This window comes from Clostridium sp. CTA-19 (assembly GCF_054767855.1).
This window is the reverse complement of sequence record NZ_BAAABH010000002.1, coordinates 57,672-247,610: the sequence shown is the minus strand read 5'-3', so window position 1 is coordinate 247,610 and position 189,939 is coordinate 57,672. Positions and strand designations below refer to the sequence as shown.

161 protein-coding genes, 1 pseudogene, 4 riboswitches and 1 other annotated feature (1 of these 167 cut by a window edge) are annotated in these 189,939 nt (G+C 26.2%); of the genes and pseudogenes, 90 read left to right on the top strand and 72 right to left on the bottom strand.

What is annotated here, in order from left to right; all coding sequences use genetic code 11:
* The 5 genes from ACYUE0_RS02305 to ACYUE0_RS02285 all read left to right on the top strand — a co-directional run.
* Positions 1-492 (top strand): transposase (locus ACYUE0_RS02305; protein ID WP_460269359.1); only part of this gene is annotated, 492 nt, incomplete at its 5' end.
* A 460-nt stretch (positions 493-952) separates the two neighbouring features.
* Positions 953-1,513, top strand: coding sequence for a class I SAM-dependent methyltransferase (locus ACYUE0_RS02300; RefSeq protein WP_061996427.1), 561 nt, complete (start codon positions 953-955; stop codon positions 1,511-1,513).
* 255 nt (positions 1,514-1,768) lie between these two features.
* Positions 1,769-2,392 (top strand): DUF1847 domain-containing protein, encoded by a 624-nt coding sequence (locus ACYUE0_RS02295; protein ID WP_460269358.1) that lies wholly within the window; start codon positions 1,769-1,771, stop codon positions 2,390-2,392.
* 239 nt (positions 2,393-2,631) lie between these two features.
* Positions 2,632-2,856: a hypothetical protein gene (locus tag ACYUE0_RS02290; RefSeq protein WP_061996425.1), complete on the top strand. Its 225-nt coding sequence runs from the start codon at positions 2,632-2,634 to the stop codon at positions 2,854-2,856.
* Between the two features lie 324 nt (positions 2,857-3,180).
* Positions 3,181-3,972: a multinuclear nonheme iron-dependent oxidase gene (locus ACYUE0_RS02285; protein ID WP_460269357.1), complete on the top strand. Its 792-nt coding sequence runs from the start codon at positions 3,181-3,183 to the stop codon at positions 3,970-3,972.
* A gap of 119 nt (positions 3,973-4,091) precedes the next feature.
* Here ACYUE0_RS02285 and ACYUE0_RS02280 read toward each other — a convergent pair whose 3' ends face one another.
* A complete protein-coding gene (locus ACYUE0_RS02280; protein WP_460269356.1) occupies positions 4,092-4,598 on the bottom strand; it encodes a hypothetical protein in 507 nt (168 codons plus the stop codon).
* Positions 4,599-4,993: 395 nt separating this feature from the next.
* Between ACYUE0_RS02280 and ACYUE0_RS02275 the strand changes: the two genes are divergently transcribed.
* Entirely contained in the window at positions 4,994-5,440 is a 447-nt protein-coding gene (locus tag ACYUE0_RS02275; protein ID WP_061996422.1) for a GNAT family N-acetyltransferase, read from the top strand.
* Between the two features lie 250 nt (positions 5,441-5,690).
* Here ACYUE0_RS02275 and ACYUE0_RS02270 read toward each other — a convergent pair whose 3' ends face one another.
* Positions 5,691-5,966 carry a hypothetical protein gene (locus ACYUE0_RS02270; protein ID WP_460269355.1) on the bottom strand — a complete coding sequence of 92 codons (276 nt, stop codon included), beginning with the start codon at positions 5,964-5,966 and terminating at the stop codon, positions 5,691-5,693.
* Positions 5,967-6,385: 419 nt separating this feature from the next.
* Between ACYUE0_RS02270 and ACYUE0_RS02265 the strand changes: the two genes are divergently transcribed.
* Positions 6,386-7,672 (top strand): S41 family peptidase, encoded by a 1,287-nt coding sequence (locus ACYUE0_RS02265; protein ID WP_460269354.1) that lies wholly within the window; start codon positions 6,386-6,388, stop codon positions 7,670-7,672.
* A 174-nt stretch (positions 7,673-7,846) separates the two neighbouring features.
* Complete coding sequence (locus ACYUE0_RS02260) at positions 7,847-8,410, top strand: GNAT family N-acetyltransferase (RefSeq protein WP_460269353.1); 564 nt, start codon at positions 7,847-7,849, stop codon at positions 8,408-8,410.
* Positions 8,411-8,446: 36 nt separating this feature from the next.
* Here the strand turns inward: ACYUE0_RS02260 and ACYUE0_RS02255 are convergent, their stop codons facing one another.
* Positions 8,447-8,965 (bottom strand): L,D-transpeptidase, encoded by a 519-nt coding sequence (locus ACYUE0_RS02255; RefSeq protein WP_460269352.1) that lies wholly within the window; start codon positions 8,963-8,965, stop codon positions 8,447-8,449.
* Between the two features lie 120 nt (positions 8,966-9,085).
* On the opposite strand from ACYUE0_RS02255, the gene ACYUE0_RS02250 reads away from it, so the two are divergent.
* The 5 genes from ACYUE0_RS02250 (at position 9,086) to ACYUE0_RS02230 (ending at position 17,606) form a co-directional block, all read left to right on the top strand.
* Complete coding sequence (locus tag ACYUE0_RS02250) at positions 9,086-10,675, top strand: [FeFe] hydrogenase, group A (protein WP_460269351.1); 1,590 nt, start codon at positions 9,086-9,088, stop codon at positions 10,673-10,675.
* A gap of 122 nt (positions 10,676-10,797) precedes the next feature.
* Complete coding sequence (locus tag ACYUE0_RS02245) at positions 10,798-11,244, top strand: GNAT family N-acetyltransferase (protein WP_460269350.1); 447 nt, start codon at positions 10,798-10,800, stop codon at positions 11,242-11,244.
* Positions 11,245-11,800: 556 nt separating this feature from the next.
* Entirely contained in the window at positions 11,801-13,111 is a 1,311-nt protein-coding gene (locus ACYUE0_RS02240; RefSeq protein WP_061996418.1) for a helix-turn-helix domain-containing protein, read from the top strand.
* 159 nt (positions 13,112-13,270) lie between these two features.
* Positions 13,271-15,805 (top strand): ABC transporter permease, encoded by a 2,535-nt coding sequence (locus ACYUE0_RS02235; protein WP_460269349.1) that lies wholly within the window; start codon positions 13,271-13,273, stop codon positions 15,803-15,805.
* A gap of 84 nt (positions 15,806-15,889) precedes the next feature.
* A riboswitch (purine riboswitch) is annotated at positions 15,890-15,991 on the top strand.
* 42 nt (positions 15,992-16,033) lie between these two features.
* Positions 16,034-16,135: riboswitch (purine riboswitch) on the top strand.
* 76 nt (positions 16,136-16,211) lie between these two features.
* Positions 16,212-17,606 carry an NCS2 family permease gene (locus ACYUE0_RS02230; protein WP_460269348.1) on the top strand — a complete coding sequence of 465 codons (1,395 nt, stop codon included), beginning with the start codon at positions 16,212-16,214 and terminating at the stop codon, positions 17,604-17,606.
* Positions 17,607-17,673: 67 nt separating this feature from the next.
* Here the strand turns inward: ACYUE0_RS02230 and ACYUE0_RS02225 are convergent, their stop codons facing one another.
* Positions 17,674-18,195, bottom strand: a complete 522-nt coding sequence (locus tag ACYUE0_RS02225) for a hypothetical protein (protein ID WP_460269347.1) — start codon at positions 18,193-18,195, stop codon at positions 17,674-17,676.
* 456 nt (positions 18,196-18,651) lie between these two features.
* Here ACYUE0_RS02225 and ACYUE0_RS02220 point away from each other — a divergent pair, with 456 nt between their 5' ends.
* From ACYUE0_RS02220 to ACYUE0_RS02175, 10 genes are all read left to right on the top strand, one after another.
* Entirely contained in the window at positions 18,652-19,068 is a 417-nt protein-coding gene (locus ACYUE0_RS02220) for a hypothetical protein (protein WP_061996414.1), read from the top strand.
* Positions 19,069-19,115: 47 nt separating this feature from the next.
* On the top strand, positions 19,116-19,925 hold the full coding sequence (locus ACYUE0_RS02215) for an alpha/beta fold hydrolase (protein ID WP_460269346.1): 810 nt from the start codon (positions 19,116-19,118) through the stop codon (positions 19,923-19,925).
* A gap of 413 nt (positions 19,926-20,338) precedes the next feature.
* Entirely contained in the window at positions 20,339-21,538 is a 1,200-nt protein-coding gene (locus tag ACYUE0_RS02210; protein ID WP_460269345.1) for an alanyl-tRNA editing protein, read from the top strand.
* Positions 21,539-21,604: 66 nt separating this feature from the next.
* The gene (locus tag ACYUE0_RS02205) at positions 21,605-22,462 is read left to right on the top strand and encodes an alpha/beta fold hydrolase (RefSeq protein ID WP_061996411.1); all 858 of its coding nucleotides are present in this window, start codon (positions 21,605-21,607) and stop codon (positions 22,460-22,462) included.
* A gap of 122 nt (positions 22,463-22,584) precedes the next feature.
* Complete coding sequence (locus ACYUE0_RS02200; protein WP_061996410.1) at positions 22,585-23,103, top strand: putative ABC transporter permease; 519 nt, start codon at positions 22,585-22,587, stop codon at positions 23,101-23,103.
* A 685-nt stretch (positions 23,104-23,788) separates the two neighbouring features.
* Positions 23,789-26,197, top strand: coding sequence for a sensor histidine kinase (locus ACYUE0_RS02195; RefSeq protein ID WP_460269344.1), 2,409 nt, complete (start codon positions 23,789-23,791; stop codon positions 26,195-26,197).
* 381 nt (positions 26,198-26,578) lie between these two features.
* Positions 26,579-27,253, top strand: coding sequence for a response regulator transcription factor (locus ACYUE0_RS02190; RefSeq protein WP_460269343.1), 675 nt, complete (start codon positions 26,579-26,581; stop codon positions 27,251-27,253).
* A complete protein-coding gene (locus ACYUE0_RS02185; RefSeq protein WP_460269342.1) occupies positions 27,250-28,275 on the top strand; it encodes an ATP-binding protein in 1,026 nt (341 codons plus the stop codon). Before ACYUE0_RS02190 ends, ACYUE0_RS02185 begins: the two co-directional genes overlap by 4 nt.
* A 114-nt stretch (positions 28,276-28,389) precedes the next feature.
* Positions 28,390-29,142 carry an ABC transporter ATP-binding protein gene (locus ACYUE0_RS02180; protein WP_199869321.1) on the top strand — a complete coding sequence of 251 codons (753 nt, stop codon included), beginning with the start codon at positions 28,390-28,392 and terminating at the stop codon, positions 29,140-29,142.
* Positions 29,142-31,034, top strand: a complete 1,893-nt coding sequence (locus ACYUE0_RS02175) for an FtsX-like permease family protein (RefSeq protein WP_460269341.1) — start codon at positions 29,142-29,144, stop codon at positions 31,032-31,034. The genes ACYUE0_RS02180 and ACYUE0_RS02175 overlap by 1 nt, the downstream gene beginning before the upstream one ends.
* Before the next feature lie 49 nt (positions 31,035-31,083).
* Here ACYUE0_RS02175 and ACYUE0_RS02170 read toward each other — a convergent pair whose 3' ends face one another.
* On the bottom strand, positions 31,084-31,629 hold the full coding sequence (locus tag ACYUE0_RS02170; protein ID WP_010296925.1) for an NADH peroxidase: 546 nt from the start codon (positions 31,627-31,629) through the stop codon (positions 31,084-31,086).
* A gap of 231 nt (positions 31,630-31,860) precedes the next feature.
* Here ACYUE0_RS02170 and ACYUE0_RS02165 point away from each other — a divergent pair, with 231 nt between their 5' ends.
* Both ACYUE0_RS02165 and ACYUE0_RS02160 read left to right on the top strand, forming a co-directional pair.
* Positions 31,861-33,369 (top strand): carboxypeptidase M32, encoded by a 1,509-nt coding sequence (locus ACYUE0_RS02165; protein ID WP_460269340.1) that lies wholly within the window; start codon positions 31,861-31,863, stop codon positions 33,367-33,369.
* A gap of 49 nt (positions 33,370-33,418) precedes the next feature.
* A complete protein-coding gene (locus ACYUE0_RS02160) occupies positions 33,419-35,164 on the top strand; it encodes an ABC transporter ATP-binding protein (RefSeq protein ID WP_460269339.1) in 1,746 nt (581 codons plus the stop codon).
* Positions 35,165-35,241: 77 nt separating this feature from the next.
* On the opposite strand, the gene ACYUE0_RS02155 is transcribed toward ACYUE0_RS02160, so the two are convergent.
* A complete protein-coding gene (locus tag ACYUE0_RS02155) occupies positions 35,242-35,787 on the bottom strand; it encodes an NADH peroxidase (RefSeq protein WP_460269338.1) in 546 nt (181 codons plus the stop codon).
* Positions 35,788-36,199: 412 nt separating this feature from the next.
* Between ACYUE0_RS02155 and ACYUE0_RS02150 the strand changes: the two genes are divergently transcribed.
* On the top strand, positions 36,200-36,643 hold the full coding sequence (locus ACYUE0_RS02150) for an ABC transporter ATP-binding protein (RefSeq protein WP_460269337.1): 444 nt from the start codon (positions 36,200-36,202) through the stop codon (positions 36,641-36,643).
* A complete protein-coding gene (locus ACYUE0_RS02145; RefSeq protein ID WP_460269336.1) occupies positions 36,643-39,171 on the top strand; it encodes an ABC transporter permease in 2,529 nt (842 codons plus the stop codon). Before ACYUE0_RS02150 ends, ACYUE0_RS02145 begins: the two co-directional genes overlap by 1 nt.
* A 125-nt stretch (positions 39,172-39,296) precedes the next feature.
* Here the strand turns inward: ACYUE0_RS02145 and ACYUE0_RS02140 are convergent, their stop codons facing one another.
* Positions 39,297-39,791 (bottom strand): GNAT family N-acetyltransferase, encoded by a 495-nt coding sequence (locus tag ACYUE0_RS02140; protein ID WP_460269335.1) that lies wholly within the window; start codon positions 39,789-39,791, stop codon positions 39,297-39,299.
* Between the two features lie 288 nt (positions 39,792-40,079).
* Between ACYUE0_RS02140 and ACYUE0_RS02135 the strand changes: the two genes are divergently transcribed.
* The 4 genes from ACYUE0_RS02135 (at position 40,080) to ACYUE0_RS02120 (ending at position 45,833) form a co-directional block, all read left to right on the top strand.
* On the top strand, positions 40,080-41,552 hold the full coding sequence (locus ACYUE0_RS02135) for a WD40/YVTN/BNR-like repeat-containing protein (RefSeq protein WP_460269334.1): 1,473 nt from the start codon (positions 40,080-40,082) through the stop codon (positions 41,550-41,552).
* A gap of 219 nt (positions 41,553-41,771) precedes the next feature.
* Complete coding sequence (gene nuoE, locus ACYUE0_RS02130; protein ID WP_460269333.1) at positions 41,772-42,242, top strand: NADH-quinone oxidoreductase subunit NuoE; 471 nt, start codon at positions 41,772-41,774, stop codon at positions 42,240-42,242.
* Between the two features lie 3 nt (positions 42,243-42,245).
* Positions 42,246-44,120, top strand: a complete 1,875-nt coding sequence (locus tag ACYUE0_RS02125) for an NADH-ubiquinone oxidoreductase-F iron-sulfur binding region domain-containing protein (RefSeq protein ID WP_460269332.1) — start codon at positions 42,246-42,248, stop codon at positions 44,118-44,120.
* 12 nt (positions 44,121-44,132) lie between these two features.
* Positions 44,133-45,833 (top strand): NADH-dependent [FeFe] hydrogenase, group A6, encoded by a 1,701-nt coding sequence (locus ACYUE0_RS02120; protein ID WP_460269331.1) that lies wholly within the window; start codon positions 44,133-44,135, stop codon positions 45,831-45,833.
* A 112-nt stretch (positions 45,834-45,945) separates the two neighbouring features.
* On the opposite strand, the gene ACYUE0_RS02115 is transcribed toward ACYUE0_RS02120, so the two are convergent.
* Positions 45,946-46,704 carry a MerR family transcriptional regulator gene (locus tag ACYUE0_RS02115; RefSeq protein WP_460269363.1) on the bottom strand — a complete coding sequence of 253 codons (759 nt, stop codon included), beginning with the start codon at positions 46,702-46,704 and terminating at the stop codon, positions 45,946-45,948.
* 301 nt (positions 46,705-47,005) lie between these two features.
* On the opposite strand from ACYUE0_RS02115, the gene ACYUE0_RS02110 reads away from it, so the two are divergent.
* The 15 genes from ACYUE0_RS02110 to ACYUE0_RS02040 all read left to right on the top strand — a co-directional run bounded on the left by ACYUE0_RS02110 (position 47,006) and on the right by ACYUE0_RS02040 (position 62,881).
* Complete coding sequence (locus ACYUE0_RS02110) at positions 47,006-47,671, top strand: DUF6483 family protein (RefSeq protein ID WP_460269330.1); 666 nt, start codon at positions 47,006-47,008, stop codon at positions 47,669-47,671.
* Between the two features lie 418 nt (positions 47,672-48,089).
* Positions 48,090-48,794: a carbonic anhydrase gene (locus ACYUE0_RS02105; protein WP_460269329.1), complete on the top strand. Its 705-nt coding sequence runs from the start codon at positions 48,090-48,092 to the stop codon at positions 48,792-48,794.
* Positions 48,795-49,187: 393 nt separating this feature from the next.
* Positions 49,188-50,024, top strand: a complete 837-nt coding sequence (locus tag ACYUE0_RS02100) for an alpha/beta hydrolase (protein ID WP_460269328.1) — start codon at positions 49,188-49,190, stop codon at positions 50,022-50,024.
* Between the two features lie 26 nt (positions 50,025-50,050).
* The gene (locus tag ACYUE0_RS02095; protein WP_460269327.1) at positions 50,051-50,986 is read left to right on the top strand and encodes a ribonuclease Z; all 936 of its coding nucleotides are present in this window, start codon (positions 50,051-50,053) and stop codon (positions 50,984-50,986) included.
* Between the two features lie 84 nt (positions 50,987-51,070).
* Positions 51,071-51,186, top strand: a riboswitch (FMN riboswitch).
* Between the two features lie 220 nt (positions 51,187-51,406).
* Entirely contained in the window at positions 51,407-52,483 is a 1,077-nt protein-coding gene (ribD, locus tag ACYUE0_RS02090) for a bifunctional diaminohydroxyphosphoribosylaminopyrimidine deaminase/5-amino-6-(5-phosphoribosylamino)uracil reductase RibD (protein WP_460269326.1), read from the top strand.
* Between the two features lie 40 nt (positions 52,484-52,523).
* Positions 52,524-53,174, top strand: coding sequence for a riboflavin synthase (locus ACYUE0_RS02085; RefSeq protein ID WP_010296988.1), 651 nt, complete (start codon positions 52,524-52,526; stop codon positions 53,172-53,174).
* A 12-nt stretch (positions 53,175-53,186) separates the two neighbouring features.
* Positions 53,187-54,371, top strand: coding sequence for a bifunctional 3,4-dihydroxy-2-butanone-4-phosphate synthase/GTP cyclohydrolase II (locus ACYUE0_RS02080; RefSeq protein WP_460269325.1), 1,185 nt, complete (start codon positions 53,187-53,189; stop codon positions 54,369-54,371).
* A 14-nt stretch (positions 54,372-54,385) separates the two neighbouring features.
* Positions 54,386-54,847, top strand: coding sequence for a 6,7-dimethyl-8-ribityllumazine synthase (ribH, locus tag ACYUE0_RS02075; RefSeq protein ID WP_460269324.1), 462 nt, complete (start codon positions 54,386-54,388; stop codon positions 54,845-54,847).
* Between the two features lie 242 nt (positions 54,848-55,089).
* On the top strand, positions 55,090-56,001 hold the full coding sequence (locus ACYUE0_RS02070; protein WP_460269323.1) for a transposase: 912 nt from the start codon (positions 55,090-55,092) through the stop codon (positions 55,999-56,001).
* A 347-nt stretch (positions 56,002-56,348) separates the two neighbouring features.
* Positions 56,349-56,996 (top strand): HAD family hydrolase, encoded by a 648-nt coding sequence (locus tag ACYUE0_RS02065; RefSeq protein ID WP_460269322.1) that lies wholly within the window; start codon positions 56,349-56,351, stop codon positions 56,994-56,996.
* 225 nt (positions 56,997-57,221) lie between these two features.
* Positions 57,222-57,557, top strand: a complete 336-nt coding sequence (locus tag ACYUE0_RS02060; protein WP_061994300.1) for a PadR family transcriptional regulator — start codon at positions 57,222-57,224, stop codon at positions 57,555-57,557.
* Entirely contained in the window at positions 57,550-58,329 is a 780-nt protein-coding gene (locus tag ACYUE0_RS02055; protein ID WP_460269321.1) for a DUF1700 domain-containing protein, read from the top strand. The genes ACYUE0_RS02060 and ACYUE0_RS02055 overlap by 8 nt, the downstream gene beginning before the upstream one ends.
* Entirely contained in the window at positions 58,322-59,404 is a 1,083-nt protein-coding gene (locus ACYUE0_RS02050) for a hypothetical protein (protein ID WP_061994298.1), read from the top strand. Before ACYUE0_RS02055 ends, ACYUE0_RS02050 begins: the two co-directional genes overlap by 8 nt.
* Before the next feature lie 371 nt (positions 59,405-59,775).
* Positions 59,776-61,638 (top strand): type IA DNA topoisomerase, encoded by a 1,863-nt coding sequence (locus ACYUE0_RS02045; protein ID WP_061994297.1) that lies wholly within the window; start codon positions 59,776-59,778, stop codon positions 61,636-61,638.
* A 373-nt stretch (positions 61,639-62,011) separates the two neighbouring features.
* On the top strand, positions 62,012-62,881 hold the full coding sequence (locus ACYUE0_RS02040; protein WP_460269362.1) for a hypothetical protein: 870 nt from the start codon (positions 62,012-62,014) through the stop codon (positions 62,879-62,881).
* A 217-nt stretch (positions 62,882-63,098) separates the two neighbouring features.
* Here the strand turns inward: ACYUE0_RS02040 and ACYUE0_RS02035 are convergent, their stop codons facing one another.
* Positions 63,099-64,355, bottom strand: coding sequence for a D-alanyl-D-alanine carboxypeptidase family protein (locus ACYUE0_RS02035; RefSeq protein WP_061994296.1), 1,257 nt, complete (start codon positions 64,353-64,355; stop codon positions 63,099-63,101).
* A 271-nt stretch (positions 64,356-64,626) separates the two neighbouring features.
* Between ACYUE0_RS02035 and ACYUE0_RS02030 the strand changes: the two genes are divergently transcribed.
* The 29 genes from ACYUE0_RS02030 (at position 64,627) to ACYUE0_RS01890 (ending at position 106,658) form a co-directional block, all read left to right on the top strand.
* Positions 64,627-65,421 carry an SDR family NAD(P)-dependent oxidoreductase gene (locus ACYUE0_RS02030; protein ID WP_199869348.1) on the top strand — a complete coding sequence of 265 codons (795 nt, stop codon included), beginning with the start codon at positions 64,627-64,629 and terminating at the stop codon, positions 65,419-65,421.
* A gap of 96 nt (positions 65,422-65,517) precedes the next feature.
* Positions 65,518-66,390 carry an SDR family oxidoreductase gene (locus ACYUE0_RS02025; protein WP_460269320.1) on the top strand — a complete coding sequence of 291 codons (873 nt, stop codon included), beginning with the start codon at positions 65,518-65,520 and terminating at the stop codon, positions 66,388-66,390.
* Positions 66,391-66,461: 71 nt separating this feature from the next.
* On the top strand, positions 66,462-67,073 hold the full coding sequence (locus ACYUE0_RS02020) for a DNA-3-methyladenine glycosylase (protein WP_460269319.1): 612 nt from the start codon (positions 66,462-66,464) through the stop codon (positions 67,071-67,073).
* An 86-nt stretch (positions 67,074-67,159) separates the two neighbouring features.
* The gene (locus ACYUE0_RS02015) at positions 67,160-68,074 is read left to right on the top strand and encodes a hypothetical protein (RefSeq protein WP_199869349.1); all 915 of its coding nucleotides are present in this window, start codon (positions 67,160-67,162) and stop codon (positions 68,072-68,074) included.
* A gap of 241 nt (positions 68,075-68,315) precedes the next feature.
* Entirely contained in the window at positions 68,316-70,043 is a 1,728-nt protein-coding gene (locus tag ACYUE0_RS02010) for a tetratricopeptide repeat protein (protein WP_460269318.1), read from the top strand.
* A 239-nt stretch (positions 70,044-70,282) separates the two neighbouring features.
* Positions 70,283-71,494: an amidohydrolase family protein gene (locus ACYUE0_RS02005; RefSeq protein WP_460269317.1), complete on the top strand. Its 1,212-nt coding sequence runs from the start codon at positions 70,283-70,285 to the stop codon at positions 71,492-71,494.
* A 41-nt stretch (positions 71,495-71,535) separates the two neighbouring features.
* A complete protein-coding gene (locus tag ACYUE0_RS02000) occupies positions 71,536-72,612 on the top strand; it encodes a 4Fe-4S binding protein (protein WP_460269316.1) in 1,077 nt (358 codons plus the stop codon).
* Positions 72,613-72,868: 256 nt separating this feature from the next.
* Positions 72,869-73,129 (top strand): hypothetical protein, encoded by a 261-nt coding sequence (locus ACYUE0_RS01995; RefSeq protein WP_460269315.1) that lies wholly within the window; start codon positions 72,869-72,871, stop codon positions 73,127-73,129.
* A gap of 175 nt (positions 73,130-73,304) precedes the next feature.
* Positions 73,305-73,820: an ECF transporter S component gene (locus ACYUE0_RS01990; protein WP_199869354.1), complete on the top strand. Its 516-nt coding sequence runs from the start codon at positions 73,305-73,307 to the stop codon at positions 73,818-73,820.
* Between the two features lie 319 nt (positions 73,821-74,139).
* On the top strand, positions 74,140-75,051 hold the full coding sequence (locus ACYUE0_RS01985) for an ABC transporter ATP-binding protein (protein WP_460269314.1): 912 nt from the start codon (positions 74,140-74,142) through the stop codon (positions 75,049-75,051).
* Positions 75,052-76,224: an ABC transporter permease subunit gene (locus ACYUE0_RS01980; protein ID WP_460269313.1), complete on the top strand. Its 1,173-nt coding sequence runs from the start codon at positions 75,052-75,054 to the stop codon at positions 76,222-76,224.
* Between the two features lie 14 nt (positions 76,225-76,238).
* Positions 76,239-77,471, top strand: a complete 1,233-nt coding sequence (locus ACYUE0_RS01975; protein ID WP_460269312.1) for an ABC transporter permease subunit — start codon at positions 76,239-76,241, stop codon at positions 77,469-77,471.
* 196 nt (positions 77,472-77,667) lie between these two features.
* On the top strand, positions 77,668-78,423 hold the full coding sequence (locus ACYUE0_RS01970; RefSeq protein WP_460269311.1) for an exodeoxyribonuclease III: 756 nt from the start codon (positions 77,668-77,670) through the stop codon (positions 78,421-78,423).
* A gap of 485 nt (positions 78,424-78,908) precedes the next feature.
* Positions 78,909-79,096: riboswitch (cobalamin riboswitch) on the top strand.
* 140 nt (positions 79,097-79,236) lie between these two features.
* Entirely contained in the window at positions 79,237-80,025 is a 789-nt protein-coding gene (locus tag ACYUE0_RS01965) for a DUF4430 domain-containing protein (protein WP_460269310.1), read from the top strand.
* Between the two features lie 54 nt (positions 80,026-80,079).
* Entirely contained in the window at positions 80,080-84,159 is a 4,080-nt protein-coding gene (locus tag ACYUE0_RS01960) for a cell wall-binding repeat-containing protein (protein WP_460269309.1), read from the top strand.
* Between the two features lie 28 nt (positions 84,160-84,187).
* The gene (locus tag ACYUE0_RS01955) at positions 84,188-85,240 is read left to right on the top strand and encodes a prenyltransferase/squalene oxidase repeat-containing protein (RefSeq protein WP_460269308.1); all 1,053 of its coding nucleotides are present in this window, start codon (positions 84,188-84,190) and stop codon (positions 85,238-85,240) included.
* A 150-nt stretch (positions 85,241-85,390) separates the two neighbouring features.
* Positions 85,391-86,725, top strand: a complete 1,335-nt coding sequence (locus tag ACYUE0_RS01950) for a prenyltransferase/squalene oxidase repeat-containing protein (protein WP_460269307.1) — start codon at positions 85,391-85,393, stop codon at positions 86,723-86,725.
* A 24-nt stretch (positions 86,726-86,749) separates the two neighbouring features.
* The gene (locus tag ACYUE0_RS01945; protein ID WP_460269306.1) at positions 86,750-87,778 is read left to right on the top strand and encodes a cell wall-binding repeat-containing protein; all 1,029 of its coding nucleotides are present in this window, start codon (positions 86,750-86,752) and stop codon (positions 87,776-87,778) included.
* A gap of 56 nt (positions 87,779-87,834) precedes the next feature.
* Positions 87,835-88,707 (top strand): energy-coupling factor transporter transmembrane component T, encoded by an 873-nt coding sequence (locus ACYUE0_RS01940; protein WP_460269305.1) that lies wholly within the window; start codon positions 87,835-87,837, stop codon positions 88,705-88,707.
* Entirely contained in the window at positions 88,698-90,314 is a 1,617-nt protein-coding gene (locus ACYUE0_RS01935; protein WP_460269304.1) for an ABC transporter ATP-binding protein, read from the top strand. The genes ACYUE0_RS01940 and ACYUE0_RS01935 overlap by 10 nt, the downstream gene beginning before the upstream one ends.
* Positions 90,315-91,031, top strand: a complete 717-nt coding sequence (locus tag ACYUE0_RS01930; protein WP_460269303.1) for an ECF transporter S component — start codon at positions 90,315-90,317, stop codon at positions 91,029-91,031.
* Position 91,032: 1 nt separating this feature from the next.
* On the top strand, positions 91,033-92,253 hold the full coding sequence (locus ACYUE0_RS01925; RefSeq protein WP_460269302.1) for a prenyltransferase/squalene oxidase repeat-containing protein: 1,221 nt from the start codon (positions 91,033-91,035) through the stop codon (positions 92,251-92,253).
* A 96-nt stretch (positions 92,254-92,349) separates the two neighbouring features.
* Positions 92,350-94,593, top strand: a complete 2,244-nt coding sequence (locus ACYUE0_RS01920; RefSeq protein WP_460269301.1) for a DUF4430 domain-containing protein — start codon at positions 92,350-92,352, stop codon at positions 94,591-94,593.
* A gap of 168 nt (positions 94,594-94,761) precedes the next feature.
* Positions 94,762-97,416 (top strand): hypothetical protein, encoded by a 2,655-nt coding sequence (locus ACYUE0_RS01915; RefSeq protein WP_460269300.1) that lies wholly within the window; start codon positions 94,762-94,764, stop codon positions 97,414-97,416.
* Positions 97,417-97,671: 255 nt separating this feature from the next.
* Positions 97,672-99,486: an ABC transporter ATP-binding protein gene (locus ACYUE0_RS01910; protein ID WP_460269299.1), complete on the top strand. Its 1,815-nt coding sequence runs from the start codon at positions 97,672-97,674 to the stop codon at positions 99,484-99,486.
* Positions 99,487-101,283 (top strand): ABC transporter ATP-binding protein, encoded by a 1,797-nt coding sequence (locus ACYUE0_RS01905; RefSeq protein ID WP_460269298.1) that lies wholly within the window; start codon positions 99,487-99,489, stop codon positions 101,281-101,283. It begins immediately after the preceding gene.
* A 118-nt stretch (positions 101,284-101,401) separates the two neighbouring features.
* Positions 101,402-103,327, top strand: coding sequence for a ribosomal protection-like ABC-F family protein (abc-f, locus tag ACYUE0_RS01900; RefSeq protein WP_460269297.1), 1,926 nt, complete (start codon positions 101,402-101,404; stop codon positions 103,325-103,327).
* A 193-nt stretch (positions 103,328-103,520) separates the two neighbouring features.
* Complete coding sequence (locus tag ACYUE0_RS01895; RefSeq protein ID WP_460269296.1) at positions 103,521-104,531, top strand: CPBP family intramembrane glutamic endopeptidase; 1,011 nt, start codon at positions 103,521-103,523, stop codon at positions 104,529-104,531.
* A gap of 210 nt (positions 104,532-104,741) precedes the next feature.
* On the top strand, positions 104,742-106,658 hold the full coding sequence (locus ACYUE0_RS01890; RefSeq protein ID WP_460269295.1) for a hypothetical protein: 1,917 nt from the start codon (positions 104,742-104,744) through the stop codon (positions 106,656-106,658).
* 48 nt (positions 106,659-106,706) lie between these two features.
* Here the strand turns inward: ACYUE0_RS01890 and ACYUE0_RS01885 are convergent, their stop codons facing one another.
* Entirely contained in the window at positions 106,707-107,129 is a 423-nt protein-coding gene (locus ACYUE0_RS01885; RefSeq protein ID WP_061994269.1) for a hypothetical protein, read from the bottom strand.
* 216 nt (positions 107,130-107,345) lie between these two features.
* On the opposite strand from ACYUE0_RS01885, the gene ACYUE0_RS01880 reads away from it, so the two are divergent.
* The 5 genes from ACYUE0_RS01880 (at position 107,346) to ACYUE0_RS01860 (ending at position 112,453) form a co-directional block, all read left to right on the top strand.
* Positions 107,346-108,263 (top strand): CPBP family intramembrane glutamic endopeptidase, encoded by a 918-nt coding sequence (locus ACYUE0_RS01880; protein ID WP_216450836.1) that lies wholly within the window; start codon positions 107,346-107,348, stop codon positions 108,261-108,263.
* Positions 108,264-108,450: 187 nt separating this feature from the next.
* Entirely contained in the window at positions 108,451-108,618 is a 168-nt protein-coding gene (locus tag ACYUE0_RS01875; RefSeq protein WP_155844777.1) for a hypothetical protein, read from the top strand.
* 194 nt (positions 108,619-108,812) lie between these two features.
* The gene (locus ACYUE0_RS01870; RefSeq protein WP_460269294.1) at positions 108,813-109,790 is read left to right on the top strand and encodes a tyrosine recombinase XerC; all 978 of its coding nucleotides are present in this window, start codon (positions 108,813-108,815) and stop codon (positions 109,788-109,790) included.
* A 157-nt stretch (positions 109,791-109,947) separates the two neighbouring features.
* Positions 109,948-111,897 carry an OPT family oligopeptide transporter gene (locus ACYUE0_RS01865; protein WP_061994267.1) on the top strand — a complete coding sequence of 650 codons (1,950 nt, stop codon included), beginning with the start codon at positions 109,948-109,950 and terminating at the stop codon, positions 111,895-111,897.
* Positions 111,898-112,027: 130 nt separating this feature from the next.
* Positions 112,028-112,453 (top strand): PqqD family protein, encoded by a 426-nt coding sequence (locus ACYUE0_RS01860; protein ID WP_460269293.1) that lies wholly within the window; start codon positions 112,028-112,030, stop codon positions 112,451-112,453.
* Between the two features lie 83 nt (positions 112,454-112,536).
* On the opposite strand, the gene ACYUE0_RS01855 is transcribed toward ACYUE0_RS01860, so the two are convergent.
* Positions 112,537-113,028, bottom strand: a complete 492-nt coding sequence (locus tag ACYUE0_RS01855) for a dCTP deaminase/dUTPase family protein (protein ID WP_010297161.1) — start codon at positions 113,026-113,028, stop codon at positions 112,537-112,539.
* 797 nt (positions 113,029-113,825) lie between these two features.
* Here ACYUE0_RS01855 and ACYUE0_RS01850 point away from each other — a divergent pair.
* Positions 113,826-114,242 (top strand): hypothetical protein, encoded by a 417-nt coding sequence (locus ACYUE0_RS01850; RefSeq protein WP_199869381.1) that lies wholly within the window; start codon positions 113,826-113,828, stop codon positions 114,240-114,242.
* A gap of 113 nt (positions 114,243-114,355) precedes the next feature.
* Here the strand turns inward: ACYUE0_RS01850 and ACYUE0_RS01845 are convergent, their stop codons facing one another.
* Positions 114,356-115,159: a M55 family metallopeptidase gene (locus ACYUE0_RS01845; RefSeq protein WP_460269292.1), complete on the bottom strand. Its 804-nt coding sequence runs from the start codon at positions 115,157-115,159 to the stop codon at positions 114,356-114,358.
* Between the two features lie 185 nt (positions 115,160-115,344).
* On the opposite strand from ACYUE0_RS01845, the gene ACYUE0_RS01840 reads away from it, so the two are divergent.
* A complete protein-coding gene (locus ACYUE0_RS01840) occupies positions 115,345-115,833 on the top strand; it encodes a hypothetical protein (RefSeq protein WP_199869383.1) in 489 nt (162 codons plus the stop codon).
* Positions 115,834-116,061: 228 nt separating this feature from the next.
* On the opposite strand, the gene ACYUE0_RS01835 is transcribed toward ACYUE0_RS01840, so the two are convergent.
* From ACYUE0_RS01835 to ACYUE0_RS01825, 3 genes are all read right to left on the bottom strand, one after another.
* Entirely contained in the window at positions 116,062-116,928 is an 867-nt protein-coding gene (locus ACYUE0_RS01835; protein ID WP_199869384.1) for a coiled-coil domain-containing protein, read from the bottom strand.
* A gap of 492 nt (positions 116,929-117,420) precedes the next feature.
* On the bottom strand, positions 117,421-117,918 hold the full coding sequence (locus tag ACYUE0_RS01830) for a GNAT family N-acetyltransferase (RefSeq protein ID WP_460269291.1): 498 nt from the start codon (positions 117,916-117,918) through the stop codon (positions 117,421-117,423).
* Positions 117,919-118,175: 257 nt separating this feature from the next.
* A complete protein-coding gene (locus ACYUE0_RS01825) occupies positions 118,176-118,769 on the bottom strand; it encodes a hypothetical protein (RefSeq protein ID WP_199869386.1) in 594 nt (197 codons plus the stop codon).
* A 403-nt stretch (positions 118,770-119,172) separates the two neighbouring features.
* Between ACYUE0_RS01825 and ACYUE0_RS01820 the strand changes: the two genes are divergently transcribed.
* Entirely contained in the window at positions 119,173-120,030 is an 858-nt protein-coding gene (locus tag ACYUE0_RS01820; protein ID WP_460269290.1) for a DMT family transporter, read from the top strand.
* Positions 120,031-120,074: 44 nt separating this feature from the next.
* On the opposite strand, the gene ACYUE0_RS01815 is transcribed toward ACYUE0_RS01820, so the two are convergent.
* The 21 genes from ACYUE0_RS01815 to ACYUE0_RS01715 form a co-directional block, all read right to left on the bottom strand.
* Complete coding sequence (locus ACYUE0_RS01815) at positions 120,075-121,844, bottom strand: peptidoglycan-binding protein (protein WP_460269289.1); 1,770 nt, start codon at positions 121,842-121,844, stop codon at positions 120,075-120,077.
* A 157-nt stretch (positions 121,845-122,001) separates the two neighbouring features.
* Positions 122,002-124,011 carry a ferrous iron transport protein B gene (gene feoB / locus ACYUE0_RS01810; RefSeq protein ID WP_460269288.1) on the bottom strand — a complete coding sequence of 670 codons (2,010 nt, stop codon included), beginning with the start codon at positions 124,009-124,011 and terminating at the stop codon, positions 122,002-122,004.
* A gap of 59 nt (positions 124,012-124,070) precedes the next feature.
* Entirely contained in the window at positions 124,071-124,292 is a 222-nt protein-coding gene (locus tag ACYUE0_RS01805) for a FeoA family protein (RefSeq protein WP_010297197.1), read from the bottom strand.
* A gap of 14 nt (positions 124,293-124,306) precedes the next feature.
* Entirely contained in the window at positions 124,307-124,528 is a 222-nt protein-coding gene (locus ACYUE0_RS01800) for a FeoA family protein (RefSeq protein WP_010297200.1), read from the bottom strand.
* 33 nt (positions 124,529-124,561) lie between these two features.
* Positions 124,562-124,822 carry a FeoC-like transcriptional regulator gene (locus tag ACYUE0_RS01795; protein WP_010297203.1) on the bottom strand — a complete coding sequence of 87 codons (261 nt, stop codon included), beginning with the start codon at positions 124,820-124,822 and terminating at the stop codon, positions 124,562-124,564.
* Between the two features lie 324 nt (positions 124,823-125,146).
* Entirely contained in the window at positions 125,147-127,054 is a 1,908-nt protein-coding gene (thrS, locus tag ACYUE0_RS01790; RefSeq protein WP_460269361.1) for a threonine--tRNA ligase, read from the bottom strand.
* Positions 127,055-127,488: 434 nt separating this feature from the next.
* Positions 127,489-127,713 (bottom strand) — a binding site (T-box leader).
* 249 nt (positions 127,714-127,962) lie between these two features.
* Positions 127,963-128,343, bottom strand: a complete 381-nt coding sequence (locus tag ACYUE0_RS01785; RefSeq protein ID WP_460269287.1) for a hypothetical protein — start codon at positions 128,341-128,343, stop codon at positions 127,963-127,965.
* 311 nt (positions 128,344-128,654) lie between these two features.
* Positions 128,655-130,850: an alpha/beta hydrolase family protein gene (locus ACYUE0_RS01780; protein WP_460269286.1), complete on the bottom strand. Its 2,196-nt coding sequence runs from the start codon at positions 130,848-130,850 to the stop codon at positions 128,655-128,657.
* A gap of 123 nt (positions 130,851-130,973) precedes the next feature.
* Complete coding sequence (locus ACYUE0_RS01775) at positions 130,974-131,858, bottom strand: SPL family radical SAM protein (protein WP_199870817.1); 885 nt, start codon at positions 131,856-131,858, stop codon at positions 130,974-130,976.
* An 18-nt stretch (positions 131,859-131,876) separates the two neighbouring features.
* Positions 131,877-132,110 carry a zinc ribbon domain-containing protein gene (locus ACYUE0_RS01770; protein WP_460269285.1) on the bottom strand — a complete coding sequence of 78 codons (234 nt, stop codon included), beginning with the start codon at positions 132,108-132,110 and terminating at the stop codon, positions 131,877-131,879.
* A 110-nt stretch (positions 132,111-132,220) separates the two neighbouring features.
* A complete protein-coding gene (locus ACYUE0_RS01765) occupies positions 132,221-133,123 on the bottom strand; it encodes a helix-turn-helix transcriptional regulator (protein ID WP_460269284.1) in 903 nt (300 codons plus the stop codon).
* A 227-nt stretch (positions 133,124-133,350) separates the two neighbouring features.
* Positions 133,351-134,205: a DUF4438 domain-containing protein gene (locus ACYUE0_RS01760; RefSeq protein WP_460269283.1), complete on the bottom strand. Its 855-nt coding sequence runs from the start codon at positions 134,203-134,205 to the stop codon at positions 133,351-133,353.
* A gap of 242 nt (positions 134,206-134,447) precedes the next feature.
* Positions 134,448-135,443 (bottom strand): M28 family metallopeptidase, encoded by a 996-nt coding sequence (locus ACYUE0_RS01755; RefSeq protein ID WP_460269282.1) that lies wholly within the window; start codon positions 135,441-135,443, stop codon positions 134,448-134,450.
* A 251-nt stretch (positions 135,444-135,694) separates the two neighbouring features.
* Positions 135,695-137,476, bottom strand: coding sequence for a thioredoxin domain-containing protein (locus ACYUE0_RS01750; protein WP_460269281.1), 1,782 nt, complete (start codon positions 137,474-137,476; stop codon positions 135,695-135,697).
* Positions 137,477-137,727: 251 nt separating this feature from the next.
* Positions 137,728-139,521, bottom strand: a complete 1,794-nt coding sequence (locus tag ACYUE0_RS01745) for an oleate hydratase (RefSeq protein ID WP_460269280.1) — start codon at positions 139,519-139,521, stop codon at positions 137,728-137,730.
* A gap of 264 nt (positions 139,522-139,785) precedes the next feature.
* Positions 139,786-140,355 (bottom strand): TetR/AcrR family transcriptional regulator, encoded by a 570-nt coding sequence (locus ACYUE0_RS01740; protein WP_460269279.1) that lies wholly within the window; start codon positions 140,353-140,355, stop codon positions 139,786-139,788.
* Positions 140,356-140,471: 116 nt separating this feature from the next.
* Entirely contained in the window at positions 140,472-141,344 is an 873-nt protein-coding gene (locus ACYUE0_RS01735; protein ID WP_460269278.1) for an alpha/beta hydrolase, read from the bottom strand.
* Between the two features lie 175 nt (positions 141,345-141,519).
* Positions 141,520-142,620, bottom strand: coding sequence for a sensor histidine kinase (locus tag ACYUE0_RS01730; protein WP_460269277.1), 1,101 nt, complete (start codon positions 142,618-142,620; stop codon positions 141,520-141,522).
* Positions 142,608-143,270 carry a response regulator transcription factor gene (locus tag ACYUE0_RS01725; protein ID WP_460269276.1) on the bottom strand — a complete coding sequence of 221 codons (663 nt, stop codon included), beginning with the start codon at positions 143,268-143,270 and terminating at the stop codon, positions 142,608-142,610. The genes ACYUE0_RS01730 and ACYUE0_RS01725 overlap by 13 nt, the downstream gene beginning before the upstream one ends.
* Before the next feature lie 226 nt (positions 143,271-143,496).
* Positions 143,497-143,664: a hypothetical protein gene (locus tag ACYUE0_RS01720; protein WP_460269275.1), complete on the bottom strand. Its 168-nt coding sequence runs from the start codon at positions 143,662-143,664 to the stop codon at positions 143,497-143,499.
* Between the two features lie 133 nt (positions 143,665-143,797).
* Entirely contained in the window at positions 143,798-144,400 is a 603-nt protein-coding gene (locus ACYUE0_RS01715; protein ID WP_460269274.1) for a hypothetical protein, read from the bottom strand.
* Positions 144,401-144,944: 544 nt separating this feature from the next.
* Here ACYUE0_RS01715 and ACYUE0_RS01710 point away from each other — a divergent pair.
* Complete coding sequence (locus tag ACYUE0_RS01710; protein WP_010297230.1) at positions 144,945-145,118, top strand: hypothetical protein; 174 nt, start codon at positions 144,945-144,947, stop codon at positions 145,116-145,118.
* Positions 145,119-145,554: 436 nt separating this feature from the next.
* Here the strand turns inward: ACYUE0_RS01710 and ACYUE0_RS01705 are convergent, their stop codons facing one another.
* From ACYUE0_RS01705 to ACYUE0_RS01655, 11 genes and pseudogenes are all read right to left on the bottom strand, one after another.
* Complete coding sequence (locus tag ACYUE0_RS01705; RefSeq protein WP_460269273.1) at positions 145,555-146,769, bottom strand: NAD(P)/FAD-dependent oxidoreductase; 1,215 nt, start codon at positions 146,767-146,769, stop codon at positions 145,555-145,557.
* A gap of 81 nt (positions 146,770-146,850) precedes the next feature.
* Positions 146,851-147,438, bottom strand: a complete 588-nt coding sequence (locus ACYUE0_RS01700) for a DUF523 domain-containing protein (RefSeq protein ID WP_061994236.1) — start codon at positions 147,436-147,438, stop codon at positions 146,851-146,853.
* A 443-nt stretch (positions 147,439-147,881) separates the two neighbouring features.
* The gene (locus tag ACYUE0_RS01695; protein ID WP_460269272.1) at positions 147,882-148,424 is read right to left on the bottom strand and encodes a flavodoxin family protein; all 543 of its coding nucleotides are present in this window, start codon (positions 148,422-148,424) and stop codon (positions 147,882-147,884) included.
* Between the two features lie 176 nt (positions 148,425-148,600).
* Entirely contained in the window at positions 148,601-150,361 is a 1,761-nt protein-coding gene (locus tag ACYUE0_RS01690; RefSeq protein WP_460269271.1) for a 1-deoxy-D-xylulose-5-phosphate synthase, read from the bottom strand.
* 11 nt (positions 150,362-150,372) lie between these two features.
* The gene (locus tag ACYUE0_RS01685) at positions 150,373-150,822 is read right to left on the bottom strand and encodes a MerR family transcriptional regulator (protein WP_460269270.1); all 450 of its coding nucleotides are present in this window, start codon (positions 150,820-150,822) and stop codon (positions 150,373-150,375) included.
* 559 nt (positions 150,823-151,381) lie between these two features.
* Positions 151,382-151,981, bottom strand: a complete 600-nt coding sequence (locus ACYUE0_RS01680; protein WP_460269269.1) for a sugar O-acetyltransferase — start codon at positions 151,979-151,981, stop codon at positions 151,382-151,384.
* A gap of 304 nt (positions 151,982-152,285) precedes the next feature.
* Positions 152,286-152,420, bottom strand: coding sequence for a hypothetical protein (locus ACYUE0_RS01675; RefSeq protein ID WP_460269268.1), 135 nt, complete (start codon positions 152,418-152,420; stop codon positions 152,286-152,288).
* A 249-nt stretch (positions 152,421-152,669) separates the two neighbouring features.
* Positions 152,670-153,554, bottom strand: coding sequence for a DUF4351 domain-containing protein (locus ACYUE0_RS01670; RefSeq protein ID WP_460269267.1), 885 nt, complete (start codon positions 153,552-153,554; stop codon positions 152,670-152,672).
* A gap of 378 nt (positions 153,555-153,932) precedes the next feature.
* A complete protein-coding gene (locus ACYUE0_RS01665) occupies positions 153,933-154,649 on the bottom strand; it encodes a zinc-ribbon domain-containing protein (protein ID WP_460269266.1) in 717 nt (238 codons plus the stop codon).
* Positions 154,650-154,732: 83 nt separating this feature from the next.
* Positions 154,733-154,957 (bottom strand): annotated as a pseudogene (locus tag ACYUE0_RS01660) (terminase TerL endonuclease subunit); the annotation flags it as partial.
* A 201-nt stretch (positions 154,958-155,158) separates the two neighbouring features.
* On the bottom strand, positions 155,159-155,653 hold the full coding sequence (locus tag ACYUE0_RS01655; RefSeq protein WP_460269265.1) for a hypothetical protein: 495 nt from the start codon (positions 155,651-155,653) through the stop codon (positions 155,159-155,161).
* A 407-nt stretch (positions 155,654-156,060) separates the two neighbouring features.
* On the opposite strand from ACYUE0_RS01655, the gene ACYUE0_RS01650 reads away from it, so the two are divergent.
* Positions 156,061-156,378 (top strand): hypothetical protein, encoded by a 318-nt coding sequence (locus tag ACYUE0_RS01650; protein ID WP_460269264.1) that lies wholly within the window; start codon positions 156,061-156,063, stop codon positions 156,376-156,378.
* Positions 156,379-156,930: 552 nt separating this feature from the next.
* Here the strand turns inward: ACYUE0_RS01650 and ACYUE0_RS01645 are convergent.
* Positions 156,931-157,092 carry a hypothetical protein gene (locus ACYUE0_RS01645; protein WP_460269263.1) on the bottom strand — a complete coding sequence of 54 codons (162 nt, stop codon included), beginning with the start codon at positions 157,090-157,092 and terminating at the stop codon, positions 156,931-156,933.
* Between the two features lie 207 nt (positions 157,093-157,299).
* Between ACYUE0_RS01645 and ACYUE0_RS01640 the strand changes: the two genes are divergently transcribed.
* Positions 157,300-157,509, top strand: a complete 210-nt coding sequence (locus tag ACYUE0_RS01640) for a helix-turn-helix domain-containing protein (protein ID WP_460269262.1) — start codon at positions 157,300-157,302, stop codon at positions 157,507-157,509.
* Positions 157,510-158,227: 718 nt separating this feature from the next.
* Positions 158,228-159,238 (top strand): hypothetical protein, encoded by a 1,011-nt coding sequence (locus ACYUE0_RS01635; protein WP_460269261.1) that lies wholly within the window; start codon positions 158,228-158,230, stop codon positions 159,236-159,238.
* 29 nt (positions 159,239-159,267) lie between these two features.
* On the opposite strand, the gene ACYUE0_RS01630 is transcribed toward ACYUE0_RS01635, so the two are convergent.
* From ACYUE0_RS01630 to ACYUE0_RS01585, 10 genes are all read right to left on the bottom strand, one after another.
* Complete coding sequence (locus ACYUE0_RS01630) at positions 159,268-160,416, bottom strand: DNA cytosine methyltransferase (RefSeq protein ID WP_460269260.1); 1,149 nt, start codon at positions 160,414-160,416, stop codon at positions 159,268-159,270.
* A complete protein-coding gene (locus ACYUE0_RS01625; protein WP_460269259.1) occupies positions 160,413-160,853 on the bottom strand; it encodes an EVE domain-containing protein in 441 nt (146 codons plus the stop codon). The genes ACYUE0_RS01630 and ACYUE0_RS01625 overlap by 4 nt, the downstream gene beginning before the upstream one ends.
* A gap of 761 nt (positions 160,854-161,614) precedes the next feature.
* Entirely contained in the window at positions 161,615-162,814 is a 1,200-nt protein-coding gene (locus ACYUE0_RS01620; protein WP_460269258.1) for an FprA family A-type flavoprotein, read from the bottom strand.
* Positions 162,815-162,869: 55 nt separating this feature from the next.
* Positions 162,870-164,780, bottom strand: coding sequence for an acyl-CoA dehydrogenase family protein (locus ACYUE0_RS01615; protein WP_460269257.1), 1,911 nt, complete (start codon positions 164,778-164,780; stop codon positions 162,870-162,872).
* 421 nt (positions 164,781-165,201) lie between these two features.
* A complete protein-coding gene (locus ACYUE0_RS01610) occupies positions 165,202-166,326 on the bottom strand; it encodes a radical SAM protein (protein ID WP_460269256.1) in 1,125 nt (374 codons plus the stop codon).
* An 875-nt stretch (positions 166,327-167,201) separates the two neighbouring features.
* Positions 167,202-170,207 carry a DEAD/DEAH box helicase gene (locus tag ACYUE0_RS01605; protein WP_460269255.1) on the bottom strand — a complete coding sequence of 1,002 codons (3,006 nt, stop codon included), beginning with the start codon at positions 170,205-170,207 and terminating at the stop codon, positions 167,202-167,204.
* 462 nt (positions 170,208-170,669) lie between these two features.
* Positions 170,670-171,770, bottom strand: coding sequence for an NAD(P)-dependent alcohol dehydrogenase (locus ACYUE0_RS01600; protein ID WP_460269254.1), 1,101 nt, complete (start codon positions 171,768-171,770; stop codon positions 170,670-170,672).
* Complete coding sequence (locus ACYUE0_RS01595; protein WP_460269253.1) at positions 171,745-172,992, bottom strand: MFS transporter; 1,248 nt, start codon at positions 172,990-172,992, stop codon at positions 171,745-171,747. Before ACYUE0_RS01595 ends, ACYUE0_RS01600 begins: the two co-directional genes overlap by 26 nt.
* A gap of 160 nt (positions 172,993-173,152) precedes the next feature.
* On the bottom strand, positions 173,153-174,388 hold the full coding sequence (locus ACYUE0_RS01590) for an aminotransferase class I/II-fold pyridoxal phosphate-dependent enzyme (RefSeq protein WP_460269252.1): 1,236 nt from the start codon (positions 174,386-174,388) through the stop codon (positions 173,153-173,155).
* A gap of 62 nt (positions 174,389-174,450) precedes the next feature.
* The gene (locus ACYUE0_RS01585; RefSeq protein ID WP_061996235.1) at positions 174,451-175,254 is read right to left on the bottom strand and encodes an SDR family oxidoreductase; all 804 of its coding nucleotides are present in this window, start codon (positions 175,252-175,254) and stop codon (positions 174,451-174,453) included.
* Between the two features lie 213 nt (positions 175,255-175,467).
* Between ACYUE0_RS01585 and ACYUE0_RS01580 the strand changes: the two genes are divergently transcribed.
* Entirely contained in the window at positions 175,468-175,896 is a 429-nt protein-coding gene (locus ACYUE0_RS01580) for an Lrp/AsnC family transcriptional regulator (protein WP_460269251.1), read from the top strand.
* Positions 175,897-176,053: 157 nt separating this feature from the next.
* On the opposite strand, the gene ACYUE0_RS01575 is transcribed toward ACYUE0_RS01580, so the two are convergent.
* From ACYUE0_RS01575 to ACYUE0_RS01520, 12 genes are all read right to left on the bottom strand, one after another.
* Positions 176,054-176,518: a GreA/GreB family elongation factor gene (locus ACYUE0_RS01575; RefSeq protein WP_216450789.1), complete on the bottom strand. Its 465-nt coding sequence runs from the start codon at positions 176,516-176,518 to the stop codon at positions 176,054-176,056.
* Positions 176,519-176,647: 129 nt separating this feature from the next.
* A complete protein-coding gene (locus ACYUE0_RS01570; RefSeq protein WP_460269250.1) occupies positions 176,648-177,997 on the bottom strand; it encodes a DUF6179 domain-containing protein in 1,350 nt (449 codons plus the stop codon).
* Positions 177,998-178,003: 6 nt separating this feature from the next.
* Positions 178,004-178,471: a DUF6323 family protein gene (locus tag ACYUE0_RS01565; RefSeq protein WP_460269249.1), complete on the bottom strand. Its 468-nt coding sequence runs from the start codon at positions 178,469-178,471 to the stop codon at positions 178,004-178,006.
* A gap of 367 nt (positions 178,472-178,838) precedes the next feature.
* Positions 178,839-179,837: a helix-turn-helix transcriptional regulator gene (locus tag ACYUE0_RS01560; protein WP_460269248.1), complete on the bottom strand. Its 999-nt coding sequence runs from the start codon at positions 179,835-179,837 to the stop codon at positions 178,839-178,841.
* 140 nt (positions 179,838-179,977) lie between these two features.
* Positions 179,978-180,802, bottom strand: coding sequence for an MBL fold metallo-hydrolase (locus tag ACYUE0_RS01555; RefSeq protein ID WP_460269247.1), 825 nt, complete (start codon positions 180,800-180,802; stop codon positions 179,978-179,980).
* Between the two features lie 243 nt (positions 180,803-181,045).
* Positions 181,046-181,597: a nitroreductase family protein gene (locus ACYUE0_RS01550; protein WP_460269246.1), complete on the bottom strand. Its 552-nt coding sequence runs from the start codon at positions 181,595-181,597 to the stop codon at positions 181,046-181,048.
* Between the two features lie 97 nt (positions 181,598-181,694).
* Positions 181,695-182,726, bottom strand: coding sequence for a serine hydrolase domain-containing protein (locus ACYUE0_RS01545; protein WP_460269245.1), 1,032 nt, complete (start codon positions 182,724-182,726; stop codon positions 181,695-181,697).
* A gap of 152 nt (positions 182,727-182,878) precedes the next feature.
* The gene (locus ACYUE0_RS01540; RefSeq protein WP_460269244.1) at positions 182,879-183,829 is read right to left on the bottom strand and encodes a GNAT family N-acetyltransferase; all 951 of its coding nucleotides are present in this window, start codon (positions 183,827-183,829) and stop codon (positions 182,879-182,881) included.
* 161 nt (positions 183,830-183,990) lie between these two features.
* A complete protein-coding gene (locus ACYUE0_RS01535) occupies positions 183,991-184,206 on the bottom strand; it encodes a hypothetical protein (RefSeq protein WP_460269243.1) in 216 nt (71 codons plus the stop codon).
* 322 nt (positions 184,207-184,528) lie between these two features.
* A complete protein-coding gene (locus ACYUE0_RS01530) occupies positions 184,529-185,893 on the bottom strand; it encodes an MATE family efflux transporter (RefSeq protein WP_460269242.1) in 1,365 nt (454 codons plus the stop codon).
* Positions 185,894-186,087: 194 nt separating this feature from the next.
* Positions 186,088-186,387, bottom strand: a complete 300-nt coding sequence (locus ACYUE0_RS01525; protein WP_460269241.1) for a hypothetical protein — start codon at positions 186,385-186,387, stop codon at positions 186,088-186,090.
* A gap of 36 nt (positions 186,388-186,423) precedes the next feature.
* A complete protein-coding gene (locus ACYUE0_RS01520; protein WP_460269240.1) occupies positions 186,424-187,209 on the bottom strand; it encodes a pseudouridine synthase in 786 nt (261 codons plus the stop codon).
* A gap of 247 nt (positions 187,210-187,456) precedes the next feature.
* On the opposite strand from ACYUE0_RS01520, the gene ACYUE0_RS01515 reads away from it, so the two are divergent.
* Positions 187,457-188,380, top strand: a complete 924-nt coding sequence (locus tag ACYUE0_RS01515) for a DUF5692 family protein (RefSeq protein WP_460269239.1) — start codon at positions 187,457-187,459, stop codon at positions 188,378-188,380.
* Between the two features lie 104 nt (positions 188,381-188,484).
* Here the strand turns inward: ACYUE0_RS01515 and ACYUE0_RS01510 are convergent, their stop codons facing one another.
* Together ACYUE0_RS01510 and ACYUE0_RS01505 are read right to left on the bottom strand one after the other, a co-directional pair.
* Positions 188,485-189,009 carry a DUF1048 domain-containing protein gene (locus tag ACYUE0_RS01510; protein ID WP_460269238.1) on the bottom strand — a complete coding sequence of 175 codons (525 nt, stop codon included), beginning with the start codon at positions 189,007-189,009 and terminating at the stop codon, positions 188,485-188,487.
* Positions 189,010-189,149: 140 nt separating this feature from the next.
* On the bottom strand, positions 189,150-189,488 hold the full coding sequence (locus ACYUE0_RS01505; RefSeq protein ID WP_460269237.1) for a PadR family transcriptional regulator: 339 nt from the start codon (positions 189,486-189,488) through the stop codon (positions 189,150-189,152).
* Positions 189,489-189,705: 217 nt separating this feature from the next.
* On the opposite strand from ACYUE0_RS01505, the gene ACYUE0_RS01500 reads away from it, so the two are divergent.
* A protein-coding gene (locus ACYUE0_RS01500; protein ID WP_460269236.1) for a PadR family transcriptional regulator crosses the window boundary here: on the top strand, positions 189,706-189,939 show its 5' portion. Its footprint extends 99 nt past the window's final position; only the first 234 of its 333 coding nucleotides appear in the window; the start codon lies at positions 189,706-189,708; the stop codon falls past the right edge of the window.

Genomic DNA, 189,939 nt, shown 5'->3' with positions numbered 1-189,939 from the left:
ATAAAAGAGAGATATACATTTTATTATAATAAGAAAAAAAGATCAAATGGAACATTATACAAAGAAAGATTTGAAAGTACCATAATAGAAAATGATGGATATCTAATAGCAGCATCATTATATATTCATAGAAATCCAAAAGAYATTATAGGTTATAGAAATACTCCRGAAACTTATAGATTTTCAAGTATAAAATCATATACAGGAGGTATRGATGAATTTAAARTAGTGGATAGCGAATTTATAYTAAGCATACTAAACAAATTTAAATATTTTGCTGTAAAAGACTATGTAAAATTATTTAATGATACTATGAATATTGAAAATAATAAATTTAAAGAACTAGAAATGAAATTAGATATGGAATTTGAAAATGTAAAGTATGTAAATAAAAGAGAAGTATTAAAAAGAAACTGCTCAGTTAATATATTAGCCCAATTTATAGCAAAAGAAATAGGRTTAGAAGTTGAAGAGCTATTAATCATTATGTGATATAAACTCACTTGAAATAGGAAAAGAGTTAGGGGGGATAACTGCAAGTAGAGTATGCACATTAACTAATTATGGAATAGAGCTTCTCCGACATAATAGTAAATATAAAAACATATTTAAAAAGTTCATAGCAAAAGAGGCCTTAATAATTTAGTGTTTTTTTGGGGAAATCAAAAAACTCTATTAGAATAACTTAAAAGAAGTACAAGCTACTATAAGATTATTTTAAAAGTAAAAAATTTAAAGTTTTTAACATTTATATATTAAAAACAAGATAATTAAGCTCATTGTTAGTGACAGGTATTAATTTAAATATTAATTAACAAATATAATAGTGACAGCAATAAAAAATACTGACTTATAATAAAATATTATGATAAAATTATAGAATAATATAAAGATTGAAATTTGTTATAGTTTTTTTATATTTAGAAGAGCATGGGGAATAAGGAGAGTTATTATGAAAAAAAGGATGTTTTTATTAGAGTATATAACAAAACCTAGAACAGTAGGGGCTGTAATACCAAGTTCTAACTATCTTGCTAAAAAAATGATTGAAAATATTGATTTTGATAAAGCTAATTATATAGTGGAATATGGTCCAGGAACGGGTGTATTTACTGAAAAAATTATTAAAAAAAGAAAAAAAGATACTGCTATTCTACTTATAGAATACAATTATGAATTTTATACAGAGCTAATAAAAAAGTATAAAAATATAAGTAATTTATATATAGTAAATGGTTCTGCTGAAAATGTAGAAAAGTATTTAAAAAAATATAACATACCCTATATTGATTATGTTGTATCTGGATTACCATTTGCAAGTTTACCTAAAAACATGTCGTCTAATATACTAAAAAACACAAAAAAGTTTCTTAAAGAAGATGGAACCTTTATAACTTTTCAATATACTTTATTATTAAAAGATTATATAAACAAATATTTTTATAATATAAATATAGATAAAGAATACAGAAATATACCGCCAGCATATATATTAAACTGTAGGAAAAATTAAACAAAAAACAATTAGAGAGAAATTATTGTAGATAAACTAAAAACTTTATTTGAAAATGATTATAGCCAAATTGTTAAAAAGTATGAAAATTATAAATTTTAGAAGCTGTTAAAAATAGCAAACTTAATAATTTAAATTGTTCATATACTAAAAACTTATATGCTTATAGTGACAGTCATTAATTAAATAGTGACAGACAATTAATATAAAGATATTACTTATTTAATTTATAATAAGAAAGGTTAAGGTGAAAAAATGTATACTTGCGCTATGTGTAGTGAACATAATTGTAAATCGGGGCAATTAGAAAAAGTTCCGGCTAATTGTCCATGTGATGAGAAGGCTGAGCAAGAGGAAATAAAAGAATTATATTTGGAGGAAGAAAATTTTAAGTTAGCATATAATTCTGCAATAGTTGAAGCAGAAGGTTACTGTGAAAAAACAAGGCTTGAAGAAATAATAGAATTTGCTAAAAAATGCAATTTTAAAAAACTTGGAATAGCATTTTGTGTAGGATTTAGCAATGAGGCGAAAATGTTAAGCAAAATATTAAAACATAATGGTTTCGAAGTTAATTCTGTAGTATGCAAAAACGGAAGCATACCTAAAGAGTTTTTAAAAATTAAAGATAATGAAAAAGTAAGACCAGGAAATTATGAACCTATGTGTAATCCTATAGGACAAGCTACTCTTTTAAATAATGCTAAGACAGAGTTAAATATACTTTTAGGATTATGCGTTGGACATGATTCTTTATTTATAAAATATTCAGATGCACCGGTAACTGTTTTTGCAGTTAAGGATAGAGTTCTTGCTCATAACCCTATAGGAGCGATATATTTGTCAGAGAGTTATTATAAAGATAAATTATATAAATAAAGCATATAAAAGTAGTATAAAAAATATAATAGGGATTGTCTGAGTGTAATTCTCAATATAAGAAAAGGGTTATATTTTCTTATAAACCAACTCCTATTCTAATTTAAGATAAGATTTGTAGTTTTAGTTGCGGAATCGCTTAAATAAACTTTATTATAAGAAGTAATACCAAATATTGCATAATAACATATAATAATATGGCTAATATATTGAAAATTAAGATAAATGGGGGGGAGGATTTGGTTGAGCTAATCATAGGTTTCCTTTGCATGGTACCTATTATAGGAATACTTATATATAACGTAGTATACCCTCGAGAAAGCATACTTTATGATAATAAATGGAGGTTTGAAAATTTTAATTTCGAACCAAGTAAAGATGCAATTAAGCATCATAGATGTATGTCAATTTTAGTATTAGGGTTTACAATATTTATAATGATATTACTATTATTTATAATTTAAAATTTTTATGTATTTTGGTTCAAAATAAAAATTATTTTTAGTAAATCTGCAAAAATATATTATTATAAAAAATAGTATATAGTATAAAAGAGCTATTTCACATTACAGATTTGAAATAGCTTTTTTAATTAGTATTCTAATACAAGATTATTTTGAACTAATAAAATGCAAGATCGTATATAATTGTAAAAAGTTGTATAATATAAATTATAAGTTTAAATAAAGACAGTATGATATTTTTGATTATAGCTAATTCAAGTAATTTTCTTAGGTTCAAATAAAATATAAATTTATTTCTATTTAAGAATTATGGGAGGATAAAACATGTATGTTGGATGTAATTGGTCAAAGGCTCTACACGTTCTTCTTAAAGAAGATAGAATCAAAATAGATTATATTAAGAGTGGTGCATATGGGGATTTTAATAATCAGTTCTCAACAATTCGTTCAATGAGGCCAATTCTATTACATGGTCTAGGATATTTTGAGCATACTGGTATGAAAAATATAGAAGAAATAAATTTTGATTTAGCAAACCAACTTATTAAAAAGTGTAACTCACCACATTATGGGGTCCATCTTTCAATTAAAAATTCAGATATGCATAAAGGTATGACTGATGAAGACATATTCAAACATATGTGCAAACAAATTCAGATTTTGAAAAAGAATATATCAGTACCATTATTGCTTGAAAACACACCTGATTCACCAAAGGATCGCACAATGTTTGATCATTACCCATATGTTATGCCAGAACAAATTAATCAACTATTCATAGAAAATGATGTATCGTTTTTACTTGATCTAACACATGCAAAGATTACTGCAAAATATCGTGGCTGGGATGTTAAGGATTATATTCGTAAGTTACCACTTGCACTTGTTAGAGAAATTCATGTAAATGGTTCTGGATATGATAAAGCTGGTTTCCCTGCAGATACTCACCAATCTATGGAAGAGGAGGATTATAAGTTATTAGAGTGGGTACTAAAATATTCAAATCCATACGTAGTTACATTAGAATATAATGGATTAGATACAGAGGATGAGGATATTGTTATTTTAAATTTAGAAAATCAATTAAATGAAATACAAAATATATGTAATAAGTAAATAGAGGAAGTTTTGATATTGAAATTTTAGTAGATAATATTTATATATCAAAATGCGAAAATAATTTAAAATTTTATAGTAGAAGCTTGTTAATACACACTTTTTTACATTATAAAAGATTACTTAATTTCTTTTGCCTTTAGCTTAACTGTAAAATCTATTTTTTCACCGTTTGCTTTAGTTAATTTTAATGTTAAAAATAGATTATCTTTAATATCACTTAGTTTTTTATTTGTTGGAATAATTGTGCCACTTTTTAAACTTCCCAACTCTTTATTTACAATTAATTCTTTTGGAATTTTCATAGCATGATCATTATTTTTCACAGAAACACTTGTTGATAACAAATAATTTTCATTATTATCTATTTTAGTATATATGATTAAAGTGTAATGTGATATGTTTTCTATGGGAGTGCTTGAATAAGTTATATTACCACCATCTATTATTTCTTCATCAGGTTTTAAAAACAATATGCAATTATCTAACTTAATATATGCATTTTCACCAGATATGCTATATACTTTTATATTTTTAATATAATCTTTATATATTATTGTAGTTGTTATAAAAAATATGCATAAAATCATAATAAATACAAATAAAATATTTTTTATCCTTTTCATTAAAAATACCCCATAAATTATAAAATATTACATTATATATTATAAAAGAAAAGTAAAAGAAAGTAAACATAACAATGAATTATTAGATCAAATATGAAATAAAAATTAAATGAATAATTGTAAATATATTTCAAAAAAACCTATATTAGTAGTTAAAATTTTTAAGTAAACGTTACAAAAAGTTAAATTTTTTTTGATTTTATGAAGCATATATTAATTCTTATTTTAAGCAATTCACAAAACTTGAAAAAGTGTTATAATTTATTATATTAAAATTATATATACAAAATTCAATATAATTCATACGATATTCAAAATAATTCATACATTAAATGTATTTTGTTAGCTTATTTAATATAGGTGATACAAAAAATATAGTCAAGAAGGGGAATGGCATGGGAAAAGGAATCGTTAGACAAGGAAAATATGAAGATTTAGATTCTGTTGTAGTATTACAACAACTATGGGCGAAAGAAAATATAACCTATGGTTTTGTTCCAATTGAGAGGGATGAGTTAGAAAGAAAGCTTGGTAAATATTTTTGGGTTTATGAGTTTAAAAATGAGATTTTAGGTTTTGCTTATGGAACCATTCATAAAGGAAAAAATATTTCGGTTATTGATGATGATGAACCTTATATTGAAATAGAAGATATCTATATAGCAGCTAAAAATAGAGGAAAAGGAATAGGAAATGCGTTGTTAGACAAGTTAATAGAAGTTGCTAAAGAAAATGGTGTTGAGAGATCTTTACTTTATTCATCTTCAAAAGATATGGATAATATTATTAAATTTTATAAAAAACAATATTTTAAAACATGGTATGTTACAATGTTTAGATAGTTTATTTATAAGTGTTTCTAATAAATAAATTTTATTTTATAGACAACCTATTTGGTCGAGGTGTTTCTAAAAGGAAAAATAGTTGAAAAATTCAAAATTTTCAACGGAATAAATATTTGATTATATTAAAATGGTGAAAATTATAATAAGAAATGATCTGTAGTTGTATTAAAAAAATAAGACTTTGCAGGTTATATAAATTAGAGGATGTACCGCTCATTCCTCTAATTTTTTATATTAAAGTAATTCTTTATTTTAAAAAAATGATAAGTTGAGATATAGCTGTATATATATTTAATATAATTCCTATGGAACCTATAAACAATATAATAAGATAGTAGTTTCTATCTAGATTACCTTCTTTAAATTGTTGTTTTTTTAAATAAATCAAACCTGCCATAAGAACTACCAGTGAAATAGGTGATATAGCTGGGATAGTGATTTTAGAGATTACACCTATTAAGTAAGAAATAATTGCAATCATACCTGATATGAATACAATAAATTTTATATTTGTATGATTCATGTGAAAATTTCCTCCTAAAATTTAGTATTAAACTTATTTTTCTATAATAAATTAGAAGTATTTTTATTAGAAATAAATAAAATATTGTCAAGTAATATTTTATCATAATAAAGTGAAAACTGTAAACAATAAGGTCTATTGTATAAAAAATTACATTTGTTTAAATGTAAAATACATTATTTAAAAATTATACTTTCTGTATTTAAATAAATATATAGTCATTAAGTTAGAATGAAACTTGCTGATAGAAAAATTAAAAGTTAACATATACAACATAAGAAATACCTTGAATTCTACTTTATTATTAAATAAAAAAATCAAACATTAAATATTTACTAAAAATTAACAAATAAAATAAGTTTGCTAAATTAATTTCCAATATAATTAAAATATAATATATTTTGGAAAGAAGGTATCCTATGTATAAACGTTTAATTGCTTTAGTACTTAGTTTTTTATGCTTATTTAGTATAGGATGTATAAAAACAACAGAAGCTCTTACCAAGGAAAATAGGAAATTTACTAATGAGCAATGGATTGAAGATATTGACTATTTAGTTAAAGAACTTTCACAAAAACATCCTGATCCTTTTTATAAGATAAAAGAAAAGGACTGGACAAAAGAAGTTGAAAAGCTAAAAAAAGATGTTCCTAAACTTACAGATGAAGATATTTACATGAGATTATATCAATTAACAGCATTATTAAAAGATGCTCATACTCATGTATATTGGGATCAATTGGAAAGTAAAATTGATAATATGAAAATGTATCCTATATCATTATATTGGTTTGGTGATGAACTTAGAGTTTTTAGTACATTTAAAGGTAATGAGGATATATTAGGTAAAAAATTAGTTGCTGTAAATGGTATACCAATTAATAAAGTTCTTGAAAAAATAAATACTTTAGTTTCTTATGAAAATAATCAATGGGCAAAAGCAACGAATTTTTTTGTAGTAACATATTATCCAGTATTGAAATTTTTGGATATTACAGACGAAGAAAAATGCGATTTTACTTTTGAAGATGATAATGGAAAGAATATAACTAAAAATCTTAACGTAGTACTGTATAAAGATTTATATGATAAGGAGAGTAGAATAAAATTACTATCTGAAGAAGTGAGACAAAAATTAGTTAAAAATCAAAAACCAGAGGGACAAGAGGATGCATATTGGTTTAAATTCGTAGAAAAGGATAAAATTTTTTATTTACAATATAATCAATGCTTAGATTCAAATTTTGATGCTTTTTTAGAAAGTCTAATTAAAGAAATAAATTCTAATGAAGAAAATATCGATAAATTTGTTGTAGATTTAAGAAAGAATGCTGGCGGTGATAGCAGATTTATGAGTAGAATGATAACTGCATTAAATAGAGATACAAGGATTAAAGATAAAAAAATATTTGCTTTAATTGGAAAAGAAACTTTCTCATCAGGATGTATGGCTGCAACAGATTTAAAATTTCAACTGAATGCAAAATTAGTTGGTGAAGAAACTGGTGGTAATGCAAAATGTTATGGAAATTTAGGTTGGTTCAATTTGCCTAATACAGATATAGAGGTGGATTATTCTACACAGTATTATGATTTAGGAGTAGAAAGTGATGGTGGAGTTCTTCCGGATATAGAAGTAATAGATAGTTTTCATAACTATCTAAAAGGAATAGATGAATGTTATGAAGCTGTTAAGGCCCAATAATAAAATTATAATTTAAAAAAGTAGATAGTGGAAAGCGAAAAGTTTGGAAAAAAATCAAATTAAAAATCTCAAACTATGCACAAACCACTATCTACTTATATGATTCTTTCGCTTTATAAAGGCACAATTTAAGAGTTCAATGTTAGACATACATTTACAAAGGAGTAGTGTTAGATGGGAAAGATTTATTATACAGATAGATTAATTTTGAAAGAATTAGATGAGTTAAATGGGGAAATAGTTTTAGATTATAATATAAGGAATAAAGAATTTTTCCCAAAATATGAGACTAAAAGACATGATGTTTTTTATACTTTATCTTATCAAAAAAGTCAATTGAAAATGGACAGAAAGTTTAGTGAAAGTAATTCTATGCTAAGATTGTGGCTTTTTAAAAAAGATAATTTGGATAAAATAATAGGCCAAATAACTTTTTATAATATAGTACCTTTTGCATTTTTATCTTGTCATATAGGATATAAGTGTGATAAAGATGAAATTAACAAAGGTTATATTACAGAGGCTATGCAAAAGGGTATTGAAATAATGTTTAGTGAGTATAATCTACATAGGTTAGAAGGATATGTTCAAGAAAATAATAAGGAGTCCTTAAAGGTTTTATATAAATTAGGGTTTATGAATGAAGGCGTTGCTCATAAGTTCTTAGAGGTTAATGGAATTTGGAAGGATCATCTCAGAATGGTTTTAATAAAGGAACAGTTCAAAGGTGTAAAGTAATATGATTATTACTTTACACCTTAATTTATTTTATATTTAGTTTATGTGTATAGAAGTACCTTTTGGGATGTTATCCCATATCCATTTTGCATTCTCAAGTTGTAGCCGTACACATCCATTAGATAAAGCCATGCCTAATCTACCATCTCTTACTGTACCATTAAGGTTATAAATTATAGAATGGAAAAGATAATCGTCTATTATTTGAGTATAATACCAGCATTTATATCCCTTTTCTACGCCAAAATATAAACCTTTAATACCTACTTTAAAATCTCCTTTAGGTGTTGGGGTAGAGGGTTTACCTATAGTGCATAAATAGCTTTTTATAAGTTTCCAATTTTTATTGTAACCCTCAAATATATTTACCTTAAAATTTTTTGTATCTACCCATATAAAATATTTTGAACTACTAAAAAAGTTATTATTATTAAGAAAGTTTGTAGCTTTATCAATATAATTACTATCAGTTCTAAAATGGTTTAAAGCTATAGACTTATTGGTTGTATATCTAATTTTAGTTTTATAAATTAGATAACGTATCAGTTTTTTCATAATATCACCTAAAAACTTATATATATTATTATATTAAGAACTTAAAAAATGTTGAATTTAGGAATAATTTTATAAAAACCATATTAAATATATTAATATAGTAATAAATAGGAGAAGGATATGGGAAAATCTAAAAAAAGACAAGTAGTTAATAAAGAAAATCTTATAGATATCAACAAGAAAAAATGTATAGGGTGTACTGCTTGTGCTATAAACTGCACAGATATAACTGGTATATCTGTATTAAAATCTACACAGGAGGGAAAAAGCACAGTTGTACCAAAGATGGGAACTTTTGAGGAAACAGGGTGTATTTATTGTGGGCAATGTACTCTTATATGTCCAACCACTGCTATTACTGCAAGAAATGATATTGAAAAAGTTGAGAAAGAATTAGGTAATGGAAAATACATGGTAGCATTTGCCGCACCAGCTTTAAAGGCAACTTTAGGGGAAGAGTTTAATCTTCCAATAGGAAGTAATGTAGAAGGAAAAGTTCAAGCATCTGCAAGAAAATTGGGATTTGAAAAGGTTTTTGATACAGATTTTGGAGCAGATGTTACTGTAATAGAAGAGGGAACAGAACTTATAAAAAGATTATCTCGTAAAGAAAATTTACCTATGTTTACATCCTGTTGTTCTTCTTGGGTAAGATATGTAGAGATTTTTAGGCCGGAACTAATCAATAATTTATCTACATGTAAGTCACCTCAACAGATAATGGGAGCAAGCATAAAAACTTATTTTGCAAATAAATTTAAAATATTACCAGAGAATATATATGTGGTGTCAATAAAACCTTGTACTTCAAAAAAATATGAAGCAGAAAGAGATGAGATGGGACGTGAAGGATACAAGGATATAGATACAGTACTTACTGTAAGAGAATACGGAGAACTTTTACGATCAAAGGGAATAGATATAACTGCACTTCCATCGGAACCATCAGATAGTATGCTAGGAGAATACACAGGTGCAGGAGTAATTTTTGGCTTATCATCTGGTGTTATGGAGGCTACCCTTAGAACGGTTGCATATTATTTAAATGATGATATTTCTAAAATAGAAAAAATACAATATTCAAAAATAGATGGAACAAAAAATTCTAAGGAAGCAGAAGTAATAATAGGTAGTCAACTTATGAAGGTGGCAGTAATAAGTGGATTAAGTGATGTTGAAGTATTTTTAAAAGATGATAAATGGAAAGAGTACACTTTTGTTGAGGTTATGTCTTGCCCAGGTGGTTGTATTAATGGTGGTGGTACTCCAAGAGTTATAAGGAAGTCTGAAATAATTGAGGAAAAATGTATAGCATGTGGTACATGTATAGATAATTGTCCTGTTGGAGCTATAAGTTTTAACAAAAACGGATATGCAGAGGTTTCACAAATGCAGTGTGTAGGATGTACACTATGTAGCAAACTTTGTAGAACTAGTGCGCCGAAAATTAATGTTTATGATAAAGGAACTCAAGAAAAATTAACAAAGAATTATATAGACTTGAGAAAAAATGTCTTAAGAAATATAGATGAAAAGTCTCAAAAGAAAGTATCGGTAGAAAATAAAGAAGTCAAAGAAATGTATGATAATTATATAGGTAATCCTGATGAAGAAAGAGCAAGACTTTTATTCCATACTCAATATAAAGATAGAAGTTCAGAATTGAAAATCAATAAAAGAACTTGTAGAGGTAAAAAGCGCAGAAGGTAGTATATGACCTCCTTTTATAAGAATCTAAAAAAATCTTATAAAAGGAGGTTTTATATTAGCAGGATAAAGTGTTAAAATATATGTTATATATTCGAAATTTATATAAGGATTGGAGATTGAACATGTTATTAAGAAAAGTACATTTAAGTGATTGCGAAACATTATTTAGGTGGATTAACGATATGGAAGTTAGAAAAAATGCTAGATATACAGATGTAGTGTCTATTGAAGATTTTACCGATAGGTTTAATAAGGAATTAGAAAATGAAAATGTATACAGTTTTATTGTAGAAAAAGATAGTGTAAGTATAGGTCAAATTAAGTTGTCAAAGGATGAAGATAGGGTTGTATTTAATTATAGTGTAGATAAAAATTATAGAGGACAAGGTCTTGGAACTGAGATTGTAAAACAAGGCGAAAAGTTTGCAAAAAGTAATATTAACAATATAAATAAATTAGTTGCATACGTAAGAGGTTCCAATAAGGGTTCATGCAAAATATTTGAAAATCTAAATTATACTATTGCTTTTAGCAATGATGATTATGTAATATATGAAAAAAATATATAGTTTAAAATTTAAAAGATTGTTTCATTACATTAGAAAAAATTTAAAATTAAATATCTATAGGGAAACGAGCTCGCATTTAAATTTATTCAATAGCTTCAAAATATTTTTATGCAAAATGTAGCGTTGAATTTGAAGTTTTTCCGAGCAGGTCTCACTATTTTGGGTATCCAAGTTTTGGAACGAGTAATTTTAAAAGTCAACTTGGAACCCTATAAATGGTAATAATTATATATTTAAATATTTTAATTTTAATTTTAATAAAAATACTATAGATTTTCAAATGAATCTGATACTATAATATAGTAATAAAAGATATACGTTTTATGTGAGGCTAAAATCAATCCATAATCTATATGTGAGGAAAATTGGTTTGTGAAAGAGTGGTAACATATTTATAAAACTTTTAAGTTAAAGTTTTAGTTTATTTTACTATGCTTAAATTAATTTCAGAAAATTAATTTAATTATATTGAAATGTAAAGGTTTAGTTTCATTAATATTAAAAATTAGGCATCATTATAGATTAAGTTGAATGCTGGGAGAGGGTGTGCAGAATAGTGGAATTTTTAACTGGAGCCGAAAAAATTAAAGAATTAAGAAAAAAGTTGAAAATGACGCAACAGGACTTTGCTACAGAAAATTTTACTAGAGGATATTTAGGTCTTTTAGAAAATAGTAGAAGAAATATAACAAAAGAAGCAGCAAAAACTATAACAAATAGTTTTATGAAAAGAGCCAAAGAATTAAATATACATCTTGAAATTGATGAAGAATATTTTCTAAGAACGCCAAAAGAAGATGCTCAGTGGTACTGTGAGTTAGAGTTGGAAAAAGAAAATATTACTATAGAAGACTTAAAAGATATTTTAGAGATTGGAAGAGTATATGGTTTAGATAAAATAAAGTGTTTAAGTTATATGAGAATAGGAGAAATATATTTTAAAAACAATGAATATGTAAGTGCATATAAGTATTATTTTTATGCATTAGATTTAAATAGAAATGATTTATTAGCTGACAAAGAAATAACATTATATAATAAGATTGCAAAATGTAAATACTATGTATTAAATTATGATGAAGCAATTGTACTATTTATGAGGGAATATGAGTCTTGTAAAAAATTTAATAAAAGAAGTGATATGCAAAAAGCACTTTATAATTTAGCAGTTTGTTATAAACAATCTGGTGATATAGATAAAACAATATTAATCCTTAATAAATTTACAGAGAACTATGAGTTTTATGATGATAAGGAAGAAGAATTATATATATGTGCTAATAGTATAAAAGCAAATTGCTATAAAGATAAAGGTCAGTGTAAAATAGCAATTGATATATATAATAATTTAATATCTAAAATGAATTTTAAAAATGATATTTTAGCTTATGTTTATAATAATATTGGAGATGCTTATTTAGGCGACAAAGATTTAGAAAGAGCATTAAATTACTTTAATAAATCTCAGCAAATTAGAATAAAAGAGGACAAGCCTAATTTATCTCATACTTTAGTTAATAAAGCTAAAGTATATTTAGAAAAAAAGTTTTATGAAGAGTGTATAATGATTTTGGAGCTTTCTTTAGAAAATGCAATGGAATATAAAGACTATGAATATATAGTTAAAACATATAATCTTTTTGAAAAGGCATATTTAGAAACGAAAGATTATGGAAAATTAGAGTTTAATTATAAAAAGATGATAGAGATATTAGACAAAACAAAAAATTATCTAGATATTATAAAGGTATATACAAAATTACAGGAATTATATTTAAATAATAATGAAATAGAAAAAGCAAATGATACCTTAAAGAAAATTCAAAATGTATTATTAAAAGTAAAAGAAATAGAAAAAAGTTTTTAGGATTGTAAAAGTTAATTATATATACTTTAATAGAATGGTTTTATCAAGCTAAGTGAAAACTTAGCTTATTTTTATGTACCTATGATTATTGAAAATGTAAAAAAATAGGAGTAAAATAAAACTAAGAATATTCTGAAAAAAATAGAAAGGAGGAGTAATTTGAAAAAATTTTGGGGCATTATTCCACGCAATATAATAAAAAATAAAGGACGAGTTTTTATTATGGGGATTAGTATAGTTCTTGCTATATCATTAATAGTTTCATTGAGTATAGTAGGTGACTCTATTATAAAAAATAAAAGTGAAGAATATATAAATTTAGGTGGTGGAACTTACGATATTTTTACAGAAAGCAATGATTATAGTCTTATAAATGAATTTGCAGAAGAAAATTTTTTGAAAACATCAATAATAGAAACATCTGTTGGAATCTGTAAAGTACCAAATAGTAAATTTGAAATAGAAATAAACGGTTATAACAATATAATAGAAGATAAAATATTGAATTTTAAATTATTAGCGGGCAGATATCCAGAAAAAAATAATGAGATAGCATTAGAAGAATGGATATTAAATGAACTTCCAGTTAAATATAATTTAGGTGACAAAATAAAGTTAGAATATATATCACAGTATTTTGATGAAAATGAAAGTTATGATTTAAAACAAGAGGATGAATTTTTATTAGTTGGGGTTTTAAATTATAAAAATTATGAAAGTCCACTAAAAAATAGAGCCAAGGCTTATGTAACCTCACAATTTGCATTAAATAAAGAAATATATGGAAAAGTTAATCATAGAATCTATGGTGTTTTAAAAGAAAAGTATTCTTTAAATGAAGTATTTTTAATAATTAGTTATATTAATGATTATGGCTCTTTATCTATAGGTAAAAATGATGCAAAAATTGATGGTGAAAATAATATGAATTTTTTAAATAGTATTTTGTCACTTTTGTTTTTAGTAATAGGAACGGTGTCAGGAATAGTTATTTATAATATTTCTAATATAATGGTTACGGAAAGAACAAAGGAATTTGGTATATTTAGAGCATTAGGAGCATCACCTAAAATGATAAAATCTCTTGTTATTTTAGAAGGGGTTTTGGTAGGTGTTATTTTTATTCCTATAGCTATGGTAGTAGGTTCAATTTTAACTAAAACTTTTATAAAATCTCAGTATATAAATTTAGGCAATTTAGCTGAATTAGTATATATTCCTCCAAAAGGTATATATTTTTCTTTGATGATAGGATTTCTTACCTTAATAATAGGAAATTATTTTCCAGCAAAAAGGGCATCGAAGGTTTCTCCAATGCAGGCTATTTTTTCTAATAATAATTTGAATTTAAAAGGTCATATGCTTAAAGTTGGATTAGAAGCAAAAAGTTCTGTTAGAAAGAAAATGTCTTTTTCAACTAATATGGCATATTTAAATTTAGATAGAAATAAAAAAAGATTTATTACTACTGTAATTTCATTAAATATAATAGTTATAATGTTTTTTGGAGTACATTACTTAATAAATTGTTTAGATCCTCTTAGCAATTATAAAGAAAAATTTGGAGGAGACTTTATTATAAAGTCTACATCTAATATAAACGGTTATGAAATGAAAAATGATAAAATAGAAGAACTACAGAAAATTCAAGGTGTAAAAAATATATATAAATGTAAAGAATTAAACTGCAGTATTGAAGTCCCAGAAAAAAGTATAACTAACACAGGCTTTAAATATTTAAGGTCAATTGGTGAATTAAAAGAGGAGGAGTCTTCAACATCAGATATAAAAAGGTATTTATTTTCAAGTAGAATTTTAGGATACGACAATGAGGAAATAGATAAATTAATTCCGTCTGTTCAAGAAGGGGATAAAACTCTAGACTCAGTGAAAAATAGACCTACAGTGGCTATAGTTCAAAACATTAATAATAAAGAATATACGGATATTAAAATTGGAGACACTTTAAATATGATTGTTCCCAAATATGATAAAAATGGTAGAGAAGAAGGTGTAAAAAATGTTCCTTTTACTGTAGTTGCAATTTTAAATAGTAATAGTCTAGGTATGTCTATTGGTGATGTGCCTATAGTGCCAGTTGTTAGCAATTATAGTTGTGAAAATTACTTGAATTTAAATGGATATATTGGTTGTAAAATTAAATGTGAAGAAGGATTTAATTTTAATGATATAAAAACTAAATTAAATGATTCTATAAGTGATAGTAAGGAATTAACATTAAAGTCATATGTAGAAGAATATAATAAAGCAAAGGAAAATAATAAAGATTTTGCTATAATGTTATATGGTTTTTTAACAGTAATAGGGATTATAAGCATTATCAATCTTGTTAATGTTATGAATATGAGTGTTATTTTAAGAAAAAAAGAAATAAGTATATTAAGAGCAATAGGTCTTAATAATAGAGATGTTACAATTATGATTATGTCAGAGGGTGTGTTTTACGGTTTGGCATCAAGTATTTTAGGTTCTATTTTTGGAACTATATTAACAGTTATAATTTACTTTAATGGAAGAGAAAGAATAAGTAGTCTTTTAACGTGGTCAATGCCCTTTAATACTATAGTAACCTCTATTATAATAGTAACATTAATATGTGTAAGTTCTGCTATAATTCCAATAAAAAGTTTATTTAGAAAAAGTATAGTGGAGTCAATAAAAGGTATAGAATAAGCAAAAGATTTTAAAGAAAATTGCGAAAAAAATATTTTAGTTAAAATTTGTTTACAATAGTTTTTTAAAATAGTATAATAACTTTCAATTAATAAATTATATATCCATATATTTTTGGTAATATGGACCAAAAGTTTCTACGAGAAGACCGTAAAATTTCTCACTATGGGTAAGTCAAGTTTAGAGCTATTTATGCTAGTATTGATTTACCATCAATACTAGCATTTTTTTATAAAATATAAGAATATCCATATATTTTTGGTGATATGGACCAAAAGTTTCTACAAGAAAACCGTAAAATTTCTTGCTATGGGTAAGTCAAAGCTATAGTTTACTATAATAGTATTGATTTACCGTCAATACTATTTTTTATAACCTTTAAAAATAAATATGAAAGGAGCAAATGATGAAAGATTTATTAGAAAAACAATTTAAGTTAAAAGAGAATAACACTAATGTGAAAACAGAAATTATAGGCGGATTTACTACATTTATTACTTTTGCATATGCATTATTAGTTATTCCTAACATACTGAAGATAGGAGGTATGAATGCTCAAAATCTTACTGGAGACGCAGCAGCAGCCCTATCAATGGCAAATGACCCAGTAATAGCATCAGCTTTTGCATCTGTGTGTATATCATCAGCTTTAGGGACACTTATAATGGCCTTTCATGCTAATCTACCTTTTGTGTTAGCTCCAGGATTAGGTCTTGTTGCATTTTTTTCTTATAATATTTGCTTAAACCTTGGTTTTACATGGCAACAAGGGTTAGGTGCAGTCTTTATATCAGGACTATTATTTATAATAATAACACTTACCTCTATTAGAGAGAAAATTGTACAGGCTATTCCTCAAAACCTTAAATTTGCAATTACAGCAGGAATAGGCTTATTTGTATCGTTAATAGGATTAAAAAGTGGTGGACTTGTAATTGCAAACCCATCTACATTAGTTTCTTTTGGAGATTTTACTGATAAAACAGTTATACTTACAATTATTGGACTTATAATTACAGCAATACTTGTTGCAAGAAATACTAAAGGTGCAATGCTTATAGGAATTATAATAACTACAATAATAGGAATACCTATGGGAATTACTAGTCTTCAAGGCGCAAAAATATTTTCAATGCCAAATGTAGGGTCAACTTTCTTTGCAATAGATCTAAAAGGGCTTTTATTTAGTAATGGTAATGGGATTTTAGAAGCTATTTTAACAGTATTTATGGTTGTTATTACATTAAGTTTAGTTGATTTATTTGATGGAATTGGAACTTTAGTTGGAACAGCTCAAAGTTCTGGTATGGTAGATGAAAATGGAGAAGCTAAGAATTTAAGAAAGGCGCTTACATCTGATGCTATAGCTACAACTTGTGGAGCACTTTTAGGAACTACAACACTTGCAACAGTAGTTGAATCAGCAGCTGGAATAGCAGCTGGAGCTAGAACAGGACTTTGTAATGTTGTAGTAAGTGGATTACTTTTAATATCATTATTTTTTAGTGGGCTTATAGGAATAGTTCCACAAAGTGCTACAGCACCAGCACTTATAATCGTTGGAATACTTATGATGAGGGCTGTAACAGAAATTAATTTTTCAGATTTTACAGAAGGATTGCCTGCATTTTTTACAATAGCCATGATGCCATTTACTTATTCAATAGCTAATGGAATTGCAGTAGGGATAATATTTTATCCAATAATGAAAATTGTAACTGGAAGAAAAAAAGAAATACATAATATGTTATATATATTTGCTATATTATTTATATTAAGATTTGTACTTATGCCAGATTAATTAGCTAAAAAAGATTTAAAAAATCTCTTAAATTCTAAATTATATAGAGTTTAAGAGATTTTATTTACTATAAATCAATATATTGATTTAAAAATTTTATATATTTGTAGCGAAGATGAAGACATAATACATTTGTATCATTAAAAAAAATTTTAATAGGAGTTTTTTTAAGAAAACCTACTGGAGATTCATAATTTACATTATGTATATCTTTAAAATTAAATTTAATATTTTTTATAAATGCTTCGTTTTTATTTATTAAAATTAATCCATTACATAAACAGCGATCTAAAGTTAAAATCGTCATAAAAAAATATACTTGTTTTAATTTTATTGAAGAATCTATAATACCAAATAAATATAAAAATAGCATTATGAAAAATAATAAATAATTTTCCGATGAAGGAAAGAAAAAAGCTTTAGTATTTTTATCTTCTGTTTTCATACTTACAAATAAAGTAAAATATTTTTTTGTATTATAAAGAAATAAGAATATTGTATAGGTACCTGCTGAATAAATGATAAATGGAAATTGTTTACTTATTAAGCCTATTATAAAAATAGTAAAAATAGTAAATATAATTAGCATAAAAGTCCTCCTTTAAAAGTAATTTTTAAATTAAATAATAATTATTTAATTTATGATTTAAAAGTTGCAAAAAATAATGTAATATAAAGAATATAAATCAAATTTTTAATATTAAAAAAATAAGTGGAATAAAGTTTTTGTGATATAATAAAAATTACATTTAAATTTATTTGTATAATAAATCAAGAATAATTGGATTTCTTATAATAATTCAATTTTAATTTTATATATTTGTAATTATTATACATTCATATAGTATATCATATAAGCAACAGATATGTTGCATAACTGGTTAACATTCTCCACTCATAAGTTTTAAATTTTAAATGCATGTGTTGTTATTAAATCTAATAAAATTATGTAAATATTAAGACTACAAATTGTTCTTATAAAGTTTTGTAGTCGGCTAATTATATAAAAAAATAATATATGACTTATAAAGGTAGAGGTGATAATATGGACAGATTAGATATTAATATAATAAACAAGAAAAATACTTCCCTTCATTTTGAATTTATAAAAAATGGAGAGAAAGAAGAAGCAGCATTGACTTCTATAGAGGGACTTGCACATTTTGGACTTGGCAGAAAAGAAAGTGATACAATAGCTGTTGATGGAGCGGGAGAGAATACATTTCCAGTTATAACCAAGAAAGAAGGGCCATTAAAAGGTTATAGTTATGGTATGGTCGTTGGTATATACTTTTATAAAGATAATGAAAATAGAAATAAAGATGCAAATTTTACTTATAAAGATGTTTTATTTACAGATATGTTAGATTTAGATGAAATAAAAATATATTATAATATAACAAATTATAATTTAAATGTTGTTATATTTAGAGAGGAACAATGCTTATATAGTTCAATATAGATATAAGATTTAAATGACTTGTATCTATATAATAAGGTGGTTTTTAAATGATATGTAATATTAAAGATTTGAATTTAAATTATGAAATTATTGGCGATGGTATACCAATTCTTATGTTGCACGGTTTTTTCGCAGATAGTAATCTTATGAGTGGATGTATGGAACCTATTTTAATAGATAATAAAAACTATAAAAGGATTTATTTAGACTTACCAGGTATGGGAGAATCAATAGGTGGAAAATGGATTAAAAATTCTGATGAAATTTTAGATATTGTACTAGAATTTATAGAAAAAATTATTCCAAATGAAGAATTTTTATTAGTAGGAGAATCCTATGGTGGATATATTTCATTAGGATTATTACATAAAATAGCTTCAAAAGTTAAAGGATTACTTTTAATATGTCCATGTGTTATTGCTCCAATGGAAAAACGCAATTTGCCAGAACATGTGGTATTAGAGTGTGATAAAAATTTGACTAGCAAGCTAAGTGAAAGAGATTTACATAAGTTTAATGAGAGGGTTGTAGTACAAAACAGTAAAACATGGCAAAGGTTTGAAAATGAAGTGTTATATGGTGTTAAAATTTGTGATAGAGAATTATTAAAAAATATAAAAGAAAATGGGTATGAATTTTCTTTTGATGCTAGAAATTTAAAAGAAAAATTTATAAAGCCAACTACTATGCTTGTAGGTCGCCAAGATGCTATAGTAGGATATAAAGATGCTTTTGAAATGCTAGATAATTTTCCAAGGGCAACCTTTGCTGTTATAGATAAATCAGGGCATAACCTTCAATTTGAACAGGAAGAAATATTTAATATAATGGTTAAAAATTGGTTAGCAAAATTTTAAATAATTATACATATAGAGAAATAAGGTCCAATTTAAATTTATTCAATAATCTTAAAATATTTTTATCTGGACCTCTATAGTAAAAGCGGTATCTTATTTATGATACCGTTTTTTTTATAGGAAAGAAATCTATCTAAAAAGGTTTTGAAAATATATTTTTAATGTAACTATAAATTAAAGATTATTTTTCATAAAATTTTTCCTTGAATTTTATATAGCTTATTATATTAAATTTAATAATATTAAAGTATGGTATAATACTTTTAGTAATATATAGGGAAACAAGCTTAAATTTAAATTTATTAAATTAGAAATTGGCTTGTAATGCTATAGGAAAATAAATTCAGCAATTATTTAGTGAATTTAAAATTTATTTTAAATATGAATTTTGATAGAAATGGAGCGGTATAGTAATGGAAAAAATTTATTATGAAGATCAATATGTTAGAAGTTTTATAGCGGAAGTTGTTGAGATAAAAGAAATAGATGAGAGGTTTCATGTAGTTTTGGATAAGACTGCTTTTTTCCCTGGTGGAGGCGGTCAATTTTGTGATAATGGAACAATAGAAAAAATTAACGTTATAGATGTTTATGAAAAAGATGGTACAGTATATCATGTTCTTGAAAAAAACCTTATAAAAAAACATAAAGTAAAGTGTGAGATAGATTGGGAAAGAAGACAAGATGGTATGCATCAACATTTAGCACAGCATGTTCTTTCAGGATGCTTTTTTACATTATTTAATGCTAACACTGTTAGTTTTCATTTAGGCAGTGAATTTAGTACTGTAGATATAAAAGGTATTTTAGAGGAAGAAAAGATAAGAGAAGCAGAAAAACTAGCTAATGATGTTATAGGAAAAGATTTAATAGTAGAATCTTTTGTACCTTTAAAAAAGGAACTAAAAAAAATTAAATTAAGAAGAGATCTTCCAAAAACTGATGAAGAAATTAGGGTTTTAAAAGTTGGAGATTTAGATATAAATGCTTGTTGTGGTGTACATCCAAGTAATACTATGGAAATTAGAATGATAAAAATAATAAAATATGAAAAAAATAAAGGTAATACCCGTATAGAATTTTTAGCAGGCAAAAGAGCAGTGGATGATTCCTTAAAAAAAGATAGATTTTCATATGATATATGTAGATATTTAAGTAGTAGTGAAGAGGAAGCCATAAATAGTATAAAAAATTTAAATGAAGAAATAAAAGGTCTTATAAATGAAAATAAGAAAATAAGGGATATAATAGGTGGATATGAAATAAAAGAAATGATAGGTGAAGCGATAAAAATAGGAGATATTTCTGTTGTTAAAAAGGTATATGAAAGTGAAAATGCTAAGTATGTAAATAAAATAGCATCAAAATTAGTAGAAGATGAAAATGTAGTAGCACTTTTAGCTGTTAAAAATGGAGAGAGAGCAAATTTAATATTTGCATGTTCAAAAAATTTGAAAGATATAAATATGAATGAGCTATTAAAAGATAGTATAACCCTTATAGATGGTAAAGGTGGCGGAAGTCAATTTTTAGCTCAAGGTGGCGGCAAAAATAATATGAATTTACAATCTTCACTTGATTATGCTTTAGGAAAAATAAAAAATAATATATAGATATTAAAATCCAAAAATAACATTAGGTGAAGGATGACATTTTGATTATATAGAGGTGATGACAACTTGAAGTGTAAAATTAAAAATATAGATATAAATTATGAAATCATAGGTGAGGGAATACCAGTTTTAATGATTCATGGATATTATGCAGACCTTAGACTTATGAAAGGTTGTATGGAACCTATATTTGAAAAGAAAAGTGGATATAAAAGAATTTATTTTGATCTTCCAGGCATGGGAAGTAGTGGCTTTTTAAATTTTGTAGACAGTTCTGATGCTATATTGGATGTTGTGATAGAATTCATAAAAAATATAATAAAGGATGAAAATTTTTTACTTGTAGGGGAATCCTATGGTGGGTACATTTCACTGGGACTTGTACATAAATTAAGAAAAAATATAGATGGCATGTTATTGATATGTCCATGCATTGAACCAATATTAGAAAAAAGAAAAGTTCCTTCACATATAGTATTAAAGAGAAATTTTAAGTTGCTTGCAAAATTAAGTCCAAGTGAATTTAAAAATATAGAATGCAATATGGTTGTTCAAGATGAACATATGTGGACAAGATATAAGAAGGAAGTATTATCAGGTGTAGAACTTTATAATAGGGAAGCCTTACAATCAATTAAAGAAAAAAGTTATCAATACTCCTTTTCAATAAAAAATATGGAGGATAAATTTGAAAAGCCAACAATGTTTTTACTTGGAAGGCAGGACTCTGTTGTTGGGTACAAAGATAGTTTTAGTATTTTGGATAACTTTCCAAGGGCTACCTTTACTATATTAGATAGAGCTGGACACAATTTGCAAATAGAACAGGAAAAGTTATTTAATACTTTGTGTAACCAGTGGTTAAGTATAATAGAAAATGAAAAACCCGTAAGTTCTAACGTTATATATGACTTAGCTAAATAAAAGAGAAAATAAATAATAAAATCCATAAAAACTGCTAATACTATAAAAAAGCATTTGTAAAAGAAAATATAAATTGCTTTTTTATATCTAATGTAAAAAATTATTAGAAGGAGCAGGTTTTTATGGATTTACTTATATTTATGGTTTTTAATTTTGTAATTTATTCTTTTTTAGGATGGATAGTAGAAAATGTATATTCTTTAATTACTATTAAAAGTTTGAAAAAGGATGGTTTCTTAAACGGACCATTTAAACCAATGTATGGATTCGCTGCGGCTATATTAGTATTTTTAAATGAATATATGGAGTTTAATTTATTAATTATGATAATGCTAGCATTTGTTATCCCTACTGCAGTAGAATATTTAACTGGATATATGTTAAAAGAATGGTTTAATAAAAGTTATTGGGATTATTCCAAATTAAAATATAATTTAGATGGAATAATAAGTTTCAAATTTTCACTTTACTGGATTGCACTTAGTTTTTTTACAATGTACTGTATACAGCCTTTATTAGAAAAAATATTTGAAAAAAATTTCATATTTTGGTCAGTATTTATACCAATAATAATAACATGTATAACAATAGATTTTTTATTCACTTTGAAATCAATAGAAAAAAGAGAAGTTTTAAAATAATATTGCTAAACCTACTAAGTTGAAATAATACCTTAAAACCGTATAAAAGAACTATTTTTAATTTTAAAATAAAATAGTTCTTTTTTTGCACAAAAATTACAGCAAATTTCATTTAAGAAGTTTTCAAAAATGATATAAATTTTACTATAAATACTATTTAAATGTTTACAATGTGATTATTTACAATATATAATATGTATTATATGTAAAGTATCTAATAAAATGTAAATAATTTTAAATTACATTTTATATAAAATAATATAAATTAATTTAATTTTTTAAAATTTAAAATCTTTAAAGGATATAATAATAATATATGGAAGTATAATAATATTTATTATTATAATATTAAATTAATATATAGGGAAACAAGCTCTAATTTAAATTTATTCAATAATTTCAAAGTGTTTTTATACAAAATGTAGTGTTAAATTCTAAGTGATTAGGAGCATTTATCACTATTTTGGGTATTCAAGTTTTGAAATGAATAGTTTTAAAAATAAACTTGGAACCCTATAAATATTGTGTTAAAATATAGAGTTTTGAAAAGAAAAATATGTCTCTATATAAAATTTTAAATTATGCAAAACTAAGCTTATAATTTACCATTAATCTTGATTTACTATGATAATAGTTTTAAAGCTTGATAATAAATGGAAAAAATATGGTTGGGGGATGAATCAATATGAAATTAATTTATAATACCTTAGATGAAGGTATTTTAATTATTGATAAATATGGAAAAATAAATTTTGGGAATAAATCTTTATTAAAAAAGTTAGGATATGATGAAATTGAGATAAAAAGTCTAAAATTACAGGAAATTATATGCAAAGACGAAAAAAAAATATTAGATATAATTAAAAATAAAGAAAACGTAAATGATTTAGATATAGAATTATATTGTAAAAGTAAAAGTATATTGTTTTTTAGAAGTAAAATTATTTTAGATAAATGGAAAGGTGAAGATTGCAAGGTTTTAGTTTTAAAAGAAAAAAGTAAAAGACCATATATAATGGAAGACTTGGAATATTTATTAGATACTATACCCTATGGAGCTTGGATGAAAAATGTAGATGGCGTCTATATATATGCTAATGATGCTTATGCAAGTAGATTTGGTAGAACTAGATATGAAATTCTAGGAGAATTTGATGAAGATTTTTGGGGAGAAGAATTGAGCATAGGTTTTAGACGCGACGATAATGAAGTTGTAAAAAGTAAGACGCCTAAATTATTAGAGGAAAAAGTTAAACATAATGGATATGATCAATGGCTAGAAACTTATAAGGCACCAATTTTTGATGAAGAAGGTAATGTTAAATGTACTATAGGTATAACAAGGGATATAACAATAAGCAAAAAAATGCAAGAAGAACTTGTAAGAAATAAAACTAATATTGATTCACTACATAATATGATTGATAAAATTAAAAATTATACAGCGCCATATGAGCTTTTAAAGAATATAGGAGAAGAGCTTTTAAATTATTTAGGTGCAGATGGAATAAGTATTTTTATATATGATGAGCAAAATACAACTCTTTTTAAGGCTATACAATTTGGAATGGCAGAAAAAATTTTTAAAGATTGTGAAAAAGTAAAAATTAGTAAAGCATTAGAAGAAAAATTGGTTAAAGTAAAAGAAGGTAATGGTGATTATATAGAAAATAGATATGAAAAAGTGTTTAAAAATTGCAATATACAACTTGAAAATGTAAATTATAAAGAGTGTTATACAATTACTTTCAATAAAGAACTTATAGGAATTTTAACAATGTCATATAAAAAAGATAATGAACCTAAACTGAAACAGGATGATTTTATTAATTCAACCTGTGATGAACTTGGTGTAATCATAAAGAATTATATGTTGTCCGAAGCGCTAAAAAAGGAATTTGATAAAAGGCTAAAAACAGAAAGAGAATTAGAACTTTTTTTAGAAACAGCAGTAGATATTGTATGTATTATTGGAGCCGATGGATACTTTAAAAGTGTGACGTTTCAATGCGTAAAAACTCTTGGATGGAGTCAGGAAGAGTTATTATCTATGGATTTTAGAACTCTAATTCATCCTGATGATGTTGATGGAATTGTTAAAGTAAGTGGACTATCCCAGCTAATGGGAGATGTAAAAAGGTTTATAAATAGATATAAATGTAAAAATGGTGGATATAGATGGCTACAAGTAAGTAGCAATGTTATCCCAGAAAGAAATGTTGCTATTGCTACAGCTATAGATATAACAGAAGAAAGAGAATTAGAAGAAGAGAAGAAAACATTAGAAAAGACTGTAGCACTTGAAAGTCTTAAAAATGAACTTTTTGCAAATGTATCACATGAATTTAAAACGCCACTTAATATAATTTTAACCACAACTCAATTATTATTAGAAAGCAAAAAAAATAGTTGTGAAAATTTTAATGATTTAGATTTGAATAGATATATGAAGTCTATAAGACAAAATTCATATAGATTGTTAAGGCTTGTAAATAATTTTATAGATATAACTAAAATAGATGCAGGTTATTATAAATTACATCTTGGAAATTACAATATAGTATCTGTTATAGAAGATATAACTTTATCTGTAGCTGAATATGTTGAAAATAAAGGTATAGAACTTATTTTTGATACAAATGTAGAGGAGCAAATAATAGCCTGTGATCCAGATAAAGTTGAAAGAATAATGCTTAATCTACTGTCCAATGCAATAAAATATACTGATGAGAATGGCAAAATTCAAGTTAATTTTATTGCTAAAGAGGATAAAATAGTAGTATCAGTAAAAGACAATGGAGTAGGAATTTCAAAAGAAAACTTAAATATTATATTTGATCGATTTAAACAAGATGATAATGCATTTAAAAAAAGGTGTGAAGGAAGTGGAATAGGACTTTCTTTAGTAAAATCACTAGTAAACATGCATGGTGGAGATATATTTGTACTTAGTGAAATTAATAATGGAGCTGAATTTATATTTGATATTCCAATAAAATTAATAGAAGGAGAATTTATAGAGAAAGAAGATAATAATTTATTAAATTCTAAAATAGAAAAATGTAATATTGAATTTTCAGATATATATTCATAAAAGAAAACAACTTGCTATTAATAAAAATGTCTTTTATAAAGAATACATTTTATAATTAGCAGGTTGTTTTCTTTTTTTAGTATTACGTAATTCAATTTAATTTAATCATGTATACAATGTTTAAGAAACTTAAAATATTTTATACAGTGTCTAATTTATATGGGAGATATAAATTAGATTATTAAAGAAATTTAATTGTAGACTGTTAAAAAAGTTATTGTTTTATATCAAGATAACTTACATAAGTATGGTTTTATCATAATAAAAGGATAATTATTGTCAGAAAATATTAAGTATTGCATTGTAAGAAAATTTACACCAAAACAAGTTCATTATATAATTAATATAAGAGTTTACAAAATAAAGGAGATAATAAAATATATGTTAGATGTTTTGTTAATTGAAGATGATAGTATATTATGCAAAGAATTAAAGATGCTTTTAGAAAAATGGGGTTATAATGTAGGGGCTATTAATGATTTTGAAAATATTTTACAGGGGTTTGTTAACATGAACCCGAAACTTATAATTATGGATATTAATTTGCCTTTTTATGATGGCTTTTATTGGTGTAAAAAAATAAGAGATATATCTAAGGTGCCTATAATATTTCTATCATCTAGAGATTCTAATATGGATTTAATGATGGGTATAAATAATGGTGGTGATGATTATATACAAAAACCTTTTTCTACGGAGGTTTTAATATCTAAAATACATGCAGTTATGAGAAGAAGTTATGATTATGGCAATATAGGTAACAATATTATATGTTGTGGAGAAATTTATTTAGATGTGGAAAAAGGACAACTTATATATAAGGATAATAAACTTGATTTAACTAAAAATGAGATTAAAATACTGGCTGTTCTTATGAAAAATAAAGGGAAAATTGTACCAAGAAATAAACTTATGATTACTTTATGGGAAGATGATGAGTTTGTAAATGATAATGCTTTAACTGTAAACATTAACAGAATAAGAAATAGGTTCAAAGAAATAGGTATAGAAGATTTTATAAAAACTAAGAAAGGTATAGGATATATAATTCAGTGAATATAAAAGTATTTTTAAAAGAAAATTATCATGAACTAGTATTATCAATTCTTATGATAATTATTGTGAACGTATATTTAATATGTGAAGGAACTTTTTTAAAAGAGATTTTTGATATTATTTATTTAAATTTTCTTATAATTATTATATATTTCATCTATTTGTATCTTCAATATACAAGATGGAAAGATAAATTTTTAAAAATATATATAAAACTATTAAAAAACGAAAAAATATATGTGGATTTAATAGAGAATAACAATTTTTATGATAGATTAATTAAAAAAATTATAATAAATAAGGAAAATGAGGCAACTTTGGAATATGAATTGTTAATGGAAAAGTTGGTAGAAATAGATGAATACATTTGTAGATCTGTACATGAAGTTAAAATACCTATAGCTACTTTAAATATGATGGTAGATAGAATGGATGATTTTAAAGTTGGAAATGAACTTAAAAATCAAATAGAAAAAATTAGGCTTTTAACAAATTCAATGTTGTATGGCAGTAGGTCTACCTGTCTTTTTGAAGACTTATTTATAAAAGAAGAGAATTTAGATAAGTTAATAAAAAAATCTATAAAAAACAATTCATTTTTTCTTATAGAAAATAATATTAATGTAGATTTAAAAAATTTAAATTATATAGTAAATACAGATAGTAAGTGGATATGTTATGTTTTAGATCAAATTATAAGCAATAGCATAAAGTATTCAAAGGATAATAGTACCATAGATTTCTATGCTATAGAAACTGAGAAAATGGTAGTTTTACATATTAAGGACAATGGTATTGGAATAGAAAAACAAGATTTAGAAAGAATCTTTAATAAAGGATTTACTGGATGCAATGGAAGGAATAAATTATATAAATCTACAGGTATGGGTCTTTATTTTTCTAAAAAAGTGTTGAATAGTTTAGGACATGATATCCAGGTAGATTCTATAAAAAATGAATATTGTGATTTGAAAATTTACTTTCCAAAAATATCAGATTATCTTAATGTTACAAAAAAGTAATATTAACTTATGAAAAGTAATGTTAAGAGAGAGAATTCAAAGGAGAAAAGCGTTAACATATTATTAGAGAGTATGTTTAATTAATATACTTAAGATAATTTTGGAGGTATAAATATGGATGAAATATTACAAGTGAAAAATGTAAGCAAAGAATATGGTATTAGAGGGTTTAGAACAAAAGTTTTAGAAAATATTAATTTGGAAGTTAAAAGGGGAGAATTTATTGCTATAATGGGCCCTTCTGGTGCAGGAAAAACAACTCTTTTAAATCTTATGTCAACTTTGGATAATCCAAGTAAAGGGGAAATACTATTAGATGGTATAAAAATAACAAAAACAAAAAATAAAGATTTGTCCCAAATAAGACGTGATAAGATAGGTTTTATATTTCAAGATTATAATCTTCTTGATAATATGAGCTTAATGGATAATATAGCACTACCTTTAGCTTTAGAAAGGGTTAGTTCTTTAGAGATAGAAAAAAGAGTTTTAAAAATGGCTTCTATATTTGGTATTGAAGATCATTTGAAAAAATATCCTTGTGAACTTTCAGGAGGTCAAAAACAAAGGGGGTCAGCAGCTAGAGCATTAATTAAAAATCCATCAGTAGTATTTGCTGATGAACCTACAGGAGCATTGGATTCTAGGGCTTCATCAGATTTACTTCAATGTTTAAGTGAAATAAATACTAAAGAAAAATCAACTATTATAATGGTAACACATGATCCATTAACTGCAAGTTATGCAAAAGAAATATATATGCTTAATGATGGAAAAGTAAGTTGTAGGTTAAGTAGTGATGGAAATAGAAAAAACTTCTATGGAAAAATAATAGATATGTTAGCATCTGTAGGAGGACAAGTATAATGGGGATATTTGCTATAGCTTTTAGTAATTTTAAAAATAATTTAAAAGTATATACCATGTATTTCATATCTATGGTTTTTTCTATGATTATTTTGTTTAATTTTGAAAATTTAATATATGGTGACCTTATAAAAAAATTAGATGATATGAATGCGGAATATTGTAGTGGAATAATAAGAGTAATAACTATAATTTTAATAATTTTTATGTGTTTTTATATTTGGTATTCAAGTAATACTTTTTTAATAAAGAGAAAAAAGGAAATTGGAATATATGTATTTATGGGGTTAGATTTACCAACTATAGGGAAAATGTATTTTCTAGAAAATATATTAATAGGTATATTTTCAGCTTTCATTGGAAGTGGAATGGGGATAATTTTTTCAAAGTTTTTTCAAACCATAATTTTAAAAATTTCAGACTATAATATAAAAAGTTCTTTTGAAATTAATCTTAAAGCTCTTATTATTAGTATTTTGATATTTATTATTATATTTTCTATAGTTACAGTGATGGGATTTGTTAATATTTGTATGAGTAAAATTGTAGATTTATTAAAAGCAACTAAAAAACAAGATGTTATACCGAAAATAAGTATTTTATCTTATATATTAGGGATTATATATATAAGTATCATAGGTATGGGATATTATTTATCAACTAAGGATATGTCACAAAATATATTCTATATGGTTATAAGTTTGATTTTAATTATAATTGGAACTTATGGATTTTTTAAAACTTTTGTAGTAGTATTTTTAAATTTTTTAATAAAGCGAAAATCTGTATTATATAATGGTGAAAATATAATAACAATAAATAATATAAGCTATAGATTAAGGAAAAATTATAAAGTATATGCTATAGTAACTATAATATTGGCGTCAACGATTATATCATTAGCTACAGCAGTTTCTATGAAATTAACCTATAAATCCGTAGAAGATAAATCCAATGTATATACTTTTTCATTTATATCTCAAAACAATATAAATGAAAATATAATAAGAGATATGATAGAAAATAAAAACATAGACTATGATTTAACAGCTAATATGGTTCATATAGATAAAGGAGTAAGTAGTAATGATAGTTCTATTGGTAATGATGCTGTTATTGTTAAATATGATGAGGCTATAAAAATATTAAAAAAAGCAAAAGAAGAAACATTAGTTGAAGAACTTGAAGAAACTAACCTTAAAAGTAATGAGTTTATAAAAATACAGAGAAATATACTTGGGTCAATTAAAAAATATGAAGATAATAAAATTAATATAGACAATAAAGAATATAATATTATAAAAACTTTTAATTGTAAGTTTGTAAGTTTAGATGTAATATTTTTTATAGTTGGTAATGAACAGTATGATGTATTAAAAGAAAAGGGAACTAACGTTAATTTTTATGGAGCAAAACTTAAAGATGAATCAAATGCAGAAGTTTTATATAGTAAATTAATTTCTAATATAGATAAAACTACAATAGGTTATACTTATTTAAAAACTATGAAAAGTTTAAGATGGTTAAATTTTGTTTATGGAATAGGTGGATTACTTTTTTTAGTATTTATTTTAGCAACAGGAAGTATATTATATATGAAAGTATATAATGATGCTACTGAAGATAAGGAAAAGTATGATATATTGCTTAAAATAGGTACAGAGAAAAAGCTTATAAAAAAAGCTATATCAAAGGAAGTTATTATAACATATACTATGCCTTTAATATTAGCTTCAATTCATAGCTATTTTGCAATAAAAATGTTAAGTAAAATGTTAAAACAAATAAATCTTACTGATATTTATATAATAAGTATAGTAATATCGACTATATTATTTTCATTATTATGTAGTTTATCTATAAAATCATTTAAAAAAATAATTAATATATAAACTAAAAAGTTGCATATCTATTTTTAGATAAGCAACTTTTTTAAAAGAATTATTTGTTAAAATATCTATTTAGTAAGCCATTAAAAGCAGCGCCATGTCTAGCTTCATCTTTACACATTTCATGAACAGTATCATGTATTGCATCTAAGTTTAATTTTTTAGCAAGAGTAGCTAAATCTTTTTTGCCTTGACAAGCACCGTGTTCAGCATCAACTCTAGCTTGTAAATTAGTTTTAGTATCGGCTACAACAACTTCACCTAAAATTTCTGCAAATTTAGCAGCGTGCTCAGCTTCTTCAAATGCGATTCGTCTATAAGCTTCAGCAACTTCAGGATAACCTTCTCTATCAGCTTGACGACTCATAGCAAGATACATTCCAACTTCAGTACATTCACCTATAAAGTTAGCTCTTAAACCTTCTACAACCTCAGGATCTATATCTTTAGCAATTCCAATTCTATGCTCATCAGCGAAAGATAAACTATCGCTTTTTTCTACAAATTTATCAGCACCTACTCCACAAACAGGGCAAACCTCTGGTGCGCTATCTCCCTCATGAATATATCCACATACTGTACAAACAAATTTTTTCATAAATAACATCCTCCTAAATTTTAACAATAATATTAATAAAATTTTTATTTATATATTTTAATATTTTTAATGTCCTTCTCTATATTTTTATTATACAATATAAAATAATAATTGTCAACGGATAATTATTATTAATTATAAAATAAATATAAAGTTTATTTTATATATGTATAATGATATAATTAAGTATACAAAATTTAGAATATTTAGAAAATATTTAGGAGGACCTTTATGAAGAAATACTATGAAAAACAATTAAATGAAATTGAAAGTATAGTTGAAAAAATTAATTATTTTAGTTATATTAGTGGATTAGCTTACTGGGATATGGCTGTTAATATGCCAAAAGAAGCAGGAAAATCTAGAGGAGAGACTTTAGGATTTTTATCATCAGAATTGTATAAGTTAATTACTAATGATAGAACTTATAATTTATTATGTGAACTTGAAGATAATTCTGATTTAACTTTAGAAGAGGCAGCAATGATTAAAAATTTGAAAGAAGAAAGCGATAAAACTAAAAAAATACCAGAAGATATCTATAAAAATTTTTCCATAGATGCAGCTAAATCAGAAATAGCATGGCAAGATGCAAAATCTAAAAATGACTTTTCTATTTTTATGCCACATCTTGAAAAAATGGTTGATTATAAAAGAAAATTTGCAAACTTCTATGGTTATGAAAAACATCCATATGATGCATTATTAAATGAATATGAAATGGGAATGACTGTTGAAAAATTAGATAAAGTATTTGCATCGTTAAGAGATGAAATAGTAAATATTTTATCAAAGGTTAAAGAGTCTAAAGTTAATATAAATGAAAATATATTAAAAGGAAAATTTAGCATAGAAAAACAAAAAGAACTTGAGAAATATGTGTTAGATTTAATTGGATATGATTATAAGAATAAAGGTAGAATAGATAGTTCAGAACATCCATTTACAACTAACTTTGGAAACAAAGATGTAAGAATAACTAACCATTATCATGATGATAACTTTTATAGTGCAATGTACAGTGCTATACATGAAGGTGGACATGCTATTTATGAACAACAAATTAGCGATGATTTAGAAAAGTATGGACTTCAAGGTGGAGTATCAATGGGCATACATGAATCTCAATCACGATTTTATGAAAACATAATAGGAAAGAGTAAAGAATTTTTAAGATTAGTTTATCCAGAGGTCCAAGAACTTTTTGAAGAATTTAAAAGTGTATCCTTTGAAGATTTTTATAAAGTATGTAATATAGCTTGCCCATCATTAATAAGAACAGAAGCAGACGAATTAACTTATAGCCTTCATGTAATTATAAGATATGAAATAGAGAAAAAACTTATAAAAGGAGATATTGAGGTTAAAGATTTAAAAGATATTTGGAATAATAAATATGAGGAATATTTAGGAGTTAGACCACAAAATGATAGTGAGGGAATACTTCAAGATCTACACTGGTCTGATGGTGAGTTTGGATACTTCCCAAGCTATGCTTTAGGTAATATTTATGGTGCACAATTCTTAAATGCAGCATTAAAAGATATGCCCAACTTTTATAATGAAATAGAAAAAGGAAATTTAAATGGTATAAAGGTATGGTTAAAAGAAAATATACATCAATATGGTAAGCTTTATAAACCAGCAGAGTTGCTTAAAAAAGTAACTGGTGAAGAATTAGATAGTAAATACTTTGTAGAATATTTAAGAAATAAATTCAAAGATGTATATGAGTTTTAATTAATTTTTAAAATTAACCTTAGTTTCTCCAAGTCAATTGGGGGAATATATGAAAAATAAAAAAACAAGAAATAATTATTTAAATATGTTAAAACTTTGTAGTGAATTTAAAATTAGAGCAATATTTTTATCAATAGCATTAATAGGAACTAGTTTTTTATCATCTTATCCTATTAAGTATATAGAAAAAATTATTAATATTTGTAGTAGTAGTAAAAATGATAATATGGAAGTGTTTATAAAAGGTGGTTTAATATATCTTATACTTCAGATTTTAAATGTTATATTTAGAGCTTTATTTGAATATTTCAATGCAGATTTAGAATCAAAATTAGGTCATAAAATAAGGATAATGTTATTTGAAAAGCTTGAAAAAATGCCTTTTAAGTTTTATGAAAGTAATAATAAAAGTGAAATTATAATGCGTTTAGTACAAGATAGTAGCGTAACTGTTGATGGTATTTTACAACCACTAACTTTTATTATAAAAAACATTCTTACCTTTGCCTTAGGGTTTATTTATATGTATTCAATAGATAAGACTTTAACCTTAATTATGATTCCAATAGGGCTTATTATTTCAATATTTGTTTTAAAAACTGGCCCTAAAATATCAAAGCTTTCTTATGATGAAAGAGAATCAAATTCTAAACTTTGGAATGGATTTTCAGAGGCTTTAAATGGAATAAGAGAAATAAAAGTTAACTGTCAAGAGAAAAGAATACTAAAGGATGTAGAAAGAAGCAGTGATAATACAAGAAAAGTTATAATGAATTTGAAAAAGTATACTATAAAGGTTGGAAATATAAATAGTGCTATAGTTATGAGCATTATTGCTCTTATTATGATTTTAGGTGGATACAAAGTTATACAGGGGACTCTCTCTATAGGTGGGCTTACAGCTATTATGATGTACAATGGATTACTTATAGATCCAATTGTTGACTTCTTTAATCTTTTTCAACAAATGCAAAAGGTTTTTGTAAGTTGTGATAAGATATTTTTAGTTTTAAATCATAGTGAAGAACCAATAAATTTAAAAACTTTAAAAGATAGTTTTAATGAGAATATAAAAATTGATAGACTATACTTTAAATATATAAATGATGATAGTGGATTTTATAATTTAAACAGTATATCCCTTCAAATTAATAAAGGTGATAAAGTTGCGCTAGTAGGTTATAGTGGTAGTGGAAAAAGTACTTTGTGCAAAATATTAGTAAAACTTTACGATGATTTTGAAGGAAATGCAAGTATAGATGGAATTTCTTTAAAAAATATAAACAATGAAAATATAAGAAATATAATAGGAATAGTTTTTCAAGATACGTTCTTATTTTCAGGTACATTAGAGGATAATTTAAAATTTGCAAAACCTAATGTTTCAGAAGAAGAACTTAAAAATGCGCTTGAGATGTCAGGAGTTAGTTTATTTTTAGAAAATTTACCTAATGGATTAAATACTATAATTGGAGAAAATGGTTTTAACCTTTCTGGTGGAGAAAAGCAAAGAGTTTCTATATGTAGAACTATTTTAAAAAATCCACAAATAATAATATTAGATGAGAGCACTTCTGCATTAGATGCAATAACTACTTCTATAGTTATGAAAAACTTGCTTGAACTGTTTAAATATAAAACTGTAATCTTTACAGCGCATAAGCTTAGTAACATAGCTAATGTATGTAATAAAATTTATGTATTTGACAAGGGAAGTATAGTAGAGTATGGAGATCATGATAAGCTTATTAAGAAGGATGGATTATATAAAAAGATGTATAATGCATATGAATAAGTATAAAACATTATATTAAATATAATTAAGTAAAAATGGTATCACAATCATGATACCATTTTTAGGTGAGAAATTTATTATTTATTGAAGTATCTATTTAATAAGCCATTAAAAGCGGCTCCGTGTCTAGCTTCATCTTTACACATCTCATGAACAGTATCATGTATTGCATCTAAGTTTAATTTTTTAGCAAGAGTAGCTAAATCTTTTTTGCCTTGACAAGCACCGTGCTCAGCATCAACTCTAGCCTGTAAGTTAGCTTTAGTATCAGCTACAACAACTTCACCTAAAATTTCTGCAAATTTAGCAGCATGTTCAGCTTCTTCAAAAGCGATTCGTCTGTAAGCTTCAGCAACTTCAGGGTAACCTTCTCTATCAGCTTGACGGCTCATAGCAATATACATTCCAACTTCAGTACATTCACCTATAAAGTTAGCTCTTAAGCCTTCTACAACCTCAGGATCTATATCTTTAACAATTCCAATTCTATGCTCATCAGCGAAAGATAAGCTATCACTTTTTTCTACAAATTTATCAGCACCTACTCCGCAAACAGGACAAACTTCTGGTGCGCTATCTCCCTCATGAATATATCCACATACTGTACAAACAAATTTTTTCATAAATAACATCCTCCTTAAAATTACCATACAAAATAGTATAATCAATATTTACATAATATATAACAGTTTTATTATAGAGTTTCCAATTTATATCTAAAAATTATTGGATTTGAAATTTGGATACTCAAAATAGTGAAACATGCTCGAATATATTTAGAATTTAATATTAAATTTTGTATAAAAACAGTTTAAATTTATTGAGCTTGTTTTATATAATTTTAATTTCATTTATCTTATGTGTTTATTATAAAACATAAAATATTAATTGTCAACAAATAATTATTATTAATTATATTTTCAGGATTAATATGTAAATCTTAGATAATACTAAGGATCTAAGTTGAATAAACATTATTTTTAATTTACAATATAAGTATATTATAGGAAAAATATACTTATAGGGGATGAGTTTTTGGAACTTTTAAAAACTGAATATTTAACTAAAAGTTATGGGTTTAAGGAAATGGAAATTAAAGCTTTAAAACCTATGGATTGTATTCCTATACTTTCTATAGAAGAAAATATTAAATTACCAATTTTAATGGACGAAAAAAAAGTTGATGAAGATTATTTTAATGAAATAATGGAAACTTTAGGACTTACCGATAGAAAAAGACATCTTGCTGGAGAAGTATCAGGAGGACAACAACAAAGAGCATCAATAGCACGTGCATTAATTCCAAAGCCTTCAATAATATTTGCCGATGAACCTACTGGAAACTTAGATAGCAAAAATAGTAAAGAAGTAATGGATTTACTTGCAATGTCAATTATGATAACACATGATCCTAAAATAGCAGATAGAATAATAACTATATCTGATGGTGAGATAAGTGGTGATAGGAGGACTCGTTAATGAAAAGTTTTTGGGGGCTTATTCCACGTAATATACTTAAATATAAAAAGAGAACTGTTCTTATGGGAGTGAGTATTGTATTAGCTATTGCACTTATAACTTCTTTAAGTTTAGTAAGTGATGGAATGATTAAAAATAATTTTAAGAATGCTATAAAAGATGGTGGCGGAAATTATGATATAAGACTGTATAGTAATGATTACTCTAATATTAAGCAAACTAGAACTGATGAGTTATTTAATAAGGTCACAATAGTAAGTGATGTAGGAATGTATAATATCCCTAATTCTAAATATAAAATAGATATAAAAGCTTATGATGATAATTCAAAGGATATTTTAAACTTTAATCTTATAAAGGGTGAATATCCTAAAAATGAGAATGAAGTAGCACTTGAAGATTGGATTTTAGAAAAACTTCCTAAAAAATATAATATAGGAGATAAAATTAAATTTGAATATGAAGTTAATTATTTAAATGGTAGAACATTAAAAAGTGAAAAAATTGAAAAAGAATTTATTTTATCAGGTATATTTAGTTTTGATATATTAGGAAAAGACACAAGCAAAATAGGTAAAGCTTATGTTAATGAAGAATATTTTTTGAAAAATTTAAAAAGATATAATTTACAAAAGGTATCATATGTAAGTTTAAAAGATAAATATACTATAGATGATGCACTAATTATCTTAGGATTAACAACATCATATAAAGATATTATGTATGAACCTAATTATAGTAAAGTGGATATGATAAAAACTATAAGTTTATTGAATAAAATTTTTAATATATTGTTTATATTTATAGCAATAGTAGCAGGTATAGTTATTTATAATATTTTTAATATAATGGTTACAGAAAGAACAAAAGAATTTGGCATTTTTAGAGCCTTAGGATGTTCTCCACAGCAAATTAAATCCTTAGTAATTTTGGAAAGTATATTTATAGGAATTATATTTATACCTATAGGAATGATTATAGGATCTACTTTTTCTAAGATTTTTATAAATGAAATATATAGTATAAAAAATATATTGTACATTCCACTTAAAGGTGTAAAAGTAGATTTAATAATTGGATTTTTAACAATAATATTAGGTGCATATTTCCCAGCAAGAAAGGCAGCAAAAATATCTCCAATGGAAGCAATTTCATCTAATAATAACTTAAGTCTCAAAGGACATAAGTTAAAAGCTTCCCTTCAATCTGAAAAGGATAAATCTATAAGAAAAAATTTCTCATTTGAAATGAATATGGCGTATTTAAATATTATAAGAAATAAAAAAAGATTTATAACTACAGTTATTTCTTTAAACATTATAATTATAATGTTATTTTCAGCCAATTTCTTAATAGATACTATGAATCCTATTACTCTATTTAAAAGAAATTTTAAATATGACTTTGTTTTAAGTTCATTTGAAATAGAAAAACCTACAAATGGAATAGATGAGCATATAATAAATAGTCTTTCTGAAATTGAAGGTATAAAAGAAATTAATAAAAGTAAAGATATATCTTCACACTTAAAAGTGTCCAAAGATGCTGTTACTACTAAAGGATTTAAATATTTAAAATCCCAGTGTAATAATAATGAATTAGAATTAAAAAAATTAGAAGAAGGTAATTACAGTTTTCCAACATATCCAATATCATATGATGATAAAGAATTAGAAAATCTTACTTCAATAATAGAAAGTAAAAAAATAGATATAAAGGATATGAAAGAAAATCCTTCAATTGTTATAGCTCAAAATGTAAATGGGAATAAATATACAATAATTGAAGAAGGAGATCTAGTAGATTTAAATATAGCTAAATATAATAATAATGGTGAATTAATAGGGGAAGATAGTAAAACTTTTGAAGTAGCAGCTACAGTAAAAGGTAAATTCTTAAGTAACAAAGAGGGAAATAAGGATATAGTCCCTATAATGAGCAATAAGTGTTTTGAAAAGTTTTTAAATATACCTAATTATTCAAAGGTCTGCATAAAGATTGATAATAAGGCGGATTATGAAAAAATAAAGAATGATATAAAATTAGTAATAAAGGCTTATAAAGATATAGTATTAAAAGATTATAAAAGTGAATTAGAGCTAAATAAAAAGATGAGTAAGAATTTAATTATAACTTTATATGGCTTTATAGGCATTATTTCTTTAGTTAGTATAATTAACCTTATAAACGTTATGAATATGAGTATTCTTTTAAGGAAAAAGGATATAAGTATGTTAAGGGCAATTGGATTTAGTAATAAACAAGTCAGAAATATGATACTTTCAGAAGGGTTTTTTTATGGGATTTTTTCTGGGGGATTAGGATGTGCTTTAGGTACAATAATAAGTTTTTTTATATATTTATTAACAAAATCAAATATAGGGTATCAAATATATTGGAAATTTCCTTTAATTAATATTCTTATAGTTTTGGTATCTACAATTATTATATGTATAACTGCATCATTGATACCAGCAAGAAATTTATTTAAAGAAAGCATAGTAGACTCAATAAAAAGTATAGAATAATATTTTAAAAGACAGGTTTTAAAAGCCTGTCTTTTTCAATTTCACATATATAACTTATTTAGAAAAATACTTATTTTATAATTCTTGAAAATAAATAATATTTATTCTTAAACATATACAAAGAGTTATAATTGTTTTACAAACATTTCTGCCAAAGAACCATTGTTTATTTTATATATTTTTAGTGAGTTGAATCCATACTTTACTAAGAGTTTTTTAGATACTACATTATTAGGATCTGTTATTGCTATGACTCGCTTAATGTTTTTTCTTTGCTTAGCCATACTTATTAATTTATCTACAATTTTAGTACCATATTCTTTACCCCAATACTGTGGAAACAACATATATTCAATTTCTAATTCACTAGAACTATCATTTGCATTTATTCCAGCTATTCCAATAAAAGTATTTGAATTTGTATTAAAAACCTTAAAATATCCTAAATATTGACTTTTGAGGTTTATTCTCAACATACAATCAAATAATTGTTTTGCTTCTCTAAATGTAAACACTCTACCATAGTTCATTACCATTGCTTTTTCGTTTGAAACTAACTTCCAATAATCTAAAAAGTCTTTTTGAGAAAGATATTTTTTAAAATAAATATTATCATTCATATTTCAACATCCTTACATATTGATATAATAATAAGGTTAAAATCCTTACTTTAGTAATTAAAAACTTGAAATTTAAATTATATTTATTATGAATAAAGTTTTAATATATAATCTTATATTAAAATTATAACATGAAATGGATAAGTAAAGTGTATAAGACTGTTATTATAAATTTATTATTGATACAATATAGGGAAAGGTAAATGATGAGAATTTAGATATAAAAGAATACTTCTTATAAAGTATATTATTAAGTTAATAAAATTAACAAAAAGGTATGGTGATGTAATGGGGAAAGAAATTATAAAAAAATTGAGTATATCATTAGTAACAAATCCAATACTTATAATTATATATTGGGCATTTTTTTATGAATTAGCTTTATTGTGTAAGTTCGGAAGGATGAATCATAATATATTAATTTTATCAATTTGTGTTCTATTATTTATAGTTATAATCATATTTACTACAATTATAACTATAAAAAAGATAGAGAAAGAAGAAATAAAGAGTAAAAAATCATCTTATATGAATATATGGATATGTATTTCTATTGTTATGTTTGTTGGAATAACATCAGTTTATGGATTAAGAATTTATAATAGTGCTGTAAATTATGGTGATAAACTTTCATTAGTTATATACGATTTAAAAAACAAAAGGTCAATAAAATTCGAAAGCGATAATATATATGTAAATGGAGTTGAAGGTATTTTTAATGATATTGGTAAAAAATACGATTTGCCAGATAAATTGTATATATTAGATAACTTTAAACTTAATTTTAATAAAGAAGGAAAGATTACATCTTTTGAAACTTTTGTTTATGGAAAAGATTCAAAAGAAAAAGAGAAAACTTATCTAATTTATTATGATAATAAGAAATCAGATAAAATTACAGTAATTTCAAATAACAATACGAATGCTAATTATAATGATGATAAACTATTAAAGCCATTAATAAGTACAATTAAAGCTATTTCAATAGAAGATACAGTAAGTACTTGGAATGAAAGTGACTATGGAATAGTTTATTATGGAAAAAGAAATTGGGGATTTAATACAGAGGGAATAGTTAATATTGATGAACAAGGTAATAAATCATATATAGATATTAGCTCTGAAATAATAGGATACACTGTATCATTGTTTGTACCTGAAAAGGAAGATAAATATACTCCTATTAGATACAACTTAAAATGTGAAGAAGCATGGAGTAAATCAACAATTCCTCCTAAAAAAGATGAGGAGGAAAATAGTTTACAAAATTCAAAAAATGATAATGAAGAATTTTATTTAACAAAAGAGATTGGATATCGTTTAAATATTGAAGATGCTGCAGCTGGAAGCAGATTTTATTCATTAAATAATACTGTTGATGGTGGACAAACGTGGAAAGTAATAAATGAAGATCCATTCTTGGGTAAAACCGGTGTTGCGTCAGGAATAATTTTTATAAATGATAAACTTGGGTTTTTATGTTTATCTCATAGTGGTGGATCAAATGGAGAATTATATCGTACCGAAGATGGAGGCTTATCTTATAGAAAAGTAGAATTTCCAATAAAAGAAGTAAAATTAGATAATAATATAATTATAAATCCTTTTGACTTTCCAACTATTCCTTATGAGGAAAATGATGTTTTAAATATGTTGGTTGGACAAGGTCAAGATGGAGATTATAATGGGGATAGTCAGGCTTTGTATCAATCTAAAGATAATGGTGCAACTTGGAAATATGTAAAAGAACTACACAAATAAGAGTTAAAAATGATAGTTATTAAGAAAATGCTTATAGTTTAAAATAAGCATTTTTATTTTTGTCAAATTAAAAGTAAAAAGAATTTATTGTAGAAAAAAGTATTATAAAAATTGTTTTCTTTTTATAGAATAAGCAATAAAATAATATTATTAAATTTAATTTTCAAAATATTGTTTAAAATCAACATAAAGCAAATATGCTAATAGGAGTTGTATACGATGGAAGGATGTAAAAACAAGTTAATCAACCTAGAGGATTTTATATTAAAACAAAATGATAAAGAAAGTGCATTAATTTCAGTATTACATTATGCACAAAATCAGTTTGGATATATAAATAAGGATGTGCAAAGATTTATTGCAGAAAAATTAGAAATACCTGAGTCTAAAGTATATGGAGTTGTTAGTTTTTATTCTTATTTTACAACAGAGCCTAAAGGTAAAAATATAATAAATGTATGTACAGGAACAGCTTGTTTTGTAAGAGGGTCAGAAGATGTATTAAATCAGTTTAAAAAAGAATTAAATATTCATGAGGGAGAAACTACTAAAGATAATTTATTTACATTGGATACATTAAGATGCATTGGAGCATGTGGTTTAGCTCCTGTAGTTACAATAAATAATAAAATTTATGGAAAAGTAAAGCCTGAAGATGTAAAAAATATATTGAAAGAATATAGGGATTAGACTATGAAGAAAATAAAAAATTATAAAGAATTGATACAGTTAAATAATCAGTATAATAATTTAATTAAATTTAGGAACGCAGATAAAAATTCAAGTGACAAAATTGAGATATTAGTATGTGGTGGAACTGGGTGCAAGGCATCAAATTCAGATAAAATAATTGAAAATTTAGAAAAAGAAATAGAATATAATAATTTAAATGATAAAGTTAAAGTTATAAAAACAGGATGTTTTGGATTTTGTGCACAAGGACCTATTATTAAAATAACTCCACAAAACATTTTTTATATTAAGGTATCAGAGGAGGATGCTAAAGAGATTATAAAAAGTCATATTATAGATGGAGTTATTGTAGAAAGGTTATTATATGAAAATCCATCAACTAAAGAAAAGATAGCTAAAATGGAGGATATACCATTTTACAAAAAACAAAGGAGAATAGCTCTAAAAAATTGTGGAACTATAGATCCAGAAAATATATTAGAAGCTATAGCTGCTAATGAGTACTTAGCTTTAGGAAAAGTACTTACAGAAATGACTGAAGATAAAGTTATTGATATAGTCACAAAATCAGGATTAAGAGGTAGAGGTGGTGGTGGCTTTCCTACAGGGAAAAAGTGGGAGGCTACTAGAAAATCTAAAAATAACATAAAATATGTAATTTGTAATGCAGATGAAGGTGATCCAGGAGCTTTTATGGACAGGTCTATATTAGAAGGCGATCCTCATTGCATTTTAGAAGCTATGGCTATTTGTGGATATGCTATAGGAGCTTCAAAGGGATATATCTATATTAGAGCAGAATATCCCCTAGCAATAAATAGGTTGCAAATAGCTATTGGTCAAGCAAAAGAATATGGTCTTTTAGGAAAAAATATTTTAGGAACTGGATTTGACTTTGATATAGAAATAAGATATGGTGCAGGTGCTTTTGTTTGTGGAGAAGCAACTGCGTTAATTCATTCTATAGAAGGTAGTAGAGGTGAGCCAACAATGAAACCACCTAGAACTTCTGAAAGTGGTTTATGGAAAAATCCTACTTGTGTAAATAATGTAGAAACCTTTGCTAATATAAATAAAATAATAATTAATGGTTCTAAGTGGTATTCATCAATTGGTACATTAAAAAGTACAGGAACTAAGGTTTTTGCATTAGCAGGAAAAATTAAAAATGTTGGATTGGTTGAAGTTCCTATGGGATTAACTATAAGGGAATTAATATATGATATTGGAGGAGGAATTAAAGATAATAAAAAGTTTAAAGGAGTTCAAACTGGAGGTCCTTCTGGAGGATGTATACCAGCTAAGTATTTAGATTTACCTATTGAATATGATACTTTAACAGAAATTGGTTCAATGATGGGTTCCGGTGGATTTATTGTAATGGACGAAGATAATTGTATGGTTGATATAGCTAAATTTTATTTAGAATTTACTGTAGAGGAGTCTTGTGGTAAATGCACCCCTTGTAGAATAGGAAATAGAAGGTTGTTAGAACTTCTTAATAAAATAATTGAAGGAAAAGGTGAAGAAGAAGATATTGACAACTTAAAAAATTTATCTGATGTTATAAAATCTGCATCTTTATGTGGTCTTGGTGAGTCAGCACCAAACCCAGTATTAAGCACCTTGAATTTTTTTGCAGAAGAATATAAGGAGCATATATATGATAAAAAATGTAGAAGTGGACAGTGTAAGAATCTAATTGATTACAAGATTACAGATAAGTGTATTGGATGCACAAAATGCTCAAGAGTATGTCCGCAATCCTGTATTAGTGGTAAAACAAAAGTTAAACATGAAATAGATACAACAAAATGCATTAAGTGTGGAACTTGTATAGATATTTGTCCTATTAAAGCCATTATAAAGGGTTAGGGGAGTGAGTTTATGATTAATTTGAAAATAAATAATATAGAGGTAAGTATAGAAAATGGTAAGACAATTTTAGATGCTTGTAAAAAAGCAAATATTAAAGTTCCAACTTTATGTAACATGAAAATGATTGATAATACATCACAAAATTGTAAGGGCACATGTAGGGTGTGTATGGTTGAATTGAAAGAAAAAGGCAAATTAGTGCCTGCATGTTCAGAATTAGTAAGAGATGGAATGGATATTGCAACTAATAGTACAAAAGTTTTAAAAGTGAGAAAAACAATAGTAGAGTTATTATTATCAAATCATCCTAATGAATGTTTGGTTTGTAATAGAAATGAGAATTGTGAATTAAGAAAATTAGCTGGGGAATTAGGAATAAGTAAAAATATATATAAAGGCAAAAAAAGTGAATATAAAATAGATTGTAGTTCTCCAGCATTAATAAGAGATATGAATAAATGTGTCTTGTGTAGAAGGTGTGTTACAGCTTGTGATAAAGTACAAAATATTAACATATTAACACCTATAAATAGAGGTTTTAACACAAAAATAGGAACATTTTTTGATAATCCCATAAATGAAACAAAATGTACTTATTGTGGTCAATGTGTAGTAGTATGTCCAACAGGTGCTTTAACTGAGGTTATGGATTATGAAAAAATACCTAGAGTTGTAGAAGATAAAGAAAAATTTGTTGTAGCTCAAATAGCACCTGCAGTAAGAGTAGCATTATGTGAAGAATTTGGAGTTAGCGGTGATATTATAACAACAGGTAAAATAGTTGCTGCACTTAAAATGTTAAATTTTAATAAAGTTTTTGATACAAATTTTTCTGCTGACTTAACAATAATGGAAGAAGCTAAAGAGTTTATAAACAGATTTAAAGAAAAAAACAAACTACCATTAATAACAAGTTGTTGTCCAGCATGGATTAGATTTGCAGAAATGAATTATAAAGATGAATTAAAGTATATATCATCATGTAAATCTCCACAACAAATGTTTGGTGCCATTGTAAAAAGTTATTTAGTAGATAAATATAAAATGAAAAAAGAGAATATGGTAGTAGTATCTATAATGCCATGTATAGCAAAAAAATATGAAGCAAAAAGAAAAGAACTAAAAGGTGATGTGGATATTGTAATTACCACAAGAGAATTAGCAAAGTTAATTAGAGAAAGCTCAATTGACATAATAAACCTTAAAGAAGAAGAATTTGATAATCCATTAGGCATATCAACTGGAGCAGGTATGTTATTTGGGACAAGTGGGGGAGTTATGGAAGCAGCTTTAAGAACTGCCTATGAATGGAGTTGTAATAAAATATTAAACGAATTGGACTTTAAAGATGTAAGAGGGCTTGATGGAATTAAAGAAGCTACTATAGAGTTAGGTGATAATAAAATAGAGGTAGCAGTGGTTAGTTCATTAAAAAATGCTAAAAAAATTATGGAAGAAGTAAAAAATGGTATATGTAAATATGACTTTATAGAGATTATGGCATGCCCAGGAGGATGTATTGATGGTGGTGGACAGCCATATATTAAATCTTGTAAAGAAAAATTAGAAGAACGTATGAAAATAATATATGAAAAAGATAAGGAAAGTAAGATAAGAAAATCTCATGAAAACCCAATCATAAAAGAACTTTACAAGGAGTTTTTAAATAAAGATAATATAAAACAGCTATTACATGTAAAATATAATTAATAATAGTATAAATTCATGTAAAAAGAGCTATTGCTTTACTAATATTTAACTAGTTTTGCAATAGCTATCTTTTTATATAGTCTTAATCATAGGAAGAAGATTTAAATTTTATTTACTTATTATTTTCACAGTAAATTTTTATTGCTTCATTTATAAAGTTTGATAGACCGCTTTTGTGTTTATCTATATTTTCAGTAAATCGAGTATCATTTACATACATTTCACCTAAGGATTGAAAGATTTCTATGGTGCAATCATAAAAGTTATTTGTTATATGATTTCTCCAATTTTCAATTTCAGTTTGAACTTCTATATCACTAGGAGATTTATCCATAAGATTAGCAAGATTTTTAAAGATTATATCACCTTTTTCCATTATATTTTGCCAATCATTTTTTCCATATTTAAAGGTTTTTTTCTTATATTCTTTATAAGCATCAGTATGACTGTATTTAGCTTCTACCTCTTTTTTATATTTATTTTTATAATTTTCTATTTCAGTTGTATCAAAAGCTTTAAAGTTTTCGTTATTACTCATATTATCTACTCCTTTTTCTAATGTGTTATCAATTATTTTTATTAAATTTTCTAATCTTGTTTTTCTTTCTGTAAGAATTTTTTTATGATTTTCAAGAGCTGTATTTTTATTGAATTTAGGGCTTGAAAGTATTTCTTTTATTTCTTCAAGAGAAAAATCAAGTTCTCTAAAAAACATTATTTGTTGTAATTTTTCAAGATCATTATCATTGTAAAGTCTATATCCAGCGTCGCTTTTACTACTAGGATTTAAAAGATTTATCTTATCATAGTGATGAAGCATACGTATGGTAACACCAGTGATTGACTGAACTTCTTTTACTTTGTACAAAATAATCATTCCTTTTAAATTTTTTATAGAAAATATATTTTCATTACAAAACTAATGTTAAGCTATAACATAGTGTTAGAGTCAAGTATTTTATAAAAATAAGTTTTAAAATTAATATAGTGAAATAAATCTACAAATATATTAGTTCTAATTTATATTTTAGCGTATTCAATTACCTAATATTCAAGTAATATTTAATATAGATTAGCTTTAAAGCTTGTAAATCTCTGTATGAAAGGAGTAAAATATAAATATATTTAAGGTTTAATAATATATATTTAAAAAATATGAGAGGAGAATTTTTATGGCCTTAAAAAATGATTATATATTAAAAGTAGTTGAAAGAATGACAGAACTTATAAAAAAGGTAGAATTTTTAAAAAAAGAAAATAAAAGTGAAGAGGCAATAGATGAAATAAATAAGGCATGTAAAGAAATATTCGGATTTGATCTTGATAAGGTAGAAAGAATGTCTTACGACAGTATTATAGAATTATTACTATTAAATAAATCTACTTTTGATATTAGATGTGAGGTAGTTGCGGAACTTTTAAGTGTAAAAGGATATATTTATTTAAGTGGTAATAATGGCAATGAAGGATATGATTGTTTTGTTAAAAGCTTAAATTTATACTTGTATCTAGTAAATAATGATTGTGAAATGAATATTTTCAATGGCAATGAAAAAGTAGATGTTATAGTTTCAAAACTTTCTCAATATGAACTTCCCATAGAAACAGAAAAAATGGTTTTAAAGTATTATTTAAAAAAAGGTAAATATTCAAATGGTGAAGATTTATTATTTTCAATGATTAAAAAGGAAAAAAGTGAAGAAATATTTAGTTTAGGTTATGAGTTTTATGATACATTAAAGAAAAAAAGTAGTGAAGAGCTAGAACTTGGAAATTTTTCTTTAGAAGAGGTGGATTTTGGATTGGAAGATTTAAATGAGCTAAAGAAGAAAAACTAAATGTAAATAAAAATATTTTATTAAAAGAATCATCTAAAAAGTATTTAATATTACTTGTTTAGATGATTCTTTTGTATTTAAAAAAATGATTAACATATTTTATATTAATAATTCCTATATATGAAGTTGTTAGATATATAGGGAGACACGATCCAATTTAAATTTATTCAATAGCTTTAAAATATTTTCATAAAAATATAGCATTAAATTTTAAGTGATTCATAGCATATCTTACTATATAAGATAAGGCTCAATATTGAATAGTTTAAAGTTAACGGCATAAAATACAATTAAATAAAACAAAGAATCTACTTTAAATATATTACTGAAGTATATATTGATAAAATAAAAAAATACATAAAAAATTCAAATAAAATTCAAATAAAATTAAAAAAATATTATAAGGAGATTATATCCAATGAAGAAAAGATTTGATATAGTATTAATAAGTCTAATAGTATTTCTAAGTACAACATTTATATTATTTTACATAAGAGAAGGAGCAAAAGATGTTATGACAGATGTTAGCCAGACGACAGATTTAATGGTAGATGTTAATACACCAGAAAAAGCCCTAAAAATGCTTAAAGAAGGAAATGAAAGATTTGTTAATGATATATCTAATTTAAATAATGTACATAAAAAACGACGAGATGAATTGAAAAACGGACAACACCCATATGCAGTAATATTAACTTGTTCTGATTCTAGAATAAGCCCATCATTAATTTTTAATGTAGGACTTGGAGAAATTTTTGAGGTAAGATTGGCAGGTAATGTAGTGAATGAAGATGCCTTAGCATCTATTGAATATGCAGTAAAGTATCTTGAAACACCGCTTATTGTTGTAATGGGGCATGAAGATTGTGGAGCTGTTATATCAGCTTATGATATGTTAAATAATAGAACTGTATATTCTCATAATTTAACAGGACTTTTGAAAAAGATAGAACCTAGTATAAAGAATAGTAATTCTATCGAAGAAGCTATTAAGTTAAATATAGAAAATTCAGCTTCAATAGTAAAAAAAGATTCTATAATTAGTGAAAAGTTAACTAATGGTAGTGTGAAAATAGTTAAGGGTTATTACTCTTTAGATGGAAAAGTGAATTTTTTTGAATAAAATATATGAAAAGGTGTCTAAAAACATATGGTTTAGACACCTTTTATTATTAAGCGTTATAATAATATATATTGTAATATGATTTAAATATAAAAATATTCAATTTTTATTTTAGATAATGAATAAATTAATAAATGGTATATAAAATATAATTTTAATAGAAACTAAAATAATATTAATATATAGCACTGTTTTAAGAAAAAATACATAAATGTATTAATTTTTTGAAATTAGTAACTGAATTTTTAAAAAATTCATATGCTTAATAATTAGTAAACAATATACTTTCTAAAAAATGAAAAAACTATATAAAACTGTCGATTAAAGTAGTATTATAATTATAGAAAATTTATTTTTAGTTGACTAAGACCTAAATAAGGGGTGTAATTTGAGATGACTTTTGATGAGAAATTAACAGTTCTTGCTTTGGGAGTAAGAATGATGATATGGAATAAATATAAAGATAACGAATACAAAATTCATAAAGTGAAGTATGGTCATAATCATAGAAAATATACCTTAATATTAGAAGGACATAAGCCTAAAAAACGTACTTTGATATATTTTATACATGGTGGAGGATGGATGTCTGGAAATCCATTTTCATTTAAAGCTATAGCGAAGTTTTTTGCTAAAAAGGGATATACTGTAGTACTTCCAGCATATAGATTAGCACCTAAATATAAATATCCCTGCCAAATAGAAGACGTATTTTTAGGTTTTCAAGATTTTTTAGAAAGATATTGGCACATGTCAGATTGTGATGATGTTATAGTTATAGGTTTTTCAGCAGGCTCAGAACTTGGAGCAAATTTAGTTTTTAACAAAAAACTTCAAGAAAGATATGAAATAGATCCATCTATATTTAAGGCATTTTTTGCAATAAGTGGTGTGTTAGATTTTTCTAAGTTTACATCTAAAAGAGCTCAAAAATATTTAAATGGATATTTAGGTGGAACTAAATATGAAGGTAAAGTTAATCCATTAAATTTAGTTACTGAAAAACCTGAGTTTCCAGTGTTCTGTCTTCATGGGGATTTAGATGAGCTAGTTCCTAAGGAATGTGCATATAATTTTGTGGAGAGAGTACGTGGGTTTGGGGGAAATGCAGATATTACCCTTATAAAAGAAAAATATCATTCTAATATATTAAATTTATGGATTGGACATGGAGAGGAAGATACAAATATATTTTTTGACTTATTAAAAAAATGTGATAATAAAAATTAAAAACCATATGTTAAAGGAGAATATATATGATAAATGTTACTTTATTAGGTTGTGGAGGTGGAATGCCAATGCCCTTTAGAAATTTAGCTTCATTACTAATAAATTATAAAGGAAGAAAAATACTAATAGATTGTGGTGAAGGCACACAGGTATCAATGAGACTTGCTAAATCTGGATTTAAATCCATTGATATTATATGCATAACACATATACATGGAGATCATATAGTAGGATTACCAGGGCTTTTATCCACTATTGGCAATAGTGGTAGAGAAGAAGAGCTTATTATAATAGGACCAGAAGGAATAAAGGATACAATTGAAGGATTAAGTGTTATTTGTCCATATTTGCCTTATGAAATCAAAGTGATAGAGGCACCTAAGAAAAATTTAAAGTTTGAATTAAAAGATAAATTTGAACTTACTAATGATTATTCTGATATAGAAATAAGCATGATAGATTTAGAACATTCATCACCTTGCTTAGGATATGGTTTTTACATAAATAGAAAAAGAAAATTTGATGTGGATAAAGCGATTAATAATAATGTACCTAAAATACTTTGGAGCAAACTTCAAAAGTACAATAGTTATGAATTTGAAGGGAAATTATATTTTAGTGATATGGTTTTAGGAGATGAAAGAAAGGGTTTGAAATTAAGTTATATAACAGACAGCCGTCCAATAAGTTCTATAAAAGAATTTATAAAAGGTAGCGACTTATTTATTTGTGAAGGTACTTATGGCAGTGATGATGATATAGAAAAAGCTATAAAAAATAAACATATGATTTTTAGAGAAGCAGCATCATTAGCTAAGGAAGGTAAAGTTAAAAAACTTATATTAACTCATTTTTCACCGTCACTTATAGAACCAGATGAGTATATTGAAAATGGAAAAGAAGTTTTTAAAAATACTATATTAGGATCAGATAGAATGGAAGAAAACTTAACTTTTAAATAATGTTTTTGGAAGTCTATAGAAAAAGTATAGGATTTTATTGACAAGTTTATGTCTAAATGTTATAATAATTTCAAAAGTTGAATAAATTATCTTCAGGGCAAGGTGAAATTCCTTACCGGCGGTAAAGCCCGCGAGCTATTTTAGCATGATTTGGTGAAATTCCAAGGCCGACAGTAAAGTCTGGATGAAAGAAGAGAAAATATTAGAATTGATTAGGTTTTATATTTTTTGAATTTCAATGCTCTGAGCCAATGGCTTGGAGCTTTAAATTTTAAATATAATTTAAATAATTTTTGTTTAAAAATAAATTATTTGGAATGCTAATTCTAATTTGTACAATTAATATATGCCCTGGGTGAAATTTGCCTGGGGCATTTCTTATTTATATTTTAAATAAATGAATTGATAAGGAGTGATAAAATGGATGAATTCTTTATGGAAAAGGCAATAAGACTTGCGAAATTTGGAGAAGGAAAAGTAAACCCTAATCCACTTGTTGGAGCTGTAATTGTAAAAGAAAATAGAATAATATCACAAGGCTATCATGAAAAATTTGGACAACCTCATGCTGAAATTAATGCTATAGAGTCATCAAGAGAAATCCTAAAAGATGCTACTATATATGTGACATTAGAGCCATGTTGTCATTATGGTAAAACTCCACCTTGTGTAGATAAAATTATAGAGAATAAATTTAAAAGAGTGGTTGTGGGAACATTAGATCCTAATCCATTAGTTTCAGGGAAGGGAGTAAAAAAACTTAGAGAAAATGGAATTGAAGTATTAGTTGGGGTTTTAGAAGAAAAATGTAAAGAGATAAATGAAATTTTTAATTATAACATGATAAAAAATAAAGCTTTTGTTGCAATAAAATGGGCAATGACCTTAGATGGAAAAATTGCTACTAAAAATTATGATTCAAAATGGATAAGTTCAAAGAAATCAAGAATTTATGCTCATAAGTTAAGAAATAGATTTACAGCGGTGATGGTGGGAATAAATACTGTTTTGAAAGACAATCCTATGCTTACATGTAGATTGGATGGTGGTATTAACCCAATAAAAATAATTGTAGATAGTAATTTAAAAATTCCATTAGAGTGTAATTTAGTTAAAACAAAAGAAAGTAAAACTATAATAGCTACTATATGCAAAGATAAAGAAAAAATTTTAAAATTAAAGGAACTTGGAGTGGAAGTTATAGTTACAAAAGAAAATAAAAATAAAGTGGACTTAATTGATTTAACCTTAAATTTATATAAAAGAGGAATTGATAGTATTTTAGTAGAAGGTGGTGGAAATTTAATTTATAGCATATTAGAAGAAAAAATAGCAAATAAAATATATGCTTTTATATGTCCTAAAATTATAGGAGGAAGGGAGAGTGTCACCGCTGTAGAAGGTATTGGAAAGGAGAAAGTGTCAGAATGTTTTGAAATCAAAAAATGGAATATGAGAAAAATTGATAATGATATTTTGATAGAAGGAGAAGTTTGAATATTTAAATAATTCAAAATATTTAGAAAAAGGTGATGTGGTGTTTACAGGAATAGTAGAAGAAATAGGATTGGTTTTATCAATTAAAGATGTTGATAAATCTAGGGTAATTAAAATAAAGTGTAAGAAAGTTATAGAAGATATAAACATAGGGGATAGTATTTGTACAAATGGTGTATGTCTAACTGCAACAAAATTAGGAAAAGATTATTTTATTGCAGATGTTATGATGGAATCTTTAAAGCTTTCTAATATATCTAAATTAAAAGAGGGAGATAGTGTGAATTTAGAAAGAGCATTATCTGTTAATGGTAGACTTAATGGTCATATAGTTAGTGGACATATAGACGGTATGGGAACAATAATAGGTGCTGAAAACCATGGGAATAGCACTGTAATAAAAGTTGGATGTAGCAATGAATTATTGCAATATATGGTATGTAAAGGGTCAGTTACATTGGATGGAACAAGCTTAACTATTTCAAGTTTAAAAGAAAATTACTTTGAAGTTTCTATAATACCACATACCAAAGATGAAAGTATTATTTTCAAAAAAAGCATCGGACAAGCTATAAATATAGAATGTGATATGCTTTTAAAATATATAAAAAGACTTATGGATTTTAGGGAATATAAAAGTAATGAAAGTAATCTAACTTTAAATTTATTAAAAGAAAATGGGTTTATATAGGAGGAGATTAAAATGAATACAATTGAAGAGGCAATAGAGGATATAAAAATAGGAAAAATGGTAATTGTTTTAGATGATGAGGATAGAGAAAATGAAGGTGACTTATTAATGGCAGCAGAAAAAGTTACTGGTGAGAGTATAAATTTTATGGCTACATATGGAAGAGGGCTTATTTGTACCCCAATTAATGAAGAAATACTTGAAAATCTTAAAATAGGTCAAATGGTTGAGATAAATACAGATAATCACGAAACAGCATTTACTGTATCAATAGATAGTAATGATGTAACAACAGGCATATCTGCTTTTGAGAGGGCAATAACAATAAAAAAGCTTTTAGATTGTAATTCAAAACCAGAAGATTTTAGAAGACCAGGTCACGTATTTCCACTAAAAGCTAAACAAGGTGGAGTTTTAAAAAGAGCTGGGCATACAGAAGCTGCTGTAGATTTAGCTACTTTAGCGGGATTTAAACCAGTTGGTGTTATTTGTGAAATAATAAGTGATGATGGAACTATGGCAAAAGGAAAACAATTAATAGAGTTTAGTAAGAAACATGATTTGAAAATGATAACAATAGAAAGTTTAATAGCTTATAGAAAGAAAAGAGAAAAATTAGTAAAATCAGTTGTGGAAACTAAAATGCCAACTAAATATGGAGATTTTAAGGCCATAGGATATGTTAATAAGTTAAATGGTGAGCATCATGTTGCATTAGTTAAAGGTGAGATTAAAGAAGATGAACCAGTATTAGTTAGAGTCCACTCAGAGTGTTTAACAGGTGATGCTTTTGGTTCTAAGAGATGTGATTGTGGAGAGCAATTATCAATGGCTATGGAGAAAATAAATAAAGAGGGTGCTGGAGTTTTATTATATATGAGACAGGAAGGTAGAGGCATAGGTCTTTTAAATAAATTAAAGGCTTACAAACTTCAAGATGAAGGTTTAGACACAGTGGAGGCAAATATTGCATTAGGATTTGAAGCTGATCTTAGGGACTATGGAATAGGGGCACAAATATTAAGTGATTTAGGCATAAAAAAAATAAGACTTATGACTAATAATCCTAAAAAGGTTTCTGGATTAAGTGGACATGATATAGAAATTCTAGAAAGAGTTCCAATAAAGATGAATCATAATGAAGAAAATTATTTTTACTTAAAAACTAAAAAAGAGAAAATGCAACATATTCTATAGAAGGAGTGATAAAAGTGAACATTTTACAAGGTGATTTAATAGGAAAAGGATTAAGATTTGCAATTATAGTTGGGAGATTTAATGAGTTTATAGGTTCTAAATTGCTTTCAGGAGCAGTGGATGGATTAAAAAGACATGGCGTTAAAGAAGAAGATATAGATATTGCATGGGTTCCAGGAGCATTTGAAATACCATTAATAGCTAAAAAACTAGCAAATAATGAAAAATATGATGGAGTGCTATGTTTAGGAGCAGTTATAAAAGGAGCAACACCACATTTTGATTATGTTTGTAGTGAAGTATCAAAAGGGGTTGCTACAGTATCATTAGAAACATCAAAACCAGTAATATTTGGAGTATTAACAACAAATTCTATAGAAGAGGCTATTGAAAGAGCTGGAACCAAAAGTGGAAATAAGGGATTTGATGCTGCAGTAACAGCAATAGAAATGGCAAATCTTATGAAGGTTATATAATTAAATTTTAAAATATAAGGCTATTGCAAAACTAAATTAAGAGATTTGGTTTTCCAATAGCTTTTTTCATTTATTTTGATACAGGATATATAGTGACAGTTATTTATTATATATATTAATATTTAAATTTATTAATTTTGTAAAAATATTTAAAAATGAACTTAGTATTAAATTTTTTGAATATAAAAAATACAAAATGTCAATGATTAAAATAAAGCATAAAAGTTAAGGAGTGTATTGAAATGCCAACTCAACCAAGAAAAAAAGAGAAACATGCAATATATCATATCATGATAAAAAGTGTTAAAGATAGGTTGCTATTTAAATCAGATGTAGATAAGGCAACTTTTATGACTAAATTAAAGGAAAGTCAAATAAAATATCCCTTTAAACTATATGCATATTGCCTAATGGACAATCATGCTCATTTACTTATAGATTCTCAGGAACAAGATATTTCTGTAGTAATGAAAAGTTTAAACTTAAGATATGTTAAATTTTACAATAAAAAGTATGAATTAGATTCACGTTTATGTAAAGGTAGATTTAAAAGTGAAATTATAAATAATGATAGATATCTATTAGCAGTGTCGTTATATATTCATAGAAATGCAAAAGATTTGCCAGGATTTAGAGAATGTCCACAAGAATATTTATTTTCAAGCATGTCTGTTTATTTAGGGGAAGAAGACCTATTTGGAGTTTTAGACATAGATAGAATATTAGAATTCTTAGATAAAAATAAGAGGGAAGCAAGAAAAGAATATGCAAATTTATTTAAATATACTATGGAAAATCATATAGAAGATTTTAAAAAAATGGATTTAAAAATAGAATTTAAAGAAGAAAAATTTATTAATGAAAAAGGTGTATTAAAATCCAATTATACCATAAAAGATGTAATTAACTTTGTAGCAGAAAAAGAAAACATACATTCTAATGAAATATTTATAAAAAATAGAAGTCATAATCAAAATGCTAGAGCAATGGTAACAATACTTGCTACGGCGTTCTGTGGTGAAAAATGTAAGGATATAGCTATAAAGTTTGGAAACTTAAGTGTCAGTAGGATATCGCAATTAGGTAATAGAGCAATAACTTTAATTTTAAAAAATAAACATTATAAAGAGATGTTTGAGAAATTTATAGCTTAGCATTAAAAATTAAATAAAAAAATAATTAAAACTCATAAGGAAATTGTAACTTAAAATTGAAATATAGAAAAATAATAAGTAAATGGACAAGCATTATAAAACTGACAAGAAATATTAACATATTGATTTTGAAAGTAAATTTTATGAAAGATAAATGTTTAAAAATAAATTCGGTTAATGCTTTTAAATCATTTAGGTGATTTAAAGGTGACAGTTATTAAATATTATGTAAAATATAATATTTAATAACTGTCACCTTTAAAAATAACTAAAAAGTAATGAAAAAAATAAATATATGTCACTATATATGTTATAATAAGAGTTAAAATATGGTTTGGAGGTAATTTATGAAGTTTGAAGCATTGGTATTAGATTTTGATGGGACTATTGCAGATACTAGTGAAAGTATAATTTTAACTATGCAAGATACTTTAAAATATTTTAAGAATGAGGATATTGAGGATGAAGATATTAAGAGGTTAATAGGACTTCCTTTATTTGAAATGTTTAAAAGTATTAAAGGGTTTCAAGAGGAAAATATAAAATCAGCAGTGAAAGAGTATAGTATAAGATATAAAAATATATGTAAAAATACTGTTACTATGTTTGAAGGTGTAAAGGAAACTTTGGAAAAATTACATAAAAAAGGTGTAAAACTTACTATAGCAACAAGCAGGGGCAAAGATACGCTACTTTTATTTCTAAAAGAATTAGAAATTGAACATTTATTTTCTTTCGTTGCATGTTGTGATGATGTAACTAAGCATAAGCCTGCTCCAGATGTTGTTAATTTAGTGCTTGAAAAAATTAATGTTAATAAAAATAAGGCACTGGTTATTGGAGATACTATCTATGATGTTGGAATGGGGCAAAATGCAGGTTGTGAAAGTTGTGCTGTAACTTATGGAAATAATACTTTAGAAGAAATTAAGGGTTCTAATCCTGAATACATAATAGATAAGTTTAGTGATTTAATTTCTATTGTTGAAGGTTAATAATTAAGTTTAAAAAGGGTATTGTGTAATACACAGTAGTATGATAATATAAAATTATAAGTACTGTGTACTACATAGTACTTATTTTTAAAAGTAGGTACTGTGCAATACATAGTATGATTTAAAAATATTATGTATAAGTGAAATGGTAGATTACGATTTCATATTTTTTTAATCTACCTACTATGTATTACATAGTATATTTGTAGAATAGGAGGTTAAAGTATGAGTACCCAACTAAGAAAGGGTGTGCTTGAAATATGTGTTTTGACTTTAATAAATAGTAAAGATATGTACGGATATGAAATTGTAGAAAACATATCTAAAGTTATGGATGTAAAAGAAAGCACAATTTATCCATTATTGAGGAGATTGACATCAGAAGGTAATTTTGAGACATATATTCAAAAATCAGAAGGCGGACCAGATAGAAAATATTATAAAATAACAGATTACGGAAAAGGTAATCTTAAAGATATGGTTGATGAGTGGGATAGGTTTGTTGAAGATGTAAATTTTATTCTTGAAAGATATCGAAAGGAGAGTATTAAATTTGAATAGAAAAGAATTTTTAGAAATATTAAGAGATTATTTAAGTGATAGTTTTAGCGAAAATGAAGTTTCAGATATAATAAGAGATTATGAAGAGTTTTTCTTAAATGGAGAGTTAGAAGGAAAAAGCGATGAGACCATAATAAGTTCCTTAGGTTCCCCTAAAACTATAGCAAATGATTTAAAAAGAGAAATGAAAAAAAGTGATGTAAATTCTAACCAAAAAAAAGATTATGGAAGAGAAGCTAAAAAAATTTGGGGAAAAACTAAAAGATTAGGAAAAAGAGGTATTGAAAGAAGTAAAGAATTTTTGAATTCTAATGATATTTTAAATGAGAAAATTCCTATATGGGGAGTTAAAGCAATTCTTATAATTTTAACATTGTTTTTGATAATGCCAACAATATTTATCATAATAGGAATAATTTCAGCAACATTAACTCTTATAGGATTTACAATAATGGATATAGGAGGGTATATAATTTCATTTCCTATGATGACTGCTAATATGTATATGGGTTTATTTATATTTTTTATGGCATTAGCAGGTACTGGAGTTATGTTAGCTCTTTGGACAATATATATATATATTGTTAAGTTTTTTAAAGATATAATTTTAAGATATATATCATGGGTTAAAACAAGAAAAATGTATATAAGAGTGAAAGAAAACAACACCTATAATGAAAGTTACAACAATAATACTTTAAGTTTAAGTAAGAATGAAGAGGTTGAACATGAAATAGATGATGAAGATAAGGAGGATAGCTACAATGAATAAAGGAAAAATTGCACTTATAACTGCTGCTATTTTAGTTGGAATAGGAACTATTGGTGCTATAGGAACAGGCGTTGTGGCAGTGCCCCAGTTTGTAGCTGATGTGCAGGATGTAAAAAATAACAATAAGCAAGCTATAGCCAAAGAAATATATTCAACTGAAGATGAAGTCTTGAATCTTGACATAAGCTCTAGTGGGAATGGAAAAGCTTCCGTTGAAATAAATCAAAGTAATGATAATTTAGTTAAAATAAAAACTTATAATTTCCCAATGGAAAAATTAGAGGTAAATCCAAGTTATGATATGGATAGTAAAACTTTAAAAATAAATAGTGAGATAATAGAATCTATGGAAATTCCTGAAGGTGATGGAAATATATTTGAAAGGATGTATAATGGATTTTTATATTCATTATCAGGAAACTACACAGGATCAAAAGTAATTATAGAAGTTCCAAAAGGAGTAAATATTAATTTAAAATCTGATGAAAATATTTCTTTAGAGGTTGAAAAAGCTTCCGTACTTTCTGATTCAATAAATTTTGATAGTTATTATGGTTATTGTTCTTTACCTAAATTTAATAGTTTAAAGCAAATAAAAATAAGAACAAATGGGAGTATAACAATGGATGTGAGAGAATTTATAAATGCTGATAGTGTTGAAATTTTAAGTTCACATGTCGATATTTCTAGTAATGGATTATTTAGTGATTATGAAAAAGTATCCAAACTTCCTAAAAATATAGATTTAAAAGCAAATAGTATTTCCATTGAATCTTATATTCCAATTGCACAAGATATTAAAATTAATGCTAATAATTATTTTAATATATCAATGGATTTGAATGAATATAACGTAAGTGGTAAAATTCAATTGGGAGATTATAATATAGATGAAATAGACGTATTAGAAAATATAGATAAATCTAAATTAAATATTAAGAATAATGTTATAGAAGGTGAATTTTCAAAGGGAGAAAGAGGGAATATTAAATTAAATGTGTTTTCAAATGGAAATGGTGAGTTGAAAAATGAGCAAAAAGAAAGCTTAGAATCTAAATTGATGTTAAATAGATAAATTATAATTCTATAGATTCTTTGACAAAGATAAATTTAAAACCATAATAAGTGTTAAAAATTAATTTATAAATTTAATTTTATCTTATTTCTAAAGCTATATTAATTTGGAATTTTAGTTCTAATTTAATATAGCTTTTTATAATTTGCATGTTTGTTTTAATTTTATGAAAACAGGATAAAATCTACAATATATGATATAATTTTAAAATAGCTTATTTTTTAGTAAGTTAAAATTAAAATAGTTATTATAGAAATAATAAGGAAATAATAAGTAAATTTTTTATTTTGTGAATCATATTTTTTACAAAGTATATCTTATTGTAATTATTATTTTTTATGTATTATAAAAAAATTGCAAGTGGTGATAAAATGAAAAGTGTTATATTAGCGGAAAAACCTTCAGTTGCTAGAAATATAGCTGAGGCATTAAAGTGTAAAAGTAGGAAAGACGGATATATAGAAGGAGAAAACTATATAATAACTTGGGCCTTTGGTCATTTGCTAACTTTATATGATTGCAAAGATTATGACAAGGCATTAGCATTATGGAGCTTTGAAAATTTTCCATATATACCAGAAGAATTTAAATATAAAGTTAAACCAGATGATAAGAATAGAAGTAAAGAGGATAGCGGTGCAAAAAAACAACTTTCTATAATTAAATCTTTAGTTGAGAGAGAAGATGTAGAAAAAATAATATGTGCAACAGACTATGATAGAGAAGGTGAACTTATAGGGTTATTAATTTTTGATTATATTAAAGCTAAGAAACCTATATATAGAATTCTCATAAATGAATGGACAGAGGATGAAGTTAAAAGAGGTCTATCTAATTTAAAAACTAACGAAGATATGGAAAGTCTTCAAAGCGCTGGTTTGAGTAGACAATTAACTGATTGGGTAATTGGTATAAACTTTACGTCTGTTGCAACAATGAAATATTGTAGGGGTAAAGGTAACCTCTTAAATATAGGAAGAGTATTAATGCCTACATTAAAGATGGTTTATGATCGAGAAATGAAAATAGAAAAGTTTAACTCTGAAAAATTTTACGAACTTTACTGTGAGTTTGAAAATGATAATGGTAGTTATAAAGGAAAGTTTTTTCATAATAAATTAGAAAAGTTTAAAAATAAAGAGATGATGGAAAAATTAAAAAAGGAGATTGAAGGAAAAGAAGGAAAGGTCATAGAGAAAAAAATAGAAATTAAAAAAGAAAATCCAGGACCATTATTTAATTTAACTAACCTTCAAGGATATGTAACTAGTAAGTACAAAGGATATACTGCTGACAAAGTTTTAAAGGTATGTCAGAGCTTATATGAAAAAAAGTATATAACTTATCCTAGAACATCAAGTACTGCATTAGAAGAAAGTCTAAAAGATAAAGCAAAAAAAGTTTTAGACACTTTAAAAAAAGGATTATCTTTTGAAGATGAAATTAAATTTGTAGTTACCAAAAAGGTTTTTAATAATAGTAAAGTTGAAAGCCATAGTGCTATAATACCAACTTACTTAAAACCTAAAGATTTAACAAAAGAAGAAAAGGAAGTATATGAATCTATAAAAAATAGATTTATAGCTCAATTTATGGAAAGTGCTGAATTTGAACATACTGAAATAATAACCTCTGTAAAAGGAGAAAATTATGATAGATTATTTATATCTAAAGGTAAAATTTTACGAAAAGAAGGTTATTTAAAAATTGAGAAATATAATGGAAAAGATGAGTTACTACCTAAAATTGAAAAAGATGAAATTGTACAAATGGTAGATATAAAGGTTGAAGAAAAGAAAACAAAACCGCCGGCGCATCATACTGAAAAAACATTACTTAAGGCTATGGAAACCTGTGGTAAAAGTAACAATAATAATAGTGAGGAAAATGAAGATAAGGATACATCCTTGGTTTTAGCTGGATACTCTATAGGAACTGCAGCTACAAGAGCAGAGACTATAAATAAGTTGAAATATGCAGGGTATATAACAACCAAAGGAAAATCTCTTCTTATAACTGAAAAAGGTAAAAAACTTATAGAAACTTTCCCAATAAAAGAGCTTTTAGATACTGATTATACTGGAAGAATGGAGAAGGCTCTTGCAGATATGGAAAAAGGCAAGTTTAATAAGGATACTTTCTTGAATTATATATATAAGTTCACTAAAGAAGGAGTAATAAAAATAAAACGTCATAGAGCTGATCTTATATGTGACACTAGAAAATCAAAATAAAAAATTCATAAATTTCCTTATAAATTGTAGAGTAATTTATGTATATTCAAAGGAGTATATATAAGAAAGAAAGTGACTTTAGTGTAGATAAATTTAGATTTGAAAAAGAAAATAAGACGTGTAAAAAACAAGTTATTTAATTTTATAACTTGTTTTTATTTAAAAAATATATTATAATTTATGCTGTTGCTATCTATTCAAAAAAAGTAACAGTTAAAAATCTTAACTTAATATATAATTTATAAAAAATAATTACAGAAATTTATAAATTAATGAATAGATTAGAATTTTTTATATAAACTAATTTATGGAAAAGATTAATTTGATAAAAAATATTAAATTTAGATTAAAAGGAGTTTTTGATGTGTCGAGAATGATTTTTGTTTCTAAGGGAAAAAAGATAAAAAAGAAAAGAAATAGAAAAATTTTAGCTAGTATAGCTTTAAGCTTACTAACAATAATTTGTATATCGGATTCTAAGAATAATCTTCAAAAAAATACAATAGTAGCTAAAAATGATACTAAAGCTTTGAATTTATCAGAATCTAATAATAAAGAAGGTCTTAAAACTGTAAAATCTAATGATGAAATAAATGTAACCTTAAATGACTTAGAAAAAGATAATTCTAAGCTTTCAAGAGGTGGAGATGTAGAGGAAAAATCAATTTCTAAAGAAAAATCTTTAGATGATGTAAATAGTGATATAGTTAGAGGTATTACAGTAAGTTCGCAAAAGGAAATTGTTAAATCAGCTAAGCCACAGATTGAAAATTTAGATTGGTTTAGTAAGGCACAATATGTTTATCCAATAGGTGCCGTTGCGGAAGTTGAAGATGTTTATACTGGTAAAACCTTTAAATTAAAACGTACTTTTGGAACAAACCATGCAGATGTTGAAGCATTAACAAAAGAAGATAGTGAAGTTATAAAAAATGTATGGGGTGGAAATTACTCTTGGGAAAGAAGGCCGGTTATAGTTTCTGTAAGCGGTAAAAGAATAGCAGCATCTATGGCAGCAATGCCTCATGCAGGTAATGATGCTTATCCAGCTCTAGCTGAAGCACCAGATTTATCTGGGGGGTATGGAACTGGTCAGAATCTGGATGTAGTTAAAAATAATGGAATGGATGGTGTATGTGATTTACACTTTTTAAATAGTATGAGACATAGTGATGGATCAATTACAGAAGGCGTAGATGAAGAGCATCAGAGGTGTATATCTATAGCTGCAAGTAAAAAGTAATTAATAAATATACATATTAAGAAAGTGATATGGGTATGCTGTATCACTTTTTTTCATATAAAATTTTAAATTAGTGTCTTTACTGAAGATATTTATGAGATTAAAATATCTTAACAATATTTTAGTTTAGAATTAAATTAATATCTTATATATAGCTTACTTTCTTGAAAAAAGCACTAATTGAAAATCAGTGCTTTTGAAATATAATATACTATTTTTATCTATAAAATCTAACAGATCTTCTTTTACGATCTTTTCTTTTATTTATAAATTTTAATATAATAACAATTAAAGCTGTTATTATAGCAAGTACTACTATGTATACTAGTATGTTTTGTTTAACTAAATCCATCTTTGATATTGTTGGATATAAATCATATTGATTTATAGTATCTTTAATTTTTACAGTAACTTTACCTATTGGCTTGTTTTTATTTAATTTCCAAGCGCTAACATCATTAAGTTCATATTTAACTTCAGGTTCTAATGATGTTTCATAAGCTAATACATCTTCTTTTACTGTAACTGGAACTCTTATAGTTCTCTCAGGCCCTAATAAAGGAAAAACCTTATACTTTAAAGTTTTACTTTCAAGTTCAGTATCCTTTGCTAGTAGTGACTTTTTCTCTGCATTATAGCTATAATCAGCTAATTTGGCAACATCTTCAAAGACTTTGCTATCTTCTGGAAGATTATATTCAGAGTTAAGAACTACTGTTGCAATTTTACGACCATCTCTTTCATATACTGCAGCTAAGCATCTACCTGCTTTTTCAGTATATCCAGTTTTACCACCGATATTTCCATTTTCACCAAGAATTTTATTTCTATTTTCAACCTTAGCAGTTGGTCCATTAGTAGATTTTACTTCAGATTCTTTTTTACCTAATATAGAACTTGTCCATTCGTTCTCCATAACAGCTTTTAAAAGTATTGATAAATCATAAGATGTTGTTAAATGATCATTTATGTTATCATCTAATCCATTAGGTGTTACAAAATGAGTATTTGTCATTTTCAACTCTTTAGCTTTATCATTCATCATCTTAACGAAATTATCTACAGTCCCGCCAATGTTTTTAGCAATCATATAAGCTATGTCATTTCCAGAATATAAAAGTAAAATATCCATTGCATTAGCAGCGGTAAAAGTATCTCCAGGAGTAACTGGATGAACATTTAATCCGTATGAAAAAGGTGCTTCATTTAATGCCTCTTTAGGATAAGTAAGTAAATCATTTTTCTGCTTATTCTCTGCTAATAATAATGCAGTCATAAGTTTAGTTACACTAGCTGGAAACATTTGATTATCTATATTTTTAGCGTATATGATATCATTAGTTTCTAAGTCAACAGAAATAGCAGAAGTACCTATTAAATTTAAGTCTTCAGATGCTTCCTTTGCTAAGACTGTTGTTGAAAAAATGGAAGTAAATATCAAAGTGGATGCAATGATTTTTTTAAGCTTCTTCAACGTTCTCTTCTCCTTCACTATTTTAAATTTCTACATAAGTATAGCATTTAAACTAATATTCAACAAGTTATATAAGTAAACTTTATCTTTTATTAAAGGCAATTTTTGTTATAAATTTAAATATAACTTTAAATTTTAAAGTTATATTTAGATATTGATTTATTTTCGACATATCTTTATAAATATAAAAAATATATTGAAAATAATATTGTGATTTTGCAATAATGTTACTATAGGATTAAGAAATAGTAAATTTATAGAAGGTGATTTTATGAAAAGTATAGTTCTTATTACTGGAGCTACTAGTGGAATTGGAATGGAGTTTGCTAAAATTTTTGCAAAAGAAGGATATAATCTATTTTTAGTTGGTAGAAATGAAAAAGTGCTTTTAAACTTAAAAAAGAGTTTAGTAAAAGATTTTAATATAAATGTAGATGGTTTAGTTGTAGATTTAAGCAAAAGAATGGAAATTGAAAATCTATATCATTATATAATTAAAAACAACTATACAGTAGAAATCTTGATAAATAATGCTGGGCTTGGATATAATGGAGAATTTGATGATATCAGTATAGATAAACATCTTCAAGTTATAGATGTAAATATAAGAGGATTAACCATATTAACCAGTTTTATTATTAAAGACATGAAAAAAGAAAGAAAAGGTAAAATTTTAAATGTAGCTTCTACTGGTGCATATCAGCCTGGATCCTTTATAGCTACATATTATGCATCTAAAGCATATGTATTATCCTTTTCTTATGCACTGAAAGAAGAATTAAAACCATATAAAATAACAGTTACGGCCTTATGTCCTGGTGCTACAAAGACTAATTTTTCTAAAAGAGCAGGAAAATCAGATTTAAATATAGCAATGAATCCATATTATGTTGCATATAAAGGATATAAAGGTTTAATGAAAGGAAAAGGAAATGTAATTCCTGGAATATTGAATAAAATTGCAGTGTTTTTATCTAAAATATCCCCTAATATAGTAAATAGTAAAGTAGTTGCAAATATTCAGTATAAAGCTTATAAAAATTATATAGATAAAAAAGATAAGTAACAAATTAATAACTAGGGCTATATAAAATTATTAAATGGTTAATACTTATAATAGCAAAATGTAAAAGTTTTAATAATTTTATAAGGAAGTGTTATTATGAGGTTAGATAAAAATTTTTCTATGTGTTTTCCACCACAACATCAAAAAATTCAACCAGGTAAAGAGTGTGATATGGTCCCATTACCAATATTTCAACTGGATGAATATAGTTTTTGTGGAAATAGATTAAAAGATAAAGTAGCAATAATAACTGGAGGAGATAGCGGAATTGGCAGGGCTGTTTCAATAGCTTATGCTATGGAAGGTGCTAAAGTTGTTATAGTTTATTTAAACGAGGAAAAAGATGCAAATTTTACAAAAAAAATTATTACAGAAAATAATGGTGAATGTCTTCTTATAAATGGAGATATCGGTGATGAAAAATTTTCTAATGAAGTAGTAAAAAAAACTATGGACAAATTTTCAAAAATAGATATACTAGTCAATAATGCAGCGGAGCAACATGTTTGTGAAAATTTAGAAGATATAACAAAGGAACAATTCGAAAGAACTTTTAAAACTAATATGTTTGGTGCATTTTATTTAACCAAAGAAGTGGTAAAACATATGAAAAGTGGTTCAGTTATAATAAATACAACATCAGTTGTTGCATATCATGGACATGAAACTTTAATAGATTATTCATGCACCAAGGGAGCACTTACATCTTTTACTCGTTCTTTGGCATTAAATTTAGCTAAGAAAGGAATAAGAGTAAATGCCGTAGCACCAGGACCAATTTGGACTCCACTTATACCAGCATCCTTTGATGAGCAAAAGGTTTCTAAGTTTGGCAGTCAAACAGCATTAAAAAGGGCAGGTCAACCGGTAGAACTTGCAGAATCCTATGTATTTTTAGCTTCAAAAGGTGCTTCTTATATAACTGGAGAAACAATACATGTAAATGGTGGTGAAATAGTAAATAGCTAAAAATATAAATTTAATTAATAAATAGTTAAGAAATAATTTAGCTATCTTTATAGTTAAGATAGGGGGAGTTTATGAAATTAGAAAAAAATTTTTTCAATAGAGATGCTAGAGTAGTAGCTGAAGAACTTTTAGGAAAAGTTTTAGTTTCAAATTATAATGGTAAAATCTTAAAAGGAAAAATAGTAGAAACAGAAGCATATATAGGTGAAATAGATAAAGCATCTCATGCTTACGGAGGCAAAAGAACTAAAAGAACTGAGCCACTATATGGAGAGCCATACACTGCATATGTATATTTTATATATGGCATGTACTATTGCTTTAATATAATAACCAATAAAAAAGATATTCCAGAAGGGGTACTTATAAGAGCAATAGAGCCTATAGAAGGTATTAATGTTATGTCTAACTTAAGATTTGGAAAAGATTACTCTGATCTTAATAAAAATCAAATTAAAGTTTTATCTAATGGTCCAGGAAAACTGTGTATTGCTATGAACATATCTAAAGATGATAATTATGAAGATATGAATAAAAGTAATAAAATTTATGTAGAAAATAACAAAATAGATAATTTTCAAATAATAAAAACTAAAAGAATAGGCATAGATTATGCAGAAGAGGCAGTAGATTTTTTATGGAGATATTATATAAAAGATAATAAATACATATCTAAAAAGTAAATCTAACTAAAGTTTTTTATATCATTTACTGTAATTAATAGTCATATATTATATATATACTATTAAGATAAAAGGGTGAATTAATATTGAATGATTTATTGACTACAGTACCTTTGTATTTAAATGGGGGATTAATACAAGATTTATCAGGGCTTTTAATTGATGGATATATACAAACTAAAACACTTAAATGTATTACAGAAGATATGGGAAATGCAAGACTTGAAAAGTACTTAAAAGATACTAATAAAATAGAAAAAGATAAAAGTCCAATAGGACTTGATGGTACTAACGAAGGGTTAACAAGAGGTACATTGGATGGTAGGGCAATTAATCGTGAAGAATATAGTATTAGTAAAACCTATGCCACATTTTCATTTTTCAGACAAGTTAGAGAATCTATGAATGATAATAATATGTATAGTGTAATAAATAGTAAAGATATAATTTTAGGCAAAGTTAAACCTGGAAATCATGTAGAATTCTATGGGGTGGTAAGTAGTATGTCTATTCTTTCAAATATAAATGAAATGATAGATACAATAAGTTGTTATGATATAACTTTATTAAATGGACTTTTACCAAAAGATACTTTAATAAATTATAATACTATTATAAATCAACTTAATATGATAAAAAAATATTTAACTTTAAACAACACTTTTGATATGATAATGGACTTAGGTTGTTGTAAAGCTATAATAAATGCTCATAATGATAATTTTATATCTAAAACCACTCATAGTTATGATTTTTGTAATTGTAATTGTACAGTTATGGGCAAAGTAATATGTGTTTGCAATAAAAATCAACATGTAGATTTATTAAGAAAATCATGTAATGGAGATTTTTTTAGAAAACTTATATTAAATATGAAACCTTATTTTGAAATTTTAGAAAAACAAGGAATAGTTTTACCAGAAATAATAGATGAAAAGTTATGTGCTACTAAGATAAATGGTCCATGTATACAAATTATACCGATAGCTATGTACCAATAAATCTATAAAAAACATAAATAAGATTATATAAGATTTAATTACACTTATCTTATATAATCTTATTTTTTATTATTTAATAATAATTGACAAAGTTTTTACTAAGTAAGTTTACATAATTTAAATTAAGTATTTGATTAAAATTGTAAACTAAAAAATACAAAATATTATAATTAAAAGTAATATAATACCAATTTTAAAATTAAACTATAGTATATAGGAATCTATAAAAGGAGTCGCTTAATTGAAAAGATATATTAAAAATACAAAATTAATATTTAAAAAAATAGATATGTTAATGAAAAAGATTAATATTAATAAAAAAGATGGTAATGAATTTTTAAATAAAGGGATTTTAAATTATAAAAATAATGATTATAAAGAGGCAAAGAAATTTTTAGAAATTGCTTTGAATTTAGGGTTTTTAGATGCATCATATTATTTAGGTTTAATACATTTAGATGATAGATTTGAATATTTTAATTATGAAAAGGCAAAAGAGTATTTCTATATTTCTGCAATTAAAGGTAATAGTTCAGCACAAAATAATTTAGGTGCACTTTTTTTAAATGTATATAAAGACTATGAAAAAGCAATAAAGTGGTTTAAATTATCTGCACAAAGTGGTGAGATAAAGGCTCAAAGCAATCTAGGACAAATTTATTATAAAGGATTAGGTGTAGAAGTTGATTATATAGAAGCGGAAAAATGGTTAAAAAAAGCTAGTATAAATGGTTATAAATTTGCAGATGAATTTTTATATAATTTGTATGATGAAGATGGAAATATAATTGACATAAAAAACAAAAAAATATCTATAAAAAATGGAATAGAAAAAGGTGAATGTAAAAGCTTTTATGAAATGGGACAATTGTATGCAAATGGATTGGGCGTTTCAAAAGATTATGAAAAAGCAGTAGAATATTTTCATAAAGCAGCAGAATTAGGTTATGAAGACGCCTATGAGATGTTAGGTTCTATATACTGGGTTGGGCTTGATAATATAGATAGAGATTATAAAAAATCTAGATATTGGTATGAAAAAGCAGCAGCGCTTGGAAATCCAAAGGCAAAATTAAATTTAGGAGTTATATATAGCAAAGGGTTATCTGTTAAAAAAGATTATGAAAAAGCATTTAATTTTTATCTTAGTGCTGCAAAAGATGGAAAAATGGAAGCACAATTTAATGTGGCATGTAATTTTCAAGATGGAAAAGGTGTAGAGAAGAATGACAAAGAAGCTGTAAAGTGGTTTTTAAAGGCTGCTGAATCTGGTGACAAAGATGCTAAATATGAATTAGGATTGTGTTATAAATATGGAAAAGGTGTAGAAAAAAATTTTAATATGGCAACTAATTATTTTATTGATAGTTTTGAAAATGGCTGTAAATTATCAGAAAATCATTTAAAAGATATAAGAAAAATAGAGAAGTTAAATAAAAACATAATTTTCACACCAAAATTTTATAAAAATTACATTGTTAAAAATGAATATAAAATTGAAATACCAATAGAATGGGATATTGATATTATATATAATGACGATGAAAAAAAGGATTTAAAAATAATTGGTAAAAGTGATAAATATAAAATTAATGATATAAAATTATGGATTACTTTTGTTGAGTTTCCATACTCTAATAAATTAGAGTTAGCAAAATATATGAAAGGTATGGGAGTAGATAATATAAAAAAATTTAAAATAAATGATAATGATGCATTATCATTTACAAAGGAAAATACTATAGGAAAGACAAGAGAAATATATATTATAAGAGGAGAAAACAGTATATATTTTTTAAAAATATCCTTAGATTCATATATTAAGGATGAATATAGACAGGTAATAAATCATATATTGAATAGTTTTAAAATACTTAATATAAAAAGACATGTTTATGATAAACAATTAGTAAATGAAATGACTAAAAAAGCTATAAATTTATTTAATATAATAAATAATGATGATTAATATAGGGAAACAAGATGCAGTGTTGAATTCTAAGCGATTCTGAGCATGTCTCACTATTTTAGGCATCCAAATTTTGAAATGGATAATTTAAAAAGCTAACTTATAACTATATATAAAAAAAGTTTAAATTTTAACTTGTTAAATTTAAAGTTAATTAAATATTAATTGATACTCAGTCATATAAATAGAAATGTAAAATTAAAATAGGATATGTAAAACTTTTATTGAGGTGATTTAAAATGAAAGCAATTATTAATGCTAAAATATATGATTTTAATAACTTTATAGAAAATGGATATGTTATTTTTGATGACAAAATAATTGAAGTTGGGAATATGACTAATTTTAATAGAGATGATATAGAAATTATAGATTGTAAAAATTCTATAGTAATGCCTGGATTGGTAAATGGACATACACACATTTTACCAGAAATTTCAAAAGAACTAAGCATATGGAATGAATTGAAAAATAAAGGTTGTTATTATAATGGATTAATGTTTGGAATTGAGTGTATAAAAAATGGTGTTACAACAATTATAGATCACAGTGGTGAAGAATGTAATAGTTTAGGAACCTTAAATGAATTAAAAAAAGCTATATGTGATAGTTTGTCATTAAGAGGTATATTCTCTTTTAGTACTAGTGAAGATTTAAATATTGATAACTGCATAAAAGAAAATATAGATTTTTTAGCTAATTCTAGTGAAAACTATACTGGATTATTTGGATTAAATTCATCTATGAATCTAAGTGATGAAACTTTGAAAAAAATTGAGAGCTATAAAAACCATGCACCTATCCATATTCATATAGCTGAAACTATAGATGATGTAGCAGATTGTATGTCTAAATATGAAAAAAGAATAATTGAGCGATTAAATGATTTGGATTTACTAACAGATAATTCATTACTTGCTCATTGTGTATATGTTAGTGATAGAGAAGCTCAATTATTAAATGAAAAAAATATATATGTAGCAGTAACTCCAACATCTAATATGAACAAAGGATTAGCATCTTTTAATTATTCTATGTTTGAAAAATATAATATTCCTTGCATAATTGGAACAGATGGATTAAGTGCTAACATTACAAGAGACTTTTCAAACCTAGTTTATACTATGAGAAGCAAATACAATAATTCTGATAGTTTTACATTAAATGATTTAGTAAAAGTTATAAAAAATAATTATGAATATGCAAATAAAATACTTAATATAAAAATAGGTAAAATAGAAAAAAATTATAAGAGTGATTTAATTATAATTCCTTATAAAGAAATAGTACCATTAGATGAAGAAAATATTTTAAATTATATATTCTATGAAGTATTTGATAGTTTTTCTCCAAAAGATGTTATATGTGATGGAAAATTTTTAATGAAAGACTATAAAGTTCTTTATGAAAATAAAAAGTTATATGAAGAACCTTTAAAGGTTAGAAGTTAAAAGAAACTTAATATAATATTTTATAAATGGAGGAGTTTTAAATGGATTTAAGTACAACTATTGGGGAATTGAAACTTAAAAATCCACTTATGCCTGCATCAGGGCCTTTAGTTAGCGATGATAATAAAATAAATATTTTAGCATCTTTTGGATTAGGTGCAATGGTTACAAAAACTATAGGTATAAAAGGTGCAATGGTACCTAAACCTTGCATATATGGAGGCAATAACAAAGTATTAAATTTAAATCTTTGGTCTGAATATCCTCATGAAAAATGGACTGAAGATTTTTTACCTAATATAAAAAGTTTTTTGAAGGAACCTTTAATAATCAGTATTGGTTATAGCAAGGAAGATATTATAGTTCTAATTTCCAAACTAGATAAATATGCTGATGGTTTTGAAATTTCTTTAGATTATAACATTGATTTAAAGGAAGCTGGAGACATAGTAAAATTGGCAAGGAAAACTACCACAAAACCTATATTTATCAAAATTAATAATTATATAAGAAATTTATTAGAGTTTGTAAAAATAATAAAAATAAATGGTGCAAATGGAATAGTAGCAGTACATTCATTAGGTCCAGCTATGGTAATAGATTTAAATGAAAGAGCTGTAAAGTTTGGTAATGAAAAGGGCGAAAGTTATGTTTCAGGTCCAATTGTAAAGCCCTTTGCATTAGCAACAATAAATCTAATAAGAGAAAACTTCAAAGATTTTACTATAATTGGTTCAGGTGGAGTATCATCAGCAGAAGATGTAATAGAGTTTTTATTATGTGGAGCAGATGCTGTACAAATGAGTTCCTCTGCAATGATACATGGTAGAGAACTATATAAAGAAATATTAAAAGAATTACCAACGACACTTGAAAAATATGGTTTTAGTTCAATTGAAGAAGTTAAAAATACAAGGTTGAAAAAAGGAGTAAAATTTGCTTCAAGCTACCCTATGGTAAATAACAATAAATGTATTTCATGTAAGATTTGCGAAAAGGTGTGTCCTTGTTTTGCAATAACAATAAATAAATATCCTATATTTAATAAGTCTTTATGTTCTTCATGTGGTCTTTGTGAAAGTAGATGTCCTCAAAAAGCGATAACTGGGGTAATTTAAGAATTAAAATAAAAAAGTAATATTAATTAGTAATCATAAATAAAATATAAAAAACTTATATAATATAAAAGTGGGAATACTATAGGGAAACAAGCCCCAATCTAAATTTATTCAATAACTTTAAAATATTTTCATACAAAATGCAGTGTTAAATTCTAAGTGATTCGGAGCATGTTTCACTATTTTCAGTATCCAAGTTTTGGAATGAATAATTTTTAAAGTCAACTTGGAACTCTATATAATATTAGAAGCAAAAATGAGAGACCTAAAGTTAAAGGGAAAAAAGTTTATAAATAATGGAGAAACAATGGGAATTATTATAAGAAATGATAATTCTCAAATACCTATAGCTATTAAATGTTCAGATATGGATAAATTTTTAAGCCGTTTTGGCGACTATAGTAATATAGTTTTAAATATTGAAGGCGAAAACATAAACACTAAAATACAAAATGTTAAAAGGCATGTTACACTTCATAACCCAATTCATGTAGAATTTAAAGAAATTAATATTTAAAAATTATTATATAGATTTTAAAAGCAGTTTTAAAATAGAGTTTAAACTTTATTGCAAAACTGCTTTTTATGTTTTAAATTTATCTAATCGAAAAATAAATATTTACAAAAAATCCATATTGATATATACTACTGTATATACAGTAGTATATATCAATATGATGGGGGAAATAAATATGAAATTAGATGTAAAGAAAATGGTTCAAGCATCATTGCTTATGGCAATTGCTATTATAATTCCACTGGTATTTGGTTCAACTTTAAGGGTTTATATACCACCTTTTAGTGCAACATTAGCATCACATGTTCCAATGTTTTTATCTATGTTTTTAGGAACATCCGTTGCATCAATTGTGGGACTAGGATCTTCAATAGGTTTTTTATTTGCATTTCCAGATCCTGTAGTAGCAGCACGAGCATTTATGCATGTTGCTGTAGGATTTTTAGGTGCTAAATTAGTTGAGAAAAATTATAGTTTTAGAAAAGTAGTTTTATTTACTGCACCATTACACGGTGTTTTAGAAGCGTTAATTGTAATGCCTTTTGGATTTAGTTTTAAAGATGCATTAATAATTGTAGGAGTAGGTACAATCATTCATCATATAGTAGATGGTATTATAACAATACCAGTACTTAAAGCCTTAAAACTTGAGAAAAAGGTAGAAAATAATATAAAAAAAGAAATAGCATAAGAAATAAAAAACCTGTACTTATTAAACTTGATAAGTACAGGTTTTTTATTTCTTAAATATGTGTTAAATTTTAAAAAATATGTATTTATTTTGAATATAACCTGTATTATATAAGTAATAGTATAAGGTTCCAAGTTTACTCTTAAAATTATGTATTCTAAAACTTGGATACTCAAAATAGTGAAACATACTCCTAATCAATTAGAATTCAATATTGCATTTTCTACAAAAGTATTTTGAGGTTATTAAATAAATTAAAATGGGGTCTGTTTTCCTATAATAATGCTTATTTTAATAATAATAATCATAGGGGGATATCATGAGTTCAGTTTTGGTTTTAGATAATGTTTATAAAAAGTACGGTAAGATAGACATAATAAAAGGTGTAAGTTTTGATGTGAAAGAGGGAGAAATTTATGGTTTTTTAGGGCCTAATGGTGCAGGTAAAACTACTACTATTAGGATGGTTACAGGACTTATAAAGCCAGACAAAGGGAACATTTTGATTAATGGTTTTGATGTACAAAAACAATTTGTACATGCAATGGATTCTGTTGGTGCAATTGTTGAAAATCCAGATATGTATGGAGATTTTACTGGAAGACAAAATTTAAATATTTTTGCTAAGCTTTATGGAAATGTTGATAAAAAACGTATTGATGAAGTTATTGAAATAATTGGACTTAAAGATAGAATTGATGATAAAGTGAAAAAATATTCTTTAGGCATGAAGCAAAGACTAGGGCTTGGTCAAGCTTTACTTCCAAATCCTAAGCTTCTAATATTAGATGAACCTACCAATGGATTGGATCCATCAGGAATTGTTGATTTTAGAAAAATAGTAAAGGATGTTGTAAGTGAATTTAATACAGCTGTTTTGGTATCTTCTCATATTTTAGCTGAAGTAGAACAACTTTGCAGTAAAGTTGCTTTTATAGATAAAGGAAAGATTGTTTCCATTGAAAGTATTAATAATTTAAAAAGCGATAATAAAGAGCATATAAACATAAAAGTATCTGAAATAGAAAAAGCAAAGAATATTTTAAAAGAATTAGACTTTATAGATACTATAGAAGCTAAAGATAATTTATTAGCTTTAATATGTAATAAAGATTCATTTCCAAATGTAATAAAAACTTTAACTTTAAATGATATAGATATATATGATGTTTATAAAGTTAAACAAAATCTTGAAAATAGGTTCATGGAAATTACAGAAGGAGTGAAGTAATTGAAATTACTAAAAGTAGAAATTTATAAATTAGTAAAAAGTAAAAAATATATTATTTTTATACTCTCCCTAATTATTATGTTAGTTTTTAGTGGAGTAGGACTTTACAAAAATGCACAAAATGAAAAACCAGAAATAAAAATAAAAAATAATGAAAAACTTTTAGTAGATTATAGAGTAAAGGCACAAGATGAAAATTTAAGTGAAGATATGAAAAGAAATTATGAACAAAAGATAAAAGTTGTTGAAAAAGAAAATGAAGAATTAGAAGAAGAGATTAAAAATCCTAATTTTAACTGGAAAATTAAGTTAGAGGAAGAAAATAAATTTTTAGAAGAAGGTATAGAGAGTGCAAAAATAGCCTTAGATTATAATCAAATTGAAGAAAATAATGGCAAAATTAAAATTAATAAATATTTGTTAGATAATAATTTAGAGCCACGAAAAAAGTATGAGGTATCTTCTTATTTAGATATGAAAGAAGTTTTAGGTTCTTTAAATGTAATATTTTTACCAATGATTGTAGTTATTTTAGCTTATGATTCAATAAGTGGTGAGTATCAAAATTCAACTATAAAATATCTTATGGCAAAGCCTATAAAAAGAAGTAGCATAATACTTGCTAAATTTTTATCTGCATTCTTATTAGCCTCTATAAGTATACTTATATTAGAAATTATATTTTTAATTATCATAGGAATTATATTTAACTTTGGTGATTATATGTATCCTGTAATAGTAGGAACAAGATACAATATAGATAAATTAGGAAATTTAAGTGCTATAAATAATAGCTCATATATAATTCCAATATATAAATATTTAATAAAATCATTAATGTTTCAATTTGTAGCTATACTTCCTATAATAGCATTATCATTATTAATATCAGAAGAATGCAGTACTAATGGAAGTAGTTTAATAATTAATGCAACGATAAATATTGTTGCATCAATTATAACATTTATAACTCCATTAAACTTTTTGAAAAATGTATATCCATTTTGGTTTACATCTTATAATAACAGTATTTCTATAATAGATGGTATTATAAATTTAAAATTAAGTACAACAAATATAAGCTTAAAATTAGGATTAATAGTGTGCTCTATATGGACTATTATTTTTTACTATATAGCCCATAGAAAATTTATAAAAAAAGATGTTGTATAAATGGAGGGTTATATATGATTAAGTTAATATCAATTGAGATAGATAAGCTTGTTAGACGAAAAAAGTTTTTAATAGGAGTAATATTGCTTTTTATACTTTCAATTTTTTTAACTTTTTTAGGAATAAATTTTCAAAAGAAAAATGGAAATACCCAAAGTACTATAAACTTTCAAAAAAATTATATAAAAACTTTAAAAGAAGAGTGTAAAATAAATAGTGAAAATGGGGAGTATAAAGATATAGATTCAGCTTATAAAATGATAATAGAAGATAGTCAAAAAGAAATAGATCATTTAGAAAATATGATAGATGAAAACATACCAAATAAAGAAAGATTAAAGATGAATATTGACTATTTCGAAGAACGAAAGAAAAGATATAATTTCTCAGCATCTATGGTTGAATATTATAATGGTGAAATTCTTGAAAGTCAATATTATATAGATAATAATATTCCTTATGATTTTAAAGGAGGAATAAATGCTGTAGATCAATTGATATATAATATAATACCTAAAATTGGAGAATTAGGATTGTTAATTATAGTAGCAGTTATGACAGCTGACATAGTGGCTGGTGAAAATAAGCCAGCTACTATAAAATTTATGTTAGTAAAGCCAATTAAAAGGTGGAAAATATTATTTTCAAAATTTATAGCAGCAATATTATCTATAAATTTAATAGTTATAGTAGTAGAGTTTTTAATGTTTACAATAGTTGGCCTTATATATGGTTTTGGAGATATTTCACTTCCAAACATTGTAGGAACAACTTACGAATCTATTCCCCCATATTTAATAAGGGAATTAAAAGAGTTAGTTATTCCGATAGTAGGAAGTAGTTATTTAATTTCAAATGGAATGTTTTTATTACAAATATTAATACTACAATTTTTAGTTGTAACAGCAACAATAGCATTCTCATTTTTATTTTCAACAATATGCAATGATAGTAATACAGCATTAGTACTTCCTATAATTTTTATAGTGGCTACTCAATGGATTAATATTATAAAATCTGGTCCTGATAAAGGTAATCCAGTTCCACCAGGTGTTTTAAATAAAATATTACCATTTATATTTACTTCCTACCCTGATGAATCTATTATTATATCAGGTAAGATAAATAAACTTTTGGGTATTACTTTTGTAAATTTAAATTTCTCCATAATAGTTTTATTAGGATGGATTAGTATTTGTTATATTATAAGTCATATTGTTTTTATAAAAAAGGATATGACAGCGTAAAACTAATAAAAGCTCCAACTTTATAAGGAAGTTGGAGTTTTATTATAGTATTATAAAATCATATTATTTAAATTTATACGTTTTTAAATCTATAATATGGGTTAAAATATTTTGTAGTAATTCTAAATTATAGTTATAATATGGTATAGACTTATACCATAAGTTTTAAATATATTAAATGAATGGAGCGATAATTATGACAAAGCTTATATCATGGAATGTTAACGGCATTAGAGCTTGTGTGAAAAAGGGATTTTTAGAGTTTTTTAAAGAAATAGATGCAGATATATTTTGTATACAAGAAAGCAAATTACAAGAAGGTCAAATAGATTTAGAGTTAGATGGTTATTATGATTACTGGAATTATGCAGAAAAAAAAGGCTATTCAGGTACAGCTATATTTACAAAAGGAAAACCACTTTCTGTAAATTATGGTTTAGGTATTGAAAAGCATGATAATGAGGGAAGGGTAATAACTTTAGAATTTGAAGAATATTATGTAGTCACTGTTTATACGCCAAATTCTCAAACTGAACTTGCAAGGTTAGATTATAGAATGGAATGGGAAGATGATTTTAGATTATATTTGAAAGAATTAGAAAAAAACAAACCAGTTATCCTTTGTGGAGATTTAAATGTAGCACATAAGGAAATAGATTTAAAAAACCCTAAAACTAATAAAAAAAATGCAGGATTTACTAATGAGGAAAGAGCTAAGTTTACTGAGCTTTTAGAATGTGGTTTTATAGATACATATAGATATTTTAATCCAGATAAAGAAGGAGTTTATTCATGGTGGTCCTATAGATTTAATGCAAGAAAAAATAATGCAGGATGGAGAATAGATTATTTTTGTGTATCTGAAGAGCTAGAGAAAAAATTAGAAAGCGTTAATATTCATACTGAAATATTAGGTTCAGATCATTGTCCAGTAGAACTTGTAATAAAATAACTATAAATAAAAATATAATTTAAAGAATCTGCCTTAAAACTTAAGTATATTTTAAGGCAGGTTCTTTTTATATAAAAATAATTTAAAATTATTGAATAAATTTAAATTGGAGTTTGTTTTCCTATAATTTTTAAAAAGGTATTTTAATATCTCAAATTTTAATTGTTTTTAATATAAAGTAATATTTTATTAGATTTCTTGATAGTAATTTTAGTTTTATAAATACTACATTGTTGTAATACATAGCCATATAAAATCACTTTTTAAAACCTTTTTTATAGTTATAATGTAATAATTATATTCATTATAACTACACGCAATTATTTACAAAAATATGAAATACATTAAATTTGTTACATTAATTTTTGGAATACTAAATAAAAACTTTAATTATTTTATAAAAAAACAAAAACATACAAAATATTCTAAATGTTTAAAATAAATGTTGAAATTGAAAAATATTTGTAATATAATGAGTGTGACAAGTTAATAGAGATGGGATAGGTTCTTTCTTAGCAATAAGAAAGTTAAAATGGAAAGTGGTTAAAGTCCACTACAGCCCAAAGTTACTGTGAAACTGATGAATCCAAAAATACCACTGAGAGATATCTTGGGAAGGTTTGGTAGTAAGATGAAGTTAAGTCAGGAGACATGCCTATACTGGATTGAATCTTTCTTGGGAGAGATAAAATATCATGGATTTGCAAGCATTTATAGAATTGTTGTTTTTATTTTGCTTGTATAAAATATGCTATTTAAGTTCCCAATGGGAACTTTTTTTATTGCAATTTTTTAAAGAGTGGAGGTGATTTAATGAAAAAAAATTATAAAATTTTTCTAGCTATATTGTTAACAGTTTTAATAGCATTTTCCGTTGCTTGGGGATGCGAAAGAGGGAAGATAACTACAACTACAACTGAAACTACTACAAATAAAGTAAAAAAAGATGATAGTAGTAGTAAAAAATCTAAAAAAGAAAATAAAAATGATAGCAAAAAAGGCTCTAAAGAAAAATCAGAAAATAAAAAAGATGATAATAACAAAAATGAAGATAGTGATAAAGAAAATAAACAAAATATTTCGAATGTTAAAAAAAATAACGAGGATTCATCACAAAAGGAAAATGCAAAAAATAATGATGATTCCAATGATAGTAGTAATAATACTTCAGATGTAGAAACTAAAAAGGAAGAAAGTCCTGAGGTTGTAGAGTCTAAACAAGAAGAAGATACCTTTACTATGATAATAGGAAAAGATATAAAGGGTTATACCGGTAAAAGTCCTCAACAAGTAAAAGAGTTAACATTAAAAGTAGAGGACGGTAAAAATGCAATGACGTACCTAAGAGAAAATACGGTTATGCAAGAAAATGGTGGATTTATTTTTGAAATTGATGGAATACACAATTTTTACCCTATACCTGAAAATCAAAAAACTCCAGAACAAAAGGCAAATGGAATTTTAGGAATAGACTGGTTTATATATCTTAATGATAAAAAAACACCAGTAGGGGCAAATGATGTATATGTAAAAAAAGGAGACATACTTTTATTTGATTTTCATGAGTGGGATAAAAGAGAATTTTCACCACCAGAAGATTAAAACACATAACTAACATTAAATAACAAGAATTTTTAATAAGGGGATGAAGGGTTTATGAAAAAGCTTTTTAAGCAAAAGCTTAGTATTTTATTGCTATTTTTTAGCATGTTCATGTTCTTATTACCAGTAAATGCTTCTGCTAAAGTAAATGAAAGCAGAATATATGGTTCAGATAGAATAGAAACTGCTATAAAAATAAGTGAGCAAGGTTGGAAAAGTGGTTCTGATTATGTTTTTATTGCTTATGGGTATGACTTTGCAGATGCATTATCTGTTACCCCTCTTGCTAAAAAATATAACAGTCCTATAATATTATCAAATAAAAATGGCCTTACAGAAAATGCAATTAAGGAATTACAAAGATTAAAACCTAAAAAGGCATTTATTCTAGGTGGTGAAAAAGCCCTTAGTGCTAATATTGAAACGCAGATTAAGAAATGTAATATAACAGAAACAGAAAGAATTTATGGTAGCACTAGATATGAAACTGCACTGAAGGTAAGTGAGAAACTTGGAACAAGTGACACTATATTCATATCTAATGGATTAAGTTATGCTGATGCACTTTCAGTTGCTACTATAGCAGCGCAGAAAGAAAGTCCAATTTTATATACAGAAAAAAATAACATTCCAAGTAAAGTAACAGAGTATATAAAAAAAGCTAACATATCTAAAGCATATTTTGTAGGTGGTACTAATGTAATAGATAATACTGTTATAACAGGCATAAAAAATAGTGAAAGAATAGCTGGAAACGACAGATATTTAACTAATAAAGAAGTATTATCAAAATTTATTAATTACATAAGTTATGAAAATGTCTATTTTGTAAGAGGAAATGATTTTGCAGATGCTCTATCAATTTCTCCAATAGCAGGACTTAAAAAAGCACCTATAATATTAACAAATAATAATTTAAATAGTGATGTAGAAAAAATTATAAATTCTAATATAACCTCTACTAGTAAATTAACTATAATTGGCGGAGAAAAAGTAGTACCTAGTAGTATATTAGATAAAATAGATCCAAATTTTTCTCAAACAAAATTATCAAAAGATAATGAAACTTTTGGAAATGTAGAAACTATTAAAGAAGTAAGAGGCGATATATTAGTAACTGGAAATAATATAACTATAAATAATGTTAAATTAAATGGAAATTTAATATTAGACCCAGGTGAAAAAGGAACTGTAAATATTAAAGGAACTACTTGTAAGAATGTAATTGTAAAATCTGGTGACGTTAATAGTATAAATTTAACTAATGTAAAATCAGATAATCTTGTAGTTGAAAGTAAAAGTAATGTAGCAGTAAAGCTATTTGAAGATTCAACTATAAAAAATACAGAAGTTAAGTCAAATGCAATACTTAAAAATACAAAAGGGGATTTTGGAACTGTAAAAGTTACAGGAACAAAGGACTCAAATTATAATATTGAACTTGAAGGAAAATTTTATAAAGAAGTATTAGTTAATTGCTCATCAAATATAAAGTGCGATGATGTTAAAAATATTAAAATTGATAGCAAAGAAAGTAACTCTAAAGTTACATTAAAAGGTAAAGTAAATGATATTAATATAATTAATTGTTCTAATACAACTTTAGATGGGTCAATATCTAATGTAAAAATAGAAAATTCATCACAACTTACAATAGATAAGAATGCTACTGTTAAAAAAATTGAAGCACTAGATAAAAGTAAAATAACTATAAAAAATGGTGCGAAAGTAAACTTAATAGAAAAAAATAAGAATGTTACTATATCTGGTAATGCGGATAAAATAGTAGACAACAATTCAAATAACGGTTCTGGTGGTAGTGGTTCTTCTGAAAAACCTAAAAATGATGAATTTAAATTAATCATCTCTAATGACGGAAATGAGATATTAAATAAAAATCTTAAAGTAGATTCTAAAAAAACAGCAATGGAATATTTAAAAGAAAATGCTGATATTAAAACTAATAATGGTTTTATAAATGAAATAAATAAAATAAAAAGTAAGCCATTGAAAAATTTAAGTGAATCTGAAAGAAAGCAAGGTTATCTAGGAGCAGATTGGTTTATATATTTAAATGGCAAGAAAACACCTGTAGGGGCAAATGATGTTTTTGTAAAATCCGGTGATAAATTAGAATTAGAATATAGATTTTGGGATTGGCATGATTTAGTAAAACCTGGCGATCCAATGAAATTGACAGTGAACGGAATAAACAAGAATGTAAAAGAAAATGAAGATATAAATATTGTAGTTACGTGTATATATAGACCTGTATATGGAGCTACTATAAAAGTAGATGATAAAGAAGTTTCAACAACTAACATAGATGGTAAAGCTACTATAAAAATATCTTCAGCTGGAAAACATACTATATCTGTTTTAAAAGAAGGGGTAAAAGTTGAAAACCAAATAACGGTGTCATCAAACAATCAAGGTGGTGGAACAACAGAACCACCAAAAGACGGTGATGATAAAGATGATGGTATTAATGAAACTGATAACGAAATTCAATTGTCAAAAGACAATGGAAAATTTGGTGATGAAAGTAAAATTAAAGAAGTAAATAAAGATATAGTAGTAAAAGGTAATAATATAGAAATAAGAAATATCAAATTAAATGGGAATTTAATATTAGATCCAGGTGAAAAAGGAACTGTAAATATTAAAGGAACTACTTGTAAGAATGTAATTGTAAAATCTGGTGACGTTAATAGTATAAATTTAACTAATGTAAAATCAGATAATCTTACAGTGGAAAGTAAAAGTAATGTAGCAGTAAAACTGTTTGAAGACTCAAAGATTAAAGGAACAGAAATCAAATCAAATGCAATACTTAAAAATACAAAAGGAGATTTTGGCGCTGTAAAAATTACAGGCTCAAAAGATTCAAATTATGATATTGCGTTTGAAGGAACCTTTGATAAAGAAATATTAGTTAATTGTCCATCAAAAATAAAATGTGAGGACGTTAAAAATATTAAAATTGGTACTAAAGAAAAGGATTCAGAAAAAATTTCTAAAGTTATATTAAATGGAAAAATAGATACACTTAAAGTAAGAAATTGCTCTGATACTGTCCTAGATGGAACAATAGCTAAAGTTAAGGTAGAGAATTCGTCTCAGCTTAAAATAGAAAAAACTGCAGTTGTAGAAAATATAGAAGCTATAGAAAAAAGTAAAGTAAATATAGAGGATGGAGCTAAAGTAAAGCTAGTAGAAAGACATAATGATGTAATTTTAGAAGGAAAAGCAGATAAAGTAGATAAACTAGAATTTACTTTTGTTCTAAAAGATAAAGGAGAGGAAATATTAAATAAAACACTAGAATTAGATACTGATAAAAGTGCTTTACAGTATTTAAGTGAAAATGCTCAATTTAGACAAGATTCAACAGGTTTGATATGTGAGATTAATAAAATTAGAAATGTGAAAATTAATAAATTAAAACCTGAGGAACTTGAGAGAGGAATATTTGGAAAAGACTGGTTTATATATTTAAACGGTGAGAAAACACCAGTTGGAGCACCAGCAGTCTTTATGAAAAATAAAAATGTATTATCCTTTGAATTTAGAGAATGGGATTGGCATGATTTAGTAGATCCGAATTACAGTGGAGAAATGCCTTTAAGAATAGTACCTCAAACCCTACATCCAGAAAGTATAAAATTAAATGAAGAAGTTGATTTTGCTGTACAATGTGTAACTAAAAATGTTTATGGAGCAATTGTAAAAATTGATGGAGAAGAAATTGGGAAAACTCCTAGAAATGGAATGATTGAAATACGTTTAGATAGCTTAGGAGAGCATACTATAACAGCAGAAAAAGAAGGGGTAAAAGCAGAATGTAAAGTTAATGTTGTACAAAATACAGAAAAAGATAATGTATCTGTAAATATAAACAAAGATAATGATGATAATGTAATCTTTTCTATAAAAGATGAAAATATAAAAGAAGATTTAGAGTCTAATGTAACAATAAAAATTTTAGATGAAAATGGAGAAATAGTATATGTAGATCAAGGTAAATTAAAAGATAAAATGTGTAACTTTAACACTAATTTAGACAAAGGTGAATTTACAGGGGTTTGCAACGTACGAGGAGTATTAATTAATTTTAAAATTAATATTAAATAAATTTTATTAAAAATAGGGGGAAGAAATTATGAATAAAAATTTTAAAAGAGGATTAGCAGCATTTATTATTGCTAATAGTGTTTTAACTACAGCTAACATAGGAGTATTAAATAATAATGTCTTTGCAACAGAAAGATATGCAGTAGAATCAAGAGAAATTATAGAAAAGGATTATAATTCTATAATAGATGAATGTGTAAATAGTGGTTTACATCATCTTATAAATAAAGATTCTGGCCTTTGGTATAGTAAAGATTTTAATGATTGGGAAGCTCTTACAGTATCAAGCTTTAATAAGGAGATTCCAGCAAGTTATATTGAGAATTTAGCAAAAAAAATAGAAACAAAGGATTCCTCATTATTTGGAGAAGATGGAACTTTTGAAAGTGTTACTGATTGTGAGAGAACAATAATAGGGCTTGTTTCAGCAGGAAAAGATCCAAGAAATTTTGCAGGATACAATTTACTAGAAGATTTATATAGTCGCGATTTAATATCAGAAGATATATATGCTAAGATGTTTGGACTTATTGCAATAGATTGTGGAAATTTTGAAGTATCTTCAGATAGTTACTTTACAAAAAAACAATTAATTAAATCTATAATTTTAAATAAATTACCTCAAGGCGGTTGGAGTTGGGGTGATACTATTGATATAGATACAACTGCAATGGCTATATCAGCATTAGCACCTTATTATAATGAAGATAATGATGTAAAAAAAGTCGTAGATGATGCACTTAAGGTTTTAAGCACAGTTCAAAATAAAACTACTGGAGAATTTACTTCAACATGGACACCTGATGGTTCAAGCGAAAGCTTAGCTCAAGTTATAATAGCTCTTTGTTCAATTGGAAAAGATCCAGCTAATTGTACTGAATTTACAAAAGCTAATGGAAAAAATCTTTTAGATTTATTACTAGAATATAAAACAACAGATGGTGGATTTGAACATGCTAAGAAAAATTCAGACCAGCTTAACGGTATTGCAACAGAACAAGCTTTTAGGGCACTTTCAGCATATAAGCAATTTAAAAGTGGTAAAGTAGGTTCTATATATTTTGTGAAAGACTTCAACTAAAAACATAATCGATAAATTTTAAAATAATAATTAAATCATAATAATCAATATTAATATACATAGAAGCTTTAAATGTTAATATTTTTAGATTATTATGATTTAATTTTGTTAAAAATCTATGGTTAATTTAAAAATTAGGAGAGATGTACTATGAAATTTAGACATAGACGTTTTATAGCAAGTTTTGTTATATTTTTTATGTTTTTTGCAACTTTTACTACAGGATTTATATCAACAAAAAACAATAAAGTTTTAGCTAATGAAATTAATAGTAAAAATTATGATTCTGTATTAAAGAAAAATTTAGATTGTATTAGTGACATATTATTAAATAAAAATCTAAATGAGTTAAGTGATTGGGAAGTTATAGGCCTTGGAGCTTTAGGTAAAACTGTCCCTAAAGGATATTTAGAAAAAAAAGAGAGAGCAATTAGAGATAGTGAAGATATATTTAATGAGACTACAGACTATGAAAGGACAATACTTAGTATAGTAGCCGCTGGTGGAGATCCAAGAAATATAGGAAATAAAAATCTAATAGATATATTATATAACATTAATTTAGAAGAGGAATATAATATTTATGCAGAAATTTATGATCTTATTGCAATGGATTGTGGAAATTTTAATATACCAAACAAATTAGAATTTAAAACAAATCTAATAAATAGGATAATTTATAAGAAAATCGATGGTGGTGGATGGGAAGGAACATCCGGTATAGACCCAGATACAACAGCAATGGCAATAACAGCACTATCCAATTATTATGATAGTAATAATGACGTAAAAAAGACAGTCGATGAATCTGTAGAAGCATTATGCAAAACTTTAGATGATAAGGGGGATTTTATAGGGAATGATCCATCAACATCAGCATCAAGTGAAAGTATTTCTCAAACTATAATAGCTCTTTGTTCATTAGGAATAGATCCAACAACTTGTGATAAATTTATAAGAAATGGAAAAAATTTATTAGATTTACTTTTAGAATTTAAAACTTCAGATGGTGGCTTTGCACATCAAAAAATTAGCTTGGACAGAAGAAATGATATGTCTACAGAACAAGGTTTTTTAGCTTTAGTAGCATATAAACAATTTAAAGAAAGCAAAAAAGGTTCAGTATATTTATTAAAGGATTTTAGTGATGAAACAAATACAAAAGAAAATATAGAAATTAACAATTTAACAGATTTAAACTCACTAAAACTAAATACTAACGCTAATATAAAATTAAATATAAAAAATAACTTAGATAAAGATCAAAATGCAGTAGTAATAGTAGCTTTATATAATGAAGAAAACAATAAAATGATAAATTATTTTTCAACTGAAACTACAATAAAAAATAACTCTAGTAGTGAAGAAATAAATCAACAAATTTCTATACCAGAAACAGGTAAATATAAAATAAAAGTTTTTCTTTGGGATAGTCTAGAAAACATGAATCCTTTAACAAATGAAGTGATTATGAGTGTTCAATAATTTTAAATGAAGGGAGTTTTCACAATGAGTAAAAACTTAAAAATTAAAATAATAGCGTTAGGTATGGTTTTAACATCACTATCAATAGGTTCTACTAATGCTTTTGCAGAGACTAAATCTAATAAAGAAAGAATTTATGGACAAGATAGAATAGAAACATCTGTGCAAATAAGTAAACATGGCTGGGAAAATGGTTCAGATTCAGTGGTAATTGCAGCAGCTTATGATTTTGCAGATGCACTTTCCGCAGCACCACTTGCTAAAAAAAATAATGGACCAATAATTTTAAATGGAAAGTCAAGTTTACCTGTTAATACAGTTAATGAAATAAAAAGATTAAATCCTAAAAAAGTTTTTATACTTGGCGGGGAAAAAGCAATTTCAAAAGAAGTAGAAAAACAATTAGAGGACATGGAAATATCTCAAGTAGAAAGAATATTCGGTAAAACAAGATATGAAACTTCATTGAAAGTTGCAGAAAAGTTAGGAAAAGTTGACTCAGCATTTGTAACAAATGGACAAACTTATGCTGATGCCCTATCTGTATCAAGTATAGCAGCTAGTATGAATGCTCCGATTTTATATACAGAAAAAGACAAATTAAAATCAGATGTAAAGAATTATATTGATGAAAGTGAAATTTCTAAAGCTTATTTTATTGGTGGAAATGGAGTTTTATCAGATGATGTTTTAAAAGATGTCAAAAACAGTGAAAGAATAAGTGGTGAAAATAGATATATGACTAATAAAGAGGTTTTGACTACTTTTAAATCACAATTAAATTTTGATAATGTGTATTTTGTATCTTCAACTGGATTTGCAGATGCACTTTCAGTAGCACCGATGGCATCAAATTCTAAATCTTCAGTTATATTAACTAATCAAGATGTAGAAAAACCTCTTGAGGATTATATAAATGATAATATAACCTCTAAAAGTAAACTAATAGCAATTGGTGGAGAAAAAGTAGTACCTGAAAGCATATTAGATAAATTTATATCAGACTTTGATGTTATAGAAATCGCTACAAATTTTAAAAACTTATTTGTATAAGGAAGGGATATGAGAACGTGAACTTAATGCTCACATATAGAAATAGGAATTCTTTTTTGCAAAAGATACATCCATTAACATCAGTATTTTTAATAGCAACTTATATTATAGTAGCATTAAAATTGAGTAATCCAGTGTATTTAGCATTAATATTCTTTAGCGTATTACTTTTAGCATATATTGATAATTCACTTAAAAGTGTATTAAATTATGGGAAAATGATTATTCCATTTGCAGTAATGATAATTATTTTAAATCCAATATTAGTTCATAATGGACAAACAATATTATATCAAGGAACTTTTAACTTTCCAGTTCTTGGACCTATGATTATAACGAAAGAAGCAATCCTATTTGGAATATTAAATGGATTTAGAATTATAACAATAACTATAATATTTGGCTTTGGAAATTTAGTTATACATCCAGATAGAGCTTTTGGATTTTTTTCTAAGATATTTAAAAAATCTGCATTGCTTATGAGTATGACAATAAGACTTTTTCCAACGATGATGAAGTCCTACGAAAATATAAGTGAAATAGAAAAGTTAAGAGGTAATGAACTTTCAACTAAAGACATGAAAAAATCTATCAAAAACAGTGGAAATATAGTTAATATATTATTTTTATCCAGTTTAGAAGATTCACAAGACATGGCGGAGTCTATGTATTCAAGAGGATATGGTGCACTGAAAAAAAGAAGTACTTATTTTGCGGAAAGATATACAGCCTGGGATTTTACTTTGATTTTTATATGTATTTCTATATTAGTATATTTGGAGTTTATTACCTTTAAAGGTTTTAATAGTTTTAACTTTTATCCTAAGGTAGATGGAGTTATTGAAAAAACAACTAAAGTAGGACTAATACTATGTGTGATGACATTTATACCTGCTTTTATCAACTGGGGGTGGAAGAATTGGAAATAATAAATATAGACAATGTTAACTTTACTTATCCTGATGGAAATAAAAAGGCTTTAAAAAATATTAATTTAAAAGTTAATGAAGGTGAGTTCATACTAATTGTAGGGCCATCAGGTTGTGGAAAATCTACTTTAATAAGGCTTTTAAATAGAATTATACCAGATTATTATGGGGGAACATTAGAGGGAAATGTATATATAAACAATAAAGATATAGATGATTTTAAGAAAAATGAAATAGTTACCAATGTAGGAATGGTATATCAACATCCAGAAAAGCAAATAGTTCTTCAAGATGTGGAAAGAGAAATAGCTTTTGGACTTGAGAATTTGAATAAAGATATAAATTTTATGAAACGAAATGTATCTGAGGTAATGTCTCTTTTATCATTAAATGGAATAAAAGAAAAACAGACAGATGAAATATCGGGAGGACAAAAGCAAAGGGTTGCAATAGCTTCTGTACTTGCAATGAATCCAGATATATTACTTTTTGATGAACCAATATCACAACTTGATCCAATAAATGGTGAAGAAGTTTTAAATTCTATAAAAAGATTGAATGTAGATATGGGTAAAACAATTATTTTAGTTGAACAAAGATTAGATAAATGTTTTCATATGGCTGATAGAATTATTTTTATGGAAAATGGAGAAATAATTGAAGAAGGTACATCAACTAACATTCCTAAAAGTATAAATAAAAAATATCATCTTCCTAATATAGCGTATATTTTTAGACAAGCTCAAAATAGTGAATTGCCTATTACAGTTAAAGAGGGAAGAGATGCTATAAAAGATATTAAATTTAAAAGTATAGAAAAAGATGAAAAAAACTTTTCAAATAAAGTCCTTAAAGTAGATAAAGTTAACTTTGAATATGAAAGAGGAAGTAAAACCCTTAAAAATATAAACTTTGATTTAGGCAAGGGAGAGATAATGGCTGTTATGGGTGAGAATGGAGCAGGTAAAAGTACTCTTTTTAAAATAATGGCAGGAATTATAGAGGATTATAAAGGGAAAATCATATTAGATGAAAAGAATCTAAAAAAGTTCAACATAAATGAAAGAATAAAAAAAATAGGATATTTATCACAAAATCCTAATGATTATTTTGGTCGCGAAACAGTGTTTGATGAAGTTTCATATACTCTTAAGAATATAAATGAATATGATGAAGATAAAGTAATTAATACATTAAAAGATTTAGATTTAGTACATTTAAAGGATAGAAATCCTAGGGATTTAAGTGGTGGAGAAAAGCAGAGAACAGCAATAGCCTGTACATTGATTGCTAACCCAGATATTTTAATCTTAGATGAACCTACAAGAGGTATGGACTCTGTAGCAAAAGAAAATCTTGGAAAGATAATTAAAGGTTTAATAAGAAAAGGTAAATCTATTATAATTGTTACCCATGACGCAGACTTTGTTGGTGATTATGCAGATACTGTTATGCTTATGTTTAATGGAGAAATTGTAGCAAAAGGAAAAGCTATAGATATACTTTGTGATTCATTATATTACTCTCCTCAAATATCAAAAGTTTTTAAAAAGAAATGTAGAGTAATAAAGTCAAAGGATGCTATAGAGCTTTTAAAGGTGATGTAGATGAAAAGAAATTATAAAATAGGACCTATAATTATTATTTTATATATAATAATCCTTTTAATTATCACTTATTTTGATTTTCAAATGGAAAAAGCAGTAGAAATATCTACAATTTTTATACTTGGGACATTTGTAATTCTATTTGAAAATAGAGAGATAACTGCAAGAACAATGGCAGCATTAGCTACAATGTCAGCATTAGGTGGAATATTAAGAGTACCTTTTGCAGTTATACCAGGCTTTCAACCAGTTACATTTATTGTAGCTGTAACAGGATACACATTAGGTCCTGTAAATGGATTTATGGTAGGTGCAATGTGCGCTTTCATATCTAACTTTTTCTTAGGTCATGGGCCATGGAGTTTGTGGCAAATGATGGGCTGGGGACTTTGTGGTGTGTTTTTTCATGTTTTCAAAAATTTTATATCAAAAAATAGGTCAATACGATTTATTATACTTTGTGGATTATGGGGTTACATATACGGAACCATACTAAATCAATGGTATGTTTTAGAATTTTTAAGGCCTATAACATTTAAAACTATAGTTATGGGAAATGTATTAAGTTTTTGGCACGATACATTACATGCTATTGGAAATGTATTGTTTGCATATTTTTTTGGAGAAAGTTTTATTAACGGTCTAGAAAGATATAACAAAAGAAACTCTATAATCAGAATAAAAAATAATAAAAAAACTATTCAGAGAGGTGTATAAAGTGAAGAGTAAAAAAATTTTAACAGCATTAATATTAAGTACAATAATTTTCACATCTAAAGCTAATGCTATTGATATAGATGCTCAAACAAACGATTTGAAAAAAGTATGGACTATAAAGTTTAATAAAGAGTTAAATTATAATGATTTAATAAATGATAATATAACTATAACAGATAATGATGGGAATAAAGTTTCTACGAAAATTATCTTAAAAGAAGGTGACACTTTAAACATCCTACCACCAGAGGAAGGATATAAAGATGGACAAGTTTATAAATTAAATATAAATGAAAATGTTGAATCTAAAAACCTTAAAGGAATAAAATCACCTAAAGACTTTACTTTTAAAGTAGATACAACAACTAAATCTTTTAATAATGGTTCCTATAAATATAAAAATTTAATAGAAAAAACTTTAGAAGATGGTTGTAATTATATTCTAAACAAAGGAATAGATACAGATTGGGAAATCATAGCTTTAGTAAAGAATAATAAAGATATAAAAAATGAATATTTAGAAACTATAAGAGAAAAAATTAATGATGATCAATTAATTCAACCGACGGATTATCAAAGAACAGTAATGACTTTATCAGCATTAAATGAAAGTCCTCTTAATTTTGAAAACATTAATTTTATAGAAAAAATATGTAACAATGAAGATACTATAAGTCAAGGACCTAATGCAGTAATTTTTGCACTTACAGCATTGGATACTAAAAACTATAGTATACCTGAGAATTCATATTTTACAAGAGAATCTTTAGTAGATACTCTACTTAAGATGAAAACTGATGATGGTGGATGGGACTTTGCTGGTGTAAAAGCAGATCCAGATATGACAGGAATGGCTATAACAGCACTTAGTAATTATAAAGATGATGCTAAAGTTAAAAACTCTATAGATAATGCTATTAATCTTCTTAGTAATATGCAAAATGAAAATGGAACTATGTCATCTTTTAAGATAGAAAACAGTGAAAGTATTTCACAAACTATAATAGGATTATGTGCTAATGGAATAGATCCTACAAGTAAAGAATTTACTAAAGGTGGAAAAAATCTTATAGATGCTCTGTTAACATTTAAAACTTCTGAAAACGGCTTTTCTCATATTCATAATGGAAGAGCAAACGAAAAAGCTACTGAACAAGCATTGTTAGCATTAGAATCTTATAGGGAATTAAAAAATGGTAGAAACCACATATATAAATTTTAAAAGTTGAGATTTAGGTTTTTAAAGTGTCTTTTTTATAAATAAGGCACTTTTTTAAAAAAATAAGATATTTAAACAAGAATTTATGGAGGGTATGTTATGAAGGTAAGAATAAATAGAATTTTATCCTACTTAATTGCAATTTTAATAATAACTTCAACTTGTATTTTTAATATTCCTATCATTAATAATACATCAGTGCTTGCTAGTGAAATAACAGAAAAAGGATTTACAATTAATGATGCTATATACGGATTAATATATTATTATGACAATGAATATTATAATAATTCTAAAAGTAATAAGACCTTAGAAGGATTAGAATATGCAGCAATGTATAAAGCCAATGCAGATTTAACTAAGAAAAATTGGTCAACTAATGAAACAATAAAAACTTATGGAATATCAGGAAAAGCAAAACAAAGCATAATATTGATGGAGTTAGACATAAATCCTATAAATTATAAAGGTGAAAATTTAATAGAGCAAGTAGTTGAAGACTTAAATAAAACTACAAGTATTAAATTTATACAAAATATACTACAAGAAGTTTTAGCTGTAGAAATGTTCAATGAAAAATTTCCAGAGCAAAAGATAAATTATAACATTAAAAACATAATTGATTTAATACTAAAAGAACAAGATGAATCTGGATGTATAGGAGGAGCAATTCATAATACAGCTTATGCAATAGAAATATTTAATAAATATAGTGATATAAATGGAGTAATAGAAGGAAAAGAAAAAGGAATAAATTATTTAAAAAGTCAAATAAAAGATAAAGGTGCACTATACAAAGATGGAGGTGCTTATTTTACTTATATCCATGCTCAAGCAGTAAGAGCTCTTTTACAAGCAGGTGAAGATGTAACTTCAGAAAAGTGGAGTAAAGATGGGTATAACATAGTAGATGGTCTATTTTATGAATGGAATGGGGAAAATTTCATTGATAAATATGGAAAAGATAGAGCTATAAATCATTATACAGAAGTATTATATACTTTAAGTAAGCTTAACGACTTAGGTTACAAAGATGTCTTTTTAAAAAATGTTGAATTTTTAAATGTAGTTAAAGATGATACTAATCAATCTAAGGATGAGAAAGTTACTATAAATAAAGTTATAGATGGTGTAATAGACTATTATAATGAAAAGCATTTTGTAGAAGAGCAAGGTCAATTAAGTGATTTTCACTATTCAGCTATGTATAGAGCCGGCGCTAATTTAAGTGAAAAAAATTGGTATATAAATGAAAAATATCAAACTAAATATGATATGAATTGGAGACTTTTAGGCACAAAAGCTCAACAAAGTTTAATACTTTTAGATATAGATAAAAATCCAAATGATTATGAAAACAGAAAGTTTATAGAAGAAATAGTCAATGAAATTGATGAAAAAGATAGTTATTTTACAATTCCAGAATTAAATGCAGTTTTAGCAATAGATAAATATAATTCTAAATTTAAAAATGAAAAAGTTTCTTATAATGTAAATAAGGCTATTGAAAATATATTAAAGGCACAATGTGATGATGGTGGATTTAAACAAAGACAAACTTCAACGCCAACTAATACAGGTATTGCACTAACTGTATTAAGTAAACATAGAGATATAAATGGTGTTAATAAAGCAATAGATAAAGCTATAAATTACTTAAAGTGTCTTCAAAAAGAAAATGGTGCAATATATGAAAAAACTTATATCACAAATTATTATTGTGATGTTCTTCAAGGCTTAATAGCTTGTGGAGAAGATATTACATCAGAAAAATGGACAACAACTTCTGGAAATAATCTTATAGATGGATTATTTATACTTTGGAAAGATGATAATTCTTTTGATGATAAAGAAGGGGAAAGTTCAAATAATAGGGGATGGCTTGTAGCAAGTCAAAAGGCATTGCAAAGATTAGTAGATCTTAAAAACGCTGGTTATTCAGATTATGTTATAAAAGATATAAAAATTAAAAAATACAATGATAAAGAAAAACAAGGAAACACTTGTAAAGTAAATGTAGCTATAGCATTACCGGAAAATGAATCCTATGTAGCTTATTTCAAACCACAGGAAGTTATTATAGATGATGAGAAACATACTGGAGGGTTTACTGCTTTAGGAGCATTGCAAGCCTCAACTTCCTTATATGAAACAACTGGTAGCATGGTTACATCTATATATGGATATAGAAATAAAGGAACTAATGGATGGATGTATACAGTTAATGGTGTTTTACCTAATGAAATGGCTGGAAAAGTAAAGTTACAGGAAGGTGATAAAGTTATTTGGTACTATTCTACTGGTGGGATGAATGGGAAGGCACCTAATTGGAATGATTTATAAAACACATAATAAGTTTTATAAAACTTATTGTTTCAGTTAAATAAAAGAAAGATATATTTAATTTAAAAGACAAATTTAAAGTGTAAATATGTATAAACTGCCATATAAATGATGGCAGTTTTATCCTGAAGTAAAAATTAAAATATATAAATAATAGGAAGTGGTTAAATGAATAAAATAAAAAAATCTAAAGTTTCAATGTGCTTAGCGTTACTATTAATAATCAATTTAATATTTCCAACTATGGGATTTGAGGTTAAAGCAAAGGATTTAATTTGTAATGAAATTAAAGTTAGAGTAGAAGGTACGAATAAAACATTATTTGATAAACAATTTGAAATAACAAATGAAGAAGTAGTAAAGGATGTAATTAAAAATTCCATAGGGGAGGATAATGTTGACGGTTTAGAAAGTAATTTTATAACTGGAGTATTAGGAGAAAAAAGAGAATCTCATATAGGATGGATGTATTATTTAATAGATAAAGATGGAAATGTAAAACAAGGTGATGTAATAAGTAATGAAAAAATAAAAGATATTAATAATAATTATTATAAAGAATTAGTATTACATATGGCTAAGTGGTCTGATGGAATAACTTGCGTGCCAAAAGTTACATATAGCAATGTTAACAATAATTATACTTTAAAAATTACAGAACAAAACATGATGATGGGTATTGATGAGAGAAATGCAAAAGATGTTAACATAAAAGTTGACGGCGTTGGAGAATATAAAACTGATGAAAATGGACAAGCAGCATTTAAAATTAAATGTGGAGAAAATAAAGTCCATATTTATAAAACTTTAAAAGATTCTAAAGGTGTAGAATATCCAGCAATAGTAAGACAGAGCTTTACTCTAACAGGAGATGTAATAGACAATGATGTTAATATAGCTAAAATTCTTGATGATTTTAATAAAATTTATGAAAATCAAGAATTAAACTATAAGAAACTTTTAGCATTAAATTATTATAATGAAGTAAACAGAACAGATTTTACATTAGAAGAAAGTGACAATGCTTCAAGTTATGCATCAAATATTATGGGAATATTAGCTTTAAGTGAAAATCCTTATAATTATAAAGAAATAAATTACGTAGAAAAACTTTTAAAATCGCAGGATGATGATGGAGAATTTATTGTAAGTGAAAATGACAAAGGTTCAGCTACTACATTAGCAAGTTGCATAATTGCTTTAGATATGGCTAAAGCTGATTTTGATAAAAATAAAGCGGTTAAAACATTAATAAATAAAATTAATGACAGCGGGTTTGAAGACATAGATATTATAACTAACAGTATGATAGCCTTATCAAAACATAGAGATATTGAAGGTGTAAATGATATAATAAATTTATCTATTGAAAAATTAAAAGAAATGCAGTTAGAAGGTGGAGGATTTGATTATTGTGGTTTTGGAAATAGTCCTTACTCTACAGGACCAGCAATTCAAGCATTAATATCTGTTGGTGAAAATTTAAATTCTGAGAAATGGAATAAAGGCAGAACACCAATAGAAGCACTTCTTGCATGTAAGATCGAAGGTAAAGGTTTTGAAATGATAGAAGGCATGGGAGAAGGGGAAGATGATGAAACTGCAACAGAGCTTGCACTTTTAGCATTAGTAGATGCATATAAAGAAAAATCTGTTTATAGTGCGTTTACATTTATAAAAGAAGAACCAAAGGATTACAATAAAATAATAGAAAATGAACTTAATGATATTAATGACTATTTTAAAGATGTAAAAGAGTTTGATTATAATTCAATGATGGGATTATCTTTTTTATCTTATGATAAAAATCAACTAATTGAAAATATAAAATTAAAGGATAAAGAAAATGTATTTAATTTAGCTCAAAATGTTATGTCTATTATAACCATAGAAAAGGATCCTAAAAATTATAACGGAAAGAATTATATTGATTTGTTATATGATAAATTAAATAATGATAAGTTTACAGGTAAAAGTATTTATGGGTTAATAGCACTAGAAATGTCTTCAGCTAAAAAAGAATACATAGATGCTATTATATCTAAATTTAAAACAGAATTTAATAATAATAAAATTAAAAAAATAAGTGATAAATCATTATTAATTATTGCTTTATCTCCATATAAGGAAGATGATGAGGTGAAAAGTATAATTAATAAGTGCGTGGAAGATTTGAAAAATGTGCAATTAGAAAATGGTGCTTTTACTATTGATGATATGTTTTCAAGTGGTGAAAGTGAAGATACAGCACTAGCTATAGAGGCAATAATAGCTTCTGGTGGAGATCCTCTATCAGAAGAATGGACTAAAAATGGGAAAAACCCATTAGATGCATTACTTTCCTTTAAAATGGGGAAAGGATATATTTATGAAAGTTCTCTTGGAGCCTATGAACAAAATATGTATACTGGATACGTTTTGAGAAGTATTATTGCCTTGAAAAATAAAACTGTAGTTTTTAATAATTTTAAGCTAGATGAAGATAAACCAGTAGAAAAAAATAATAAATTAACAATTGAAAATAATATTATCAAGGAAAATTTTCTAAAAGGCCATGATGCTAATATAGAATTAAAACTTAATAATAAGAATAATAATTCTGTTGAAAATGTAACTATAATAATAGGAGTTTTTAATAAGAATAATAAACTTATATCATATAAAACCTTAGAAAACACATTAGAAAATGGAGAAATTAAAGATATTAAAGAAAAAATAAGTTTACCTAATGAAGATAATTTAAAGGTTAAAATCTTTACATGGGATAGTTTAGAAAAGATGAATAGTAAAAATGAGCCTATAGAAATTAAAGTTAAAAATTAATAATTATATTAAAAATACCCTACATATGAGATTATAATAATCTACTTTTAGGGTATTTTTGTATTTTAATAAAGCTATACGTTATATTGTGTTTCAAGTTGTCTTTTTAAATTATCTATACTTTAGAATTGATACCTATAAATAACTTCAAATATTTATTTATAATTTGTAAATTGTAATTATGATAAGTAAAAATATGTATTTGATATGATAACATATATTATATAATAATCATGAATTTGTAGGGGGCTTATTATGGACAAGAAAAACCGAAGTGTAAAAGTAAATGTTTTATTTTTATTAAAAAATGCTTGGAGATGGGAGAAAAAAATATTTTTTTATTTTAGTATATTTACAGTAGTTACAGCGTTAGTTCCTTTTATAAGTATATTTCTTCCAAAGTTCTTAATTGATGAATTAACTGGACTTAAAAGACCTAATGTACTTATTAATATATTAATAGTTTTTTTCATAATATCTTCAATATCAAACTTTTTAACAACATATTTAGATAATATAGCTTTTCCTAAAATGCTTTTAATAAGACTTAAATTTATGAATCTTATGCAGGAAAAATGTATGACTATGGATTTTAAATACACAGAAGATTCAAAAATATTGAATGATATAGAAACTTGTTCAAAGGCTATTGGAGACAATACAAATGGTATTGAAGGGGTTTATCATAAATTATTTGAACTTTTTGGAGCTGTTATAGCTTTTTTAGGATATATAACTATAGTATTAACTTTAAGTCCATGGATATTATTATATCTATTAGCAAATGTAAGTTTTGTTTATTATCTGACGATGAAAATTAAAAAATACAGATACTCAAAGAAAGATGACTTATCTAATTATTCAAGAAAACGTAATTATATTTATGATATTATGTATAATTTTTCTTACGGAAAAGATATTAGAATTTTTAATTTAAGTTTATGGTTACAAGATAAATTTAATTTATTTAATAATAGTAAAGTAAATATTGAAAGTACCATTAAGAACAAAGAATTTAAAGTATCTATAGTGTCTATAATATTACTTCTTATAAGAGAAGGATTAGTATATTTTTATTTAATTCATAATGTTTTAAAGGGTACTATGAGTATTGGAAATTTTACTATGTATTTTACAACTATTTCAGGATTTGCATCTTGGATGCAAACTATTTTAGATAATATAGCTCATATTAATGCTCAAAATTTATATATAAATGATTTTAGGGATTTTTTAGAATTTGAAAATAAAAAAGAAAATAATAAACTAAATAATATTCCAAAAGATACCACTTATGAAATTGAATTTAAAAATGTTAGTTTTAAATATCCTAATAGTGATAGATATATTTATAAAAATCTTTCATTAAAAATAAAAAAAGGTCAGCGTTTAGCTATAGTTGGTATAAATGGTGCAGGAAAGACCACTTTTGTAAAACTAATAACAAGACTTTATGAACCAACGGAAGGTGAAATTTTTATTAATGGAATAAATATATCTACTTTAAACAAGTCAGAATATTATAAATTATTTTCTGTAGTATTTCAAGAAATAAAGGTATTTGCTTTTAGCATAGCTGAAAATATAGCTCTTATAGAAAATGAACTTATTGATAGAAACAAAGTTATCCAGTGTATTAGAAAGGCAGGATTAGCTAACAAAGTGAATTCTTTGGAAAATGGTATAGATACTTCTTTACTTAAAATATTAGATTCTCAAGGTATAGAATTATCTGGTGGTGAAAATCAAAGAATAGCGTTGGCTAGAGCTCTTTATAAAAATGGAAAGGTAATTATTTTAGATGAACCAACTTCAGCATTAGATCCTATAGCTGAATATAATATTTATAAAAAGTTTGATGAAATGATTGAAGATAAAACAGCAATATATATTTCACATAGATTATCTAGTACTAGGTTTTGTGATGTGATAGCTTTTTTTGAAGATGGAGAAATTAAAGAATATGGAACCCATGATGAATTAATGAAAAAAGAAGGAAATTACTACTCTATGTTTAATGTACAAGCTTCCTATTATGAAAAAGAAAATTTAGAGAGGGAGTGTGTATAAATGAAAACTAAATTAAAAGAAGAAATTAAAGTAGATTTTAAAACAATAAAGCATTTTTTGAAAATTACTAATAATATTTCTAAAATGTATATTCCTTTGCTTATTTTATCCTCTATATTTAAAGCATTAACGCCTTTAATAAATATTATTATGCCTAAGTTTATTATAGATGAATTATTAGGTAATAAAAGGGGGGAAGTGTTCATTACTTTAGTTTTAACAATAATAATAAGTAATGCATTGCTAAATATTATTAATAGTATATTAGATACAAAGTTAAGTATTTTAAAGATTCAAATTGTAAATGGGTTTGAGCTATTAATTGGTAAAAAGATAATGGATATGGATTTTCAAAATATCGAGGATCCTGAAATTTTAGATTTAAAAGAAAGAGCAATTTTCCCAGTTAATAATCAAGGAGTTATAGAAGATTTAATAGCTGTAATAGTAGATATATTTACTGAATCTATAGCAATAATAAGTATACTTGCTGTTATTTTAACACTAGATGTTTATATAATATTAGTTATATTAGCTATAGTAATATTGAACTCTTATATATACAAGAAAATTCAAAAAATGCAATTTAATATTTTTCAGGATTTAATTCCACTTAATAGAGCATTTGGCTATTACTTAAGCACAACTAATGATTTTTCTATTGCAAAAGATATTAGACTTTATAATATATCACCTTTGATATTAGGCAAAATAAAAGAATATAACAAAACTACAATAAAAAAATTTGGGAATTTATCTAATGCAATAGGAAAATATAACGGTATTAGTAATATAAATTTACAAATTCAGATGTTAGCAGTATATAGCTATATGACTTACAAAGTATTAATGAATAAAATAGGTATAGGTTCTTTTGCTATGTATGTTTCTGCTGCTAGTAATTTTAGTAGTAATATTTCTAAATTTATAACTAATTTTATAAGAATAAGACAACTATGCATATATTTAAACCCATATATGGAATTTGAACAAATTAAATCTAATCAATTAAGTGGTGAGAATAAAATTGATAACATAGCTCAATATGAAATTGAATTTAAAAATGTAAGTTTTAAATATCCAAGAAGTAATAACTATACTTTAGAAGATGTATCTATAAAAATATCAGCTGGAGAAAAACTTTCTGTTGTTGGATTAAATGGAGCAGGAAAAACAACTTTTATAAAATTATTAACAAGACTTTATAGACCATCAAAAGGAGTAATTTTACTAAATGGAGTAAATATCGAAAATTATGATTATGATGAATATATGAAAATTTTAGGAGTAGTTTTTCAAGACTTTAAGTTATTTGCATTTTCTATTAAAGAAAACATTATACTTAATGATACTAAAAAGTTCAATAAAGAAAAGTTATACGAAGCTTTAAATAAATCTGGACTAGAAAAAGATGTACTAAAATTAGATAAAGGTATAAACACTCATATATACAAAACTTTTGAAGAGTATGGTATAGAATTCTCAGGAGGACAAGCTCAAAAGCTAGCTATATCAAGAACAGTATATAAAGATGCACCTATAGTTGTCTTAGATGAGCCAACAGCAGCATTAGATCCTATTGCAGAATTTGAAATATATAATAGTTTTAATGAACTTATAGGGAATAAAACAGCAATATATATTTCACATAGACTATCTAGCTGTAAATTTTGTGATAAAATTGCAGTTTTTCATAAAGGCAAAATTATTCAATATGGAACACATGAAGAGCTTATAAAAGAAAAAGAAAGCCAATACAACAAAATGTATATGGCACAAGCACAATATTATGCGTAATAAAGGAAAGGACTTATTAAATATAGTTTTTAGTTAGAATAATAAAAGGGCATTTCATAGTAAATATTAATTTTCAATGGTATAATTTTACTAAATACTAAAGATTGTAGGTGATATGATGATTGAACTATCTTTTAATAAAGTAAAAAAGTATTTAGATGCTACATTGGTGCTAGAGGATATTACTTTTAATATTTATGATGGTGAAAAAGTTGGAATTGTTGGAGCAAATGGATGTGGAAAAAGTACAGTATTAAAGTTAATAGCAGGGATTTTTTCAATGACAAGAGACGATAAAGGGCTAATAACTATACCTAAGAATTATACTATTTCTTATCTTGACCAAATTCCAAGTTATGATGAAGATGTTAAGGTTATAGATATTTTAAGCTTAGCTTTTAGTGAGTTAAAAGAAATTGAAATAACTATGAAATCTTTAGAAATTAAGATGAAAACATTAGAAGGAGAAATTTTAAACAGAACTTTAAAAGAATATAGTTATTTGCAAGATAAATACACTGCAAAAGATGGGTTTGAGCAAAAAGAAAAATTAAGTAAGGTTTGTAAAGGATTAAATTTTGATGATGATTTTTTAAAAAAAGATTTTAATATTTTAAGTGGTGGTGAAAAAACTACTGTAATCTTAGGGAAAATTCTTTTAGATTCTCCAGATATTCTTTTATTAGATGAACCAACAAACCATTTAGATATGGAATCAGTAGAATGGCTAGAGGGATATTTAAAAAGTTATGATGGTATTGTTATTATAGTTTCCCATGATAGATACTTTTTAGATAATGTAGTTAATAAAATTATAGAAATTGAGGATGGTTTTTGCGAAACATATAAAGGTAATTACTCTGATTTTGTTAAACAAAAAGAAGAAAATATGCTTATACAGTTTAATCAATTTAAAGAACAACAAAAGAAAATAGATGCTATGGAGAAAGCTATAAAAGATTTAAGAGATTGGGCATTAAGAGCGGACAATAATAAGTTTTTCAGACGTGCAGCAAGTATGCAAAGAAGTCTAGATAAAATGGAAAGAATAGATAAACCTAAATTAGAAAGAAAAAATATGACACTTAATTTTAAAGATAGTGAACGCTCAGGTAATGAAGTCATAAAATCAAAAAATCTATGTAAAAGTTATGATGATAAAACACTTTTTTATAATGGAAATATGTTAGTTAGATTTAAAGAACGAACGGCATTAATAGGTTCTAATGGAAGTGGTAAAACTACTTTTTTAAAAATTTTACTTGGTAAAGAAAACTTAGATTCTGGAGAAGTAACGATTTCAGAAAGTGCTAAAATAGCATATCTTCCACAAAGCATAAGTTTTAATGATGAAACCATGACAGTTATAGAATGTTTTAGAGAAGATATTTCTATTCTTGAGGGAAAAGCTAGAGAGTATTTATCAAAGTTTATGTTTTTTGGTAATGATGTATTTAAAAAGGTTAAGCATTTATCTGGTGGTGAAAGAATTAGATTAAAATTAAGTAGGCTTTTGTATGATGATATAAACTTATTAATACTTGATGAGCCTACAAATCATCTAGATATTGACTCAATAGAAAACTTAGAAGAATCTTTAAGGGATTTTAAAGGTACTATATTCTTTATATCCCATGATAGATACTTTATAAATAGAATTGCTAATAGAATAATCGCAATAGAAAACAACTCTTTTAAAAGCTATGATGGAAATTATGATGCTTACAAAGAAGAAAAATCTAAATTTAATATTCAAATTGAAGAAAATAAGAAAAGTAAACCTGAAAGGAAAAATTGGAAAAATATAAATACGAAAAAAGTATTAGAAAAGAAAATATTTAAACTAGAGACTATTATATTAGAAAATGAAAAAAAAATTGAGCATTTAAACAATGAAATGGAAGAAAATAGCTCAGACTACTCTAAAATAATGGAGTTAGATATTTTAAAAGAAAATGTTGAGAAATCATTACAGGAATTTATAGAACAATGGGAACTACACTGCGAAGAATTGAATGAATATTTAGATAAAAATAATTGTTAAAGTTAAAAAAGTTAACATAAGAAAATATGGTCCTATTCAAAGTTATATATAAATCTAATAGGTAAATTTTGAAAAGTTTTATTGAAATTTAAAGTATTTTGACCATGTCTTATTATTTAGGATATCAAAATTTAAAAATATATAATTTTAAATGTCAATTTAGACCTTATACTAAATGAGAGGAGCTAGTTTAATGAATAATTATTCTTCTAAAAATAAAAGTGAAATTTTAACTTTTTTAATTATAAATTTTGGGATTACAGTTTTGATGGGAGTTATTCTTTTTATTGCATATAAAAATGTTTCATCAGAATTTATTGAAAATTTTGCAATTGTTCAAATGCTTTATCCTGCATTTGCCACAATTATTACCATGAGATATTTTAGAAAAGAAGAAATCAAAAGACCTGTAAAGATATTTTTTAATATTTTCATTGTAACTACTATAATATCAATTATTATTTTATTTATAGGTACATTTGTCTTTAAAAACAATTTGAACATTTTATCAATTATTATACAAATAATTGTGGCTATATCTAGCTTTGTATCGGTTATTATTATACTACGTAATGATGATAATTCCTTTGAAAGTATAAATTTAAAATTTAATAATAATTTATGTAAAATTGCTATAATTTTATTAATATTTATAGGATTATATCTTCTTCGTATTGGCATATCTATATTGTTTCAAGATGATCAATCATTTGATGTGTTAAAAATACTTTCTACTTTACTTATGATGCCGTTAAGTTTATGTATAAATGCTTTTTTATCATTTACTATTTTTTTTGGAGAAGAATTTGGATGGAGAGGGTATCTTCAGCCAAGACTACAAAATATTTTTGGGAAAAGACTAGGAGTATTAATATTGGGATTTATTTGGGGTATATGGCACTTACCACTTTGTTTTACTTTATATAGCCCTGAGACACCAATATACTGTGTTATAAACCATATTTTATTTTGTGTATTTTTAGGCATTTTTTTAGGATTTGCATATATGAAAACTAATAATTTATGGACACCAATTTTGATACACTTTGCAAATAATACTATAGGAATGGCTCTAACCGGTGGAAAAGCAGGTGCTATAACACTAAAAGCCTTAATTTTTGCAGCAGTTCTTAATATTATTACCTATGGAACGTTTATATTTTCAAACGAATATAAAAAAGATAAGGATAAGACTATTATATAATATATATTTTAAATTAAGTAAAAACATTTTATAAAAACTTGCTAAGGAAATTAGTACTTAGTAAGTTTTTTATTTGTACATTATAATCTAAAAGTGTATTAATTCTATGATGAATTTCTTATTGTTTACAAATACAAGAATTAAGATTTTAAAATAATAACCGACATTAAGTATAGGTGTATTTTGGAATTTTAGAAGGAGTTGAAAAAGTTGACTTTTAAAATAGAATTTAATAATAAGGTGTATACAGATCAATACATAAAAGATGCTAACATAGATGAAATAATAATACTTTTAAAAGAACTTAATTTAAGTTATAGCCAATATAAAGACTTTCTTTTTAATAGAGAGCTCTTAGAAAACAAAGTTTTAGAATTGCTTAATAAAAAAGGTAGATTAATTAAAGATGAAGAGATATTTTTAAAGGAATCTTCTGAAATAGAACTAGCAACTACCTTAGTAGAACAGTCTATAGACTATATAAGCTTTACCGAAGAAAAAAGTGAAACATATAATTTTATATCTAATAAAAATATAATTGAAGGGGAGTATTTTAACATGACAGAAAATTTAATTGAAAATAACTTTAATTTGCAAGATGATATATTTATATACATAAATAGTGGAAGTATAATTTTTAAAAAAGAGGGTAGCAAAAGTTTATTAACATTACCCTTATCAATAGTAGTTTCTGATATAGAATCTCCTGATAATTTTCAACTTGAAATATTAGATTTAATACTGAAGAATGAAATAAAAAAAAGTTCAAGCTATATAATAAATGATATAGAAAACCTATTATGCAACAAAAATTCTACAATTATATTAGATGATAATGAAAATCATGTTACTATAAGTAAGGACACATTTATATATAAATTTTTAGATGCTCTAAAGGCGTTCTTTCAATTAAAACAAATAATATATAAAAACTTAATTATTGCCTTTAATGAGTACAATATGATAAAAATTTTAATAAAAGAGGAAGATAATAATTTATTAACATCAAATTTAAATGTAATAAATATTTTAGCATTAAATCTTTATAAAGATAATCTTGAAATAAATAAATATAATGATAACCTTTTATTTTTAGATATGAATAAAACTTTAATTTTAAAAAGCCACTGTGAGATTGAAGAAGGGGAGTTTTGTTATTCTGCAAAAGGAGAAGGTCATGTAGTTTCAAAAAATTTAAATATATCTGTAGAAGCTTTAAGTAATTTAATAATGAAATATGGTTATTATAAATCTTTGAATTTAAATATAAAAAGTGACTATATTAATTTTATTACAACAGAAGATATGTTTAGAGAATTAGATAAATTAGAAAATTTTAATGTTAATATAGACTTTTTTGATAGTAAAAACATAAATTTAAATTTAAAAGAAACAATAAAAAATTATCATTCAAATTTAAATACAATAATAATGTTTCTTCAAGATTCAGGCAAAAATGATTTAAATCTTAAATATGATTTAAAAGATAATATTATAGAAGTAACTCTTTCATATTATGAAATTAATAAACTATTAAGTCTTGTTTTATATAATTCATTAAAAGATGATCTAAAAAATATAGAAGGCAAGATATCATTAGTTGCTCCTATAAAAATAGTTAAACCTTTAAGAGAAATACTCAAAGAATTCATACCTGGAAAATTAGTTACTGGTATTTCAATAGATAAAATGATGAATTATATTGAAAATGGATATAAAAATGTGTGTAAAGGTATAATAGATCATACATTTAATCTTTATGATAAAGAGGCAGATATATCTTTAGTTACTTTAGATTTTAAAGGAGATATAATAGAAGTTTTAAACAATGATAAAAAGGTAAATAGTTTATTTAAAAGTATTAAAACTAGTAATTTAGATTTTACATTAAGAGTTGGTGGAATAGTAGAGAATTTAACTATTTATTTAGATGATTTTATTCCTTTAGATAAAACTGTGAAAGAGGAATTAAGTAAAAAAATAAACATGAATATAGATAACAATTGTATAAATAGTAATAAAATTTATGTTTATTTAGATGAAAGCAAATTAACACTTACAGTATTTAGCATACAAAATAAAGATAATGCAGAATTTATATCTGATATAATAATAAAAGAATTTTAAATTAAAAGTGTCGTACATAATTTAAATTTTATGTATGACACTTTTAATTTAATTATTATACAACGTATTTACAAGTAAGCTATTAGGATTGTTTTTTAATACATCTGATACTAATGATTCCATATCTTCAACTGTCAATAGGTTATAAGTAGAAAATATAAGCATCCATTCTTTATATTTTAAATTATCATCTAAGGCCAAAGCTTTTTTGCAATGATTAAATGCTAATTCCTCATAGCATAGTGGTGTTAATATAATTAATAGATAATACGAAGCTAAATAATGTCCATATGCTAACTCCTTTATAGAGTTTGAATTTTCTAGTTTTGCTAATTTATTTAATAACCAAAAATAAAAATTACTTTTGTTATAATAATTTTCTTCCTTAAAAACTATTAAATTATCTTCTGTCATATCAAATAAACTTAAATTACTTAAATTTAAGTTTAATACTTCATTAAGTTCTTCCATAAAAATTGCTCCTTATTAATTTGTTATTTTATAAATAGGTAATTGTTTATTATAGCATACTAAAATATTATACACATAAATATGATGAATTACCACCTAAAATTTGTAATTTAAAAGCTATTCAAGTACATATATTTCATTTTAAAGTAATAATTGTTTACATTTACTTAATATAACATTAATATGGAGACTAAAATATAAAAGGGTGGTGTAATAATGTTAATAAATAATAATGAGAGTTTATTCTTAAAAGCTAAAAAAAGTAAGAAGCTTGGTAATATAATTTGGACTCCTATACTAGCTGAAATTATGATTGAGTTTGGTGGATTTTTTGGCTGGATAGCTGCAATTATATTATTTAAATTCTTTACTACATTAGGATTAAATACAAATGACAATAAATTATTAATTCTCTTTTTAGATTTATCAGGATTTTTATTTATTAGTCTAGTAGTATTTTTTAGAGTAAAATTTATAGAAAAAAGAGACATATCAGATTTAGGGCTTAATAAGGAGAATAGTATTAGAAACTATTTAAAAGGTTTTTTACTAGGAAGTGTAATGATGTGTACAATTGCTTTTATATTATATATATTAGGTTATGCTACACTTGAAACGAATTCTATACAAAATGTAGGGATAAGTGCTATTACTAGCATACTTATAATTTTACCTGGATGGATTATTCAAAGTGCTAGCGAAGAAATAGTTGCAAGAGGGTGGCTAATGAATATTTTAGGTGCTAAATATAATGGGTTAGTAGGGCTCATTGTATCATCTATATATTTTGGATTAATTCATTTATTTAACCCTAATATCAATGTTTTAGCTATTGTAAATATTATTTTATCAGGATTTACATTTGGATTATATGTAATATATACAGGAAATCTTTGGGGGGCTTGTGGGTTACATGCTGCATGGAACTTTATGCAAGGCAATATATTTGGATTTGAAGTTAGTGGTTTAGATACATCAGTTGGTACACTTATAGATTTAAAATTAAAAGATAATTCAATAGTGTCCGGTGGTGTGTTTGGACCAGAAGCAGGTTTAGTAGCCACATTTATAGAGATAATAGTCATTATAGGGTTTATATATTTAATAAGAAAAAATAAAATGAAAAAAGTTTAGGATAAGTTCATAAATTATAAATAAGAACAGATTGAAATGAAAAAGATTCAGTCTGTTTTTATTAATTTTAAAATTATAATAATAAAGAAAGATTACTTAATAATTTGAGTATGATATAATATAGGAAAATAAAGTTAAATTTAATGGGTAGAAGATTAATATAATTATATAAACTTAGGGGTGTAAAATGATAGTTAATAGTATAAAGAGCTTAGGCCATTTAAAATTAGATTATAAAGTTAATAATAATGGATTTAGAATAAAAGGTATTGGAAAGAATTTTAAATTTAAAATAAATAAAAAAGTTACTAAAAACAAAAAAGTTATTACTAAAACTTTTATTATAAAAAAATAATTTAAATTTATAAAATTATAGTAGGTAAAAAAGATAGGTTATAGATATAATTATTATATAAAGCTATAAAAACCTTTCTTTTCAGTGATACATTTATGTCGTGAAATGTAAGTTTCACGACATTTTTATGTTTTTATGATATACTGTATATATTATGTAAATTATTTATTATTTTACCTTAGGAGGAATTTTTTATGGCTAAATTAAATTGTAAAAAACCCTATTACATAGATGATTTTTTAAATTATATGACTACTGTTAAAGGTGTCTCAAAAAGTACTCTAAAGGCCTATACATCAGATATAAATCTTTTTCTTAGATTCTTGAAATTGCATAAAAATTTAGTACCTCTAGATACTCATTTTGATAACATCCCTATCAATGATATTTCTATTGAACTTTTAAAAACCCTTACATTAAATGATTTTTATGCTTATGTCTCCTATTTAGAAAACTCTAGAGGAAATGGTCCTAGTGCTAAGGCAAGAAAAGTTGCTAGTTTAAAATCTCTTTTTAACTATCTTGTAAATAAAGTTAAGTTAATTCCCTACAATGTTACACTAGAACTGGAGTCCCCTAAATTAGGAAAACGTAGCCCTATTTATCTAACATTAGATGAAAGTAAAGATCTTTTAACTGCCGCTAAAACTAGAGATAAAAATTCACAAAGAGATTATTGTATCATTACCCTATTTTTAAATTGTGGACTTAGATTATCTGAACTTTGTAGTATAAACATATCTAATATTAAAGGTGACATATTAAAAGTTTTAGGAAAAGGTAACAAAGAAAGAACTATATATTTAAATAAAGCTGCACTAAAATCTATAAATAATTATATGCCTATTAGAAATGAAATTAATTTTAGAGTTAAAAATGAAGATAAAGACGCCCTATTTATAAGTGGAAAATATGGTAGAATTAACAAAAGAACTGTAGAGAGAATAGTAAAAAAATATGTTGGGCTTGCAGGTCTTGATAAGGATAAATACACACCACATAAGCTAAGGCATACTAGTGCTACTTTAATGCACAAATACGGAAAGGTTGATGTTAGAACATTACAACAGATTTTGGGTCATGAAAATGTAGCCACAACTCAAATATATACTCATGTAGACAATGACACTTTAAGAGAAGCTATAAATCAAAACCCATTGATGGATGAATAGATACTAATAGAATAAAAAATATATTATAGAAAATAATAAACATATAAATGCAATCTGTAACTAGTTAAAGATGGTATTTATTTAACAAATGAAGATAAAGAGGAGAAATAATACTCTTTATTTTACTAAACAAATGAAATAAGTAAGGAGGAGAATAATGACTACAAATAAAAAGCTTTCTCACAATGCCTATGGAGGAATTAAAGGTGAAGATTATATGCCTTTTGTACCTACTGATGTAGCAATGCCAGAAGCAACTACAATTTCTATAATAATTGGTATTATATTTGCTTGTATTTTTGCAGCAGCTAATGTATATCTTGGATTACAAGTTGGAATGACAATAGCTGCAGGTATACCAGCATCTATTTTAGGCGCTGGTATTTTAAAGAAAATATTTAGAAGAAATAATATTTTAGAAGCCAATATGATACAATCCGTTGCGGCTATGGGTGAATCTATAGCTGGTGGTATAATATATACCCTTCCCGCTATAATAATTTGGGGAATGACTTTAAATCTTTATACAATCTTTGTTTGTACTGCCCTTGGTGGTCTACTAGGTCTAATTTTTGTTATTCCATTTAGAAAATATTTAATAGTTGAGCAGCATGGTGAATTAATTTTTCCAGAAGGTATGGCTGCTGCCGAAGTTCTTGTTACAGGAATGGAAGGTGGAAGTGGTCTTAAAACTGTAACTACAGGTATTGGTGTTGGTGCCCTATTCAAATTTTTTTCATCTGCATTTAAAATTTGGCAAGAATCACCAGAATGGGTAATAACTCCTCTTCAAGGAACATTAATTGGAGTTAATGCAATGGCCTCTCTTGTAGGTGTTGGCTTTATTGTAGGACTGGAAGTAGCTCTTTATATGTTTGGTGGTGCACTAATTGCATGGCTTGGGCTTATACCATTAATAAAATATGTAGGAGCAGATCTTATGACTCCCTTGTTTCCTTCAGCATCTTTAATATCAGAAATGGGTGCATGGGACATTTGGAGTCAATACATAAGATATATAGGTGCTGGAGCTGTTGCGGCTGGTGGATTTATTAGTCTTGGTAAGTCATTACCAACAATAATAAAATCTTTTAAAACAGCACTACAAGGACTTGGTGGAAATAGTGAAACTACTATAGTAAAAAGAACTGATGTAGATACACCATTAACCTGGGTTTTAGGTGCAGCAATTTTAGTATTTATCCTTGGTTGGTTCCTACCAGGTTTAAAACTAGGTGCTTTAGGTTCATTTTTAGCAGTATTATTTGCATTCTTTTTTGCTGTAGTTTCAGCAAGGATGGCAGGAATTATTGGGGTATCTAATAATCCAGTATCAGGAATGACTATTGCTACCCTACTGTTTATTACAGGAATCTTAAAATTATTTAGATATGAAGAGCAAGCTGGTATGAATACTGCAATACTTTCAGGAGCTGTAGTATGTATAGCTATAGCTGTTGCTGGTGGAGTTGCTCAAAGTTTAAAAACTACTTACATAATTGGTGGTACTCCAAAAAAAGTTGAATGGGGCATGTATTTAGGTTTATTTTTAGCTTCTTTTGCAGCTGGTGGTGTTTTACTAATGCTACATAACAGTTATGGAATTGGATCTAAAGCTGTTCCAGCACCACAAGCTACATTGATGTCTATGGTTATCAAAGGTGTTATGACTGGACAATTACCATGGACACTAGTTGTTGTAGGCGCTATTCTAGGAATATTTTGTGCATTGGCAGGACTTCCAATACTTCCAGTGGCACTTGGACTATACTTACCAATACATTTAACTACGGCAATTTTAACTGGTGGAATAGTAAGAACTTTTGTAACTAAGAAATTTAAAACTAATGAAGAACAAGGTAAACTTCAAACAGAAAGAGGTATACTGTTATCTTCAGGATTGGTTGCTGGAGATGCATTAACAGGAATACTTGTAGCAATTATTTCAACAATTACAATTGGAGGTACTCCTCTATCAGAAAAAATATCTATTGGAACAAATTTTATGCCGTCAATTGCTAACAGCCCTTGGACTGCATTAGTAGCCTTTATATTATTAGCATATTGGGTATATGCATTTTCAATTAGAATAGAAGAAAAAGCTTAATATTGTTATGGGTGGAGTTTTGTACTCTACCCTATTTTTATATATTTTTTAATTTTCATTTACTTTTAAAGTGAATTTGTATTAAATTTAGATATATGTGTAATAATTTTAAATATAAGGAGTGAGTATAGTGATAAAAAAAGAAAGAAATTATGAAGAGCAAGATAATTTTCTTAGATATATACCAGTTATCAAACATGAGGATTATAAAATAAAAGATGATATTGTATATTTAATATTCTATCATAATAAATTAGCAGAAAGATTTTTAAGAAAGATTAACAAAAAAAGGCCTGCTATTAGTGATATTAAATTTGACAAAATAGGTAGCAATGTTTGGATGAATATAGATGGTAGAAAAAATGTTTATGATTTAGGTCAATGTTTACTTGAAATGCCTATTTTAAAAAAGGAATATGAAAATACAACAGAAAAAGATTATATTAATGGATGTCACCCTATCTATCAAAGACTTATAATGTTTTTGCGATATGTAAGTAAAAAAGGTTGGATTTCTTTTATTTTATCAGATGATATAATAAAAGATAAACATTAATAAAAACCTCTACCTTTCTAATTTAATAAGGGTCGAGGTTTTTTTATATAACATATGATTTTAAAAGCTATATTTCAATTTTATTATTTATCAGTACTACCAAAGCCACCTATTCTTTCACTGCCAATAAAATCATCGTCATCTGCTAAAAGATATTTTCTAAAGATTCCTTGACCTATAGCGTCGCCTTTTTCTATAATCCAAGGTTTATTACCTTCATTTCTTAACTTAATAAAGTAGTGACCTTCATTACTATCACAATTATAATAATCACTATCACCAAGTCCTATAGTGTTTGCAAGTCTTATGTAATATTTAAATCCCATTCCGCTTCTAGGATATATGTCTAAACTTTCATCGTTAAGCATATAAGATTTGAATCCAGTTGGAATTATGATATCCTCTTTAGGGTTCAATATAAAACTTATAGGAGAATATATATCATAGCCTGCTGCTCTAGCTGTAGCTCTTTTAGGCAATTTTAACTCATCATAAGATACATTTAAATCTTGAAAATCTTTTTCAAATTGATTTATAGAAATTTTTTCAAAGCCTCTAGTTCTTTTTTTATTCATTTAAAAGTCTCCTTTTCTTTAGATATAACATAATTATACATAAATAAAATACCATTAACAACTTTAAAAAGATATGAAAGAAATTTTATGATATATTTCATATATATAGTTAAAATTATAAAATTTACCGAGGATATATATTTTAAATCCATAAAAAATGAATTTATAACATGTTTTTTTATTCAAAATATACTTTAATATAAAGATAAAACATACAATTCATAGAAGTCAGCACTAAAATTTTATCAAAAATTATTAAAGCTCTAAAATATACAATAAAAAAGTTTAAAATAGTATATGATTTTATTTATAAAAAGAAATTTTCAAAGTAAAAAAATTCAAAGTAGAGCTGATTATTAAAAAAATTCCCGAGGCTATACAAGAATTTCACTTTTAAAATGAAAGTTATAAATGTTATAGATTCAATTGTTTTATAAAATAAATATAATGAATTTATATAGAATATGTATATAAAAAGTTTCTTTTTATAGTTAAAATTATCATTTTTGCATATTTTATTAGTATTTTGATAAGAATTATAAATATTAATCTTAACAAATAAATCTATATTACTGTATAAAATGAATTTACTCAATTACTTTATATATTTATTACAGAATATTAACAGAAAAGTAAGAAAAACATGGTTAAAAATGGTAAAATATATGTTAGAATTAATCTACATAACAATTGAAAATAATATTTTATATCAATATTATTATCCATGTGTATATTAATATAAAGAATAATTATTTTAAACTACATATTTTTATTAACTTTATAGGAGTTGTTGTAAAATGCTATTTAGTGAAATATTTCAAAAATACCTTTCTATGTATATACTTGCAATAACAGCACTCTTGGTTGGCAAGCTTGTTGGTTTCAAATTAATATTTTTTGCACTAGCTTTATTATTGTTATTTTTATGTATTGTACTAAGAAGAGATTTGAATTTTCATGAAAAATTTATAGAATTAGTAAATGTTAAGGAATTTAACAGATATATGTTAAGTGGTCAGAAAAAACAAAAGAATATTAGAGTATCAAATGTTTTAATAATATTTCTTTGGTCTATCACTTTTTTAATAAATGCAGTTACCATACCGTGGAAGGCAGGTTTTAAAACTGTATTGTGCAATTTTATTTTTGTAGTTTTAGTTGTTATGGTTTTTTTAAGTTTTATAGGGATATTTGTTTATAAAGATGAAGTTTGAAACATAAAAGTCTATGTGAAGATAGAATTAATTAATATTTTATCTTCACATAGACTTTTCTATATTTACTTATAAAGACTTATAAAGTTAAAAAATGACTTTAATTACTGAGTTTATGTTAAAAATAAAAATGCTTGTAGAACTTCAAAATAATCTTTAGATTTAAAAGTTATAGTATTGCTGTCTTTTAACTCAACTTTTGGAAAAAAGCTAGCTTTATAGGCATCATTATGATTTTTATAACTTATTTCTACGTTAAAACTGTTAGGTAAAGGTTCTATAAATTTATCAAAAACAGCTTCTTTTATTAAATTTTCTGTTGTTTTTGAAATTGTATCTTCTATTTCCATAGGGTGGATATTTACAGCAGAATCTCCTACTCCAGTTTTAGTTACAATAGTCTTAATATTTTTATTAACCTTTTTAACTTCTTCACACAATGCTCTATCTCCAGTTACTAAAACAACAGGAACACCTATATATAATGAAGTATAATAATTAATTTTAAATTCACTAGCTATTTCATCATTTATTTTTATATATAAAATTTTATTAGGGTCCATTGTATGAGCTAAAGGACTTCCATTTGTTCCACCAGCACTATGATAACCTATAAATATGCTGCAATTAAAACTTTTATCGAGTCCTTCCATCATTAGATAAGGATGATAAGCCCACCCTCTAATTAAATTGGCTTCTCTAGGTAAGTCTCTATGAATTATATTTCTTCCACTTTCATGTGCATCCTTTATAAAAATATCAGCTGTATTATTCTTCAATGCACCTAAACAAACGGCGTTAACTTCTCTTGTAAGTTGAATCTTAAATTCTTCATAATCTTCATGTCCTTTTGTAGTTTCATTCCAATGACAAATATCACTTACACCTTCAATATCTGCACTTATAAAAATTTTCATTTAAACACCTCTTTTATTTGTATATACTATAGAGTTTATCATATAATTGTTTATTTACAGCTAATTAATATTCACATATTATTTCAATATTATGAATTAATTGACTTAAAAGGTAAATAAATATAAAATGTATAATATATACATTTTATATTTATTCTATACAGAACATTAAATGGAGGTATGAAATGAAGAAGAGTGAAAAATTAATAGCTATTTGTATAATTTTTTTAGTTTTAGGACTTAGTTTATATAAAAATAGTTACTTTTATATTAATTCTAATATGTATTTATCTAGTAAAAATGAATCCGATAAAACTATTTATCATATGACAAATGTAATAGATTCACAGGATGGAAAGAGTTTTGATTTTAATAAATTTACAGGTAAATGGTCTTTGATGGAGGCTTTTTGTGACAAAGATACAAAAATAGTTATAAAAGATAAAACTAGGATTAATAAGGGGTTATTTTATATTGTAGTATTAGATTCTAACTATAACATAGTAGCTAAAAAAAATGAGGTGAAAGAAAATGAAGATGAAGATATAGAAATTAATATACCTAAAAGTGATAAATATCTTATTAGAATTATCGGTGAGGATGCAGGTGGACACCTTAATATAAAGATAAAAGGAAATGAGAATATAAATCACATAGATTTTTTCTCAGCTTAAGCTAATATATTTTATTTTAAATTTGTTTTTGTAAAATGCATAAAAATTATACTAAAGTCAATAATTGAAATAAGAATTGGTGATAAAATAATCTCCACTCACCTTAATGAATATTTGTAAAATGTTTTTGTTGTGTGAATTTTCTCTCTATATTTACTTATTAAAACATAAATGGAATGTGTATTTAAAAAATTATCACCAATTCTTAAACCTACTATTTATAATATATTATTTTTCATTATTCTTTTGAGTTCCCATTATAAGCTTACGTATAACTTCCCCGTCTTCTTCACGTTTTTCCATAAGATTCATTATTTTATTATTTAGTTCTGTTTCTTTACTATTTAATTTTTCTTTATATCCTTCTTCTAAAGTTAACATTTTTCTTTCATATTCAAGTTTAATTTTTTCAAGTTCCATTTCACTTAAATATATATTTTTATTATTTAACTCCTCTACCTCTTTTTTATAATTGTTTTGTAAAATAGCAAGCTTCTCTTCAAGATTTTCAACTTTAAACTCTTTTTCTTTTAAGTAATTTTTTAAAGTTGAAATTTCCTTTTCTAAATCATTAATCAATTTATTTTTCTTTTCATCTACCTCTTTTATACTTTTAAACTCATATAGTGATTTTTCCATATCTTTATTTTTTTCTTCTAACATAACATTAAAGTTCTTTAATTGATTTAAATCACCTTCTAAAGAACTTATTTTCTTATCTCTTTTATCAATTTCTTTATTAAGCTCTTTTAATTTATTATTTTCTTCTTTTAATGTGGCTATCTCCTTTTTAAGATTATTTATCTCTCCTTCTTTCAATACATTAGCTTCTTTATTTAAATTAGTTACTTCTTGAAATTTTATTTTATTTCGCTCTGTAGAATTTATAAATATGTCTACAATTCTTCCTGTAATGTTTTGTAATTCTTTAATATCATCATTAATACTAAAGTTATCATCCTTAATTGAATTTAACTCATAGAATTTTACCATAGTTTCCATGAATTCTTTGTTGTTTATTCCTTGTTTTTGTGCTAAATCATTAAATTTTTCCTTTAATTCATCACTTATTCTTACACTAAAAGTCGTATCCATAAAAATTCTCCTTAAATCTATAAAATTTGTTTACTTCTATATATACTTATTAATTGTAAACATTAAGTTTTCAATGTAAACCTAATGTTTACACTGTAAATTATATCATAGATCGGTAAACAAATAAATGATTAACTGTTAATAATTATAGAAAATAAGTTAAACTCAATATAACTTTTATTATATCGAGTTTAACTTAAATATAAAATATAAGTTAAAATAATAAATCTTAAAAAGAGGAAGTAATTAACTATATAATAAAAAATGTGATGAAAAACATAAAAAATAACCTAAAAAGAGGTAGCGAACACATTGAAATAAAAAAACAAAAGTGAGTAAAAAACTTTCACCCACTTGTATAATTCACCTATGAATTTAATTTTAAAAAAATTTAAATTGTATAAATTGAAGTTGAATAATAATTATCAATGAATAATAATATTTTTTAAGCTCTATTTTTTATAAATTATATAATTTCAAAATCAAGATAAACTATAAAGTTAGTACATATGAGTAATAGTCATCATTTTCTTGTAAAAGAGTAAATCCAAGAGAAGTGAAAAGCTTTTGAGATCTTATATTATATTTATAAACTAAAGGTATATGAAGTTCTGTTAATCCTAAAATTTTCGCACGATTTATCAATGTAGATACAACTTGTTTTCCAATACCTTTTCCAAAATAATCACTATCTCCTATAACTATAGGTAAATTTTCTTGTGATAAAGTTACATCTCCTATAGCTTTCCAAGAATTATTTTCTAAAATTTCTATAAAGTATAATTCACCAATTGACGATAAATAATCATACATTTTAGTTATTTTTTCTATTTCATAAGGTGCTATATCCTTGCCTTCAGAATAATACAATATATCAGGATTACTGTACCATGGCAGTGCCAACTTATATCTGTCTTTCGTGACTTTCGTTAGTTTTAATCTATCGTTTATATATATAGTTTTCGGTTGTTTGATTTTTTTGAAACTCATAAAAACACCCCTTTATAAAACATATATTAAAATAAATTAGAAATCGAAATCTCCTATATATAAGATATAAAAATCCAAAATCAAGCTTAAATACACATTTAAATTTAAAATTAGGGAACTGAAGATTGGTTAATAAATATTTTTACTTAATCTTAGCAAAGATGTAAATTATAAACCTAATAAAATACAATTCAATTTTAAAGTATAGAAAATTTCGAAAACTTAATATATTAATATAAGAGGGAAAGTATGCCCTCTTATATTAATATATTATTTAATTGTAAAATAGATGCCACTGTCAATATTACAAATATGAATAAAAAACTTGAATATAACATTTTAGATTTTAAAGAATGCTTTTTACGTTGTGTATTAAAATATGAATTTATATCTTCAGCAAGAGCGTCTAATCTGTTGGTATTACTAGCGTTGGTGTTTAGCGAGATATTGCTACATATATTTAATGAATTTACTTCTATTTTTAATATTTCATCATAAAAATATAAAATATACGAATTATTAACAGTTTTGAATTTTATGTTATTTTTTCTTAAATAGTATAAAATCAAATCATCAACAGAATAGCCACGTTCACCATAAATGCTATAACTATATTTTCCGTGATCAAAAGAAATATAATACAAAATTCCCATAAGTGCTAATACAAATAAACTTTTAAAACTAATTAAACTATGATACTCTATAGCATAAGCTAAATAACATAAATTAAAATATGTCATAACATAAAATGATTCTATATATGACTTTATAATAAATTTTCTTTTTAAAAAAATTAATAAAAACGTAGAAAAACTAACAAGTATACCTAATACTAAACTAACATTAAGCATATTGGCCTCCTTTGTACATAAACTGTAAATTATTTTAAAACCATATGAATTTTAACATATATATGTTAAATAAACTAGGAGATTTTAATAATTTATTAAAGAAGCTAAATTTAGAATTTTGCCTATTTTTGAAATGAATTTTTAAAAAGATAAGAGAATTCTATAAAGTCATATATGTTAGTATGTTTTTTATTAGTAAAACTTATAAATAATATATTAATCATTGTTAATGTAAATAGTATATTATTTTAATTCTACAAACACTTGTATAATCCCTGTTAATAAAATATAAATTAAGCATTTTAAAGTACTTAAACTATGAAAAGTGGAAAAAAATATAAATTTAATATATAATTGTTTAGTACTTTTAAAATATAACTAAATGTAACTAAGGAGAAAAGAAATGAGTAGTAACAACAAAATCAAAGGAATTATTTATATAATACTAGCTTCTTTATCTTTTGCAACTATGAACCTTTTTGCAAAATTAGCACTTGAATGTAGCCCATATCAAAAAACTTTTATTTCAAATGCAGTAGCAACAATTATAATTTCTATAATAATACTTAAGAGAAAAGATTCTTTTTTAGGTAAAAGAGAAAATAGAAAGTATTTACTTTTAAGAGGTGTTATGGGAACAATTTCTATATTAACCTTATATTATTCTATAGAATCTTTATTGCTTGCAGATGCAACGATACTTACTAAATTAAGTCCATTTTTCACAATAATATTTTCATTTTTTATATTAAAAGAAAGAATCACTAAAAAGCAACTTATATTTTTATTGTTAGCTTTTATAGGAAGTTTATTTGTTATTAAACCCCAATTTAATGCAGCTATAATACCAGCATTAATGGGTGTTATTTCTGCATTAAGTGCTGGTGTAGCTTATACAATGATAAGAGTTTTAGGTGATAAAGAAAGCTTTTTTACAGTTATACTGTCTTTTACTGGCATAGCAACTATAACTATGAGTCCATGGATTCTTGTTAACACAAGTGCTTTAACATTAACTAACATAACATTTTTAATATTAGGAGGGCTTTCATTTACATTAGGGCAAATCTTTTTAACATTGGCATATAAAAATGCTCCAGCTAGCGAAATATCTATGTTTGATTACATCGGTCTTTTATTTGCTGCATTATATGGATTTGTTCTTTTTAAAGAAATACCTGACTACCTATCTTTAATAGGTTATGGAATTATTATTGTAGTTTCTATAATTAACATATATTTTTCAAAATCTAGTGAATAAAAAAAGAACCATATCAAATTTGAAGTTGATATGGTTCTTTTCTTTTATTCTTTTTTAAATGGCCTTAATCCATCAAATACCCCTTGTATTTTATTCCATGTATTATAATCTACATTTCCAGTTTCATCAAGCCCGAAGTATCTTTGAAAATCTAATACAGATTTTTTAGTATCATCATCAAAAACTCCAGTAATTTTAGGTTTAGATATAGTTGGATATATATCTGAAATAACAGCAAGATGATACTGAAGTAACCTTACTTCATCTCCTATTGATCCTTCTTTTAACATATAGTTAGAAGGCAATTGATTTTTATTACTTTTAGGGAATGTACTTTCAATTTCATAATATATTTCAATAAGTTTTTCCCAGGTGTTTCGTCCTACTATACCATCAACTAACATATTAAAATACTTTTGAAAAGCTAAAACAGCGTTTTTAGTATCATCATCAAAAACTCCAGTGATTTTAACTTTTGGTATTTCGTTATAAAGATTAGATATAACTAATAAATAATATTGTAAAAGTTTTACTTCATCACCTGTAGAGCCTTCTTTAAGAGTAACATATTTATACTCCTCAGTACTACTAAGTGCTTCTACTTCTTCTAAATTTAAAACAGCAGAGTAAATAAAATAAATTCTATTCCATGTAGAACGACCTACTATTCCATCAGGTATTAAATTAAAAATATTTTGAAATGCAATAACTGCCTTTTCAGTAGCAACATCAAAGAACCCATCCACTTTTGGAATCTTAGGTATAGCAGTATAATTATTACTGATTTCATTTAATTTTAACTGTATAATTTTAACATCCTCTTCTTTACTATTTAGCATTAAAGTGTTTCCAGGATAAGGCGCTAACATACCTTCTATATTATTAGCCATAATTAGTGAAATATCATATCCATAATAATGTTGTAATATTCCAAAACCGTCATAGCCTCTAATTGCTAAATCCAAAGATCCCCATTGGGATAAGCCGTTACAAGTAACTGTTATACCATTACAAAATGTTGCAAATAATGGTTCAAGTAATCCTATTTTAGATATATATTGATTAAATATATCATCAACCATTTGGCTTACATTAGTAAAATAATTTCGTCCTAATTCAAAGCATTGATCATATGCTTTAGAATTAGTAATTTCAAAACTATATCCTTTATCTCTATACCATGAGGTATAAACTCTATTTAATGCAAAAGAAACTTGAGCACGAATATTTGCTTTTAAAGCTTCACTGCGCCAAGTCGGGTAAATTTCACTACAAGCAACATTTTTAATATACTCCGGAAAAGCTACTGTCACATTTTCCGCATATGCATTTGGTTCTCCTAAATGAACAGTTATATATTTAGGAATATATGTCTCTTTTAAAAGATACTGTGCTACTTTTGGTCCTACTTGTTTATTCCTTGGCTCACTTAAAGTAAGTTGATGTGGAGGAATATTTAATATGTTTTCTTTTATATTACTTTTAGGATTTTGAAGAAACATTTCTATCTTTTGAAGAGCTGTTACATTTGGGAAAATCTGAACTCCATTTATAACCGTAGGTATATACCCTTCTGCCTCTGCTGTAATAGTATAAAGTTTATATGGTATTACCTCATTTTGAGCTGTTTGTGAAAATTCTTCTGCTGGCGCTTCTAATGCTATTGTTTCTGCTATTCCACTAATATTAGTGTACAACACTTTTTCAAAGGATATATCTTCATCGTTAAATTTACGAATAGTGACTTTACAATTTTGAACTGGCATAGCTTCTTTTGCAAAAGAAACTTGAACCCTTATATATCCTGTAGCCATAAAATCTCCTTTAGAAAGTTCTATTAATATAAATATATGATATAATTATATTAAATATGTAGGAAAACTTACTTATAGAATATATATTTAAAAATTAAAAAATATCTATAAACTAAAGGTTCTTAGTTTATAGATATTTTATTAATTTAAAATCTTATTACTTAAATCCAAGTAATAACCCTACTTGATATACAAGTACTGCAGCTATCCATGCAACTACAAATGTATAAACCGCTGTGAATAATGTCCATTTCCAAGAGTTAGTTTCTCTTTTTACCGCACCAAGAGCAACTAAACAAGGTGTATATAATAAAGACATTACCATAAAAGATAAGGCAGATAGTGGAGTAAATATTGATTGAATTGCAGTTGTTACTGCAACACCTTCTTCTACACCAGCATAAATTAATCCCATTGTAGCTACAACAGTTTCTTTAGCTAATATACCAGTTATAAGAGATATACCAGCTTGCCATGTTCCAAAACCAGCTAAAGTAAATAATGGAGCAAAGAAACCACCTATAATACCAAGAAGTGACTCTTCACTATTAGGTTCAACACCTAATGGGAAGTTAGATAATGCCCAAAGAACCACCATTACTGGTAAAATAACTTTTCCTGCTTTTTTAATAAATGCACCAGCTTTATCCCACATTAACATTACAACATTTTTGATTGATGGTACCTTATAGCTTGGAAGTTCCATTACAAAATAAGAAGGTTCACCTTTAAATAACGTTTTACTAAATATTTTTCCCATTAAAAGTGCCACAAGAAGTCCACCAGCATAAAGTCCGAATAATATTAAAGCTTGATTTTTCTCAAAGAATGCTGTTATAAATAATAAATATACAGGAAGTCTTGCACCACAAGAAATAAATGGATTTATAAGTATTGCAATCATTCTATCTTTTTTATTTTCAAGAGTTCTTGTTGCCATTATACCAGGAACATTACATCCGATACTAACAAGCATAGAAACAAAGGTTTTTCCATGAAGACCTAAAGCTCTCATTAATTTATCCATAACATAAGCAGCTCTGGCCATATAACCACTGTCTTCTAATATACCAATTAAGAAATACATCACCATAATTAAAGGTAGGAAAGCTATTACAGCTGCTAAACCACCAAAAATTGCATCGCTAACAAAACTTGATAAAACTTCTGGAGCGCCTGCATTTGTAAGGAAAGCACCGGTAGACGCCCCTAATGATGCAATAAGCCCATCAGTCCAATCTTGAATTCCTGCACCAACAGTAAATGTAATTTGATATAATAAATACATAATTAGTCCAAATATAGGAATTCCTAAAAATTTATTCGTTACCACTTTATCTATTTTATCTGAAACAGTTTCTTTAGATTGTTCTTTTCTAGTTACCGTATCTGATACAATTTCAGATATTACAGAATATCTTTCGTTTACGATAGCCATTTCTGGCTCAAAACCAACTTTTTCTTCAATTCCTTTGTAGCATCCTTCTAGTTGCTTTTTTAATTTATCATCTTCATCAATGTTAAGTTCCCTTTTTATATGAGAATCATTTTCTAAAAGCTTTAATGCAGCCCATTTTGAAGAAAGAGTGCTATCTTTAACATTTTTTTCAATAGATTTTGCTAAACCTTCTAACTCTTTATTGATATCTTCACCATAATTAATTTTTATATTTGAAGTATTAATATTATCTTTTATACTAGCTTTTATAAGATTGTCTATACCTTTATTTTTTACAGCAACTGTTGGTATAACATCTATCCCTAGTTTTTTAGAAAGTTCTTTTATTTTAATAGAAATTTCTTTGCTTTCAGCCTCGTCCATCATATTTAAAGCTATAACTACTTTAGCTCCCATTTCTATTAATTGAAGTGTAAGATATAAGTTTCTTTCTATATTAGTAGCATCAATTACATTTATAACTACATCTGGATTATCTTTTACTATGTAATTTCTTGCTATAACTTCATCTTCAGAATAGGCACCTAAACTATAAGTGCCTGGTAAATCTACAATTTTATACTCATTACCTTCATATTTTAAAATACCTTCTTTTTTTTCTACAGTAACTCCTGGCCAATTTCCTACATGTTGTCTAGCTTTAGTTAATATATTAAACAAACTAGTCTTTCCGCAGTTAGGATTACCTGCTAATGCTATTGTCTTCATTTTAATCCCCCTCTTTGATAATGAAAGTTATTATCAATAAAATTCCAAAAAAATTTTCTTTAAGTTGCTATCATAATATTCTTAGCTATATTATTATCTAAAGCAAATCTACTATCCTCTATAGAAATTATAAGACTTCTTCCATCATTTTTAATTATTTTTATTTTATTACCTGATATAATTCCTAATTCTCCAAGTCTTTTGTTTAGTCCATCTTTCATAGATATAGATTTCACTTCCACTGTATTACCTTCTGTTGCTAGATTCATAGGTACTATCATAAAATCACCTCTTTTTATTCTCCGCTAATAACTTTAGCTTCATCTTTTCTAAGGGTTAATTTGTATCCCCTTACTAAAATCTCAAGTGGATCACCAAAAGGCGCTTTACCAGTTACTTTAAGTTCTACACCTGGTGTTATACCCATATCTAAAAGCTTTCTTTTTACAGCACTATCTTTTTCTATACTTTTCACTTTAATTTTCTCGCCAATACTTAATTGATCTAATGTGTTCATAATAACCTCCCTAGTATATTACTTTTAAATATATTAACTAATCTTTTTTAATAAATTGATTCCCTTTTCAGTTATTTCCCAATCAGTTTTATCATTTAGTTTCTTACTGTTACATCCACAGGAGCATTTTTCACACATAGATACATCACAAATTACTTTTTTTATATACCCCATATTAATCAGCTTTTCTTTTAAATCATCAATAATAGGTTCCGGCAATTTAAGTGATTTAGATATAGCTTTAGTTGAAAAATTTCCTTCCTTATGTAAAAAATTCAAAACTTTATATAACATAATGTCACCTCTTTCTCTAATTCTATATTAATCATAGATATATTTTAAAGCAGTTAAGCATGTACTACTTATTTTGATTTTCAAAAACACGACGTATAAATGAAATTAGATTTTTAAATATATACAATATGTTTTAAATTACATTTCAATGAAATATTTTACTTATATTACATATTTGCTTTCCAAAGTAATATTAACACATTCTCATTCTAATTGCAAGTGATTATCAATAATATTTGATTTGAAGTTTCATTAAATAAAAATGTGCTATTAACAAACTTTTTAAGTTGTTAATAGCACATTTTAGTTATTATAAATTAAATTTTATATTTCTTTATTTTCAATTTCAACTTTAATATTTTTAATAAATTCTTCTAAAGCAACAGTTCCCTGATCACCGTTTTTTCTAGTTCTAAGTGAAATTGTTTTATCAGCAACTTCTCTTTCACCTATAACTATTATATAAGGAACTTTTTCATTGCTAGCTTCTCTAATTTTGTATCCTACTTTCTCATCTCTATCATCTAACTGAACTCTTATATTATTATCCTTAAGAGTTTTAGTTACTTCCATTGCATAATCATTAAATTTATTTGATATAGGAAGTACCTTTACTTGAACTGGTGCTAACCATGTTGGGAATTTTCCAGCAAAGTGTTCTATTAATATACCAATAAATCTTTCGATACTACCTAAAATTACTCTGTGAATAACTATTGGTCTATGTTTTTCACTATCAGCTCCTATATAGTTAAGATCAAATCTTTGTGGAAGTTGGAAATCTAATTGGATTGTACCACATTGCCAAGTTCTTCCTATACTATCTTCAAGATGGAAGTCTATTTTAGGACCATAGAAAGCTCCATCGCCTTCATTTATTTTATATTCCATATTTATTTCATCTAGTGCTCCACTTAATGAAGATTCTGCAATTGCCCATTCTTCATCACTACCCATGGAATTTTCTGGTCTTGTTGAAAGTTCTACACTATATTTAAATCCAAATTTTGAATAAACTTTATCAATAAGTGATATAACACCTTTGATTTCTGATTTTATTTGATCTGGTAACATAAATATATGGGCATCATCTTGAGTAAATGCTCTAACTCTCATAAGTCCATGTAACGCTCCTGAAAGCTCATGTCTATGAACTCTTCCAAGTTCTGCAACTCTCATTGGAAAATCTCTATATGAATGTGCTTCTGATTTATATACAAGCATTCCACCAGGACAGTTCATAGGTTTTAATGCAAATTCTTCTTCATCTATAACAGAAGTATACATATTTTCTTTATAATGATACCAGTGTCCTGAAGTTTCCCATAATTTTTTGTTTAACATTATAGGTGTTTCTATTTCTATATAGTTATCTTCTATGTGAAGTTGTCTCCAAAAATCTATTAAAGTATTTTTTAACACTACACCATTTGGTAAAAAGAATGGGAATCCTGGTCCTTCTTCCATAACTGTAAATAATTTAAGCTCTTTACCTAACTTTCTATGATCTCTTTTTTTAGCTTCTTCTAAGTTGTTTAAGTATGCATCAAGGGCTTTCTTGTCTTCAAAAGCTGTACCATAAATTCTTTGAAGCATTTTATTTTTTTCATTACCTTTCCAATATGCACCTGCTACACTTAATAATTTAAAAGCTTTTATATATTTTGATGATAGAATGTGTGGTCCTCTGCAAAGATCAACAAAATCACCTTGTCTATATAGTGAAATGTTTTCTCCTTCTGGTAACTCTTTAATAAGTTCTATTTTATATGGTTCACATTTATCTTCCATTAATTTTATTGCTTCTTCTCTTGATACATCTATTCTTTCAAACTGAAGATTTTCTTCTATTATTTTATCCATTTCACATTGAATTTTTTCTAAATCTTGCTCTGAAAAAGCTTTTTCAACATCAAAATCGTAGTAGAATCCATTGTCTATTGAAGGTCCTATTGCTAATTTAGCATTTTTATAAAGTCTTTGAACTGCTTGTGCCATTATATGAGTAGTTGAATGTCTTAAAACATCTATAGCTTCTTTATCTTCATATGTTAAAATTTCAACTTTATCATTTTCTTTTAATTTATAACTTAAATCAACTAATTCATCATTAACTCTTCCTACTATAGCTACTTTTGCTAATTTGTTGCTAATTGATTTAGCAAGTTCATATACACTAATATTTTCCTCTATTTCTTTTATTGAATTATCTTTTAATCTTATATTTATCATTTTCATTGTTATCCCTCCAAAATATTTTTTATATAAATTCTCAAACTTTTAATGTTTAATTTTCAAAAATTCCTTATCAATTGAAAATATAAATTTATTTTTCAAAAAGATTTATGTTTATTATTTTTTATTGTAAAGCTATATAATACGTCATTTCTAAGTATCGCCATAAAACATTTTTAATTGTTTTATAATAAAGTCTCTATTCTCATTTGATAATAAATCCTTAATATTATAATTCTATGTACACTTTTAAAATTATATTTTAATTATAAATTTTAATATTACACATAGTTTGTAATTATTTTAATATTAAGAGAACTTTTTTGTTTTTGCATTTCAATAATTTTATGTAAAACTTTAACTTAATTTATTAATTTATTATTAATTTAAAATCATTACTGATTTTGGGTAAAACAAAAAGCATCCATCCCTGTTGGGACGAATGCTGTATATTCGTGGTTCCACCCAAATTGAATTAAAATTCAATTCTTCTCGTTTTAATAACGGCATCTAACCGATGACATTTCACTTTAAAAGCTAATAAGCCATAACTCCAGGGTAGTTTTCTTATAGTCATATTTAGAAATACTTCCAGCCAGTGATATTCCCTCTCTGTAAACTGTAACCTATAATACTCTTCCTATCATAGTCTATTTAATATTTAATTTACATTTATTTGTGCACAAATTCAAATATATAACCTTTTCAGAAAAGATTAATAATTTATACTTATAGTATCATACTAAAATTACTTTGTAAACACATTTCTGAAAATTTTTTATAGTTTTTTAAATTGTACTTATGATTTATTCAATATTTTAAAAAACTGTATAAAATAACATTTCATTTATTGATTTACTAATAAATATTACTATATAGTAATTGCATTTAAACATTACCAAGCTTTATTTTCTAGCTTTTTTTTCGGTTTTATATGAACTAGTAAATTTTCTAACATCAAGTAATGTAAAATATAAACCAAGTATTCCAGGTATAAGGCCTAATTTATCTCCTGCTGCAAAGAAAACTATTAAACCTCCTGTAAGACAAAATATACCAGTACATCTAAAAAATATGTTAAATATCTTTAGAGTTTTTTCACTCATTGTATCCCATGCACTTCGATGAAAATAATTTACCTTTCCTGTTTGTGCATTTTTTTCTGCATTCTCTATTCTTTCTTCTTTTTTTATTCTTTGCTCTTCATTTATTCTTTCAATACCTTCTTTCAAATAAATCTTAGCATCGTTAAGTTCTTGTTTCATTTCTTCTTTAGTTTTAGCCATCTTAAAGCCCCCTATAAGTAATTTTATCTAAATTATACCAACTATAGATAAAAAGTACAATTATTTTCAATTAAGTATAAAATAATAATAAAAAATTATACAAAAGTAAAAATTACAGGATACGTAGAAAACGCTCAATGCTTTTTAGGATTATAATTTAAATATAAAACCAGTACCATTTTATTAAGTACTGGTTTTATTGTATTTCCAACTAGAAAATATAATTAATATAAAATTGTTTAAAAAATAAATAATCAAGCCTCCAAACTGCAAATTTAAATAACCTTTATTTAGATAATAAGGAATCTCACCTAAATACATACTCCAATATTATCTAATAGAATATCTCCTTTAACTCCTTTATCAAAAACAAACTTTATAGTTTTTAATTTTTTAATATTTAATTTAGAATTGTTTTTAACAAATTCTTCTATTGGAAAAGTAAAATTTTGAAGTTCATGTTCTATTGTATTGTTTTTAACTAAAAAGTTGTTTTTATATAAATTAGACCTTAATGGAGGATATAACGTATAGTAATCTTTTAATAAAACAGATGAAACATTTCCATTAACATCTTCCAATTGAATTGTAAAATCCACATCATTAAATTCATTTTTTATAACGTCGTAATTATCCATTCTACATGCTGAAAATTGCAGTATTGAGTTATTATTTATATTTTCTAAATAAATATCATCCTCTGGAAGTGATATACTATAAAAACTTCCAGACCCCTTATACCATCTAAGTCTAACCGCTGTGTTTCTAGTAGAAGAACCATCCCTTCTTCTAACCTTTTCTTCACGCCATATCGTAAAGTTCTTCCCAAATATAGAACTATCTTTTAAAGACGATGTTTTTAAATCTAAATCTTCTTCATAATTAGCTATAACTTTAAAATTACTATCTTCATATTCATTTATATATACAGTTCTAGGTAAATCATTTTGAATATTTTTATAGTTTATAAACATATCTTTGTATTGATTTTTATTCTTTAGAGTACAATCAAAAAAACCAGTTAAATATCCTTTTAATATATTTTTTTGATCCTCATCTTTAATAATTGGCTTAGTATTTAAAAACCATCCCATTGGCTTGTTAAGATCATATCGTCCCCAAGTGCTATTGAATTGGCCATGGTTTGCTCCATAAATATAAAGATAACTTTTGAAATAATCTTTCCCATCAGTGAATTTAACATTATCATATTGTTCTCTTCCATCAAATTCCGTTACATCTTGGTCATAAGAACCATGAACTGAAAAATAATTAATATTTTCTAATTCTACTGACTTACCAGAAGGTTTATATTGATTATAAGTAGGTGCTATACTTGCTATAGATTTTATATTATAGTTGAAATTAAGTTTTATATCTCCATCATCAGGATAGTAACTTAATTTATTAAATAATGCAGCGATAGCTACTGCTTCTCCGCCTCTTGAATGTCCTACTAGTGCAATATTATTCATATCTATTTTATTATAAAGTGGATTTTCTTTATCATTATTAAATTTTTCAAATTCTTTTATATTATTTAACATCATAACTGCCCTAGCATCATTTTCATCAGCTAAATTTGAATTTATATAAAAATTCAAAAAATTTTCATTTATAGAAGCTACAACATATCCTTTACTTACAAGGTGGTTAGCTAAATATTCATACCCTTCATGGGACGGTGTAGTCATAGTATGATTTCCATGGGCAATTAAAATTAGTGGCAGTTTTTCACCTTTTTCAGGAAAAAGCACATCCCCTGTTATAGGTACAGAATAAGAATCAAATCCCCAATATATATTTCTAAGTTTACCTATAATTCCTTCTTCATCAGAAACATATGGTGATAAATTTACTTTTGAAGTTTTTAAATTATATTTATCAGATGAACCATAGCTTAACTTCTTTATTGAATAATCCCCTTTTTTAATAAGCTCTCTAAAGATAGAGGAATCGTTATTATTTTCAACCCTTAATGATAAATACTTTTCAGTAAGATTCTCATCATATCCTTTAAATCCAATAAAATATATCATAGAAATATTTATAAATAATGAAAATATAAATATTGACCATATAAATCCATTTTTCTTGTTTTTACTTAACAATTTTAAAATACTATATATAAATATTAATTGTATAATTCCAATAGTAATAGATATAAAAACATCAGCCTCGAATGATGTATCTATAAAGAAATTTGTCACGAATATATAAGAAATTATAAACAATCCAATTATAAAAGGAAGATTTTTTATAGGTATTTTTTTTATAATTAAAGATACTAACTGCAAAATAACGATAAGAATTATCAAACCTAAAAAAGTAGCGGCAGTAAATACTATAAAATCTAAAACTTTAGGAAGACCAGTTCCTAAAAAGGCCATTTCCAATCCTACCATTGATGAAATCAATAACATAAAGATTAATTTTACATATCTATATTTATCAAAATATGTATGATGTATATAATTTTTAAGATTTATTTTGAATTTGTTAAACATATCAATCCTCCTAATATGTGGATACTAAATTTGTATCTTTTATTTTTAGGTTAAAATTAAAAGACAGGAATCTAAAATCAACATTTAATTAAAAGATTTAGATTCCTAAAAAATAATCAAACATTAGTCAAAAAAACTTAATTGAGATGTTCTGTCATATTTATAATCATCAATGATTTTATTCATATTATAAATTATATTGCTCTTATCGCAGTGTTCTCTAAAAATATCATATAAAATTTTTCTATTTAATGATTGACAATTATATTTTAACCTAAAATTTGTTTCATATTTATTTTTTATATGAGGAAAGTTGTTATCTAATTTCTTATAAAAATATTCCCTTTGATTATCTCTTAAAGTTACTCCAAAGTAAGGATATATAAATTTTGCTCCACAATTTTCTGCCCTTTTTATTATACTTTTTATATTTTCTTCATTATCATTTATAAAGGGCAAAATTGGCATCATTAAAACACCACAATATATACCGTTATTTGCTAGTTCCTCTAAAGCTTTAAATCTTTGAGAAGATAAACTAACATTTGGCTCTATCCTTTTACACATATTATCATCAAAAGTTGTTATAGTCATTTTTACACATACAGGGGAAATATCATTAATATTTTTTAATATATCTATATCTCTAGTTATTAAGTCACTTTTAGTGGCTATTGCTACACCAAAGTTATACTTATTTAATAACTTTAACGATTGTCTAGTTAGGTTTAATTTTCTTTCAAAAGGATTGTACGGATCGCTCATTGCTCCTGTACAAATAACACCTTTATTTCTTTTAGATTTTAATTCACCCTCTATTATTTTTAGTGCATCTTTTTTTATTTTAACTTTATCAAACTCTTCAATTCCATAGCAACTACTTCTAGAATCACAATAAATACAACCATGACAACAACCTTTATATATATTCATTGTATAATCTGCTCCAAACCAATAGTTTGGATGAGCATTTTTTGTAATAATAGTCTTACAGGGTATAGATTCCATTATCCTTCTCCAATTAATTTATTTCCACCTTTTTAAAGTAGGTAAGAAACTTTTTAGATTTTCTCTAGCGGCTTCCTCACTAAAATCTTTATGTGCATTCATAAGATGAGGAACACAAGCCTCTATCATTTCATCTAATGAAATATCTGCCTTAAACTTTCCATTACCATAACAATAAACACAATATTCCTTATTATCACTAACCTCATTTTCATTTACTAGTGGCATTCCACAACTTTGACAAAAATTCATATTAAAACATCCTTTCAATTTATAAAATAAATTATTTTTGTAAGCCTATAAATTTTATTATCTGCTTTAATATGATATTATCAAAGAATAGTTGACAACTGATTGTCATATTAGAAATTATAATTCATTAAAGTTTCCTTTAATCTTCTAATAATTTCAGCTCTAACAAATTTAGGCTCTAAAACTGTAACATTATTACCATAAGATAATATATGATCATAAACCCACTCACCTTGTGGATAGCTTACAGTAACATCATAGGTTCCATCTTCATTTTTTATTATAGAATTTTCATCATAAAAATCATAAATTTTATATAAAACTTCTTTACTAAAACGCAATTTTAAATTTATAACTTCAAAACTCATTTCACGTGATAAATTTAAATCTACTTCCTTACGTATAAATGTATCGCCTTTAATCTTAAAATTTTTAATTCTACTAAGTTTAAATATTCTAAAATCGTTCTTTTCAATAGAAAATCCCCATAAATACCATTCTTTGCTTTTAAAGATAAGTTTATATGGATGTACTTTCCTTATGCTACTAACTCCTGTAGAATTTATATATCTAAACTCAATTATCTTCTTTTCTAATATAGAACCTTTTATATCATCAAAGTTATAATCTGAATTTAGTTTATTTCCCCAGTTAGAAAAATCAACAGCAACCCAATCATTCACATCCATATTTTTAAATATTGCTCCAAGCTTATTTAAAACTTTATCTATATTTGGAATTTCAGTAGCTTTTAATGTACTTAATGCTAACATTAAACTTTCTTTATCCTTTTGCGATAACATAGCTTTATTAATGGTATATTCTTCTATTAAAGATATTCCACCACCAGTACCTTTGCTTGCATATATAGGAATACCTGATAATGAAAGCTCTTCTATATCTCTATATATAGTTCTAGTAGATACATCTAACTTTTCTGCTAGTTCTTTTGCAGTAACTACTTTTTTATTTAAAAGGATTATAATTATTTCAACTAATCTATTTATTCTCATAACATCACCTAAAGTAATATTAACACACTTAAACTTAATTTAACTATAGAGTTACAAACTGAATCTCTAACTTATTCACTTATATAACATATTGTTTAATAACACTTCATGTGAAATTTTAATCTAAAGGCAATGTATATGTTTACATATAATTCCAATAAATATAAAGAGTTCAAAATATATAATCTATTTCATATATTTAACGAGGAACTCTTTATAAAAGCTCATTAAATAAAATCTTTTATATTACTATTCTCACTTATCATACCTTCTATTATTGGCTTTTTACTTGTTAATATAGTAGTGATTCCAGGACCATGACCCATCTTAATGCAATCGCTATGAATTACAACACCTATAGAAACTGCTCCTGATAAATATCCCCTTCCAAAAGTATTATCACAATCTTTTAAAAGTACCAAATCACCAAATTTTAATTTATCTATTCCATGTTTTTTTACTTCATTTATATCTGCTGTCATAATATCATAATCACCAGTAAAAGAAGTCGAAGCACCTATACCTGACCCCATTAAATAAGGTGGTATTATAGCTGCAACATTAACTATAAGTTTCCCATCATATTCTTTTATAGGCAATTTTTCAAAAAGATTTGGATCTATATTCATAACTGTTATATCTTCATAATTTAAAAGCTTAAGCCCTTGACCGTATGCTTTTATTAAAATTTTATCATCAACAGCTAAATCATCTAAAATATCATTTTCAAAATGTATTAAAACATGATCTATTCCACCATGCATTCCTGTTACATATCCAATTCCGCCTTTTCCATCACCAGAAACTACCTTTGCAATATTTCCTATACATGAAAGGGTAGTAAGAGCATTATTCTCTCTAGCATCTGGATTTTTTATTGAAACACCTGGTTCTATATGGTCTCCAGATAAACCAAAGGCACTGTCACCAATCTTAACATTATAACAAATTCCACCGGTTGCAGGTAAAACCATTGGTTCACCTTCATGACTTATTCTATAAGGAGATGGTGGAAAAGCTGGATGATGAATTTTACCTTGAACACTTTGCATTACAACTTTATCTTTGTTAGTTTTAACCAAACTAAACCCTCCTTTAGTAAATTTTCATATTTATTAAATTCTAGTGACTTCTTAATAAATCCTTTATTTTACAAGAAAAACAAGCATCTTAATTAAAAATTAATATTTTTAGAAGCATCATTAGCTATCAAATAATAATTTTTCACATCTTTTACTTTTTATTAAAGCAATTAAATATGTTAAGACTAATTAATTTAAACTTAAAAAATTATAACAATATCCTTTATTTAAATCTAATTATTTTATATAATTTCAAATGCATATTTAGTAATAAAATCATACACCGATTTACTTATACAATCTAAACGGTTATAATCTATAACATCCTCAACATCCTTTGGAGAATGTATTACCTCTTTTACATTTTCTTCTATTAAGCATACATTTTTTATACCTTCTAATTCAAAGCTATTACTATCACTGAACCCTATTTTGTTATCAATAGTTCTAGAAGTTTGTATATTATTCTCATTAAGCACTAATTCTAACTTATCATATATGTTATTATACTTATCATTACTATTTAGAAATAGCATTGAACCACTATTCTTATATCCAACTGAATCTATATTTATATTAAATAAATCTTTATACATTCCCTTACAGGATTTAATAAATTCTTTGCTTCCTGATAGTCCTTTTTCTTCTCCATTAAAAGAGCATATTATAATATCATAAGCAAATTTATTTTCTTTTGAACTTTTAACTAACTTATCAGCTAAATCAATTAAAACTGAAACTCCCGATGCATTATCAACGGCACCTTTTATAATATCTTCGTTTTGTTTTCCTATATGATCGAAGTGAGCAGACAATACAATTGCTTTAGTATTATCTTTTCCATTTATCTTTCCTACAATATTATTCACTTTATCATCTTTTACAATGTCATCAGGTTTGACTTCACTATATCTTGGAGTAATTTCTTGTATATAAGTATGATAATATTCATTACCTATTAAAGGTTCTACTCCTATGTCCTTAAAAGTATATGCGATATAATCTTCTGCTAATTTATTTCCTTTACTTCCTACTAACCTACCTTCAAATTCATTTGAACAAAGTTTATCTATAATTTCTTTTTTATCTATATTAACTTTCTTTTTATCTTCAATTTTATCTTCAATTTTACTATCATTTGTAGGATTAGATTTATTTTCCTTTAAATCTTTATTTACTCCGCATCCTATTAAAGTTATAGTTAAAAAAAATAATATTGTAATCTTAATCCTTTTCATGCCATATCACAATCCTCTTCTAACATATTACAAATTTTAAATTTTGCATGTATTCATCCTAACATTTATGTAAAATTTTTACAACAGATTTTCAAAAATGCTTTATGAATTATCTATATAAATACCATCTTTATAACATCTAACAAGGGTTCTATTATATATTCTTCTTCAATATATTCATATTGTTTTTCAACATTTACATTTCCACAATAAAAAACCTCTACCACTATAAATAAGTAGTAGAGGTTTTATTATAGATAATTCATAAGTGCAATTAAATACATAGTGTATGATATTGGAGAGTTTTTAACAATACTTGAGAAATATTTAAGCTGATTATATGTAATATCTTTTAAAGTTTTATCCTTAGTTATTTTACTTAATTTAACTAAGACGTAGGCTGCTACAGAATTACCAGATGGAATTGCTCCATCATAAATTTCTTTTGGTCTTGCAATAAGTTTTTCACTATCTTTACCATATAAGAAAAATCCAGAACTGTTTTCGTCCCAAAACTTATCAATCATTTCACTATTTAATGATATTGCCTTTTCTAAATATTCCTTCTCATTAGTTCCTTCATAAAGCTCTATAAATGACCATATTAAAAATGCATAGTCTTCTAAATAAGCAAAATAAGCTACATCACCATCCTTATATCTAGCTAAAAGTCTATTATCTTTATTTACTAGATTATTTTCTATGAAAGCTATAGCATCTTTACAAACTTTTAAATACTTTTCATCTTTTAATATAGAATAAGCTTTAGCGAAGGCTGTAATCATAAGAGCATTCCATGAAGTAAGTATTTTTTCATCCTTATGTAAAGTAGTTCTTTCAAGTCTATAATTGAAAACCTTTTTCCTTAAATCATTTATTTTTTCATCATCATTTTCAAAGGAATTATTTTTAAGTAGATTTGCAATACTTTTTCCTTCAAAATTTCCTGAAGTAGTTATATCAAAGTAATTATTAAAATACTTTCCAACATCTTCTCCTAACACTTCACAAATTTCAAGAGGATTAAAAACATAAAATTTACCTTCATCACCTTCACTATCTGCATCCTGTGCACAGTAAAAACCACCTTCATCACTTGTAAGTTCTCTTAAAACATAATCCATAGTTTTTACAGCCACATTTTTATAAAATTCTTTCTTTGTTATACTATAAGTTTCTAAATATGCTATAGTTAATAATGCATTATCATAAAGCATTTTTTCAAAATGTGGAACAAGCCATTTATCATCAGTAGAATATCTAGAAAAGCCATATCCAATATGATCGAAAATCCCACCTCTATACATTTGGTTTAAAGTTTTTTCAACCATTTCTAAAGCTTTTGGTTCATTTTCTAACTTATAATATTTTAGTAAGAACATGAGTTTATGAGGTGTAGGAAATTTAGGGGCTTTATCAAATCCACCATTTACAACATCAAAAAATTCTAAACACCATAAATAGCCACCTTCAATAATGTCTTTTCCTATTTCATCATCTGTAGTTGTTGGCTGAAATGCATTTTTAAGCTGATTCATGACCTCTTCACTTGCATCTATAATACGCTCTTTATCACTTTTCCATTGGTCACTTATACTGCTTAAAATATCCATAAAACCTGGAACATTATATTTTGCATGTTTAGGAAAGTAAGTACCAGCGTAAAAAGGCTTTTGATCTGGAGTAATAAATAGATTAAGAGGCCAACCACCACCGCCAGTAAATGCCTGACAAACTGTCATATAAATACTATCAACATCAGGTCGCTCTTCCCTATCAACTTTTATAGATATAAAATTATCATTAAGAATTTTTGCTACTTCGTCATCTTCAAAACACTCATGAGCCATAACATGACACCAATGACAAGTAGAATAACCAATACTTAAAAATATAGGTTTATTCTCATCTTTAGCTTTTTCAAAAGCTTCATCACACCATGAATACCAATTAACAGGATTATAAGCGTGTTGAAGAAGATAAGGGGATTTTTCATTTATTAAATTATTAGGTACTTTCTGATTTATTATCATAGTATCATCTCCAATAAGTATAAATTCATTTTCTATTTATTATCACACTAATAATATACCCTTTGATCCTTAAAATATTAAAAAGCCTATCTATATTTTGATAGGCTTCTAAGTAGCTAGTTATTAGCTTTTCTGTATTAATATCTATTCTATAAGCATATTGTTATGATTTAAATTGCATTGCTCTTATATTTTTTGTAAGTATTCTTCTTTTGTAATAGTATAGTCCAATTATCTAATTGTAAATGTCATTAAACAATTCCATATTCTTTTAATAACTTTTCAATGTCTGTTCCTGCTACTTGTTTTAAAATTTTACGTCTAGTTATTGGCGGTAAATCAAGTTTTGGTTTTTCTCCATCTAATAAACATACACCTGCATTTAATAAATAACGAATATCATATCTTGAAGAAAATACCTCAGGAACTCCTTTTTCAACTCCAGTTAAAACATATACTGCTTCCATAGCTGTACGGCCTGAGTATTCTATAGTAAATACAGTATCACGGCCTGGATCATCCAATGTCTCAGCAAATTGTCCAAGGAAAGCAAAATTTACTGCATTCTTTGGTACAACATATGGACGATCCCCAGCTGCACGAGGCATAAATTGAGATGTTATAAATGGCATCATAACAGGAATTGAGCTACATGATTCTGCTAATTCTTCAATTTTATCTGTAGGAACTCCTATATGATATAACCATTCCTTTGTGATTTCCTTACCAGTACAATCTCTCATAGGTTTTTTAATATAATCTCCAGGAACATCAGAGAATAAACCATATACCCAAACTAGAACATCTTTTTCTGGCTGCCCATAATATTGTTCTTGACGGTTTATTGTCCAACTCATCAACCATGAAGAGTCCAGTGCTGTAACTATTCCGCCTGTTACAGTACGTCCACCATATGGTGAACGTTTTGTGATTTTTTCAATGTACTCAGGAACACGTTCATCATGACAAGTTACTGTACAAGATTCCCAATTAGATTTTTCTGTATTTGTACAGAATTTGTCTGGATTTCCAAATTCATCTGATTGTGATGATATATTTTTCCATAATTTCCAACATCCTTCTGGCTCTCTATTAAATGGTGCAGGAGTATTGTCATCACCATATCCTGAACCTTCGGTCATAGAACCATTAGTAATAAATACTAAATCATTTTCTGTTAAATCAATAGAGATATCTTTTCCAGCTTTATTTGTTGCAACTATTCTCTTTGCAACCTTTTTATCATCTGAAATCGAGAATTCAACATTGTTAACAGTAACTCCATATTGAAATTTAGCACCATTGTCTTCTAAATATTTAACCATAGGTTTTATAAATGAAGTGAATTGATCATGTCTTGAAAATTGCAGCGCTGAAAGATTTGGAAGTCCCCCAACATGATGAATGAAACGAGTCATATATAATTTCATCTCTAAAGCACTATGCCAATTTTCAAAAGCAAACATTGTTCTCCAATATGTCCAAAAATCAGTGTTTAAAAGTTCTTCAGAGAAAATATCTTCAATAGATTTATTTTCAAGTTCTTCATCGGGTATATTTACAAAAGCAGCTAATTCTTTTGCTAAATCTTGACCCAAATTGAATTTCCCATTGTCATAACGTTCACCTTGATTTTTAGTAATACGACAATTGCTAGAGTTTGGATCATCGTAGTTTGTATAATAAAAATGATCTAAAACCGTCATATTAGGATCTTCTGTAGATGGTAATGAACTAAACAAGCTCCATAAAACTTCAAAATGGTGACCCATTTCACGTCCGCCACGTGCTACATAACCCATATTTTGACGAACCTCTCCGTCCATAGATCCCCCAGGAATGTCTAATTGCTCTAAGAAGGTAATCTTGCTGCCATCCATGTGAGCATCACGAATTAAAAAACAACCAGCAGCTAAAGCCCCAATTCCAGTACCAATTAAATAAGCTTTTTTGTCCTCAATTCCCTTAGGTTTTCTTGCATTTACTAGAGCATGATAACTTCCATTTGTAAGGGTAAGTCTATCATCATGTGTCTTTAATTTCATTATTATCCCCCTCTTTCTTAATTTTTTAATAGTTTTGCAAATGCTACCATTATATTTAGAGTAAATATATAAGTCCTCATTTAAATTTGTATATACTTATTATCTGTAATATCTCTATAAATCTATAATATGGTTTTTTTGTGTTTTTTTCATTAGATAAATAAACTGCGGTGTTCGAAATTTAAACACCGCAGTTTATTTATCTAATTATTAGGCATCTACGTCAAAATGTCTAATAAAAAGGATTTTCCTTATTGATTCCCGCTATACATTATTTAAATCAGCACTTCTCTTAAGGGATAGCTCAATGTTCCCATCGAAAAGCTGACCGATTCGTCTAATAATAGTATCAGGGTCCTCTTTCATCCCCATAGCAATCCATTGTATTACCATTTCAGTAAGGGCACACTGATAAAATGAAGCAATCAATTTTATATCCTCCAAAGAAGCTGAGATACCATCGCTTACTCTTTCAATATACCGAACCATCACATTTCCTGATACATTGTATATATAGTTCACTAGTTCTTCTCGCTGCATAGAATTATATACATGATAAATGGCTGTTTTGTTTTCTAAAGCAAATTTGGTAGCTACAATAAAACTCTCTTCCCAGGAAAGTGTATCATTATATTCATCAATTATTGTCTGAAGTTCTGTTTGGAATATCTCTGACAAAAGTGCATATATGTCTGTGTAGTAATAATAAAAAGTATTTCTATTTATTTCACATGCTGTAGCAATATCCTTAACTGTGATCTTGTTAAGTGGATGTTCATTCAGCATCTTTATAAATACATCACGAATCATTTTTCTAGTATATTGCTTAGCCAAATTTCCACCCCCCAATGCTTTATCTATATTGAAAATTATAACATAGGGTAGGTTATTTTTAAATAATCCATCATCATAATCAATATCACCGGATAATATGAAATTTCATCCAAGATCTAATACTTACCTTGTAAAAAATCATCCGCTATGTCAGCAATTGCTTCTGACTGTCTCCAATGTAAATAATGCTTACCTTTCAAATACACTATCTTTTGAATATTAGGATTTGAGATTACTTCTTCATGTAATCCGTCCCAGGTTTTATTATAGCCTTGTTTTGCTAATTCTTCTCTATATGACTTACATGAATTATCACTTAATATAAACAGTACAGGCATGTTATCAGGGTATTTAACATCATAAAGTGCTTTACAATTCTCTCTAAAAAGCCTGTTTTCACTAAGCTGTGCTTTTGTAATAGATTTTCTATTAAATAAAGCAGCCACATTTTTCATATCTTCTTCAGAATAACTTCCACTTGATTCCATATCCTGAAGATACTCTGGTCCTGAAAGATAAGATAATCGTGTAAGGCCTGTTAAGTCCATAAATCTTGCCAGATAATATAATCTGTTTGAAATTGCAAAGTCACTTTGATACTTTGCCTGATTTGGTATAGAAGAATCTATACCAATCATGGCTTCTACTTCCTCTGGATAATTTTTCATATATTTCAGGCAGTATATTCCTGAAATTGAATGAGGTGCTAATATATAAGGTGGCTGAATTTTTAATTGACGTAATGTACCTCTTATTTCTTCTACAATAGCCTCATTCGTTCGTACTTTATTTAAATCGCCACTTAACCCATATCCTGCATATTCTAATGTTACCACCTTATAATGTTTACTTAACTTATCAGCAAGCGGCTTAAAATCAATAATTGGACTGGCCGTTCCCATTCCGCTAAGTAATACGATAGTTTTTTTGCCCTCACCAGCAACTGACACCCTTATATTTGTGCCATTAACATTCACATCTGTGCCCACACAGCTTAATGCTTTATCCTCTTGCATGCAAACAATCTTATTCCAAATTGTAGTGCTAAGCAAAAAGATTATCAAAAGTCCTATTAATACTAATAATACCTTTTTTAATATTCTTACTATTTTTTTTAATTTATCTCTCATACTATTTTCAGAAAAGTAATCATTCAATTATTTATTATTCTTTCATTAGGGGGATTTGAATTATTATCTTTGCTCCTCTGGTCAATTCATCATTTGCAAGCAGCATTGTTCCATTATGCTGTTTTATAATTGAATCTGCAATGTATAATCCTAAACCATAATGATTCTTTCTGCCTCTACTTGTGTCATCATCCATGTAGAATTGTTCCTTGCCATGTTTTATAGCAATTGGACTAAAACCACAGCCGGAATCTGTAATACAAATAACTGCTTTACTTTCTTTAGAAGTAAGAATTATGTTTATAGTTCCTTTTTGCGGAGTATAATCCAGCGCATTTGATATCAAGTTATTAAACACTCGGTTTAATAGATTTAAATCTGCTGAAATGAAAATATTCTCTTTTCCCTTTTCAGTGAAAATTGTAATTTCTTTTTCATCCGCTATCCTTGTTAACATTGTAACCGCTTCATCAAGTATTTCATTGAGATTAATTTTCTGCTTATTTACAATATAACCTCTATCCGCATGCGTCATCTCCAGAAGCTCAGTCAGATACATCTCTATCTGTTCCAGACTGGCCTTCGCATCTTCAACATACTCTTTAATAACATGGTCTAATTTACTAACTTGTAGTAAATCTATGTTACCTTTCAAAACTGTAATTGGTGTCTTAAAATCATGTGCAAGAGCCGAAATTTGCTCTTTACGATTTTGTTCCAAACGCCACTGTGTTTCCAGAGCTTCTTTTAATGCCAGTCGCATATCATCCATGCTATCCAGTACCTGATCGATTTCTTTAACTCCACTGGAATTTATATTAAAATCCAAATCATGCGCTTTGATTTTTTCTGTTGCTTCTAAAATGGATTGACCTCTTTTTTTCAGCTTTCTGGACGTCAAAAATGCAATTAGAAATATTAAAACTATTGCAAAGCATAGGTATCCAATTACAATTGCTAACTCAATATTAACAAACACTTCACTTGTAAAAAGCTGTTTTTCCGCGACAATATACAAAAACATGAGTATGCACAGTGTTAACCCTAAAATACCAAATCCAATACCATAAACTGCTTTTATTACAATAGACATGAGCGTTGTCTGGTGTCTCTTTCTATTCTTTACATTTCCCACTTATATCCGATCCCCCAGACTGTTTTTATTGGCGAAACTCCGGCATCATCTAGCTTAATTCTTATATTCTTAATATGGGTTACAATTGTATTGTCATTACTTTCTCCATCATATCCGAATACAGCTTCATATATCTGTTCTCTCGAAAATATCTGTCCGCTGTGTTTTGCAAGATATTCGCATATTTGGTATTCACCTTTCGTCAAATTTATACTGGCATTTCTGACCATTAGCTTCATTCTTTGTAAATCAAATTGAATATCTCCTGACTGCAGTACTGAACGGTGCTCACGACTTTCTCTTCTTAGATGGGCGCTTACCCTTGCTTTCAGTTCTCCCATGCTAAACGGCTTTTTAATATAGTCATCCGCACCTAGTCCAAATCCATATACTATGTCTGCTTCCTCCGTCTTTGCAGTAATAAACATAATCGGACAATCTACTTTATCACGAATTCTCCTGCAAGCCTCAAAGCCATCTGTTCCCGGCATCATTACATCCAGCAGAATCATATTAAACCATGGTAGTTTATTCTCTTCCACCTCATCAAAGCTCAAACATGATGTAACCGTATGACCATCCTGAATCAGAATATTCCTTATTAATTTAAGAATTCTTTCTTCATCATCGACAACAAGTATTTTAGCCATATATTCCATCCCCCCTATATTACTTTTCTTTTGCTCCCTTCAAAAGCATCTTATAAAATCTTTATAAAGATTTTATGAAGATTTTTAAATTAAAAATAGATGTACTTTAAATAATCTATCATCATATGATTTATAACCTTTTCAAGTGTATATCTTACTAAATTATCATAGTCATTTCCATATATCCATTTACCCATAATAGCTCATATCTATTAATTTATTACTATTATTTTTTTATCCAATTATCATTAAATTTATCTCTAAACTCTTCCATATCTTCCTCAAAACGTGTTAAGCTTTCCGCCTTCATATGTTTTGAAAAAATAATAGCATTTTCTGTTGCAAGTGATGGCCAAAAATACTGAACCATTTTTTCTGCACTTAGTCCACTCATTCTGCCTATTGTGATGTTTATACTACTTTTTATCTTTGGAAAACTGTTGTTGAATTTATAATTGGGTCAAACACTTTTTCATGTAAAAATTCCATTAATTCTTCTTCCTTAGTCATGGTAAACGCTTCTATAATTATTGATTCCTTTTTAATCGTATAAGTTCAGTTGCCGCTTTGAGTCTACGACCTGGATCAGTAGACTTTAGTTCTTCTTCTAAAATTTTTAAAGCATTGATAAATAATTCATCTAATTTTTCCAGGTTTTCTTTATCTATAGATGCTTGTTTCCCTACTAATTTACTTAATTCTGATTCCTTAATAGATTGTGGATATTTACATATTGTATTTCTATTACTAATAAGTTTTTGAATCCCACTATCAAGTTCATTAATCAAATTCCTATCAATCCATTCAACACTTCTTCTATGACACATACCATCTTTATCGTTATCATACTGTTCCTCATATACATATTTCCCTACTTTACCTACGTAAGTGTAGTCATTTTCTACAATAAAAACAATATCTCCTGTTTTCATTGTATTTACAAAAGTATTAACTTGGCCTAATGCATTTCCAAGTTTATGTGCCTCATACTTATAAGCTTTTTTAATTCTAGAACGAATTTCATCTATACTTGCCTGCTCTAAATCCCCAATCCCAGGCCATCCTATACAAACAAATCCTTCATCAATAAATTGGCGAAACCTTTCAATACCATGCGGCTTTGTTTTCATTTGAAAAATATTCATATTTACCCTCCTCTTAAATTCGTTACGATTCGTTATGATTTCAATATACCGCTTCTATAATATTGAGTCAATAGTTTTCGTAACAATTCCTCACAAATTCATAAAATTTTTAATACTATTTTAATAAAAATACAAAATAAACCTAATAACAGAACTTGCTCTTTTAAGGCATAGAATTAGCATTAGTAGGTTTACCTTTCTATTTCAAACGCTTCATCACAACAAAATACCAATTAACAGTATTGTAAGTAACTACTATAAATTTATAACTTTTTCATTGTAGAAATGAATAATTTTAAAGGTAAATTCGGAACTCTATATCATCTATATTCTAAACAATTTTGAACGCGAAAAAACTAAGGTACTATGATATCATAGTTTACTATTTTATATGTAAGTTTAAATTATATTCTAATTGAAAATGTAAACACACATTCTTTTAATAATTAAACATTAATTTTATTGAATACATATTTTTTATTATTATGACCATACTATTAGTGAAATTTATATGTAGGAGGTATTACTCATGGCAAAAGCTAAACAATATGTTGATCAAAGTATGACAAATGTGCAAAATACAGTTTCATCATTAGAAAAAGCACTTACTTCAGCAGAAAAAGCAGAAAATAAGACTAAAATTCAATCAGCAATAGATTCACTTAATTCTGCATGTCAACAATTATCTAATTTTCAAGATTAATACTAAAAAAGGGGCTGTCGCAAAATAATTAAAATAATTAGGAGCGACGCTCCTTTTTTGCTATTCAATAAAAATATGTTTTTGTTAAATTTTTATATACCTTCATTTTACTATTATGATTTATTTAGGTACATTTTTGTTTATATTAGTAATCACTGCAATTTTAACATTCATACATTATTATTTCTGACATTATAACCTAAGAAAATAATCATCTTTTGGTATTAAACCCTCTAAATTTAATAGTAAAACCACTTCATATACATTATTAAATTTTTTCTTGTAATTAATCATATATTAAGTAAATTACATATACAAAACAAGCTATTGCTCCTCTAACCTTAAGTTAGTTTTGCAACAGCCCATTTTTCTACAATAATTATATTATCTTTTTTACAAAAAAATTATTAATCCTGTACTTTTTTTAACTCTAATATTATTGATCAAATCTATCTACTTTAAATAAGTTTATATCTTTATCTACTTCTCCATAATATAATTTACTTAACATCATTCCACCTAACATAGCAAATAATATACCATTTGCTCCATAACCTAAGCAATACCATAACTTAGAATTAGTCGGATCTTTTCCTATAAAACCTAAATTATCTTGAGTGGATGCAAATGCTCCACAATATTTATATTCTATTTCTATATTTAAATTTGGGAATAAACTTTTTAACCTTTGTTCTAACGTTTCATAACTTTTATTACATAGTTCTTTATTATATATATCTGGTATAAAGTTTATATCCTCGCCACCAATTATTAGCCTGTTGTCTTTAGTTGTTCTAAAGTAAGTATAAGGATCTTTATTATCTCTAATAATAACATTTTTATAAATATTCTCAATATTATCTATTGGTTTAGTTGCAAGATTAAATGTAGTAGTTTTGGTTCCAAAGGCTCTTTTAGTAAAAATTCCTATATTGTAGCCTGTAGCTGCAATAATAATTTTACCTTTAACTTTATAACCATATACAGTTTCTACAGTAACATCATTTTCTGAATATTGAACATCTAAAACTTCTGTATTTTCGTATACTCTTAATCCCTGCTTACAACTTACCTCAATTAGATGTTGAGTAAATTTATAGGGGTTCAATACAGCTCCTCCATTTTTACCTATTACACCTCCTTTTACATCAAATAGAAATGGATTATTATCTTCATCAATAAATTCTACAGGTAATCCTGCTTCTTTTCTTATATAATACTCTTCTTTCATTTCCTTATTTTCTAGTTTCTTATCTGTATATAAAAAACTGTCTACTCTTTTAAAATCACATTTATTACCATGTTCATTTATAAACTCTTCAATTTCATCTAATGCTTTTATTCCAAGATTATATGATCTTATTATATTTTCTATACTTGTATATGACTTTAGCTCCATAGCATTATCATCAAGTTCATATTGAAGCAATGATGTTGTTATACTAGTACTACCATGACCTATTCTTGATTTTTCTAAAATAACGCAATTAATATTATTTTTACTAAAGTAGTGTCCTAAAATTGCTCCAGTAACTCCGCCTCCTACTATTATTACTTCTGTATCTATATCTTCTGTTAAATATTCATATTGTTTTATAGTTTTATTAATTCTTGTAAATATACAATCACCTTGTACATATTGTGTATTCATATTAAAACACCTATCCTTATGTATAATTTCAATATTAAAAATATATTTCTTATGCTTTTGTAATTAATCCTCTAGAATTTCTTAAGTATTTCTACTTTTTTCAGGGACACCTAATAATTCATATAAATCATTAAAAAATTTAATACTTTTTTCAGAATCAATATTCTCTTTTACTGGAACCTCTAAGTAAGGTATATTAATTTTATTCTCTTTTAACATATCATCTAACACTGCCGTCATTACTCCGTAAGTCCCTTCTACTTGATCACCATTTAAATCTGGCATCATAGACTCTGTATTATATTTGTTTACTTTATGCTTACCCCAATATATACTACAAGTTGGACTTCCTTGTATTCCGATATAGCATAGAGGAGTATTATTATTGTTTCTAAGTTCACATACCATATCCACATAAGATTGAAGTTCTTTTCTACAATGTTTTTTAAAAAATATATTGTCATATTGTTCTCTTCCTTGTGGATTTCTCAAGTAACCCATTGCTGTAAACTCTGGGCAAGGTAATTGAATAATACTAATGTGTTTATCTAAAAAATAATCTATTATTTTTTGAGAAAAAATAAAGTTTTTCCCTAATAAATGAACCCTAGTAGCTGGGTTCAATAAACAGTGTGAAACTATTATGAAATAACGCTTTCTTTTAGACATATTATAATCCCTTCTTAATTATTTAGATTTTAAGATTTATTTTTTCCTAAAGTATATGGTTATATTCTTAAAACACTAAAATATAGGTTTACCTTTTATTGTAAAATTGTATAAATCCATAATGAAATAGACTAACTATTTTGTGTATTGAAATTTTAAAATAAATAGTTTTAAACAATAAAAAACTAGCTTAATGTTAAATACAATAAGCTAGTTATATAGAGAAACAAGTTTCAATTTAAATTTATTCAATAACTTTAAAATATTTTTATACAAGATACAGTTGAACTCTAGGTAATTCGAAGCATGTCTCACTATTTTAGGTATCCAAGTTTTGAAATAAATAATTTTAAAAGTCAGCTTGGAACCCTATATATTACTTTATTCTAAAAATATTGTTTGAATTTAACTCAATATATCCGTTACAATTATTTCTGAAATTTTTAAAGTGATTTACCCATTTCGTAGGTTTCATTTATTAACTTTCTATGATGTTGTACATCGCCGATATTTGTTATCCCTACACCTCGGATAACATCTGATAACCTTGCTTTATCATAACACTTAATCCATCCATTAAGTCCTTCTACAGCAGCATCCATAGCTTTGGGATTATCATCAGCTGCGGCAGTAATCAAATAAACTTCTCTAAAAGAATAATCTGATGGGAACAGGGGATTTAGACGGTCAAGCAACGTTTTCATTTGTCCGCTCATCTCATAATAATAAATTGGTGTGGCAAAAACTATTATTTCTGCATTCTTAACTTTTTTTACTATATTTGAAGCATCGTCTTTAATAACACATTCTTGTGTTTTCTGACAGGCAAGACAGCCTTTACAAAATCCTATTGTTTTTCCTTCTAAGCTTATTTTTTCAACATTGTTTCCAGCATCTTTCGCTCCACGAATCAGTTCATCTGCAAGGGTGTCGCTATTAGCACCCTTTCGAAGACTAGTAGAAATTACAAGCACGTTCTTATTCATTTTATTCCTCCTCCTTTATTGATAAGATTTTATAAATACTTTAACAGCATCTTTAAGTGTTATTTTATATAAATAATACAAACACTCGTGATTTTTTGATTATTAATTGCAATTTTATTAAATTAATCATTTTCTAAATCACTATATATTTTTTTATCGATAACATGTCCAATACCTTATTTTAAGATACTTATAATATCTTCTATAATCTGAACATCCGTAAGTCTATTTTTTTTCATAAGTTCATCGGGAACATAACGATCTAATAATTCCTTTTTGATACCATAATTTAATACTTTCATATCAGAAAGTCCATAAAATCTTACAATCTTTTCACCAAAACCACCATCTAAAATTCCATCTTCAAGAGTAATTACAAGTTTATGTTCTTTTTTCAAGCTTTCTAAAACTTCTTCATCTATCCCTGTAATATATTTTGGATTAATTAGAGTAGCCTCAATGCCATTTTCATTTGAAAGCTTTGTTACAACGGACTGACCAAGTTGATAGAAATCTCCAAGTGCAATCACTGCAACATCTTTTCCAATTTTTGAAACCTTATATTTATTCAATTTAGAGTAATCTGTCTTATCTTCTACTCCGCTTTCGATTACTCCCATCGCCGGAACACGAATAGCCACTGGGTGCTCATTTTGACTCATTCCCCACTTAAGCATTTTAAAATATTCTTCTTTACATGTTGGAGCAAGATATACCATATTGGGAATATTACTCATCATGCCAATATCGTATAATCCAAGATGTGTTATATCATTCATTCCATAAACAGATGCCAAATATACAAGTATTACTGCTGGATTATTATTTATGCACAAATCTTGTGAAAGCTGATCATATGTTCTTTGAAGAAACGTACTATATACTCCATAAACTGGCTTTCCACCATTTGCTGCAATTCCTGAAGCCAAAGCTACTGCATGTTCTTCTGCAATACCAACATCAACGAATTGTCTTCCTGCTTCTTTTCTTCTTTCTTGCCAAAAACCAAACACTGACGGAGTTCCTGATGTAATAGCAACCACTTTTGGATCCTTTTTTATAGTATCTAACAGATATTTTCCAGTAAGATTTCCATAATCTTCTGTATCACTTATAGAAGATTTTGATTCTCCTGTCTCTATTACAAAAGGCATTCCCCAGTGCCACTGCTCTTTATTATTTTCAGCAAATTCAAAACCTTTTCCTTTAATTGTATGAATATGAACAACCACTGGATGATTTATATCCTTAACCTTGTTAAATACTCTGATTAACTGCTCAAAATCATGCCCGTCTTTTACATAATAGTAATCTAATCCCATTGCCTTAAAGAAATTACATTGACATTTTCCTTCTGAGTCTCTAAGTTCCTTAAGATTTTTATATAAACCACCATGGTTTTCTGCAATAGACATATCATTATCATTTACAATAATAATCATATTTGTTCCTGCTTCTGATGCATTATTTAGTCCTTCATAAGCTTCTCCGCCGCTTAATGAACCATCTCCAATAATAGCAATAACATTCTCATTCTCATCTTTTAAGTCTCTTGCTTTAGCAAGACCACAGGCAAGACTTATAGATGTGGAGGTATGTCCAATGTTGAAAAAGTCGTGCTTACTTTCTTCTGGATTAGAATAACCAGAAACCTCATCATATTTTTTTGAATTAATAAATGCTTCCTTTCTTCCAGTGAGGATCTTATGAGTATAGCTCTGATGAGAAACATCATAAACAATCTTATCCTTTGGTGAGTTAAATACATAATGTAATGCAACTGTCAGCTCAACAATTCCAAGATTAGGACCAATATGTCCGCCATGTTCACTTAACTTCTTAAGCAATACCTGACGAATTTCTGCACTTAAATCTTTCATTTCATTTACTGATAATTTTTTTACATCTTCTGGTGAATTTATTTTATCTAAATACATATTTCATCCTCCTAAAATTCATTCATTCTACTGCAGACATTTTTTATATTTTCGTCTTCCTTTTCATTTTCTTTGTTTTGTTTATGAATTTCTTCTGTTCCAGCTTCAATTGCTGTTTCATAATACCAAATCTTATGGTTAATAGTTTCCATAATCCTATTTAATTCTTCCATCTGTTTTTGGACAGCTTCCTTTCTTTCAAGAAAAATTTCCAATCGTTTCTGCAATGTGATATCACCTTCTGCACACAAATCCATATACCTTTTTATATCCTTTATTGGCGTTCCAGAATTTTTCATGCATGTTATAATAGCCAGTCCCTGGAAATCTTCATCTTTAAAAACTCTAGTGCCATTCGGCTTCTTATCTACAAATGGTAGAAGTCCTTCTTTATCGTAGTAACGCAAAGTAGGAACTGTAACTCCCATTTTCTCTGCAACTTGTCTTATAGTATAATTCATATAGCACTCCTTTCTTCACTGAGTGATAATTAATCATAATTAATATAATCTACAAAACAATCATAAGGGGTAAAGTTAACTTTATGTCAATACCTTAATTAAAAAAACATTATTTTTTCTTGTCCAATGCGTGTATCTTATTAACTCAATTGACTTACATCATATTTTTTAATAGTTTTCAGAATCAAATCAAACATGATTTGCATAACAATCACATAATATACATAATTTTTTGCCTCTTTTAATAAATTATCACCTTCATTTTTATTCTCCTACCAAATCAAAAATTATATTCCTTTATGTGTTGATTATTATTCACCGATATAATAACTATAAAACCTTAAGGCGAATTTAGGTCAACGTTTTTTAAAAAGAAAAAACTAGCCTACTGTTAAATACAATAAGCTAGTTATATAGAAAAATAAGTTCCAATTTAAATTTATTCAATAACTTTAAAATTTTTTTATAAAAGATACAATGTTGAATTATAGGTAGTTCGAAGCATATCTCACTATTTTAGAATTCTTATAAATAGCACAGTATACTACTTCCTACATATTTAGAAATTTTCTTGCTCATATGATAGGTTAATTATGTCTTCTTCTGTAATCTCTCGCAATACTTTGCAAGGATTACCTACTGCAATCACACCTTCTGGAATATCTTTATTTACCACACTTCCTGCCCCAATAATGCTACCTTTTCCAATAGTAACTCCACCACATACAGTTGCATTAGCACCAATCCAAACATCGTCTTGTATTGTAATGGGTTTTGAAGTTCCAATTCCTTCTGCTCTTTGTCTTGAAAGTATAGCATGACCAGAACAGGCTAAACAAACTCCAGGAGCTATAAATGCATTAGCACCAATGTGAACTGGAGATGTATCTAATATCACACAATTATAATTAATTATAGCAAGTCCATGGGTATGTATATTGAACCCATAATCACAACGAAATGATGGCTCGATAAACGTTAATGGATGACAGATCCCTAGTAATTCTTTTAAAATACTACTTCTCTTTTCACCTTCGGATGGTGCCGTTTGATTATATCTCCAACATAATTCTTTTGCCTTTTGTTGTAATTGCGATGGCATATCTTTATGATTTGAAAAATATCCTTTATTTTGTCTCATAATTTCTGTAAAATCCATTAATCTTATTCCTTTCAAAGTTATATTTGTTTAAAAATTGTATTAATAATCATTATGTATACTACTTTTCAATAATATAAATTTATCAATAGCCTTCTCAAAATAAAATTCTTCACTTTCTATAATTCGTTTTGCTCTAGGCATCTCTAAAAAAGAACATAATTGTTCTTTTTACTTCATTAGTTCCATAATGTTTCCCACTAAAATATTATGTATACAATTTCATTTTTGCAATTACTTTAGAATTAAAGTTCTACTTATAAAAACATATTATATATATTACTCCTTATTTTACACACATTAACTAAAAAAATCCAGTTAGGATTGTTTTATGAACCCACAAATAACTTCTATTTTCACTTTTATATTTACTTACTACTTCTATATCTTCTCCATCAAGCAAATCTAAAATAATCTTCTCCCCATAAAGCACTGTCATCTTCTCCACCATAGTCTCTTGTATTACAGCCAAAACAACTGGAGCTAATTTAAAATATGTCAAGTACGGGTTTATTAAACAAAGAAAAACTAGCTTACTGATACATTCAATAAGCTAGTTACATAGGGAAGCAAGATCCAATTTAAATGAACTCTAAATGATTAGGAACATGTTTCACTATTTTAGGTATCTAAGTTTTGGAATAGATAATTTTAAAAGTCAACTTGAAACTCTATATATTGCTTTATTCTAAAAATATTGTTTTAACTCTTCTATTGAATTTAAATCAAATATATCCGTTGCAATTACTTCTAAAGTTTCTTCTGGAAGTGATTTTATTTTTTTCTTATATTCATCAGGTACTTTTTTAAATTTCTTAATTAACATTTTAATTAAAAGTTCAGATTTTCCTTCTTCTCTACCTTCTTTTATTCCCTTTTCCATTCCCTTTTCCATTCCTTCTTTTATTAAACTTTTACCTAGTTCAGTCATTCGCAATTCCTCCTTTACTTTCTCCAAATCTTTTCCACTTAAAAATTTATTTGCAAAAGCATATAATATTGATTCCACATCATACTTATAATCATTGTTTATATCTTTTACTATGTGTATAGCATTAATTATTTTATCTGCTATTGTTATGTTTCCTCCCATAATAGGAGTGAATGTTAAAGATATTATATCTTGTTTTGTAATATCCTTACCTAATTTTATTTTAGTTACAATATCATTATATATCTTATCTCCATCTCTACTCGCCATAGATATGGATTTAACTTTATATTCATTTATTCCAGTTTCTAAAGTACTCTCTGGATTTTTTATATTACCTGAATAAACAACATATGTAACTGCATCTTTTCCAGTTTGATGACTTAATAATGCTTCATAGGCTCTGAACCTTCTTAAATCCATTTTGCCTTTATTCGTTGTTTGAAATTCAAAATGTATAAAAGTGTCATCTTCCATTAGAAAGGTGTAGTCCATAAACATATTTTTAGTTTCTAAAACTACTAACTCTGTTGGTCCAAGTTCCTTAACTTTTTTATCTATACCAAAGAACTTTAACCCTTCTTCTGCAAAAATATCCATTGCTCTTTTCATGATTAAATCTTCATAATTCGTAGGTTTCATCAGTTCACCTTCCTAGTTTTTCATTATATCTATATTTTAATCCATTAGTAGAAATAGTTCAAATAAAAGTAATTTAATTATACTTTAAAACTTCTTTAAATTTAAATTAAGTTCACTAGATATTAGTAAAATTTTATCTATACTTTATATTTGATTTTCTACTACTTTTATCTCTATTTAGTGTACTTATAGTATGAAGTGGCAGTGAAACTACGATCTCAGCATGTATCATAACATAAGAACAAACAGCACTAGTCTTTCATTTATAGTTTTACCACTTGGAATACTTCTAAAGAAAAACTATAATTATTCCTCAAAATGGGTATGAAAAAAGCACCTATATAAATTAGATGCTTTTTAATACTTTGTATTTTATTATTACTCTGGTAATTGAGCTTCTATTTTTTTATATAACTCCATAAATTTATCTATTCTTTCTCTTTTATTATCATTGAAAGATTGAATGTTACCTTGTGGATTTACAGCTAAATCTGTTATTGATTGATACGCAGTATACATATCCATTACTGTATCATATATTGATTTATATTCTTCAGGTGGATTATTTAATTTTTTCATTATTTCTGATACATTTTCTTGTCCATCTTTAATACTTTCAACAGTTTGTACTGTTGTATTATCAGCAAATAAGTTTTTTAAAGCTGTATTAAAGTTGCTTACAAAATATCCATCTGGCTTGGTATATTTATTAGTTTCTGCATCTTCATCCTTATAAATAGAATTTACCCAAACTTTAGATATTAAATTTAGTAACTCCTCAGCTTCTGTCCCACTTGAAATCATAGCTGCTTTTAAAATTATTACATTATTTTTATATTCTTCAGTTTTACTCTTTTGATTTTGTGATTTAATAAAAAAATACCCCCCTGCACATAACAGTAATATAACAGTTATTAATGCTATCCCCCTTGTAATTTTACTTTTCTTATCTTTATCTAATTTAATATTAACTGATGAGAGCTCAACTTTTTGTGTTTCATTATCATCCATCTCTATTGGATAACCACAATTAGGACAACTCTTTACTTTATCAGATATCTCTTTCTCACATTCTGGACATTTTATTAAAGCCATAATACCCTCCCTATAAATAACAATACTAAGAATTATAACATATTTTTACCTTATTTTGAATATTATATATAATTTTGTAATATTCAAATCCCAATCTCATCATAAATACTTCCTAAATTACCTTGATTTCTAATCAATCTATCTAGTGCCATTATTAAAGCTACAGCTCAATCAATTTTTCATGTGCTTTTTTCTTTATCGGGTTTTATGTTTCCTGCTGTACCTGTTTTTACGAGGATGTTATCCATCATACAACTTAATACCGGTTGCCCTCCATATGATATTCTTTTTTCTAATGTTAATTCCATTTTATCAGACTCATATTTTACAAAGAAAGTTTTATATTGTGATTGCTTATCAAGGTAGCTTCATTCTTGATTTATGGCTATCCTTCAAACTAAAAGGATTAAAAATAATATACTTAAATACAAATCTAAGTGTTGAAAAGTAAAAATCTATAGCAAAATAACCAAGCAGTTAGAACACGTTTTAATCTAACTGCTTGGACATTATTCCAGTTCATTTTCTAGAGATAACATTTTTTCTTGACGCATTTCATGCAAAGTTTTATCATTACCTTTAATTATAGCCCAATCATAAATTCTAATACTAGACCAACCTGTTACCTTTTGTCCCCATTTATTAAAAGTGAGTTTTTCACCTTTAAAATTAACATACTTACTATCAATAACTGTAGCTTCTGAATTATCTCTGTTCTTAATTACTACAATGTTTCCACTTTTAATAATTCCCCACTGAAATAACTTATCCATACCAGGAAATATAGTTCTAGTTATAGATGTATCATTTTTACTCTTATATTTAGATACTTTTTTACTATCCACCTCAACATAAAAATCTTCTAAAGATGGTGGAGGTAATATTCTATTTATATCTATAAAATATTCTTGTCCTATTTTCATCGGACTTAAATGAATTATTCTTTTCCAATTTGTATTTGTTATTATTCCAACACTTCTTGGACACATAAAATGCTTGTTCAATTACTGTGTCAGCATAATCTTATTAAAATAAATTATTTTTTAAAAATTCTTTAAAGGAACATGATCTAAATTCTGCAGAAGGATTAATATTATTAGCCCTTTATAGGAAGGATGGAATAACACAGGATCAGATAATAGGTGAGCTCCAATATGATAAAGGGGTAATGACCAGGACTATGAAGACATTAGAATAAAAAAACTATGTAATAAGAGAAAAAATCCTATAGATAACAGATCTTCAATTTTTTTTAACAGATAAAGCAAAGAACTTTAAAGAAACGTTGATTTGAAATTTAAAGAAATGGCATAGTATAATTTTACAAGACATTGATGATGAGTCTTTAAACTTAGTTAATAGCTATTAAAAAAAATGTATGATAATGCAATAAATAGAAACTGGGATAGTGATGAATAAACATAAAGATCTAAATATTCTTAAGGGTATAATTATTATATTCATAATCGTAGGACTTGTAGTTGGTGGACTTAACGCTGCTTTGAGTAATTCTGAAAATCAAATATTAAGTGAAAATATAAAATTCATTTATATGCTGTATGAAAATGTGTTCAGGACTATTGTAGTTATAATTTCTAGCTATATATCAATTAAAGTATTAAATCAAAGAAGAAATTTTTCAATAATGAAATATATTTCATTGCTAAGTTTCTCTATTTTTATGATTATTGCTCTTATAATAATTCCCTTTATAACAGAAATATTCTAGATATCCATTGCAATAATGCTATTTCCGTGATCTTCAATTCCACTACAGATATTAAAAGATGGATGCTTTTTCTCAACTAAAATAGAAAGCAATATGATAGGGATACTTATTGGCATATATGTAATATGCCAATTTATTATTATATTAGGGACCTTATTTTATGGTAGAAGCTTTCATTGCTCTATGCTTTATTCTTTTTCTGGCTGCCATGCAGAAAGTTTCTCATTAGCACTACCACTATTAAAGAAAAAAGAAATTAAAAAATGGCAAAAAAACTTCTATTTATCATAAATATATTTATAATTGTTTTTAGTATATTCATTATGACTTTCATGGCAATAGCTATTTTTTAGACAAGCAACTAATTTCATTTACAACCTTAAGAAATTTGAAATTAATTAAACATATGATATTTTATTGCTTCAAATATTCTATTTTACCTTTTATTTTATAGTACTGATTTTCTCATAAAACCACCAAACTGTAGTCATATTAATACTTGTAGATATTACTTGTCAAACCTTAATTTATAATACCTCTCAAAAATACTATTTACTCTATTTCCCAATTTATAATTGAAGTTAGCTCATCTTTTACTGGGTTTATCATTTCTACATCACATTCTGGGCATATATTTACTGTAGTGTTTGCAATAAATTCCCATCCGCAATTGTCACATTTATGCACGAACAATACCACTTTTTGGTTATTCATTTTTCTCCTCCTTATATTACTTCCATTAAAAATAATCTGTTATAAATTATTATACCCATATCTTTTTAAATATGTATTTATCCGAACATATTTTCTTGTTAAACTTTTTCTAATTCTAATTTAGTATTTGCAATTATTGCTTGTTACTTATTGTATGTAGACTTATTGTGTGTATTTTAATAAAATTTTATTGTAGGAGGAAAATTTATGAGTGATATTTGTAAAAAATTCGGTCTAAATGTAAAAAAACACAGACAAAATAAGGGTTACTCTCAAGAAAAATTAGCTGAAATTACTGGACTTCACAGGACTTATATCAGCTCTGTAGAAAGAGGGACAAGAAGTATTTCACTTAATAATATTGAAAAAATAGCTCAATCATTAGAAGTTGAAATATATAAACTTTTTACATTTTAAAACAAGGAGATAATAATGCGTATTTTTAATGAAAAAATAAAATGTTACTTAAATAATGAAATATCTAAATCACCTAGTAATTGGTAATATGCATCAGGTGCTAATTTTGGTATTCCACTTCAAAAGCTTATTGGTAAATATTATAAAGATAATTCAAAAAAACTTAATATAAGCAAAGTTGTTATAAATACCAATCCAAATTGCCCAGACCCCGATGTAGTACTAACTTTTAATGACGGTAAAATTGGAGGAATTGAAGTTAAAAGTTGTAAAAATGGCCTTTTAACAGGAGTGACTATATGTAATTCACCTCAATTAATTAATGATAAAGAAGCAATATTAATTAATTATACTTTTGTTAACAATACCCTAAATGTTATAGCAGCAATATTTACACAAATTTTCAGATTGATAACTATAAATAGCTGGTTGATTATCTAGTACTAGAGATACTGGTAAGAAAATTAAAGGAAGAAATTATAATGAATTTGTTTCTTCTTCTAATGAAGATGATTACCCTCTAGAACAATTAACAAATCCATCTTTAATAAGAAAGACAGTACTTTATTATTCTGCTTCTAAGTTAGTGGATAAGAATTATAACCTCACCGATGAAGAAATACTAAAAGCTATACGACATTTACGGAAGAGTTAATATCTTCTTATAACAATAAGTCTTATTCATAATAATAAACTTTTAACTTTATGGAGGTATGCTATGATTTTAGACAAAATTTTATTATCAAAAATTGATATGGTTGGTCAAACTTTACTGAGGAGAGCTAATATTAAGGATTATCCGAAAAATATCGATGAAATGTATAATTTTTTAAACATTTTAAGAAAAAGCATAGATGATAATGAATTTGATGGAGTCCTTATAGGAAATATATTATTTTCATTTGTATCAGATAAAGAAATTAGGGACAGAAATACTACTTCTCGTACTTTCGAAGATATATTTGCTGCATTATTTAATCAAAAGTGTAGCGATAAAACATCTAGGAGTAATCCTCAAAGCACATCTGAAATTCTTTTGTTGGACAAGTTATGTGTTAATGAAGATTGGAAAATATCAACAGATTTATCTGGTAACAAAAGGGAAAAAGCTGACTTAATATTAGAAGATTACAAAGTTTCATTAAAAACACTAAAAGGTCCTATTATCGGATTAAATAATGAAGTAATTGATTCAAGTACAAATGAAGAATTAAATGCAGGTAGCCTATCATATAGAGCGTTATTAAAAGGTATTTTAACTGATGAAGAAATCAGAAATTTAGGTGATAGAAAAGCTGGATTAGGTTCTGGAAAACAGTTAAGAGCAAATATTTTTAACCCAATAATTAAAAAATCTAAGCAAAAAGAGTTTCTTGATAGATTAAAATTGTATCTTAAATATGTGTATGAAGATGATATCTATATTATTTTGAAATCTCATTATAGAATAGACTTTTACTTAATTCCAAATAAATCATTTATCAATTCCTTAATCTATACTTACAAGAATTCCGAATCAGAGTTTGAAAAGATATTCTACAGATGGGAAAATAACAACCTTAGACTAAGATGGAAAAACATGCTATACGTTATGGATAATTATACATTACCTTATACAAAAGTATGTATTAATTTAAAAAACAGTTTACTTAATAATGAACTTATTAAATTCAAAAATGATTTAGAAGTTCAAATTGAAAAATATATTCAACAACATCAATCAAAGTAACTCCCAAATGGAGAGCTATATCAATTATTCTATAGCTCTCTTGGGAATATTTTAGCAATATTATATGCCATTAATACAGGAACTGCATTACCTATTTGTCTGTATCCTGCTGAGTTTGAACCTTGAAAAACAAACAAATCCGGGAAAGTTTGTATACGTGCTACTTCTCTAACTGAAAGTCTTCTATGTTGTTCTGGATGAGGTGGAATCAACGGTCCTCCAGTGCCACTACCTCTTCCCATAATCGTTGGTGCATGTCTCTCCCAAATAGTAGCTCTATTGCCAACTCTATTACTTATATTTACCCTACACCTACTTCCAGTATGATTAAAATATACTGCGTTATTTTCATCAAAATCATATGGCAAATCACCTATTGCATCTCTTAAGTTTGAAATACTATAAATTTCTTGTCTACCAATAAAATGATTTTGTATAAAATCTAAATCGCCATTTCTCCAATTATTATATAAATAGTTCACCTTTTCATGTGGTAAAATATCATCAACTAATTGGCTATTAGATGAATGAGTAGTTCTTACATATAACCTTTTTCTATTATTTATTAAATTTTCAGCTGGTAAAATATGATTAATTACTTGTTGATTATTAACATCATTTCTAACCCCTAAAATTATTACTCTTTCTCTATTTTGTGGAACTCCAAAATTGTAAGCATTTAGAACATTATAAACTACTTTATACCCTGGTCCATCACCTTCAAATACTCTTGAATTTTGAGTTCCTGCTAATTCTAAATCATCCAATATCATATTTAATATAGTCCCTTGTTCCATATTTTCTAAACCTTTAACGTTCTCAAGCAAAAAAAATGGCGGTTGTTTTACCGATATTGCTTTTAATAGTTCTAAGTATAAGAAATTTCTTTCATCTTCCATATTTCTATTGACATTTGCTATTGAAAATCCCTGACATGGAAATCCACCAATTATAATATCACATTCTGGAAGTAAATTATCAATATCCTTCCTATCTCCATTTAATATATGAGTAATATCTCCTAATTCAGCTCTATGTTCTAAAAATTCTCCTATATTATAATTATAACTTTGTACTGCATATTGATCAAAATCATTTGCCCAAACTATATTATGTCCTGCCAAAACAAATCCTAAATCCATTCCGCCAGCACCTGAAAAGAAAGAAACTACTCTCATTTATTACACCTCTTCGATATTTCATCCTCGATTATTTTGAAATCGTGTTCTGATAAACTTCTATAACTTCCTTGAACCTGACTACCCCACTTATGCTTATTTTTTATGAATTGTAAGTTATCCCATATATCTTTTATATATACCATCATATTTACATCTTTAATTACATATAATGGTTTGCAATTTATTCTATGTGGCCATAAATCATATTCATCATTCCAAATTTGTTTCCTATCATAAAAGTATTCACCTGTAACTTCAACAACAGAAGCAAATACTGATTTTTTTGTTAAATAGAAAATAATTTTATCTCCTTTTTTAAATTTCTTTACTGAATTTTTATTTCTTTCAGGAAATCCTACAACATTAAAATTATTTTCAACATCAATATTATAATCTTTTTGTGTAGTAATAATCATATAACAATTATTTTCCAACACTTTTCCTCCTCTCTGAGTAACATTTCAGTTTATTATAACATATTCTTTTTACAAGTCAAGAATTGCAAGCATATATTGCAAGCGTCGCACCTTAAATATCTATATACTTTATACTATTTTCCGCCAATGTGTTAATTAACAACACATTTATCTTCATGTTAAATTTAAATCCCTAAAAACTAAATAAATAACCATTTTTCTCCATGTACTTAATAAGCCTATATAGTATTACTATATTTTTTTCTTTACCATATATATAAATATGCAAATCCCATACTTTAGTGCAAATATCCTTAGTTCTGCGTATTTATTCAACCCCCTAACCCAAAAAATCCCTTAAACCGTAGTCTGAGTGAACATAAAACACACATCCATATTTAGTTAAAATCCTTCAAAGCCTAATTTTTATAATGAACATCTTACTTCGCTACCCTCAGTAAGATGGGCTTTCACACTAAGTTCAGCTATCGCTTCGCTAAGTGTTCAATGCCTATTTATTTACTATCTTCACACCTATATCCACATTCCTAGTATATGTAAATATATTGAGTCACCCATCATTCATAAATTTTATATTTCAAAGTTTTATATTATTCTCCTCTAATCTTATAGCCCATCTTAATGCATCCTATAACAGGAACCACCATCTCACAAATCAAAAAAAAAGAATCCTCCTTAGAACAGTTTATAAAACTAAAGCACATGTATCTCCCCCTAACTTATATGGTCAGATACATGTGCTTTTAATTATTTTTTAATTATTTCATTGATTGAATAATACTATCAACAACGTCAGCAATTGAATCCTTATCTTGTTCTTTTACGCTGGAGTTCACTGATATATCATTATCTAAAATAGTTATTTCTTTCATATCACTTAAATGTTTACGCATTAATTTTCCTGATTGAGGAGCCCAAGAACCATTTTCTATAAGAGCAAAAGTACGTTTTTGAACATTTAGTGCTTTCATATCCATCAGGTATGCTAACATTGGTGGATAAATATTTAAGTTATAAGTTACACAAGCAAGAACTATATGGCTGTATTTAAATGTTTCAGAAATCAAATATGAAACATGAGTTTTTGAAACATCATACATAACCACATTAGTTACTCCTTTTTTAACTAACTCTGTTGCTAAATTATTAGCAGCATCTTCTGTATTTCCATACATTGTTCCATAAACAATCATTACACCCTTTTCTTCAGGTTCATATCTACTCCACTTATCATATTTATCTAAAAAATATCCTAAATCACTACGCCATACTGGTCCATGTAATGGGCATATAGTTTTAATATCAAGAGTACTTGCCTTCTTTAAAAGAGCTTGAACTTGAACACCATACTTACCTACAATATTTGTATAATATCTTCTAGCTTCATCAATCCAATCTCTATCAAAGTTTACTTCATCGTTAAACATTTTACCATCCAATGCGCCAAAAGTACCAAAGGCATCAGCAGCAAATAACACACCGTTAGTAGTATCAAATGTTACCATAACTTCTGGCCAATGTACCATTGGAGCAAACATAAATGCAACCTTATGTTTTCCGAAGGACATACTATCTCCTTCTTTAACCGTTATTACCCTGTCCTGAACATTAAAATCAAATTGATGCATAAACAGGGAAGCTTTTTCAGTACATACAATCTTTACATTTGGATAACGAAGAATAATTTCTTCAATGGAAGCTGCATGATCTGGTTCCATATGATTGATTACCATGTAGTCTAAATTTCTATCTCCTAAAACCCCTTTAATATTTTCAAGGAATTGACGACAAATTGACCAATCAACTGTATCAAACAATACTGTCTTCTCATCTAAAAGTAAGTAAGAGTTATATGAAACCCCTTTTTCAATGGGATGAATATTTTCAAATAGAGCAAGTCGATGGTCATTACCACCAACCCAATAAAGATCTTCAGTTATATTTCTAACACAATACATAGTATTTAATCCCCCTTTTCGTTAAAAGCACATTATTATATTTATTTTTAGAAAATCAAACTTCTATAAACATATCCTTTCCCTCACCACAAGCAGGGCAGGTCCAATCCTCAGGTATTTTTTCAAAAGTTGTTCCTGGATCTATATCACCTTCAGAATCTCCTAAAATAGGATTATATTCGTAACCACATCCATTACATACATAATGTTTCCAAGTTGGATGGGTCTCTTTTGGAATCGCTCTTTTCATTTTTTTCATTGGTGGCGCTTCTTTTTTTGGTTCTCCATTATCAAAGGCCTCAGTAAGCAATGGCAATATTTCCATTAAATCTCCAACAATTCCGTAATCTGAGTTTTTGAAAATTTTTGCATTAGAATTATTATTTATAGCAACAATTGTAGAAGCTTCCTTTATACCTTTCAAATGTTGAATTGCACCTGAAATACCGCAAGCAATATACAAATTTCCTTTGAATTTTTGACCAGACATACCAACGTATCTATCCAATGGTACATATTTAAGTGTTTCTGCTACTGGACGGGAAGATCCTATAGCTGCACCAACTTGAACTGCTAAATCTTCTATAAGCTTCATATTTTCTTTTTCTCCTATTCCGAGTCCTGCACTGACCACTCTTTCAGCTTTATTTATAGGAGTATCTATAGGAATTCCAACTGTGAAATCATAACCATCTTCCTTAAGAGCTTTTACAAGCGCATCTACTTTTTCCTTAGCAGTTCCTTCTTTGAAAATCACTTTTTTACGATAACCTGTATTAGCAGATTTATTTTTATAAGTTTCACCTGCATTCTTAGTTTTTGGCATTTTACCTATTATATTGGCAGCTATAACAACGCGTTGAATCTCATTAGTTCCTTCATATATTGTACAAATCTTAGCATCTCTGTAAGCACGCTCAACTTCCATACCTTTCATATATCCGCTTCCACCAAATATTTGAAGAGCGTCATTTACAATCTCAAGACAAACATCAGAAGCATATTGTTTTGCCATAGCGGCTTCCATACCATAGCGTTCATGATATTCCTTAAGCTCTGCAGCACTATAAACAAGTAATCTTGCTGCTCTAAGCTTTGTAGCCATATCTGCTAACTTAAAAGCAACAATCTGTTGCTGGCAAATAGGTTTACCAAATTGAATTCTTTCTTTTGAATACTCAAGTGCATGTTCGTATGCGCCTTGAGCAATGCCAAGAGCCTGAGCTGCAATACCAATACGGCCACCATCCAAGGTGGACATAGCAATTTTAAAGCCATCTCCTTCTTTGCCTAATAGATTTTCTTTAGGGACTTTTACGTCATTGAAAATTAGCTCTCCAGTGGCAGAAGAACGAATACCCATCTTATCATAATGTTTACCAAATCTAAAACCTTCCCAATCCTTTTCTACAATAAAAGCACTAATACCACGGGTACCTATATCTGGTGTAGTAACTGCAAAAATTATATAAATATCAGCTTCACCTGCATTAGTTATAAAAATTTTTTCTCCATTTAAAATATAATAATCCCCTTCTAAAACAGCTGTGGTCTCTGTACCTCCAGCATCACTGCCAGCATTTTCTTCCGTAAGACCAAAGGCTCCAATTTTTTCCCCTTTTGCAAGTGGAACTAAATATTTTTGCTTCTGCTCCTCTGTCCCATAAGCAGAAATTGGATATGCACCTAAAGATGTATGAGCTGAAAGAATTACGCCTGTACCACCATCTACTCTTGATAACTCTTCAACAGCAATAGCATAGCTAATTACATCTAAACCTGCTCCGCCATACTCTTTTGAATATGGTATGCCCATCATACCTATATCAGCCAACTTATGAATTTGCTCCAAAGGGAATTTATTTTCTTGATCTAACATAAATGCAATAGGTTTAATTTCTTCTTCAGCAAACTCTCTTATTTTCATCCTCAACTTTTCATGTTGTTCCATAGTCTTAAATAGCATAAATATACCTCCTTTAAATTAAAATAATATATAAATATTCTTCTTTAATTAATTTTTGTAATTAGAGCTTCTTAACCTTAAACATATTCTACAAATCTTTTTTACTTATATGAAAGCCGTATAATAAATATGTTTTACAGAATCAATTGTTTTGTAATTATAGTCCTATATAGTCTATTAAAAAAATTTCAAGGCTATTACCTTTCTTTTTCTTATTGTTGAACAATCCTGAAAAATAATAAAAATAAAAAAAGGTCTTTTAAAACCTTAATTATATTGAACTTGCTTTTAGAGATAAATTATTATATTTTTTAAACCAAAAACCCAGTTATAATCATTATAACTGGGTTTTAATTTATAATTCTTTATTCAACCTAACTGTAATTTTTTATATTCCTTGGACAATAAAAATTAAAATTATCTAAAAAAGTAACTCTCCTGGTTTATAACCGTTAGGTAATTCTTCCTCACATAAAAATTTGAAATTATCATCACGTAATATTGGTAAAAATGCTTCATATGGTATTCTAGGGAATTCACAAGCGTACGGACTTGCTCCAAACCATTTACCTTCTTTACTACTTAAATTTAAATCTCTAGCAAATTTTGTATGGTTTGAACAATCATGAACTGCTAAATCCCAATTTTCTTCATCAGCCACTTTCATTAATTTAAAAGTTAATTCTCTGCTCCAAATTGGAGAAATATAACCATGTCTAGAAATATACATGTTTTCTCCAAAATAGTTATCTATGTTATTCTCATTTAAATGCAATTCTGCACAATTTATAAAGTCAAGTTTTGTGTCTAAAATTGCTTGCTTTTTCTTAAAGAATACCTCAAAAAATTCAGGAGTCATTGGAGTTTCAATACCAACACTTTTAATATATTTTTTTGCTATTTTTATGTTTTCAATAACTTTATCTGAACAATTAGATGCACCTAAATTAAAACGTATCTCATCAAGACCAGCTTCACCTAAAGCTTTTAATGTTTCTTCTGTAGCCAAAATCCCATTTGTATATAAATGTTGATGAATTTGCGCATCACTAAATTTCTTTACAATTGAATAGTATTTTTCAATTTCCATAAATGGTTCTAAATAAACATAAGAGATACCAGTAGGTTTGTTATGTATTGAAAGAAGTAACTCAATATCCTTTTCGTAAAATTTTGTACCACCAATTTCCCACATACCTTCACCAATTGGTGGAATGTTATCTAAATCACCATAATTGTAACAAAACTTACACTCTATGTTACATTTATTTGTTTTTCTAATGGCACTTAAGCCAGTTCCTTTAAGACAAGAATGACATCCTTTAGAAAATTTATTTTCATTTCCTACGAAAAAAGTTCTATTATCTAAAGTTTTTAACCCTTTAATTTCTGACATTAATATATTATTTCTATGATCAATTGCCTCTTCAATTTGTGCAAATGTAGCGTAAACAATTTCTTGTTGTTTTACCATAAGTTCCTCATCTTCTGGTAACATTGAAAAAAATTCAATCCATTTTAACGCGTCTTCTTTTGAAATTTTCATACTATATCCTCCTCTAATTATGTATCACTATTATTTATATCTTCTTCCCAGCTTAATGAACAGTATTTTTACTAGTTTTAATTTTGTTTTGCTCAATTTCCTTACTAAAATTAAGATATAAATTATGAAAGAACTCTTCTTTCGTTATTTCTTGTATTTTTATCTAATTCTGTTTCATACCCGTTTTGAAATGTTTATTTATATCCCAAACGTTAAAAATGCAACATTTTTATTTGTTGTATTTTATTTATCATTAATTTAAATTCCGTTCATGCCATATAAATTACTATCTTCTATACAGTGTAATTTGTGCAAATATAACATTACATTTTGTATAAAAGCATTTTAAAGGCATTGAATAAATCTAAATTTAATCTCATTTCTCTATATGAATCAAATTACAAAAGTATTATAACATATAAATATATGCTAATTCTATACACACACCTTATTAAGTCTAACTACTATACCTCTAATATTACCACTAAAACTTATAACATTTTATTTGATTTGTTTTTGCCTGTTCAATTTTTCAACTTTTTCATTTCATCTTTTTAAATTAGAATTTTATTAATTTTTAATTTATTATCACGTTGAAAAATTTAAATATAATAAGACCACTGAAAATCAGTATACTTTTTCAGTAGTCTTTATAATACTTCCTTTTTTATATAGTTCTTATTTTAAATTAATTTTATCTAATAATATTTTCTTTTTTTCTAGCTTATATTTCAAAATTTTTAATATACTCATTTTTGAAAGTACTAATTGCTCAATTTGCTGAATTTATGTAAATATTATTTTTCTTTTTACCATTCCTTAGTAGCTTCCATATTTAAAATAGAAATCTATTAATTTTTCCTTTCCAAATTAGTTCATTCTTCATTCTCAATTAATTTAATAGCTTCTTTAAAATAAGGCTTATTTCCCCATAGTTCTTTATCTCCTACAATCATAATTCTTTTTTTTGCTCTTGTAACTGCTACATTTAATATATTAGGAGATTTAGACGCCCAATTCACAGCCCCTTCATGTTCTTTATCTACCCCTAAACAAATTATTACTATGTCTGCTTCTTTACCTTGAAATGTATGAACTGTTCCTATTGATTTTTTTATCCACTCATCTAAAGATTTACTATCTATAAAATCAAATTCATTTTTTAAATCTTTAATTCTATTTTTAAGTCCATTTACTACAGTCGTAAATGGTGAAATTACATATAAATTAGGAAGTTTATTATCAACAATGCATTTTTTTATTTGTCTATATATAACTTCTCCTTGTTCTGGAACATAGTGCGATTTTCCATCACAACTATTTCCTTTACAATCAATCCATGCACTCTTTTCAATAGGCAAATTTTTATCCTTACTTAATGTTGCATATATCATTTTATTATCATAAGCTATCTTATTACTTATATTAAACATAGGATTTTCACATCTTCTATGAACCCTTAAAGGACATCCTATCCACAATTCCTCACGATTTGTTCCATATTTATTTATTTTATCAGCCATTCCTTGCACTGATAAAGTTTTCGACACTATATCTTCTACATTCCAAGCTTTACCTATTACTTCAAGTAATGATAATGGAGCAGTTGATACTGGTTCTACTTGTAATGGATCTCCAACAACAATAACCCTTCTCGAACGCCAAATGGCTCCAAGTGCAGTTTGTGGTAATGCCTGCCCTGCTTCATCTATAAGTAACCATCCTATTTCTTCTCTTCCTAAATGTTTATACATTCTTGATATAGATGCAAATGGACTTGATATTACTGGAACTACTAGAAATAAAGTATTCCATAATTCATTCATATATTTTAAATAATCACCTTGCATTTCAGTCCCTGAAAGGTAATTCATAACTAATCCCAGATTACTTTTCATTGGTTTTTCAGCATTTAATATGAATGCTTTATGCAATTGTAATGATAATAAAAATAATTCACACCTCTTATTATTCAGTTCCTCAGTTATCCATAAACAATATATTTGTTGGTTATTTTTTGAATTTTTCCAATATCTTTCGGGATACAAATCTCCTAATTTACCTAACCAATCATCTTTTATTTTATTAATGGTATCCAACTTAATTAAATCTTGTTTTAAGTTTTTCTCTAATTCAGTCTTTTGTACTTTAAATTTATCTAAGATATCTTTAATATCATTTAAATCACTATTTGATCCTAACAAATTAACTAATAACTTTTTCTTCTCTTTATTATTAAATTCTAACTCTAAAACATATCCTCTATACTTCTTTCTATTTAAGATTCTACTTAAAAATGATGGTTTATCATTTAAATGGCATTTAATTATCTCATCTAATATATTAATTGATTCTTTTAATTTTACATTAATTTGTTCTGTTTTTTTATAATCGTTTTCACTGGATTTTATATAATTTTCTACATCCTTTATTCTACTATTAGTTGTACTAATACTATTTTTTACTTCTTTTTCTTCATCTAATACTTCCTTAAATTTATCTAATTTATTTATATATTCTTCTATCTCATTATATTTATCTAAAAATCTCTGTTTCTCTTCTTCCCAACTTTGAACTTTATTTTTCTCATCTTCATTTTTGTGAATTTTATAAAAACCTCCCCACCAAAAATTATTTACAAATTTTGAACAATTAGCTTTTTTGCCTAAAGAGGCTGAAATTAAGCCCCAAGTTTCCATGTTTAAAACTTTATTTGAAAAATCCTTAAAATAATCTGATCCTATCTCATTATAAAAACCTTCTATAGCTCCTATCTCTGGTAATTCTTTGGAGATATTTTCAACAGCATTATTATTATTAGAAACTATTGTTATTCCATATCCCTTTAAATTTTCATTTAATATGTATGGATAAAATGGAATATCGTTTCCTTTATTATTTTTAACCTTAATACAGTAGTCACTTTTTTGAAATGCTTCTTCTGGATGTTTATACTTAGCTAATTCTCGTGCTCTATTAACTACAACATTACTAATAATATCTCTTAATAATGTTGTTTTTCCTGTCCCTGGTGGTCCATTTACTGAAAATACACCACTACTATTAATTAACTGTTTTAGGGCTGTATTTACTGCTACTTGTTGCATTAAACTTAGCCCATATTTTGAAGGCCATTTACCCATAGGTATATTCTTAGGCTCTAAAGCAAGCTCTATCTGTTTAATATCATTTTCTATATCTATTTTTTCCATATTATTATATTGCAGAATAAAATCTTTAAATGCTTTACCATAATTGTTTACTTTCACTTCATTAATTAATTTTTCTATATCATTTAAATAGAAACTATTTAAATATGTATCAGTTTCTTCATTATTACTACTTTTTTTTATTTCAAATTCTTCTACTTTAAACTTTCTTTTTACTAATAACCAATTTTTATTAAACCACTTAAATTGTTTCAGTATTTCATCAAAAAAATTATTTAATGTATCGTAATTAACACTTTTTAACTTATTAATTGCAATACTTTCAAGCTCCTCTACAAAAAGTTTAAATTCATCAGAACTATTGGTTGTATTTATATTTCCAGAAATAAGTTCATTTATGGCATATGGTAATGTTGGCATTTTTATAGATTCCTCAATATATTCTCCTTTTTCATTTACCTTAAAAATACATAAACATGAAAATCCAGAAATTTTTTCTGGCAGTCCTTCTTTATCTCCATACTTATTAATTATAAAATCTATTAAATCTGAATTCTTGTATATACCTAGATAGACTTCAAAGTTTTTATCTTTTTTATTATTTAGCCAAGGAAATTCTTCACAATATGATTTTTTATCAAATTCAATTCTAAACTCTGAAAATTTCTCAACTGTATACCAATAATATAATTTATTTGTAATTTCTTTCATCATTACCTCCTAAATTTAGTCACTATCTCTTTTAATTTATATAGAAATTGATTTTCTCATCTGAAAAGTCATTTGCTATAAAACAAGGTATTTTTATCTTTTTATCCATTTAATCTCATTAAACTACAATATTTTTAGAACATGCATATTATATCACATATCAGTAAAATATTAGATATTTTACTAATATAATCTAATATTTTACTGATTTGTTCTAATATATATTTCTTATGATATATGATTTAATTTATTAACTTCCTGTTTTCGTATATTTACATTAAACTTCTATTTAAAACACTAGTTTTAAAACTTAATTTAATATTTCATATATAAAATCACATAGAAAAAGTCCTAGAAATAAGAAAATTCATAGGACTTTTTCTATAGAGTTTTAAGTTAAGTTATATATTTTGTATTCTAATATTTTTTAAACAATAAGTATTATATTTAAATTTTTGCTATTTATTTTGATATACGAATAACTGGTTTTATTACTTTTCCATCATGAGAGTCTTTAAATGCTTGTTCTATATCTTCAAAGTCATAAACAGTAATAATTTTATCAATAGGAAATCTTCCTTCTTTATACATTCTAATTATTTCTGGTATATATACTTGAGCAATACATTCACCTTCACATGTTCCACGTAAAGTCCTCATATTCATTAAAATATCTTCTCCAATATTAAAGGAATCAATTATTCCACTAGAACCTAATACAAATATCGAACCATTAAAAGAAGATGCTTTAATAGCTTTTTCTATCATAGGTCCAAATCCACTAGTGTCTATACAATAATCTACACCTCCTGGAACTATTTCATGAATTGATTTAACTATGTCATCTACTTCTTTTCTATTAATTGTATGAGTAGCACCAAGTTCTTTTGCAAGTTCTAAGCTTTTACTGTTACCACCAACTGCTATAATTTCTTTGCAGTGTTCCATATTAGCTGCCATAATTGCACTAAGTCCAACTGCTCCCATTCCGAAAACTGCAATTGTAGAGTTTATACTAGGTTTTATTATATTAGTGATTGTTCCAGCTCCTGTCTGTATACCACAACCAAGTGGTGCAGCTATTTCTAAATTAACATCTTTATCAACTTTAATTGCACTTCTACTATTAATTACTGAATGTGTAGCAAAAGAAGATTGTGCAAAGAACATTGCTATATCTTCACCATTTTTACTTAATCTACTTTTTCCATCAGCTGCAGTTCCACCAAAATTTATTTCATTGTAATGATCACAGTAAAAAGGTTTACCACTTCTACAAGCTGCACAATTTCCACAGTATCCGTATGAAAAAACTACATGGTCACCTACTTGAAAATTTTTCACTTCTGCCCCAACTTTTTCAATAATTCCTGCCCCTTCATGACCAAAAACAGCCGGGAACTTTTGATTCATACCACCTTGTCTACCAAATTCATCAGTATGACATATACCACTTGCTACTACTTTAACAAGTAGTTCATCATCTTTTGGCTCTGCAAGGTCAATCTCTTCAAATACAAAAGGTCCACCTTTTGTATTAACAACTGCCGCTTTTATTTTCATTGTAATTTCCTCCCAAATTAACATTTTTTATAGATTTCTTTTTCATAAGCACTGCAAAAGTAAATACATTCAAAAAACCAATTAAACTAATAATTGCAAGAATATATATACCTCTTGTCCATGATTTTGTTATTTCCACTGCTTTTATAATTATAGGTGTTCCTACAAATATACCTATATAATAAATAAAATTGATAAATGATATGCTTACACCAATAAGTTTTTTATTTTTAATAATGTTTGGTGCAATAATCATTACACAAGCAGAGGAAAGTCCAGTACCTGCTGAAAGTAATAATAACTGTAGAATTATACTCTTTGCATCTGTTAAATAATTGGAGTATATAACAGCTATTGTCATTATAAAAAAAGAACATACTGTTATTAATGATCCTTTTTTAGTTTTATCAATTAAATACCCAGCTATAGCTCCAAAAGGGATTCCAAATAATCCAAAGTAACTAGCATATCTATTTGCAACAAAGCTATTAATTCCATATTTTTGACTATATATTAACGGAAAAGTATTTATGAATGTAAAAAGTACTAATGCCATACACCCTTGTGCAATTGCTAAAATCCATATATATTTATTTGTGATTGCCTCTTTAAACATATTCTCGTCATTTTTACTTATAGTTTCTTCTTCATTTTCATGAATATCCTTTATCTTAAAAAAATATATAATAAACAATACTATGGAAATAATAACAATAAACATCCATGGACTTTTTATTCCATATTTTTTTACCATTGGCAAAAATATATTCATAGCTAATAAAGAACCTGCCGCTGAAAAAGTACCCCAAATTCCAGTAGCCAACCCTCTATTTCCATCTTTAAACCATTCATTTATAAATACAATTCCAACCATTATAATCATTGAAAATGCAATTCCTTCTATTAATCTTGAAAATAGCATTAATGTAAAATTATTAGAAATAAAACCTATGCTATTTCCTAAAATAACAGACAACATTAAAAAAACAAGTAATTTTTTAGGTCCAAATTTCGTAACCAAACGGCCACCAGGAATTGATAGAAATATTCCAGATAGAGTAAATATAGACATCAACCATGAAATTGATGAAAGTGAGAACCCCATCACGTCTACTATTTCATTTTGTATAGGAATTATTTTTAATTGACTTAAAGATATGACCACACCGCCTAAATACAATAATAAAAAGTTAGTCCATTTACTTCTTTTTTTAATTATCACAGAGTTAACCCCCTTAAATTATGCAAATAAATATACCTTTATATCTTCTTAATAAATACGCTAACCACTATATTAGTATCTATACACTGGTTAAAACATCCTTTAGATAACAGTGGTTAGCGTATTAACTGAAGTAATAATTGAGTACTATCCCAAATTTTTATTTTAATGTACTAAGTCTTCTTATAACTTCTTCAATTATTGAAGGTTCTAATGCATAACATATTCGAAACCACCCAGGTTCATTAGTTGCAAATATTCTACCTGGAGAAATATTTAACTTTAAGTCACAAAACATTTTTTCCCATAATTTGTTTTCAGCTTCAAATGTTTGTTCTTCTAGATATTTTGCAAAATTAGCAAATATAAATATACCTCCCTGAGCTTTTTGGGTTTTAATATCTAATTTGTTTAGAGCAGTTTCTATTCTTTGATAACTTATGTGTAATTGTTTTTTATTATCTTCCATTAATTTAGGAAGCTCTGATGATTTTAATAATTCTGTCAACAATCCTTGTGTATGTGTAGACACGCCTGAGTAATACGCTAAGTTTTGCATGCCTTTTATTAAGTCTTTATTAAATGAAATAGCAAAACCTGTTCTAAACCCTGAAAGAGCGAAATCTTTTGCAAAACTACTAGTAACATGTACATGTTCAATATAATTATCTGGAACTAATTTTAAAGTACTAATCCATTTTGTATTTGGATCATGAATGGTTTGACCATAAATTTCATCTGAAACAATATCAAGATTATGACTAATACTAAAATCGATTACATTTTTTATGGCATCTTCTGAATAAACAGTTCCTGTTGGATTATTTGGAGATGAATAAAGCACTCCTACAACTTTTTTACCCTTTAAAATTTCTTCATTATATACTTTTTCAAATATATCCTTATCCATATTTTCTCCACAATGGACTGGAACTAACTCTATTTTTGCTCTTTCTGAGAAATCATCTTCAAAACCTGAATAATATGGAGCTGGAACTAAAAAGACATCCCCTGGATCGCCTAACATTGTTGCTAACATTTCTAATGCTAAAGAACATCCTGAGCCTACAATTATATTGTCTGCAGTAATTTTTCTATGATTTTCATCTTCAAAAATAACTTTTTGCCAATGATTAGCTATTGCTGTTCTAAAATCCTTACTTCCATAAAAGAAATCATAGTGAAGATGATTTGGCTTTATATTCATTGTATTTTGTAATTTATATAATAAATTTATAATTTCATCATCAATTAAATGTGTCTCTGCTGTTCCTAAATTTATATATCCATCTTTTCTTGTTACAGGATTGTATCGTTTGTCTCTCGTACTAAAATCAGCATGCATAAGTGGAGACATATCTTTAACATTGGCCATTCCTCTTTTTGATAACGACATTCTATATACACCCCTTTAATTTTTTGTAAAATACTCTTTATAGCTGTATGATATTTTAAAATTTAGTGACTTAATCCTGCCTCTGTTTGTATTCCTGGTCTTGATGCAAGTCCCATGGTAGCATCAATAACTGCTCCATGTAATACAGTAGATTCTTCTCTTAACAACTTTTCTATCCAATAAGAAATTTCATCTGGTTGAATTAGACGTTGTTTTGATTGAGCAAGGTCAAATTTCTTTCTTTCTTCATGTGACATTTTAGATAATGTGCTAGATACAAACATTGGAGTTTCTGTTGCACCAGGACAAACTACAAAAACATCTATTAAAGTATGTGTATTTTCAGCAGCTAATTGTTTTCCTAAAAATGCTACTGCTGATTTACTCATTCCATCACTTAATGTAAAATAAGGGAAGGCTGCTAATCCACCACCTACAGATGAAATAAATATTAGTTTACTCTTACTTTCTTTCTTTAATAAGTTTTCTTTTACAACTTTATATATCCAAAGTGGACCAAGAGCATTAACCTTAAACATTGCCTCGTCTCTTTCAAAACCTAAATTATCATCATCCTTTGCATAATCTTTTACTGTTCCTGAGCCTAAAGCTGCATTAAAGATAATTCCATCCCATGAATGTTTAGTTAAAAATTCTGCTTTTTTTATAGCTTCTGGGTCTCCTTGGTCTAACTTATATGCAAATACTTTTCCTGAATATTGCTCTGTTAACTTTTTTGCTTTTTCTGAAGAACTTCTATAGGTAATATGAACTTCATAGCCCATTTTAGCAAGCAAATGTACTGTAGTTTCTCCAATTCCTTGTGTTCCGCCAGTTAGTAAAATTTTTTTATTTGAATTTTCCATAGATACCCCTCCAATTTAGTAATAAAATTTTTATTTAAAATTTAAAATTTTCTCAATATTTTTTATTTGTTTACATTCTATATGATTGTAAGCTTAAGGTAAATATTATATAATAAATACAAATAATAATTTATTTTTTAACTTTTAAACAAAATATAATTACAAATTATATTAAAAAACTTTATATTTTTTTGTCATATAGGAGATATATTAATGGATAAAATTGACTATGAAATAATGAAACATTTAGAAAAAAATGCACGAATCTCTATAAAGGAACTTAGTAAAAAAGTAAATCTATCTCAACCTGCCGTTAGTGTTAGAATGAAAAGATTAGAAGAAACCGGTTGTATTAGAGGTTATTTAACATTAATAGATCCTAAAACTATTAATAAAAATTTAATTTGTATTTGTTTGCTTTCATCTAAAAATAAAATTATAGAGCAAAGTTTTTTTGATTTTGTAAATCAATGTGAAGATATTGATGAATGTCATTGTGTTACAGGATATTATGAGTTTTCACTTAAAATATCCACGGAATCTTCATTTACACTTGGTGTATTACTTGATACTTTAAGAAAAAGGTTTGGATTTAAAAGTGTAACTTATCCAATAGTTAAGTCTATAAAAGAAAGTATATAGTATAGATTTTATATCACATCCATGGTATTTATTTACATATTTAAATTAGTTCTTTGAAATAATTTAATGCGATTGCAATTTTTAAAATTACGTTTAAATAATTTGCAATAAAAAAATCTTGGATTTCTCCAAGACTTTATACTATAATCAAATAAATTTATAGTATTTCTAATATTTCTACTTTATATTTTTCACCTGGAGCATCAACTTCCACTACATCTCCAGCTTTTTTCCCCATTAATGCTTTTCCTAAATCCGATTCTACACTTATAAGCATATTTTCTGGATCTGCATCCATAGTAGTTACTAGTGATACAATTGTTTCAAATTCATCTTCTACAAATTTAACTTTAGATTTACTATTAACTCCTAGTACTGATTTATTTTGATTTTGAACATCTATTACAGTTGCAGTTGAAATCATAGTTAATAAATATTGAATTCTGTTATCATTTTCTCTATAGTTTGCACAAGCTTCTTTGTATTCTGCATTTTCTGACCTATCACCATGAGCAGCTGCTTCTAATTTTTCCTTTGCTATTTCAGCTCTTTTTTTAGTCATTCTATATTCTAATTCTTCTTTTAATTTATTCATATTTTCTTCTGTCAATATGTTTTTCATGTACCAATAAACCTCCTTGAGATATGCTATGTTAATATTATATAATATATAGTATAAATGCTAATGAAACATTATGCTATACTCTAGTAGCAAAACCTTAAGTTAAGCCTTATTAAATACTCTTTCATATTATAAATTTATTCTTTCTTTTAGTTCATTTATTGCTACCTGTTCTTTTTTCTCTAAACTCAAAATATAGTTATTAAATTCAGCATATAAATCCTTATCATACTCATTTTCAAAACTTAAATCTGATATATATTTAGATAAAAGAACTATTTCCATTTTGGATAAGCTTTTGAAAAACGTAATATATTCATCATCAAATAAACAATCAGCATTTAGCATATCTACTAAATCTTCTAGACTCTTAATATTATTTCTAATTAATGAAATTTTATCTTCCACTAAAGAGCACTCTCGAATTTCTTCCGTTAGCTTTTTAAATATAGAATTGGACATTTTTTTGCCATCAGTATATTCTATTATTTCATTATGCTCCTCTTCATTAAAGGATATAAACACTGAATCTAACTTATTTAGTTTTATCCTTTCATTTATAAGTAAAGCTATATTTAAAATACCCTTCTTTATATAAGTCATCAATTTTGTATTTTTAATCTCTAAAACTTCTAAGCATATTTTTGCATCCTTTATTAATTCTTCCTCTAATTCCTCTATGGATAATTCTTCCAACTTATTTTTAATAATCTCTCTATCTAAATTATTAATATTAAGGCTGCTTAAATCTTTATTACATATAATTAATCCTAGTGAATTAATAAGTACTAGTTCAAATATATTTATAAGCAACAATTCACATTCTTTATCATAACCCTTTAATAATTTATTAATTTCACCAACATCAAATTTATTACAACACTCATTTTCTAAACTTAAGTCATATAAATAATTATACACATAATCAATGCCTATAAAGTTCATAGTATCAATGTAAAGTTGATAATCTATTGAACATCCTGGAGTTTCATGAGGCGCAAAAAAATCATCATATTCTTTAAAAAATAGAGAAAAACCATCATCTACAGTGTCGTTATAAGAATAGTTATCAATCTTAAGTTTATTTTCCCTAATCTCCTTAAATAATTTCTTACACTCTAATTTTTTATTCCTAATTAAATCTTGTCCCATTTTTAACATATCAGCTAAACTGGTATGCTCTAATTCTTCTGTTATTAACTCTATATTCTCAAAGTTTTTTAAATAAATTCCTATAGTATAATCAATACATTGTAAAATACTTTCGGCTACCTCTGTCATAACTGAACTACTCTCATCTTTTGTGTAATATTTTAATTTTACTCTTAAAAGCTGTATTCTTTCATAATATATTCTAGCTAAAGTATTATCATCTAGTAACTTTTTCTCATAACAAGTTAGTAAAACGTTTTTGAAAAAGCTTTCCGCACTGAAATTATTATCTATAGAATAGTTGTACTTTTGAATATTATTCCCCATAACTCATCAATCCTTTTCATTCTCAAGATTTGTATAATCCTTAAACCCACTTTTTATATTGTTAGCAATTCTATATAATGCATTTCCTTCTAGAATCTCTAATGATCCTTGACAATAATTATCAAACTTTTCCTTCATAATTTCTATTAATTCATCATCACTTATATAGTCTAAAGTTTCATTCTTATAGTTATAAAAGATTTCTACAAGTTCATTTATTGTTTCACTGTAATTATATTGAGATATATATGGTGAATCACGAAAGGACGTAATAATTTTATTTATAATTTGACCATTAAATTCTATTCTTCCGCTTTTTTGAAGCGCTATATTTCTAGTATCAATAATTTCCTTTACATCTTTCTCTGAAAGTTTTAATCCATATTCTTTTGTAATTTCATTACACTGAAGTATGTCATTAAAGACTTGTTTTTCTAGTAAATTGCTTTGAAATAAATCAATCGAATTTTCCATTTCAAAATTCCCCCTAAAAGTATTGACTTTTGTTTTAAAGTATGTTATAATAAAAATGATATACTTTATATTAAGTAATTGTAACATTGACACCTTTTTTTGTCAATGTATTTTATAATGCATTAAAAGAGTATCTTCTACCGTTGAAGATACTCTTCTTTATTCCTATAATTTTATAGCTATTCTAAAAAACATTCCTATTACTAGCTTATGCATATACTTTATTCACCAACACAGAATACTCGATACTTCAGTGCCAAAATGAATGTGCCATAAAATTCTCATTGGAGTTGAACAAATTACATTAATTTTAGTTTCAAAGGTTGTCCACTCTATTTTGCCACAAATGCATAAGAAAAAGAAATGACTATATTTTTGAAGAAGTTTTTCCATCTGCTAAACACTTTTTTCTATATTCCAAAGGACTTATCCCAATAATTTCTTTAAATGAAGCAGCAAATTTACTTTGACTTTCATATGAAACACTTATTGCAATATCAGCTACACTATTTGGAGTTTCTCTTAACATTATTGCAGCTTGTTTCATTCGATATTTTTTCATATATGCTGCCATTGAAGTGCCATAAATACCTTTAAAATATGTTTTCAACATAGTTTGGCTAATGTAATACTCTTTTGCAAGGTCTTGTATGGTATATCTATGTTTAAAATCTTTCGTAATCATATTTTTAATTTGTTTAATAATTTCAACTTGTTGATGAGAATAATATTCTCTTTGGATTTTTTTTGAAACATCTATTATATTCAAGAACACAAGTAATTCTAAAACTTTTAGCTTAAAATATACTTTCTGAACAGATTCTGGTACATAGTAGAGTTCTGAAAAAATATTTTTAATTTTATCATTTGCTCGCATGACAAAACACTCATCATTAATACAAAACTTTTCTTTGAAACCATAAATATCAATAGATATATCTTGTAAAATTTCTGGCACATCTCTTGCAAATTCATCTAGATATAATAAAATAGAAATCCCTTTATAATATTTCAGTGGAAATCCCATGGTATTAGTACAATTATTCATAGTATTAATAGAAATATCACCTTCACCTAAATATAAATAAGAGCCATTTAAAAGCTTACATTCCTGTCTGCCTTCTTGGCAGTGATTGATTTCTATAACATTCTCATAGGTTGGTACATTACACAAACATGTTGTAGATTCAAATTCATTAATTATTAACTCAATACCAGTAAATACCTTATAAACCGTCATGGTTCCTATACCATTTGTGGAATTCATTTTATATATAGTTTTATATCCATCTTTATCATGATTTTGAATCCATGCCATTTTATTTAAAATTCCATAATCTTGTACCATACCACTCTTTTTCAACATAGAACCCCACTTTCCTATCTATCTTAGTAAATATATTTTAAAATGCTGTATATTATTACATCATTTTTAACTTTTTGTCACTATTGTACAATATATTAAACTTTTAGTTATCTTAAAAAATCTAAAAAACATATAAAAAATTATAATTCTATTACCTTGCCTGTTGAAAGTGTACTTATTTGCTCTCCCATCAAAGAATGAAGTCTATTGAAAGCTGTCTCACCTGTGCAATGACAAGTAAAATAACCTGTTGAATGTTTAGATAGTTCTGCAGCTAGTTCATCAATTCTACTTTCAGGCTCAGTATTTTTAGTAGGTGGATCATATAGATGAAATCCAGATACTACAAAGTCTACAGAACGACCTAGCAACTCCTCTGCTTTGTTTAACAAGTTTATAACCCCTCCATGAGCACAACCGCCTACTAGCACAGTTGTTTCTCCTTCAGTAATAATTAAACTCTGTTCATGAGAGAAATCGTCCTCTACCATCAAACCATTTTTTTCAGCATAAAGAGTATTATTAAACATAGGCTTAAGAATATTTCCACAAGAACTACTAAATACCTGTAACTCTTTATCAATAACTTGAGTTGATTTAGTTAACAGTATCTGAGGAGATTTTTTCAAAGCTAGTTCTACTCCCACAGGATAGTCTTTTCCAAAGGCCTTTATTGTGTGTGCTGAAAAAGCATCAGGACGAGTATAAATCTTGGAGTGAGCATTTAACTTTAAAAATGTATTCATCCCACCACCATGATCCATATGTCCGTGTGAAAGGAAAGCAGTATCTACATTAGATAAATCAACTCCTAAAACATCAGCATTTTTTAATAAAGTAGAACCATCCGGTCCAAAATCAAAAAGAATACAATGGTTTATAGTTTGTATATATAAACTTAACCCATGCTTAGATTCACAATTAGGATTAATAGTATTATTTTCTACCAAAACAGTTATTTTCATCACAATTCCCCCTATAAAATTCTATTTATAAATCTTATCAGAAAACTTTATACTAAAGTTAGTCTCATATAACTTAATATTATTATACTAGTATTTAATTATCTTGTCCGCTCTGTTCTGACAAACTTTAGTCCCAAATAGACATCTCAAAATTTCTTTTTAAAATCTACCTTTTCTTAGGGAAATCTCCATTTTGGTGTTAATGATATCAATATGCTAACTCCGGTTTTTACGCTTTTATAATTATTTAAGATTCTTTTTTCTAGCTTTATGTTTTCTATGTTCGTACTTTTGCCAGTAAACATGTTTTTCATCGAACTGAGTTCTTGGCTCTTTTTCTTCATCTGGATATCCTAAATATATAACTGCTAGTGGTATAACTTCCTCTGGCAAATCTAATATTTTATATAAAGGTCTTGCAGCACTTTCAACAGGATGTAATCCAATCCAAACTGAACCTAACCCCATACTAGTTGCTGCTAATAAAATGTTTTCAATGGAGGCACTGCAATCTTGAATCCAATAATCTCTAACTGGTCCTGACATTGATAATTTCATATTCCCACAGACAACAATCATTGCCGGTGCGTTATATTGTCCAAAATATAAACTTTTTCTTACTTCATTTTTTATATTATCCTCTGTAATAATAATATACTCCCAAGGTTGTGTGTTACATGCACTAGGAGCTGCCATTCCTGCTTTTATCAAAGTTAGTAATGTTTCATCGTCTACTGTTTTATCAATAAATTTTCTTATACTTCTTCTTTTATATATACATTCAATTACATCCATATTCTCATATACCCCATCTATATTAAATTAAATCTATTGTGTTTTATTTCTGAATATAATTATAGCCTCATCAATTATCTTGACATCTTATCTAAACTTAAATACTTTTAAATAAAATTGATTCTACATTTTTCACTTGGATTTTAAATTGTTTACTAGTTATATTAGTTATCATAACTATTTGTACATTCTCATCTGGGAAGATATTGTTTGCTGAAAAAAATCCAGGTATTCGACCACTATGAGATATTCTTTTTACTATTTTGTCATTAAAATTTAAGTTATTTATAAATACACCATACCCATAATATCCATCTTTACCTGTGGAAATATGCCTTTCAGTCATTTTGTTTAATAGAGATTTATCAATAACATTTCCATTAATTAAAGCCCTGTTCCAAATGTACAAATCTTCAACAGTTGAATACAATCCACCAGCAGCAAATGGTACGCTCATATCAATAAAGCTTGAATTTACAATATGCTCATCATTATTATAAATTTTCAAATCATAACCACTAGCTCTATTTTTAATTATTTTAGTATTGCTATCATATCCTGAATTGTTCATTGATAATTTTTCAAAAAAGTTTTCTCTAATATATTCCTCATAAGTTTTATTAGTGCTCTTTTCTATAATGTCGCCTAATAAAGTATATCCTGAATTAGAATATTTATAGTTTGTTCCTGATTCAAAATCGTAAGGTAAATGTTTAAAGTTATTTATTAAATCTATTGTCTTATGACTTTTTCTCATAATGTTAGAGAACTCTTCAATGTCGGTATAATTAAAGACCCCCGCTGTATGAGTTAATAAATTATGAATGGTTATATTTTTTCCCTTTGGATAATCATTTATATATTTATCTAAAGTATCAGTTAAATTTAGTAATCCTTTATCATATATTTGTAATATTGCTGCAGCTGTAAATTGTTTAGTTATAGAACCAATTCGAAACTTTGTCACATTAGTATTTTCAACATCCAATTCAAAATTTGCCATGCCAAAGCCTTTGCTTATTAATTTTTTATCTTTTATTGAAATTAATATAGCTCCATTAAAATTTTCTTTATATAGATAATTTTCAATTTCTAATTTTACTTGATTTAAAACATTTTCATTAACCATAATTTTTTAGAAAAAGATTGATACTTATTTCTATCTTTTCCATACCCCTTTCTTGAATTATAAGTAACTAAAGTCTAATATTATTTAAATCTGCTTTAAGATAAAAATCGTTTATTATATCCTTTTTGATAAAATAAATAAAGCTTATAAAATCACTTTATTTTATACTTTTTATAAACTTCAATCATTTCCTCTACGTTTATGCCGTTAATATATATACCATCTATATTACAATTTTCAATATTTAAATTTTGAAGATTAGAATCTATTATCCTACTATGATTTAAATTGCATCTTTTTATAGTAATACTACAATTTTCTTTATCTACATCTAAATTGACATCATGTATATATGCATCTGTTAATGATACATGACATATTTCTACTTTATTCATATTTGAATCGCCAAATACTGAGTTACTCATATTATCATTAGTAAATCTACTATTATTTAAGTTTGAATTTGCATATGTATTTTTACATAATTCCATATTGGAAAATTTAGAATTACTCATATTACAGCTATATAAATCAACATCACTTATATCACAGCTACGTAAATTGCTGTTGCTAAAATCTTTACTTTCTACCTTGTTTTCTATCTTATCATTAATATTATTATTTATCTTATCATTAATATTATTATTTATCTTGCAGTAATATCTTTCTTCTGAGTCTTGTCCTACTAATTCATATCCATTTTTTTCGTAAAAATGATGATTTCTTTGACTTTGTTGAATAGTATCTAATGTCCATATGCTAACATCTTGAAATAAATTTTCTACTAGTTTAAGAACCTTAGATCCTATTCCTAAATTTTGATATTCAGGTAGTATATAAAACCTATCTATTCTTCCATGCTCTTTCCCTGTTGTATATATAAGAACTACACCAGCAATATTGTTTTCATATATGATTTTATAATAATTATTATCCCATGTATGATATTTTTGCATATCTATGGAATTGTATCCTGGTACATATGGCTTACCACCATTTTTAAACCATCTTAAAGACTCATCCTCAACAATCTTAATCATAATATCTTTTATTTCTAATGCATCACTAATTAATATAGGCTCTAATCTTAACTCTTTACTCATTCAAAACCTCTCCTTTTATATAATATAATACATTTTAATATACTTAAATACAATAATTTACATATTTAAAATAATGCTGTTTTTCATATTTAACCTATTTTAATAAGATAAAAATAGAAGTATCTTTTAAAAATACTTCCATACATAACTTTTATATTTAATTACTTGGTTGTAAATCTTTTTATAGAATCATAAATAACCAATATTCCAATAATAAATGATACTGTTCTCATAATAAAATCACTAATTAATAAACCGCCTAATAAGTAACTAACATTATAAAAATGACCTGTAATTATACTTGGACCCAGCATAATTGTAATGCCTAAAATACAATTAATTAATAATATAATAATTTTTTGAATACTTAACTTCATTTAACTCCTCCTAACATTTCAAATGAAAATTACTCATATTTTAATCTACGCATAATTATCAGCTATAGAAGATAATTATGCTATTTTAGTAAATTATAAAATAACTGATATTTACTTAATTTATCAATTCTATCAATTATAATTTAAAGCATCTCCTTATATATTTCTCTACCTCAAGAAATTTACCTACTAAACTTTCTTATTTCTTTACTTAATTTGTCTAATTTTTTATAATAAAAAAGGTCTCCATCCATAAAGGACGAAGACCTGTATTGCCAACTTTTAGGCTTAATTTTACGCCTATGATTAATATCCTATAGTATTAACAACTTGTTTTTTCACACTTCTTTTCAAACCCATGTAACCAATTAAATTTTAGATAGTAAATTAAAAAAATTACAGAACTTAAAAACCAGGTCAATGGATATGCCCAAAATATCATTCTTATTTCAGGTATAAAATGTGTAGCTACTGTTACATAAATTACTCTTATAATACACCAACAACACAACATTACAAGCATTGGAACAATGGCTTTTCCTGCACCCCTTAAAATTCCTGCTACACAATGAGAAAATGCAAGAAGAAAGAAAAATAACGAAATTGTCCTTGCTTGAGCCGTACCATATTGAATAACTTCTGGTTCACTATTAAAAAGTGCAACAAGTTTTGGTGCTGTTAAAAAGAAAATTATACCAATGACTTCTGCAAGAATAATTGAAACAACTATTCCAAAATATGTTCCTTTCTTAGCACGTTCATATTTTTTTGCACCAAGGTTTTGACTAACAAATGTTGTCATAGAAAAAGCAAAGCTAGTAATTGGAATAAATACAAACCCTTCAATTTTAGAATATGCACCACAACCTGCTACTGCCACGGCACCAAAAAAATTTATATTTGATTGCACAACAATATTTGCAAGAGCAATAACAGAATTTTGTATACCTGCTGGTATTCCCATGTGAAGAATTTGTTTAAGCATATCTAAGTTTAAACGTATTTTATTAAAGGTTACTTTATAAATATCTTTTGTACGAACAAGATGATAAAATGCTAGTACAACACTTACTGCTTGAGAAATAACAGTTGCTATTGCAGCACCACCAATTCCCATTTTAAAAACTGCAACAAATAATAAATCTAATACAACATTTACAATTGATGAAACAATAAGATAGTACAGTGGATGTTTGCTATCACCTACTGCTTGAAAAATACCACTTGCAGTGTTATACATAACAACTGTTAAAATTCCACCAAAATAAATTCTCACATATAAAACAGCATTAGGAAACACTGACTCCGGGGTTCCCATAAGCCTTAATATTTGAGGTGAAAATAATGTTCCTACTAAAGTTAATATAATTCCTGATATAATTCCAAAGGCAATAGATGTATGAATTGCTGTTTGTACATTTTCTTTTTCATTTGCACCAAAGTATTTTGAAATAACAACACCTGCACCCATAAAAATTCCACCAAATAACCCAACTAGTAAAAATATAAGTGAACCAGTAGAACTTACTGCTGCTAATGCATCTCTTCCTACAAAATTACCAATTACTAATGAATCAACTATATTGTATAACTGCTGAAATAAGTTTCCCCAAAAGATTGGCAATGCAAACCTAATAATTTTTTTACCTATTGATCCGTTTGTCATTAATACTGCATTTGATTCCATATAATCTGTCACCCACTCTCAAACAACCGCTTGTTTATTATTCTAATCTAATCATATACACTATTTTTCAGCTATATAAACAATAAATTAAAAATTATATAAAATATACTTAAATTAAATAATTTTTCCTAATACTATTTAAAAACTATAACATTATTTTACAAAATAATCAATTTCATAAAAAGAGTAGATACTCAAAGTAAGTATTTTACAACTTGATATATACATATAAGAATCAACGCAAAAAATAAAATTATATTTCCAATAATTACTTTATTGTCATGTTCATTTCTAGACATCTTATATTTTAAATAAATTAAAGTTAAAAACACTAAAGCTAACCCAGACAAAATAATTCTAAATATATACAGATACAATTTAATATTTTCAATAGTAATTATAAAAACTGGTATATAGAAAAATAAATATAATTTGTAATATCCTTTTTTTTCTAAAATATCTTCTTGTAAATTATATAAAAATTCATTATTCATAAAACCATACCCTTTCAAATCTATAATAGTTTCAATTTATAAATCTTTTAATAACATTTGAATTTCTTCTTCTACAAGAGCTCTATATTGTCCTTTTTTTAGAGTTTCATCTAAAGTTAACCCTCCAATTGAAACCCTCTTTAGGTAGATTACATAACATCCAACTGCTTTTAGCATTCGCTTTACTTGATGTTTACGCCCTTCAGAAATTATAAGATATCCAGATACAACTGGTTGATTATAGCGATTTGAATCTATGTTATAAAATTTTTTAATGTCCATTTCCTTTTCAAATTCTTTATAAGTTCCATTTCTAATTATATGTATTTTTGCAGGCTTAGTTAATGGTTCATCTTTACCTATAGAAAGTCCCTTTTCTAATTTATTAACATCATCTTCTATTAGTGAACCTAATGCTATAAAAAAGTACTTCTTTTCAACATGTTTTTGTGGACACATTAAATGATGTTCAAAATCACCATCATTAGTAAATAGCAATAATCCCTCTGTATCCTTATCTAATCTTCCAACATGGAATACTCCATTCATGTCAACTTTATCAAAATAATCAATGACTGTTTTATTAACTTCGTCTTTTCTTGCAGTAATACATCCTGCTGGTTTATGAAACATGTAATACACCTTTCCAGGGTGAACAACTAATTTATCAAAATACTCAATAACATCCACATTTTCATTAATATCTATTGCTGGTTCTGTTATAACTTGTCCATTTACTTTTACAGAACCTTCTTTAATATAAATACGAACATTTTTTCTACTTCCAATTGATGATTCTGCTAAAAATTTATCTAATCTCATGTTTCTCCTTTTCTTATCCTTTGTAAAATAGTTTTAAGTGTAAATCAACTATTTTAATATACACCACTTTTATTTCTCAGTAAAGATATCTAAATTTAAACTTTCTTTCTAAAAATAAGTATTTATAATGCCTATACAGTATATATGCATTTTTACAAATTTCAATACATATCTTTAATTATATGAACAATATAATTTTCTTAATAATTAAGTGGATTCTAAAAATTTATAATTAGGGGGTGTATTTATGTTTTTTTATGAATCATTACCTTTTACAAGTTGGCTCATGTGGTTAGTAGTATTTTTGGTGTTAATTGGACTAAATGAATTAGGTCGTAGATCTAAATATGGTGGAATTTTTCTTTTTGTTGTATTACCAATAATTCTTACTTTTGCTATATGGCCAAAAACTACTGAAGGTACAAGTGTAAACGACTGGTTCCATTACGCTAAGGTATATTCTGCACTTGCAGGATGTATTGGTTTTTGGATTATTCGTCATGTTAAAGATGTAAGTACTAAAAAATGGGTTTTATGCTTTCCACCACTTATTTTAGCTATTAATATTTGTGAAGCAGTAGCTCGTGATTTTCAAATCTATGGATTACACCTTAATAAAGAAATATTCGAAGGAATGATGACTTTAAGTGGACCTTGGAATATTATGAATGGAGTTGCTGGAATATTAAATATTATTACTATTACAGGCTGGTTTGGAATATGTATTAGTAAAGATAAAAGTAAAGATATGTTATGGCCTGATATGCTATGGTTTTGGATTGTAGCATATGATATTTGGAATTTTGCATATACTTATAATTGTTTACCTGATCATTCATGGTATTGCGGTTTAGCACTATTATTAGCTCCTACCTTTGCTGCTTTCTTTATAAAAAAAGGTGCTTGGTTACAACATCGTGCACAAACACTTGCATTATGGTGTATGTTTGCAATGACCTGTCCGGGCTTTATTGATGAATCACAGTTTGCAGTTAGATCATCACATAATTCAACTGCATTATTTATTGTAAGCTTAATAGCACTAATAGCAAATATAGCAGTATTTATATACTATGTTTATAAAATAGTTAAAACAAAACGTAATCCTATTAAAGGAGAACTTTATACTGATCTTAATAGTTATAAAGAAATTAAAGCATTATCTGAGTAATGTTATTATAATTTTAAGAGTGCCCTAAAAATTGAGAAATATTTTAAGTGGCACTCTTTTATTTTAATTATATAATTTAAATAACTTTAAACATAAATTTTATTCTATTTCATATTTATAGTTTTAAATTTTTTTATTCCTTTATAACCCCAATAAATTATAATCATTGCTATTATGTAGAATATATTTATAGATATAATTGTTATATTATTTAATATCTTTGATAAGAGTATCAAAATAATAATTAATACGCTTATACTACATCCAAATATAAAATTAGAGAATTTAGAAAATTTCTTTTTAGAGAGAGTAAAACTATTTTTTCCTATATAGTTTATTGCTACACAGGATACTAAAATAATCAGAGCGGTTTTAACTAATAGATCTAATGTGTAATTATAGTTTAAATGTAAATTTCCCTTTACTAATTTAGGTAAATATAAAAAAATAAAATCTATAGTACACATTATACAAAATCCCTCTATTATTATAGTTAAGTACTCTTTTAACTTTTCCAAAATAGATTTTTTAGGATTTACAGCTGAGATTATATCATCTGTAAATTTTTTATAATCACTTCCAATTATGTAGTCTATAGACTTTCCTTGTCCTTGCCAATCTAAAAACATTCCTAATATATCATTACTAATTTCATCTTGTTCACATTCACTTAGATTACTTACTCTTAAATAGCAAATTATATCTGTAAATATTTTATCATTTTCTTTTGTTAAATTTTCACTTGATTTATAAACTTTGTCTATTATATCTATACATTCCCCTTCTCATAATTCTCGAATATGTTATTGATACTATTTCTAAGTTCTTTCCAATTTTCATAGAAATTGTTTAGCTCATTTTTTCCTAAAGAAGATAAACTATAATATTTTCTCTTAGGTCCTAAAATTGATTTTTTTTTCACCGAATTTACAAATCCATTTTTCTCTAATCTTAAAAGTAATGGATATATGGTCCCCTCACTCACCTCCTCAATTCCATAGTCTTTTAACTTCTCTGCTATTTCATAACCATAAACTTCACCATCGTTTATAATTTTAAGAATGCATCCTTCTAAAAGCCCTTTAAAAAATTGTGATTTTTCTCCCAAAATTCAAACCTCCATTAGCTATATTGTATTGCAAGTTACTACTATATTGTATTACATGATAGTAGTATTGTAAAGTTTTTCTTATAGTCTACTAAGAATTTTATTTATTTTAATAATTATTAAAATAATTATTTTTTATTTTTTTAATCACATTACCTTGACCATCATAGTAATATGCACTATACTATACTTAAATTTAATTAAGGAGGTTTACAAATTGGATTTAAAGGCTACATCTGATCTTTTGCGAGGTCATACTGATACAATTGTTTTGAGCATATTACTTAAATGTGATAGCTATGGATATGAAATTCATAAAACTATTTTAGAAAAGACTAACGATCAATTTGAATTAAAAGAGGCAACACTTTATTCAAGCTATAAGCGTCTAGAGAAAAATGGATACATATCATCCTATTGGGGTGATGAAACACAAGGTGGTAGACGAAAA

Coding starts and splice junctions, on each gene's coding strand:
- ACYUE0_RS01955 (WP_460269308.1), top strand. CDS start 84,188: ATGAATAAAAATTTTAAAAGAGGATTAGCAGCATTTATTATTGCTAAT.
- ACYUE0_RS02135 (WP_460269334.1), top strand. CDS start 40,080: ATGGGGAAAGAAATTATAAAAAAATTGAGTATATCATTAGTAACAAAT.
- ACYUE0_RS02255 (WP_460269352.1), bottom strand. CDS start 8,965: ATGAAAAAACTGATACGTTATCTAATTTATAAAACTAAAATTAGATAT.
- ACYUE0_RS01840 (WP_199869383.1), top strand. CDS start 115,345: ATGAAGAAGAGTGAAAAATTAATAGCTATTTGTATAATTTTTTTAGTT.
- ACYUE0_RS02065 (WP_460269322.1), top strand. CDS start 56,349: ATGAAGTTTGAAGCATTGGTATTAGATTTTGATGGGACTATTGCAGAT.
- ACYUE0_RS02175 (WP_460269341.1), top strand. CDS start 29,142: ATGGGGATATTTGCTATAGCTTTTAGTAATTTTAAAAATAATTTAAAA.
- ACYUE0_RS01695 (WP_460269272.1), bottom strand. CDS start 148,424: ATGAATAAGAACGTGCTTGTAATTTCTACTAGTCTTCGAAAGGGTGCT.
- ACYUE0_RS02110 (WP_460269330.1), top strand. CDS start 47,006: ATGGCCTTAAAAAATGATTATATATTAAAAGTAGTTGAAAGAATGACA.
- ACYUE0_RS01755 (WP_460269282.1), bottom strand. CDS start 135,443: ATGAAAAGGATTAAGATTACAATATTATTTTTTTTAACTATAACTTTA.
- ACYUE0_RS01615 (WP_460269257.1), bottom strand. CDS start 164,780: ATGCTATTTAAGACTATGGAACAACATGAAAAGTTGAGGATGAAAATA.
- ACYUE0_RS01745 (WP_460269280.1), bottom strand. CDS start 139,521: ATGAAATTAAAGACACATGATGATAGACTTACCCTTACAAATGGAAGT.
- abc-f (WP_460269297.1), top strand. CDS start 101,402: ATGATTGAACTATCTTTTAATAAAGTAAAAAAGTATTTAGATGCTACA.
- ACYUE0_RS02080 (WP_460269325.1), top strand. CDS start 53,187: ATGAATACAATTGAAGAGGCAATAGAGGATATAAAAATAGGAAAAATG.
- ACYUE0_RS01605 (WP_460269255.1), bottom strand. CDS start 170,207: ATGAAAGAAATTACAAATAAATTATATTATTGGTATACAGTTGAGAAA.
- ACYUE0_RS01600 (WP_460269254.1), bottom strand. CDS start 171,770: ATGAAAATAAAAGCGGCAGTTGTTAATACAAAAGGTGGACCTTTTGTA.
- ACYUE0_RS02000 (WP_460269316.1), top strand. CDS start 71,536: ATGGATTTAAGTACAACTATTGGGGAATTGAAACTTAAAAATCCACTT.
- ACYUE0_RS01670 (WP_460269267.1), bottom strand. CDS start 153,554: ATGAAACCTACGAATTATGAAGATTTAATCATGAAAAGAGCAATGGAT.
- ACYUE0_RS01865 (WP_061994267.1), top strand. CDS start 109,948: ATGACTACAAATAAAAAGCTTTCTCACAATGCCTATGGAGGAATTAAA.
- ACYUE0_RS01590 (WP_460269252.1), bottom strand. CDS start 174,388: ATGTCGTTATCAAAAAGAGGAATGGCCAATGTTAAAGATATGTCTCCA.
- ACYUE0_RS01960 (WP_460269309.1), top strand. CDS start 80,080: ATGAAAAAGCTTTTTAAGCAAAAGCTTAGTATTTTATTGCTATTTTTT.
- ACYUE0_RS01805 (WP_010297197.1), bottom strand. CDS start 124,292: ATGATAGTACCTATGAATCTAGCAACAGAAGGTAATACAGTGGAAGTG.
- ACYUE0_RS02260 (WP_460269353.1), top strand. CDS start 7,847: ATGGGAAAGATTTATTATACAGATAGATTAATTTTGAAAGAATTAGAT.
- ACYUE0_RS02070 (WP_460269323.1), top strand. CDS start 55,090: ATGCCAACTCAACCAAGAAAAAAAGAGAAACATGCAATATATCATATC.
- ACYUE0_RS01555 (WP_460269247.1), bottom strand. CDS start 180,802: ATGAAAATAACTGTTTTGGTAGAAAATAATACTATTAATCCTAATTGT.
- ACYUE0_RS01870 (WP_460269294.1), top strand. CDS start 108,813: ATGGCTAAATTAAATTGTAAAAAACCCTATTACATAGATGATTTTTTA.
- ACYUE0_RS01715 (WP_460269274.1), bottom strand. CDS start 144,400: ATGAAAACAAAGCCGCATGGTATTGAAAGGTTTCGCCAATTTATTGAT.
- ACYUE0_RS01750 (WP_460269281.1), bottom strand. CDS start 137,476: ATGATAATAAATCAGAAAGTACCTAATAATTTAATAAATGAAAAATCC.
- ACYUE0_RS02210 (WP_460269345.1), top strand. CDS start 20,339: ATGGAAAAAATTTATTATGAAGATCAATATGTTAGAAGTTTTATAGCG.
- ACYUE0_RS01920 (WP_460269301.1), top strand. CDS start 92,350: ATGAAGGTAAGAATAAATAGAATTTTATCCTACTTAATTGCAATTTTA.
- ACYUE0_RS01905 (WP_460269298.1), top strand. CDS start 99,487: ATGAAAACTAAATTAAAAGAAGAAATTAAAGTAGATTTTAAAACAATA.
- ACYUE0_RS02100 (WP_460269328.1), top strand. CDS start 49,188: ATGACTTTTGATGAGAAATTAACAGTTCTTGCTTTGGGAGTAAGAATG.
- ACYUE0_RS01570 (WP_460269250.1), bottom strand. CDS start 177,997: ATGGGGAATAATATTCAAAAGTACAACTATTCTATAGATAATAATTTC.
- ACYUE0_RS01710 (WP_010297230.1), top strand. CDS start 144,945: ATGGCAAAAGCTAAACAATATGTTGATCAAAGTATGACAAATGTGCAA.
- ACYUE0_RS02180 (WP_199869321.1), top strand. CDS start 28,390: ATGGATGAAATATTACAAGTGAAAAATGTAAGCAAAGAATATGGTATT.
- ACYUE0_RS01645 (WP_460269263.1), bottom strand. CDS start 157,092: ATGAATAACCAAAAAGTGGTATTGTTCGTGCATAAATGTGACAATTGC.
- ACYUE0_RS02295 (WP_460269358.1), top strand. CDS start 1,769: ATGTATACTTGCGCTATGTGTAGTGAACATAATTGTAAATCGGGGCAA.
- ACYUE0_RS02250 (WP_460269351.1), top strand. CDS start 9,086: ATGGGAAAATCTAAAAAAAGACAAGTAGTTAATAAAGAAAATCTTATA.
- ACYUE0_RS01640 (WP_460269262.1), top strand. CDS start 157,300: ATGAGTGATATTTGTAAAAAATTCGGTCTAAATGTAAAAAAACACAGA.
- ACYUE0_RS01965 (WP_460269310.1), top strand. CDS start 79,237: ATGAAAAAAAATTATAAAATTTTTCTAGCTATATTGTTAACAGTTTTA.
- ribD (WP_460269326.1), top strand. CDS start 51,407: ATGGATGAATTCTTTATGGAAAAGGCAATAAGACTTGCGAAATTTGGA.
- nuoE (WP_460269333.1), top strand. CDS start 41,772: ATGGAAGGATGTAAAAACAAGTTAATCAACCTAGAGGATTTTATATTA.
- ACYUE0_RS02120 (WP_460269331.1), top strand. CDS start 44,133: ATGATTAATTTGAAAATAAATAATATAGAGGTAAGTATAGAAAATGGT.
- ACYUE0_RS02220 (WP_061996414.1), top strand. CDS start 18,652: ATGGACAGATTAGATATTAATATAATAAACAAGAAAAATACTTCCCTT.
- ACYUE0_RS01630 (WP_460269260.1), bottom strand. CDS start 160,416: ATGAGAGTAGTTTCTTTCTTTTCAGGTGCTGGCGGAATGGATTTAGGA.
- ACYUE0_RS02190 (WP_460269343.1), top strand. CDS start 26,579: ATGTTAGATGTTTTGTTAATTGAAGATGATAGTATATTATGCAAAGAA.
- ACYUE0_RS01780 (WP_460269286.1), bottom strand. CDS start 130,850: ATGTTTAACAAATTCAAAATAAATCTTAAAAATTATATACATCATACA.
- ACYUE0_RS02280 (WP_460269356.1), bottom strand. CDS start 4,598: ATGAAAAGGATAAAAAATATTTTATTTGTATTTATTATGATTTTATGC.
- ACYUE0_RS02145 (WP_460269336.1), top strand. CDS start 36,643: ATGAAAAGTTTTTGGGGGCTTATTCCACGTAATATACTTAAATATAAA.
- ACYUE0_RS02095 (WP_460269327.1), top strand. CDS start 50,051: ATGATAAATGTTACTTTATTAGGTTGTGGAGGTGGAATGCCAATGCCC.
- ACYUE0_RS01930 (WP_460269303.1), top strand. CDS start 90,315: ATGAAAAGAAATTATAAAATAGGACCTATAATTATTATTTTATATATA.
- ACYUE0_RS01550 (WP_460269246.1), bottom strand. CDS start 181,597: ATGGATGTAATTGAATGTATATATAAAAGAAGAAGTATAAGAAAATTT.
- ACYUE0_RS01515 (WP_460269239.1), top strand. CDS start 187,457: ATGTTTTTTTATGAATCATTACCTTTTACAAGTTGGCTCATGTGGTTA.
- ACYUE0_RS02230 (WP_460269348.1), top strand. CDS start 16,212: ATGAAAGATTTATTAGAAAAACAATTTAAGTTAAAAGAGAATAACACT.
- ACYUE0_RS01545 (WP_460269245.1), bottom strand. CDS start 182,726: ATGGTTAATGAAAATGTTTTAAATCAAGTAAAATTAGAAATTGAAAAT.
- ACYUE0_RS01690 (WP_460269271.1), bottom strand. CDS start 150,361: ATGTATTTAGATAAAATAAATTCACCAGAAGATGTAAAAAAATTATCA.
- ACYUE0_RS01895 (WP_460269296.1), top strand. CDS start 103,521: ATGAATAATTATTCTTCTAAAAATAAAAGTGAAATTTTAACTTTTTTA.
- ACYUE0_RS02160 (WP_460269339.1), top strand. CDS start 33,419: ATGAAAAATAAAAAAACAAGAAATAATTATTTAAATATGTTAAAACTT.
- ACYUE0_RS02245 (WP_460269350.1), top strand. CDS start 10,798: ATGTTATTAAGAAAAGTACATTTAAGTGATTGCGAAACATTATTTAGG.
- ACYUE0_RS01635 (WP_460269261.1), top strand. CDS start 158,228: ATGATTTTAGACAAAATTTTATTATCAAAAATTGATATGGTTGGTCAA.
- ACYUE0_RS02040 (WP_460269362.1), top strand. CDS start 62,012: ATGATTTTTGTTTCTAAGGGAAAAAAGATAAAAAAGAAAAGAAATAGA.
- ACYUE0_RS01775 (WP_199870817.1), bottom strand. CDS start 131,858: ATGGAATCTATACCCTGTAAGACTATTATTACAAAAAATGCTCATCCA.
- ACYUE0_RS01540 (WP_460269244.1), bottom strand. CDS start 183,829: ATGAGTAAAGAGTTAAGATTAGAGCCTATATTAATTAGTGATGCATTA.
- ACYUE0_RS01700 (WP_061994236.1), bottom strand. CDS start 147,438: ATGTCTAAAAGAAAGCGTTATTTCATAATAGTTTCACACTGTTTATTG.
- ACYUE0_RS01575 (WP_216450789.1), bottom strand. CDS start 176,518: ATGAAAAACATATTGACAGAAGAAAATATGAATAAATTAAAAGAAGAA.
- ACYUE0_RS01765 (WP_460269284.1), bottom strand. CDS start 133,123: ATGAGAATAAATAGATTAGTTGAAATAATTATAATCCTTTTAAATAAA.
- ACYUE0_RS01510 (WP_460269238.1), bottom strand. CDS start 189,009: ATGTTTTTAGATTGGCAAGGACAAGGAAAGTCTATAGACTACATAATT.
- ACYUE0_RS01950 (WP_460269307.1), top strand. CDS start 85,391: ATGAAATTTAGACATAGACGTTTTATAGCAAGTTTTGTTATATTTTTT.
- ACYUE0_RS01525 (WP_460269241.1), bottom strand. CDS start 186,387: ATGAATAATGAATTTTTATATAATTTACAAGAAGATATTTTAGAAAAA.
- ACYUE0_RS01850 (WP_199869381.1), top strand. CDS start 113,826: ATGCTATTTAGTGAAATATTTCAAAAATACCTTTCTATGTATATACTT.
- ACYUE0_RS01585 (WP_061996235.1), bottom strand. CDS start 175,254: ATGGAAAATTCAAATAAAAAAATTTTACTAACTGGCGGAACACAAGGA.
- ACYUE0_RS01855 (WP_010297161.1), bottom strand. CDS start 113,028: ATGAATAAAAAAAGAACTAGAGGCTTTGAAAAAATTTCTATAAATCAA.
- ACYUE0_RS01990 (WP_199869354.1), top strand. CDS start 73,305: ATGAAATTAGATGTAAAGAAAATGGTTCAAGCATCATTGCTTATGGCA.
- ACYUE0_RS01915 (WP_460269300.1), top strand. CDS start 94,762: ATGAATAAAATAAAAAAATCTAAAGTTTCAATGTGCTTAGCGTTACTA.
- ACYUE0_RS02155 (WP_460269338.1), bottom strand. CDS start 35,787: ATGAAAAAATTTGTTTGTACAGTATGTGGATATATTCATGAGGGAGAT.
- ACYUE0_RS01520 (WP_460269240.1), bottom strand. CDS start 187,209: ATGAGATTAGATAAATTTTTAGCAGAATCATCAATTGGAAGTAGAAAA.
- ACYUE0_RS01820 (WP_460269290.1), top strand. CDS start 119,173: ATGAGTAGTAACAACAAAATCAAAGGAATTATTTATATAATACTAGCT.
- ACYUE0_RS01560 (WP_460269248.1), bottom strand. CDS start 179,837: ATGTTGAAAAAGAGTGGTATGGTACAAGATTATGGAATTTTAAATAAA.
- ACYUE0_RS02060 (WP_061994300.1), top strand. CDS start 57,222: ATGAGTACCCAACTAAGAAAGGGTGTGCTTGAAATATGTGTTTTGACT.
- ACYUE0_RS01675 (WP_460269268.1), bottom strand. CDS start 152,420: ATGACAGTGCTTTATGGGGAGAAGATTATTTTAGATTTGCTTGATGGA.
- ACYUE0_RS01650 (WP_460269264.1), top strand. CDS start 156,061: ATGAATAAACATAAAGATCTAAATATTCTTAAGGGTATAATTATTATA.
- ACYUE0_RS01970 (WP_460269311.1), top strand. CDS start 77,668: ATGACAAAGCTTATATCATGGAATGTTAACGGCATTAGAGCTTGTGTG.
- ACYUE0_RS01620 (WP_460269258.1), bottom strand. CDS start 162,814: ATGTATTGTGTTAGAAATATAACTGAAGATCTTTATTGGGTTGGTGGT.
- ACYUE0_RS01610 (WP_460269256.1), bottom strand. CDS start 166,326: ATGAAAATTTCAAAAGAAGACGCGTTAAAATGGATTGAATTTTTTTCA.
- ACYUE0_RS01725 (WP_460269276.1), bottom strand. CDS start 143,270: ATGGCTAAAATACTTGTTGTCGATGATGAAGAAAGAATTCTTAAATTA.
- ACYUE0_RS02105 (WP_460269329.1), top strand. CDS start 48,090: ATGAAGAAAAGATTTGATATAGTATTAATAAGTCTAATAGTATTTCTA.
- ACYUE0_RS01580 (WP_460269251.1), top strand. CDS start 175,468: ATGGATAAAATTGACTATGAAATAATGAAACATTTAGAAAAAAATGCA.
- ACYUE0_RS01825 (WP_199869386.1), bottom strand. CDS start 118,769: ATGCTTAATGTTAGTTTAGTATTAGGTATACTTGTTAGTTTTTCTACG.
- ACYUE0_RS02125 (WP_460269332.1), top strand. CDS start 42,246: ATGAAGAAAATAAAAAATTATAAAGAATTGATACAGTTAAATAATCAG.
- ACYUE0_RS02225 (WP_460269347.1), bottom strand. CDS start 18,195: ATGCTAATTATATTTACTATTTTTACTATTTTTATAATAGGCTTAATA.
- ACYUE0_RS01665 (WP_460269266.1), bottom strand. CDS start 154,649: ATGGCTTTAATAAAATGTCCAGAATGTGAGAAAGAGATATCTGATAAA.
- ACYUE0_RS02200 (WP_061996410.1), top strand. CDS start 22,585: ATGGATTTACTTATATTTATGGTTTTTAATTTTGTAATTTATTCTTTT.
- ACYUE0_RS02020 (WP_460269319.1), top strand. CDS start 66,462: ATGAAATTAGAAAAAAATTTTTTCAATAGAGATGCTAGAGTAGTAGCT.
- ACYUE0_RS01975 (WP_460269312.1), top strand. CDS start 76,239: ATGATTAAGTTAATATCAATTGAGATAGATAAGCTTGTTAGACGAAAA.
- ACYUE0_RS01705 (WP_460269273.1), bottom strand. CDS start 146,769: ATGAATACACAATATGTACAAGGTGATTGTATATTTACAAGAATTAAT.
- ACYUE0_RS02285 (WP_460269357.1), top strand. CDS start 3,181: ATGTATGTTGGATGTAATTGGTCAAAGGCTCTACACGTTCTTCTTAAA.
- ACYUE0_RS01845 (WP_460269292.1), bottom strand. CDS start 115,159: ATGAAAATTTTTATAAGTGCAGATATTGAAGGTGTAAGTGATATTTGT.
- ACYUE0_RS01680 (WP_460269269.1), bottom strand. CDS start 151,981: ATGGATTTTACAGAAATTATGAGACAAAATAAAGGATATTTTTCAAAT.
- ACYUE0_RS01835 (WP_199869384.1), bottom strand. CDS start 116,928: ATGGATACGACTTTTAGTGTAAGAATAAGTGATGAATTAAAGGAAAAA.
- ACYUE0_RS02025 (WP_460269320.1), top strand. CDS start 65,518: ATGAGGTTAGATAAAAATTTTTCTATGTGTTTTCCACCACAACATCAA.
- ACYUE0_RS02030 (WP_199869348.1), top strand. CDS start 64,627: ATGAAAAGTATAGTTCTTATTACTGGAGCTACTAGTGGAATTGGAATG.
- ACYUE0_RS01685 (WP_460269270.1), bottom strand. CDS start 150,822: ATGAATTATACTATAAGACAAGTTGCAGAGAAAATGGGAGTTACAGTT.
- ACYUE0_RS01720 (WP_460269275.1), bottom strand. CDS start 143,664: ATGAGTGGACTAAGTGCAGAAAAAATGGTTCAGTATTTTTGGCCATCA.
- ACYUE0_RS01565 (WP_460269249.1), bottom strand. CDS start 178,471: ATGGAAAATTCGATTGATTTATTTCAAAGCAATTTACTAGAAAAACAA.
- ACYUE0_RS02300 (WP_061996427.1), top strand. CDS start 953: ATGAAAAAAAGGATGTTTTTATTAGAGTATATAACAAAACCTAGAACA.
- ACYUE0_RS02275 (WP_061996422.1), top strand. CDS start 4,994: ATGGGAAAAGGAATCGTTAGACAAGGAAAATATGAAGATTTAGATTCT.
- feoB (WP_460269288.1), bottom strand. CDS start 124,011: ATGAAGACAATAGCATTAGCAGGTAATCCTAACTGCGGAAAGACTAGT.
- ACYUE0_RS01885 (WP_061994269.1), bottom strand. CDS start 107,129: ATGGAAGAACTTAATGAAGTATTAAACTTAAATTTAAGTAATTTAAGT.
- ACYUE0_RS01875 (WP_155844777.1), top strand. CDS start 108,451: ATGATAGTTAATAGTATAAAGAGCTTAGGCCATTTAAAATTAGATTAT.
- ACYUE0_RS02265 (WP_460269354.1), top strand. CDS start 6,386: ATGTATAAACGTTTAATTGCTTTAGTACTTAGTTTTTTATGCTTATTT.
- ACYUE0_RS01880 (WP_216450836.1), top strand. CDS start 107,346: ATGTTAATAAATAATAATGAGAGTTTATTCTTAAAAGCTAAAAAAAGT.
- ACYUE0_RS01795 (WP_010297203.1), bottom strand. CDS start 124,822: ATGTTATATAAAGTTTTGAATTTTTTACATAAGGAAGGAAATTTTTCA.
- ACYUE0_RS02045 (WP_061994297.1), top strand. CDS start 59,776: ATGAAAAGTGTTATATTAGCGGAAAAACCTTCAGTTGCTAGAAATATA.
- ACYUE0_RS02215 (WP_460269346.1), top strand. CDS start 19,116: ATGATATGTAATATTAAAGATTTGAATTTAAATTATGAAATTATTGGC.
- ACYUE0_RS01530 (WP_460269242.1), bottom strand. CDS start 185,893: ATGGAATCAAATGCAGTATTAATGACAAACGGATCAATAGGTAAAAAA.
- ACYUE0_RS02270 (WP_460269355.1), bottom strand. CDS start 5,966: ATGAATCATACAAATATAAAATTTATTGTATTCATATCAGGTATGATT.
- ACYUE0_RS01910 (WP_460269299.1), top strand. CDS start 97,672: ATGGACAAGAAAAACCGAAGTGTAAAAGTAAATGTTTTATTTTTATTA.
- ACYUE0_RS01995 (WP_460269315.1), top strand. CDS start 72,869: ATGAGAGACCTAAAGTTAAAGGGAAAAAAGTTTATAAATAATGGAGAA.
- ACYUE0_RS01945 (WP_460269306.1), top strand. CDS start 86,750: ATGAGTAAAAACTTAAAAATTAAAATAATAGCGTTAGGTATGGTTTTA.
- ACYUE0_RS01815 (WP_460269289.1), bottom strand. CDS start 121,844: ATGGCTACAGGATATATAAGGGTTCAAGTTTCTTTTGCAAAAGAAGCT.
- ACYUE0_RS02140 (WP_460269335.1), bottom strand. CDS start 39,791: ATGAATGATAATATTTATTTTAAAAAATATCTTTCTCAAAAAGACTTT.
- ACYUE0_RS02165 (WP_460269340.1), top strand. CDS start 31,861: ATGAAGAAATACTATGAAAAACAATTAAATGAAATTGAAAGTATAGTT.
- ACYUE0_RS02195 (WP_460269344.1), top strand. CDS start 23,789: ATGAAATTAATTTATAATACCTTAGATGAAGGTATTTTAATTATTGAT.
- ACYUE0_RS02050 (WP_061994298.1), top strand. CDS start 58,322: ATGAATAAAGGAAAAATTGCACTTATAACTGCTGCTATTTTAGTTGGA.
- thrS (WP_460269361.1), bottom strand. CDS start 127,054: ATGATAAATATAAGATTAAAAGATAATTCAATAAAAGAAATAGAGGAA.
- ACYUE0_RS01830 (WP_460269291.1), bottom strand. CDS start 117,918: ATGAGTTTCAAAAAAATCAAACAACCGAAAACTATATATATAAACGAT.
- ACYUE0_RS01785 (WP_460269287.1), bottom strand. CDS start 128,343: ATGGCTAAAACTAAAGAAGAAATGAAACAAGAACTTAACGATGCTAAG.
- ACYUE0_RS02005 (WP_460269317.1), top strand. CDS start 70,283: ATGAAAGCAATTATTAATGCTAAAATATATGATTTTAATAACTTTATA.
- ACYUE0_RS01770 (WP_460269285.1), bottom strand. CDS start 132,110: ATGAATTTTTGTCAAAGTTGTGGAATGCCACTAGTAAATGAAAATGAG.
- ACYUE0_RS02170 (WP_010296925.1), bottom strand. CDS start 31,629: ATGAAAAAATTTGTTTGTACAGTATGTGGATATATTCATGAGGGAGAT.
- ACYUE0_RS01535 (WP_460269243.1), bottom strand. CDS start 184,206: ATGAAGTTAAGTATTCAAAAAATTATTATATTATTAATTAATTGTATT.
- ACYUE0_RS01985 (WP_460269314.1), top strand. CDS start 74,140: ATGAGTTCAGTTTTGGTTTTAGATAATGTTTATAAAAAGTACGGTAAG.
- ACYUE0_RS01800 (WP_010297200.1), bottom strand. CDS start 124,528: ATGAACACATTAGATCAATTAAGTATTGGCGAGAAAATTAAAGTGAAA.